Source organism: Kosakonia sp. PSU_27, from assembly GCF_039409795.1.
In the GTDB taxonomy this organism is placed as follows: Bacteria; Pseudomonadota; Gammaproteobacteria; order Enterobacterales; family Enterobacteriaceae; genus Kosakonia.
This window is the reverse complement of sequence record NZ_JBCIVK010000004.1, coordinates 1-226,125: the sequence shown is the minus strand read 5'-3', so window position 1 is coordinate 226,125 and position 226,125 is coordinate 1. Positions and strand designations below refer to the sequence as shown.

Genomic DNA, 226,125 nt, shown 5'->3' with positions numbered 1-226,125 from the left:
CTGGGCAAGGCCGAAGTGATCGGCGCGTTCAATAATGATGGTGTTGGCGGTCGGAATATCGATCCCGGTTTCAATAATGGTGGTGCACACCAGCACGTTGAAACGTTGATGGTGGAAATCATTCATCACCCGCTCCAGCTCGCGTTCACGCATCTGGCCGTGACCGATGGCGATGCGCGCTTCCGGCACCAGTTCCGCCAGCCGGTCGGCGGCTTTCTGGATATTTTCCACATCATTGTAGAGATAGTAGACTTGCCCACCGCGCAGGATCTCGCGCAGTATTGCCTCACGAACCACCAGGTTGTCGTACTCGCGTACAAAGGTTTTTACCGCCAGGCGGCGCGCGGGCGGGGTGGCGATAATCGACAGATCGCGCATCCCGCTCATCGCCATATTCAGCGTACGGGGGATCGGCGTGGCGGTCAGCGTCAGGATATCCACATCGGCGCGCATCGCTTTAATACGCTCTTTGTGGCGCACACCGAAACGGTGCTCTTCATCGACAATTAACAGGCCGAGATCCTTCAGTTTGACATCGCTTTGCAACAGCTTGTGTGTGCCAATCAGAATATCGATTTTTCCTTCGGCGGCCTGCTCCAGGATCTGCGCCTGCTCTTTGGCGCTGCGAAAACGTGAAAGCATTTCGATGCGCACCGGCCAGTTGGCGAAGCGATCGCGGAAGTTATCGAAATGCTGTTGGGCGAGCAGGGTGGTTGGCACCAGCACCGCCACCTGCTTATTGTTTTCAACCGCAAGAAACGCAGCGCGCATCGCCACTTCGGTTTTACCGAAGCCGACATCGCCGCACACCAGCCGGTCCATTGCCAGCGGCTGGCACATATCGCTGAGCACCGCGTTAATAGCCTGCGCCTGATCCGGCGTGGTTTCAAACGGGAAACTGTCGCAGAAAAGTTGATACTGCTCTTTGTCATGTTTAAAGGCGAAGCCCGCTTTGGCGGCGCGCTGCGCGTAAATATCCAGCAGTTCTGCGGCGACATCGCGCACTTTTTCCGCCGCTTTTTGCCGCGCGCGCGACCATGCATCGCTCCCCAGTTTATGCAGTGGCGCGTTCTCTTCCGCACCGCCTGCATAGCGGCTGATTAAATGCAGCGACGAGACGGGCACGTACAGTTTGGCGTCGCCGGCGTAGGTCAGCATCAGATATTCGCCTTTGATGCCGCCCGCTTCCAGCGTGGTCATTCCGGCATAACGGCCCACGCCGTGTTCCAGGTGCACCACCGGCTGGCCATCATGCAGTTCGGCCAGGTTACGGATCAACGTATCCGGGTTGATGGTGCGCCGTGTATCCTGGCGGCGACGCGCGACGCGCTCACCGAGCAGATCGCTTTCACAAATTAGCGCCCGGCTGCGTAACGTATCGATAAAGCCGTGTTCTGCGGCACCGATCATCAGGTATGTGCCAGGCGCTTCGGCTTCATCGAGACGCATAATACGCTTAGGCGCAACTTTGATGCGTGCCAGCAGCTCAATTAACGCCTCGCGACGACCTTCACTCTCGACGGAGAACACCACCGGCCCGGCGAACGATTCGAGGAACTTACGCAGGTTATCCAGCGGTGATTTCTGCTGCGCCTGTACTGCCAGATCCGGCAACGACCGGTAACCCAGGTTAACATGCGCGGCTTTGTCGGCCAGTTGTTCGGTTTTTAACTGGATGCGCGGCCATTTCTTCAGCTCGCTGTAGAGCTCATCAACGCGAAGCCACAGCGTCTCCGGCGGCAGTAAAGGGCGCATCGGGTCAACACCGCGGTTCTCAAAACGCGCCTGCGTCTCCTGCTGGAAGCGCTCGGCGCTGCTTTCCAGATTACCGGTGTTAACCAGCAAGGTGTTTGCCGGGAAATAGCTGAACAGCGGCGGCAGCGGTTCGCTGAAAAACAGCGGTTGCCAGTACTCAATCCCGGTAGGCAACGTACCTTTGCTGACTTGCTGGTAAATATGCTCGGCATCGCGTTTGACCTCAAATTTATCGCGCCACTGGCTGCGGAACAGCTCAATGGCGTTTTTATCGGTCGGGAATTCGTGCGCGGGCAGTAAGTTAATTGCTTCGACTTCTTCCAGCGTTCGCTGGGTATCGGCGTCGAAAAGACGCAAACTGTCGATTTCGTCATCGAAAAAATCGAGGCGGAAAGGCTGCTCGCTGCCCATCGGGAAAAGATCAAGCAGCGCGCCGCGTGTGGCGTACTCCCCATGCTCCATAACCTGATCAACATGACGATAACCCGCGCTATCCAGTTGGCTGCGCAGCTCATCGCGCGACAAGCGTTGCCCTTTTTTCATCACCAGCGCATGGCCGTGCAGGTAGCTATGCGGGCAAACGCGTTGCATCAGCGTATTTACCGGAACAATCAGCACGCCGCGCTGCATGGAGGGGAGCTGATATAAGGTCGACAGGCGGGAAGAGATAATTTCCTGATGTGGTGAGAAGCTGTCATACGGCAGCGTTTCCCAGTCGGCGAGGTTCATGACCAGGTTATCGGTAAACTGCCCAATCTCATCCTGCAAGCGCAGCGCGTTTTGCATATCCGGCGCAATCAGCACAACCGGGCCAGGATGGCGCTCAATGATTTCCGCAACTTCGGTGGCGCAGGCAGCACCTGTCAGTTCGCCAAACTGGCGCTGGTCGCCTGCTTTGACAGGCAGGGAATAACGGTATTGTTCAGGCATGGGGATATCAAGATCTCGTTATGGATATACCCCCCGTTATGGGGGCATATCCCTGATACGCAATACCATTATTATCTGTGATTAAGCGGGTTTAGCCAATACGACGCGCAGGATTAACGCACTTGCACCGCCGTGAGATGTTTCGTCGGTGGCGTGAAAAAGAGATCGGCGAACAGCGCCGACGACAATTTTCGCACCATCAGTCCAGCCAGCGTACAAATCAGCAACGTGGCGAACGGATAAATTAACAGCAGCGCCAGTTCGACCGTTTGCGGCCATGCGCCCGCGTTCATCGGTTTGAGCAGCGCAAGGCTGATGGCCTCAATCAGAATGCGGTGAGTGGTATAAATTGCCAGCGTATTGGAGCCGACCACGTTCAGCAGGCTCTTTTCGTTGGGGGGAAAACGCTGCTCCAGCACCTGGAACAAACGCATAATGCCCACAATAGAAAGCAGACACAGCGGCAGTGGCATATTGAACATCCATAGCCCGAAAGCCACCACGGCCGCCAGCGCAAACAGTAATCCGTAGCGGCGGAGCGACACGGTTTTGACCCACTCCATTACGCTTGCTCCATACCAGGCGCCGAGCGAATAGAAAATCATATTACGCACCACGCTGTTCATCCCCCACCACGGCAGTGGCAGGTAATTAATTGCCAGGCTTGCCAGGATCATTAGCGCTAATAGTGGCACTTTCCAGTTACTGAGCAGCTTACAAAGCGTGAAATAGACCACCAGCGCATAGAGATACCACAAGCTGGTACTGGCGGTGAGCATGCCCTGCGCGAACTCACGCCAGTTCTCTGCGTAAGCCGCGTTGGCGGCATTACTCAGATCGCGCTGCGGCGCGAGCCAGTCATTTATCTGGCGTAACCCAGCCCATTGCAGGAGGCCCCACAGCGCCAGCACATAGACGATGCTCCAGATACGCTTATCGAGCGTTTCTTTCCACGGCACATCGTCGATATATCGGCGAATGAGATAGCCGGAGATAAAAAAGAACACCGGCATACGAAACGGTGCGAGGTAAAGGTTGAAATAAATCCAGCATTTAGTGAGCGTTTGCGACCACGGATGCTGGAAAGTGGACAGGTGCGGGTAAAACGTGATGACGGAGTGATAAACCACAACCAGACAAATACATAACCCCTTGATTTGATTAATCCATAATGTTTTCTGTTTCATTAACACTGTTGCCTGTTTTGCCAAAATCCTGGTCGTTGATCCTGGGCAGACGGGAGAGGGATGTATTGGGGAAGTGTCTGTATTTGTTCATTTTCGGATTAAGGCGAGAGGGCGTTAGCGGTCAACAGCCGTACAAACAAACGGAAATGCAAACTGGCTGACGGTTGTTTATTGGTTTGATTTCACGGAATTTTTCCTTATCTGTCTGACGAATACTTACCGTTTCACTCATTTACGCTCTGTGCTTTCGCTTATATACTCCTCACTCTGCTATCAGCAACCAGACGGATTTCATGTACCAGCCTGTCACTCTTTTCATAGGCCTGCGCTATATGCGCGGGCGCGCAGCGGACCGCTTCGGCCGCTTTGTCTCCTGGCTGTCAACCATTGGCATCACCCTCGGTGTTATGGCGCTGGTAACGGTGTTATCGGTGATGAATGGCTTTGAGCGCGAGCTGCAAAACAACATTCTGGGGCTGATGCCGCAGGCCACTCTTACCACGCAAAGCGGCTCACTGAATCCAGCGCAGCTGCCGGCAAGCCAAATCAAATTACAGGGCGTGACGCGAATTGCGCCGCTCACCACTGGCGATGTAGTGCTCCAGAGCGCGCGCAGCGTGGCGGTGGGGGTGATGATGGGCATCGATCCAGCGCAAAACGATCCGCTGACGCCATATCTGGTGAACGTCAAACAAAGCGATCTGCAAGCGGGCAAATACAACATTATCCTCGGTGAGCAACTGGCCGGTCAGTTGGGCGTGAACCGTGGCGATCAAATTCGCGTGATGGTGCCCTCTGCCAGCCAGTTTACGCCGATGGGCCGTTTGCCGAGCCAGCGTCTGTTCACCGTGGTGGGTACATTTGCGGCGAATAGTGAAGTCGACGAATACCAGATGCTGGTCAATATTGATGACGCTTCACGCCTGATGCGCTACCCGGCGGGGAATATCACCGGCTGGCGTTTATGGTTGAATGAGCCGCTGAAAGTCGATGTGCTCAGCCAGCAGACATTGCCGGAAGGCACCAAATGGCAGGACTGGCGCGATCGTAAAGGCGAGCTGTTCCAGGCCGTGCGGATGGAAAAAAACATGATGGGGCTGCTGCTGAGCCTGATCATCGCCGTTGCGGCATTCAACATTATTACCTCGCTGGGTCTGATGGTGATGGAAAAGCAGGGCGAGGTAGCGATTTTACAAACCCAGGGCTTAACCCCACGTCAAATCATGGCCGTGTTTATGGTGCAGGGGGCCAGCGCCGGGATTATTGGCGCGTTGCTGGGTGCCGGGCTGGGCGCACTGCTCGCCAGCCAGTTAAATAACCTGATGCCGATTATCGGTGCCTTCCTTGATGGCGCAGCCCTGCCGGTGGCGATTGAACCGCTGCAGGTGATTGGTATTGCGCTGGTGGCGATGGCCATCGCGCTGCTCTCTACGCTTTATCCTTCCTGGCGCGCCGCCGCCACTCAACCCGCTGAGGCTTTACGTTATGAATAAGATCCTGTTGCAATGCGACAACCTGTGCAAACGCTATCAGGAAGGCAGTGTGCAAACCGACGTACTGCATGATGTCAGCTTTAGCATGGCGGAAGGGGAGTTAATGGCGATTGTCGGCAGCTCCGGCTCCGGTAAAAGTACGCTGTTGCACCTGTTAGGCGGGCTGGATACGCCAACCTCTGGCGATGTAATTTTCCGTGACCAGCCAATGAGCAAACTCACCTCGACCGCCAAAGCGGAGCTGCGTAACCGGGAATTAGGCTTTATCTACCAGTTCCATCATTTGTTGCCGGACTTCACCGCGCTGGAAAACGTGGCAATGCCGCTGTTGATTGGCAAAAAGAAACCAGCGGAAATTAATGAGCGTGCCCGGGAAATGCTGCGCGCGGTTGGGCTTGAACATCGCGCCAGCCACCGTCCTTCCGAGCTTTCCGGCGGCGAACGCCAGCGTGTGGCCATTGCCCGCGCGCTGGTCAACAATCCGCGCCTGGTGCTGGCAGATGAACCGACAGGGAACCTCGATGCGCGTAACGCGGACAGCATTTTCGAACTGCTGGGCGAACTGAACAAAATGCAGGGCACGGCTTTCCTCGTGGTGACCCATGATTTACACCTGGCGAAGCGTATGAATCGCCAGTTAGAAATGCGTGATGGTCGCCTGAACACTGAAGTCACCCTGATGGGAGCCGAGTAATGGCCTCACCCCTCTCTTTACTGATTGCGCTGCGTTTTAGCCGTGGTCGCCGTCGTGGCGGTATGGTGTCGCTGATTTCGGTGATCTCCACCGTTGGCATCGCACTGGGCGTGGCGGTGCTGATTGTTGGTTTAAGCGCGATGAACGGTTTCGAACGTGAACTGAACAACCGTATTCTGGCGGTGGTGCCGCACGGTGAAATCGAGCCGGTGAATCAGCCGTGGACGAACTGGGACACAGCGCTGGAAAAAGTGAAAAAAGTGCCGGGCATTGCCGCCGCTGCGCCCTATATTAATTTTACCGGGCTGGTGGAAAGCGGTGCCAACCTGCGCGCGATTCAGGTGAAAGGCGTTGACCCGGCGCAGGAAACGCAGCTTAGCGCCTTGCCGAAATTTGTGCAGGGCGACGCCTGGCAAAATTTCCGCGCCGGTGAGCAGCAGATCATTCTGGGTAAAGGCGTGGCCGATGCGCTAAAAGTGAAGCAGGGCGACTGGGTTTCCATCATGATCCCCAACTCCGATGACGCGCATAAACTGCTACAACCCAAACGCGTGCGTTTGCATGTTACGGGCATTCTGCAACTGAGCGGCCAGCTTGATCACAGCTATGCGATGATCCCGATGCAGGACGCGCAGCAATATCTGGATATGGGCGGCAGCGTCACCGGCATCGACATCAAGGTAAATGATGTGTTTAACGCCAATAAACTGGTGCGCGACGCGGGTGAAGTGACCAACAGCTACGTCTATATCAAAAGCTGGATTGGTAAGTACGGCTACATGTATCGCGACATTCAGATGATCCGCGCCATAATGTATCTGGCGATGGTCTTAGTGATTGGCGTGGCCTGTTTTAACATTGTCTCGACGCTGGTCATGGCGGTAAAAGACAAGAGTGGTGATATTGCCGTGCTGCGTACGCTTGGGGCGAAAGATGGGCTTATCCGCGCCATTTTCGTCTGGTACGGTCTGCTGGCGGGCCTGCTTGGCAGCATCAGCGGTGTGGTGATCGGCGTTGTCGTATCATTGCAATTAACGCCAATCATTAACGTGATTGAAAAGTTGATCGGCCATCAGTTCCTGTCGGGAGATATCTACTTTATCGATTTCCTGCCATCGGAGCTGCACCCGCTGGATGTCGTCTATGTGCTGGTGACGGCGCTGGCGCTAAGCCTGCTGGCAAGCTGGTATCCGGCGCGCCGGGCGAGCAATATTGATCCTGCACGAGTGCTGAGCGGGCAGTAATTCCGCGTGGAACGGGCCACAACGAAGGAGTGGCAATGAATTACGGATTTGATATCGGCGGCAGTAAAATCGCGTTGGGCGTCTTTGACGCCAACCGGCGCTTACAGTGGGAAAAGCGCGTCGCCACCCCGCACGACAGCTATCAGGCGTTTCTGCGCGCCATTGCCGATCTGGTTGCCGAAGCGGATGCGCATTTCGGTGTCAAAGGCAGCGTCGGCGTCGGTATTCCCGGCATGCCGGAAACCGCCGACGGCACGCTGTATGCCGCTAATCTCCCCGCCGCCAGCGGTCAACCGCTGCGCGCCGACCTTACTGCGTTGCTTGAGCGCAATGTGCGTATCGACAACGACGCCAACTGCTTTACGCTCTCCGAAGCCTGGGATGACGAATTCCGCCAGTATCCGCTGGTGATGGGGTTAATCCTCGGCACCGGCGTTGGCGGTGGGCTGGTGGTGAATGGCAAATCCATCTCTGGCCGTCGCTTTATTACCGGTGAGTTCGGTCATATCCGCCTGCCGGTGGATGCGCTGGGGCTGATGGGTTTTGATTTCCCGCTTACCCGCTGCGGCTGCGGAAAGATCGGTTGTATTGAAAACTATCTCTCCGGGCGCGGTTTTGCCTGGCTGTACCGACACTTCTATCATCAATCCTTGTCAGCGCCGGAAATCATTACGCGCTGGGAACAGGGCGAGGCGAAGGCGCTGGCGCATGTGGAACGTTATGTGGATTTGCTGGCGGTGTGTCTGGGTAATATTCTGACCATTGTCGACCCGGATCTGCTGGTGATTGGCGGCGGTTTATCAAATTTCAGCGCGCTGACCCGGCTGTTGCCAGCGCGTATTGCGCCGCATTTGTTACCGGCAGGCGATGTACCACGTATCGAACGCGCGCGCCATGGCGATGCGGGCGGGATGCGCGGCGCTGCCTTTCTTCACCTCACTGACTAATCTGAGAGGATGCTATGCAATCGCGACGTTCACATCGTCTCAGCCGTTTTCGCCGTAACAAGCGCCGTTTGCGCGAGCGCTTGCGTCAGCGAATTTTTTTCAGAGACACAATGGTGCCAGGCGTAATGGAAAAACCAAGAGTCGTCGTTCTGACGGGAGCGGGCATTTCCGCTGAATCCGGTATTCGTACCTTCCGCGCGGCAGACGGGCTGTGGGAAGAGCATCATGTTGAAGACGTGGCGACACCGGAAGGTTTCGCCCGCAACCCGCAACTGGTGCAAACCTTCTATAACGATCGGCGCAGGCAGCTGCAACTGCCGGAGATTGTGCCGAATGCCGCGCATCTGGCGCTGGCGAAGCTCGAGCAGGCGCTGGGCGATCGCTTTTTGCTGATCACGCAAAACATCGACAACCTGCACGAACGCGCGGGCAATAAAAACATTATCCATATGCACGGCGAGCTGCTGAAAGTGCGCTGTTCGCAAAGCGGGCAGGTGCTGGCGTGGACGGGCGATGTCACGCACGATGACAAATGCCACTGCTGCCAGTTCCCGGCACCGCTGCGCCCGCATGTGGTGTGGTTTGGCGAAATGCCGCTGGGGATGGACGAGATTTACAGCGCGCTGGCAATGGCGGATGTGTTTATCGCGATTGGCACCTCCGGGCATGTTTATCCGGCTGCCGGGTTTGTACATGAAGCGAAACTGCAGGGCGCGCACACCGTAGAGCTGAATCTCGAACCGAGCCAGGTTGGCAGCGAGTTTGAAGAGAAACACTACGGTCTGGCAAGCCAGGTCGTACCGGAATACGTTGAAAAGCTGCTGAAAAAGCTTTAACCATCACCGCCATCCTTTTTAGCTAAGGGGATGGCGGTTTAGCGCTTTTTACTGACCTGTTCGCCACGCGCCAGCGTGTGACTATCGTGAAAATCCCTGGTAAGTTCCCCGTAAGACAACCCCCCTGATGATAGCGTTTCCACCGCTAACAGGAGCATGATCATGGGTGTTGTGCCACGTTGTGTTGTCGCAGCCAGTCTTATGTCTGTTGTCTTTGCCGCCCGGGCCGATGAACCGCCGGTTTGGGGAGTTGGCGTCGGCGTCATTAGCACGCAAAAGCCTTACCAGGATAGTGACCGTCAGTACACCCCGATCCCGATTCTGCATTATGAAAACCGTTATTTCCGCTTTTCAGGCACGGCGGCTGAAGTGAAATTGCCCGCGCTACATCTGAGTGAAACCCAACAGCTCAATATCGGTCTAATAGCCCGTTACGATGGCGCAGGCTATTCGTCCGATGATGCCGATATCCTGAAAGGGATGGACAAGCGCAAAGGGGGATTCTGGGGCGGAGCGGGCATCGGGTGGCAAAACCCGGTGGTGGATCTGTTTACCGACTGGACTCACGATCTTTCCGGTAACAGTCGCGGGCAACGTTTACGCCTGGGCGCAGAAAAGCGCTGGCATCTGAGTGAGCAATTTACGTTGACGCCGCGGCTGGTCGTCAGCCGTTATAACAGCAGCTATGTCGATTACTACTACGGCGTGCGCCGCAGCGAAGCACGTCCGTGGCGGCCTGCATACCGTGCAGATGCCTCGATTAACACCGAAATGGGCGTACGCAGCCTGTACACATTCAATGAACATCACACGCTGATGGCTGATGTGGAAATGACGCTGCTGGCGTCGGAAATTAAGGACAGCCCGCTGGTGAACAGGACTAACGAAAACCGCATCTTAATAAGTTATCTGTACTATTTCTGATGAGCCGAATATTACTGATTGAAGATCACGACCATCTGGCGCGCCTGATTGCCAAAGGGCTGGCAGCGGCGGGCATCGCTGTGGATATTGTCGGGCGCGGCGATGCGGCCTGGGCGGCGATAGCACAGGTCTCTTATCAGGGGCTGGTGCTCGATCGCGGTTTGCCCGATGGCGACGGTATCCAGCTATTGCATCGCCTGCGCCAGGCGCAGGTCGCGATCCCGTGTTTGATCCTCACCGCCCGCGATGCGCTGCACGATCGCGTCGAAGGGCTGGAGGCGGGCGCGGATGACTATCTCGCCAAGCCGTTTGCCATGGAGGAGCTGGTGGCGCGTGTGCGTGCCCTGTTGCGCCGTCCGGTGCAAAGCCAGCCGCTGCAACCGGCGTGGGGCGATTTAATCCTTTCGCCGGAAGCCAGCATTATGCAGTGTGGCGAACAGCACATTGCGCTGGCACCAGCTGAGCTGCAAATCATGTTAGCGCTGGTGGGAAAGCAGGGCGGCGTAGTGCGCCGTAGCCGGATGGAAGCCGCCGGATGGGGGTTAAGCGATGCGGTAACGCCGAACGCGCTCGACGTCGCGCTGCACCGGTTAAGGCGTAAGTTAACGGCGATTGATTCGCGCCTGCAGATTGTTAACCTCAGGGGATTAGGCTATGCCATCCGGGAAAAAACGTTGGCTGAATAGCCTTGCGCTGAAGATCCTGCTGGCGTTTGTCGCCGGGGCGCTGCTGAGTATTGCGTTGCTGGTGCTGTCTGGCCGGGTGGTGAAAGAGCGCTTACCGGGGATGGATCTTTCTGACTATACCCATCGGCTGGCTCAGGACTTGCAGTTTGACGCGCGCGGGCAACCGACCGGGTTCAATAACGGCGACCAATTTCCACTGTGGATCTACCAAAGCATCACCGATGATGTGGCTTATCGCGTGCTGGATGGCGAAGGGCGAGTCGTGCTGATGTCGCCCGGTGCGCAACACTGGCCGACGCTTGCACCGCAAGTATCACGAGAGTTTAAATTCACGCTTAACGGCATGATTTACGATGGTGCGACCGAACCGTATGTTCTTGCAGGCAAAACCTGGTGGATCCAGATGGCCGCCAGCTCGCGGATTATCGATTTTCTGCATCGCGGTTTTGCCTTACCGTTTATCCGCTTTGGTATCGAGTTGTTCAGCCTGGTGCTGCTGGTGGTCTTCGGGCTTTGTGCGTGGGTGACGCTGAAATATTCCCTCAAGCCGCTGCGCAATGTGTCGACGGAGGCGGCGCTTATCTCGCCGCGCTCGCTGGATGCGCGTCTGCAAACACGCGGCGTACCGACAGAGATCTCCCCGCTGATTGACAGCTTCAACCAGGCGCTGGCGCGACTGGAGAAGGGGTATCGTAATCAGCAGGATTTTCTGGCGAAAGCGGCGCATGAGTTAAAAACACCACTGACGCTGATTCGTGCAGAAGTAGAAATGATGGAGGCCACGGAGGAGGCCCGTGAGCCGCTGTTGTTGCAGGTCGAACATCTGGCGCGTCAGGTTCAGCAGTTATTACTGCTGGCTGAGGCCAGCGAACCACTGAGCTACCAGTTTGCTCAGGTTGATGTCCATGCGATTGCCCGCGATTGCGTGCAGTTTCTTCAGCGTATCGCTTCAGATGCGCAGGTTTCGTTGACCTTATCAACGGCAGACGATCCGCTGCGCTGGCGCGCCGATCGCGGGGCGTTATTCACTCTGCTTAAAAACCTGATCGAGAACGCTATCCAGCACGCGCCACCCGGTACGTCCGTGCATATTGCCGTCAGTGAAAATGGGTTTACGGTGCGCGATGTCGGGCCGGGCGTGGCGGAAGACGAATTACCGTTGCTGTTTTCGCGCTTCTGGCGCGGCGCGCATCGACGCGATAGCGGGGCGGGGCTGGGGCTGGCGATTTGCCATGAAATTGTGCTGGCGCACGGCTGGACGCTGCAGGCGGAAAATGCCAGACCGGGGTTGCTTCTGGCGGTGTCGACCGGGTGAGCGACCCGGTCGACGAAAGCGGTTAACGGCCCGCTTTTAACTTCTGGTAGTACTCTTCATAAATGGCGCTGGTGCTGCCGACATCGTTTTGCCATTCACCTTTCTGGATGGTTTCGGCATCTGGATAGAGGGATTTATCGTTTGCCACTTCAGGTTTGAGCAGCTTACGCGCCGCCAGGTTTGGCGTCGGGTAGCCGATGGTTTCCGCGACCTGTTTGGCGATTTCCGGGCGCAGCAGGAAGTTAATCAACTTCAGCGCACCGTCGACGTTTTTCGCGTTTGCGGGAATCGATAAGCTGTCCATCCAGAAAATACCGCCTTCTTTCGGCCACACGACCTCCAGCGGCGTTCCCGCCTGGCGCGCAACCCAGGCGGAGCCATTCCACACCATACCGAGGTTCACTTCACCTTCCATATACGGGTTCGCCGGGTTATCGGAGTTGAACGCCGCCACGTTTGGCATCAGTTTTTGCAGCTCTTTATTAGCCGCTTCAATCTCTTTCACATCGGTGGTGTTGCCGGAATAACCAAGTTTGCGCAGCGCCATCTGGAACACTTCGCGCGCATCATCAGTTAACAGCAGGCTGCTTTTGTATTCCGGTTTCCACAGATCTGCCCAACTGGTGATGGTTTTCGCATCGATGGCGTCAGTATTGACGCCGATCGCAGTCGCGCCCCAAATGTACGGAATGGAGTAATCGTTATTCGGGTCGAATGGCTTGTTAAGCATCTCGGGATCGAGATTGTGGAAGTTAGTCAGCTTCGTTTTGTCGATCTTCTGGATCATGCCCTCTTTGCGCATTTTGTCCACGAAGTAGGTCGACGGGACGACCAGGTCGTACGCGCCTTCTTTATAGGTTTTGAGCTTGGCGTACATCGTTTCATTCGATTCATACGTCGAATAGATAACCTTGATGCCGGTCTCTTTGGTGAACTGCTCCAGCAGGCCCGGCGGCACATACTCGGTCCAGTTATAGAAGTAGAGTGTTTTGTTGTCGTCAGCGTGTGCGGCGCTCATGCCGAGGGCAAGTGCGCCCGCCGCGAGCAGGTGGCGTGACCATTTTTTCATTCAAACGTCCCCTGAGTTAGAGCCTGCCTTGCAGGCTATTTTATTTGCCATTCCGGGTCCGGACAGTGCCCGAACGCCTAACGTTCTGCGGCTTCTGTGTGCTGTCCGCCCGAACTGGCTGCGTCCATTACGCCTGGCGAGGCAGGCTTTTTGTTTTCGTCGTATCACGCGCAATCAACTGGCTGGCAATCACCAGTACCAGCGACAGCACCAGCAGGATCGTCGCCAGCGCGTTCACTTCCGGCGATACGCCGACTTTGACCATTGAGTAGATCTTCAACGGCAGAATTTCATATCCTGGCCCGGTAACGAAAGAGGAAACCACAACGTCATCCATCGACAGGGTAAAGCTCAGCAGCCAGCCTGCGGCGACAGCAGGCATCGCCAGCGGCAGGATGATTTTGCGCAGGATGGTCATCTCGCTGGCACCCAGATCTTTGGCCGCTTCCAGCATCCGCACATCAAACCCTTTCAGCCGCGAGAACACCGTGACCACCACAAACGGCAGACAGAAGGTGATATGCGAAAACAGCAGCGACCAGAAACCCAGGTGCACGCCGAGCAGCATAAACAGCACCAGCAGGGAAATTGCCATTACGATATCCGGCGACATCATCACCACAAACAGCATGCCGCTGACAAATGGTTTGCCGCGAAAACGGTAGCGGTAAAGCGCCACGGCAGTCAGCGAGCCAATTAACGTCGCGAACGTTGCCGACAGCACCGCCATCGTCAGCGAGTGCTGCGCCGCCTGCAGCAGGCTGTCGTTATTCATCAACAGGCTGTACCACTGGGTGGAGAAGCCCTGCCAGTTGATGCCAAAGCGCGAGCTGTTAAAGGAGTTGACGATCAAAATAATGATCGGGATATAAAGGTAAGCGTAAATCGCGGTCATAAAACCGCCGCGCAGCAGTCGACCGATCATTCGAGCTCCACCTTTTTATTCAGCAATCGCGCGGCGCGCCAGTAAACCAGCAACATCAGCCCCATCACGATGGTCAGTGTGATGCTGGTTGCCGACCCAAACGGCCAGTCTCGGATGTTCAGAAACTGGCTCTTAATCACGTTGCCGACCAGCAGGTTTTTTGCGCCACCCATCAAATCCGAGACGTAGAACAGCCCCATGGCCGGCAGCATCACCAGCAAACAGCCGGCGACAATCCCCGGCATCGTCAGCGGAATAATGATGCGGATAAAGGTTTGCAACTTGCTGGCACCGAGATCTTTTGCCGCTTCCAGCAGCGGTTTATCGAGCTTTTCAATACTGGAGTAGAGCGGCATGACCATAAACGGCAGCAGAATGTAGACCAGCCCGATAATCACCGCGCCGGGGGTAAACATAATGCGCAGCGGCGTATCGATAACGCCCAGCCATAGCAGGAACTCGTTAAGATACCCTTTCGTGCTGAGGAAAATTTTCAGCCCGTAGATGCGGATCAGTGAGTTGGTCCAGAAGGGGACAATCAGCAAGAACAGCAGTAACGGACGCACCTTGGCGGGCAGTTTCGCCAGAAACCAGGCAAACGGATAGCCCAGCGCCAGACACATCAGCGTGGCGATAAAGGCCATGTTGAGCGAATGCAGCAGCACGTCGAAATAGAGCGGATCCAACAGCCTGGCGTAGTTATCCAGCGTAAAGACCAGTTTGACGAAGTTAGCGTCGTCGCGGGTCAAAAAGCTGGTGGCGATGATCATCAGGTTGGGCAGGAAAACAAACAGTACAAGCCAACCGACGATGGTCGCGATCACGCCCTTCTGGAATTTACTTGTACTCTTCATCAGCCAGCACGACCTCCCAGCTCTCTACCCAGTTGATGGCCATTTTCTGGTCCAGCGAATGGTCAAAATCCGGGTCGTCTTCATTAAAGAACTCGCTGACCATCACCATTTTGCCGTTTTCCAGCTCGACCATCGATTCCAGCGTCATCCCTTTATAGTTACGTTCGCGCACGTAGCCAATCAGCCCTTCGGTTTCGGCAATATCATGGATCTCTTCGACACGCAGATCTTCCGGGCGAAGCAGCACGTTCAGCTGCTGGCCTTTTTCCACCGCGAAGTTGACATGGATATTGCACTCGCGACCTTCGACGTTTGCCCGCACGCGGCTGTCGTCCAGACGCTCAATCACCGTGGCGCTGAAAATATTGATTTCACCAATAAAGCTGGCGACAAACAGGTTTTTCGGCTCTTCATAAATTTCGCGCGGCGTGCCGTCCTGCTCGATGCGCCCGTCGCGCATCACCACGATGCGATCTGACATGGTCAGCGCTTCTTCCTGATCGTGGGTCACAAAGACAAACGTGATACCAAGCTTGCGCTGCAACGCTTTCAGTTCGTTCTGCATCTGTTTGCGCAGCTTATAGTCAAGCGCGGAGAGGGACTCATCCAGCAGCAGTAAACGCGGCTTATTCACTACCGCGCGGGCAATGGCGACACGCTGTTGCTGGCCGCCGGAGAGCTGGTGCGGTTTACGCTGGGCGAACTCGTCAAGCTGCACCATACGCAGCGCTTCGGTGACGCGCGGGGTAATTTCTTGCGCCGGAGTTTTTTGCATCCGCAGGCCAAATGCCACGTTTTCGAACACGGTCATATGCGGGAAGAGGGCGTAACTTTGAAAGACGGTATTCACATGGCGGTGTTCTGCCGGAACGTGGGTGATATCCTGAGCATCAAGATGGATATGGCCGACATCAACGCTTTCGAGCCCGGCGATCAGGCGAAGAACCGTCGTTTTACCGCAGCCCGAAGGGCCAAGCAGCGTCAGAAATTCGCCGTTATTGATGGTGAGATTAAAATCAGAAATGACATTTTTGCCATCAAAGCTTTTGCGAATACCAGCCAGTTGCACCAGCGGTGAACGCGAACGCGATTGTGTGTTCAATTATTTACTCTGTCCCGTGTTTGCGCATCAAAAGTGATATCCGATGCGGGGTTTGTGATGAACCACCTTCAGGGTTGTGCACGATTTTAGGGCTGGCATTCTACGGCAAACCCATGAAATCGCCAATTGTTGTTCTCCTTTGACCGCGCAACACCGCATGTTCTCAACAATACTGACTACGCCGCGCGCAATTTTGAAAATATTGCCGTTTACGGGGTAAAAGTGACCTGACGCAATATTTGTCTTTTCGCGCTTACTGATAATGTTGTGACATTTTGTAGGGGGGCTTCATGGACAAATTATTAGAGCGTTTTTTGCAGTACGTTTCTCTGGATACTCAATCTAAGCCCGGCGTCCGCCAGGTGCCAAGCACAGACGGCCAATGGAAGCTCCTGCGTTTACTTCAGAACCAGCTGGAAGAGATGGGGCTGGAAAATGTGACATTAAGCGACAAAGGCACGGTGATGGCGAAACTGCCGTCGAATGTGCAAACGCCGGTTCCGGCCATTGGTTTTATTTCTCATGTCGACACCTCGCCGGATTACAGCGGCAAAAATGTTAACCCGCAAATTGTTGAAAACTATCGCGGCGGCGATATTGCGCTGGGCATTGGCGATGAGATCCTCTCGCCAGTGATGTTCCCGGTGCTGCACCAGATGTTGGGCCAGACGCTGATCACCACCGACGGCAAAACGTTGCTTGGCGCGGATGATAAAGCCGGCGTCGCCGAAATCATGACCGCGCTGGCGGTACTGAAAAAGAAAAATATTCCGCATGGCGATATTTGCGTCGCGTTCACGCCGGATGAAGAAGTGGGCAAAGGGGCGAAGCATTTCGACGTGGAGAAATTCGGCGCGAAATGGGCCTATACCGTTGATGGCGGCGGCGTGGGCGAGCTGGAGTTTGAGAACTTCAACGCGGCGTCGGTGAACATAAAAATTGTTGGCAACAACGTGCATCCCGGCACGGCGAAAGGGGTGATGGTTAACGCCTTGACGCTCGCCAGCAAAATTCACGCGCTGGTGCCGGAAGAGGAGAGTCCGGAACAGACCGAGGGCTACGAAGGGTTTTATCATCTCACCAGCATTAAAGGCTCGGTCGATCGCGCCGACATGCACTACATCATCCGCGATTTTGACCGCAAAAACTTCGAAGCGCGTAAACGTAAGATGATGGAGATCGCCAAAAAAGTCGGCAAGGGTCTGCACCCGGACTGCTATATCGAACTGGTGATTGAAGACAGCTACTACAATATGCACGAGAAAGTGGTCGAGTTTCCGCACATTCTGGACGTGGCGCAACAGGCCATGCGCGACTGCGATATTGAACCCGATCTGAAACCGATCCGCGGCGGCACTGACGGGGCGCAGCTCTCGTTTATGGGATTACCGTGTCCGAACCTGTTTACCGGCGGTTATAACTACCACGGTAAACATGAATTTGTGACGCTGGAAGGGATGGAGAAAGCGGTGCAGGTGATTGTACGCATCGCCGAACTGACCGCCAAAGCTGAGTAAACCTTCTTCTATTGCCCGGTGGCAAGCACCGCCGGGCAACCTCAGGCATTAATCTTCAAAGAACCAGTAACCGCTGTTAACCAGCGCCGCAAGCATGGCGAGGAACGAGGGATCTTCCAGCGCATCGCCGAGCAGATCTCCCGTCAGCACGATATGGCTGGCGAGTGCCTCCAGCGCCGGGCGATGTGGAGAGTTGATCCGCTCGCCGTTGGCGAACACATCTTCCCCGATTCGCAACACGCGCAGGCCGCCAAGGCGCACCAGTTTGTCGCCTTGTTGCAGCGCATCATAGATCTCATCCGGTTGATAAGGCGGCTCTGGCGGCGCAACATCCAGTTCGTGGCGTGACTGGGAGATAAATTCGCCCATCCACTCCCTGAACTGCTCCGGTTGATTAATCAGCTCAAGCATCATTTCGCGCAGTTTATCCAGTTCGTGCGGCAAAATATCTGCCGGATGGTCGCGCAGCTGCTCGTCGGGATCGCTGTAACGCTGGCTGCCCAGCTCGCGTTGCAGAACATAATCGGCGAAGCCGCTAATCAGCTCGCGACCGCTTGGTGCACGGAAACCTACCGAGTAGTTCAGTGAGTTTTCCAGCGAATAGCCTTCGTGCGGAAATCCTGGCGGAATATAGAGAATATCGCCCGGCTCCATCTCTTCATCAATAATCGCTTCGAACGGATCGACCTGAAGCAGATCCGGATGCGGGCAGTGCTGCTTGAGCGGCGTTTTCTCGCCGACACGCCAGCGACGACGGCCGGTTCCCTGAATGATAAACACATCATACTGATCGAGATGCGGGCCAACACCGCCGCCGGGCACGGAGAATGAGATCATCAGATCGTCTGTGCGCCAGTCGGGCAGTACCCGGAACGGGCGCATCAACGCGGCGGCCGGCTGATGCCAGTGGTTCACCGCCTGCACCAGCAGCGACCAGTTGCTCTCACCCAGGTGATCGTAACTTTCAAAAGGGCCGTGCCCGACCTGCCATTTGCCATCAAGGTGGCTAACCAGCCGGCTGTCCACTTCATTTTCCATTGCCAGCCCTGCCAGCTCATCGGGGCTTATCGGGTCGACGAAATTCTTAATGCCACGCTTCAGCACCACCGGGCGTTTTTGCCAGTAGCGTTGAATAAAGTCTGGCCAGTTTATCTCTACGTGATATTCCATATGCGTTTCCGGCAAATAATCAGTGGCTGAATAAAGGATCATAGTAATGCTGATATGTCATTTTGTCTGCGTAACAATGTGACATAAAAGTAAAAAGGAGCCGTAATGGCTCCTTTTTGTTCTTTTTGCCCGCGTTGTTACGGTGGAAGATTAATCGTTGGCTGTTATCGTCTGCTGACGGCCAAAAATCACCTCCATTTTTGCGCCACCGAGCAGGCTTTCACCGGTCAGGATCTGCCCTTCGTACTGATCAACAATTTCTCGCGCCACCGCAAGCCCGACGCCCTGGCCGGGGCGTAACGTGTCGGCACGCTGCCCGCGATCAAACACCATCTCGCGTTTCGCCGCAGGAATTCCCGGCCCGTCATCTTCCACCAGAATATGCAGCGTATCGTCGGTCTGCCGGGCAGAAACTTCGACAAACTCCAGACAGTATTTGCAGGCGTTATCCAGCACGTTGCCCATCACTTCCATAAAATCGTTTTTCTCGCCGACAAAACTGATTTCCGGTGAAATATCGAGCGTAATATTGACGCCTTTGCGCTGATACACTTTATTCAGCGCCGAGGTCAGGCTGTCGAGCAGGGGCGCGACCGGGTGCAGTTCACGGCTGAGCAAACCGCTGGAACCGCGCATGGTTGCCCGGTGCAGGTAGTAGCCAATTTGCTGGGATATCCGGCTGATTTGCTCCAGCATCACCGGCTCAGCGTCACTGACGGTCATTTTCTCGCCGCGCAGCGATCGCAGGGTACTTTGCAGCACCGCTAACGGCGTTTTCAGGCTGTGCGTCAGATCGGTCAAGGTAGTGCGGTATTTGTCGTACCGCTCGCGTTCACTTTTTAACAACCGATTGAGGTTGCTCACCAGGCTGGTGAGCTCGCGGGTGGTTTCCGGGTTGAGCTGTTCGCGATGGTGCTCTTCCAGCTCGCGCACTTCGCGCGCCAGATCTTCAATCGGCCGCAAGCTCCACCACGCCGCCAGCCATAACAGCGGCACCACTAACAGCAGGTTGGCGGCGAGCACGTAAACGAACCAGCTCCACACCATATAAGAGCGTTTAAGCTCAATGGGGATGGTATCGACCACCACAATGGTTAACTGCGGCATGTGCGCCGTTGCCGGGTAGATATTCACCGCCACCGAGTGCGTCATCTCTGAGCTGCTGTCATCTTCGCGGATCTCTTTCAGCTTCTGGGCAATCGAGTGATCGTCATCAACCAGCGTACTACTGTTATCGACATCGGCTTCTATCTCATGAAAGCCGTTAGCGGTAAGCCAGTCCGGCTCGATCAGATTTTGCAGCCACGGTACATCTTTCTGCGACCAGATAAGATTCCCTTGCTGATCGTAAATCAGCGCCACGGTCGGGCTTTGCAAATTGAGGGTGTCAGGCAGATCCACACTGAGTTTATTGTTATCCCAGTGCGCCAGGGTATAAAACAGGTTGCTCTCGCCACGCAGCAGGCGGAAGGTCGTTTTGTCAAAGCTGACGCTATAACCCACCAGCGCCACCATACCGTAGGCCAGAGAAAGCACCATCACAACGGCGGCTGTGGCGAGTAAAAAACGAACCCGCAGAGAGAGCGGCAGAAAATGCCGCAGCAGGCGTCTCATTTCGGCAGTTCGAACAGGTAGCCCTGGCCGCGCACGGTAGTGATAACGTCGTCAGGATAGAGCGTCTGGATTTTCTTACGTAACCGCCCCATCAAAACGTCGATAGTGTGGCTTTCGCGCAGTTCAGCGTCGGGGTAAAGCTGCAGCATCAGCGAATCTTTGCTGACCACTTTGCCGCTGTTGCGGATAAGCGTTTCCATAATGGTGTATTCAAAAGCGGTGAGTTTTACCACGTCGTCATTAATAGAGAGTTCGCGACGGGAGAGATCGACCTGGAACGGCGGCATGGAGATCAACTGAGACGCGAGGCCGCTGTTGCGGCGCATCAGCGCCTGGATACGCGCGACCACTTCTTCAATGTGGAACGGTTTGGTGACATAGTCATCTGCACCGGCGCTCAGCACTTCCACTTTGTCCTGCCAGCCTTCGCGTGCGGTAAGCACCAGCACCGGCAGCGTGACGTCATGGCTGCGCCAGCGGCGGATCAGCGACAGACCGTCTTCATCCGGCAGACCGAGATCGACAATGGCGATGTCCGGCAGATGTTCGTTAAGAAAGTAATCCGCTTCCTTTGCATCTTCTGCGGCGTCGACCTGATGTCCTAACTCCTGCAACTGAACCTTTAAATGGTGACGCAACAGAGCATTATCTTCCACAACGAGTACGCGCATCGTCAGAACTCTCCATATATTTTTGATATAAATAGTTTAACGCTGATTGTGGTGCGCAGGGGATAAACATTTCTTAAACCGGGGGAGAAAGAAACCCTCTTTCGCGGCGGAAAGAGGGCTAACAGCAACGGCGGGGGGGTTATTTCAATTCATCAACCATAGTGATGGCACGACCAATATAATTGGCCGGGGTCATCGCTTTCAGGCGCTCTTTTTCGTTTTCCGGCAGCGCCAGGCTATCGATAAACTGCTTCATGCCTTCCGCATCAACGCGTTTACCGCGCGTCAGCTCTTTCAGTTTTTCGTACGGTTTTTCGATCCCGTAGCGGCGCATGACGGTCTGGATCGGCTCGGCCAGTACTTCCCAGTTATGATCCAGCTCATCAAGCAGGCGGTCGCGGTTCACTTCCAGTTTGCTCACGCCTTTCAGCGTTGACTGGTAGGCAATCAATGCATAACCCACACCAACACCCAGGTTACGCAGCACCGTGGAATCGGTCAGATCGCGCTGCCAGCGGGAAACCGGCAATTTGCTGGCCAGATGCTGCAACACGGCGTTGGACAGCCCAAGGTTGCCTTCTGAGTTTTCAAAGTCAATCGGGTTAACTTTGTGCGGCATGGTTGAAGAGCCAATTTCACCGGCGATGGTTTTCTGCTTGAAGTGGTTCAGCGCAATGTAACCCCAGATATCACGGTCGAAATCGATGAGGATCGTGTTGAAACGCGCCATGCAGTCAAACAGCTCGGCAATATAGTCATGCGGCTCAATCTGCGTGGTGTACGGGTTCCACTGAATACCCAGCGAGGTGACAAACTCTTCGCTGAACTGATGCCAGTCCACTTCCGGGTAAGCGGCGATATGGGCGTTATAGTTGCCGACCGCACCGTTGATTTTGCCCAGAATTTCCACCTGGTTAAGCTGGCGGAACTGGCGCTCCATGCGGTAAGCCACGTTCGCCATCTCTTTACCCAGCGTCGACGGCGTTGCCGGCTGGCCGTGAGTACGGGAAAGCAGCGGGATATCGCGGTACTGAACGGCCAGATCTTTTACCGCCTCGATGATCTTGCGCCAGTACGGCAGGATCACTTCGTCGCGCGCGGTTTTCAGCATCAGCGCGTGAGACAGGTTGTTGATGTCTTCTGAGGTACAAGCGAAGTGGATAAATTCAGAAACGGCGTGCAGCGCCGGGATCCCTGCCACTTTCTCTTTCAGGAAATACTCCACCGCTTTCACGTCATGGTTGGTGGTGCGTTCGATGGTTTTGATGCGCGCGGCGTCTTCTTCGTTGAAGTCTTCAACGATTTTATCGAGGTAACCGTTTGCGTCGGCAGCAAAAGCAGGAACTTCCTTGATCGCCGCGTGGGTCGCCAGTTTTTGCAGCCAGCGTACTTCAACCTGAACGCGAAATTTCAGCAAACCGAATTCGCTGAAGATGCCACGCAGTGCGCTGACTTTATCGCCGTAACGTCCATCGACAGGGGAAACGGCGGTCAGGGAGGATAATTCCATAAGTCACAACTCCGGGAGGTTAACAATGAGCGAGAATTTGTTTGGCCTGCGTCGACAGGCGATTTCGGGAAAACATTAACTGTAGACGACCGCCGCCAACCTGGTGCCACAGCACCGCAGCGCGGATACCGGCCAGCAAGGTGGCGCGGACTTTCGCCTGCACCTGCGGGCTTTGCAGCACGGCAGGCGAGCCGGTGACCTGAATACGCGGTCCCAGCGGGCTGATAACGTCTACATAGATGGCGGCCATTGCGCTCAGCAGCGTTTCTGACTGCAGGTCAAAATGCTCTAACTGGCGCTGCAAACCGGCGATGCGGTTACCGAGCGTCTCCATCGCGCCTTTGCTGGCGGCGAGCTTGCGCTCCAGCACCATCATACTGAGCGTGTAACGGGTCAGCTCACCGTTCAGCCCCTGGCGGTTGCTGGCGTTCAGCACGCCGAGCAGCGTTTCCAGCCCGGTACGCAGGTTGGTTTCGCTGCCGCCAAAGACGCCTAAGGTGGAGTCCGGGTTCAGGTCGATTACGCTATTTAACGAGACATGCAGCGCATCTGCGTCGCAGTGTCCCTGGTGCGCCAGTTGCTGCACCAGACGAGCCGACTGGCAAATTCCCGCCAGCGCCAGGGTAATATCGTAATAGTTCTTCGCCACACTCACTCCTTTATCTGCCCGCCAGACATCACTGCTGCGGGCGTTGGCCAGTCCGGTTGTGCAAAAGGTCTTTTAAAGGGGCAGCGGCAGGCGCTGCTCAATAATACCGCCGCCGAGGCACACTTCGCCCAGGTAGAACACCGCAGATTGCCCCGGTGTAACGGCGGCAACCGGTGCATCGAAGCGGACATCAATGCGATCATCATCCAGCGCGGTAACCGTGCAGGGAATATCTTCCTGGCGATAACGCGTTTTTACCGTGCAGCGCAGCGTACCTTTCAGCGGCTCGCGATCGACCCAGTGCAGCTGTTGAGCGATCAGCCCGACAGACATCAGGCGCGGGTGTTCGTGACCCTGGGCGACAATCAGAATGTTGTTTTCAACATCTTTATCGACCACATACCACGGCTCTTCGCTGCCTTCTTTAGTGCCGCCGATGCCCAGCCCTTTACGCTGGCCGAGCGTGTGATACATCAAACCCTGGTGCTCGCCGATCTCTTCCCCGTCGACGGTAAGGATTTTACCCGGCTGGGCGGGCAGATAGCGGCCAAGGAATTCGCGGAATTTACGCTCGCCAATAAAGCAGATACCGGTCGAGTCTTTTTTCTTCGCTGTAATCAACCCCAGCTCTTCGGCGATTTTACGCACCTGCGGTTTTTCAAGTTCTCCAACCGGGAACAGGCTCTGCGCGATTTGCTCGTGACCGAGCGTATACAGGAAGTAGCTCTGATCCTTATTGCCATCAAGACCGCGCAGCAGGCGGCTTTTGCCGTCAACGTCGGCGCGGCGCACGTAGTGGCCGGTGGCAATATAGTCGGCACCCAAATCTTCGGCGGCGAACTCAAGGAAGGCTTTAAATTTGATCTCTTTGTTGCACAGAATATCCGGGTTCGGCGTACGTCCAGCTTTATATTCAGCCAGGAAATGCTCGAACACGTTGTCCCAGTATTCTGCGGCGAAATTGACGGTGTGAAGCTTAATGCCGAGCTTGTCGCAAACGGCCTGCGCGTCGGCAAGATCCGCCGCCGCAGTGCAGTATTCCTCGCCGTCATCCTCTTCCCAGTTCTTCATGAACAGGCCTTCCACCTTGTAACCTTGTTGTTGCAACAGGTAAGCGGAAACGGAAGAGTCGACACCGCCGGACATGCCGACGATCACTTTTTTTGGGCTATCAGACATAGAATACTCGCGACTAAGAACTTCAGGGCGGCGTATTCTAGCACGGGCTGGCGGCTCAGGCATCCCCTGTAAACGGCCAGTTAAATTCTGCGATGGTTTCCAGCGGCAGACGCTGGCCGGTCTGGTAGCAGCGAATGCTCTCCGCAACCAGCGGCGAACGCAGGTTTCGCGCGTTCAGGATCTCGTCTGCGGTGACCCAGTGGCAGCAATCGATATCGCTGTCATGGGGTTCAGTGGCGCACATTTCGTTAAGCTCGACGGCAAATAAAAAACGCAGGAACGGCGTGCGATCCGGCGCCAGCCACTGGTGCATCCGGATAAAGTGTTGCGGTTCGGCGTGAATACCCGTCTCTTCCCACAGCTCACGCTTTGCCGCTTGCAGCAGGGTTTCATCGGCTTCGAGGTGGCCTGCGGGCTGATTCCACAGCACCTTGCCGCGAATGGTTTCTTCGACGACCAGAAATTTACCCTGCGCGTGTACCACGCAAGCGACAGTTACATGGGGTTTAAACATCATAGCCTCCCTGATTAAGCATCACGCCATTCGCCAGTGGCGAGGTTATCCAGCGTGTAGTTTCCCATAGCGTAGCGGATGAGACGCAGGGTAGGGAAGCCAACATGCGCCGTCATGCGCCGCACCTGGCGGTTACGACCCTCATACAGGGTGATTTTCAGCCAGGCGGTAGGAATCGATTTGCGCTCGCGAATGGGGGGATTACGCGGCCACAGCCAGCCCGGCTCCTCTACGCGCTCAACGCCAGCAGGCAGTGTCGGGCCATCGTTCAGCGTTACCCCTGTACGCAGCGCTTCAATTGCAGCCGGTGTCGGTTCGCCTTCCACCTGCACGTAATAGATTTTGCCGGTACGTTTGCCTGGTTGCGTCAGGCTTGCCTGTAGCGCGCCATCATTTGTCAACACCAGCAGCCCTTCACTGTCGCGATCCAGGCGGCCTGCGGCGTAAACGCCCTGTACCGGAATAAAATCTTTCAGCGTGCTGCGTCCGGCTTCATCGGTGAATTGCGGCAAAACATCGTAGGGTTTATTGAACAGAATCACGCGTTTTGGTTGGTTTTGTGGTTCAGACCTGGTGGCTTGTCGTGAGCTGAATCGCTTAAGGCGGTGATTTCTAAAAGAAGTTTTGTTCATGGTATTTTCAGTAGTTATCAATTGCCGCATTATAGCTGAATCACGATTGCCTTTCATGGAGCCTGAGTATCGGTTAGTATGTTCGGGCTCATTACAATTCATTAACAAAAACGGTTTGCTCTGTGTGAATCACGTAACAGGTGAGCGGACGCAGTCTGAGCGCCCCGGCATGAAGTCAGCGAGCAAACAACCAGAAGCGCTCGAAGGAGAGGTGAATGGAAAGCAAAGTAGTTGTTCCGGCGGAAGGTAAAAAGATCACCCTGCAAAATGGCAAGCTCAACGTTCCGAATAACCCGATTATCCCGTTCATTGAAGGTGACGGTATCGGCGTGGACGTGACCCCGGCGATGCTGAAAGTGGTGGATGCCGCTGTGGAGAAAGCCTATAAGGGCGAGCGTAAAATTTCCTGGATGGAAATTTATACCGGTGAGAAATCTACCCATGTTTACGGCCAGGACGTCTGGCTGCCGCCTGAAACACTTGATCTGATTCGTGAGTATCGCGTTGCGATTAAAGGCCCCCTGACCACGCCAGTTGGCGGCGGCATCCGTTCCCTGAACGTTGCGCTGCGCCAGGAACTGGATCTGTACATCTGCCTGCGCCCGGTACGTTACTACGATGGCACGCCGAGCCCGGTAAAACATCCGGAACTGACCGACATGGTCATCTTCCGTGAAAACTCAGAAGATATTTACGCGGGTATCGAGTGGAAAGCCGACTCAGCCGAGGCAGAGAAAGTGATCAAATTCCTGCGTGAAGAGATGGGCGTGAAGAAAATTCGCTTCCCGGAACATTGCGGTATCGGCATCAAACCGTGCTCCGAAGAAGGCACCAAGCGCCTGGTGCGCGCCGCGATTGAATACGCAATCACTAACGACCGTGATTCTGTAACGCTGGTGCACAAAGGCAACATCATGAAGTTCACCGAAGGCGCGTTCAAAGACTGGGGTTACCAGTTGGCTCGCGAAGAGTTCGGCGGCGAACTGATCGATGGCGGTCCGTGGCAGAAAATCAAGAACCCGAAAACCGGTAAAGAGATCATCATTAAAGATGTGATTGCCGATGCGTTCCTGCAACAGATCCTGCTGCGCCCGGCAGAATATGACGTTATCGCTTGTATGAACCTGAACGGTGACTACATCTCCGACGCCCTGGCGGCGCAGGTTGGCGGTATCGGTATCGCTCCTGGTGCGAACATTGGTGACGAGTGTGCGCTGTTCGAAGCGACTCACGGCACGGCGCCGAAGTATGCAGGTCAGGACAAAGTGAACCCGGGCTCTGTGATCCTTTCCGCAGAGATGATGCTGCGTCACATGGGCTGGGTTGAAGCGGCTGACCTGATCGTTAAAGGCATGAGCGGCGCGATCAACGCCAAAACCGTGACCTACGATTTCGAACGTCTGATGGAAGGCGCTAAGCTGCTGAAATGTTCAGAGTTTGGCGACGCGATTATAGCGAACATGTAATCCGCCTCGCGGGTTAAACAAATACGGGAACCGGTTGGTTCCCGTTTTTTTCGGCTCTGAGAAATTCTTCCCCAAAACTTTCCCCAAAACCCTTCCCCAAAACTGGACGGAAATTAACCCGTTTTCGTACTGACAATTGTCCAGTCTTTACCGCGATCGTCATTATATTTATCGGTCATTTTTCTTGATTTATGCCCCAGTAATTTCTGCGTATCGAGGCCTTGCTCTCTATATAACCTTTCCGAAAGAGAACGCTGTTCATGAAATGTAGGTGCTTCTCCTTTATTCCATTCCAGTCCGCATTTATCTCGCGCTTTTTTAAACGTGGTTGTTAAGGCATTCCCTGAAACACGATCCCCTCTTTTTGCCTGTGAGGTGGTATGTCTGAAATGCACCAAATATTTACTGACAACTGCATCGCGGCATTTAGATATTACTTCCCTCAGAGACAGCCCAATTGCTTCACATTTTAAATCCAGTGGGATAGCCAGCCGTGAACCTGTTTTTTCCTGCTCCACATGTAACATATCGTCCCAAATATCAGTGAATTTCATATTGCTGATATCGCCAAGCCGTTGTCCAGTGACAATAGCAAGTAACATCCCACACTGGAGATATGGCTCCTGCTTTTCCGCTGCCAGAAATATAGTGTTCCACTCTTCAAGAGATAAGCGTTGCCGCTGAATTCTGTTTCTCGGCTGTTTAGTAGCAAGTGCCGGGTTAAATCCCGGCGGCACGTGACCGCTATGCTGTGCTTCCTTGAACACGTCGATAAGTACCATGCGAACCACTTGAGCCATGCGGTTATGGCCTTCAGCTTTTACGGCATCGATAATCTCTGCAATATCCAGTGCTGAGATATCTTTTAAATGCTGCATCCCGCAATGCTCACGAAATAAACGAACAGGTTTATTTTTTTGTTTTAACGAATTGAGCCTTAACTCTTTATGCTGGAACCGATCCTCCTGGACAGCGATATATTTATCGAGCCATTCAGTTACAGTAATGTCAGTCCTCTTGCCCTTCATCCGTGCCAGACGGTCGTTAACGCTGAGTATCTGCCTGGTGCGCTGCTCGGCAATGATAGTGTTGGCCTCTGTAGCGACTTGTTTCGCTTCTGCTTCATCAGTTCCGAGGCTGTGGAACCGGCCAGATATGGGGTGCTTATATTGCCAGTAAACCTTCCCGGTACGCTTATCCAGTTTGCAATACAGGTTTGGAATAGAGATTTTATGAGAACGCGGTCTAGCAGCCATCTGCAATAATCCGTTTTAGTTTTGGACTGGCGGTAACAGGAAGTTTTGGTTCAGCAAGAACACCCACAAAGCGCGCGCTGCGGTCCACCATCCAGCACCGGCCTACCTTCATCGCTGGTGGAACCATCATTTTGCCTTTCGCATATTTTTTCAACACACGTTCACTTGGAGCCAGATCTCCAAATTCTTCCTTCGCCCAGTCGAGTAGGGGGATCATTCGTGACATTAGCTTCTCCACACCGGCTGCAACCGGTTATTTCAATCTGTACGCACATGACGAGCAACCAAGCCTGGCGCCGTCGTTACATTTCAAACAAATCACAGGCTCGCTGGTGGCCGGAGCCACAAATTTCATGACTGGGGCAGGGACAAGCACCGGCATTGGAACGTGAAAAACCTGCTGGCGCAGTGCGGCGATCTCGTCGGCGTGCTCCAGCGCAATCTCTTTCCAGTCCTGTGCCTCAGCGCGCCACCAGATCACGTCTTCGCGCAAGCGCCGTTGTCGCCGCAGTTTCAGTTTGCTGGCCATTAGCGCTTCAATCCCTCGAATGAAACAGTGGCATTAAACATGTCACTCGGATCGCGGTAGAACTTAATAGAGTGAACGCGGAGAACACCTATACGGTTGTTGGTAAATGAAATCATGAAGGTGTCACCTTTCCTGGGCATCGGTTCGTAAATCAGACCAGCGCCAAAGTAATGGCCTGTGATCTCCATCTTTCCCTTTTCCTTGAAGCCGTGAACAAAGTGCAGGGCGTGGCCCCATGTTTGCGTGGTGTAATCGAATTCCGTGCTTTCAGCCCTGTTACCTTTCAGCAGTGCGAGTAATTTAGCGAGCATGGTCGGCTCCCAATTCAATGAGCTGCTGGCAATCCACGCAGGTCTTGCAACCGGCAATAGCGGCGCGCCGCGCTTCAGGTATAGCCTCGCCGCACTCTTCGCAATGCTCGGCTGACGGAGCATTACGGTCAATGCGAATGCGTTGTAAGGCGTGCGCCATGTTGAGCTCTACCAGCTCGTTAGCCTGGTCGATGATTTCTGCTGCCATCATGCACCGCCTTCAATGCGCTTGAATTCGATCACCCATACCCACGGATTTGCCTGCCAGCTTTCTTCGCCGTAGATGGACTCCCACAGCCAGGAAAATACTTCGCGTGCATCATGGCTTGCACCGCCGAAATATTGATCCCCCTGATTTAAGCAATACCGGCCAGTGGCAGGTAGCTTAACCAACCCTTCATGCGCGGCATCGTACGGACTGATTGACTGGAGGCGCTGCACTCCAACTCCGGTAATCTCCAGCGTGATGCGGCTGGCCCAGCGCGGCATGTGTATTGATGGCGTCCAGGCTCCTTCAAAATCGAAGCCATCCTGAGAAGTCCAAAGGCCGTAGTTTTTGGGTTTATGAATAGCGCTGGCGCGATAAATACGCTGCGCGTCTTCTCTGCTGCACAAGTTGCCATGTGCATCCACTGGATGACCATCTTCATTACCGATGCATGAGAACGTCTCGCGCACCCAGATACGATCGCCTACATCACCGTACGGGCAAGAGAACAACTTAGAGCGGGCGTGAGTGCCAGTGGCATTCGATTCAGCCCAGTGGTATTTGCCGATATCGTTACGTTTGGTTGAATCAGAGATGCGTAAAAGGCCGAACCGGTTTGATTCAGGCTGCACCTTCATGATCCTGCGTGTCTGCGTCTTCCTGCCATCGAGAATGGCGCGAACCATCTCGTCGTTAAAAAACATTGGGCGCTCTTTCACGGTTGCACCCCTTTCATCTGCTCAAACTGGCGGGCGATAGCTGCGGTTTCTGGGGATGGTTCGGATTTATTGCGAAGCCAGATGCAAACGGCACCATCTTCCGTGTCGTGAATGGAACCAACAAACCATCCATACCCAGCAGGCGCTTCTGGTTGCCATTTCGAAATGTCGTAACCATCGACAGGCGGATCAATTTCTTCCTCATCGCGGTAATCTACTGTCCATTCCAGCCCGTTAGCGTCCATCCATGCATTAAATTCAGCGGTTGGAATATGCTCGCGACCATCGCAGAAATCGTTGTATACCGGGTGAGTCCAGTAGCCGTATTGATCGCGTTCTACTTGCACCGGAGTTACTTTTGCTGAACGAGCACCGCCATGTATTTCACATAGCGTAATTTCATGGACGTCAGAGTATTCACCGTAACCGTCGCTGAATTGCATTTTGCAACCGCATTTAGATTCACCATTTATAAAGACGATTTTCATTGCGTTGTATCTCCTTTGCGCGCTGCAACGCGCGATTTTTGGATGCACGAATCCCTCGCCGGGTGGCGATAATTAAATTGATTTCGCTTCCAGAAATGCCCCGCTGCGGGGCATTTGCAGCAGAGAAATTAAGCGCTGAAGGTACCGATAAATGTTTCCACGCTACTGCCTTTGAATTTTTCTACGAGCAGATCGCGGAATTCGGCGGCCATCTCTTCTTCGTAGCTTTCCAGTTGCGTGATACGCAGAACCAGCACCGGATTGTCGCTGGCGAGAATACTCATGCGAAGCTTGATGCGGTATTCACCAAGCCCTTCATAAGGGACACACTTAAATTCGAACGCCACCGGCATAATGTCTTTGCTCTTGGCTTCAACACTTTCCATTACAGAGCGCTTACCGCTGAAGTCCTGATCTTCAAATTCCGCGCTGCGAATCGCGTCGATTGTAATTTTGCGAACAGCCGCCGCCGCGCGCTTGGCTTCAATAACCTGTCCGTCGGCATCGAACCCGGTGACATAATCAGACCAATCTTCCAGCCACTCAGCCAGTTGCTTCTGGTTGTTGCGATCGCCGTTAATATTCAGCAGCGCGGTATACGATGAGGTGCGTTTTAGTGCCAGAACAGCTTTGTTATCTGCATGACCGGGATTTTCCAGCGTGCCCAGGTTGAATACGGATACCGCTGCCATGCTGTCGGCATTGATAAAACAGCGGGTGCCGTCAGCAGCATAGTCGCTGGAGTAGCGGACGAAATCTTCGATACTCTGGGTTTCCATCTTTCCGCGGAACCGAAAACGGGTGGTATATAGCTCTTCCAGACTTTCCACGCTTACATCTTTCGGCAGCGCGACAGCCGGGCAGTCAGCGCCAGCGAGCTTTTCTTCAACCAACTGACTGAAAACCAGATCGCGGATCTGACTGATGGCGGTTGAGTCGACTTGTTGAGACATGGTTTTTCCTTACGTGATTGATTAAGAAACCGGGCCGGTTAGCGCTGTGCCTGGTTCGGCTGGCCCTGAAGGGTGAACAGTTGCCCCTGGTCTTCCTGCAACACGGTGAGCTTCCCGCCGCGGTTGACATACATCGGGGTTTCAGTAGTGTCTTCTTCTGACGACTTGCCTCGCGGTGTGGGCTTAACGAAAGCCAGCTTATGCACGATGCCCACGCGCTTTTCTTCCATCGAATTGCTAAGGCGGGAAATGTCGAAAGTGAGTGTCACCTTGCCTTTGTTGCCGTTGTTAAGCACGCCCAGGGCAACTTCATTCAGTGCTGCAGCCACTTTCGTTTCGAATACACCGCCGTCGAGTTCCCCGAAGAAGTCGGGGATATTGGTCAAACGTTCTTTGTCCATCGGTTTTACCCTCTGAATGGCGGCAGACACCGCCGGTTAGTATCTCCACACAACACAGGAGAGCACCTGCGGTGAGAAGCCGCCCGACGGGATTGGGGAATGAGCCGTCCCGGCGGTGATGCTCTCTTGTGTTGCGTAAAAAATTGCGGCGCCCTCACGGGAAAGATCAGACGCCGCCAAAGTATTACCAGTTGGCATTATTGGTTTGCTGTGACACCGGTGCGCTGCATCGCGCTTACGAACATCACAACGGAGAGAGCACTGCCGCCACCCCTTGCGGGATAACCCGTCTATCTGCCTGGCGGTAGGGCGTTTCCTGGCATCTTCAGTGCTCTTTCCTGTTGTGCCCGGACTCTTCCCGGTGGTCACACCGAATCGCCACGATGGTGAATCGCTCAGGCCAAAGTACGGGGCTGGCTTGCACATTCCGGCTACCCGCTTGGGTTAGGGATACTGTCAAGTGAACCCACCGGACCGCTAACGACGCATGTGTCATACGTCGGTGTTGCTTACAGGTACATTATGTACCGCAAGGGTACATTGTCAAGCGCAAAAAAACCTGCCGGAGCAGGTTTATTGAATTGTTTAATTTTTTATCTTATTTCTTCGTGGCTTACCTGAAAAAATGACGGTTCCTATAATTGAGCAGTTACCGTTTATTTTCATGTAAGGCTCAGGCCAGTTTGGATTTAGCGCTTTCAGGTACTTACTGCCGCCATCCTCAATAAGCCGTTTGAAAGTTGTTTCTCCGGTTTCATGCATAAGAGCTATTACATCATCACCATGGGATGCAGCTACTTCCGGGTCTACAAAAATCATATCGCCTGGACTGTATTCCGTAATCATTGAATCCCCTATGACTCGAAGAATGTAGGTCATAGGGCTACAAGCTACAGGGCATGGGTAGTTTTCCGTCACACTTAAATCAACCTCTGTATAACCTGCTTCTGTCCATGCGCCTGCTTGTACCCAAGATATTACCGGCACCAATGTGAATGTTTTATTAGTATTCGACACATCCAGCGCTTTGGAAACATTAGTGGTTTGATGTTCTTGATCCATCCAGCCTGTCGGCAGGTTGAAACATTTCTCGATGTGGCGAGCCATATCATCGCCTATGTTTTTTGTTGCCCCATTCCCCATGAAGCGGCTTGTTTGAGTTGGGTCGCGGTCAATCATGGCGGCAAATGAAGTATTGCCACCCGCACCATCTCTGAGTTTCCGAGCGTTATCCCGGCGAATTTCGTTTATCGTTTTCATTCAGAAATTAAACATCGTGTACCTTATGGGTACAAGTACCTTGAGGGTTCATTATTTTCGTGTAATATGTACACAGGAGGTACATAACATGAAAGACTACTGGGATTCATTAACCAAAGGGCAGCAAGGCGAGTTAGCCAAATGTGTCGGCTCAACTCCTGGTTATCTACGCCTTGTTTTTAATGGCTACAAAAAAGCTGGTTTCTCATTAGCTAAAAAGCTGGAAGAGAAAACGGGCGGTTCTATTACCAAGTCGGATCTGCGTCCGGATATTTATCCGAAACAGTAACAGCAGTTGCGCTGTTCGGTAACTACCAAAGGAAAAACAAGATGGTAGAGCACAGTTTGAAAGAAGTGGTTAAAGCGATGTGTAAAGCCTATCCCGGTGGTCGTGAAGCGATGGCCGGTGCGCTTGGCATGACCGCCACGCAGTTCAATAACAACCTCTACGAGAAAAACGGCTGCCGGTTTTTTGAAGTGACAGAGCTGGAAGCGATGGAGGACTTATCGAATACCTCATTCCTGGCTGATTACTTTGCTAAGCGCCGCGGCTGTCTGCTGGTGGAAGTTCCAACCTTTGAAGATCTCGATCGCGTCGACCTTTTCAGCAGGGCGATGCGCACCGCCGCAGCTCGCGGGCAGGTTGATCAGATTATCCAAAAGGCACTGGAAGACGGGGTGATTGAACAGCATGAAGCAGAACTTATCCACGAATATCACCGCCGTCATATGGCTGCGCGTGAAGAAGAAGTCGCGGCAATCATCGAATTATTCAGCCGCAAAAGAAGTGACGCCAGCAGGTTGCAGCCTCTGGCGTCGTGGCGTGTCGATCGTTGTGGAGATACCTACGCATGAACAGTTTAAACCGATATCGGCCAGCTAAGCAATTCCGCTGCCCACCGCTGGTGGGGCGTAATGCACCGTTCGGCTATGAGGAAAGAGTACGCGGTACCGCTGACGTCCACAACTACCAGCGAGCCGACGGAATGGTAGAGGCGTTTGCCACTATGAACGAGCAGGGGCGCGAAGAATGGCTGAAGTTAACCGGCGGTTCAGAGACCACCGCGGAATCCCGGTACGGGTCATCCGCTGGGAGCCAGAAAAGCAGCGCGTTATCTATCTTCGTGAAGCGCAAGGTTACGAGCATGAATGCTTCAGCCCGCTTGAGCAGTTCCAGCGTAAATTCAGAGAAATAAAGGACGACCATGAGCACTAAATTAACCGGTTACGTCTGGGACGCCTGTGCCGCTTCTGGCATGAAGCTGTCCAGCGTGGCGATCATGGCGCGCCTGGCTGACTTCAGCAACGACGAGGGCGTGTGCTGGCCGTCCATCGAGACGATTGCCCGCCAGCTTGGCGCAGGCGTTAGTACGGTACGTACCGCCATTGGTAAGCTGGAGGATGAAGGGTGGCTGTCACGCAAACAGCGCCGCAACGGCAACCGTAATGCATCTAACGTCTATCAACTCAACGTGGCAAAACTCCAGGCTGCTGCCTTTTCTCACCTGTCAGATTCTGACCCGTCGAAATCTGACGCATCAAATTCTGATGCATCAAAATCTGACCCGTCAAAATTCGACGCGTCGAAATCGAGCAAAACCGGCAGTTTTCACCCCCCAGAATCTGGCGGGGATCCGTCAGTAAATTCAAAACAAGATCCATCAGATAAAAAACCTTCTTGTCCGGTTGCTGCGCAACCCGACGTTGCGGTGGTTATCACCGATCAGGCTAAACAGGTTTTGACTTACCTGAACCAGAAGACCGGATCACGGTATCAGGTCAGTAAATCTTCGCTGGATAACATCCGCGCTCGCCTTGGTGACGGTTTCACCGTTGCTGAGCTGGATCTTGTTGTGGACTACACGACCGCAAAATGGGGGCAGGATCTGCGCATGGCTGAATACCTGCGCCCGACAACGCTTTTCCTGCCGTCAAAATTCCCTGGTTACCTTCAGGCAGCGAACAAGTGGGTTGAGGCAGGGCGCCCGGAACGCCGTAACGGCGAATGGGTAAGCAGCACAGCAGCGCGGGCCAGTTTCCAGAATGTTGACTACACGCTGCCGGAAAACGCGGGGTTCCGGTCATGAGCACGTTTGCCGAAGTACTCGAATACATTCAGCAAAACGGCGAATGCACCACTAGCGAGGTGTGTTGCGGCCTGGAAAATCTGGATCTCAGAGTTGTACAGCGCACGCTTGAGCGCCTGGCGAGCATCGGCCAGTTAAAGCGCAAGCCGCTTGGCCGCTTTTTCCTGTATTACACCGACGCACCGATTGCCCCCAGCGAAACAGGCCGTCCGGTTGAACTGGCGAACAAGGCACTTGATCTGGAGGCAAGGGGCTTACGCCGTCGCGCTGCCACTGTATGGCTGGAAGCCTTTGAGTGTGCAAAAACGCCGCAGGCCAGAGCGTGCTTCGCGCTGCGCCGGGCAAAGTGCCTGTCAGGAATGACGCGCGGTGTCGCTGATGGTGCCGGTAACCGCTGGAACGAAACCAATATCGGGGGTTCACAGTGAGCCAGGTAGATAACATCATTACCATTGCCAGACCATCAGAAACGCCAGCGCCGCGCATTTACCAGCGCCCGTTCCTCAAATGGGCTGGTGGCAAGTATTCACTGCTGCCAGAATTTGATCGCCTCATCCCGGCGGGTAAACGCCTCATCGAACCATTCGTGGGCGGCGGTTCGGTCTTCATCAACTCTGATAAGCATGAAAGTTTCCTGCTGGCGGATGTAAACGCTGATCTGATCAACCTGTACCAGATGCTGACAGTGGTTCCCGAGCTGGTAACCGAGTGGGCTAAGGGATTATTTGAAAAGCTGAATGATCTGGACGGCTTTATAGCGTGCCGTGAAGAGTTCAACGAGCAGAAAATGTCCGGGCCTGAGCGGGCCGCAGCCTTTCTGTATCTCAATCGCCACTGTTTCAATGGTCTGATCCGCTACAACAGCAACGGTGATTTTAATGTCGGCTGGGGGAAGAAACACAATCCGTATTTCCCCGAGAAAGAGCTGCTTGCCTTTTCCGCTATCTCTAAAAAATGCGTATTCATGAACGCCGGGTACCGCCGCACGCTGGCACTGGCAGGTGAGGGTGATGTCGTTTACTGCGATCCGCCGTATGAACCTATGCCCGGTACCGCCGGTTTTACCAACTATGCCGCCGGGGGGTTTACATGGGACGACCAGCAGGAGTTAGCGCGCTGCTGTGTTGCTGCGCATCGACGTGGCGCCAGAGTGGTGATCAGCAATTCCACCGCGCCCCGCATCATCGAGCTTTACAAGGGGCATGGCTTCGACCTGCACCACGTCAGCGCCCGCCGCGCCATATCGAGCAAAGGCAGCACGCGCGAAACCGCCACCGACATCGTGGCCATTCTCTGAGGGGGAACCGTGGAAGCACGTAAACCACTGACTGACCGGCAGCAGCAGGTGCTTAATGCGCTGGTGGATTTTCACAACATGCACGGCTACCCGCCGACCTACACCGAGCTTGCGGCGCTGATTGGCGTCGCGTCTGGCAATGCTGCTTTTGAACACCTTCGCGCCCTGGTGAAAAAAGGCTACATCACGATCGCCAGCGGCACCGCGCGAGGCATCAAAGTGATTGGCGTAAACGACACACTGGCCCTCGATGAGGCCGAAGAAGTGATCCGCGCGCTACTGGCGGGTGAGGAAAGCTCGGCTGATCTGGCTCATGAATGGCTGAAACGCAGAGGGTCCGAGGCATGAAGCTAATTTTACCCTTCCCGCCGAGCGTCAACACATACTGGCGTGCTCCGAATAAAGGGCCGCTTAAAGGCCGCCACCTCATCAGCGCCGCCGGGCGTAAATATCAGAGCGACGCCTGCGCGGCAATTATCGAGCAGTTGCGCCGTCTGCCAAAGCCATCCAGCGAACCAGCTTCAGTGGAGGTCATTCTCTACCCGCCGGACGCACGCCGCCGGGATATCGACAACTACAACAAGGCGCTGCTGGACTCGCTGACGCATGCCGGAGTGTGGGAGGACGACAGGCAGGTTAAACGTCTGCTGGTGGAGTGGGGGCCGGTAGTGAAGGGCGGCAGGGTTGATGTCACGATCACCCTACTAAATAAAGTGGTGAATGGATGAACAGTATTCCCATGCTCTTTACAAAAGAAGTTGGTAAGGTCGAATTGTGTCAGCGAAACGGGGTTGCAGTCCCGCTCGCATTTCAAACGGTGGAGAAAAAAATGAATCAATTACTCATGATTGACGGCGTTTCCGTACGTCAATTTTTTGAATCCCATTATTGCCTCAACGACCTTCAGAAAGCAGCGGTAAACGCCCAGGGAGAAACCCGATCGGCTCGCTCAATGGAAGTCTATGAGTTCATGCGCAGACCTGAGACGCAGGCGCTTGTTGAATTGCTCGAAAAAGAAACTACGGGAATTTCCCGTAGTGCCCCTGTGATGGCAGTTCAGGGGCGTAACGGTGGCACTTACGTCTGCAAGGAGTTGGTTTACGCTTATGCTATGTGGATCAGTCCGGCATTTCACCTTAAGGTAATCCGTACCTTTGATCGTGCTATCACTACTGTAGATCATGCTTCCTCTGCTGCCGCCGATAAAATGCAGGCTGGCATCATACTGCTCGGCTTCATGCAGAAATCATTAAACCTTTCCAACTCTTCAGTGCTTGGCGCCTGTCAGAAACTCCAGGAAGCTGTCGGTCTTCCTAATCTGGCACCACAGTACGCTATCGATGCGCCCGCTGACGCGCTTGACGGCTCCAGCCGCCCAACGCAGTCTCTTAGCGCGCTGCTGAAAACTCACAAAATAGCGATGACTGCTGCCCAGGCATACCAGCAATTGTCAAAGCTTGGCATCGTTGAGCACAAAGAGCGCCGCAGCCGTAGCGGCAGCAATGGGGTTAAACGTTTCTGGTCCCTGACCGCTAAAGGCTGCATGTACGGCAAAAATATCACCAGCCCGGCAAACCCGCGAGAGACTCAGCCGCATTTCTTTGAGTCCCGGTTCGCTGATCTGCTGCGCCTGCTCGATACAGTGCATTGAGGCCGTTTTGAGAGCGCTACTGACTCCAGTGGTTGTCACTGAGCTTGGGCTGGTCATGTTCCGCCCTGGCGTTTCCCTGCTGCCGCATTTTCGCCGCGGGCGCATGTTGCTTGAGAACGAACCCGAGCGCCTGGCGGGTATGCCGAACGGTGAACTGCCACCAGCAGAGCAGCCGCTGGCGGAAGATCCGGCGCTGGTGGGTGTCTTCGAAAATGAAGCGGTGTTGCGCCGTGCCGGTGGCATTAACGGTCTGGAAAGCTGGCTTGAATCCGGTACCGGATGCCAGTGGCCACACGAAAGCTGGCACGATGAGAACATGACAACCATGCGGCACGCACCGGGCGCGATCCGGCTGTGCTGGCACTGCGACAATATCCTGCGCGAGCACAGCACCGAGCAACTGGCGACCATAGCCAGGGCAAACTGCGCCGCCTACATCCTCACGACCGCCCGCCGTGAGCTTGGCTTTGACGACTCCCATTCACTGACGCTGCCGGAGTTCTGCTGGTGGCTGGCGCGTTACGGCCTCGTAGACGTACTGCCGGAGGAAGCCGCACGGCAGGTTCTACTTATGCCAAAGCCGGTCATAAAGTCGGTAACGCGCGAGCTTGATCTGGTGCCAGGCATGCCGCAGGCGCGGGAAATTGTTGAGGAAGTGGCAAAGCAGGTGCTGGCGCTGCGTATCGATCCGGAGACGCCGGAATCCTTCATGCTGCGTCCTAAGCGCCGCCGCTGGGAAAACGAGAAGTACACCCGCTGGGTAAAAGTGCAGCAATGCATGTGCTGCAACAACCCGGCAGACGACCCGCACCACCTGATTGGCCACGGTAATGGGGGAATGGGTACAAAGGCGCACGACCTGTTTGTGATCCCGCTTTGCAGAGCGCATCACGACGCGTTGCACGCTGACACCGTGGCATTTGAAGAAAAATATGGCAGCCAGCTTGTGCTGGTATTTCGGGTATTAGATCGCGCGCTGGCCATCGGCGTGCTGGCGTAAAGTGGAGATGACTGATGCGTGATATGTATGAAGTGATGGATATGTGGGGAGCTTGGGCAGCATCGGATAATAGTGGTGTTGACTGGCAACCCATAGCGGCAGGGTTTAAAGGCCTCCTGCCTCATGGTAAGAAATCTCGTATTCAATGCGATGATGATGAAGGGATCATGATTGATGGGTGTGTGGCGCTTCTGCGTAAATATAAACCAGAAGAGTATGAGCTTGTCATGGCCCATTTTGTTATTGGAATTTCGTTGCGAACGATAGCGAAGAAGCGGAAGTGTTCCGATGGAACTGTCAGGAAGGAGATGCAGACGGCTATGGGATTTATTGATGGTTGCCTGTCAATGTTATATTAAAAATATATAGAGGGGTTTCCCCCTCTTTTTTACTTGTTGTTATCGTCTTCTTTTCTTAAAGTCACTTTGGCATCAACACTAATTTTTTTCTCTTGGTTCATAGCGGATGAAGCTTTAGATATAAAATTAATAGTTGCTGCACTTGCGGCTGACGCCCCTTCAAAGAAAGCGGACATTATGAATGTGATAGCTACCAACCCAGCCAGCAAGAGAGCTATACACGCTAACGGTATGGCAAAGTATTCTCGATTTTCATTCCACCAAATATGATTTCTAAATGAACTGGTGGACGAATAGCACTGGTCATATGTATCAAAAGCTCCGACTTGTTCTATATACAAGTCACGATATATATTTTTAAATGCTAAGCAGGCGCCGTATTTATTTACAGCAAAAATAGGAGGCGTTGATTTCATTTTATTCTCTATCTCTGCTATCTCAGCTTGTTGCTGCTTTTTCTTTTGTAATAATTCGTTAAGGTAATTTATGTTTTCACGTTGTTTTTTAACAAGTGCGATTTGATCTTTTTTTGATTTCTCTATTGCCTCGTTAATACATTCTTGCTTTGATGTCGGCTTTTGTTCATCGTATTTCTTTTTCATTGCCCCGCCTACGCAAATGTATTCTGGTAAACGTCTGTCTATTTTAAAATCATCTGATGCTAAGGGTATATAAGTTAATGTGCGTTGTTTGTGTGGGGATGAATATTTATAAGATGAATCAAAATAATACGAGTACGGAGAAGACATTTCCTCTCCCTCAGCAATTGTGAGTGTGCGAATTTCTTCAGTTGGTTTAATTAAGGACTCAGGTGGAATGATATTGCCCTCATCGTCTTTTTCAAGGCTGCGTTCTGTGGATTGTATGAAAAGTTCTAATGAATTGCTTTCGTAACCAGACAATATGTTTGTTGACTTTGGGTTTGAAGCCTGCTCAGGAGTGAGATAACCCTGTGAAAGATACAATAAGAAAAATGTGCGTCCTAAGTTTGTATTCTCAAATTCATCATCGAATTTAATGCTAATTGCTGTAGTTGAAGCTATGGCAAAAATAATAGCTGCGATACTAATTTTTAATTTGTTACGTTTAATTATCTGGTATACGGTGACCATTTTAATCCTTACTCTGTGTGCTTTGTCCGAAAAGAAGAAATGAGTCTCAGAAAACGAGCAATTCTCTACCAGTTCAAAAAATTTTCAAGTCTAAAATTCTGCTAACGCGTACGCATTTTTTCGTTTAACGTGTTAAGGATGGTCGCTTAGACACGAACTTAAAACGCTTTCGAACCCCGCTCTAACGGGGTTTTTCTTTTTGTGAAAATGGGCGGCTGGTGGGTGTTGTCGCACCCGACCAGCCATTCGCTCATGTTTGAGGTCACAAGCGAACCAGGGCCCACTGCTTTAGCGCAAAAGCATAGTGAGCCTATCAGAGTCCTGCTGACTGATCCATGAAAAATACTGTAAATTTAAACAGTGTTGATTTAATCAATGCTGACTGCCTGCATTACATCGCAACCCTTCCTGATAACTCAATTGACCTGATTGTTACCGATCCGCCTTACTTCAAGGTTAAACCGAATGGCTGGGACAATCAGTGGAAAGGCGACGAGGATTATTTAAAGTGGCTCGATGGCTGCCTGGCGCAGTTCTGGCGAGTCCTCAAACCATCGGGCAGCATCTATCTGTTTTGCGGCCACAGGCTTGCGGCAGATATCGAACTGATGATGCGCCGCCGGTTCAGTGTGCTGAATCACATCATCTGGGCGAAACCGTCCGGAAGGTGGAACGGCTGTAATAAAGAAAGCCTGCGGGCTTACTTCCCGGCGACTGAGCGGATTCTTTTCGCCGAACATTATCTGGGGCCGTACCGACCTAAAGATGATGGATATGAGCAGAAAGGGACTGAGATAAAGCAAAGCCTGATGGCTCCCCTGATTGAATATTTCCGGAACGCCCGCGCATCACTTGGCGTGACGGCAAAGGAAATTGCAGACGCCACCGGCAAGAAGAATATGGTTTCGCACTGGTTCGGTGCCAGCCAGTGGCAACTACCGGGCGAAGCTGATTACCTGAAGTTGCAGGCGCTGTTCACGCGCATAGCGACAGAGAAGCAGCAGCGGAGCGGGCTGGTTCAGCCACACCATCAGCTGGTGGTCACGTACCATTCGCTTAACCGTAAATACTGCGAGCTACTGGAAGAATACAAATCGCTACGGCGTCCCTTTGCTGTCACCGCGGCGGTTCCGTATACGGACGTATGGACCTACAAGCCGGTGCAGTTCTATCCTGGCAAACATCCGTGTGAAAAACCTGCGGACATGCTCAGGGACATTATCAACGCCAGCAGCAGGCCCGGTGATCTGATCGCTGATTTCTTTATGGGCTCAGGTTCTACGGTTAAAGAAGCGGTGAAACTTGGCCGCCGTGCGATCGGTGTTGAACTTGAAACAGAGCGTTTCAATCAGACAGTTGCTGAAGTGTCAGAAGTGTCGCCTGCGAAAGGTAATAGAACATAAAGGCCCGTTTAATCGGGTTTCGCTATTTGGCTGCCAAATACTTTGGTGTTGTTCTAATTGCGGACTTACTAAACTTTTCTATTCATTTTCCGATAACAACTTTCGGTGCTATCGGGTTTGGTCATCCAGTGTTTTTACAACCTTGCTTGATGGAAGAGTTTTTCCTGCTTAACAAGGAGCGTGTATGAATAGAAATTTATCAAGTTCACAAATCAGAATAGAAAAAACCATAAATTTAAAATCTTGGCTTTTTGGCGCGCTGGCCGCTTTCATCTTAAGCTTCATAGCAATTAATTTTCTTCCAAAGGATTCATTTCTCCGGATTTCAAGCTTGATAGCTTTAACCGCTATTGCTTTGGTTCCGGCAAAAAAAATATTCTATCTTGTACTTTCTGCTGATTCTCGTTGTAAGGCCTGTAATGCACAATTTTCTGTACAACGGGTTGATTCAAAAAAAGATTTTCTTACAGCTATACCGCGTAAAAAAATCAAAAACGAGGGGAAGGTTGGAGGGTATGGGCCTGACGTCGGTAAACAAATTATAGTCCATGAATCCTGGACGGAAGAGCGTTACAAAATCACCGATACCTTTACTTGTGCTGAATGTGGTGACACTCACGTATCCACACGTGTCACAACCCAGAGAACGGGTTATTCCAGTACGAAGATACGTAAATGATAATTTTTCTTAACTAACTGGATCTCATAAAAGGCTGCCTTATGCAGCCTTTTTTTATTCCCCTCATTCTGAGAGGACTCACAGCATATACGAGGGGGCTAAATGTCCGAACCTGTTTCCGGTTCCGCTGCGGCGGCGAGTGCTTTAACCGGTGCCAGTTTGTATGGCTTGTTAACTGGCACCGATTACGGCGTTGTGTTCGGTGCGTTCGCTGGTGCCGTGTTCTATGTCGCCACGGCTGCCGATCTGACGATTCTCCGCCGTTCGGCCTACTTCATCGTTTCTTACTTCGCTGGCGTGTACGGCTCCGGGCTGGTGGGTTCAATGCTGGCGAGCATCACCCATTACAGTGATAAACCGCTTGATGCGCTCGGCGCGGTTTTGCTTTCCGCTGTGGCGATTAAGACGCTCACCTTCTTCAGCGAGCAGGATCCCCTGTCGCTGCTGCAAAGGTGGCGGGGAGGGACAAATGGTAACAAGTGATCCGCTGGTGCTGACTAACGTGGTGACCAGTACCGCTATCGTTCTGCGACTGATGATGTTTCGTAAGCCCGGCGGGCGACACAACTGGTGGGCGTCATGGCTGGCTTATCTGATCATCCTGGCTTATGCCACGGTGCCATTCCGTTTCATGTTCAATTTCTATTTCCATGTTCACTGGGCGACCGTGCTGATGAATCTCATCATCTGCGCTGCTGTATTCGCGGCGCGCGGTAACGTAGCCCGGATTTTTCACGTACTGAGGCCAGAATAATGCAGATCAGCGATAAGGGCATTGCACTCATCAAACAGTTTGAAGGTCTGCGGCTGACGGCATATCAGGACAGCGTTGGCGTATGGACGATCGGCTATGGCTGGGCGCAGCCGGTGGACGGGAAACCAATCCGCGCAGGGATGACCATCAAAGAGGAAACGGCAGAGCGCCTGTTGCGTACCGGGCTGGTGAGCTACGAGAGCGACGTTTCGAAGCTCGTAAAAGTGAAGCTAACGCAGGGCCAGTTCGATGCGCTGGTTTCTTTCGCCTACAACCTCGGCCCGCTTCCTCTTTCAACCTCGACGCTGCTGAAAAAAATCAACGCAGGGGATTACCGCGGCGCCGCCGATGAGTTCCCGCGCTGGAACAAAGCTGGCGGGCAGGTGCTGGCTGGTCTAACCCGACGCCGTGAGGCAGAGCGTGCTCTGTTCCTGTCGTGATGAACCGCATAACAGCTATTGCATCAATTGCGGCGGTAGTCGTTATTGCCGTTCTGGCCGCGCTGCTGGCATTTGCAAAAGCTGACCTGTCTACAGCCGAAAGCGATAACCGCGTCCTGAAGAGTGACAACGCGCTGCAGGGGCAGGTGATTGCCACGCAGGCATTCAACGTGAACCGGTTTAACAAGGTGGCGCAACTGGCTGCAAGCGCTAACGCTGTGGTTGCCAGCGATGCCGAAAAAACCGTTATTGAATACCGGGAGATTCTTCGCCGTGAGAAAACCTGTGATCTGCCTGTTCCTGCTGACATTGCTCGCGGGTTGCTCGAGTACGCCTACCGTTTACGTGCCAGCGCAATGCACGCCGATCCCGGCCAGCCTGACACAGCCGATGTTAGTGCCGCTGCCACCAGCGGGCTGACATATTGCCAGGCGGTGCTATGGATTAAGCCTCTACTCGCCACCATCGAGCAGGGTAATAACAACTTTGCTGGTATCCGGGATATAGAGAGTCAGCGGCAGCAACAAAAATAGCCCTCCGAAGAGCGCGATTGGAGAAATATTTCGTTTTTCTGAATTGATCGCGGGGCTGCTGGCGAATATTGAGCAATGCCTTTGATGATTAAGTGGCTGTAAATAAAAACAGCTTTTATGTGTACTTTTATGCATTGATAGTTTTATTATTGTTGAGAGTAAATCTAATTCAATCAATAATTTAACTTTGGTAAAATGGTATCTATGAAACGCATAAAGGTATTGTTTGTAGCGCTTTTTCTTGCAGGGTGTACTAATTTCTCCGCACAGCAACCTTATCGTTCCGCGAATGGTGAGCGTATGGTCATTAGCGCAAATATGCCCAATGGTATGTTGAAGTTGTGGGTGAACGATGTCCTGGTGGTTGACGATACATCCCTTAACCAGGATAAAAGCCTCGCAGCAGCTTTCAGCCAAAGCTATACAAACGTTTACAATGGTACCTATAAGGGGCAAAAAGTTATGGCTCGCTGTAAGTTTACCCGTGACTCAAGGGAGTGCGATGTGTTCGTCGATGGCGAGCATGCAGCCAACCTCTTCCTGAGATAAATTTTATGCCATAGGGACTACAGCAGGCATTCACTGAGTGCCTGTGATAATGCTTTTTATACGGACAAAATCAGTTTAATGTTTGATTCCTGATAGTGATAACAAAGGGGATAAAGCATGCCTGATCTGTCGCCGTTGGATTCGTGGTTAAAAGTTAGTACGTGGGACACTCATCAACCTTCGGATGAAGAGCGATTTTATAAATCGATTTATAAATTAATTTTATCAAATGAGAAGTTAGTTGAACCTCAATATATCCGTGATTACATTATCGGCTATCATGCAAAAAGTAATAATCATGAGCATTTAGATAACATTGCTGGGATATATACCGAGAAATACGATATTATTTTTAGCTTCTTATATGAAAATAAAATAAACCTAAATTGAATTATTTATTCCATTAAAGCCACTGGCTTCCGCTGGTGGCTTTTTAAGGCGGCGCTATGAACAGAGACGAAACAACCAAGATGAAGGTCATCATTGATGGAAATTTAACTGAGGTTCCCTTCCATTACGAAGAATGGAGCGGTGGACGCACTGTTAAGGTTCCTGACCTGACAGGCAACTTTATTAGTGTCATGACGATAGATTCCCGCATACCGCAGTTTATTACCGATCCTCAGTAACACTCATATCTAAAACTAAGGTCGCTAAGGCGGCCTTTTTTATTGCGCTTCGCATGCGCTAAACAATCGAGAGTCTTTCAGTCGTGAGCCTGGGGAAAGCTGTTTTCTCGGGCGGCTGTCCCATGCGACAGGCTCACATCTAAAAGGAACGCAATAGGCAGGTCGCTATCGATAGTATCGCGTATGTCCAGCCATTGCCCGACGCCTCTCATTAACGTTAATGATAGCCATTATCGTTTCAATGGGTCCTCCCGGCGGGGTCGCCAGCCACGGGGCGACGCGTCCGCGGGTTTCGGCTAGTTTTCGCGTTTTATAGTCATCATCATCATGTGGGCAGCTTATTGATTTTTAAGGTGTCCGCTTTTCAATGATGTCGAATTGTTCAAAAAGTGTTCATCATCATGGACCAGGAAATCGCAGCGTTAAAACTCAATATCAACCAGCTCGCCGGTATCACTGGCGTCCACCGGCAGACGGTTGCAGCACGGCTGAAAAATGTCAGCCCGGCACATCACCCGCGGCTTTTGCCCGACGGGTGGACCTGTCAGTGTTATCAGGGAATGTGCGGGTGATGAGTTTTGAGCGTCTAACGCTGTCGCCCTTGAAGAGAAATATCCTTTTACCCAGTCCATCCCGGCGGCATTGGCGCCAGAATTTATAGGCATTGTCGGTGACGCCATCCTCACCGCCGGAATCGACCGCCATTGCCATCAGTCGCATGCGTTTTTTCGGGTCGCCTGACAGAGGCCAGGACTTTTCAAACACATCAGAAAGCAGTAAATCCCAGTCCTCGGGATAACTGGCTGGATCTACCGGGTAACACTCTCCATCCTGGCTGGTTCGCAAGGATTGGCGAATGTTGTAGCGATCAACTACCCATCGTTCTCCCTGAGCACCATACCCGGTCACCTGAACCACAAACCGGCGGGATTTACCGCCCTGAACGTCGACAGTCGCCACAATAAATTCAACACCGTCGGGTACTGCGCGTTTGGGCACATCTTCGGCACGCTGCTCAAGCAGTTCGCTTTTACGCTGTTCAAGACTGGCGCGGGGCAGATAAGGCCTGCCAAAGTCGGTATTAACCACCGTTTTGAGCGTTTCCTCACTCCGGGTGGCTTCATACTCCTGCTCAGCCGTGAGGAATTTATAAATCATCTGCGCCCATGTCTGGTACGCAGCAGCGGGCCCCTCCATCCAGAACGATGCGATACGCGAGCGACGTGGTTCACCGAATCGATTGCCATCCCGGTCTATTTTTTCCCCGTCGCGTAGCCAGACATGCCGGATATTCAGTTCACGCTTCATCTCCGGAGTTATCCTGCCCTTGCAGGCAGGGCACTGGAGATAAGCGGCTTCACTTGCCAGAACCGGATCCGCCGTTTCCCTGTACCCCGCCATATTGGCGATTTCTGGCTGGAAATATTCGTGGCAATGCGGACACTGCCAGTACAGGCGGCGACGGTCGCCACGATTAAATAAAGAGAGGATACCGGTAGTCGGCGGCGCTTCATGTGGCGATGCAGGCCGCCATTTAGTGTCACGAATATCGCGACCGGGCGAGCTTTCGACCAGGGTCATGCCGCCGGACATAAACGTGGTTGTTCGTTTTGAACCGAGTGAAAACGCATCACCTTCCCCGTCAATATCTTCGGGGAACCGGTCGTAGTCAGTAAGCGCCACACTTTTATAGTCCGACGACGACATGATATTGACCGATGGCCAGCCGAGTTTGAGGTAGTTACCCGCCCGGAATGTCCGGTCATGGACGTTATTGTCATTGCGGCGGGGACTCAGCCGGGCTTTGACTTCCGGACTGCAGCGGAATGTCCTGTCGAGGCGCTTTTTCGAGTGCTCGCGCGCTTTCTCCTCGGAAACCTGGATGACCAGCATGTCAGCCGGATCACAGACAATGTTGTAGACAATCCAGCCATCGATCAGACCAATGGTTTTCCCGGTTCGGGCTGGCCCGACAAAAACCACTGCATCATATTCCCGCGATGCCAGGCAATTCATCGGCTCAATAATATAAGGTGCAAGATTTGGATCCCACGGTACGGAGTTACCCGCGCCCATCGGCACACGCATATATGAGCTGACCGCATCGGCCACCTGCATACGACGCGGGGCACGTAAAATGCCGGAGACATCGCGGCGGATCCCCCTGGCTGATGCCCGTTTTGCCATCAGTCCTCCTCTGGCTCTCCCTCCTCTGGTTCGGCGTCCATTACTTTTTGTGCCACCTGGTCGCGCAGATCATCGATAACACTCTGTACGCGCGATACCGCAACCGGCGTCAGCGCGCAGTCGCGCTCAAGAATATCCGGGAGCGTCTCAAGCACCATAACGACAGCTTTCGCCATTAATGAAAATTCCCGTGCAACGTCTTCGGCCGGTATCAGTTGATTTGTGTCGACCTCGAATTTCAGCCGCTCATTTTCAGCTTTCCAGTGCGCGAGCCTGTCTGCTGGCTCCATCTCTTCCACGTTTGCCGTGGAGACGGTCGGGATCATCAGTTCGCACAGAATGTCTGTGACGAGATAAAGTTTCAGTTTGCTGTTACTGCCGGGTGCCGCTGTATCTTCTACAGACAGATGCACTTAAAGACCAGGTTAATAACGCCTTATGGCGCGAATCCCCTGGTCCGAATTATGTGCATTTCCCGAAATGGCTCGGCAGCTGGTTTTACGACGAACTGACGTATGAGGAGCGATCAACCGATGGCAAATGGAGCAAACCGGGGCGCGGCGCGAATGAAGCCTTCGACCTGCTTGTCTATGCCAGCGCGCTGGCGACCCTTCACGGCTACGAGAAAATCAAATGGCCGGATGCACCTGAGTGGGCACGGCGGGAAACCTGGATGGAGGACGCGCCGGCGGAAACTGGCGAAACGCCACCCGCGCCGGAAGTTCATCCCGTGCCGGTAGTTAAAAGCCGGCGTAAAAAGTCGAAATCCGAAACAGAAGCAAACCCGTGGGCTACGTCAGGAGGCTGGGTGTGAACCAGAGTGATATTGAAGCCATGATCCAGCGTTATACCGACGCAGAAATGGCGGTGCTGGGCGGCAAGTCCATTACCTTTAACGGGCAGCAGATGAGCTTTGAAAATCTGGCCGAGATCCGTAAGGGACGGCAGGAGTGGGAGCGTCGACTGGCTACGATTAACAACAAACGCCGGGGCAGACCGGGCTACAGACTGGCGAGGTTCTGATGACCATCCTTGACGATGCAATCGGACTTTTTTCGCCGGCATGGAAAGCTTCACGGCTGCGGGCAAGGGCGGTGATACAGGCTTATGAAGCCGCGAGACCGTCCCGGACTCACAAGGCACGCCGGGAAAATCGGTCCGCTAACCAGCTGAGCCAGATGGGCGCCGTTTCCCTTCGGGAGCAGGCGCGCTGGCTCGACAACAACAACGATCTGGTGATCGGCATTTTCGACAAACTGGAAGAGCGTGTCGTGGGAGCGAACGGGATTGTGGTGGAGCCACACCCCAAGATGAACAGCGGCAAAATTGCGAAAAAGCTGGTGGTGGATATCCGCAAGAAGTTCGCTGAATGGTCTGTTAAGCCTGAAGTCACCGGCCAGTTCACCCGCCCCATGCTGGAGCGACTTATGCTTCGCAGTTGGCTGCGTGACGGTGAAGTATTCGCCCAGATAGTCAGCGGAACGGGCAACGGACTGGTGCCCTCAGCGCGGATCCCATTCTGGCTGGAGGCGCTGGAAGCGGATTTCGTCCCGATGAACAGCGATGAATCCCGCAAACTCAGCCAGGGGGTTTACCTTGATGACTGGGGGCGTCCGAAAGCCTATCAGGTCTACAAGATTCTGCCGGTTAGCGGGAAACAACTCGACACCAAGGATGTTGATGCGGAAAACATGCTGCACCTGAAGTATACCCGGCGGCTGCATCAGACCCGCGGCAATTCGTTGCTATCCGGTGTCCTGATGCGGCTCAGTGCCCTGAAAGAGTATGAGGATTCAGAGCTGACTGCCGCACGTATTGCCGCCGCGCTGGGTATGTATATCAAAAAAGGAGACGGGCAAAGTTATGAGGATGATTCAGCGGGAACGGGCAAAGATGACCGCGAGCTGATGATCCAGCCCGGTATGCTGTATGACGACCTGCAGCCCGGTGAAGAGATCGGGATGATTAAATCTGACCGCCCCAATCCCAACCTGGAGACTTTCCGCAACGGCCAGCTGCGCGCCGTCGCTGCCGGCACCCGCCTGAGTTTTTCGAGTACTGCGAGAAACTACAACGGGACCTACAGCGCGCAGCGTCAGGAGCTGGTGGAGTCCACCGACGGCTACCTTATCCTGCAGAACTGGTTTATCGGCGCGATAACCCGACCAATGTATCGGGCCTGGCTGAAAATGGCGGTGGCATCCGGTGAAATTGTGGTGCCGCGTGGTGTCGACATGGACACGCTCTATAACGCCGTCTACTCCGGCCCGGTGATGCCATGGATTGACCCGGTAAAAGAGGCCAACGCCTGGAAAACCCAGATCAGGGGTGGTGCCGCCACTGAATCTGACTGGGTGCGCGCCAGTGGTCGCAATCCTGATGACGTTAAATCCCGTCGCAAAGCTGAAATCGACGAAAACAAAGAACTGGGGCTGGTGTTTGATACAGACCCTTCCAATGATAAAGGAGGCACCAGTGCCGAAGTTAAAGAGCCGGGCGCGCCACCGTCCGAAAGCCAGCGCAAAAAGTAACTCCTGGTTCCGCATGCAGGCCAGCGGGAGCAGTACGGCCGATATTTTTATTTATGATGAGATCGGCTACTGGGGGGTAACGGCAAAACAGTTTGTCAGCGATTTAAAGGCGATGGGTGATATCAGCCTGATCAATCTTCACATCAATTCACCGGGTGGCGATGTCTTTGACGGCATCGCCATTTTTAATGCGCTGAAGCATCACGGTGCGTCCATCACTGTTCACATTGATGGTCTGGCCGCGTCGATGGCGTCAGTCATCGCGATGGTCGGCAACCCGGTCATCATGCCGGAAAATACCATGATGATGATCCACAAACCATGGGGTTTTGCGGGTGGTGATGCCAACGATATGCGCGATTACGCTGACCTGCTGGATAAGGTCGAATCCGTGCTTATTCCGGCTTATGCGCAGAAAACAGGCAAGTCCACTGAGGAGATTGCCGCCCTGCTTGAAGATGAAACCTGGATGAATGGTGCAGAGTGCCTCGCCATGGGTTTCGCCGATCAGGTTACCCCTTCACTGCAGGCGATGGCCTGTATTCATTCCAAACGTATTGAGGAATTCGAAAAAATGCCAAGCAGCATTCGCAATATGATCACGCCGCCGCGCAACAGCGCCCAGCGCGAGAATCCGGCACCGCAAAACACTCCGGACACGCCTTCCGGTGCGGACGAAACAACAATTCGTGCCCAGGTGCTGGCGGAGCAGAAAGCCCGCGTTAACGGCATCGGCGATCTCTTCGCGATGTTTGGCGGGAAACATCAGGAGCTTCAGGCCAAATGTGTTGCGGATCCGGAATGTTCCGTCGACCAGGCCAAAGACCTGCTCCTGGCTGAGCTCGGAAAAACGTCCACGCCATCCAACAAAACCACACCGGCTCACATTTATGCGGGCAACGGTAATTTCTGCGGCGATGGTATCCGCCAGGCGCTGATGGCGCGCGCTGGGTTTGAAGATCAGGAGCGGGATAACGTTTATAACGGCATGACCCTGCGTGAATATGCGCGGATGTCCCTGACTGAACGCGGAATTGGTGTTGCAAGCCATAATCCGATGCAGATGGTCGGCCTGGCGCTGACGCACAGCACCTCTGATTTTGGCAATATTCTGCTCGATGTTGCCAACAAAGCGTTGTTGCAGGGCTGGGATGAAGCGGAAGAGACATTCCAGCGCTGGACCAAAAAAGGCCAGTTGTCTGACTTTAAAACGGCGCACCGCGTCGGTATGGGCGGCTTCCCGTCGTTGCGACAGGTTCGCGAGGGGGCCGAATACAAATATGTCACCACAGGGGATAAAGGCGAAACCATTGCGCTGGCCACTTACGGTGAGATTTTCTCTGTCACCCGTCAGGCCATTATCAACGATGATCTGAATCAGTTAACGGATGTCCCGATGAAGATGGGGCGCGCGGCTAAAGGCACCATCGGCGATCTGGTTTATGCCGTACTCACCAAAAACGCGAAACTCTCCGACGGAAAAGGCATTTTCCATGCAGATCACAAAAACCTGTCCCAGGGTGCTATTTCCGTAAGCGAAAGCTGACGAAGCAGGAACAGTCCCTGCTTTCCAGTAAAGAGCAGGTTATTGCGCTGGCGCAGCAGAAAGCCTTGCTTGGCGATCAGATTGTTGCGCAGGAACAACTGAATAAGCGTATGGACACGGCGAGCAAATATGTCACGCAGATGTCCGCGAAACAGGCGGCGCTGAGAAATTCAGCAACGCTAAGTGATCGTGATGCATCCCGACAAAATTCATTTGCCCAGCTTGAGAGTGGCTGGCTGAACGCCGGCGGTAAGCTGACAGATACCGATTATCAGCAAGAACTGACGGCCTTGCGCGCTTATTACGCTGAAGAGGATAAATTGCGCGGCGACTGGCAGGCTGGCGCGAAAAAAGGATTTGCTGAATTTGCAGATACGGCCACCAACGTTTATTCGCAGGTACAGCAGATTTCGCAGGGCGCCTTCACGGGTATGTCATCGCAGCTCACTGATTTTCTGACTACAGGCAAATCAAACTTCAAAGACTTTCTCACCACCTTTCTTAAAGGGATCGTTCAGATGGTGAGCCAACTGGCAGTTCTGCGGACTGCGAAAGCCGCGCTGGGCGGTACCGCCGTTGGTTCATTTCTGGGATTTGCTGGTGGCGGGTTCACCGGACAGGGTGGTAAGTACGATCCTGCCGGTATTGTGCATCGAGGTGAGTTTGTCTTTCATCAGGAGGCGACGAAACGCATTGGTGTAGGAAATCTCTATCGCCTGATGCGTGGTTACGCCAGCGGAGGGTTCGTCGGCAATGCTTCTTCCTCTCTTTCTGTTCCTCCGGCAGGTGTCAGTGTTTACGCTCCGGTTTCCGTTGTCACTCAACAAAACGGGAACGGTCAGGCGGGAGCATCAAACGACAGGGTTGGCCGCGCTTACCAGCAGGTCATTGATCAATCAGTGAGAGACGGCATTGCTAAGGCGCTGCGTCCTGGCGGTCTGATTTGGGCAGCAAATAATACCAGGTGATGAGATGGCGATCGAAGCTTTTATCTGGCCGATACAGTCGGCCGGACAACCCACGACAAAGGTTAAAGATATCGTCAGAAAAGCGCAGTTTGGTGACGGGTATGCCCAGGTCAGTGGTACGGGACTGCATACCGAGTCGCTGACCTTTGATTTTTCTTTCACGGGCCGCACAGAACTGGCACTGGAGATGTATTCATTTCTGCGCCGGCACAAGACGAAATCATTTTCTTTTAAACCACCGTTCGGTGTTATGGCTCTCTGGCGTGTTGAGGCTGACAGCCTGCAACAGGTGGTTAAAAGCCAAAACGTCATGACGATCACCGCTACTTTTGAACAGGCGTTTGCACCATGAGTTTAAACAGCGACTATCAAAAACTGGAGCCGGGAAACACGGTCAGACTTATTGAGGTTGATGGCACCGCTTTCGGTGTGGGCGATGTTCTTCGTTTTCACAGCCACAACATCCCTCACACTGAGGCGGAAATTACCACGGCGGGTGGTGACGAAACCCTGCTGCCGGCGAAATCTGTCTGGTGGCAGGGGAACGAATATAAAGCCTGGCCGTATGAACTGGACGGGATTGAGGCGTCAACCAGTGGCAGCAGCGCATCACCGAAGCTGTCTGTCGCCAACCTTGACGCGTCGATCACTGCGCTGTGCCTTGCCTACGATGATATGTTGCAGGCGAAAGTCACCATCCACGAAACGCTGGCGCAGTACCTGGATGCGCAGAACTTTGCAGAGGGAAATCCGACGGCAGATCCGCTGCAGGAAAAAATGCAGGTCTGGTATATCGATGCAAAAAGCAGCGAGACAAACGAAGTCGTGGAGTTCACGCTTTCCAGCCCGATGGATTTACAGGGACTGATGATCCCGACGCGCCAGTTACATTCGCTTTGTACCTGGTGCATTCGCGGCCAGTACCGTTCCGGTAATGGCTGTGATTATGCCGGGACGCGCTATTTCGATAAGCACAATAACCCGGTAAGCGATCCGTCGCTGGATGAATGCAACGGCACTCTGACAGGGTGCAAACTGCGTTTCGGGGAAAACAATGAACTGTCGTTTGGCGGATTCCCAGGCACATCGCTGATCCGGAGCTGATATGCATCAGAAAATCATTGATGCCATTATGGCGCATGCCGCAGCCGAATATCCCCGCGAGTGCTGCGGTCTGGTGGTGCAGAAAAGCCGGGTGGAACGCTACTTTCCGTGCCGCAATATTGCCGAAAAACCGGAGGACAATTTTATCCTCTGCCCGGAGGATTATGCAGCCGCAGAAGACTGGGGAACTGTCACCGCTATTGCACACAGTCACCCCGACGCCACCACCCAGCCCAGCGAGACGGACAAGGCGCAATGCGACCTGAGCGCGCTACCGTGGCACATTGTGAGCTGGCCTGAAGGCGACTTTCGCACCATCCTGCCTCGCGGTGAACTGCCGCTGCTGGAGCGACCGTTTGTTCTCGGTGTCTACGATTGCTGGGGGCTGGTGATGAGCTGGTTTCGGCAGACGCACGGCATTGAACTGCCTGATTACCGTGTCGATTATCCTTGGTGGGAAGACCGGTATCCCGATAATTTATACCAGGACAACTGGTACGAATGTGGATTCCGGGAGGTGTCCGGCGCGCCAGCTCCCGGCGACCTGCTGATCATGCAGGTGCAGGCAAATAAGTGGAATCATGCGGCGATCCTGCTGGAAGGTAACATGATATTGCACCATCTGTACGGACGACTGAGCAATCGTGAGCCATGGGGGGGATACTGGAAGGAGCGAACCATGCTCATTGTTAGATTAAAATCCTGACTTAATAGAGATAAGTAAAAAAATATTATGTTTTATTCCTTTTGCCATATGAATTATAAAAGCAGTCAGGCTGGAGTGTTATTAATTGCTAATGGTTATTCCTTTATATTATAGTTTGTTGTCGGCTTAAATATTAAGGGTTTTTTATGAACTATAAGCAAGCAATTAAGAAAATAAGATTAAATAGGTGTGTAGGTGTATTACTTATTTTTTTTGGTATCGTGATAACGATATTTTCTTTTTTAAAATATTTATACGTTAAAGCAAATAATATCGCGGGTGATGATTTGCTGGGTGGTCTTGGTAACATAGTTAAAAATATCATTTTAGCCATCTACAATATTCCATGGATTCCTAAGGCTCTTTGGCTGAGATCTCCTAATATCAATCCTGATAATATTTTATCGTCAGGGAATATTTTATTTCTCTTATTTTATATCATGATATTGGTTGGGGTGTCTTTTTGGTCCTCTGCCAGTGAGTTGTCGTCACGTTTGGAAAAAATTCGTATTAAGATCGCCAATGAACAATTGGCTGCGTCTATTCGTGGAGAGCCCCGGCCTGATATTGATAAAGTCATTGGTGGTGTGGTGGTTGATAAGAAGGGGATATATTCTAAGCTCCATGAATTATATATTGCACCTCTCATTGTTACTGTGCTTGGTGCTTTATTGACTTACCTGTTTAACTTGAATTGATTTGTCATCATACAACGTATTAATTTCACATTCCTCTATTTTTAAAAAAAGACCGACTGTCGGTCTTTTTTATGGAAAGAAAATGAACGAAATAATGACCAGAATTGAATTGGGTGGTGTCCTTGGGAAAACTTTCGGTAGGGTTCACTACCGCCTGATTCGCACAACACACGAAGCAACGCGTGCGCTGGCTGCTACCGTTAAAGGTTTTGAGCAGTTCATGATTTCCAGCAAGAGGCGTGGGCTTACCTATGCTGTATTCAAGGGTAAAAGAAACATCTCTGAGCAGGATATTGGTTATCCGGTATCGGGTGAAGTAATACGCATTGTCCCGGTTATTATTGGCAGCAAACGTGCTGGCTTCCTACAGACCATTCTTGGTGTGGCGCTCATAGCTGCTGCCGCCTTTGCCCCATGGGGAGCTGCAGTCTGGGCAAGCGATATTGCTTTTAAGGTCGGCGCGGTCATGGCGCTGGGCGGGGTGGTCCAGATGCTTTCACCTCAACCTGGCGGGATCGCCAAAACACAAAGTGCCGATAACAAACCCTCTTATGCATTTGGTAGCGTAACCAACACAACCAGCCAGGGTTATCCGGTTCCGCTTCTTTACGGTAAACGCCGTATCGGCGGCGCGATTATTTCCGCCGGTATTTACGTCGAAGATCAGCAATAACACTTCATCTGCTTAATCACCGCCAACGGCGGTTTTTTTTATGGGCGAAATATGGCAAACAAGAAAATCCAGGGGCGCAAAGGCGGCAGCTCAAGTTCCCGCACGCCTGTAGAACAGCCAGATGATCTCCAGTCTGTCGCGAAGGCGAAGATCCTTGTCGCGCTGGGAGAGGGGGAATTTTCCGGCCAGCTCACCGGCCAGAGCATTTTTCTCGATGGCACGCCGCTGCTGAATGCCAATGGCTCATCGAATTTCAGCGGGGTGACCTGGGAGTTTCGCCCTGGCACGCAGGCGCAAAATTATATCCAGGGTATTCCTGGTACCGAGAATGAGATCAGTGCCGGCATCGAGATTAAAAGCTCAGCGGTATGGACGCACACGTTTACTAATTCTCAGCTTTCTGCGGTACGCCTGCGCCTGAAATGGCCATCACTTTTTAAGCAGGAAGATGATGGTGATCTGGTTGGTAATCATGTTCAGTACGCGATTGATCTCCAGGTGGATGGTGGTGCTTTTGTCACGAAAATTAACACCGCCGTCAGCGGGAAAACCACATCAGGCTACGAACGCAGCCACCGTATCGATCTGCCAGCCGGTGTCACGTCCTGGACGGTGCGGGTAAGGAAAATTACCGCTGATGCCAACAGTGCCAAAATTGGCGACACCATGACGCTCCAGAGCTACACGGAGGTTATTGACGCCAAACTGCGCTATCCCAACACTGCGCTGCTCTATATCGAATTTGACTCCAGCCAGTTCAACGGCTCCATTCCGCAGATTTCCTGTGAGCCACGCGGACGCGTGATCCGCGTGCCGGACAATTACAACCCGGAAACGCGCGCATACAGCGGAACGTGGTCCGGCGCCTTTAAATGGGCATGGACTGATAACCCGGCATGGATTTTTTATGATCTGGTGGTCTCTGACCGTTTCGGCCTGGGCGACCGACTGACGGCTGAGAACATCGATAAATGGACGCTCTATCAGGTGGCGCAGTATTGCGATGCGCCGGTGCCGGACGGTAAAGGCGGCAGCGGTACCGAACCACGCTATATCTGTAACGTCTATGTTCAGGATCGCAACGACGCCTATACGGTGTTGCGTGACTTCGCCGCCATCTTCCGGGGTATGACCTACTGGGGCGGCAACCAGATTGTTACCCTGGCGGATATGCCCCGCGATGTCGATTACAGCTACACAAAAGCAAACGTCATTGACGGCCGATTCAGCTACAGCAGCAGCACGACGAAAAGCCGGTATACCAGCGCGCTGGTCTCCTGGTCAGATCCAGATAATGGCTATGCTGATGCGATGGAGCCTGTTTTTGAGCAGGAGCTGGTCTCCCGCTACAAAGGCTTCAACCAGCTTGAAATGACAGCGATCGGCTGTACCCGCCAGTCAGAAGCGAACCGAAAAGGGCGCTGGGGGATCCTCACTAACAACAAAGACCGGGTGGTTTCTTTCTCCGTGGGGCTGGATGGCATGATCCCACAACCCGGCTACATTATCGCTGTGGCCGATGAGAACCTGTCAGGCAAGGTAACCGGGGGGCGTATTAGAGCGGTGAATGGCCGGGTAATCACCCTGGACAGAGCGCCTGATGCGGTTGCCGGTGATCGGCTGTTCCTCAACCTGCCTTCCGGTGCTTCGCAGAGCCGTACCATTCAGAGCGTTAATGGAGAAGTGGTCACTGTGACCACCGCTTATAGCGAAACGCCGGAAGCAGAAAGCGTGTGGATAGTGGAATCAGATGAACTGTACGCGCAGCAGTACCGCGTGGTCAGTGTGACTGATAATAATGATGGTACTTTTTCCATCACAGGCGCGGCTCACGATCCGGATAAATATGCCCGTATTGACACCGGGGCCATTATCGATAGTCGTCCTGTCAGCGTCGTGCCGCCGGGCAGCCAGTCCGCGCCCGATGATATTGTGATCGGCAGTTATTCCGTGGTTAATCAGGGGATCAGTGTTCAGACCATGCGCGTTTCATGGACTGATACAGCCAATGCGATCGCGTACGAGGCGCAGTGGCGCCGCAATGACGGTAACTGGGTGAACGTGCCGCGCAGCTCCACCACCTCATTCGAAGTACCAGGAATTTATGCGGGGCGCTATCTGGTGCGCGTGCGCGCCATCAACGCCGCTGAAATATCCAGTGGCTGGGGATACTCAACCGAAACCACGCTGACAGGAAAAGAAGGTAACCCGCCGAAGCCGGTTGGATTTATGGCGACGGGTATTAACTGGGGTATCCGCCTCAACTGGGGATTCCCGGCCAATACCGCCGATACGCTGAAAACTGAAATTCAGTACACGGCCAACAGCGATTTTTCGGATCCGTTGCTGCTCTCCGATGTTCCTTACCCGCAGGCAGAATACACCCAGCTCGGACTGAAAGCCGGGCAGGAATTCTGGTACCGCGCGCAACTGGTCGATAAAACCGGCAACGAATCCGGCTATACCGACTGGATCAGGGGGATGGCAAACGACCAGGCCGCTGACTACCTGGAGGGTATTGGGGATGGTTTCCTTACATCCGCAGATGGCGACCGGCTGACCAGTGACATTAATACCAATCTTGATGCTGCACTGCAAAACGCGCTGGCGAACCACAGCACCATTGAACGCCAGTGGGCGCAATACGGTGAGGTACGCGCTAACATTCTGGTCGTGAAAACGACGATAGCAGAAGTCGGTAACGCTATGGCAGAACTGTCCACCCAGGTGCAGGCACAGATTGGCGATGTCACCGCAGCGCTGGAGGACAAACTTACGGCGGTGGTGGATGGCGATGGCGCAACTGCTATCTATACGCTGAAGTCCGGCGTCAGGATAAACGGCGTGATGTATAACGCCGGAATGTCGATCGCCGTGCTGGCGCAGGCTGGCCAGCCAGTTGTAACGCGGGTCGGGTTCAATGCTAATCAGTTCGTGCTGATGAGTGGCAGTGGTGACACGCAATATTCCCCGTTCGCGGTGGTCAACGGACAGGTGTTTATCAGTGATGCGTTTATCCAGGACGGGACAATCACAAACGCAAAGATAGGAAATTTTATTCAGTCTAATAATTATGTGGCTGGTTCAGTGGGATGGAGGCTTGACAAGTCTGGAACATTTGAAATTAACGGAGTTGCTGGCGGTGGCCGGTTAATCATAACCAATACTTTAATTCAGGTTTATGATAACAATAATGTGCTCCGTGTAAGAATGGGGTTATGGTAATGGCTCAGGGATTACAATGCTGGGACGGCTCAGGCCGTCTCGTTGTTGATTTATCTGACTATAATTTAAGATTCATCGGAACAGCAAGCGTTACATTTTCCCCTGGAGATACTATTAAAAATATATCTTATGCAGATTGTACAGAGGCTGGAACAATTGTAGCTGTAACAGGATCATCAATGAATACTCCAAACGAGTATTTTTGTCGCGCATATAATGGGGGGGTTAATGCATTTTTCTTTCCAGTTAATGGGTTAAGTGTTTCTCATTCAATAAATGTGGAGATCTATAAATTTCAATGAGCGGATTCGAAGTTTATAACAGTGCTGGTAAATTGATGGTAGATTCATCAAACCGAACCACATCAATTTATGATCTTCGTGATACTGGTGCTGTAACTGATAAAGGAACGATAAAAGTTGCAAGTGTCTTTGGTGATGGTGCTACCCTTGGATACCTTAATTCTCAGTTTTGGAATGACAGCAGTTCATTACGTTGGATACAAATGAACTCTGGCCGCTATGGTATGCCAGGTGCTGATTTTTTTGAAGATAACGCTGGTAGATTCATGCGCACCAGAAGAACGGTACCTATAGAAAGTGGTTATCTTGATGTGTTTAATTCCACAGGATCTCTTGTATGGTCAGCAGTTACCGCATCAAAGGCACCGAGGATTATCGATTTTTTGGATATACCCGCTGGATATGATTTAATGAACAATACATTTGTTAAATCTGTATCATTTTCACCATGGCTACTTATAAATTCTTGTCCAGGTAATGTGACATATGATGGTGAAACAACAGGCTATTCAGGATTAATGATCAAATGGGATGGCACAAACCTTCTTGCAAGATATGTTTCTCAATTACAAAAGACATGGGCGCAGACCTTTCAAAGTGCAGGCCTGCGGATACCATTAGCTGTTTTTACAGGCTACTAACCAGCAAAGCGCCTGTTTGGTTGAGTTGATAATATATCTTGTTGTGGACCTCTGACAGGGTCAAATAAATATGCGATATACATCACGCCTTTTTTGTTATAACAGATACTTTTAACCCTGTTTTTAATATGCCTTGAAAAAACACCATTGCTTGTATCTGAAATAATTTCAACTTGTTTAATGTCACAGTTTATCTTTGTCTCTACTTTACCACCTAAAGATATCCTGGCCGCTTCTGTTGGGTAGTCCATAACATAGTTATAAGTTCCAGAGGAGCAGGCGGATAACATTATTATGAAAACAATGCTGTGTATTTTTTTCATGGTATATGATGTTTAATTTTATCGTAAGGCTGTTATTTCATCACATTGGAGTAAATATGTCAGCAGGAACTTTAACCTTAACTAATAATTCTGCTGTGGTGAGCGGCAGCGGAACGGCATTCACGACAGACCTGGCCGCTGGTGATTTTATTGTTGTGACCGTCGGCGGTATTCCTTACACGCTGCCGGTGAAAACGGTGGGCAATGCAACCGCACTCACGCTCGTCAGCAATTACACCGGGCCAACGCAGGCCGGTGCAGCCTGGTATGCTGTGCCGCGCGTCGCAATGAACCTCGTTACTGCTGCGCTGGTGGCACAGAGTACTGAAGCGCTGCGCGGATTGAATTACGACAAGCAGAACTGGCAACAGATTTTTAGTGGCACAGGAACAGCCACAATTAAATTACCTGATGGTAGTGCGTTTACCGGGCCGACATGGAACAGTTTTACAACAGAGTTGGACAGTATTAAAACAGCGTTGGACGGGAAGGCAAAAAAAGGAGATAACAGCGATTTAACCAGCCTTAGCGGGCTTACAACCGCGATATCTGTAGCTCAGGGTGGAACAGGGGCTAATACAGCTGCTGCTGCCCGTACCGCTCTTGGAGTTGCATATGGCACAGGCGCAGGAACAGTTGTACAGGGAAATGATAGCCGCCTTAGTACAGTCGATGGCAAAAGCGGTGGTGCTATCTCATCAGGACTAACAGTTTCCGCACCTGGACTGACTCCGGCACTGGAGGTTCCCGCATCCAGCGCAGATGCAGCAGGCACCAATGCGGTATACCGCGTGGCTAATACTGGTTCTTCTATGATCGGGTATATGGCCACAGTGACAGGTCAGTACTTTTCTTTTTCTGAAGCCTTAAATTATACCAATGGTTCTACCCAGTACTGGGAGAAAAGGTCTTCCGGACAGACAAACAGCCCTCTTGGACTTCTTGCTGTACAGGGGTCGGATGTGAGAATTAAATACGATTTTCACCAACCAAAAGCCGGGGCGTGGGATCGCATTTCAGCGATTGGAATCTGCGAGTTTAAATATAACGGACAGGACGTAACACAGCGCGGGTTTATAGCCCAACAGATGAATGAAATTGATGAAACATATACTTTTTTCTCCGGGATAGCAGAGAACGAAAAGGGCGAACTCTTCGATATCATGAACGTAAACGATCGTGCGGTGATTGCAGATATGATCGTGGTTATCCAGGAGTTGCAGGCTAAAGTAGAAGCTCTGGAGAGTAAAGGTTAACCAGTTGCATTCTTTGTCTAAATATTTACATTCTGCATAACTGATTCATACAGCTAGTACTTTAACTCAAACCAGCAATTTTTGTCCGTCTACAAGCCAGACGGTATCTTGATAATTTCAACTGGTAAAACTACTGTATATAAAATCAGTATTAAGCAGGGCTACATCATGCAATTCATTAAACCAGCAGATTTTCCGCGCGCAGTTGTCGCGCTCCCCCTCTTCAGTGACCTTGTCCAATGCGGGTTTCCCAGCCCGGCTGCGGACTATGTAGAGCAGCGCATCGACCTTAACGAGCTGCTGGTACAGCACCCCAGCGCCACATACTTCGTAAAAGCTGCCGGGGATTCCATGATCGATGGCGGGATCAGTGATGGTGATCTGCTCGTTGTGGATAGTTCCCGTACCGCCCAGCATGGCGACATTGTGATCGCAGCAGTCGACGGCGAATTCACCGTGAAGCGTCTCCAGCTCAGACCAACCATTCAGCTCAACCCAATGAATTCTGCATACAGCCCGATCAGGGTGACAAGCGAAGATACGCTGGACATCTTCGGTGTCGTGACTTTTATCGTTAAAGCAGCGAGCTGATCATGTTTGCGTTGTGCGATGTAAATAGCTTTTACGCATCGTGCGAGACTGTTTTTCGGCCTGATTTGAAGGGACGGCCGGTCGTTGTTTTGTCGAATAACGACGGCTGCGTGATCGCCCGCAGCGCCGAAGCGAAACCTTTCGTGGTGATGGGTGAGCCTTACTTCAAACAGAAAGAGGCGTTCCGGCGCCATGGTATCGTCGCATTCAGCAGCAATTACGAGCTGTATGCGGACATGTCGAACAGGGTGATGACAACCCTGGAAGAGATGAGCCCTCGCGTGGAAATATACTCAATCGATGAAGCATTTTGTGACCTGACCGGCGTGCGTAATTGCCGTGATTTAACTGACTTTGGGCGCGAGATCCGCGCGACCGTGCTTAAGCGCACTCACCTCACTGTCGGCGTCGGCATAGCGCAAACAAAAACCCTGGCGAAGCTGGCCAACCACGCCGCAAAAAAGTGGCAGCGGCAGACCGGCGGCGTGGTCGATTTGTCAAACGTGGATCGGCAGCGGCGGCTTTTAGCGCTTGTACCTGTGGAGGATGTCTGGGGCGTCGGGCGGCGTATCAGTAAAAAGCTGAACGCTCTGGGTATTAAAACCGCGCTTGAACTCTCAGAACAAAGCACCTGGATCATCAGAAAACATTTTAACGTCGTGCTTGAGCGAACGGTGCGGGAGCTACGCGGCGAACCGTGTCTCGATCTTGAGGAGTTTGCGCCGGCAAAGCAGGAGATTGTCTGCTCGCGTTCTTTCGGTGGCCGTATCACCGACTACGATGAAATGCGCCAGGCTATATGCAGCTATGCAAGCCGGGCCGCAGAAAAGCTACGCGGTGAGCATCAGTATTGTCGATTTATATCCGCTTTTGTTAAGACCAGCCCGTTTGCATTAAACGAGCCGTATTACGGCAACAGCGCATCGGTAAAGCTACTCACGCCAACACAGGACAGCAGGGACATTATCAATGCCGCCACCCGGTGTCTGGATTCAATCTGGAAAGATGGTCACCGTTACCAGAAAGCAGGTGTCATGCTCGGCGACTTCTTCAGTCAGGGCGTTGCGCAGCTCAACTTATTTGACGATAACGCACCGCGCGCGGACAGCGATAAGCTCATGGCTGTACTGGATCAGCTGAATGCAAAAGATGGGCGCGGTACGCTATATTTTGCAGGGCAGGGCATACAGCAGCAGTGGCAGATGAAGCGCGATATGCTGTCGCCCCGATATACGACACGCTTTTCAGATCTTCTTCTTGTCAGATGATAATGTTTGCGTCGCGAAACAAAAATTTATTGCCAGAGGCTGCTGTGTTTAGCGTTTTGAATCCTCTGCGATGAAGCATTTCGATCATTTGGGAAGATTTTGCAAAGCATTTAGCTTGAAACGGATGGTGAGGGTATGCGTTAAGCCATTCATCAAGCATCAATGTAGCCAGCCCTTTTCCTCTTTGGTCCTTTTTTATGTTGATGGCACGAATTTCAAGAACGGACTGATCATTAGGTCCACGTGCCACCATCAACCAAATGAAACCGTATCTTTTTTCATCTGACGTGTTGGTAAGAATATAAAAAAAATGACCCGTAAAACTTCCTGAGTCGCTGAGTTTTATCATGTCTCTCAATTGTTTTTCCAAATTTTTATTTTTTTGAGGAGTAAGAAATTCCTTTGAAAAATTTCCGCTTTTGGCTCCTAATTCAAATTCATTCATTATAAAAGGGATATCTTTAAGCGTAACTGCTCTCTGGTTGACACTGTTCATCAGTTTGTCCTCAAATTTGGCATAAAAAACTATGATATGGGTTTTAATAGATAAGAGTTTTGATTTTTTACATTCCCAACAGCGCGCGAAACTGCATGCCAAGTAAATTTATCTGCCGGTACTGAGCCAGCAACTGCAATTTCTTCCGCTTCCTTCCCGCCAATATCCTGCCTCATCCATTCACGCGCCGCTTCTGGAGTAAGTACTAGCGGGCGCCTGTCATGAATATTCACCAGGCCTTTATCGGCCGCTGCTGTAACAATCAAAAATCCTTCCGCCTCATCACCTCGTTCGAACGGTGTGCTTCCGATCGCTGCCATGAAAATTGGCTGGCCGTCGGCGCGGTGGATGAAATATGGTTGTTTTTTATCTCCCTCCTTCTTCCATTCAAACCAACCGTCAGCGAAACAAATTGCTCGCCCATGTTGCCATAGAGGTTTGAACATTCTGCTGGTAGCCGCAGTTTCTACCCGGGCATTAATCAGTGGCGGTTTATCCCACCATCCCGGTGCATATGACCAGATTACCGGATCGAGGTGTAAAAGATTATCGCGCTCGCTGAGTAATAGGACTTTGGTTCCCGGAGCCACGTTATAGCGTCCAATGGGTTCTGGATCATATGGAATATCACGTTCGGCTTCATCAGTCAGGTAAGCCAGATATTCTTCACGGGTTTGAGCTTGTGCAAAACGTCCACACATAGACACCTCCAGCACTGTAATGCTGAAAGTATAGGGTAGGGAGAAAAACTGGTGCGCACCCTTAAGTACTACGTTTTATAAGGGAATTTGATTTAACAGTACACGGAAATTTAAGTAAAGGAACGGTCGGCGATTCTGGTAAGTACCTCTCAAAAAAACGCACTGAACAGACAGGAGTTTTACCTTCATTTTACCTTTGTTTTACCTTGTCGGAATCGCAGGCATAAAAAAACCAACCGCAATGGATTGGTTTTCTTGGGATTTTTTGGTCGGCACGAGAGGATTTGAACCTCCGACCCCTGACACCCCATGACGGTGCTCGTTACTTTAAAGCCGTTTTATGCTGTGAGTTCAACCGAGGGATGCAACACATTGGTTAAAACGCATCCTCGAGTCGCTTTAGTTCTTTTCAATCAGGCCTAAACTTTTCGACGCTGTTGCCGACTATTAACAGTTAAATCAATATAATCAAAGGGAACCCATGGCTAAACTTCGTACTGCACTGCTATTAATTTCAAGTGTTTTTTCTTTGACCGCTTGTGGCGAAAGCGATCCTGACGTAAAGGCGATACAAGATACAAAGCCTGTATTTTTTATGGGTGACTCTTATAAGGAGGGTTTTGACAAGTGGAGTGTTTGCGGCTCAGTGAAATGGGAGAAAATGAAGGAAGACGTCACAAGAATGTATGAGGGGAGAGACGTAGTCAGGGTAACTTGTAATGTAGATAATGTTGATGATTATGCGGAAAAACTCAAAAGCCTTATGCTTGACATTATTGCAAAGAATCCAGACAAATCTACAGCAGAAAAAGATAAAGCAACCGCAAGCCTCATAACCAATCTTGATTCAATTCAACTAAATCTATATTTTCTCCCTCCTAATGGGTCAAAACCGCGACCATATCTTTACGCATATAGATACAAATGGAAGGACGGTAAATCTGGTGTTGACATACACCGCCCTGAAGGGTTCATCAGGGTGATTCAAGGTCAGAAAAAAGATGTATTCGACCTGATGTTTAGCAATAAAAATAATGAATATTCCAATGGTCTTGATGCTAGAGCAATGGCGACCCTATTTATGTCTATGAGAAAAGACTAACAGTGCAAATAAACCCATTTGCCCAAGGTAGACAAATGGGTTTATTCCTGACTGAATCGTCACTGAAAACATGCTGAAAAGATACTACCCACACAGTATTTTTCTTGCTCAGAAATCCACTTTTCAAGCCAAATAAAGAAGATGTACCTAACTTATTGCTCATGTTAGATAACGCAGCTGATTTAAAATATCTTATTTAACTCGGAAACGTATTCCCCAAAATGATCCGCACCGTTTTGATAATCAATAGGTTAGTTGTTGTGCTTCACTGACGATTCAATAGGTGGAAATGATGTGTTTATTTAATAAAAACAGCTTTTTAACTTTAAATTAGCTATGTACTGCTGCGTCACATGGGCTGGGTTGAAGCGGCTGACCTGATCGTTAAAGGCATGAGCGGCGCGATTAACGCCAAAACCGTGACCTACGATTTCGAACGTCTGATGGAAGGCGCTAAGCTGCTGAAATGTTCAGAGTTTGGCGACGCGATTATCGCGAACATGTAATCCGCCTCACGGGTTAAACAAGAACGGGAGCCGGTTGGTTCCCGTTTTTTTCGACTCATTCCCCCAAGCTACGCATTTTTGCATCTAATTTCATTAAGTTATTGTAATAATCACTGCCTTTCTTAACTTTTTGAAGATCTCTGTCTACCATCTGCCGAAAAGAGCGACCTTTATTATTGACAGGATTAGGATCAGCGCCATGGTCTAAAAGAAAGAACATTTTATCAAAATCCGCGCTAAAGAAAGCCTCCACGAGAGGCGTCTCTCCAAGGGAATTTTTTGTGTTTATATCTGCTCCTCTCTCGATTATTAACGCCAGTGGGGCTGTGGTTTTAGACTCGAGAGTCGAGAAAATAAGTGGTTCATGATAAATCTTATCGCTGGCGTTAGGATCCAGTCCGCCATCCAGTAACGCCTTTAACCAAATGTCTTTATCGCCCTTTGCCGCTACTTCGGCAGGGCAACCAGGCATCCTCGGTTGCGGCTGTAGTGGATCAGCCCCTGCGCGCACTAAATCCGACACAATCACTAATCGCTCTGGCGGATTGTCATTGTAAAGAGACTCATTGATCGCAAAAAACAGCAGTGTCAGATCCTCGGTGCCCGGCGTATTAAGGTCAGTCTCTTTCGCAAGGCGGAGAACGGATTCACGATCTGCCGCCTGAATAGCTTTAGCCAGAACAAGTTGCTGTCCGGCAAAATGTTTTTCAGGATCTATTTTTTTCATATCATTACACGCCGATAAAAGAACAAGCAGAAAAGAAAAAAGCATTACGGATGTGAGTTTTTTTATGCTAAACCCTACTTTTAATGATTCCAATATCCTCATCCTTTTGCGCCTCAATGCAGTCTATCACCTGTGACATCCCATGCTTATCCAGCATATTTCCGGTACCTCCAGAGAGTGCGTGAGGTTTACCTATGGCATCAGGGAACATGTTTGAAACCCCTGCTTTTAATGAGAAAAGCGAGGTGTCAAAATTAGCCTCTAAGAGGTCTGAAAAACTCGTTTCCTGAGTTTTTGTTAGCATCTCGCCATTGACTCTATAGGCCAGGTAAAGGCTTCTTTATGGGGATGTCTTCACATTGCTGATGAAGACGTTATTCATATTGGGGTATGTCAACCAACGGGGGAGATCATGAGATTTTATCTTCACTTTGCAGGACCTAACGCAATGTATTTGGGCCCTGCCAGCCACTTATTGTGACATGCTGTGAATTTTTTCCTTTAATTCCGATACCTTATTGTAATATTCAGTACCTTGCTTAATTTGCTGCAGATGTTTATCAACTATCTGACTGAAGGAACGCCCTTGCTTATTCACTGGGTTAGGGTTAGCTCCGTGCTCCAGCAGAAAGTCAACTTTATCCAAATCGGCTTTAAAAAAAGCGTCAACAAGCGGAGTGTTACCCAGGGTATCCCGGGTGTTTACATCGGCACCCCGTTCTATTAACAATGCAAGCGTGTCTGTGTTTTTTGAATTTAATGCTGAAAAAATAAGAGGAACATTTAGTAATTTATCCCGAGAATTTGGATCAAGCCCGCCGTCAAGCATAGCTTTTAACCAAATATCCTTGTCACCCATAGCCATCATCTGAGCGGGTGTCCCTGGCATATTCGTTTGAGCTTGCTGGGGATCTGCACCAGCGCGCACAAGCTCGGTGACAATATCTAACCTTTTTTGAGCGTTGCCATTATACATGGCCTCATTAAGAGCAAAAAAAAGCAGAGTCAGTTGTTCATGTCCTGGTGTGTTCAGGTCAGTGACTTTTGACAGCCGAAGAACTGATTCACTGTCTGCAGCCTGAATAGCTTTAGCCAGAACCAGTTGCGGGCCGGCAAAATGTTTTTCAGGATCTATCTTTTTCATATCATTACACGCCGATAAAAGAACAAACAGAAAAGAAAAAAGCATCACGGATGCGAGTTTTTGCATGCTAAACCCTACTTTTAATGATTCCAATATCCTCATCCTTTTGCGCCTCAATGCAGTTTATTACCTGTACCATACCGTGTTTGTCCAGCATGCTTCCAGTACCGCCAGTAAGCCCGGTGGGGTTACCTATCGCATTAGGGAACATATTTGAAACGCCTGTTTTTAGTGCAAAAAGGGATGTGTCAAAATTCGCATCTGTCAGGTCCTTAATGCTCACTTCCTGAATTTTAGTCAGCATCTCTCCATTGACTCTGTAGGCGGATATTGCAGAGCCATCACCCATAAGTTGGGCACCATATTTTTCGACCGTTTCGTGATTGAGCCCTGCGGCGTTGAATGTCCACGTTTGCTGACCGCTGGCCATTCCGGATGCAGAAGCCAGTCCGCCGCCAAGAGAATGGCCAGCTATGTCAATTTTGCTGGCATTTTCTGCAATCATGCGGCCAATATTTACTGCTTTTTCATAATAGGATGAGCTAAAGCCTGCTCCCTGAGCAAAATTATTGCCCCAGTCGGCCGTTTTATCTGGTCGTGTCCCCCTGAAAACAACTGTTGGGTTCATATCATCGCCAAAAACATATTTGTCAGGGGCATAAACGCGACTAAAAAAATTGGGTTCAACCGCCTTGTCAAACAACATCTCGCGTTTTAAGCCAAGAGAGGACAAGGCATTCTCATCATTACTTATATCAACCCACCCCTCGGGCACATCCGGCATCGATTCGAGAGCGTTTATTGGTTGTCCCGCACGTCCATAAACGTTCTGAGCAAGCTTCGCCTTTTCAACGGCCACATTATTCTCTGCCAGCCGGTTAGCTGCAGTCTGCGCATCGGGATATACGCTACGCTGGCCTTTACTAATGAGATTTTTTCTCTCCTGCCAGCGCTCGGCTTTTGTGAGGGGGCGAGTGGGCTCACCCAATCGGCTACCACGACCGCCACCCACGCTGGGTTCTACACCTCGCATGGGTGAATCAGTGCGCGTAAATTGTCCTTGAGGTATATCTGTTGGCGGGGGACGTTTACCGAATGTACTGACCATTTCTTCATAGCGACGGGTGATAGAGCTCACCGGATAAGTAACGGACAAATTCGCCGAAAAAAGCTGAAGGCGCCCCTCCTTATCAATGAAGAACAGCGCTGTCACCGGCGACCATAAACGGAAGCTGTCATCGATAGCCACCATCGTGCCTCGTTCAAGATCTACTGCAGCGACAGTACGTATATCCCGACCTGACTGATTGGGATTTGCGCCATTACGTGAGCGAAGCGTGTCCTGACGGCTTAGCATGGCACTTACCGAAGAGGGAGGCATCGTTCTGATTCTTTGCACTGCGAGTTGAGGATGGATAATGAATGAAAATCGCCACGGAGCGACTTTTTCTTCAAAAATGTAGGTCAATGACATGTAATTTGTCATGATACCGACTCCCGGTTCACGCCATTCCATTTACGGGTGTGCATTTGTTCTCCTGAAGAGAAATAACGGCTTTGCGGGAGGGAATCCGCAGTCCGGTCGCTGGCAAACTCCAACCCGGCCCGATAAAGAAGCATATAAATTCTTGCAGAAATTTACAGTAATGACACTAAAAGTCGCCTACTAGGATCAGTGGGTAAGTTTCATGGGCTTTTTGGGGTTGGTAAGAGGGAACTTGAACCTACGCCCAGCGACGATGAAAGCGGATTAAATAGGCTTCCCAGGAATTGAATAGCTGCTTACGGATAAGTCGTGTTAACGCATGTTATGCTTTTGTTTTATTAATACTTGTGCTCGAAACCAAAACAAAAACGACTCGCGACGTTGTGACAAAAAGTGGTTATCAAAAAAAGTTTTTGTAATCAGAGGGTTATTGCTCATTGTAGATTCAACGTATCGAGAGCGAAAATTCGTTATTTTTATCAATGGGATATAGATAGTCTCATCAATCATTATTACGCCACATGAGCTGGGTTGAGTCTGCAGATCTGATCGACAAAGGCATGAGCGACCCGATTATCGTGCACATGTGATCCAGTTTCTGGGTTAAATAAGAACGGGAGCCGGTTGGTTCCCGTTTTTTTAAGGTTATATACCAGCCTAATTAAAAATAAGAATCCGCTATATGGTTGAGGCAATAAATACTATTTACTCTAATAATGTGTGCTTACTTTAGAGGTATAAAGATCATGTTTAAACGTCGCACTCTTAATGCTGCACTTGCGGCGGTGATTTCGTTGGCCGTATTTTCCGCGCCTGTATTCGCAAATCCGGGAAATGGTAATGGAAACGGCGGCGGTCATGGCAACAGTAACGGCAATCATGGCAATAGCGGTAACCATGCTAATAAAAGTAATAACCCCTCTTCCGATGACCAGGTTAACCGTAAAAACTATGGAAAGCCGGACCATGTTGAGTCAGATATTAGTGCCTCGCGTGCCCGTTCCCTGGCAGTCAATTACGGCCTGACCGGCTATCAGTCTCTCCCGCCGGGGATTGCGAAAAATCTTGCCCGTGGCAAACCTTTGCCTCCGGGGATTGCGAAAAAAGCAGTACCGGCCTCCATGCTTGGCCAACTGCCTTACTATCCGGGTTATGAGTGGCGCATTGTCGGAGATGATCTGGTTCTGGTTGCGCTGAGCACCGCTATTGTTACCGCGATCATCAATGGTGTTTTTAATTAATACAGCTCACGTTTTACCCACAAAGCCTCGCAACCTGCGGGGCTTTTTTATACGCCGGAAAAAGAAAGATGCGAATTCTCTGAATACTTAACAAGTCCGTCTCAGCGTTGGCGTTTTCAGACGAAAAGGCAAGGATTGAAAATTACCTTCCACTGCTCAATGAGTTCTACACTTAGGGTGATGACAGACGAGTGAAATATTTTTTTTGACTTAAGGTAAATTCAGGCCGGTGGAATATAATTGCCGGTCGCTATTTGTTAAATTGTTCCCTTTTATAAAATAAGCCTTACAAAGGAAGATAATGAAAATTAACGCCAGATATGCGGTGCTATTGGTAACGTCATTATTACTCCCGGGTTGCACAAAGACCGGTTCTGCAACGCAGCGCGCAGGGGTGAACGATAAAGTCGATAACATGTTTGCCGGGTATAAAAGGACACAGGTAACCGCGGCGGAAAGCGATATCAACCGCTATGCAGGGCAGATCAAATCGGCGACTGAAAGCCACCTTTTTGAGGGGGATCGTTACGCCGGGAAATCATGTACGCTGCAAATCAGGCTTGCTGAGAATGGCGCTTTAGAAGATGCGCGGCCGATAAGCGGCGATCTAGCGCTTTGCCGCGCGGCTATTATCGCTGTCACGCAAGCGAGACTCCCGAAACCACCTTCACCAGCGGCGTATGCGGCCTTAAAAAACGCGACGCTGGAATTCAAACTGTAATGGGGAAAGCAGGAGCGCATAGATAAGGACTCGCTTTTCACTATTACCTGCCGGTACAGGGGGGAGAAAATTACTCCTGTACCAGCCACATGTCCGACTCTTCAAACATCTCTTCGAGCATACGGTTGAGCTTTTCACGATCGCTTTTGCTGGCGTCGCTGTTCAGACCATTGGCCTGCATCGGTTTTACGCGCACGTCGGCATCAGGAAAAATGCGGTGCACACGTTTAGTCAGTTCTTCGAGGATAATCTCTTTAGCGCCGGGTAAACCCGCAACATTACGCTTGTCATAAACCAGTTCAACAAACACAAGGCAGCCCTTTTCACTGTTTTTTCGTACAGCACTTATACTGGATGAAAAGCCAGTATTCAAGCAAAGAATCCTTTTGCGTTTAACGAGGGGGCGATCTTTGGGCAGTGATGGAAGGTGTTGCACAAAAAAAACACACACGATGCGGGATGGGCAGGCGAGTTTAATAGACGCTCTTTTCCTTTATAAAATGCTCACCGTTTATCTCATGCTGGAACGAATCCCGTCACAAGCCTGATAGATCTTTGGGATGGTCTAAAGCGCACTATTTTTAGCGATCGGGTTCATGTCGGGCATGGCGGCATTAACATTGAGCACCTGACTATATTTCATTACCAAACCGGTGATAAAGACATATACCCGCTTAATAATGAAGACGAGCATTAACGTAGTAAATTTTACTTAAAACCTGCTTTCGCCAGGCACATTGAGTAATTATCGGCAGCGCTAATCTACGCTTCAGCCGCATTTTGTGCGTACTCCTGTGCGCCGCGGCGGCGGTGTGATACTGTTGTATCTATAAGTTTTATGTATTGTTTTACAGGAGTTGTTGTGTTTGCCGAATATGGAGTTCTCAGTTACTGGTCCTATTTTATCGGTGCTATTTTCATCATTTTATTGCCGGGGCCGAATACCTTTTTTGTATTGAAAACCAGTGTTGCCCATGGATTACGAAATGGCTACGTTGCAGCGAGTGCCGTGTTTATTGGTGATGCGGTCCTGATGTTTCTGGCCTATGCAGGCGTTGCCACGCTGATTAAAACCACGCCGGTATTATTCAACATCGTTCGCTATCTTGGGGCGTTTTATCTGCTCTACCTTGGCGTCAGAATGTTGTACACCACGCTCAAACGCGGCGCGAAAGAAGAGGGCGATCATGACGTGCATAAAGGCGATATCTTCAAGCGGGCGCTGATATTAAGCCTGACGAATCCGAAAGCGATTTTGTTTTATGTCTCCTTCTTTGTGCAATTTATCGACATTTCTTTTGCAAGACCTGGGATGTCATTCTTTATTCTCGCCAGTACGCTGGAGTTGATCAGTTTCTGCTATTTCAGTTTCCTGATCGTTTCCGGTTCGTATCTCACACAGTGGGTAAAAACCAGGAAGAAGCTCACCCGGTTGGGTAACTCACTGCTGGGGCTGGTTTTTGTTGGTTTCGCCGCACGCCTGGCGACGCTGCAATCCTGAACCTGAGGCAATAGAGATGCGTTTCTACATCGCGGCTTACCGAAATGCTTTTCGCCGTAGCCATACATTGAGCGGAAAACAACTGGCCACATTTCTGCTTTATAGCGTTGTGGTTTTTGCGCTGTTGATGGGGTTGTATCTGCTGGCGTGGCAAGTGGTGATTTATACGCCGGTGACAAATTATTTAACCGCGCCGGGCGTGATGCAGTTTTCAATCTATGCCGTTCATTTTTTCCAGCTCATTGTCTTGTTGCCCGTGGCTATCCACCTTTTGAAAATGGTGGTCGCTTATCTTTGTCGCAAATAATTATTCCAGTGCAATAACCTGTTTGCTGAAAAAACCACGTCCGAAGACGTGGTTTGGACGGGTTCACTGCGTTAATTCAGGCATACGATCCATTACAAATCTCAATACTTTTTCTCCATCCATCGACGCGAAAGGGTAACTTTCAATAATGGCAATGGGGGCTTCTTCAGCTATGTGATTTTTGAGTTCACCAAGTTTGTACTGAATGTGCGGCGCAACCAAAAAACAGTCAAAAGCAGGGGCGACGCTGGCGAAGTTATCCACGCCAACAGCGCTGACGAGCAGGGGATAACCATGTTCATTAGCCGCTTTTTGCATCTTTTTGGCCAGTGATGTGGCGGTATTGCCAAAAAGACAACATATTAATAGTTTTTTCATAGGTGCCTCCTCTGGTAGTTGCGACCACACTATGCCCGTCGTTGGCGAGAAAATGAGCGCGATATCCAGGTTTACACCACCTAATACGAAAGTTTATGCAGGCATAATTCAAAGCAGTTTATTCATGTTATAGCCAGTAATCTGGTAACCATTCGCTTCATACACTTTTCTGGCATGTTCGTTTTCGGCCGCCACGCGAAGTTTAATTTGCCGAATCCCCGCCGCGCGAAGATTTGACTCCAGAGATTGCATTGCCTGGCTTCCCAAGCCTTTGCCGCGAAAGGCAGGACGCAGGTAAAAATCATAAATAAAAGCGGATTTATCGATAAAGTCGGCTCTGTACCATAGCGATCCCACAATCCGGGTCATGCCGTTGTCGACAAGCGTAATGGTTGTCAATGAATGGCCCGGGGTTTTCTGCGCCTCCGGCAAACTGATTTCAATTTCTCGCCTGGCTTGTTCTGTCGCCTCGTCCTGGGATAAACGGTAATTTGCTGCAATTTCTGTAGCATAATCAGGGATAAAATAAGCAACGAAATCAGCGAATTCAGCCGCTGACATGGGACGTAACCGAATCATTTTCGACCTCAATGTATTCTCCGGGCGTTTTCGCCCGGAGCTCGCTTTGCAAAGGGTTACCGGAACACCGATATCGCTTCCGCCAGGCGAATGGCCTGCTGGTTCAGGCGACCGGTTGCTTCCGCCCCTTCTTGTACTCGTTGTGCATTCTGGTGGGTGATCTTATCCAGATCTTCCACCGCCAGGCTGGCTTCACTCAACGCCGTTGCCTGCTCGGCGGTTGCCGCGCTGATCTGCGCTATCAGCGAGGTCACATTTTGCACTTGTTCAACGATCTCCTTCATGGTTTTTCCCGCGTCGTCCGCCAGTTGGCTGCCGGAATTAACATGTGTCACGCTATTCTCAATCAATGCTTTGATTTCGCTGGCGGCTCGCGCACTACGCTGCGCCAGACTGCGTACCTCTCCTGCGACAACGGCAAAACCTTTACCTTGTTCACCCGCTCGCGCCGCCTCAACTGCCGCGTTCAGCGCCAGAATGTTGGTCTGGAAGGCGATGCTGTCGATAATACTGGTGATACTGGCGATTTGCCGTGAGCTTTCTGCAATCGCCGTCATCATTTCTATCATCTGGTGCATCACCTGGCCACCTTGCCGTGCGGCATCGCGCGTACCTTGTGACAAGGCGGTGACTTCGGCGGCGGTTTCCCGGTTGCTTTTTACCGTGGCGGTTAATTCGTTCATCGTCGCGGCCGTTTGCTCAACGTTCGCCGCCGCCTGTTCTGTCTGGCGGCTCAGGTCATCATTGCCTTGTCTCAGAGACTCCGAGGCTTTCAGCACGGTCATCGCCTGGCCGCTGACATCGTTGACCAGCCAGCGAAACATCAGGCCGAGCTGGCTTATCGCGCGCAATGTCATACCGACTTCATCTACCCGATTGGGTTGATCGACTTGATGTGCTTCGCCACTCGCCACCTGTAAAGCCTGGCGGTACAAGCGCTCAATCGGGCGGACAATTTGCAGCTCCAGCCAGATATTGATAAACAGCAGCAGGAGCGTCATAAAACTGGCGAAACTGACCAGTTGACCGGGCGTCAGATCGTGACCCCAGGCAGCGGCAAGGCTGAATAGCAACGCGATGATCAACGCCGAACGTAACCGCCAGCGCAGAGGCATGGTGACAAACAGGGAGCGCCAGCGCATCAGGCCCGTGCGGATAATTAACCCTTTATGGAAACGCCGGCCGCTCGCCTGGCCTTCACGAAACTGGCGATAAACCTCTTCGGCGGCAGTAACTTCTTCTGCCGCTGGCCGGGTACGCACCGACATGTAGCCTTTCACTTTGCCCTGGCGAATCACCGGAATCGCGTTAGCGCGCACCCAGTAATGATCGCCATTACTGCGGCGGTTCTTTACCAGTGCTGTCCAGGGTTCTCCCTGTTTCAATGTCGACCACATATCGGCAAACGCCTGCTTTGGCATATCCGGATGGCGCACCAGATTGTGCGGCTGGCCTTTGATCTCCTCCAGTGAGAAGCCGCTGACATCAATAAATGCATCATTGGCATAATTGATGTAACTGTCCGGATCGGTGGTGGACATTAACGTTGCATCATTATCGAAAACGTACTCTTGCTGTGTAACGGGTTCATTGTTGCGCATAGTGAGTATTCTCGGGAAAAAGGACGGGCGTGGGATATTGCTAAATTCTTATATATATTTACGGCATGGTTCACTCTGAGCTTTATATTTTTTGACGCACTTCTGATAACCGTAAAACAAAAAGAGGTTTTGCGCCATAAACATAGCCATACAAAATAAAAGTGCTTTAATTACGGTTAGACTGAAAAACATTATATATCTGAATTTTTTATCGCCTGGTCAGAAAGGCCGTTTGTGAACATGCGAGATAGTTAGTGTGCTGACGAATATTTAAGATAAGGCACATAAATAAATAGCTGAATCGTTCTCTGGCTCACTAAATACAGCAATGAGCATTTCCGCTGCGTACGGATTCAGCTAATCTGAAATGAACAACAACGAAAGGATTGTTCATATGAAAGGTAATGTCGTTCATCACGAACACCGCATTGGGTTTATTGTTATCCGCGATGAGAACGGCGAGTTCGCTGTCGCGGAGCTACTGGGGAGCTACGATGTCGAAAGAGGCGATGTCGTGTCCGGCGAGCTGCAGACCAGCGGCGGCGGAACGTTATTCAATGAAACGCAGGATGAGTCGATGGATGTTTTTATGAAGGGGTACGGGCTATCGGAACAGGATGCGATAAGCTATATCCTGCGTACGCATTAAACCGCAACAGCGAGCGTGGCTCGCCTCTGCCGGGCGAGCTGACGCAACCCTTCACTTTTTTCCGGACCGGGCATTTTTCCACCGGGAAAGCCGTTTTTCCGTGGTCATGCAGAACCTTAAGTTAAATTTCCTCTCCCTTGACTGAGAACAGGCAAGGGCAGTTGCAGACGATTCTGCAAGACAATTATCCGACTCTGCGTAATGCTAATGTCAGATTAACGCATTATCTTTTTTCTCATACTTTAGCAGTTTTTATGTTTTTACCTTTCAGGTATTTAAAGTTAATGAGCTTAGGATAGATGATGAATACGATCCCGCATAAGATCCACCAGGTCTACACCCGGGGGATGGCAGCGCTACCGGCAGAGGTGCATGCCTCCATAGACAGTCTCAGGCAATTAAATCCCGACTGGGAATATTATTTTTACGACGAGAAAAAAATGCTGGCCTATCTGCATGAGCACTATGGTCAGGAGATACTGGCGTTATATGAAAAAATAAATCCGCAGTATGGCGCTGCGCGCGCGGATTTTTTTCGCTATTTATTGATGTATCGTGAAGGTGGCGTTTATTTAGATATCAAAAGCTCTTGCACTGTGCCGTTTAGCGAAGTTATTCCGCCCGATTGCGAAATATTATTATGTAACTGGGATAATAAACCGCAGGGTTGCGATAATAATATGGGCAAACATGAAGAGCTTGCTTTTCTGAAAAATGGCGAGTACCAGCAATGGAATATTATTGTCGCTCCGGCTTCACCTTATATTAAAGCTGTTATTGATGAGGTCGTTGAGCGGCTTAAACGCTATAAGCCGTGGCGCTATGGTGTCGGAATGCGGGGGGTGTTAAATACCACCGGGCCAATTCCGTTTACGCTGGGTATAGAAAAAGTGCGTAAGTGTGAGCGTTTTCGCCAGCGGGAAAATCACCGTGACGTGGGGCTGGTCTATCGCAACGTCAGTAAAAAAGTCATTAAGCAATTTAATGCAAGCCACTACAGCAAATTACGAACACCTGTTGTTACGTTGACCGGAGCGGATCATTTCTATTATTTACTCTGGCGCGCTTTTGTTTTTCCGTTCTGGCGTTTGAAGAAAAATACAATTAATGAGAGCAGGAAGGTGCTGAGCAAGCTGAAGTCGCGTTGTACCTGAAGGGAAGATGAAAGTAAAAGAAAGATGGCAGTTTCGACATCAAAACTGCCAGCGAAGATTTTTTGAGATTGTTAAAGCGTATATCCATCACTTGCGCACTTTATAACCTGTAGGCATAAAGTGCGCAAACGCAAATTTTTCTGCGGTTGGATTGATAAAATTTATGATCAGCGTATTAATTCATCACTATTGCTGATTGACCAACCCGGAGCCGTGCCCGGAGCTGGTCATCAGGAGCTATGCCGGGATGCGCTGCTCATGCAGTTTGAAAATTTGCACCATCTCCAGCAGATTCTCAGCCTGCTGCTGCATCGCGTGCGCGGCGGCTGAAGATTCCTGCGACAGCGTAGCGTTCTGCTGCGTGGCGGCATCCATCTGGGTAATAGCGATGTGTACCTGATCGATGCCCGTACTTTGCTCATTACTGGCCAGCGAAATCGTCTCCACTAACTGGCTGACGCGTCCCACGCTTTGCATGATCTCTTCCATGGCGTTACCGGCGTTTTTCACCAGCGTATTGCCTTCATCAATACGACTGACTGAGCGCTGGATCAAATCACTGATCTCTTTCGCCGCTGTCGCGGAACGTTGTGCCAGCGCACGAACTTCAGAGGCGACAACCGCAAAGCCGCGGCCTTCGGTTCCTGCGCGTGCGGCTTCCACGGCAGCGTTCAGCGCCAGGATATTGGTCTGGAAGGCGATACTGTCGATTACGCCAATAATGTTGCTGATTTCGCCGGAGAGCTGATTAATTTCACTCATCGTGGTGACAACTTTTTCCACCACTTCGCCGCCCTGGTTTGCCACACGGGTCGCTTCCCGGGTGATATCGCTGGCAACACGCGAATTCTCGGCGTTGTTTTTTACCACCGAGGTGAGCTCTTCCATCGATGCCGCCGTCTGTTCCAGCGCGCTGGCCTGCGCTTCATTACGCGACGAAAGCTCACGGCTGCCGCTGGCGATTTGCTGCGACGCACCGGCAATCGTTTCGGTGCCGGAACGCACGCCGGTAACGATGCGCGTCAGGTTACCGTTCATCTCCTGCAGGGCCTGCATCAGTTCGGCGGTTTCATCGCGCCCGGACACCACGATAGCAGACTGTAAATCACCGGCTGCGACATTGCGGGCAACCGATACCGCCTGTGCCAGCGGGTGAGTGATACTGCGGATCAGCCACCAGGTGATCAGCATGCCGACCATCAACGTGAACGCCATTACCAGCATGAGCATCAGGCGTGTTTGCTGGTAATGCTCATGATTACTCGCGTCGGTCTGCGCACGGATAAGCTCCGCTTGTTTCAGCGTGCTGGCGACCATCTCATCAATCATCCGTGTCGGTTCACGATCGATTCCTGTCACCAGATGATCGACGCGTTGGGCGCTGGTGGCGTCCTGAACACTGTATTGCTGCAGCGCAGCCAGATAATGGCTTTCCAGTTCAGCGTGTAAATTGATGGTTTTGATGGCCTCGGTATTGGGCAGCCCAATTTGCGGCAGCAGTTCGCTGAGCGTTTTCAACAGCGCCTGCGTTTTCTGGCTCTGTTCGACAAAGGCGTTTTTATACTTGTCGAACGCTTGTTGTCCCTGCGTGCCGCGCAGCAGGGTGTTTTTCCACTCCTGCACCTGAATCTTAAACTGCACCTGCGCGTTGCGGGCCGTGTCGATACTCTCCGCAACCACCTTCTCCGTGGCCATGATCTGTTGGTTTTGTACTAATCCGCTGGCGTTAATCGACAACCCGCGAATACCCATAAACAGCGTTGCCAGTAAAAGAATGGCCGCCAGGAAACCGAGCCGTTGCCCGATAGTGAGATGGTTGAGTTTCATCAATCGATACTTCCCATAGTCAGTGAGGCGCAAAAAAGAGCGCACACCAGCAATATCGACGGGTTTAAGCGCAGCTTTAATGAGGGAAGGGCAGTAAACACGCAGAATTTGAGTTAACTACTTGAAGCGGAATGTGATCGGTTTTTTATGACATTTTCGTGACAAAGCCTGACTGTTGGGAAATACAACAGTCAGGCTAATTTATCGGCATTACGAACCGTACAAATGTTGCTGCTGCGGCTCTGTCGCCATCTTCGATAATAAGCGGAACGGTTTGTTATCCGCGAGCCAGGCCGGGATCTCCTCGGGTGATAGCGGACGTGAGAAAAGATAGCCCTGCGCTTCATCGCAGCCGTATTCGGCAAGCATTCGCGCGGTTTCCAGATCTTCAATCCCTTCCGCCAGCACCACATAATGCAACTCTTTGAGCATCATAATGACGTTGCGGGCGATAATCCGGCTGCCGGTGTCAGTGGTGACCTGGCTTACCAGCGAACGGTCAAGCTTAATCACATCGATGGGAATGCGGCGTAAATAACTGATATTGCTGTATCCTGCGCCAAAGTCATCCAGCAAAATGGTAAAGCCAAGCAATTTTAAACGGTCAAGTTCTTCCAGTGCCGGATCGCTTTCCAGCACTTTCTCGGTCTCCAGGCATTCAATACGGACATCCGAGGTGAACAGCCCGGCGGCCAGCACGTTCTGTTCCAGTTCATCGGCAAATCCGGGGCGCGAAAAATCACTGACCGTGACGTTAATGGACACCGGCAGCAGAATACCTTGCTGTTTCCACTGTTTAAGCTGAGAAATCACCGACTTAATCACCCACTGCGTCAAGTCCGTCATCAGCGTGGTTTTTTCCGCCAGCGCCACAATCACTGCCGGTGAGATCTGTCCCAGTTCCGGGTGCTTCCAGCGTAACAGCGCTTCCACGCCTTCGGTTTTGCCAGAACGCAGCGAAATCTTAGGTTGAAAAACGAGGTAGAGCTGATCGGTGGCTTTGATTGCCTCGCTGAGATCGTAGAGCAGCTTAAAATCTTTATTCCGCTTGTGATCGAGAATCGGGTTGAACTGCAACACCCGGATCTTTTCGCGGATTGATTCATGCAGCGCGCTGATGCCCTGGCGTACAATCTCCTGCACGTTATCGTCCTGCGGCGAAAATTTCACATAGCCTGCGTGGATCGTCAGATTGATATCAATGTCGCCGGTGATTTTCGCCTTTATTCCAGGCAATTTTTCCGCCCGTTTTGCCAGCGTCAGCGCATAGTCCATATCGACCAGCACAGCGTAGCGCCCGGTGGTGAAAGCATACAGCGTGGTCTCTTCTTTCAGCTTTAAGCGCAAGCGCAGCAGTGGCCCGAAACTGCGCAGCATCTTCTCCAGCGCTTCCACGCCCAGGTAGCGGGATAATTCATACGCGCGCGGCATATCAATACAGTCAAAAATCATCAGGGCGTAGCTGCCGCTCGTTTTTTCCAGCGTCAGTCGCTCCATCTCTTTCACCAGAAACTGACGATTCGGTAAACCGGTGAGGGCATCGATTAACCCAATGGTATAGCAGGATTCAAGATAAACGGTGGCGAGCGCGGCGACGCGGTGGAAATTGGTTATCTGGCGTGATGTCGGCGTATAAATTTCAGGATGACTGACACATAACGTGCCCAGCACCGTGCCGTCTTTATTTATCATTGGTGCCGACGCGTAAAAAAGAATATTGCCGCTTTTTACCAAAGGTTGATGATTAAATCGTTCATCGAGCCGGGTATCGGAACTAATAACGGTCTGGCAACCGTGCAGCGAATATTGGCACATGGTCTGTTCGATACGAATTTTGACGTGCTCAATCGGGATATTCTTAACATATTTGATATATTGATATTCGTCGTCGAATGTTGTGATAAAACATCCTTCGACGCCCATCACTTCACATGCCAGACGCGCAAATTCGGCTAGTGCTGCATCGCGGGATTTATCTTCCTTACTCAGCAGCTCCAGTGCGGCAAGCCGTTTGCTTTCGCTTTTTTTGAGACCAGTGAACATAGCGAGCTCCTGCCCAAATCAATGAGACGGTGGTGTTCTGTTCAGATGACTCCATCATGCGCTTAGGCTTACCGCTTAATAAAAATCCTGACGCGCAATTACCACCAACCGAATTGGGTTCCGGCCACAGCAATAACCGCCACGACGAGCATAATGATGGTTGTCTTTCTCACGAAAACTCCTTTGCTGGCGATAATCGCCAGAAATCAATTGTATAAGAAATAGAAGAAAATGAGATTTTTCTCAAGCCTGTATATCACAGAGATATGCTTAATCGAGACGAATAAAAGGTTTTTTTTCTTTATGCTTCTTCACGTGATACATCGCTTCATCTGCCGCTTGTAACGCACCCTCGGCATCGGTCAATTTTGGGTTGATTTCGATGACGCCCACGCTGGCGCCCGGGTAGAAAATTCGTTTTTCCCCGAGCTGATATTCGCCGGTAATGCGTTTGTCGAGGCTCTTTTTCAGCGACGTTAAATGGATACCTTCCGCCTGCTTCAGCGGCCCGCCCAGGCAGGCGAGTAAAAACTCATCACCGCCAAGACGCCCGACGATATCGTCTTTACCGCGATCTGTCGCCAGCCGTTTACCCACTTCAATAAGAAACTGATCGCCAGCTTCATGTCCCAACTGGTCATTGATGCCTTTGAAATTATCGAGATCGATAAAAGCGATAATCACGTGCATTTCCAGATGGCGGGCGAGGGAAAATAGCGCTGCGAGATTTTCGAAGATAGCGCGCCGGTTGGGTAGCCCGGTCAGCGCATCGGTATAGGAGTAGGCGATCAGCGCCGCGTTAGCTTCGCGCAACTGATCAACGAGACTCTCTTTTTCAATGAATTGCGCAATCAGTCTGGCAAACAGTCGCAGGACCTGTTTACCACGCATGCTCAGTGATTTTCTGGCATGGCTGGCAGCGCATAACGTGCCATAAAGCGAACCGTCGGCCAGATGAACCGGGGTACTTAAATAGGTGGTGATGCCCAGCGCCTGCGCCGCTTCGCAATCTTTCCAGCGGTTGGCTACGTCATTGCTGAACGGGCAGCCATCATCCAGTGCGCGTTTGCACAGGCTATCGCCCCACGGCAGGGAGAACCCTTCCGGGATATCAAGCTGTTTACTGTTGCGGGAATAGACAATGTGCTGCAGGCGGGGGTTGTCACTAATTTTCGTTAAGTACGTCGATTCCATATCTGTCACCATTTCCAGCATTTCCAGAAACTGGCGAACTAACCCTTCAAGCGAGTGTTCTTTTGACAGCGTTTCAGAGACACGGGCGAGGATGAAATCGGACATGACTTTTTTACTCCTGTGCCCTGGTGATATGGACATTAAAGCTAAAGATTTTATGGCGCGTCATTAAATCATGAAAAAAACATGATTTACATATCGTAGCGGGGTGGCATTAAAAAGTTGCAGGCGAGAACGAAAAAAAGCCCCGTTGATGAAGCGGGGCAAAAACTCATTGATTACGGAATGATGTTCTCTGGTCATGGGTGAGAACGAGGCTAACTATACCCGCTGAAAGTGCAGTAAGAATGGAGAAATCATGGAGATATCGCTGTTGCATGGCTATGCTGGAAAGCGGTTTACAGGCGATTTAAGGAAAAAAAGATGCGTTATTGGTTACTGGCGTTACCTGTTGTTCTCGCGGCGTGTTCTGCCACACAGCCTGAATCTCCCCGCCCCCCACAAATCGGTATGGCTAACCCGGCGGCGGTTTATTGCCAGCAGCGGGGCGGCGAGCGCGTGCCGGTGCAAAGCCCACAAGGCGTACGCACCGAGTGCAAATTGCCGGGCGGCGAAGTGATCGATGAATGGGCGCTGTGGCGGCGCGATCACCCGTAATCGCACCACGTGACAATCGCCGGGTCGCCAGGGTACACTTCTCTCTCAGAATTATCCTATTTTCAGCTGGCGCGGGAGCGCATGAGAGAAGCATGTTCCAGTTACGTCCGGGCAGCCCGGCTTTAATTATCGGTGCCCAAACCGCCAATGGCCGCAGCAATATTGGCAAATCCGTTGAGCTTTTTGGGCTGTGTCAGCCCGGCGAGCGTTTTCTTAATCCGGTGAACGGCGTGGTAACAGAAATGCCACGTAATGCCGCGCGTGCGCTGTGGCTGGTGACCGGCGATGTGACCGCTTTTGATGGTCAGCATGGCTTCGCGTTTGTGCGCGCCGAACATCTGATGCCGCTGCAGCCGGACAGCGAACCTCAGGATGTGCGCGAGCGCGTTATCGGTTAAGCCAGCGAGCGCAGCCACTGAGCCAGCACCAGCGCGTGGTTCTGCTCACTGTTTTTTGCCGCGTATAACAGCGTGACGGTACCTTTTTTCCCGCGTGCCGCCAGCGTTTTTCCTGCCTCTTCCTGCGCGGCAAGTTCCTGACGGTAGCTTTCACTGAACGCGGCGAAATCAATGGCTTCGCCGTGAAACGCTTTGCGCAGTTCTGTTGATGGTGCCAGCGTTTTATTCCATTCATCGCAGGCCAAATCCGTTTTCCTGATGCCGCGCGGCCAGAGCCTGTCGACTAACACCCGATAGCCGTCGTCATCGGCGGCGGGATCATATACCCGTTTGCACTGGATCATTGTGACCTCTCCATCTCTTCAATCCACGCCACCAGCGCCGGTAATTCCCGATCGGAAAAGACGCGAATGCCGTGTTCTTCCAGTAGCGCGGCCGCTACGCCCATACCTTGCCGACGCGTGCCGCTAAAGGTTCCATTATAGATAAACTGGCTGCCGCAGGTGGGGCTGCCATCGGTGAGCAGGGCTGCGCGACATCCCGCGTTCTGCGCAGCCTGCAGCGCCAGCCAGGCTGCTAACTGATAGTGTGCGGTAACGTCCCGCCCATCGTTTTCGACAATCCGCGCCTGTTCACGCATCACGTCTGCGCCGTGGCCGGCGATAATTTCCGCCGGTCTTCGCGGCACGGGTAAACCGGCGGCCAGTTCCGGACAGTGGATCACCAGACGATCTTCCTGCTGCCAGCGTCGTAGCGCCTCATGTAGCGCCGCTTTAGCACTGCCGTTGTAACGCACGTTGAAACCCATCAGGCACGCGCTGACAAGAATTTTAGTTTGGTGCATCTCATTTGCCCTAATGCCTTGCCGGAAAACTATTTTTTCATAATTTTGCATGATATATGCCTGCTGATTTTAAGTTGTTGTGATTACATTAAAAGACAGCTAATGTGATATTCCTTATGTTATTCGTTATCCGCTCCGGCATAAGGACACATTCATGCATCACATTCCTCCGAAAAAAACATTACGCATCGCATTGGTCGGCGATTACAGCCACGATGTTGTTGCACATCAGGCGATCCCACTGGCGATTGATGATGCCGCTGCCGTGCTGGAAATCACCGCGGATTACGACTGGTTACCCACCAGCGAAATCAACAGCGATGAAGATCTGGTTGGCTATGACGCCATCTGGGTTGTGCCGGGAAGCCCCTATAAAAACGCCAATGGCGCCTTTATCGCCATTAAATACGCACGTGAAAACGCGGTGCCGTTCCTCGGGACGTGCGGCGGCTTCCAGCATGCGGTCATTGAATATGCCCGCAATGTGCTCGGCTGGGCAGATGCGGCGCACGCCGAAACGGAAAACGTCGGCCGGATGGTGATCACGCCGCTGACCTGTGCGCTGGTGGACCAAAACGGTGCTATCGAACTGCGACCTAACACGTTAATTGCCCGCGCTTACGGCCGTGAACTTATTGAAGAAGCCTACCGGTGCAGCTTTGGCGTAGCAGAAGAGTTTGCCCGCGAGCTGGAAAGCGGCGATCTGCGGGTTACCGGTTGGGATGAAGACGGAGAGATCCGTGCTGTGGAGCTGATGACGCACCCGTTTTTTGTTGCCACCTTGTTCCAGCATGAACGCGCGGCGCTCGCCGGGCGTCCGGTACCGCTGGTTCAGGCGATGCTGCGCGCGGCATGTGAATAAAAAAACAGGCCTGCGGGCCTGTTTTTTTTCTACCTCTGAACCCCCTCCGGAAGCGGTGGTGAGTGACTGGCACGTCTTTACGCCATTTCGCGATCGCGCCCGGCGAATGCCCCGCAAACCGCCATAACCACCGATAACACGGCACAGGCCAGCAGCGGAAGATGCCAGTCGCCGCTGGCATCATGAATTTTCCCCATCAGCGGCGGCCCGCAAGCCGCCAGCAGATAACCGACCGATTGCGCCATACCGGAAAGCGCGGCAGCCTGGTGAGCGGAGCTGGCACGCAGACCGATAAACGTTAACCCGAGGATCATCGTCGCGCCGGAGCCGAAGCCAAAAACAAGGGTCCAGAGCGTGGCATGTTCCGGTACCAGCCACAATCCCAGTGAACCGACAGCACACAGCAGCGCGACCACGACAGCGATACCGCGCTGATCTTTCAACCGGTGCAGCACCAGCGGCACCAGCAGCCCCGGCATTGCTGTCGCCAGTTGCAGAATGCCATGTACTGATCCCGCCTGCGCTTCACTGAAGCCGTGCGCTATCAGAATCGACGGCAGCCAGCCAATGACGATGTAATAGATTAATGAGTTGATCCCTAAAAACAGCGTGACCTGCCAGGCAAGCCAGGAGCGCCAGATCCTGCGACTATGCAGCGCGCCGGCGTTACTGAGTGCCGCAGGTGCGCCGTGGCGCAGTCGGGGGAGCCACAGCAACAGCGCCAGTAACGGAAAGATCATCAGCATCAATAATGCGCCATGCCAGCCTGCACCGTATTGCGCCAGCGGCACAACGACCGACGAGCCGAGCGCCGCCGCTGCGCCCATGGTGAGTGAGTAAGCGCCTGTCAGTTTCGCCACATGTTGGGCGAAGTCGCGTTTTATTATCCCCGGCAGCAGCACGTTGCCGAGCGCGATCCCGCAGCCGATGATCGCTGTACCCGTAAACAGCAGCAGTGCTGAGGGCAGGGAACGAAGGGCGATACCAAGGCAAATCAGCACCATCGCCGCGAACAGGCTGCGTTCCATGCCGAAACGGCGCGCCACACCGGCCGCCAGCGGCGATATCAAGGCAAAAGCCAGCAGTGGCAGGGTGGTGAGCATTCCGGTTTGCGCGGTGGTTAACCCATATTCCGCACGAATCGCATCCAGCAGCGGCGCTGCGCCAGTAAAGGTGACGCGCAGCGTGGTGGCAATCATCAGGATCCCGGCAATCAGCAGCACGCTTTGCTTACCGCGGGAGGGGAGGCTGTTAGTCATTGTCTTCTCTGAAAAAATAACAGGCCGCTACGATAACGTTTTTTTCTCCGGTTTGAATCAAGCTAGAATGACACTTTATCGCTAAAGTCGGACAAATTAATGCACGGACTTGGGCTCGGCGGCTACGATCCGGATAGCCAGCAGGAAATGGCGGTGGCATTCAGCATCACCGTTGAAGAGAGTGAACAATTGATCCCGGCGCATCACCATCGCAAAGGGCAACTCATTCTGGCGTTGAAAGGCGCGATTACCTGCGAGGTCGAACATGCCCGCTGGATGGTGCCGCCGCATCATGCGATGTGGCTTCCCGGGCAGGTGCTGCACAGTAACCGCGCCACGGCGAATGCGCAGCTCTGTTTCCTGTTTATTGAACCCTGGTCGGTGGTGATGCCGGATCACTGCTGTACGCTCAAAGTTTCAGCACTGGTACGCGAATTGATCCTCACATTAGCCACGCGCCCGCCTGCCCAGCGGCGGCAACCCGCCACCCAGCGGCTGGTGCAGGTGCTGTTTGATGAACTGCCGGCACAGCCGCAAATGCGCTTACAGCTTCCGGTTTCCGTACACCCGAAGATCCGCCAGATGGTCGACAGCATGGAAAGCAACCCGGCAGACAGGCAGACACTGGCGCAGTGGGCGCAGGTGTTTGCCATGAGCGAGCGCAATCTGGCGCGGCTGGTTGTCAGGGAAACGGGGTTAAGCTTTCGTCGCTGGCGGCACCAGATGCAGCTGATCCTCGCGCTACGGTTATTAATTGACGGACATCCGGTGCAGCATATTGCACAGGCGCTCGGGTATGACTCGACGACCGCGTTTATCACCATGTTTAAAAAGGGGCTTGGGCAGACGCCGGGGCGTTACCTGGCGGCGCTCGGCGAAGCGTGACATTTTCTGCTCTCTATTCCGTTGTTTTTATGTGGATTTGGCATGTTTGTTCTGCCAGGACGGGCAAGATAAGCAGTAAGTATGGGAGGTTTGTTTTTAATAACTTTTACGGATAATCAATGCACTTTTTGATATTTGTCTGATGAATAAGGTTGTGTGACCTTAGCGCTGCGTTAACACAATAACAGGGCATAAGGATTAGCATGGCAACCTCATCACATACGAAAAAAACAGGCGCAATCAGCGCCCTGGCGCTGCTTTCAGCGCTCTCTTTTTCCGCGCACGCGGACAAACTGGCGGATATCAAAGCCGCAGGCGTCGTCAAAGTGGCAACCTTTGATGCCAACCCACCGTTCGGCGCTATCGATGCGAAATCCCATGACATCGTGGGTTATGACGTCGATTTTGCCAAAGCGCTGGCAAAAAGCCTCGGCGTAAAACTGCAACTGGTGGCGACGAACCCGGCGAACCGCATTCCGCTTCTGCAATCCGGCAAAGTGGATTTGATCGTTGCGGATATCACCATCACCCCGGAACGCGCGCAGGTGATCGACTTCTCCACGCCGTATTTTGTCACCGGTCAGCAATTCCTCGTACCGGCTACTGCGGCCGATAAGCTGGACGCCTACAGCAAAGCGCGCATTGGCGCGGTTAAAGGCACCACTGGCGAGCAGACGCTGCACCAGCGTTTCCCGCAATCTCGCGTGCTGGCTTATGACGATATCCCGCTGGCGCTGACCGCGTTGCGTAACGGCAACGTGCAGGCCATCACTCAGGACAGCACCATTCTGGCCGGTTTGCTGGCGGAAGCGCCGGATAAAGCGAAATTCAAAATCCTGCCGGACTTGTTGTCCAAAGAGGAGATCGGTGTCGGTGTGAGTAAAGGTGAAACCGCATTGCTTAACGCGGTGAATACTGAACTGGTCAACCTTGAGAAAAACGGCGAAGCGGCAAAAATCTACGATACCTGGTTTGGTCCGCAAACCAAAACGCCCGCTCCACGCAGCTTTACCATAGAAGCGAAGTAACTATGCTGGCAGGTCTGTTTTCTACCTCTGTGGCGGATGCCACAGAGGTGTTGCCCGTGGCGAAAGGCACGGTGGAGTTTCGCCAGGCGAGCAAACGCTACGGCGACAACGTGGTATTAAAGTCGATTGATTTACAGGTTGCCGCCGGCGAGGTGTTGGCGGTGTGCGGGCCTTCGGGTTCCGGTAAATCAACGCTTATCCGTTTGATTAACCAACTCGAAACCCTGAGCGGCGGGGAGATCTATGTTGACGGTCAGCCGACCAGCCAACTGAAAGGGCGCCAGCTTCGCGAGTTGCGCCGCCATGTCGGTTTCGTTTTTCAGCAGTTTAATCTTTATGCCCACCTCAACGCGCTGGATAACATTACGCTGGCGTTACGCCGTATTCACGGCAAAACCGCCGCCGAGGCGCAGGCCATCGCGCTGGCGCTACTGGCGCGCGTTGGTTTGCAGGATAAAGCGCATCACTATCCGGCGCAGCTTTCCGGCGGGCAACAGCAACGCGTGGCAATCGCCCGCACGCTGGCCGCCGATCCGCATATCATTCTGTTTGATGAGCCAACCTCGGCGCTTGATCCGGAGATGATCGGCGAAGTGTTGCAGGTGATGAAATCGCTGGCGCACAGCGGCATTACGCTGATTGTGGTGACCCATGAGATGCAGTTTGCCCGTGAAATCGCCGATCGCGTGATCTTTATCGACGGGGGCGAAATCCTTGAGCAGGCAGCACCGGCGCAATTCTTTTCTGCCCCGCAGCACCCGCGCGCGCAGCGCTTTTTACAGAAAGTGCTCAACCCGCTGCACGCGGATAGCAAGGAGTTGTAATGGCGCTGCATCTCGACTGGGCGGGCGTGCTGACCGGGCAGCCCGCACAATGGATCATTTCCGGTTTTCTTACCACCATCTGGGTTACCGTAGCGGGAACCGTACTGGCGACGGTATTAACGATACTGCTGCTGGCGCTGCGTCTGGCCGGTGGCAAGGTCGGGCGAGGCGCGGTGGCGGCGTGGGTATCGCTGTTTCGCAATACGCCGCTTCTGGTGCAGCTATTGTTCTGGTATTTCGCCGCCTGGAATGTGTTGCCGCAGAGTTTCCGCCAGTACGTTAACGACGATCACGCGTTCAGCATTTTGCCGGGCGATGTCTGGTGGTTGACGCCAGAGTTTCTCTCGTCGGCCTGGGCGCTGGGGCTGTTTACCGCGGCCTTTCTGGTTGAAGAGATCCAGGCGGGTTTGCACGCGGTGCCGCGTGGACAGGTTGAAGCCGCGCAATCGCAGGGGTTTAGCCCGCTGGCGTTGTTCCGCTGGGTGCTGCTGCCGCAGGGACTACAAAATTCCTGGCAGCCGGTAGTGGGGCAGTATCTGAATCTGATGAAGCTCTCTTCGCTGGCGACCGGTATCGGGCTGGGGGAATTAACCTACCAGACCCGGCAGATCGAGAGTTTTAACGCCCACGCGCTGGAAGCGTTTGCCATCGGCAGCGCGCTCTATTTGCTGCTGGGGCTGGTGATGAGCGTGTTGTTCAACCTGCCACGTAACTGGCGGGCGCTGCGCCGTGCAGCGGAGGTGCAACATGATCGCTAACATCACCGTGATCACCGATAACCTCGATTACTTACTGTGGGGGCGAGCGGCGCAGGGCGAGCCGGGCGGGGTACTGTTATCGCTGCTGATGACCGTCGGCGCGGCGATTCTGGCCTTTCCCGGTGGTGTGCTGCTGGCGTGTTGCGCATGGCGGTTTCGCGGCTGGCCACGCAAAGTGCTCTTTCTCTGGGCGGAGCTGATTCGCGGCATTCCGCTGATCTTCGTGATCTTCTGGCTGTGGTTTTTACTGCCATGGTTAACCGGCGCCGATCTCCCCGGTGCGGTGACCGTGACGCTGGCGCTGGCGTGGTTTACCTCGGCGGCGGTGATGTATTCGACCCTTGCCGCGCTTGGAGCGCTGCCGAAAGGGCAGTACGAAGCCGCGCTCAGTAGCGGGTTTGGCAGTGCGCAAATCCTGTGGCTGGTGCTGTTGCCGCAGGCATTACGCAACGCGTTGCCGTCGTATATCGGTTTGCTTATCGCGCTGCTGAAAGACACCTCGCTGGCGTTTATTGTCAACGTACCGGAACTGACGACAGTCGCAGGCCAGGTGAATAACCGGGTGCAGGTCTATCCTGCCGCGCTGTTTGTCTTTACCGGCCTGGTCTATTACCTGCTGTGCAGCGCGCTGGAGTTTACGGTCAAACAGTGGCAGCGGCGTCACTCACTGCCGGCCAATTAGCAGCGAAACCAACCCGGCAGCAATCAGTGGCCCGACCGGAACGCCCCGGAACAGGGCCACACCCAACACGGTGCCGACCAGTAATCCCGCCACCAGCGACGGTTGTGAACTCATCAACGTTACGCCGCGTCCACCCAGCCACGAGACAAAAACACCAACCGCAATCGCCACCAGCGATTTCCAGTTCACAAACGAGTGCAGCAGCGTCGAGGGCGGCAATGAGCCGCTGGCGATCGGCGCCATCACGCCAATGGTGAGGATAATAATGCCAACGGTCAGCCCCTGCTTTTCAATCCACGGAAAGAAGGTGTTGAGCGGGGTAATGCGCACAATGATCAACACCAGAATAGAGACCGCAACGGTGGTGTTATGGCTGACAAAACCCAGCGCCGCGAGCGCCAGCAGAATAAACAGCGTGGTATCAAACATCAGAAATTCCTTGCCAACAAAGAAACCTGTTTACTCTACGCATAAACCGGTGATGAAACAGGCTTTTTTCGTGCAGGCAGATAATTTCAGGCAGTTGCCAGAAGCGAAGGGCGGTTTTTAATCAAAAGTCAGCTGAATTGTCATCAACGATTCATAATTCAGAGATATGAATTAGGCACCGACAGGCCTTTGCGAGTTACCATCATGCCTTCAGATGTGTTGATTATCACCGCCCTGTTCTTCACGCTGGCCGCCGGGCTGGTGATTTCCGTCTTGATTCTGGAAAGGAGCGGCTGGTAAGCCGCACAAGCGCGTTATTCGCGGCGAAAATCCACCAGTTCCGGCCTGGCGATGCGCAGGTAGTCGCCGGTATTCATGATTACCGATTTCTCCAGTAACCCGGCGTTAAACGCGATGTCATCAAAGCGCTGAAACAGTACCGGGTCGGCGACCAGATGCAGATCCGGGTGAAAGCTGAACGGGGGAATGGCGCCAAATACGCACGCCGTTAACGCATCCACTTCCGCCGGGCTTGCCAGCGAGGCTTTACTGCCACCAAAGTGCTGCGCTAAGCGGGAAAGGTCGGCCTGTAAGTCGGCGGCCAGGATCGCCAGCACATGCTTTTTCACCCCGTTACCTTTGATCTTACACAGCAGCGCTTTTGCGCCCTGGCCCAGCGCGGTACCGCGAATTTCACTGACGGCCTCGCATTTGCCGACGGCCTCGTGTTCAACAACGCGAAAGCGCGCGTCGTGCTGTTCAAGCAGGTTTATCAAATGCTGGTGGATGTTACGGCTGGCAATTTCAGACATATTCACTCCCGATGAAGACGTTGAAGATTAAGAATAATTCACGCACCGGGAGATGAAAATAAAAAAGCCGCCCTAAAGAGGCGGCGAAAAAATACAAGCACTACAAACAACGCTTTTTGTGTGTACTGTTAGTTTCTTTTCAAACGGCAGCCATATGCTACCAGGCTCAAGGCGTTCACAGGATGAACTGAGCGCAACAGCACCGACGTAAACGTTATCCACGCCCGCCGTGCCACAAATGTTTCGATGGGATTACTGTGCCACATTTACGCGCAGGCAAGAGGGTAAATAGCCGCTATTTTGTACGGCAATTCAGCCATTAGCCCGGCGAAATGCGGTTTTTTTACGCAGATGCGCAATAAAGAGAGGCAGCCGGAAAGGGTTCCGGCTGCGGAAGGTTAGCTGGTGGATGTCGTTTGTTTATGGAAAAGTTCGCGGAATACCGGGTAGATATCCTCCTGATCGCGAATATGCTGGATGGCGAAATTATCGAACATCGTTTGCAGGTGTTCATATTCGCGCCATAACGTCTGGTGCGCCCGGCGGGTGATCTCGATATAGCTGTAGTAACGCACCACCGGCAGGATCTTCTTCGCCAGGATTTCGTGACACAGCGGTGAGTCGTCCGCCCAGTTATCGCCGTCCGACGCCTGCGCGGCGTAAATATTCCATTGCGCCGGGTCGTAACGCTCTTTAACCACTTCATCCATCAGTTTCAGCGCGCTGGAAACAATGGTGCCGCCTGTTTCCTGCGAGTAGAAGAACTCATGTTCATCCACCTCTTTCGCCTGCGTATGATGGCGGATATAGACCACTTCGACGTTTTTATAGGTTCGGCTCAGGAACAGATAGAGCAGAATGTAAAAACGCTTGGCCATATCTTTGGTCGCTTGATCCATCGAACCGGAAACGTCCATCAGGCAGAACATCACCGCCTGGCTGGAAGGTTCAGGCCGTTTTTCGTAGTTTTTGTAGCGTAAATCAAAGGTGTCGATAAACGGTACGCGCTCAATTTTTGCCCGCAGTTCGGCAATCTCTTTACGCAGACGCTCCTCTTCAAGTAATTGTGCAGGTTCGCTTTTTGCCACCGTCTCGAGGCTGCTTTCCAGTTCGCGCAGCTCACGACGTTTTCCTGCCGTCATGGCGGTGCGGCGCGCCAGCGAGTTTTGCAACGAACGCACAACGCTGATATTCGCCGGTACGCCATTGGCGGTGTAGCCCGCGCGGTGCGTTTTGAACTCATTAAGCTGCCGTTGCTGGTTCTTTTTCAGGTTCGGCAGCGCCAGATCCTCAAACAGCAAATCGAGATACTCATCTTTGGAGATCTGGAAAACAAACTCATCCTGGCCTTCGCCGTCAGGGCTGGCTTCGCCCTGGCCGCCGCCGCCACCACCACCGCCGCCTTGGGGGCGCTCGATGCGGTCATTTTGCACAAAATGATCGTTTCCCGGATGTACGCGGTGGCGCAGGCCGCCGCGCCCCTGATGGAACATCGGTTCGCTGATATCTTCCGTCGGGATGGAGACGGATTCGCCATTCTCCACGTCGGTTACCGAACGCTTGTTGATCGCTTCGGAGATCGACTGCTTTATTTGCGCTTTATAACGGCGTAAAAATCGCTGGCGGTTAACCGTGCTTTTATTTTTACCGTTCAAACGCCGGTCAATGAACCAGGTCATAGTTCCCTCCCGCTGCGTATGCCAACGTTGCAACTGGCCGCGCACAGGGCGCGGCCAGCGCGTTGTTATGATGATTTACGTACACGCAGATACCATTCGCACAACAGGCGAACCTGTTTGCGGGTGTAGCCTTTCTCCATCATACGGTCGACAAAATCGTCGTGCTTTTTCTGCTCGTCGGTAGAGGTTTTGGCATTGAACGAAATCACCGGCAACAGCTCTTCGGTGTTCGAGAACATTTTCTTCTCGATAACCGTGCGCAGTTTTTCGTAGCTGGTCCAGTTCGGGTTGCGTCCGTTGTTGTTAGCGCGGGCGCGCAGCACGAAGTTAACGATCTCATTACGGAAATCTTTCGGGTTGCTGATCCCGGCCGGTTTTTCAATTTTTTCCAGTTCCGCGTTCAGGGATTCACGGTCAAACAACTGGCCGGTATCCGGGTCGCGGTACTCCTGATCCTGGATCCAGAAATCCGCATAGGTGACATAACGATCGAAGATGTTCTGTCCATATTCGGAATAGGATTCGAGGTAAGCGGTCTGGATCTCTTTGCCGATAAACTCGGCGTATTTCGGGATCAGATAGCCTTTCAGGAATTCCAGGTAACGTTCAGCCAGCTCCTGCGGGAACTGCTCACGTTCAATTTGTTGTTCCAGTACGTAGAACAGGTGCACCGGGTTGGCTGCCACTTCGACGTGGTCAAAGTTGAACACACGTGAGAGGATCTTAAAGGCAAAACGTGTCGACAGACCGTTCATCCCTTCATCAACACCGGCGTAATCGCGGTATTCCTGATAGGACTTCGCTTTCGGATCGGTATCTTTCAGGCTTTCACCGTCGTAGACACGCATTTTCGAGTAGATGCTGGAGTTTTCCGGTTCTTTCAGACGCGAAAGAATCGAGAAACGGGCCAGCGTTTCGAGCGTTCCCGGTGCGCACGGCGCATGGGAGAGCTCACTGTGGTTGAGCAGTTTTTCGTAAATTTTCATCTCTTCCGAGATGCGCAAGCAATAAGGCACTTTGACGATGTAAACACGGTCAAGGAACGCCTCGTTGTTTTTGTTGTTACGGAACTGCACCCATTCGGATTCGTTCGAGTGGGCGAGGATGATGCCGTTAAACGGCAGGGCGGAGATGCCTTCCGTACCGTTGTAGTTGCCCTCCTGCGTGGCGGTCAGCAGTGGGTGCAGCACCTTGATCGGCGCTTTAAACATTTCGACGAACTCCATGATGCCCTGGTTCGCCCGGCACAGCGCGCCGGAGTAGCCATAGGCGTCTGGATCGTTTTGCGCGTGGTTTTCCAGTTTGCGGATATCCACTTTACCGACCAGCGCCGAAATGTCCTGGTTGTTCTCATCGCCCGGTTCTGTTTTGGCAATCGCAATCTGTTCCAGAATCGACGGCCAGACTTTTACCACGCGGAATTTGCTGATATCTCCGCCAAACTCGTGCAGGCGTTTGGCGGCCCACGGCGACATGATCGTGCCGAGATAACGGCGCGGGACGCTGTACTCTTTTTCCAGGATCTGTGCGTCTTCCTGCGGGTTAAACAGGCACAACGGGTGGTCGTTAACCGGGCTGCGCTCGCCATTGGCGCTCAGCACGTAAATTGGCACCCGCTGCATTAAGGATTTCAGGCGTTCGGCCAGGGACGATTTACCCCCGCCCACCGGGCCGAGCAGATAGAGGATCTGTTTCTTCTCTTCCAGACCCTGCGCAGCGTGTTTAAGGTACGAGACAATTTGCTCAATCGCCTCTTCCATTCCATAAAATTCCTCGAACGCGGGGTAGCGTCCGATAACCCGGTTCGAAAAGAGACGGGAAAGCCGTGGCTCCTGGGCAGTGTCTACCATCACAGGTTCCCCTATGGCCATCAGCAGCCTTTCAGCAGCATTCGCATAGGCGCTGCGATCTTGCTTACAGATGGCAAGAAACTCCTGCAGAGTGAACTCTTCGTCCTTGGCAGCTTCATAACGCTGGCGATAGTGATCGAATATATTCATGGCATGCCGTCCTTTCGTAATCTGTGGGAACAGTACAGCTATCAGTTTTTCCACTTTTAGCGTCGCAAACCAACGGGATAAAAATTATGCTCCGTCCTATTTGTTATGAGCGTGTATCCAGCTTTGATCAAGTTATCGCTGAAGAAGATTCTGATGGCAGAGGCCCTTTTTTTGCTCTCTATTTGGATTAAATATCTATTGAGTTGGATTTATACAGATTTTTTATATTTGATATCGAGATTCTGCATTGGAAAATGCCAACATTTTACATCAGGCGAATGTTGGTAAATTTTTACAGGATGTGCGGGATCGCAAGTATAGAAAAAGTGACGCCGTCATGGTCACTTCGCCGAAGCGGAAAGATTATCGACAACAGAAGTACGCGAGCTGTGTTAAAGGATGATGACAGGCAGGATTAACAGGGCGGTTGTCGCCAGCAAAACAAAAGACGCGGTGCCAGGCGGCAATGCCCGGCACCGTAAAATGACATGTTAGCTGCGGTGCTCTTCAATGTATTGCGCGAGATCCGCTGGGGTTTTCAGCACGCTGGCGACTTCTGTTGGTGGGATCATGCAGCCGTAAACGTCCTGCACTTCCAGCACCATATCGACGGCGAGGATGGAGTCGAGAATATCGGACTCAATCAGCTCATCGTGAAAGCCCACTTTGCGGGATAAAATCTTTTCAAACAGCGCGAGAATTTCTTGTTCCATGATTTTTCCTGTGTATTCAGTTGCTGCGGGCATGGGTGTCCAGCAGTTTGCGGTCGATTTTGCCGTTAGGGTTCAGCGGCAAAGCCTCCTGGATGATGATTTGCGACGGCACCATGTATGGCGGTACCACCTGTGAAAGCGAGTGTTTAATCGCGTCCGGCGCCAGATTTGTTACGCAGAATGCCGCGATACGCAGCACGCCGCCGCCCGCTTTCATTAGCGGTAATACCACCGCTTCACGAATGCCGGACATCGCCAGCAGGCGGTTTTCAATCTCGTTAATTTCGATGCGATAACCGTTGAGCTTGATCTGGCTGTCGTTGCGGCCCTGGCAGTAAATAAGCCCATCTTCGTAGCCCAGATCACCGGTCTTGTAGCCGCGCCAGGCTTCGCCCTCACGGTGCAGCAGTTTCGCCGCGTTCTCCTGCGGCAGGCCGAGATAACCGCGCATCACGTTTTTGCCCCAAATAACCAGCTCACCGTCGGCGGTAATCTCCATTCTGCTCTCCGGCATCATGGTGCCGACCGGCAGCAGATCGTTTTCGCTGGCGAGGATGTCGTCCGTGATTTCGACAACGGTAGTGGCGATAGTCGCTTCGGTCGGGCCGTAGGAGTTGAGGATTTTGGCCTGCGGGAAGCGGCGGCGAAGCTGTTTGACCAGCGCTTTGTTTAGCACTTCGCCGATAAACACAAACACGCCGAGCGCGGGCAAATAATCACTGTTGAATTGCGGCGAGAGCAGTTTCTGGTAAGCGAAAGAGGGGGTGGATACCCAGACTGAGACCGCGTTACTTTTCAGGCGCTCAAGCCAGTTTTCTGCCGCGATATCCTCTTTGGCATTCAGCACAATATGGCCGCCGGTTGCCAGGTTTGCCAGCAATGGGATCAGTGACAGGTCAAAGCTGAACACCGCGTGATTCATCAGTACCGGTACTTCCGGCAAGGCAAAATCCTGACGCACCCACTGCATAAAGTGCCACACGCTTTCACGGCCGATCTGCACGCCTTTCGGTTTACCCGTGCTGCCGGAGGTGAACATGATATAGGCGAGATCCGGCTCTGCCAGCGGCTGGGCGATTTCACCGGTCGGCACAAACTGCCGGGTCGCTACGTCGTAGTAGTACGGCGCGCTGGCGAGATGGCAAATCTCTTTCAGCCGTTCCTGCGGGTAGATGCAATCTACCGGAATGTAAGGAATGTTATGCAGCAGGCAGCTATAGATAGCGACGGCGAATTCCGCCTGCTGGTGGCCGTACAACACCACTGGCGTCGCCGGCGAAGGCTGACAGCGCTGATAGCCTTCGGCCCAGTCTGTCACCGCGCCAGAGAGCTGTTGCCAGTTAAGTGCTTCATCGCTGCCGCTTATCGCTAACTGATGCGGGCGGGCGGGATCGAGTAATGCCGCACGCAGGAAATCCTGCAGCGCCTGGAGGTCAGAGTGTAGGTTCATAGAGGTGACATTCCGCTAAAAATGTAAAGAGATGCCGCAGCGCTTGCCAGCGTTAACAGGCGTCCCAAAAAGAGGATCGAGGGAAATTGCAGCCAGCGGTTCAGCACCGGGCTACGTTTGGCTGACCACAGCAGCATGTTGTGCGCCACAGAAATGGCGCCAAACAGCGCGCCGCTAATCACATAGTGCCGTTCGAGCCCGTTCCATGCCCCCATACAAAACAGCGTGCAGAAAATACCAATATTCTGCGCCAGTGTTTTGTTCTGACGGAAAAAGTCGAGCTTCATTAAATTCATATAAATCGGCATAAACACCACATCGCGCAGCCACTCTGAAAGGCTGATGTGGAAACGACGCCAGAAATCCTGCGGGTTTTTCGCCAGAATCGGCATATTAAAGTTTGCCGGAACGTTGAGGCCAAACAGACGAGCGGCACCGATGGCCATATTGCTGTAACCGGCGAAATCAAAATAGAGGTAAGCGCTGTAGGCGAGCGACATCACGACGCCGACACTTAATGTAAACGGGCGGTGGCTCCAGTCCTGGATCACCAGGTTATCGATCAGCATGGCGAATAAAAATTTCTGCACGATGCCGGTGAAAATTTGCTCTGCGGCTATGAGAAATTGCTCACGCGTGAGCGTAAACACCGGTTTATTAATATCCGTTATCCACGTCCGCCAGCGGTACATTGGGCCGGCCAGAATAATAAACGGCATAAACAGGTAACAGAAGTAGTGCAAAACATTGTTGCCGTCTTTTTTATTGCGATAGAGCAAAACATCGATGGCGCGAAAGGTCATAAAAGATAAGCCAATCATGCCCCAATGGTTATTCAGGTGTAATTTCACCGCTAACAAAGGCACTAACGTCAAACTTACCGCCTGCCAGGTTTTTAACCAGCCTTTCTCTTTTAAGGTGACGAGAATATAAAAGCTGATAAAAACCGCGACGGGAACGATATAGTCGCCCTGAAATATATATCCCCAGCCAAAGGCCGCCAGCACGGAAAAAGCGCATAAGTAAGTTAACCGATAGCGCAGCACGCGGTTAACCAGCGCAAATAACAACGCCGAGGAAAAGAGAAAAAAGAAAAAGGTTCCGGAGCTGTACATCATTCATTCCTCAGAACTTTTGATATTCAAAGTGCACTTTTAAATTCATGCTTTCATCAACAGAGGACCACGCGATAACGGTGACCGCCAGTAAGAGATAAAGGAAAAACAGGCGAATAGCGTATTTCATCGTTTAAAACTCTCAATAATAAAGCGGTCCATCGGTACCCATGCCAGATCGGTGGGATGCAGGCGATCCCAGTTCCAGCCGTCCTGATACGGCATGGAGTACATATCAAAATAGGGGATCTGGTTTTCTTTCAGGATGGCGGTGGTTTGCGTTACTGCAGGCTGCACCAGCTCAGGGTTTTGCACCGCACGACGGTTTATCGCATCGATAATGACTACCACCTGAACGTGGCGCTCTTTCAGCAACTTAATCATGGCGCGAAACGCTTTCAACTGTTCCGGCTCAACGGGCGAATCGTCCCATACTTCTGGTTTTTCGCCGGGTTGATAAACCGTTTTGTCCATCCACAAGGTGTCTGCGCTTTCCTGGCGCGCCTCGTTCAGTTCGCGGGCGTGGGCCAGTTCATGTTCCCAGTTCGGCGTGATATCAACAGCGGGTTGTACAGGCCAGGGGCGTGCGGGTGACGCTTCAACGTCCAGCAACGCCAGCCAGTCGTTTTTAATCAGTGTGCAGAAATTAGCAAATTCGTAACTGACTTCTTGCCAGATATTATCCAGATCCCAGCCAGCAATTTTCATTTGTTCAAAGGTTAAATGGCTGGTCTCTTTTTTATTGATATGGCGTAAGTAGTTGACCAGGAATGGTCGTGTTTGTTCATCCTGCATTAAAGGATTAAAAACCGGTGCCGGAAAATTATTCGCGAAAATAGCCGGAGGTACGCCGGTTGAATAAAAACTATCGGGCGCGAGCAGTAAAACGACTTTACTGTTTGCGTTAAGGTCATTCTTAAAGCGAGACAGCAGAAGAAAATGGGTGACGCTATCATCAAAACTGTCGCCAAATGCAACAACATTACGGTGTAAATCATTATTAAGGTAATTATATACAGCGTAAGGTTCATCTTCTGAGGTGGCGACTTCCGATGCGCCGATGAAAAAAATCGCATTACCCTGCAGGGCATGAGAAATAGTGGCTATTTTTTCCGCCTGTTCTTTTGCCGTACCGTCCATTGCTTTAATCAGCGGCTGGAATTTAAGCGGCGGATCAAAACGGGTCAACAGCGGATGAACGCAGAGGAACAGGATGGCGAGAAACGCCATCAGGAAATGTAGGCAGAAAGTATTTTTGATTTTCATTATAAAATTAAAACTACTTGATATTCATTTGTTTAAAATATGTTGTTTTTTTACATTACAGAGGAATTGATCTCTGTTTCCGCGACACTATATACCAGCCTTATGACAGATGATGAGCACTGCCGTGTAACGGTATGTACAGCGCGTCATTTATCACCAGAAATGGCCGAACAGGTTTAATGAACAGAGGGGGAAGTGTTTTATTGCCCCCGATGATGGCGGGCTTTTCGCCTATCGAATTTGCGTTTTTTTGTAATGTTTAGGTAAAAAAATTTGGGTAGGCTGGCGCGGGCGGTTAAACTTCTTGCGCCAATTATTTGACTACAGGAAAGAAAGGACTGTGACCAAAATCAAACTCGTGGCACTGGGCGTGCTGACCGCGTCCTGCGCTTTTGCAGCAAATGCAGAAAATACCTTTTCACTGGGCGCTGGCGTAGGCGTCGTTGAATCCCCGTATAAACAGTATGATAAACGTGTCCTGCCGGTTCCTGTTATCACCTATGAAAGTGATAATTTCTGGTTTCGCGGCTTAGGCGGCGGTTATTACCTGTGGAATGACCAGGTGGATAAACTCTCCATCACCGCGTTTTACTTCCCATGGGAGTTCAAACCAAAAGACAGTGATAATAACCAGTTGCGTCAGTTGGATCGCCGTAAAGCGACGATGATGGCGGGGCTTTCATACATTCACAATACCGAGTACGGTTTCCTGCGCACCACACTGGCGGGCGATGTGCTGGATAACAGCAACGGTGTTCTGTGGGACATCGGCTGGTTGTACAACTACAACAATGGTGCGCTGAGCGTCACGCCGGGCGTCGGTGTTGAGTGGGCCAGCGATAACCTGAACCAATACTACTACGGTGTGTCGCGCGATGAAGCGCGTCGCAGCGGGCTGAAAAGCTACGATCCGGATAATGGCTGGAGTCCCTATCTGGAGCTAACGGTCAGCTACCGTCTGACGGACAGCTGGACCGTGTACGGCACGGGCCGTTACACCCATCTGTCGGATGAGATCAAAGACAGCCCGATGGTGGATAAATCCTGGGGCGGTCTGTTGTCTACCGGGGTGACGTACCGCTTCTGATTGTGCAGTTGAATAGTGCGATCTGTGCAATAAAACAGGGCCATTGGCCCTGTTTTGCTTTACGGTGCAACGTTTAGCAGGAGGAGAATATGGCAGACAAAAAAGTGTTTTTTGCAGGACAGGTTTCGCAACCCGCCATTGGCCAGGGCACATGGTACATGGGGGAAAACACGCGACTGCGTCATAAAGAAGTGGATGCGCTGCGCGCGGGTGTCGATCTGGGATTAACGTTGATTGATACGGCGGAAATGTACGCTGACGGCGGAGCGGAAGAAGTGGTCGGCGAAGCCTTACAGGGCGGTTTGCGTGACAAGGTGTTCCTGGTTTCCAAAGTTTATCCATGGAATGCGGGCGGCAAGAAAGCCATCGCGGCTTGCGAAGCCAGCCTGCGTCGCCTGAAAACAGAGGTTCTCGATCTCTATCTGCTGCACTGGCGTGGTAACTACTCCCTCGCTGAAACCGTCGAGGTGATGGAAACGCTGATCGCGCAGGGCAAAATACGCCGCTGGGGCGTTTCAAATCTGGATCACAGTGATATGCAGGAGCTGATGGGCGTGCGCGGCGGGGACGCCTGTGCGACAAATCAGGTGCTGTATCATCTTGGTTCACGCGGCATTGAATATGATCTGCTGCCGTGGTGCCAGCAACGGGCAATGCCAGTGATGGCCTATTGTCCGCTGGCTCAGGCTGGCCGCCTGCGCGATGGTTTGCTGGAAAACAGCACGGTGCGCGAGATTGCCGCGGCTCATGGGGTGAGTGCTGCGCAAATTTTACTGGCATGGGTGATTAGCCACCGGGGCGTGATTGCCATTCCCAAGGCGTCCAGCGTGGTGCATGTGCAGGAAAATGCGGCGGCATTGAATATCACGTTAAGCAGCGACGAGTTAATACGGCTGGACAACGCGTTCCCGGCACCAGGCCGTAAAACGCCACTCGACGTGGTGTGACAGGAGTAATAACCCTCTCCTGTCGGGAGAGGGTCGGCAGGATCAGCGTTTAACGACGCGGATAGTCTGCGCCAGGCGGGACGGCTTCTCTTCAGTGGTTTTCTGCGGCACGGTCGCGTTAACCGATTCCACACAGACAAACGTTTTGTAACCGTCATCCGGCATGTCAGTCATGCTGACGGAGAGTGCCGGGCCGGGGTTCCACGCCACGACATTAGCGTTATGGCTGTGGATGACTTCAATGGTGCGGTTAAGCGCGCTGTCGTGGATCAGGCTGCAGGCTTCCGCATTCAGATAGACGCGGTCGGTGCGATCCGGGAACGTCTGTATACCATCGGCCAGTACATCTTCTTTCGCATCGTTGACTTTGTCGATAAAGCGATCGCCAAGACCACTCACTTTTACGGCTGCGATATCACCGACATTGAAATAGGTGTGCAGCGCCGAGGTGGTTTCAAACTCACCATGAGCTTCCAGCTCCATTTCGCAGGTCGCGCCCAGTTTATAGCGGGCATACACCGTAAAGTCGTGTGGCCAGAATTTGCGCGATGCATCGCTGCTCTGCAGTTCAAAGGTCAGCACAACGCCGCTGGCGTCTTCGTTATGCGCCTTCAGCACCCATGGCAGATTGCGCGCAAAACCATGCGCTGGCAGGCCTTGCTGTTTTGCCGGGCCGAACCACGGCCAGCAGACCGGCACGCCGCCGCGCAGTGCGACGCCATTTTTAAACGGCGTGTTGCCGCTCAGCCACAGGACTTCTTCTTCGCCCTGCGGTTTCCATGAGAGCAGATGTGCGCCCTGTAAGGCGAATGAACCTTTAACCTGCGGATGGTCAACGACGATAACGTCCAGCTCGTCCATTTTGCGCAGGGTGAGAGTAGAGGTAATTTGTTCGACTACCGGAAGTGCAAAAATTTTATTAATCATTAACGCAATCCTCTGTCTTCAAAACAAAAAAAGAGCGACCGAAGTCGCTCTTTCAGATCATGTTCTCATCTCAACTTATTTGGAGATGTGAGCGATCAGATCCAGAACTTTGTTGGAGTAACCAGTTTCGTTGTCGTACCAGGAAACCAGTTTCACGAAGTTGTCGTTCAGTGCGATACCAGCTTTAGCATCGAACACGGAAGTGCAAACTTCACCGTTGAAATCGGTAGAAACCACGTCGTCTTCGGTGTAACCCAGAACGCCTTTCATCGGGCCTTCAGAAGCGGCTTTGATGGCTTTCTTGATTTCTTCGTAGGACGCAGCTTTTTCCAGACGAACGGTCAGGTCAACAACAGATACGTTCGGAGTCGGAACGCGGAACGCCATACCAGTCAGTTTGCCGTTCAGTTCCGGCAGTACTTTACCTACAGCTTTAGCAGCACCGGTAGAGGACGGGATGATGTTCTGGGATGCGCCGCGGCCGCCGCGCCAGTCTTTGTGAGACGGGCCATCAACGGTTTTCTGAGTGGCGGTGGTCGCGTGAACAGTAGTCATCAGACCTTCGATGATGCCGAAGTTGTCGTTGATAACTTTTGCCAGCGGAGCCAGGCAGTTAGTGGTGCAGGAAGCGTTGGAAACGATGTCCTGGCCAGCATATTTGTCGAAGTTAGCGCCACGTACGAACATCGGGGTGTTGTCTTTGGACGGGCCTGTCAGAACAACTTTTTTCGCGCCAGCGGTGATGTGTTTACGAGCGGTTTCGTCGGTCAGGAAGATACCGGTAGCTTCAGCAACAACGTCAACGCCGATTTCGTTCCATTTCAGGTTAGCCGGGTCTTTCTCAGCAGTAACACGGATGGTTTTGCCGTTAACAACCAGGTGGCCGTCTTTCACTTCTACGGTACCGTTGAAACGACCGTGAGTGGAGTCATACTTCAGCATGTACGCCATGTAATCAGCGTCCAACAGATCGTTGATACCAACGATTTCGATGTCAGAACGTTCCTGAGCAGCACGGAAAACAATGCGACCGATACGGCCAAAACCGTTGATACCTACTTTGATAGTCATATATTCCACCAGCTATTTGTTAGTGAATAAAAGGTTGGCTGTAAAATTACAAAAACCTTACGCAGCGTCAAGCGGAATCGTGTCAATCATTGCGACAAATCAATCCTCCGCATAACCTTTGTTCGACTGACTCGCCTCACTCTTCCTTTGAGCATGCTCCCCATATAGGGGCGCCGCCCGGAATTTTAAAGGTCAGACAGGATAAAAATGTGAGATTAATCACAATTCACCGGCTGCTTTACCGCAACAAATAAGTTTAGAACAAAAGTTAACGCCGCAGTGTTAATGTTTTGTTAGAATCAGGGTGAAAAGTTGTCGAGTTTTTACCGTGAGGCGTGAGCAAATGGCGCATAATTCTTCTGAAGACGACCTGAAAAAAACACTGACTGAAATGCAGTTTTACGTGACGCAGAACCATGGCACCGAGCCGCCGTTCACCGGGCGTTTTCTGCATAACAAACGCGACGGGGTTTATCACTGTCTGGTGTGCGACGCCGCGCTGTTCAATTCGCAAACCAAGTATGATTCTGGTTGCGGCTGGCCAAGTTTCTTTGAGCCGGTGAGCGAAGATGCTATTCGCTATATCAACGATTATTCGCATGGCATGCAACGCGTGGAAATCCGCTGTGGAAAATGTGATGCGCATCTGGGGCACGTCTTTCCGGATGGTCCGCAACCGACCGGCGAACGCTATTGCGTCAACTCTGCTTCCCTGAGTTTTACGGATGACGAAAATGGCGAACGATCTCAGGGTTGAAAAAACGATTCAGCAATTATTCCACGGAGTTTTCAAAGATGAATCTTGATCAAATCGTTAACAGCATGACGCCGGAGATCTACCAGCGCCTGGTAACGGCCGTTGAGTTAGGTAAATGGCCAGATGGCGTTGCGCTGACAGCAGAGCAAAAAGAGAACAGTCTGCAACTGGTGATGCTGTGGCAGGCGCGCAATAACACGCAGGCGCAGCACATGACCATTGATACCAACGGCCAGATGGTGATGAAAAGTAAGCAGCAATTAAAAGAGGATTTTGGCATTTCGCCAAAGCCGATCGCGACGTTTAAATCGTAAGTCGCCATGCCGGAGGCGCAACGCCATCCGGCAGGGGCATCATCAGGCATGCGTTTCCTGCCAGTCCGCGAGCGTATAGAGCGTCGCGCCAGCCGCTGACATCTCCATAAACGCCTGCGTGCTGTCCTGCGGATTCAGGTTCACGCCACGGCAACCGTCGGTAATGACATTCACCTCGTATCCAAGTTGTAGCGCATCCAGCACGGTAAATTTCACGCAGTAATCGGTGGCTAAACCGAGAATTACCAGTTCGCGGATGCCGTGCTGCTGCAACCAGTTGTGCAGGGCGGTTTCCTGACGATGGCCGTTATCGAAAAACGCGCTGTAACTGTCAATCAGCGGGTTTTCCCCTTTGTAAAACACCGCATCGATAGCTTTCTGGTTTAGCAACGGATGCAGCGCTGCGCCCTCGCTGTTTTGTACACAGTGATCGGGCCAAAACGTTTGGGCTAACCCGGCCAGTTCGCCTGTTGTGAACGGCGCGACGTGGTGCTGACTGGCGAAACTGCCATGTCCGGCCGGGTGCCAGTCTTGGCTTGCCACGATGGCATTGCCGCGTGTCTTACACCACGTCATCATGGCATTAGCAACCTCAACCGTGCTGTCACCTTCAGCTACCGCCAGCGCGCCGCCAGCGCAAAAATCATTCTGAATATCGACCAGCAGCAGTGCGCGTTGCGTCATACGAGCCTCCTCATTCATCCGGCGTCAGTTCACCGCGCAGGTTTTGTGTCATGGCGGTGCGAATGGAATCAGCGTCCAGATCCTGGCTTAACAGGTAGTGAAGTTTTGTCAACGTCGCTTCCACTGTCATGTCTGCGCCGCCAATCACACCTGCATGGGCGAGGGCGTTGCCGGTGGCGTAGCCGCCCATGTTGACCTTGCCGGACATACATTGTGTCAGGTTGACCACGACAATGCCGCGGGCGCTGGCTTCCTGTAACTCTTTCAGAAACTCACCGTTTTGCGGCGCATTACCCACGCCGTAAGAACGCAGGATCAGCGCTTTTACCGGCTGGCGCAGGAAGTTTCGCACCACATCGGCGGAAATGCCTGGATAAATCGTTACCACGCCAATCGGCTGCGGGGTGATCGGGTGGACAACCAGTTCTCCCGTGGTGTGCGGCGCGGGCGGCGAGCCCAGGCGGCGAATATGAATACCCGCTTCCAGTAATGGCGCCAGGTTAGGCGAAGCGAACGCGTCGAAACCATCAGCGTGTGCTTTGGTGGTGCGGTTGCCGCGATACAAACGGTTATTGAAGAACAGCGTCACTTCGTTAATCGGGAAATTCGCCGCCACATATAACGCATTAAGCAGGTTGATTTGGCCATCAGAACGCAGTTCGGCGAGCGGGATTTGTGACCCTGTCACAATAACCGGTTTGCCTAAGTTTTCCAGCATAAACGACAGTGCCGACGCGGTGTAGGCCATCGTGTCTGTACCGTGCAGAATGACAAAACCATCGTAATCGTCATAGTGCGCTTTCACATCGTCTGCGATATGTTGCCAGTCTTCCGGTGTCATATCGGACGAATCCATCAGCGGCTCATATTCATGGATGGTGAAATCAGGCATCTCCGGGCGATGGAATTCAGGCATCAGCGCCAGTTGACGTTGCAGGTGACCGGAAACCGGCACATAGCCGTGTTCTGAGCGTTGCATACCGATAGTACCGCCCGTGTAGGCAACGTAAATGGATTTTTTTTGCATAGTTATATTCTGGCTTCATCAAAAAAATCCCCTCCGGTGGAGGGGACGTGGTCAGGTGATTTTAGCGGATATTGGCGCAATTCAGACAGAGTGCATAACGATTTTGTGGATCGTTAAACACCGCCAGTTTGTCGGTTTCAGCTTTCATCTGTAGCGCAGCGCTTGCCAGTGGCGCGGGCAAATATGCCTGCAATGCTTTTGGCAGCATGGCGCTTACCGAACCGGACATGCTATCCATTAGCCGATCAAAGAATGTCGGCTCTTCCTCGTAGTAATCGATATGCCACTGTTTCAGTTTCGCAAGCTCAGCCGCTTTCGCCAGCGCGTCGTCGAAATCGCCCAACGCATCGACCAGCCCGTTATTTTTCGCATCCAGGCCGGTCCAGACGTGACCCTGGGCGATTTTATCAACCTGCTCAGGCGTGCTGTTGCGCGATTGCGCCACCAGCGTGATAAAGCGTTTGTAACCGTTCTCAATGCTCAACTGCATCATCTGCGAAACTTCGTCCGGCAGCGCTTTGGTCATGCTGACATCTGCCAGCGGCGAGGTTGCTACGCCATCGGTATGCACGCCGATGCTGTCGAGGCTGTTTTCCAGCGTGTTGATAACCCCGAAGATGCCAATCGAGCCGGTCAGCGTGCTGGCACTGGCGATAATGTAGTTCGCCGGTGTCGAGATCCAGTAACCGCCGGAGGCCGCCATGCCGCCCATTGATACCACGACAGGTTTACCTGCCGCGCGGGCTGCCGCCAGCTCGGAGCGGATCACTTCCGATGCGCTGACGCTGCCGCCTGGGCTGTTGACACGCAGCACAATGGCTTTCACTTTCGGATCCAGACGTGCGTCGCGGATCTGTGCGGCAGTGGTGTCGCCGCCTACGTTCCCCGGCGTCTCTTCGCCGTCCATGATCGCGCCGTTAGCGAAAATCACTGCCACGGTATCGCCGACATCGCTCGGTTTTTTCGCCTGGTAATCATACATGCTGACCGCGCGGAAGTTCTTATCCTCCGTGCTCCAGCCAAACTGTTTAACCATTGCTTTTTCCGCATCGGTTGCCGAGCCCAGCTCATCCACCAGCTTGTTGTCCAGCGCATATTTTGCCGTGTCGCCATCCACTTTACGCAGCCCATCCAGCATCGCTTGCGCGCCCGGGAAGACCTGCTGCGCGGTGATTTGGCGGTTAGCGGCAACGGTGTTGAGGTAGTTCTGCCACAACTCATTAATCCAGCGGCTATCTGCGTCGCGTGCTGCCGGGGACATATCGTCGCGAATAAACGGCTCAACGGCGGATTTATAGGTGCCGACGCGGAATACGTGGGTGGTGACTTTCAGCTTATCAAGCAGCGATTTATAGTAGAGGCCGTTGGTGGCAAAGCCATGCAGATCAACCACACCCTGCGGCGACAGCCAGATCTTGTTGGCGAAGCTGGCAAGGTAATACTGGCCCTGACTGTAATTGTCGCCCACGGCATAAACCGGCTTACCGCTGTCGCGGAACTCACGCAGCGCTTTGCCGATATACTGCATCGATGGTTGATCGGCACCAGCGAAATTTTTCAGATCCATCACAATCCCGGTGATATTCCGGTCATGCTGCGCCTGGCGAATGGTCTCGACGATGTCAAACAGTGAGTTTTCCTGCAGACGATCCGAACTGGCACCAAACAACTGGCGGCCCAGCGCGCCAAGCCGGCTGCTGGCCGAGGTTTTGTCCACCACTACGCCGGAAATATCCAGCAGCAATGCGCCCCGACTGTTACTGCTGGTTTTGCTGTCGCTCATTTGCATCCACACGCCTGCGACAACCAGAACCAACAAAATAAAGAAAAGATTCAGCACCAGCTTGCGGATAAAGTTCAGCAATCGCCAGCTCCACTTGAAAAAACCGGCAATAATACGCCAAAGGGTTCGCATGTATTCTCCCTGGTAGTTAACGACCACCGCTGCCCGAGCGGCAAAGTGTGGTTATCCTAATTACCCCGCTGCCACTTGTCAGCAGGAATCGCCTCCGGCGCTGTAACAATTTCTACGCCCGTGTTAATTTTGTGAACAAATTTCAATACAGGAGTTTAACTAATGGACGCACTTGAGCTGCTCGTCAATCGTCGTAGCGCATCCCGGCTGGCAGAACCGGCCCCGGCAGGTGAACAACTGGATAACATTGTGCGTGCGGGGATGCGCGCGCCGGATCACGGTACGCTTCAGCCATGGCACTTTTTTGTCATCGAAGGGGAAGGACGCGAACGTTTCAGTCAGACGCTGGAGCAGGCCGCGATTGCCGCAGGCCAGGATGAAAAAGGCGTCGAAAAAGCGCGTACATCGCCTTTTCGCGCACCGTTAATCATCGCGGTGGTGGCAAAATGCGACATTCACCATAAAGTCCCGCAGTGGGAGCAGTTGCTCTCTGCCGGCTGCGCGGTAATGGCAATGCAGATGGCGGCGCTGGCGCAGGGGTTTAACGGAATCTGGCGCACAGGCCCGCTGACCGACAGCCCGGTGGTTCGCCAGGCATTTGACTGCCGCGAACAGGATAAAATCGTCGGTTTTCTGTATCTCGGCACACCGCAACTGAAAGCCTCGACTACTGTCACCGTACCGGATACCACGCCGTTCGTGACACGTTTCTAAGCTCCGCCTGATATCGGACGGCTGCGACAACTCTGCCGCAGCCGTTTTCTTTTAAAGTCCAGTCTGCCTTCGCCGATAACGTGTTCTTATTAAGGAAAAATAAGGAAAGATGATGCGTGGCGAAATGAAAGCAGGGATGGTAATTGTGGGGGCAATGACGCTGGCAGGTTGCACCATCTCCACTTCCACGATGGACGATTACTCAGCAGCGGATGCGGCAAAGCTGCGCGTTGAAAACTATGCGACACCATTGGTGGCAGAAATTTACCAGCAGTCGGGAAGTTGCCTGCGTCAGGTCGATCAAAAATCGCTGACATCCGCAGTGAATATCCTTGGCATTAAATCCACCCGCAATAAAAAAATCGCTGGTATTGCCCCGTTACCCGCCAGCTCGCCATTACAGGGCAAAGATGTGATGGAGTTTTCCGTTAAGCCTGGCCAGTTCTTGCGCATCGGCTATGTCACCGTTTCGCAAACCACCTATTCGCAAACCGTGCATGAATCATTTCGCAGCGTATCGCCAAAAGCGGGGCACAGCTACGAGGTATACACCTTGCCCGGCGGCTACTACACCCACGAAATTATGATCACGGACGTTACCGAAGGCAAAGATACTCCGGCACCGGTGTGGGCACTGAATGAGTGCCCGTATGATTACAATCTGTTCCACACCAAAGTTTATCGCTAAGCGGTGGAATGCTGATGAAACGTCTGATATCCACTGCCGTGATGCTGCTGTTGGCTGGCTCACTGACAGGCTGCATTGAGGTAGCGAATAAAGTCGATAAAGTAATGACATTGCGCACCTGGGAGACAGAAAACAGTCCGGTCATCTATGCCACATTCAATGCGGCAACTGGCGTGCGCGTTAGTTTTTCGACGCGCACATTCCCGGTGCAAATCGCCGATAGTGATGCGTGGTTACGTTTTACCATTGATTACGGTAATGCTTTTGTTCAGTTGCACAAAATCGAAGTCACTCACCTGACACGCGATCTGCAGCCCTTTGACGCGTTTCTGGCATGGGCTGATAAGCCGCTGGCCACCCGACAGGCTGAAAAGGCGCAGATTAATGCGCGTGCGGACTATGTCAGCAATCACTATTCCGTGGTTAATGAAGCGGGTACGGATGAACCGTTGTTTATTTTCAGAGGGGATATTTTCCTGTTCTCTGACCCCGTCCAGTTGGCGCTCACGCGTGCAGATGTAGCCAACATCATCGCAGAGGCGCAGCGGGTACAACGCCTCTATAACCTGAAAAATGCGAAGGGATCATCGTAAAAGCACGCCCGTCCGGGCGTGCGGTTTACTTATGCTGGGCGGCAAACTCGTCCTTGGCTTTCTGCAACTGTTGCTGGAACGCCGGATTAGTATGCAAAGTGGCAACGACAGCGGAGCCAACAATGCGCGCGGCGTCCACGTCACTTTGCCAGTGGTAGCCACAAATCACCCGGCTTTGCCCCAGGTCGTAGCCGCGTTTGAGGATCTGATCCTGACGCTGTGGGTTAATCTCTGCCAGCACCAGTGCGGTAGCCCAACCGATAGAGGTATGACCGGACGGATAAGAGCCGTTTTTCGCCAGTGAATCCTGCTCTTTGGTGTTGCAGGTTGGTACGCCGTAGAAAGCAAACGGGCGGATACGCATATACTTTTGCTTCGCGCCGCGGGTTGCCAGATCGCCGGCATCTTCGATCATATTGGTCAACAGCTTATGCAACTGCGGGAAGTCTTTCTCGGTGATCGGTGAGCCAAATGCGCCGGAGAAGGCGTTTGCCACGCCGCCGCTGCTCAGGTTTGCGTCTTCCGCTGCCTGTTTGCCGCGCTCGGTGTTACGCAGCAAGCGGCCCTGCTCGTACATCGCCTGATCGTTTAAAAACGCGATACTACCGACTTCCGGCGGTGGTGGTAACAGCGCCAGGCTATCAATCGCCTGCGCATTTTTCAGGTAATAAAGATCAGGTTTGGTGGTGGCATCATTCCCGGATGGAACCAGAGCAAAAGCGCTGGTAGAGAGCAAACTGGCAAGACAAAACGCGAGGATATTTTTTTTCATGAGCGGTTCCTTTATGTAAAAAAGCATCTGTAGCCCTCAGTGGCTGCTGTCATATTTCTGTCATGAAAAGCCAAAAAGAACATTGCGGTGACTCGCAAAATGGCCGATGTAGTTATAAATATGAAGTTTACGAGCGAAAAATCATCGCATGCAATCTCTGTTTCGTTTGCTTAATGAGCAATAACGCGCGAATTAAGATTGCCAGACTTACCAGCTCAGCATTTGGGCGCTACCATAGCGCGATTGCAATGACAGGAGATGTCCATGAGCGAGCAAGCCATTCGTTTAACGCAATACAGCCACGGAGCCGGTTGCGGTTGTAAAATTTCCCCCAAAGTGCTGGATACCATTCTGCATAGCGAGCAGGCGAAGTTTCTCGACCCGAACCTGCTTGTCGGCAACGAAACGCGTGATGACGCCGCCGTTTACGATTTGGGTAACGGTACCTGCATTATCAGCACCACCGACTTCTTTATGCCGATTGTCGATAACCCCTTCGACTTTGGCCGCATTGCCGCGACCAACGCCATTAGCGACGTTTTCGCGATGGGCGGCAAACCGATTATGGCGATTGCCATTCTGGGCTGGCCACTCGACAAACTGGCACCGGAAACCGCGCGTGAGGTGATCGACGGTGGGCGTTTTGCCTGCCAGCAGGCGGGGATCGCGCTGGCGGGCGGTCACTCAATCGACGCGCCGGAGCCGATTTTCGGCCTTGCCGTAACTGGCGTGGTACCAACCGAACGCGTGAAGAAAAACAGCACCGCCGAGGCGGGCTGCAAACTGTTCCTCACCAAGCCGCTGGGCATTGGCGTATTAACCACGGCGGAGAAAAAATCGCTGCTCAAACCGGAACACGTTGGTCTGGCAACGGAAGTGATGTGCCGCATGAACCTTGCCGGTGCCGCCTTTGCCGGGATCGACGGCGTAAAAGCGATGACCGATGTCACCGGCTTTGGCCTGCTTGGTCACCTGAGTGAAATGTGCCAGGGCGCGGGTGTACAGGCGCAGGTCTGGTATCAGGATGTGCCGAAATTGCCGGGTGTGGAAGAGTACATCGCCCAGGGCGCAGTGCCCGGCGGTACCCAGCGTAACTTCGCCAGCTATGGTCATCTGATGGGTGAGATGCCAACGGCAGTGCGCGATTTGTTGTGCGATCCGCAAACGTCCGGCGGCTTGCTGCTGGCGGTGGTACCGGGTGCAGAAGAGGAAGTTAAAGCGACGGCGGCGGAATACGGTATTCAACTGAGCGCGATTGGTGAACTGGTCAGCGCACGCGGCGGTCGCCCGATGATCGAGATCCGTTAATCCTATGCGGTTATTTATTGCCGAAAAGCCCAGTCTGGCGCGTGCCATTGCCGATGTGCTGCCTAAGCCGCATCGCAAAGGCGACGGCTATATTGAGTGCGGTAATGGTCAGGTGGTGACCTGGTGCATTGGTCACCTGCTTGAGCAGGCGCAGCCGGACGTCTATGACAGCCGCTATGCACGCTGGAACCTGGCCGATCTTCCGATCGTGCCGGAAAAGTGGCAGTTGCAGCCGCGCCCGTCGGTGCTTAAGCAAATCAATGTTATCAAACGCCTGCTCGCCGATGCCGAACAGGTGGTGCACGCCGGTGACCCGGATCGAGAAGGGCAGTTGCTGGTTGATGAAGTGATTGACTACCTGCAACTGCCAGCTGAAAAACGCCAGCAGGTGCAGCGTTGCCTGATTAACGATCTCAATCCGCAGGCGGTAGAGCGCGCGATTGAGCGCCTGCGGGCAAATAGCGAATTTATTCCACTGTGTGTGTCGGCGCTGGCGCGCGCCCGTGCCGACTGGCTCTATGGCATCAACATGACCCGCGCTTATACGCTGCTGGGGCGCAATGCCGGCTATCAGGGCGTGCTCTCCGTTGGACGCGTGCAAACGCCGGTGCTGGGGCTGGTGGTGCGTCGTGACGAAGAGATTGAGAACTTCGTGGCGAAAGATTTCTTTGAGGTGAAAGCGCATATCGTCACGCCAGCCGGGGAGCGCTTTACCGCTCTGTGGCAGCCGAGCGAGGCGTGTGAACCTTATCAGGACGAAGAGGGGCGTTTATTGCATCGTCCGCTGGCGGAGCATGTGGTGAACCGCATTAGCGGCCAACCCGCGCTGGTGACGGCCTATAACGATAAACGGGAATCAGAACTCGCGCCGCTGCCGTTTTCGCTTTCGGCGTTGCAAATTGAAGCGGCAAAACGTTATGGGCTCAGTGCGCAGAATGTGCTCGATATTTGCCAGAAACTCTACGAAACCCACAAGCTGATCACCTATCCGCGTTCTGATTGTCGTTATTTACCGGAAGAGCATTTTGCCGGACGACACGCGGTGATGAACGCGATTGGTGCGCATGCTCCGGATTTGTTGCCGCAGCCGGTGGTGAACCCGGACACGCGCAACCGCTGCTGGGACGATAAAAAAGTCGATGCCCACCATGCGATTATCCCGACGGCCCGCGCCTCGAAGGTCAATCTCAGCGATAACGAAGCTAACGTTTATAACCTGATTGCTCGCCAGTATCTGATGCAGTTCTGCCCGGATGCGGTGTTCCGCAAATGCCAGATCGATCTCGACATCGCTAACGGCAAGTTTATCGCCAAAGCGCGTTTTCTGGCGGAGGCCGGGTGGCGCACGCTGCTTGGTTCGAAAGAGCGCGATGAAGAGAACGACGGCACACTGTTGCCGGTGGTGGCAAAAGGCGACGAATTATTGTGCGAAAAAGGCGAAGTAGTCGCGCGCCAGACCCAGCCGCCGCGCCACTTTACCGATGCAACATTGCTGTCGGCGATGACCGGGATTGCGCGTTTCGTACAGGACAAGGATCTCAAGAAAATTCTGCGTGCTACCGATGGTCTGGGCACCGAGGCGACGCGTGCCGGGATTATCGAACTGCTGTTTAAGCGCGGTTTTCTGGTGAAAAAAGGGCGCTACATCCACTCGACCGAACCGGGACGGGCGTTGATCCACTCGCTGCCGGAGATGGCGGCGCGGCCTGATATGACCGCGCACTGGGAGTCGGTGCTGACGCAAATCAGTGAGAAAGAGTGCCGCTATCAGGACTTTATGCAGCCGCTGGTGGGGACACTGCACGAGTTGATTCACCAGGCGCGTAACACGCCGGTGCGTCAGTTCCGTGGGCTGGTGGCACCGGGCGGTGAGAAGAAAAAACCGTTTGCCAAAGGTCGCGGGAAGAAACGCCCGCCATCAGCAGAGGCGGGCGGTGACGCGGCAACTGCGGCCGGATAACGCGTTTTCGCTGTTACCCGGCCAGCTTATTAAATCACGCCCTGCGCCAGCATCGCGTCGGCGACTTTCACGAAGCCCGCGATGTTGGCACCGCGCACATAGTGCGTCTGTTTGCCTTCGCCACCGTACTCAACGCAAGCCTGGTGAATATCCAGCATGATGTGATGCAAACGCGCATCCACTTTTTCCGCTTTCCAGCCCATACGTGCGGCATTCTGCGCCATCTCCAGACCGGAGGTGGCAACCCCGCCGGCATTCGCCGCCTTCCCCGGCGCGAACAGCACGCCCGCCTCGAGGAACAGTTCGGTGGCATCAATGGTGGCAGGCATATTGGCACCTTCCGCCACCGCTTTTACGCCGTTGGCAATCAATACGCGCGCCGCGTCGATATCCAGCTCATTTTGCGTGGCACACGGCAGCGCGATGTCGACCGGCACTGACCACGGCTGTTTGCCTTCGAGGTATGTCAGACCAAATTCCCGTGCATAATCGGCTATACGGCCGTCGCGGCTGGTTTTGATCTCGCACAGACGGGCCAGTTTTTCACGGTTAAATCCGGCTTCATCTACCACCGTACCGGCAGAGTCCGACGCGGTAATCACCCGTGCGCCAAAAGCCATCGCTTTTTCAATCGCGTACTGCGCCACGTTGCCGGAACCGGAAACCGCCACACGCATCCCTTCAAAGCCAAGACCGTGACGCTTGAGCATCGCTTCGGTGAAATAGACCAGGCCGTAACCCGTCGCTTCCGGGCGGATCAGACTGCCGCCAAACGACAGCCCCTTGCCGGTAAACACACAAGCGGTATTGTTGGAGAGCTTTTTCATCATCCCGGCCATAAAACCGACTTCGCGTGCGCCGACGCCAATATCTCCGGCGGGCACGTCGGTATCCGCGCCAAGATGGCGATACAGTTCGCTTATCAGCGCCTGGCAGAAGCGCATCACTTCGCCATCGCTTTTGCCTTTCGGATCGAAATCACTGCCGCCTTTGCCACCGCCCATCGGCAGGGTTGTGAGCGCGTTTTTGAACGTTTGTTCGAAGCCGAGGAATTTGAGGATCGACAAATTTACCGACGGGTGAAAACGCATACCGCCTTTATAGGGGCCAATAGCCGAACTGAACTGTACGCGCCACGCGCGGTTAACCTGCACCTGATTGCGGTCATCAACCCAGGCGACGCGAAACTGGATCACGCGCTCCGGTTCAACGAGGCGTTCGAGTAAAGACATCTGGCGGTAACGCGGGTGAGCTTCAAGGAAGGGCCAGAGGGTAGTCATCACTTCACGAACGGCCTGGGAGAACTCCGGCTGGTGCGGGTCACGCTGTTCGACATACTGGAGAAATGATGCAAGAGAGTGCGTCTGATCCATAGATATAAGAGTCTCTTATTGTTGTGGTGAATTTGTTGTGATGGTGGTGCGCAAAAAGCAGGCACTTCCGGACTATAACATCCGCAAAGCTATATGCCGCAAGGGAAAAAAACGCACACCAGGCAAATTAATAATTGGCAATCTGTCATAACTAAAAACGATGATCGGTGAAATTAAAGTCCTGCCGCAGAGATCCGTTATAGTAATGAGTGGCGTCAATCACAAAGGACAAGTTATGACCCGAATTAAGTGGATAGCAGCAGCGTTACTGGTTGCTGCCTCAACCAGCGTGCTGGCTGAACGTTTACCGTCGCCGGGAATCGAGGTGAATGTGCCGCCGGAAGTGTTCAGCTCCGGTGGGCAGACGCAGACCACGCAGCCCTGCATGCAATGCTGCGTATACGGTAATCAAAACTACAGCGAAGGGGCGGTTATCAAAACCGAGGGTGTGCTATTACAATGCCAGCGCGATGAGAGAGCCATTTCCACTAACCCGCTGGTGTGGCGGCGCGTGAAGCCATAAACGCTTCCAGCAGCGGAATATCCGCCGGAGCCAGCGGCAGTTTTAGCGCTTCGGCGGGTAAGCACCACAATAACGCGCGGTGATAGTGACGTACCGGTTCACCGCTAAAATTCACCACATGCCAGGCGTGCAAATGAATCAGCCGCCCGGAAACCTCCCGCTGATGGCTGGCAACATAGCGCGCAGGTACAGCATCAATACCCAACTCTTCCCGCAACTCGCGCGTTAGCGCCTGCGGCTGTGTTTCCCCGGCTTCGACTTTTCCACCGGCAAATTCCCACAGACCGGCCTGATCGGCATGGTCGGGTCGCTGCGCCAGTAAAATGTTGCCATCGCGCTCAATGATGGCGGCCACGACATCCAGGGTTTTCAGAAGGATCATTACTGCGTTCCGTTAGTGTGCTGGCTCCATTCGAACCAGCCGCCATCATACACGGCGATATCTGCCCAGCCGAGCGCGCGGGCAATAAAAAAGGCAAACGAGCCGCGCCAGCCGGTACCACAATAAAAAATCACCGGGTTATCACCAGTGATGTGCTGTTGTTGCCAGAGTGCGGCGATCTCTGACGGGTTTCGCACCGTGCCGTCTGCATTGTGAAAATTGGTAATCAACTGGCTGTCGCCTGCTGCCTGCCCCCAGCGGGCGCCGGGAATATCGCCGACAGCGGCGATATAGTCGTAACCGCTTGTCTGACCGCTAAACTCAGGCCAACTGCGGATACTGACCAGCAATGTGCCGGGCTGCGCCAGACGCTGCTCGGTTTGCGCCATATTGAGCAGAAGCTCAGGCCGCGCCGGGATATTCACGTCAAAATCCGATTGCGGGTTGATGCCTGACGCTGCACCGGTTTGCCGGGCTAAACCGGCGCGCAACCAGCTCTGCCAGCCGCCATCCAGTACGCGAACATCTCTGATCCCGGCGTATAACAAAATGTGCGCCATCCGCTCCGCCGCATAATTGCCGCGGCCGTAAAGGATGGCGGTACTCTCCGCGCGCAGGCCATGACTGAGCAGCACCTGGCGTAATTGTTCTGGCTTGAGCACATTCCACAGCGGCAGGCTTTCTACTTCGCGGGTGTCGATATAATCCGCGCCGGGAATATGCCCGGCGCGATAGCGGTGTTCAGCGTCACAGCCCACTTCCAGCAGCCGCCACTCGCCCTGCGGGCCAGCGGTGACCGGGCGGTGTTGCAGCAGATCCGCCAGCCACGTTGCACAAACCCACGGAGAACGCGCGGGCGTCATCGGTCAGACCTTAAATTTGGCCCACACCGGTGCGTGGTCGGACGGTTTTTCCATGCTGCGAATGTCGTAATCGATACCCGTCTCAATGCAGCGCTCCGCCAGCGGTTGGCTTGCCAGCAGCAGATCGATACGCAGGCCGCGGTTATCGTCGAAGCCTTTTGATCGGTAATCAAACCACGAGAAGCGATCCTGCGTTTCCGGGTTGGCTTCGCGGAACGTATCCACCAGCCCCCAGCCTTTCAGACGCTCCATCCATTCGCGCTCTTCCGGCAGGAAGGAGCATTTACCGGTGCGCAGCCAGCGTTTGCGGTTCTCTTCACCGATACCGATATCAAGGTCTGTCGGGCTGATATTCATATCGCCCATGATCAACACCGGTTTTGTTTTATCGAGTTCTGTATCGAGATAGTTCTGCAAGTCCTGGTAGAACTTCTCTTTCGCCGGGAACTTCAGCGGGTGGTCGCGGCTTTCGCCCTGCGGGAAATAGCCATTAATCACCGTGATATCGCCGATAGGCGAGGGGATCTCCGCCATGATAATGCGGCGCTGCGCTTCTTCACCGTCGTTCGGCCAGCCGCGACGCACGGAAATCGGCGTCTCTTTGGTCAGCAACGCCACGCCGTAGTGGCCTTTCTGTCCGTGATAAAAAACGTTGTAACCCAGCCGTGCGACATCTTCGAGCGGAAACATATCGTCGTGGACTTTGGTCTCCTGCAGGCCGATGACGTCCGGCTGATGTTGCTCAACCAGCGCTTCAAGCTGGTGAGGTCGGGCGCGCAGGCCATTGATATTAAAAGAGACAAATTTCATAGTCGCAGCCATTTAGCAGAGTGAAAGATGCAGAGATGTTAGCAGAATTTACATTTAACCACCGCCACTTATTGATATCGCCGCCGCCGATGCGCACTGGCGCATCACGCGCCCTTATTTAGGGCGAAACGCACTAAAACAGGGCGCACGCTGTAAATTAATTTCGCTGATGATCACAGTTCTATAATTAAAATTTCTAATTGCATAAACAGGCGTATTTCCTCCCTCTCCACCTCATTTGGATCTCTGGTTATTCACTTTTTATGCAAATAAAGTGAATGGCGATAGGTTTTAAGTTATTGAAATTTCGTTGCTGAAAGTCGTTTATGCATTTTTATCGCTGGCTGGCACGAACCGTGCAATCTACATTTACAGCGAAAACGTTCATATTCGTTAACATTTTATCAACTATTTATTTACCGGATGAGGTCGCTATGTCTCTGTCAATTACGCGTGAAAACTTTGATCAATGGATGCTGCCTGTCTACGCGCCTGCGCCTTTTATTCCGGTACGCGGTGAGGGCTCCCGCTTGTGGGATCAGCAGGGTAAAGAGTATGTCGACTTTGCCGGAGGGATTGCGGTGAATGCGCTGGGGCATGCGCATCCCGCGCTGTGTAAAGCACTCAGCGAGCAGGCGGCGAAGTTCTGGCATACCGGCAACGGTTACACCAACGAGCCGGTGCTGAAACTGGCGAAACGCCTGCTGGACGCGACCTTTGCCGATCGCGCCTTCTTTTGTAACTCCGGTGCCGAGGCAAACGAAGCGGCGCTGAAGCTGGCGCGCAAATATGCCCACGATACCTTTGGCCCGCATAAAAGCGGCATTGTCGCGTTCAAGAATGCGTTCCATGGACGCACCTTATTTACCGTTAGCGCGGGCGGGCAACCGGCTTATTCGCAAGATTTTGCGCCGTTGCCGCCGCAAATCCAGCATGCGCAGTTCAACGATCTGGCCTCCGCCAGCGCCTTAATTAATGACGATACCTGTGCCGTTATTGTCGAGCCGATGCAGGGTGAAGGCGGCGTGGTGCCGGCCAGCCAGGCGTTTTTGCAAGGGTTGCGCGAGCTGTGTACCCGTCATAACGCGCTGCTGATTTTTGATGAGGTGCAAACCGGCGTTGGCCGCACCGGCGAGCTGTATGCCTATATGCATTACGGTGTGACGCCGGATGCGCTGACCACGGCAAAAGCGTTGGGTGGCGGGTTCCCGATTGGCGCGATGCTGACCACCGAACAGTTTGGCAAAGTGATGAATGTTGGCACCCACGGTACGACCTACGGCGGTAACCCGCTGGCCGGCGCGGTGGCGGGTGCGTTGCTCGATATCGTCAACACGCGGGAAACCCTGACTGGCGTGAAGCAACGCCATCAATGGTTTACGGAGCAGCTTGCGGCGATCAATGACCGTTATCACCTGTTCAGTGAAATCCGCGGCTTAGGGTTGCTGATCGGTTGTCAACTGGCTCCTGAGTATGCCGGAAAAGCAAAACAACTTTCACAACTGGCGGCGGCAGAAGGCGCAATGGTGTTGATTGCCGGTGGCAATGTGCTGCGCTTTGCTCCGGCGTTGAATATCAGCGAAGAAGAGATCCGCGACGGGCTTGCGCGTGTTGCCCGCGCCTGTGAAAAATTCATTGCGGAGAACGCATCATGATGGTGATCCGTCCTGTCGCCGAAGGCGATTTACCGGCGCTGATGCGGCTTGCCGGAAAAACCGGTGGCGGCCTGACGTCGTTGCCGGTTGATGAAGCAACGCTTGCTGCGCGGATTGAACGTTCGCGCCGTACCTGGCAGGGCGAGCTGCCGAAGGGTGAGCAAGGGTATGTTTTTGTGCTGGAAGAGACGCAAAGCGGCGAGGTGGCGGGCATTTGCGCCATTGAGGTCGCGGTGGGTCTGAACGATCCCTGGTATAACTACCGGGTCGGGACCCAGGTTCATGCCTCGAAAGAGCTGAATGTCTATAACGCGCTGCCAACGCTGTTTCTCAGTAACGACCACACCGGTAGCAGCGAACTCTGCACACTGTTTCTCGATCCCGCCTGGCGTAAAGAGGGCAACGGTTATCTGTTGTCGAAATCCCGCTTTCTGTTTATGGCGGCATTCCGCGAGCGCTTTAATGAGAAAGTAGTGGCCGAGATGCGCGGCGTGATTGACGAGCACGGTTATTCGCCTTTCTGGGAGAGCCTGGGCAAGCGTTTCTTTTCGATGGAGTTCAGCCGGGCGGATTATCTGTGCGGCACCGGGCAAAAAGCCTTTATCGCGGAGCTGATGCCAAAGCACCCTATTTATACCCACTTTCTTTCACAAGAGGCGCAAGCGGTGATTGGCGAGGTGCATCCACAGACGGCACCGGCCCGTGCGGTGCTGGAAAAAGAGGGCTTTCGCTACCGTAACTATGTCGACATTTTTGATGGCGGGCCGACGCTCGAATGCGATGTTGACCGGGTGCGGGCGATTCGCAAAAGCCGCCTGGTGACGGCAGGCGAAGGCCAGCGCGCACCGGGTGAATGGCCCGCGTGTATGGTCTCCAATGAGCAGTACCAGCAATTCCGCGCCATGCTTATTTACGCGGATCCAAACACCGAGCGTTTGCTCTTAACGGCTGCCGAACTGGATGCGCTGAAGTGCCAGCCGGGAGATACCGTGCGGCTGGTGCGCCTGTGTGCCGAAGAGAAAAGTGGCGAGGAGAAAACAAAATGAGTTTATGGATTAAGGGTGACTGGGTAACAGGCCAGGGCGAACGCCGCGTCAAAACCAACCCGGTAAGCCACGAAGCGTTGTGGCACGGCTTTGATGCCGATAGCGAGCAAGTGGCGCTGGCGTATCAGGCCGCGCGCGACGCTTTCCCACAGTGGGCGCGGCAGACTTTTACTGAGCGCCAGGCGATTGTCGAGAAATTCGCGGCGCTGCTCGAGACCAACAAAGCGGCGCTTGCCGAAATCATCGCCCGCGAAACCGGTAAGCCGCGCTGGGAAGCGGCGACCGAAGTGACGGCGATGATCAACAAAGCCTCAATATCGGTCAAGGCGTACCACGTGCGTACCGGGGAACAACACACGGAGATGGCGGATGGTGCCGCAACACTGCGCCATCGCCCGCATGGCGTGCTGGCCGTTTTCGGGCCGTATAACTTCCCTGGTCATCTGCCGAATGGGCATATTATCCCGGCCTTGCTCGCGGGTAATACACTGATCTTTAAACCCAGCGAACTCACGCCGTGGACCGGTGAAGCGGTGGTCAAACTCTGGGAGCAAGCGGGTTTGCCCGCAGGTGTGCTGAACCTGGTGCAGGGCGGACGTGAGACCGGCCAGGCGCTGAGCGCACTGCCGGGGCTGGACGGATTGTTATTTACCGGCAGCGCCAATACGGGATATCAGCTTCACCGCCAGCTTGCCGGGCAGCCAGAAAAAATTCTCGCGCTGGAGATGGGGGGGAATAACCCGCTAATTGTTGAAGATCCTGACGATACCGATGCCGCCGTCCATCTGGCGATCCAGTCAGCATTTATTACCGCCGGGCAGCGCTGCACCTGCGCACGCCGCTTACTGGTTAAGCGTTCTAAAGCGGGCGATGACTTTCTGGCGCGGCTGGTGGAAGTGAGCGCGCGGCTGCAACCGCAGGCCTGGGATGCGGAACCCGCGCCGTTTTTCGGTGGCCTGATTTCACCCCAGGCGGCGCAGCAGGTTTACCAGGCCTGGCAGGCGCACGAAGCGCGCGGCGGTAAAACCTTGCTGGCACCGCGTCTGTTAGCGGAAGGAACCTCGCTGCTGACGCCGGGGATTATCGAGATGACGGACGTGGCGGGAGTGCCGGACGAAGAAGTTTTTGGCCCGCTGCTGTGTGTCTGGCGCTATGACGATTTTGATCAGGCAATCCGTATGGCGAACGACACGCGCTACGGGCTGGCCTGCGGGTTAATTTCACCGGATCGGCAAAAATTTGATCAACTGCTGCTGGAAGCGCGCGCCGGGATCGTCAACTGGAATAAACCGTTGACCGGTGCGGCCAGTACCGCGCCGTTTGGTGGCGTGGGTGCCTCGGGTAACCATCGCGCCAGCGCGTGGTACGCAGCGGATTACTGCGCCTGGCCGATGGCGAGTCTTGAATCTCCCGCGTTGATGTTGCCACAGACGCTCAGCCCGGGACTGGATTTCTCTCGCGAGGCGCAGCCATGAAAGCACGTGAGGTTAACTTCGATGGCCTGGTTGGGCTAACGCACCATTACGCCGGATTATCTTTTGGTAATGAGGCCTCGACCCGCCACCGTTTTCAGGTTTCTAACCCGAAACTGGCGGCAAAGCAGGGGCTACTGAAAATGAAAGCGCTCGCCGACGCGGGTTTCCCGCAGGCGGTGATCCCGCCGCAGGAGCGCCCTAATATCGCGGTCTTGCGGCAGCTTGGTTTCAGCGGCAGCGATGAGCAGGTAGTGGAAAAAGCTGCCGCACAAGCGCCGCAGATCCTCTCCGCTGCCAGCTCGGCATCGTCGATGTGGGTCGCAAACGCGGCTACCGTCTGCCCGTCGGCGGATGCGCTGGATGGCAAAGTGCATCTTACGGTTGCTAACCTGAATAATAAATTCCATCGCGCAATGGAAGCCCCGACCACAGAAGCCGTGCTGCGCGCCATCTTTCGCGATGAGACAGCGTTTGCTGTCCATCCGGCGTTGCCGCAGGTTGCCATGTTTGGCGATGAAGGCGCGGCGAACCATAACCGCTTTGGCGGGGATTACGGCGAAGCGGGTGTGCAACTCTTCGTTTACGGTCGGGAGTACGCAAGCCAGGATGCCCCGGCGCGCTATCCGGCGCGCCAGACGCGCGAAGCCAGCGAGGCGGTGGCGCGTATCAATCAGGTGCGCGCGGAGCAGGTGGTTTTTGCCCGGCAAAACCCGGACGTTATCGATCTGGGCGTGTTTCATAACGATGTGATTGCCGTTTCGAACCGACAGGTGCTTTTTTGTCACGAACTGGCCTTTGCTAACCAGGCTCGTGTGCTGGCCGAGCTACACTCTAAAGTACCGGGATTTATGGCAATTGAAGTTCCGCAGCAGGCTGTTTCGGTTAGTGATGCGGTGGCAACGTATCTGTTTAACAGCCAACTGCTAAGCCGTGATGATGGCAGCATGTTGCTGGTATTGCCGCAGGAGTCGCAGGAACATGCCGGGGTGTGGCGCTATCTGAACACGCTGCTGGCGCAGGATAACCCGATCATTGAGCTTAAAGTATTTGACCTGCGTGAAAGTATGGCGAACGGCGGTGGTCCGGCGTGCCTGCGCTTGCGTGTGGTGCTTACCGAGGCGGAGCAGCAGGCCGTTAACCCGGCAGTAATGATGAATGACAGTTTGTTTGCCACCCTCAATGACTGGGTGGATCGGTACTATCGCGATCGGCTGACGCAAGCGGATTTAGCCGATCCGCAGCTTTTACGCGAGGGGCGGGAAGCGCTGGACCGATTAACGCAGTTGTTGAATCTGGGATCGGTGTATCCCTTCCAGCGTTAACCGGAGGCCGTATGGATAACTTTCTTGCTGCAACGCTTGCGGGCGATATCCCGCGAAAAATGTCAGGGGAGTCGGGCGGTATTCACTGGTTGTGGCACGAACAAGGGATTCTGGAGATGATCCCGAAACAATCCGTCGGGCGATCGCTGGTTATCTCGTGTGCTATCCACGGTAATGAAACCGCGCCGGTGGAGATGCTGGATCTGTTGCTTAAGAATGTCTTTGCGGGCGAACAGCCACTCACCTGGCGGCTGCTGGTGATCCTTGGAAACCCGCAGGCGTTGGCGCAAAACAAGCGATTTTTGCATAACGATCTCAACCGGATGTTTGGTGGCCGCTGGCAGCAGTTGCCGCCCAACGATGAAACAGTGCGCGCCGCCCAGCTTGAACGAGCGGTGACGCATTTCTTTGCGGCGGGCGATGAGGTGCGCTGGCATCTGGATTTACATACCGCGATCCGCGGTTCGCATCATGTGCGCTTTGGCGTGCTGCCACAGCGAGCAGAGCCCTGGGATGAACCGTTTCTGGAATGGCTGGGTGACGCAGGACTGGAGGCGCTGGTGTTTCACCAGGCGCCGGGCGGCACCTTTACCCATTACAGCTGTGAGCATTTTAATGCGCTGGCTTGCACACTGGAGCTTGGCAAAGCGTTACCATTTGGTGAAAACGATCTAAGCCAGTTCCAGCGCACGGCCTGGGCGCTGGCGGCGTTACTGGCGGGCGAACCCGCACCGGATACGGAAAACACGCCGCTGCGCTATCAGGTAGTGCAGCAACTGACCCGCCACAGTGAAGAATTTAAACTCTTCATGAGTGCGGATACACTCAATTTTACGGCCTTCAGTGCGGGTACTTTGCTGGCAGAAGATCGCGGCGAGCGGTATGTGGTGCAACATGAACAGGAGTATGTTTTGTTTCCGAATCCGAATGTTGCCATTGGCTTACGTGCCGGACTTATGCTCGAGAAAATTAATTAAACAGCAAGCCCTGTTCACGCAGGGCTTATTTTTATGGTTTTCTTAAATAAATTGCAGAATTATCCTGTTGAAGCGCTTTATTAATAAACAACGTTGATTTAAGATTATACATAATTCCTTTTTAATCAGTATGTTGAATATTTAATTTTCGACTCTCCACGCTTTATCCTTATTTCCTTCACATTTGACGTAAAAATGATATTTACACTTTCATTGTTTTACCGTCGCTCTGATTAATTGACGATAAAGCCAGTAAAGTGATTAGCGTCAACACGGCAACCGCCGTAAGTAAAACCGAAGTAAGGAATAAAATTATGCGTAAATTGACTGCTCTGTTTGTTGCCTCTACCCTGGCTTTTGGCGCTGCAGGTCTGGCTCATGCTGCGGATACCACCGCCGCACCCGCTGACGCGCAACCCATGATGCACCACAAAGGTAAAGGCCCGCACGATATGATGTTCAAAGGTCTGAACCTGACCGATGCGCAGAAACAGCAAATCCGCGAGATCATGAAAAGCCAGCGCGAAGAGATGAAACGTCCGCCGGTGGAAGAGATGCGCGCAATGCATGACATCATTACCAGCGACAGCTTTGACCGCGCGAAAGCCGAAGCGCAAATCACCAAAATGGAACAGCAGCATAAAGACGTTATGCTGAAACGTATGGAGACGCAGAACAAGATTTACAACATTCTGACCCCGGAACAGAAAAAGCAGTTCAATGCGAATTTTGAGAAGCGTCTGACAGAACATCCGGCAGCGGAAGGTAAAATGCCTCCTGCACCTGCTGAATAATTCAGCACCCCTCCTTAAGACCGCCGGTTTTGCTCATCGCTTGTTTTACGTGATGGGCAGAACCGGCGGTTTTTTCTTGTTTCCCTCTTGCCAGCCGCTACTGGCGCGGTATCCTCGTTAAACCCCGTTTTTGCGGCGATGTTACTTATCTGAAATTTATGATTTTTTACATGTCTGATTGCGCAGTAGCCTAAGGCAAATCGTGTCGGCTGCCGATAACTCACACATGGCAAAGTAAACAATAACAATGATGCAGGCTGTCCGAAGAGGCAGCGGCGCAGGTGAAGCACCGCGCCCTTCAGGAGTGATGATGGAATTCTTTGATATCCGTAAAATGCCGGTAAATCTCTGGCGTAATGGGGCGGGCGAAACCCGAGAAATTTGCTGTTTTCCGCCCGCAACACGTGATTTTAACTGGCGAGCCAGTATCGCTTCGCTGGCCAGCAACGGTGATTTTCCGCAATTTCCCGGTGTGGATCGAGTAATAACCCTTATTGAAGGCGGCGAAGTGACGCTGAACGGCGGAGGCGCTTTCAGCCACACGCTTAAACACCACCAGCCCTTTACTTTTGCCGGTGAGCAGCCGGTCAGGGCTGAACTTTCAGACGGGCGCATGTCCCTGGATTTTAACGTGATGACGCGCCGCGATCGTTGCCAGGCGAAAGTGCGTATCGCCGATCGCACTTTTACCACTATTGGTACACGCGGCGGCGTTATTTTCGTTCTGAGCGGGGCGTGGCAATTGGGCGATAAATTGTTGACCGCCGATCAGGGCGCCTACTGGCAGGAAGGGCGACAAACTCTGCGGTTGCTAAAGTCAGAAGGGCAATTACTGTTTAGTGAAATCGCCTGGCTGCCCGGCCATTAACCCAGTTCAATGATTTCGTACTCCCCGGAAAGCAGCGGCTTGCAGAGAATTTTGTAGCCGTCATGATCGAAACCCGCCGGTAAACGCAGCAGTTGCGCGGCAGCGGCGGGCTCATCAACTGAACCTAACCATAGCCAGTTGTGAATAATGTGATATTGCGTCATTCCCGCAGCGCTCTCTTTTAGCCCGATTGGGCCGCGCCATGGCCAGCAGACCAGTTGCAGGCGTGCCATCGCAGCAGCTAAGCGTTCATGATGTGCTTCACGCGTCTCTTTGCCGCAACATGCCCCGGCACAGCGCTGTAATGCGGATCGAAAACAAGCCCGGCCGCGACTTAGCGATTCCAGACCCAGCAGCCCGTAGCACAGCTTTTCGTCATCAGCGATCGACTGCAGCGCTTGCAATGCGGCGCGACGGTTGGCAAACAGGCCATACAGATTGGGAGAGGAGGAGAAATCCACCTCTTTGGCATACACCACCTGCGGTTTTTCACCGCTAAGGCGAAGCGAGCAGAGCTGGCGATTACGGCGCAGACGCTTATTAAATAGCGGCTGTTGTTCTTTAATCAGCCGCGCTTCGAGCAACAGCGCGCCAATCTCACCGGCGGTACAAATCCAGGTAATACGCCGCGACTGACGCAGCATCGCCGCTTCATCGGGCGTGCGCAGGTGCGACAGCACACGACTGCGGATATTGACGCTTTTACCGATATAAAGCGGCATCGCCTCGCTTTCGCCGTGAAAAATATAGACGCCGGGCTGTTTGGGCATTGCTTCCAGCCACGGACGAAGATGTTCCGGATATTCATAGATTGCCGCCGCTTCGAATTCAAGACGCGGGGCGGATTGACGCCTGACCACAAAAGACTCCTGATACTGTTTACCCATCCAGTATAGCAGCCAATAAGTGTCTAAAAAAGAGGCGGCTTGCGCCGCCTGTGGGTTATTTCTGTTTCCAGAAATCGTCGAATACGGTAATAGGCGGGCGGCGCTTGTGCTCCGTTTTCACATACCAGCCTTCAATGATTTTCGCGATACTGGCGTCCAGCGTTTTCCCTTCCAGATAATCATCGATATTTTCGTAAGTTACGCCCAGTGCGGCTTCATCGGGCAGTGAAGGGCGATCGTCTTCCAGGTCGGCCGTTGGCGCTTTTTTATAAAGGTGTTCCGGGCAGCCCAGGTAAGCCAGCAACTGTTTACCCTGGCGTTTGTTCAGGCGGAAAAGCGGGTTGATATCAGTGCCGCCATCGCCATATTTGGTGAAGAAACCGGTCACCGCTTCGGCGGCATGGTCGGTACCAACCACCACGCCTTTCGTCATGCCCGCAATGCTGTATTGCGCTTTCATACGTTCGCGCGCTTTTTCATTGCCGCGCACGAAATCGCTCAGTTCGATGCCTGTGTCACGCAGCGCCTGCTCGCTTGCCAGCACTGAGGCTTTGATATTGACGGTCAGAACGCGATCCGGCTGAATAAACGCGATGGCATCCTGGCAATCCTGTTCATCCGCTTGCTTACCATAAGGCAGGCGGACGGCGATAAACTGATATGCTTGATTACCCGTTTCCTGGCGCAGTTCGCTGATTGCCATCTGGCTGATTTTCCCGGCCAGCGTGGAGTCCTGGCCACCGCTAATGCCAAGCACCAGCGTTTGCAAAAAAGGATAGGTTTTCAGATAGGTTTTCAGAAAGTCCACGCTGCGGCGAACTTCTTCTTCGGCATTAACCGTGGGCTTCACGCCTAACGCCTGAATAATCTCTTGTTGCAGAGTCATTTACCCCTCCGTTGTGTTGTCCTGCTTTGCAGGGTGCAAATAGATAATAGGGCCAAATTAACCCTTTGGCGGTAAAACGACAAGGATCACAGATTTGAGTGCCGCAATTTACGGCGTTTTAGCAGCTTATCTCACTTTTATTAGATTTCTCCGAAAGTTATACCAATGCCGTCTGTTAGTTGAAAAATGCAATTTTATATTCCAGGCTTAGATAACACGCTGATACACAAGCGGATACAAAAGAGGATGGAATATGAATAAGAACATCGCAGGAATTCTGGGCGCAGCTGCAGTGCTGACTATGTTGGCGGGTTGTACGGCTTACGATCGTGCAAAAGATCAGGTTTCTCAGCCAGTCGTGAAAGATGTGAAAAAAGGCATGAGCCGCCAGCAGGTCATGCAGGTTGCTGGCCGTCCTTCTTCTGAAGTTACGATGATCCACGCGCGTGGTACTTGCCAGACCTATATTCTGGGTCAACGTGACGGCAAAACCGAAACCTATTTCGTTGCGCTGGATGAAACTGGTCATGTCATGAACTCCGGCTACCAGACCTGCGCCGAGTATGATACCGACCCGCAAGCTAAGCAGTAATTTCGGTTTTTAGCCTGAGCAAATAAGAAACCGGCCAGTTGGCCGGTTTTTTATGGCTGCAATAATGCTTACGCCGGGATGCTATCGATTTTGCTGATGCGCGACCAGACGCGGTGCGCCGCAAGATGCGTCAGAAAATCATCCATAAAATTCGCCGTGGCGTTATCCGCCTCGACAATACCGTCCTCTCCCTGATCATCCACCTCCAGTAAGCGCTTAAACTGCCGTGCATCACCCGCAAGCGCGATGGTTTTCAGGTGTTTATAGGCTTCCAGCAGATAATATTTCGCGTCGCCATTCTGCAGGATATCGCTGATATCGCCGCCGGGAACAATGACGCCATCTACCGTCAGCGACGGCGATCCGGCGAAGGTGGCGGCAATCGGTAATTCGGAGCCATCATCCGCAGTCACGTTGCCCATTCGCGCATAGAGCAGCTTGCTATGAACGCCTTTGGCTTTCAGCCCCTGCAATACGTTGAGTACATCCGCTGCGCTGACCTTATCATGCAGTAAAACTGCCACCACCCGGCCTTTCACGTTGCCATCCGGGATGGCATAAAGACTCAGCGAAGGATCTTTTTTCAATCCATTCACTTCCGGCGGCGGGGCGATATTTAACTGATCGTCGCTCAGGGTGATACCAAGGTTTTCCGCTACACCTTGCGCCAGATGCACGTCAATGTGCGCCAGGTGATCCACCACACGTTCGCGAATATACGCGCGCACCACTTTGCTCAACTCGAAGCTGAAAGCGTCAATAATATGGCGTTGTTCAAACGGTGTCTGGCTTAACCAGAACAGGCGAGGATGTGCGTAATATTCACCGAATGAGGGGCTGCGTTCGCGGATTTTTTCCCCTTCGACGCGCTCCTGGTAAGTCTCGAAACCACCGCGTTTCGGGCCGGGCGGTGTTTCCCGCGGCCAGTTATCATTGATGGAGTTCGGTTCATAGTTAGCGGGATTGGTGTCAATCTCCATGCGGTGCATGCCGTCGCGCTGCAAATTATGGTACGGACAAGTTGGGCGGTTGATGGGGATTTCATGGAAGTTCGGCCCGCCGAGTCGGCTGATTTGCGTATCGGTGTAGGAGAACAGACGCCCCTGCAGTAGCGGGTCATTGGTAAAATCCAGGCCGGGCACGATATGCCCTGGGTGGAACGCAGCCTGCTCGTTTTCGGCAAAGAAGTTATCCGGGTTACGGTTTAACACCATTTTTCCGACGCGCTGCACCGGAACCAGTTCTTCGGGAATCAGTTTGGTTGGATCCAGCAGGTCGAAATCAAATTTGAATTCATCCTCTTCCGGGATCAGCTGTAACCCCAGCTCATACTCCGGATAATCGCCGGCCTCAATGGCTTCCCATAACTCGCGACGGTGGAAGTCCGGATCGCGCCCGGTCAGTTTTTGCGATTCGTCCCACACCAGCGATGCCTTGCCTGCCAGCGGTTTCCAGTGGAAGCGCACAAACGTGGCTTTGCCTTCGGCGTTGATCAGGCGAAATGTGTGGATGCCAAAACCTTCCATCGTGCGATAGCTGCGCGGAATGCCGCGATCGGACATCGCCCACATCACGTTATGTAAGGTTTCCGGTTGTAACGACACATAGTCCCAGAAGGTGTCATGCGCGCTTTGACCCTGCGGGATCGCCCAGTGCGGCTCTGGTTTTACCGCATGGACAAAATCGGGGAATTTATGTGCATCCTGGATGAAAAAGACCGGCGTATTGTTGCCAACCAGGTCAAAAATGCCTTCTTCGGTGTAGAACTTGGTGGCAAATCCTCGGATGTCACGAACGGTGTCCGCTGAACCCGCGCCGCCCTGCACGGTAGAAAAACGGACAAATACCGGGGTGATTTTATCCGCATCAGAGAGAAAATCCGCTTTGGTAATATCACTCAGGCTACGATAGGGCTGAAAGTAACCATGTGCCGCCGACCCGCGCGCATGCACGATACGTTCTGGGATGCGTTCATGGTCGAAATGGGTGATTTTTTCCCGCAGGATAAAGTCTTCCAGCAGTGTTGGGCCGCGTTTTCCCGCGCGCAGGGAGTTTTGGTCATCGGCAATGCGCACGCCCTGGTTAGTGGTAAGGGGATAATTTTCGCCGCCCTTGCGGTAAGGCTCCAGCGCGTTCAGTTTGTCATTCGACGTGTCCGGCGCTTTCATGCTCCCCGGCGCGGTCGGTTGCTCGCCAGGTGCTGTGGGGCGCGGGGAAGGGCGGTGCGAATTGTCCTCAGGGGCCAGGGAGTCCAGCCCTGGGCGGGATTCGTTAGCGTCATGAACCGGGGCGTGATGATGAGGGTCTTTCTCGTTGTGCGACATTGAACTCGTCTCCTGTTTTCATTGCTGAAAAATGGTCGATGTTTCCTTAAAACCCTTCTAACTATAGAACAACGTGCTGCGTTAACCTGGTTAATCAGGAGGCGGCAAGGAAGTGAAAAATCAGAGAAAGTGGTGCCAGGCGCGACGTACAGGCTCACAATCGGCTATGATAGGTCTTTAATGTTTGAAGAATTTGTCTGTAGAACGCATCGCTTATGAAATCTTATCGTCAACAAAACCGAGCCATTATCAGCTATGTCCCGCGTGTCGAACCGGCTCCCCCCGATCACGCCTCAAAAGTGGATGGCTATCGTGATGTCTGGTTGCTGCGTGGCAAGTATGTGGCGTTTGTGTTGATGGGGGAAAAGTTTCGCCGCTCGCCGATCTTTAGTGTCCCGGAAGCCGCGCAGCGCTGGGCGCTGCAAATGCGCCAGGAAGGCGAGATAGAAGAAGAGTAAACAAAACCGCCTGACATTGCAGGCGGTTTCATTGTCAATCAATGCCCCAGGGAGCGAGTGGCATTATTTATTTCTTGCCGGGTGATTAACGGTGCGCCAGTTCGGCGTCCTCTTCACTGTCCAGCACCGCTTTATCGGTCTGTTTCAGCCACTGGCTGGTTAACGTACCGGCGGTCATGGAACCACTGACGTTCAGGGCGGTACGGCCCATATCGATAAGCGGTTCAACAGAGATAAGCAGTGCCACCAGCGTTACCGGCAGGCCCAGCGCAGGCAGCACGATAAGCGCGGCAAAAGTCGCACCGCCACCAACGCCTGCTACGCCTGCGGAACTCACGGTGACAATCCCTACCAGAGTGGCAATCCACAGCGGATCCAGCGGGTTGATGCCAACGGTCGGGGCTACCATCACTGCCAGCATCGCCGGGTAAAGCCCCGCACAACCGTTCTGCCCAATGGTTGCACCAAAAGAGGCGGAGAAGCTGGCGATGGATTCCGGTACGCCCAGACGACGCGTTTGCGCTTCCACGTTCAGCGGAATGGATGCAGCGCTGGAGCGGCTAGTGAAGGCAAACGTCAGTACCGGCCATACCTTACGGAAGAATTTCAGCGGGCTAACGCCGTTCACGCCAAGCAGCAGACCGTGCACTACAAACATAATGCCCAGGCCAAGGTAAGAGGCGATAACGAAGCTGCCCAGCTTGATGATGTCCTGAATGTTAGAACCGGCGACAACTTTGGTCATCAGCGCCAGCACGCCATACGGTGTCAGTTGCATCACAAGGCGTACCAGTTTCATCACCCAGCTTTGCAGCGTATCGATAGCGGTCAGAACGCGCTGGCCTTTCGGCGCATCATCTTTCAGCAGCTTCAGTGCCGCAACGCCAAGGAAAGCAGCGAAGATAACGATGCTGATAATTGATGTTGGGTTTGCGCCGGTCAGGTCGGCAAACGGGTTTTTCGGTACGAAAGAGAGCAGCAATTGCGGCACGGTGAGATCGGCCACTTTGCCGACATAGTTGCTCTGAATAGCATTCAAACGCGCAGTTTCTGCCGTACCCTGCACCAGACCTTCTGCCGTCAAACCGAACAGATTGGTCACCAGTACCCCCACCAGCGCAGCGATAAGCGTGGTGAACAACAATGTACCGATGGTCAGAAAACTGATTTTGCCCAGTTGTGACGCATTATGCAGCCGCGCAACGGCGCTCAAAATTGAGGCGAAAACCAGCGGCATGACAATCATTTGCAGCAACTGAACATAGCCATTGCCGACGACGTTGAACCACTGGATGGAATCTTTCAGTACCGGGTTATCAGAACCATAGATAGCCTGCAGCGCGAGACCAAAGATCACGCCAAGGCCTAAACCGACCAGTACTTTTTTTGCCAGGCTCCACTGTTTGTGACGCGCCTGCGCCAGCAAAAACAGCAGTGCCACGAACACTACAACGTTCGCGATGAGTGGAAAATTCATTCCCGTTCTCCTGATATCATTATTCGGTCGGCCTTCTCGGCCGCTCCTGTTGCGCAAGATTAGCAGAAGTGCCGAAACGGGCTTATATCCAAATGGAATGGGTTATATCAAAAGCCTTAGAAATGCCGGTTTAATGTTCAGATTGCTGATGGATAAAGCGATTAAACTGATCTTGCAGCGACGTTATCATGTGCGATGACCAGCGGACTGCTCCGTTTTCGGGCAATGTTTGCGGCATCCATACCGCATAAGTAAAGAGTGCCATACATAATACGCGCTCCAGTTGATTCCCTTTTTGTGGCACCAGCAGCGGCAGACGAAAGCGCCAGCGGCAGGGCCAGAGCAGCGGTACACCCGCAGGAGTAAGCATGTCCGCCAGAATATGGCTGAGATAACCCACCACCATTCCCTGTAGCGCATCGGCGGGCACTATCCAGCTTTCCGGCACTTTTAAATAAAAGAGCGTCAGTGCCAGAAAAACCGCCAGCAGGCTATGCGTAAATCCGCGATGCCCGAAAGCGCGGGCGACAGGTTTTGATATCCACTTCAGACGCTGCCCGAGAAAGGATTTGGGATGGTCGATATCCGGCAGCAGGCAGGTGAGAATAGCGGACGGGACAATATGCCACCAGTCACCCTGGGCGAGGACGGGCGTTAACTCAGCGTTTTTGGAAAACACCGCGCAAGCAATGGAAAAAAGCAGGTGTCCTTCCGCCGTCATGGTCAAACTCACTCAACTGTCGATGCATACAGTATAGGATGTTTGTACAGTAGGCGGAAGAGGTGACGGTGTAACTCTTTGTCACAATCCTGAGCGCTTAACGCGCCAGCCAGCCACCATCGACGGCAAGGGTGTAACCATTGATATAATCCGCCGCTTTTGAGGCCAGAAACACCGCAGCGCCTTTCAGATCTTCTGGTTTTCCCCAGCGTCCGGCCGGGATACGTTCAAGGATCTCCTGGCTGCGTTCCGCATCTTCGCGCAATTGCTGCGTATTATTGGTCGCCATATAGCCGGGTGCTATCGCGTTCACGTTAATCTGATGGGGCGCCCATTCGTTTGCCAGTAAACGTGTCAGCCCCATGACCCCGCTCTTGGACGCCGTATATGAAGGCACGCGGATACCGCCCTGGTACGAGAGCATCGAGGCGATGTTAATTATTTTCCCGCCATTACCCTGAGCGATAAATTGCCGTGCCACCGCCTGAGAGAGAAAAAAGACCGTTTTCAGGTTCAGGTTCATCACGTCATCCCAGTCTTGCTCACTGAAATCAATGGCATTGCAGCGGCGGATCGTGCCCGCGTTATTCACCAGAATGTTGATGTGCCCAAATGTCGCAACGGCTTGCTTAACCACCTCCTCAAGACCCTGCTGGTGGCGAAGATCTGCCTGAATTGCATGGAAACGGCGTCCTAAGGCCTGCACGCGGGAGGCGGTTTCCTGCGGCACTTTGCGGCCAACACCGACAATATCGCAGCCCGCTTCCGCAAGCCCTAATGCCATTCCCTGGCCCAGCCCGGTGTCGCACCCGGTGACGATAGCCACTTTACCCGCAAGCTTAAAGGCTTCCAGTATCATATTTACTCCGGCGTTATAAATTGTTGTCTGGGCATCTGCGCCTGAAGATCAGGATAGAAGGTGGACAGCGAAAACACAAATAAAAATGAAATGCTGTTTCAAAAATGAGAGGTGATGGGGCGATCGGTATCACCCCAGAGGAGAAATTAACCGAGCAGATGTGTGAGGGTAAGCTGTTCGAGACTTTCGAGTTTCACGTTAGCAAGCACATAACGCGGGTCCGTGCGATGTTCGGCATCCGGCACAACGATGGAACGCATCCGCGCCGCTTTGCAGGCAATCATGCCGTTAACCGAATCTTCCAGCGCTACACACGTGAGCGGGTCTACGCCCAGTTTTGCCGCACAGTCCAGATAAACCTGCGGGTGCGGCTTGCTGTAGGGTAACTTTTCCGCGGAGGCGAGTGCGTCGAAACTGTCGCGTAGATCGAACATAGTCAGCACTTTTTCCAGCATATGCAGCGGCGACGCGGATGCCAGCCCTACTGCCAGTCCGCTGTTTTTACACAGCGCGACGGCTTCACGTACGCCAGGCAGCAACGGGCGCTCTTCCTCAACCAGGGAGATGGCGCGCTGAATGATTCGTTCGGTGACTTCCTGACGGCCCGGACCATTCCACGGCTGCTGGGCATACCACATTTCAACCACCATATCGATGCGCAGGCCAAGCGTATCCGGTAACTCATTGCGCCTTGAAATGTCGACGCCAAGGCTTGCCACAACCTCGAGTTCGGCGCGATCCCAGAGCGGTTCAGAGTCAATCAGTAATCCATCCATATCAAAAATGGCAGCAAGAATTTGTCGCGGGGCAGACATAACACCTCTCTATTCAAGGATTTTGCAGGGATAAAAGCGAAATTATGGTTAAGCATTCATCATACTGCCTTTAAAGATCAGGCGAAAATGGTTATCAGCAGGTAGACTAAGGCGCAAACAGTGCGTCACTTACAAGGGGAATCCATGACGTATCAACAAGCTGGACGCATCGCCGTACTGAAACGCGTTCTGGGTTGGGTGATTTTTATTCCAGCCGTCATTTCGACCATAATTTCTGTACTGAAGTTTATGTACGATCACAGCGAAAAACAGCCGGGCATCAATGCCGTGATGCTTGATTTCGCCCATGTGATCATTGAGATGATGCGTTTTAACACGCCATTCCTGAATCTTTTTTGGTACAACTCGCCAACGCCTGATTTCCACCAAAGTCTGAACATCATGTTCTGGATTATCTATGTACTGATCTTTGTCGGGCTGGCGCTGCAGGCGTCCGGTGCGCGCATGAGCCGCCAGGCGCGTTTTCTGCGTGAAGGCGTGGAAAATCAGATGATCCTCGAGAAAGCCAAAGGACCGGAAGGGTTAACACGTGAGCAGATTGAAGCACGCATTGTCGTGCCTCATCACACCATCTTTCTGCAAATTTTCCCGCTCTATGTATTACCGGTGATAATCATTGTTGCAGGCTATTTCTTCTTTACGCTGCTCGGTTTTCTGTAACGCCTCAAACCCGAGGCGTTACGCCCCGGGTCTGAGCACAACACTCACGCCGCCAGCACGCGATCCAGCGCTTTTTGCGCATTCACCAGATGTTCGCCACCGAATAAGATTGCCCGATTAAACAAAGTGTAAAGCTGGTAAAGGGGTTGGCGATCGAGGAAATCTGGAGGAAGCGGGGAGATGGACTGGTAACCGTCATAGATTTGCGGCGGCTGGTCCGGGTGCAGCGGCAGCATCGCCAGGTCACACTCACGGTCGCCCCAGTAGCAAGCCGGGTCGTAGATGTAAGGACCGTCAGGCCCAAGGGCGCAATTGGCCGACCAAAGATCGCCATGCAATAACGAGGGTTGCGGCTGGTGAGAACTCAGCCGTTGCTGAACGTGTTCGACAATCGCGTCGATATTACCAAACTCCAGCCCTCTTTCCGCCGCCAGTTCTAACTGCCAGCCAATGCGCTGCTCAGCAAAAAACGTTGACCAGCGGCGCTGCCAGGCGTTGGGCTGCGGCGTGGTGGAAAGATCGTTGTCGAAATCGAGGCCAAACTGCGGCTGATCGCTCCACTGGTGCAGGCGCGCTAACTGTTGACCCAGCAGGAACGCGCTGTGCGCATCAAGCGGGCGGGCAGGAAGATACTCCATAACCAGAAAGCTGTAGTCGCGGTCACTTCCCACCGCCCAAACCGCAGGGACACGCACGGTATTACTGCGTGCCAGCAGGGCGAGCTGGTCGGCTTCGGCCGTAAAAATGGGGAGCATTGCGCGATCATCACACTTTACGAAGAGATCGCGCCCGGCGTAGCGTACGTGCCACGCGGCATGGATTTCGCCACCGGGGAGTTCGTCGCGTTGTTCAATTTCGCCTTCACCCAGTTGTTCGCTTAACAGACCACTTATCGCTTGCCACATGATGTCTCTCCCATGTAATCAGCCAGATCATAAGGTTAGCGCACTACAGCTGTTGAAAAATCCGACTTAACGCACGCCCGGCATACGCAACGGTGGAAAGGCACTTAATGTTCCTGTTTCTGGAACGCCTCCCAGGTGGTGACAGTGATTTCCGTCTCTTCGTCCACGGCGCTTTCAGCAAGCCCACTTGCCAGCGCATGAACCTCTTTTTCATTAAGCGCACTGATGAAACCGAACGTATTGGTGCCAAGATCGTGTACGTTGCCGTTATCATCCGTCATCGTGAGGAGAAAGCCGGCACGTGTAAAGTGGTTATTGATCTCATTGATGTCTGTCAGCGTCTGGTCATGAAATTTGACCTCAACTACGTAGCGGGTGATGCCATCGCTGCCCATCTTTCACCTCGTTGTTATTTTGATGTTTTTTTAGCATAGACGGCGAGTCACATTTGTCGACCACCGCGGAGATATTTGATATTTCCCCTTCCAGCCGGAAGGGGAGGTATGTCAGGCATGGCGCAAATAGTCGTAGATCTTTTGCGTGTCTTCGTGCGCGCACAAACGAGTACCCTGGTTGATGGTGGCTGCACTCCCGGCGGCGACGCCGAAACGCACCATGTCCTCAAAAGGCGCATCTTGTGCAAGTTTGAGCGTCATTGCGCCAACCATGCTGTCGCCAGCGCCCACCGTGCTTTGGCTTTTCATCGGCGGCGGTACGACCTGAACACAGTTTTCAGCATCCACGCCCAGCGCTCCCTGCGGGCCAAGGGAGACGACCACGCGCAAGGCTTTGCCTGCCTGAACGATCTCCTGCGCAGCTTTGCGCACATCATCAGGCTGGGTTAGCTCTCTGCCGACCAGCGCGCTCAACTCCTTCTGGTTGGGTTTTACCAGCTCGATATTACCAATTGCGAGCGCTGCGTTTAGCGCCTCGCCCGAGCTATCGACAATGCAGCGAATTCCCTGTTTTTGCGCAGCTTTAACTAACTGTGTCAGCTTTTCAACCTCGATACCCGGAGGCAGACTGCCACTTATCACCAAAATCGCGCCGCGCTCAATCGTCAGGACTTTCTCTTCAATCTGGCGAAACTCGTCTTCATTTAATGCGGCACCAGGCATAACAAACCGGTATTGCTCACCGCTGGACTCGACATGAACGTGCAGGTTCTGCCGCGTCCAGTCTTGTGTGGCTACGGTTACGGTCGGTACGTTCTCATCGGCCAATAATGCGGTGAGATGTTCACCCGTTGCGCCACCAGTGGGAAATATTGCCGTTGCTTTACCGCCCAGATGGGCAATCGCGCGTGCAACATTAATGCCGCCGCCGCCTGGCTCAAAAACGGGTGCCGTACAACGCAGTTTACCTTCGGGATAAATTTGTGGCGTTAGCGTCGCACTATCAAGCGAAGGCGCCAGCGTAAGGGTGTATATAGCTGCCATGTTGACCTCCTTTTTCTCAGACTGATGTAAGCCTGGCACTGTTAAGGCAGAAGGGAAAGGAATTAAGGGCATGATTTCAAAATGATATTGATTTAATGCGCAGCAGTTATTAATAACCTTTTTTGCTGTTTTGAGATCCCTCTTATTCAAAAAATCAAATAAGATTTCATTGATCTGTTTAAGCGGCCTTTTTATAATTTGTTACCTTTCTTTGGACCGCTGGTCATTGATCCTAATGAAAGTTTCCGGGACCGTGTTGGTCTCTTTTTTTGCTGTTCGGACTCTAAATAAATGAAGCTTTTGAAGACAGTACCCGTGCTTGTGATGGCGGCGGGTGTGTTTGTATCAATGCACGCGTTTGCAGATGATACCGTTTTTACTGTCATGGATGATCCCTCTACCGCTAAAGCGCCGTTTGAAGGCGGTGTAAACGGTGGTTATCTGGCTCAGTCCGGCAATACAAAGAGTTCCTCTTTGACTGCTGATTCCACCTTGACCTGGTACGGCGAGACTACCGCCTGGTCTTTGTGGGGCAACGCCAGCAATACATCGTCAAATGATGTGCGTTCGTCTGAAAAATACGCAGTAGGTGGCCGTAGCCGTTATAACATGACGGATTACGATTACCTGTTTGGCCAGGCGAGCTGGTTAACTGACCGCTATAACGGCTATAGCGATCGCGACGTGCTGACTGCTGGTTATGGTCGTCAGTTCCTGAATGGTCCGGTTCACAGCCTGCGCTTTGAATTCGGTCCTGGTGTTCGTTATGACAAGTACACCGACGGCAACACGAAAACGACTGGGCTCGGTTATGCTTCCGGCACCTACGCCTGGCAGATGACTGATACCACGAAATTCACGCAGGGTGTTTCCGTATTTGGTGCGGACGATACCACCGTGAACTCTGAAACAGCGCTGAACGTAGCGATTAACGCGCACTTTGCTCTGAAAGTTGCGTATAACCTGACCTGGAACTCCCAGCCACCGTCAACGGCGCCGGATCATACCGATCGCAGAACGACGGTAACGTTAGGCTATAAAATGTAATTTGTTGGGCCGAAAATATCGGCCCATCTTTTATTTGTTAATTTGTGCTTTTTTCATTCCACTATTCCTTTTTCAATTTCGTTTAAGTATTCCTTTCTCTTCATAATTTACTCACAATTAATATTTGGGTTACACATTCAGTTTATTTGACACGAATAGATAAATAAATTGACTGTGCAAAAGTGTGATCCAGATCTACACTAACAACACGGGCAAAAAAAAGCCCAGCCAGTTAATGTTGTTATTCAAGTATGAGAATTTAATTATGAAAAAAATCAAAACCGCTGCGGTCGCCGTCGTGCTTTCTGCACTCTCTTTTGGCGTTTTCGCGGCTCAGCCTGCAGTAACTGCCAGCCAGACTAACACTAACATCACCAACATTGAAGCGGGTTCCAATATGGTTCCGGTGTCTCATTCCACGCAGGGTTCAAATGACAATGCGTTTAACGCACATACCCTGGTTTCGGGCGAGTGGAACTAAATACGTTTTCAGTTAATTCATTAACTTTAAAAAAACCGGATTTAGTCGTACCGGTTTTTTGTATTTGTGCGGCAATGCGGATTTTGTAAGATAAGGTTATTTCGCTGCGGGCGAAAAATGATTTTGTTATTAAGTGCTGTTATTAAATGAAGTGAAAATACAATGTTAGCTACGAAGAAGCGCCAGAATATTTTCTGCAGACTGGTTAGCGACTTTTAGCACCATATCCTGGCTCTGCTGTAATATCTGCGCTTTTGCCATCTTACTGACTTCCAGCGCGTAATCCGCATCTTCAATCCGGCTCTTCGCCGCTTGTGTTGCAACATTTTGCTGTGCCAGTACCGATTTATTCGATTCAAAACGATTGATATACGCGCCATATTGCGCGCGCCAGCCGCTTACTTTCTCGAGTGCTTTGTCAAGCGCACCCATTGCGACACCTGCTGAGGCCGCCGTTTGCAAGGATGTCGCGTTTAAACCCAGTGATTTCACATCAGCCGGAGTGGCAGGCATGGTTACGGATTGTATATCATCCCCAACGTTCGCGCTGGTTACGACCTCCCACGGGCGACTCTGCTTCGGCGGTTCCGCCGGCGTTATTGTTGGTTTTGGCAGAGTTCCCCAGGTTAAGTTGCTGGTAAAAGAGCCACTGCCGACGATCATCACCACCAAATCTTCCGTAACGTTATCGATCTTTACGCGCTCAAGTCGGTTTGAACCGTTGCTACCATCATTGTAAGCATTGCCCGGTTCGTAACGGTCACCATCGCCGCTGTAAGCAATAGCCATACCGTTGTAATTCAGCGTTTCGCTACCGTTTAGCGCCCAGGCTGCGCCGCCATCAATCAGTAAAGAATCGTCGTAGGTAGCGCCATGCGCAAAACCGTTGGCTTCGGTCAGAACCCGGCTGGTCGCTTTCGCTGAATCCGTGATGCCACGACTTTTCCATGTATAGTCCGGGGCTGCGCCGTTAATTGGTGTACCGGCCAGATGCTTACCATCGCGCGTGAATAACTGGATGTCATCATCCAGGCCCAGTGAATCAATGGTAATAGCAATATTCGTCGAACCGGCAGGGATGTAAGCCAGCGAGACAATGCCTGAACTGAACGAATAATTGGTACCCTGAACCGGAAACTTGACGTTTAACGGCGGCACATCACCAATCAACTCCGGTGGCAGTTCGGGTGAATCAGTAGCCAACGGGTATCGTCCAAAAATCTCGGTACCCTCTGAGATTGACTGAATATTGTTAAGAATATTTTGATATTCGTTCTGAATGCTTTGCCGGTCATTCTCCGAGAGGGTGCTATTTCCTGACTGTATGGCCAGGCTTTTCGCCCGGATCAGAAGTTCGCTAACAGTGTTCAAACTGCTATCGGCGGTCTGTGCCATACTGATAGCATCATCAAGACCACGTGATACCACGCTATCCGCACTGGCGTTAGAGCGCATGCGATTAGCGATAGACTGCCCGGCAGCATCATCCTTCGCGCCATTAATGCGCAACCCCGATGACAGACGTTCAATACTTTCCTGAAGCGAAGAAGACGTTTTTTTTCGGGTAGTGAGGTTCAGCCCGATAAACTCATTAAGATTGATTGCCTGCATTACCGTCATTAATTCATTCAGACCGCTAATGAATTAATCATCGGCAAAGGGGTGAGTAACTTTAAGGTAAATTCGCGGAAAAATTTAACTTTGTGCAAGTGCCTGAAAATAGATGGTGTGCAGAAAAAGGCCTGTTACGTTACCTCTTCACGTTGTCAGGGGATAGAGGCAGTGTACAGTTGTTGCTAACAATATGCTTTACTGACTCTTTTTATAGATGTAAGCCGCATTCTTCGTGAGGCAGGCTGCTTATCAAAACCATCGCCACCGGAGGTGAAATGGGAACATCAAAAGACGAAGCGTTATATGACGAGATGTGCCGCGTAGTGGGGAAAGTCGTGCTTGAGATGCGCGATCTCGGACAAGAACCTAAACATATTGTGATTGCCGGGGTGGTCAGAACTATGTTGGCCAATACAAAAATTAAGCGTTCCGGGCTAACGCAAGAAGCGATGGAAACCGTGATCCGCGCTTTAGGTTACAACGCCTGAAAAAGCAGGCTGGATATGATAAAGAAAGGCACGTGCGTGCCTTTCTGAACAGTCATACCTGGTCAACGAAGGTGGCGTTATTGACGTCGTTTCTTGTAACGGCCCGGAAGAGAGCGGGATGACTTCATGCTGTGGTGCTTATAAAACGAAAAAATAATGATCGCGAGAAGCGCGAAAATAATAACTAAGTAAAGGATTACCATGCTTTATCAGTGGGTTAGGGGTTAACGGGTAGCCAAATAAACGGCTTGAGATGCCGCTATGTCAAGAATTTGGTAAAAAATCAGACAATCCTTAGGTTGGGTGGTTGTTTTTGAAACGTTTTCTGTGCGGAGTTTTGAATCTGCAATAAAGCCGCACTCTTGAGCTGAGTCACACTAATCCTTTCAACCCCCTTCGCAAATGTGTACTATTGCCGGGTACTTAACAGCGGCAGGTAAGGGTATCAGGTAGCAGTTGATCTCTACGCTGTACAGATTCCGCAGAGTGAAGCGAGAAAACTTATCGTCGCGGCTGTTATATCTTTGATCTCTCATTTTGTATGTGCTCTTTCGTGTGGGGCACCACTGCAAATTAAGGAAATGAAATGCCTGTAATTACTCTTCCTGATGGCAGCCAACGCCATTACGACCACGCTGTAAGCCCAATGGATGTTGCGCTGGATATCGGTCCGGGACTGGCGAAAGCCTGCATCGCTGGCCGCGTCAACGGTGAACTGGTAGATGCATCCGATGTGATTGACAGCGATGCCAAACTTGCCATCATCACTGCAAAAGATGAGGACGGACTGGAAATCATTCGTCACTCCTGCGCACATCTGTTAGGTCATGCGATTAAGCAACTTTGGCCCAACACCAAAATGGCTATTGGTCCGGTTATTGATAACGGTTTCTACTATGACGTTGATCTTGACCATACGCTGACCCAGGAAGATATCGACGCGCTCGAAAAGCGTATGCACGAGCTCGCCGAAACAAACTACGATGTCATCAAGCAGAAAGTAAGCTGGAAAGAGGCGCGTGAAACGTTTGTTAAACGCGGCGAAAGCTATAAAGTTTCGATCCTTGATGAAAATATTGCCCATGATGACAAGCCTGGCTTGTATCATCATCAGGAATATGTCGACATGTGCCGTGGTCCGCACGTGCCGAATATGCGTTTCTGCCATCACTTCAAATTGATGAAAACAGCGGGTGCCTACTGGCGCGGTGACAGCAATAATAAAATGCTGCAGCGTATCTATGGTACCGCGTGGGCAGATAAAAAAGCGCTGAACGCTTATCTGCAACGTCTGGAAGAAGCGGCAAAACGCGATCACCGTAAAATCGGGAAACAGCTCGATCTGTATCACATGCAGGAAGAAGCGCCGGGTATGGTGTTCTGGCATAACGATGGCTGGACTATCTTCCGCGAACTGGAAACTTTCGTACGTTCTAAACTGAAAGAGTACCAGTATCAGGAAGTGAAAGGCCCGTTCATGATGGACCGTGTGCTGTGGGAAAAAACCGGCCACTGGGACAACTACAAAGATGCCATGTTTACGACGTCTTCTGAGAACCGTGAATATTGCATCAAGCCGATGAACTGCCCGGGTCACGTTCAGATCTTTAACCAGGGCTTAAAATCCTACCGCGACCTGCCGTTACGTATGGCAGAGTTCGGTAGTTGCCATCGTAACGAGCCGTCAGGCGCTCTGCATGGCTTAATGCGTGTACGCGGCTTCACTCAGGATGACGCTCACATCTTCTGTACAGAAGAGCAGGTGCGTGATGAAGTGAACGCTTGTATTCGTTTAGTCTACGATATGTACAGCACCTTTGGCTTCGAGAAGATCGTCGTCAAACTCTCCACTCGTCCGGAAAAACGTATCGGTAGCGACGAGATGTGGGATCGTGCTGAGGCGGACCTGGCTGTGGCGCTGGAAGAGAATAATATCCCGTTTGAGTATCAACTGGGTGAAGGCGCATTCTACGGTCCGAAAATTGAATTTACCCTGTATGACTGCCTCGATCGTGCATGGCAGTGCGGTACTGTCCAGCTGGACTTCTCCTTGCCGTCTCGTCTGAATGCCTCTTATGTTGGCGAAAGTAACGAGCGACAAGTCCCGGTGATGATTCACCGTGCAATTCTTGGTTCTCTGGAGCGCTTTATCGGCATCCTAACTGAGGAGTTTGCGGGCTTCTTCCCAACGTGGCTTGCCCCCGTGCAGGTAGTTGTGATGAACATCACTGATTCGCAGGCTGAATACGTTAACGAATTGACCCGTAAACTGCAAAATGCGGGCATTCGTGTAAAAGCAGACTTGAGAAACGAGAAGATTGGCTTTAAAATCCGCGAGCACACTTTACGTCGTGTCCCTTATATGCTGGTTTGTGGTGACAAAGAGGTTGAAGCCGGCAAAGTAGCTGTGCGTACCCGTCGCGGTAAAGACCTGGGTAGCCTGGACGTAAATGATGTTATCGAGAAGCTGCAACAAGAGATTCGCAGCCGCAGTCTTCAACAACTGGAGGAATAAGGTATTAAAGGCGGAAAACGAGTTCAAACGGCGCGTCCCAATCGTATTAATGGCGAGATTCGCGCCACGGAAGTTCGCTTAACAGGTCTGGAAGGCGAGCAGCTTGGTATTGTGAGTCTCAGAGAAGCTCTGGAAAAAGCTGAAGAAGCCGGGGTCGATTTAGTCGAAATTAGCCCTAACGCCGAGCCGCCCGTTTGCCGTATAATGGATTACGGCAAGTTCCTCTATGAAAAGAGCAAATCTTCTAAGGAACAGAAGAAGAAGCAAAAAGTTATTCAGGTTAAGGAAATCAAATTCCGACCTGGTACAGATGAAGGCGACTATCAGGTAAAACTCCGCAGCCTGATTCGCTTTCTCGAAGAGGGCGATAAGGCCAAAATCACGCTGCGTTTCCGCGGTCGTGAGATGGCCCACCAACAGATCGGTATGGAAGTGCTTAATCGCGTGAAAGAAGATCTGGTTGAACTGGCAGTAGTCGAATCCTTCCCAACGAAGATCGAAGGCCGCCAGATGATCATGGTGCTTGCTCCGAAGAAGAAACAGTAAGGCCATCAAGTAACTAAACCTGTGGGCCACAAGCTCACGGGTTTAGTTCGCCTTTGTTTCGTTTATTAACAATGCGAAGTGGAAGTTAAAAAATGCCAAAAATTAAGACCGTACGCGGTGCTGCTAAGCGCTTCAAAAAAACCGGTAAAGGTGGATTTAAGCACAAGCACGCTAACCTGCGTCATATTCTGACCAAAAAAGCTACCAAGCGTAAACGTCACCTGCGTCCGAAAGCCATGGTTTCTAAAGGCGATCTGGGCCTGGTAATCGCGTGCCTGCCGTACGCATAAGTCGTTAACCTTTTAACTTTTTTAAGAATATAGATACAGGAGAGAGCATATGGCTCGCGTAAAACGTGGTGTGATTGCACGTGCACGTCATAAGAAAATTTTGAAACAAGCTAAAGGTTACTACGGCGCGCGTTCACGCGTTTACCGTGTTGCCTTCCAGGCTGTTATCAAAGCTGGTCAGTACGCTTATCGTGACCGTCGTCAGAAAAAGCGTCAGTTCCGTCAACTGTGGATTGCACGTATCAACGCAGCAGCACGTCAGAACGGTATTTCTTACAGCAAATTCATCAACGGCCTGAAAAAAGCCTCTGTTGAAATCGACCGTAAGATCCTGGCTGACATCGCAGTATTCGACAAAGTGGCATTTACTGCCCTGGTTGAAAAAGCGAAAGCAGCTCTGGCGTAAGCCAGTTTAAGAGAGGGAGCTTAGCTCCCTCTTTTGCTTTAACATTATCAATGCATTGACATTTTGCCGTGATGCGTTTTCAATAAGCCATCACCGCCACTTACCCTGTTAAGGTAACGCAAGCATGAATGCTGCTATTTTCCGCTTCTTTTTTTACTTTAGCACCTGAATCCGGGAGGCTAGCGCGTGAAAGAAGAAACGGAAAACAGCGCCAGAAAGCCTCCCTTATGGAGGCTTTTTTTGTATCTGCCGCTTGTAAATATCGTCATATAACGAGGAAAACCATGTCACATCTCGCAGAGCTGGTTGCCAGTGCGAAGGCAGCCATTAACGATGCTTCAGATGTCGCCGCGCTGGACAACGTACGCGTCGAATACCTGGGCAAGAAAGGGCACCTGACCCTTCAGATGACCACCCTGCGTGAGCTGCCGCCAGAAGAGCGCCCGGCTGCGGGTGCGGTGATCAACGAAGCGAAAGAGCAAGTGCAGCAAGCGCTGAACGCGCGTAAATCGGATCTTGAAAATGCTGCATTAAATGCACGCCTGGCTGCCGAAACTATTGATGTATCGCTGCCGGGGCGTCGAGTAGAGAATGGCGGTTTGCATCCGGTGACCCGCACAATCGACCGCATCGAAAGTTTCTTTGGTGAGCTTGGCTTTACTGTCGCCACGGGGCCGGAAATCGAAGATGATTATCATAACTTCGATGCGTTGAACATCCCGGGCCACCACCCGGCGCGTGCTGATCACGACACTTTCTGGTTTGACGCAACCCGTCTGTTGCGTACCCAGACTTCAGGCGTGCAGATCCGCACGATGGAAAATCAGCAGCCGCCGATCCGCATTATTGCGCCGGGTCGCGTATATCGTAACGACTACGACCAGACGCACACTCCGATGTTCCATCAAATGGAAGGGCTGATTGTTGATAAAAATATCAGCTTCACCAATCTGAAAGGCACGCTGCACGACTTCCTGCGTAACTTCTTTGAAGAAGATTTGCAGATCCGCTTCCGTCCATCTTATTTCCCGTTTACTGAGCCCTCAGCGGAAGTGGATGTCATGGGTAAAAACGGCAAATGGCTGGAGGTACTTGGTTGCGGGATGGTGCATCCGAACGTACTGCGTAACGTCGGGATTGATCCGGAAGTTTACTCAGGTTTTGCATTCGGTATGGGTATGGAGCGCCTGACAATGCTCCGTTACGGTGTCACCGACTTGCGCGCGTTCTTCGAAAACGATTTGCGTTTCCTCAAACAGTTTAAATAAAGGCAGGCAAAACAATGAAATTCAGTGAACTGTGGTTACGCGAATGGGTTAATCCAGCCATTGATAGCGAAGCGCTGTCCGGGCAAATCACCATGGCGGGCCTCGAGGTCGATGGGGTTGTACCGGTTGCCGGTGCATTTCATGGCGTGGTCGTGGGCGAAGTGATGGAGTGCGCTCAGCACCCGAACGCTGACAAACTGCGCGTAACGAAAGTAAACGTGGGCGGTGAGCGCCTGCTGGACATCGTCTGTGGCGCGCCAAACTGTCGCCTTGGGCTCAAAGTCGCGGTCGCCACTGTCGGTGCGGTACTGCCGGGCGATTTCAAAATCAAAGCGGCAAAACTGCGTGGCGAGCCGTCGGAAGGCATGCTCTGTTCTTTCTCCGAGCTGGGTATTTCTGACGATCATACTGGCATTATTGAACTGCCTGCAGATGCGCCGATCGGCACCGATATCCGTGAATATTTAAAACTGGATGACAACACCATCGAAATCAGCGTGACGCCGAACCGTGCCGATTGCCTCGGGATCATCGGTGTTGCGCGTGATGTTGCGGTGCTCAACAAATCTCCGCTGACCGAGCCGGATATCGCACCTGTTGCCGCTACCATCTCCGATACGCTGCCGATTACTGTGGAAGCGGCAGAGGCCTGTCCGCGCTACCTTGGCCGTGTAGTGAAAGGGATTAACGTCAAAGCGCCAACTCCGCTGTGGATGAAAGAGAAGCTGCGCCGTTGCGGCATTCGTTCGATTGACGCCGTTGTGGACGTCACCAACTACGTGCTGCTGGAACTGGGGCAGCCGATGCATGCGTTTGACCGCGACCGCCTGGATGGCGGCATTGTAGTGCGTATGGCGAAAGAGGGCGAAACCCTGGTGTTGCTGGACGGTAATGAAGCCAAACTGAATGCAGACACGCTGGTGATTGCCGACCATAGCAAAGCGCTGGCAATGGGCGGTATCTTCGGTGGTGAACACTCTGGTGTGAACAGCGAAACGCAGAACGTGCTGCTGGAATGTGCTTTCTTCAACCCGCTGTCCATTACCGGCCGCGCGCGCCGTCACGGTTTGCATACCGATGCCTCTCATCGTTATGAGCGTGGTGTCGATCCGCAACTGCAATACAAAGCGATGGAACGCGCCACGCGTCTGCTGCTTGATATCTGTGGCGGTGAAGCCGGCCCGGTAATTGATGTCACGAACGACGCCACGCTGCCGAAACGTGCGACCATCCGTTTGCGCCGTAGCAAGCTGGATCGCCTGATTGGCCACCATATTGCCGACGATCAGGTCAGCGATATTCTGAACCGTCTGGGCTGCGAAGTGACTGAAGGACAGGATGAGTGGCTGGCGGTAGCCCCGAGCTGGCGTTTCGACATGGAAATCGAAGAAGATCTGGTCGAAGAAGTTGCTCGCGTTTATGGCTACAACAATATTCCTGATGAGCCGGTGCAGGCTGGCCTGATTATGGGCGAGCACCGCGAGGCGAACCTGTCGATGAAGCGTGTGAAAACCATGCTCAACGATAAAGGCTACCAGGAAGTCATTACTTACAGCTTTGTCGATCCGAAACTGCAGCAACTGATTCATCCGGGTGAGGAAGCACTCATCCTGCCAAGCCCAATCTCCAGCGAGATGTCGGCGATGCGCCTCTCTCTGTGGACCGGTTTGCTCGGCACTATCGTTTATAACCAGAACCGTCAGCAGAGCCGTGTGCGTATTTTCGAAACCGGCCTGCGCTTTGTGCCTGATACGCAAGCTAATCTAGGCATCCGTCAGGATGTGATGCTGGCGGGCGCGATTTGCGGTAACCGTTATGACGAGCACTGGGATCTGGTGAAAGGAAGCGTCGATTTCTTCGATTTAAAAGGCGATCTTGAGTCCGTGCTGGAACTTACAGGTAAACTTTCCGCCATTGAGTTTCGCGCGGAAACGAATCCTGCACTGCACCCAGGCCAATCTGCAGCGATTTATCTGAAAGATAAGCGCATTGGTTTTATTGGGGTTGTTCACCCGGAACTGGAACGTAAGCTTGATCTGAACGGCCGCACACTGGTATTTGAACTGGAGTGGAATGCGCTTGCAGACCGCGTGGTTCCTCAGGCTCAGGAGATTTCGCGCTTCCCTGCGAACCGTCGTGATATCGCTGTCGTGGTCGCAGAAAATGTGCCTGCAGCAGATGTTTTGGGCGAATGTAAGAAAGTTGGCGTAAATCAGGTAGTTGGCGTAAACTTATTTGACGTGTACCGCGGTAAGGGTGTAGCGGAAGGGTATAAGAGCCTTGCCATTAGCCTGATCCTTCAGGATACCAGCCGTACACTCGAAGAAGAGGAGATTGCCGCTACCGTTGCCAGATGTGTAGAGGCATTAAAAGAGCGATTCCAGGCATCATTGAGGGATTGAACCTATGGCGCTTACAAAAGCTGAAATGTCAGAATATCTGTTTGATAAGCTTGGGCTTAGCAAACGGGACGCAAAAGAGCTGGTAGAGCTGTTTTTCGAAGAGATCCGTCGTGCTCTGGAAAACGGTGAGCAGGTAAAACTCTCCGGCTTTGGCAATTTCGATTTGCGCGACAAAAATCAACGTCCGGGTCGTAATCCAAAAACGGGCGAAGATATTCCCATTACAGCCCGGCGCGTGGTGACCTTCAGACCCGGCCAGAAGTTAAAGAGCCGTGTCGAAAACGCTTCGCCCAAAGCTGAATGATATGAACTAATTAAAAAGGCCGCATCGCGGCCTTTTTTCTTTTCAGCATCCGGCATCAACCTTAGAATCAGTGACCTTGCTGACCAATAAAACGGAAAACATGCTGGCATACGCTCATCTTCAACAGCAACGCAACCGCCGCTGGCTGGGTGGATTGCTGCTGCTCTTACTCTTCGCGCTACTGTTTAGTCTCTGCGCGGGCGATCAATGGATTTCTCCGGGCGCCTGGTTTACACCGGATGGGCAACTGTTTGTCTGGCAAATTCGCTTGCCACGTACGCTGGCCGTGTTGTTGGTTGGGGCTGCACTGGCGTTGTGCGGTGCGGTGATGCAGGCACTGTTCGAAAACCCGCTTGCGGAACCAGGATTGCTTGGTGTCTCAAGCGGTGCGGGCGTTGGGCTCATTGCTGCTGTATTGCTGGGCGGCGGATTGCTCCCTGGCTGGGCGCTCGGCGTTTGTGCGATCGCTGGCGCGCTCGTTGTGACGCTGATCCTGCTGCGTTTCGCGCGCCGCCACATCTCTACCAGCCGTTTACTGCTGGCTGGTGTCGCGTTGGGTATTATCTGTACCGCATTGATGACCTGGGCCGTCTATTTCTCTTCCTCCTTCGATTTGCGCCAGTTGATGTACTGGATGATGGGCGGTTTCGGCGGCGTGGACTGGCAACAAAGTTGGCTGATGGCGGCGCTGGTGCCAGTCATCATTTGGGTCTGTTTCCAGTCCCGGCCCTTGAATATGCTGGCGCTGGGAGACATTTCCGCGCGCCAGTTAGGGTTACCGATGTGGCTATGGCGAAACGTGCTGGTGGTAGCCACGGGCTGGCTGGTCGGGGTAAGCGTCGCGCTGGCAGGCTCAATTGGTTTTATCGGTCTGGTTATTCCACATATCTTACGTCTGTGCGGTTTGACCGATCATCGGGCATTACTGCCTGGCTGCGCACTGGCAGGGGCGGTGGCACTGTTATTTGCCGATGTGATAGCGCGTCTGGCGCTCAGTGCGGCCGAGTTGCCGATAGGCGTTGTGACCTCGACGCTGGGCGCGCCGGTATTTATCTGGCTATTATTGAGAGCCGGGCGTTGAGCCCGCAAACCATAACATTCATTAAGGTGACGCTATGCAACAGGATATTCTCAATACTGAAGTTAAGACTATCGATGGCGAGCAGACAACGCTTGCCGGTTACCACGGCAAGGTGCTGCTGTTGGTCAACGTCGCCTCGAAATGTGGGCTGACGCCGCAGTACGAACAGCTGGAGCAGATGCAAAAAGAATTTGAAAGTGAAGGTTTTACCGTACTCGGTTTTCCCTGCAATCAGTTTCTCGGCCAGGAACCGGGTTCAGAAGAGGAAATTAAAACCTTCTGTAGCACCACGTATGGCGTAACATTTCCGCTGTTCAGCAAAATCGATGTGAATGGCGAAGCACGTCACCCGCTGTATAAAAAGCTGGTTGCCGCAGCGCCGGAGGCCGTTGCACCTCAGGGCAGCGGTTTCTACGAACGTATGGAGAGCAAAGGTCGTGCGCCGAAAGAGCCGGGCGATATTCTGTGGAATTTTGAAAAATTCCTGATTGGTCGTGACGGCAAGGTGATTCAACGCTTCTCTCCGGATATGACACCGGAAGATCCAATTCTCGTTGACGCGGTAAAACAGGCGCTGGCGAAGTAATGTCGATGCTGTTGCAGCTTCAGGATGTGGCTGAACCCGGCAGGCTTGGGCCGATAACGGCATCGGTCGACCGGGGAGAAGTTCTGCATCTTGTCGGGCCGAATGGTGCGGGGAAAAGCACACTGTTGGCGCGCATTGCCGGGTTATCGGGCGGGCAGGGAAGCGTGCTCTTTAATGCCCGTTCGCTGGCGCAGTGGCCTGCATCGCAACTGGCGCAACATCGTGCTTACCTGGCCCAACAGCAGACACCGCCGTTCGCTATGCCTGTCTGGCAGTACTTATCCTTGCATCAGCGCGATAACGCACAAACCGCGCTGCTGGCGCAGATTGCGGGCAAGCTCGGCCTCAGCGATAAGCTGGGGCGGGCGGTGAATCACCTGTCAGGCGGCGAGTGGCAGCGGGTACGCTTAGCGGCGGTGATTTTACAGATTCACCCGGCCGGCAACTCCGCCGGAGAGCTTTTATTGCTGGATGAGCCGATGAATAGCCTCGATGTTGCCCAGCAGGCGGCACTGGATAAGCTTTTAAACGAGCTGGTTGCCGCAGGTATTACCGTGGTGATGAGTAGCCACGATCTTAACCATACGTTGAGGCATGCGCGCCAGGCATGGTTGCTCAGCGGTGGCAAACTGTTAATGAGCGGACGGCAGGATGAGGTGCTGACGCCATCGCATCTGGCGACGGCGTATGGTTTGGCTTTTCGCCAACTGGATGTGGAAGGTCACCGCGTGCTGATCCCTACAACGTGACTTGCCACATATCTGATTCACACGGTAGATTATTCCGAGAAAAAGAAATAAAGAGGCGTGATCCAGGATGCGTATCTGGTTATTGCTGGCAACGGCGTTATTCCTTGCAGGATGTAGTTCTCATCGCGCGCCGCCGCCAAATCCAAGATTGTCAGATTCGATAACGGTTATTGCTGGCCTGAATGATCAGCTCAGCCAGTGGCATGGTACGCCCTATCGCTACGGTGGCATGAGCCGATCCGGCGTTGATTGTTCCGGCTTCGTTATGATGACGTTTCGCGATAAGTTTTCGTTGCAATTGCCGCGCGAGACGCGGCAACAGGCGGAAATTGGCACGAAAATCGATAAAGAGGATTTGCTGCCAGGCGATCTGGTTTTCTTTAAAACCGGTTCCGGAGAGAGCGGGTTGCACGTTGGAATTTACGATACAGATAATGAGTTCATTCATGCTTCAACCAGCCGGGGAGTGATGCGTTCTTCGCTGGATAATGTCTACTGGCGTAAAAATTTCTGGCAAGCACGCCGCATCTAGAATGAGAAAGCCCGCAAGGGCTTTTTTTAAACCAGGAAATTTCCACTAAATAATCACGTTTATCTTAATTAAGATCTGTGTACATTGGGATCCGGACATCCATCAATTCGTTATCAGGCTAATAAAGGTTAAGGAGAAGCCAAAAAATAAAACGGGAAAAAAATGAAGTTAATCTCATTTAAAACAATAGATTTGAAATATTTCCACCTGTGTTTGACAATGCCGGATATCACCCTTAATGCGGGGCTGGCGCAATGATAGTATCGCTGGATGACACATATCGCTCTGAGCTTCTATTACTGCCTGCGAGGAAAAGTAACGGAATGCTACAGGGACTGGAAATTATCGTTAACTTTGTGGGGCCAGACAGCAATGTCCGCACGCCTACAGAGCTGGTCATTCCGCGCCTTACGCCTGAAGAAATACTCGCTTTATTCAATGAGCAACTGGCACTCCTTGAAGCCTGCCAACTCTTTTTTATTCAACATCAATTAACGGCCTGGATTAATATTGCGCCCTCTTTGGTTGATGTCTTGTTGGCAGATGAAACGCTAGCGACAAACATTAGGAAATTTCCTTTTCTTGAATTTACCATTAATGAGAATTTTCCCGATCTAAATAAGGGAAAAGATAATCACCCCTTGTTTCTATTGGCGAAACAATATTCACTGGTGCTGGCTAATTTTGGTGCCGGAACCGCTTCGACAAAAGCCATTTTTGATGGTTTATTTAAGCGCGTGGTATTGGATAAAAATTTTGTTCACCAGCGGCTGGCGTCACCTTCATTCGAACCTTTTATGCGGGTGATTGTTGCGCAGCTTGAACCCTATTGTGATGCATTGATGATTGCAGGCATTGATGATGAACAGGCGCTCAACCGGGCAGCAGCCTTTTCCTTTAGCGCCATGCAGGGTGCCATGTGGCCACCCGTCACCGTCGAACAGTTAACTTCTCTGGTTCAGCCATAGCCCTGCTTTTGCCTGGTGTTTAAACGCCAAAGTTAGCACTACACTAAAGGCAGGAGGAACCATGACCCTGTCTTTTACTACCCACTGGCGAGATGAATTGCCAGATTTTTATACCGCATTATCCCCAACACCGCTGCACAACGCCCGTCTGCTATGGCGCAATGAGCCACTGGCCCATGCGCTGGATGTACCGGATGCGCTGTTTCATCCTGTCTCGGGAGCAGGCATATGGGGCGGCGAAGCGCTGTTACCCGGCATGTCTCCACTGGCGCAGGTTTATAGTGGACATCAGTTTGGTGTCTGGGCCGGGCAATTAGGTGATGGACGCGGGATTTTGCTCGGTGAGCAGCAACTCCCGGACGGCACAATCCGGGACTGGCACTTGAAAGGTGCCGGGCTGACGCCGTATTCACGCATGGGGGATGGCCGCGCGGTGTTGCGTTCGACCATTCGCGAAAGTCTGGCTTCGGAAGCGATGCACTATCTGGGGATCCCGACCACGCGGGCATTGAGCATTGTGACCAGCGATACGCCAGTCATGCGCGAAACGCAGGAGCAGGGCGCGATGCTGATGCGTATTGCCGAAAGTCATGTGCGGTTTGGTCATTTCGAACATTTTTACTACCGACGCGATCCGCAAAAAGTCCGTCAACTGGCAGATTTTGTTATCCGTCATCACTGGCCGGAATTGCAAAACGAAAGCGATAAATATGTCGCATGGTTCCGGGATGTCGTGCGGCGCACTGCGCAGATGATTGCGCGCTGGCAAGCGGTAGGGTTCGCGCATGGTGTAATGAATACCGATAACATGTCGATTCTTGGTTTAACAATCGACTATGGCCCGTTCGGTTTTCTCGATGATTACCAGCCCGGTTTTATCTGTAACCACTCTGATTACCAGGGGAGGTACAGCTTTGAAAACCAGCCGGCGGTGGCGCTGTGGAATCTGCAGCGCCTGGCGCAGTCGCTATCGCCCTTTATTGCTGTGGAGGGGTTAAACGCCGCGCTGGATGATTACCAGCACCAGTTACTCACCGAGTATGGCCTGTTGATGCGCAGCAAGCTGGGCTTCTTTACTCGCCAGCAAGGCGATAACGATCTTCTGAATTCGCTGTTTGCGCTGATGGCGCGCGAAGGTAGCGATTATACGCGTACGTTCCGCATACTCAGCCTGACCGAGCAGCAAAGCGCTGCGTCGCCGTTACGGGATGAGTTTATCGATCGCGGCGCATTTGATGACTGGTTTGCACAATATCGCTCACGCTTACAGCAGGAAAATATCGATGACGCACAGCGGCAGACGCATATGCAACGGGTTAACCCGGCAATGGTGCTGCGAAACTGGCTGGCGCAGCGCGCTATTGATGCCGCAGAGAAAGGCGATAGCAGCGAGCTGGAGCGGCTTCATGAGGCATTACGCCAGCCATTTATCGATCGCAGTGATGATTATGTCAGCCGTCCGCCCGACTGGGGCAAACGGCTGGAAGTCAGCTGTTCGAGTTGAAATGGCCTACTTTGTCAGGATCAATTTTCCGGCATGCGTCTGGCGCAGAAGGTATTGCTGCCCGTTGTGCTCAATAACGACGCGCCCTTCATCCCCCAGCAGCGAACGGCTGTGAATGCGGCGATCGGTTGGGGTGATGTGCGTGGGTTTTTCCTGAGGCGTGACGGGTGATGCAGGTGTGCTATCCATGTGCGACATATCCGTTTAAAGACAAACCAACAATGATAATGATTATCAATAGTATGGTGATATGACGCAAGGGCGATTGTTTACATAGCCGCAGTTCCCCCAGGAAAAAGTAGGGGGAACGCGTAGTTCTGCATGAGTCAGCAGGAAAAGGTTAAAAACGGGTGGCAACCGCGGTTGCGAGTTTTTCCAGCAGCAGTTCACTGTCTTCCCAGTTCAGGCATGGGTCGGTAATGGATTGCCCGTATACCAGCGGCTGGCCACTGACAATTTTTTGCGTGCCTTCTTGCAGGAAACTTTCCGCCATCACACCAGAGATCGCGAGCGAGCCATTACGAATTTGCGTACAAATGTCGTCACAGACATCCAACTGGCGACGATGCTCTTTCTGGCAGTTGCCATGACTGAAATCCACCACCAGATGCTCCGGCAAACCAAATTCGCGTAGCGTATCGCAAGCGTTGGCAATATCTCCGGCATGGTAATTCGGTTTTTTACCGCCACGCATAATGATGTGGCCGTACGGGTTGCCGCTGGTCTGATAAATGGTCATTTGCCCGCTTTTATCCGGCGAGAGGAACATATGGCTGGCGCGGGAAGCGCGGATCGCATCAACGGCGATACGTGTGTTGCCATCGGTACCGTTTTTAAAACCGACCGGGCAAGAAAGCGCCGAGGCCATTTCCCGGTGGATCTGGCTTTCAGTGGTGCGCGCGCCAATCGCTCCCCAGCTAATTAAATCGGCAATAAACTGGCCGGTTACCATATCGAGGAATTCGGTCGCGGTGGGTACTCCCAGCTCATTGACCTGCAACAGCAGTTTACGCGCCAGTTCAAGACCGTGATTTACGCGGTAACTGCCGTTCAGATCCGGATCGGAAATCAGTCCTTTCCAGCCCACCACGGTGCGCGGTTTTTCGAAGTAGGTGCGCATAACAATTTCCAGATGCGCGTGGTGTTTTTCACGTAATACTTGTAAACGGCTCGCGTAATCAACGGCTGCGTCAAGATCGTGAATCGAGCAGGGACCAATAATCACCAACAGGCGGCGATCTTCACCATTCAGAATTTTTTCTATCCGCCGACGGGATGCGGTCACATGCTCCGCTACCTCTGAGGTAACAGGGTAGCGCTGCGCAAGTTCAGCTGGTGTCACCAGGCTGCTGATAGGCGCAGTGCGAAGTTCATCGGTTTTGTTCATCAAGAATCTCAAGAATTAGGTGCTTCAGCGGCAGGAATGCCGGAAGTGATGCGCAACACCTTAAACCAATCCCGGCTTATTTCAAGAGGGGTTGCAAAGCACATCACGTTTCCGGGCAATATCATAGCGCACTTCGCACCTGTGTACTAGCTTGTTAGTACATGCGGCGATTTAACCCCATAATATCGAGCATCTTGGTGGCAATTTCTTCTACCGAGTAGTTGGTACTATTAAGGCAGGGGATCTGATTCTTGCGATAAAGCGCTTCCACTTCTGCAACTTCCATCCGGCACTGGCGCAATGACGCGTAGCGGCTATTTTCCCGGCGCTCTTCGCGAATGGCGGCAAGGCGCTCCGGATTAATGGTCAGACCAAATAATTTATGCTGCAGTGGCTTTAACGCAGCGGGGAGAACGAGGTTATCCATATCATCGGCAATAAAAGGATAATTTGCCGCGCGAATACCAAATTGCATCGCCAGATACAGACTGGTCGGTGTTTTTCCACAGCGCGAAACGCCCAGTAAAATCACCTGCGCCTGATCAAGATTGCGCAAAGAAATACCATCGTCGTGCGCGAGGGTGTAATCAATAGCCGCGATACGCGCATCGTATTTCGTTAAATTACCGGGATTGAGCCCATGTGTGCGGTGTGCAATGGGGGTGGGATCGAGTTTTAATTCCTCCTGCAGCGGCGCAACCAGCGCCTGAACGATATCCTGACAAAATCCTTCGCTTTGCAAAATAATGGCGCGAATTTCCGGTATCACAATGGAGTAGAACACCAGGGGGCGATTACCGGTTTGCTGATAGATGGCGTCTATTTGTTCTTTGACGGCACGGGCCCGGCTCTCGTTTTCCACAAACGGCAGCGTAATACTGCTGACGGCAACCGGGAATTGCGACATGACCGCATGGCCTAATACTTCAGCGGTGATAGCGGTTCCATCAGAAATATAAAAGACGTGGCGATCAACTGAACTGTCCATTTAACCCATCCTGAATGACATGCGTAATTCTCTGAAAGCATAAATTAAAACCCTCAACATGCGTATCTCCTTTTTCTCATTTTTAAAATGAAATGGTGTTTTTATTTTTAATGAACTCAACGGTTCATTTTTTTAATTTCACCTATAAAAAATAAGGAGATACAAAAATGAGAAATTACTCAAGGTGATTAATTGATGGGAATCTATCCGAAAAACCAGAAATCGTTATTGCTTACACGATTCACCGTTTTTTCAACGGAATTAATTATGCCAGGATAAAAAAGTAGTTCGACGTTTTCACCCATTCATATATCACAAAAGGATTGTTTCGATGTCCAACAATGGCTCGTCTCCGCTGGTGCTTTGGTATGACCAACTCGGCATGAATGATGTAGACAGAGTTGGGGGCAAAAATGCCTCCCTTGGTGAAATGATTACTAATCTGTCCGGTATGGGGGTTTCCGTACCGAATGGGTTTGCGACCACGGCCGATGCGTTTAACCAGTTTCTGGAACAAAGCGGGCTAAATCAGCGCATTTACGAATTACTGGATAAAACTGACATCGATGATGTGTCCGAACTGGCCAAAGCCGGTGCGCAGATCCGCCAGTGGATTGTCGACACGCCGTTCCCGCCTGAGCTGGAAAAAGCCGTCCACGAAGCCTATGCCAAACTCTCTGAAGACGACGCTGAAGCGTCTTTCGCGGTGCGTTCTTCTGCGACCGCAGAAGACATGCCGGATGCCTCGTTTGCCGGTCAGCAGGAAACCTTCCTCAACGTGCAAGGGTATGACGCCGTGCTGGTGGCGGTGAAGCATGTGTTTGCCTCGTTATTCAACGATCGCGCCATCTCCTATCGCGTGCATCAGGGCTACGATCATCGCGGCGTCGCGCTCTCTGCCGGTGTGCAGCGCATGGTGCGGTCGGATATCGGTTCTTCTGGCGTGATGTTCACCATCGATACGGAATCCGGTTTTGATCAGGTGGTGTTTATCACTTCTGCCTGGGGACTGGGCGAAATGGTGGTGCAGGGCGCCGTTAACCCGGATGAGTTCTATGTGCATAAGCCAACGCTTGCGGCAAATCGTCCGGCCATTGTGCGTCGCACCATGGGGTCGAAGAAAATCCGCATGATTTATGCGCCGACGCAAGAGCATGGCAAGCAGGTGCAGATTGAAGATGTACCGCAGGCCGAGCGTGACCGTTTCTCCCTGACCGATGACGAAGTGCAGGCGCTGGCGAAGCAGGCGGTGCAAATCGAGAAACACTATGGCCGTCCAATGGATATTGAATGGGCGAAAGACGGCCATACCGGTAAATTGTTTATCGTGCAGGCGCGTCCGGAAACCGTGCGTTCGCGTGGCCAGGTGATGGAGCGTTACACGCTGCATGCCCAGGGGCGCATTATCTCTGAAGGCCGTGCCATTGGGCATCGCATTGGCGCCGGTACGGTGAAAGTGATCCACGATATCAGCGAGATGAACCTGATCGAGCCGGGCGATGTGCTGGTAACCGACATGACCGACCCGGACTGGGAACCGATCATGAAAAAAGCGGCGGCGATTGTTACCAACCGCGGCGGCCGTACTTGCCACGCGGCGATCATTGCGCGTGAGTTAGGTATTCCGGCGGTGGTGGGCTGCGGCGACGCGACCGAACGTATTAAAACCGGTGAGAAAGTCACCGTCTCCTGCGCCGAAGGCGATACCGGTTATGTGTATGCCGATCTGCTGGATTTCAGCGTGAAAAGTTCAAGCGTAGACACCATGCCGGATCTGCCGCTGAAGATCATGATGAACGTCGGCAACCCGGATCGCGCCTTCGATTTTGCTTGCCTGCCAAACGAAGGCGTAGGCCTTGCGCGTCTGGAATTCATCATCAACCGCATGATCGGCGTGCATCCGCGCGCACTGCTGGAGTTTGATGATCAGGACGCGAAATTACAAAACGAAATCCGCGAAATGATGAAAGGCTTCGATTCGCCGGTTGAGTTTTATGTCGGCCGTCTGACGGAAGGCATTTCGACACTGGGCGCGGCATTCTGGCCAAAACGCGTGATTGTGCGTCTGTCTGATTTTAAATCGAACGAATACGCCAATCTGGTCGGCGGTGAGCGCTACGAACCGGAAGAAGAGAACCCGATGCTCGGCTTCCGTGGCGCAGGCCGTTATGTCGCCGACAGCTTCCGCGATTGCTTCGCGCTTGAGTGCGAAGCGGTAAAACGCGTGCGTAACGATATGGGGCTGACCAACGTGGAAATCATGGTCCCGTTTGTACGTACCGTTGAACAGGCAAAAGCGGTAGTTGATGAGCTGGCGCGCCAGGGGCTGAAACGCGGTGAGAATGGGCTGAAAATCATCATGATGTGCGAAATTCCGTCCAACGCGCTGCTGGCGGAGCAGTTCCTTGAGTATTTCGATGGTTTCTCTATCGGCTCCAACGACATGACGCAACTGGCGCTGGGTCTCGATCGCGATTCCGGCGTGGTCTCAGAACTGTTCGACGAACGTAACGACGCGGTGAAAGCGCTGCTTTCGATGGCGATCCGTGCGGCGAAAAAGCAGGGCAAATATGTCGGCATTTGCGGGCAAGGGCCTTCGGATCACGAAGACTTTGCCGCCTGGTTGATGGATGAGGGCATTGATAGTCTCTCACTCAACCCGGACACCGTTGTGCAGACCTGGCTAAGCCTCGCCGAACTGAAAAAATAAAGGCAAAAGTAAAATCCCCGACATAATGTCGGGGATTTTTTTATTTCAGCCGCGAACTCGGCGGCGATCACAATAACCAAAAAACGTAAAAAGCCTGGCAATTATTGCAATTGTCCCCTCGTTAGCTTCTTCCAATACTTGAGCCGGTAGTGAGCAGTGCGACGTTAATCTGTCGCGCCATGTTGAAATATTTTTTGACCTCACAAGGCTAATAAAAATGACAATCTCCTCTGTCCTGAGTACAAAAGACAAAATTGGTTACGGTCTGGGTGATATGGCGAGCGCCCTGGTCTGGCAAACCGCAACGCTGTTTCTCGCTTATTTCTATACGGATGTGTTTGGGTTACCCGCCGCCATCATGGGAACCATGTTTTTGGTCGTGCGCGCGGTGGATGCTTTTGTCGATCCTTGCATCGGCGCACTGGTGGATCGTACGCAAACGCGACACGGGCGTTTTCGCCCCTGGCTGCTGTGGTTTGCAATACCGTTTGGTGTGAGCTGCATTATTACCTTTTATGTCCCGGACGCAGGGGCGACGGCAAAAATCCTCTATGCCTGCGTCACTTACGCCATCCTTAGCTTTATCTACTCTGCGATTAACGTCCCTTACTGCGCCATGCCCGGCGCGCTGACGATGGACCCGCACGAGCGCCACTCGCTGCAGTCCTGGCGCTTTGGTTTATCGTTTATTGGCGGCCTGATCGTGACCGTTATTGCCCTGCCGCTGGTGGCGCATCTGGGGGCTGGTAACGATCAAAAAGGGTATTTCTATGCCATGAGCATGATGGGCGTACTGGGCATTTTTCTGTTCTTTGGCTGCTTCTTTATGACACGCGAGCGTTTTACGCCGCGCAATGATAGCTCCGGTTCGCTGTTCAGCGATCTCAAATTGCTGGCGAAAAATACGCAATGGCGCATTGTCTTTGTGTTTAATATTTTGCTGTTAACCGCGGTTGTAACGCGTGGTTCCGCCACGATGTATTACGTCAAATACGTATTACAGCGCCCGGATATGGTATTTACCTTTATTGTTTCGGGCATGATCGCCGCCCTAAGCGGAGCGCTATTATCAGCTCGGTTATTAGGGAAATTTGACCGGGTGCGCGCCTACCAGTGGACAATTATTACATTCGTCGTTTTCGCGGCGCTGATCTTTATTATCCCGCCGACGCAAGTGTGGCTTATTTTTGGCCTCAATATCGTTTTCAGCTTTATTCAGAACCTGACCACGCCGCTGCAATGGACCATGTTCTCTGACGTGGTGGATTACGAAGAGCACTGTAGCGGGCGTCGCCTCGACGGACTGGTGTTTTCGACAGCCTTATTCGCCATAAAATTTGGCCTGGCGCTTGGCGGCGCAGTCGTGGGTTGGGTGCTTGGTGCCGTGGATTATGCGCCGAATCAGGCAGCCCAGAGCGCGACGGTGCTGACGACCATTAACGCATTGTTTACGCTGATCCCCTGCCTGCTGTTTATCTGCATGGTGCTGCTGCTGACCCGCTACAAACTCAATAGCCAGGTTGCCGACAGTATCGCGCAAGATCTGATACGTAAACGCGACGTCAGTGAAAGCGACACGGCAGTGCAAACCGCCCCGGATTTCAATAACACAGGAGTGACCCGATGACTGCTATCTACCAGGACGCAAACCGTCCCGTGGCCGAACGCGTTGCGGATTTACTGGCGCGGATGACGCCGGAAGAGAAATTTGCGCAAATGCATGCGTTGTGGCTGGTGCTTTCAGAAGAGGGAGAGCACCGCGAGCGCACCGATCTCAGCGATGAGTTTGCCGGTGTCAGCGCGCAGGCGGCGCTGGCACAGCGGCTTAAACTGGGGGTCGGGCAAATAACCCGTCCACTGGGCACGCATATAGTGGAGGCGAAGCGCGGTGTACGCGCGGCTAATCGGCTACAAAAAACGTTGGTGGAAGAGACGCGGTTGGGTATCCCCGCACTGTTTCATGAAGAGTGCCTGGTGGGTTTATTGTGCAAAGACGCGACGTTATTTCCCTCCTCGCTGAACTACGGTTCCACCTGGGATCCGCAACTTGTGCAACGTGCCGCCCATCATATCGGGCTGGAAGCGCGATCGACCGGATGCAAACAGGGGCTGGCTCCGGTACTGGATGTCTCGCGCGATGTGCGCTGGGGGCGCACGGAAGAGACGTTTGGTGAAGATCCGTGGCTGGTGGGGGTGATGGCGTGCGCCTACGTGAACGGGTTGCAGGGTGAAAAGGGCGATATGCTGGCGACGCTCAAACACTATGTTGGCCACTCGTTTAGCGAAGGCGCGCGTAACCATGCCCCGGTACACCTCGGCTTTTGCGAGCTGAACGACACCTTTTTGCTGCCGTTCGAGATGGCAGTGAAGCTGGCGAAAGCAGGATCGGTGATGCCAGCCTATCACGACATTGATAACCAGCCGGGTCACAGTGACCATTTCTTGCTCACCACTTTGCTGCGTGAACAGTGGGGCTTCGAGGGCATTATTGTTGCCGATTACGGTGGCGTCAGCCTGCTGCATCAACATCACGGCGTGACACACGATGCCGCGGAATCCGCTGCGCTCTCGTTTAATGCCGGGCTGGATGTTGAATTGCCAAAAGATGATTGTGCACGCCATCTGGCAGAGGCCGTTGAGCGCGGCCTTATCTCCATGGCAAAAGTGGACGAAATTGTCGCCCGCGTGCTGGCAGTGAAATTCCGCCTCGGTTTGTTCGAACAGCCTTATACCGATGAACAGGGTATCGACCTGCAGTCTGCCAGGACGCGGCAGGTAGCGCGCGAGGTCGCTACGCGCTCAATGACGCTGCTGGAAAATAACGGCATTCTGCCATTGAACGGCTCGCCGAAAGTGGCGGTAATTGGCCCGACCGCTGACGATCCGCTGGCTTTGCTCAGCGGGTACAGTTTCCCGGTGCATTTGATCATTAGCGATATGCTGGAGGAGACCACGCAGGTCACCACGCCGCTTGCGGCGCTGCGCCAGACGCTGGGAGAGGGGAACGTCCGTTATGCCAAAGGCTGCCATATTATTGAAAAACGTATGGCTGGCGCCCCCGTTTTCCCCGGGGATGCGTCGGGTAAACCGATGCAGCAGTCACCGGTTTCCATGGATTTGAGCCTGATCCCACACGCGGTGAGCGTGGCGCAGGAAAGCGAGGTGATCATTGCCTGTGTGGGCGATCTTGCCGGGCTGTTCCAGAGCGGGACGGTGGGAGAAGGTTCCGACACGGACAGCCTGACGCTGCCGGGTGTGCAACAACAGTTGCTGGAGTCGTTAGTGGCAACCGGGAAACCGGTCGTGGTGGTCATGACCGGTGGGCGTCCGTATAACCTGCAAGGGCTGGAGTCGCGCGTTGCCGCATGGTTAATGGCGTGGGCGCCGGGGCAGGAGGGCGGCCGGGCGATTGCCGATGTATTGACCGGGCGGGCAGAGCCGCAGGGGCGTCTGGTCGTCAGCGTGCCGAAAAGCGCGGGGGCGATGCCCTATTATTACAACCACAAGCTGAAAAGCGGTGGTACACCGTTTGCCTTCCATTTTGGCGCACTTTACCCCTTTGGCTACGGGAAGAGCTGGACGCAGTTCGAGTATATGAACCCGGTGTTGCTGACACCGGATGTGGCGATTGATGACGATATTCGTGTGCAGGTGCAGGTAAAAAATAGCGGAGATCGCAGCGGCAGCGAGGTGGTGCAACTGTATGTCCGGGATAAAGTAGCGTCAATGGTGCGTCCGGTGCAGGAGCTAAAAGCGTTCCAGCGCGTGGCATTATCACCGGGTGAAACGGCAACCCTGACGTTCATCGTGCCGGTGGATATGCTCAACTTTACGCGCCGTGACGGGCAGCGCATTGTCGAACCGGGTGAGTTTGAGCTGCAAATCGGTGCCTCATCGGCAGATATCCGCGCAGCGCTCACGGTGAACGTTTACGGCGAGACCCGCGAACTTCCCACCGCCTGGAAAATGATGAGTCAGTGCGAAGTCAGCCAGTGATAACATCGTAGCCCATCGCTCGATGGGCTATTTTTTTGCACAAACAGACAACAATAACCCGGCTGAAATAACAACCACGCTGCATGACTTACAATTACCTGAGGTATTTGTGCGATCGTAAGCTATTCGTGCCTGCCGCTGGTATATATTTATTGTATTGATAATTACCCCGCATATAATTCCCTCCCGTAACTTAGCTGTTCGTTATTTTCTATTTCTCTGTACTTGCAGAAAAAATTTATTGAGATTTTACCTGGTGGGAAAATAGCTGCGCATCATTATGTCCATTTTATTTGTCATGGTGTGACGGGGTTTGGCGACGTTGAACCCGGCGGTATCCGGTGGGTGAACTACGCCTGTGAACGCAGGATTTACAGGGCGCTGCAGGGCCGGTTATGTAACGTCGTTGATCGCATGCTGTCTCAGCATCATCTTATCAGCAGTTGGCGCAGGTAAATACGTAAGCGGGTTTAGAGTGATCGTGTTTTCACGATTTTAATTTATTAACTATTGCAGTTTTTATTTCGCTGTAGCGGAAGTGATCTATTTATTTTCCTGCAATCGTGTTGAGGTTATTCAAATGAAAGCTTATTTATTCATGTATATCGTGCTCGCATGCGCGGGTCTTAATGGCTGTGCGTCGTATAACGATCATATTCGTGACTGTGACGGACACGATGTGAGCACGATGCATTTAGCACTCGATTATCTACCGATTGGTGCAGCCATTGATAATGGCGCCTGCGCGGTGAGCGGCAATGGAAGCGCGTCTGCATCCGGCAAATAAGTGCTTGAAATGAAAGCGGCGAAAAAAAAGCCCATCGTGGGAGATGGGCAAAGACTACACACAGCAATTCGTTGTTTCACTCAGGGGATTTCCATGCTTATAAATCAAGGTGTTGATTTATAACCGTGAGCTAATAGTAGGCATGTCGATTTTTTGCGTCGATCAGATTCGTCTCATTAGTTAAATGGACGTGAAGGATATATGGGCTAAATCGCGCAGTATTTCGCTTTCAGAGGGATCTGAGCGGGATTTCGTGTCTGAAATGATAAGTAGCGCTTAATAATAATTAAGGCGGGCTACCCCGCCTTATTATTTTCAGGAGGGGTTATCTAAATCGTCGACTTCGCTTAGCGCATTATCTGCCGCTACTGGTTCGGGCGCTTCATTCACCCACGCGGAGAATAGCCGCCAGGAGACCGCCAGTAATACCGGGCCAATAAACAGGCCAATCATACCGAAAGCGACCAGTCCGCCAATTACCCCTGAAAGAATAAGGATCAGCGGTAAATCCGCGCCCATGCGAATAAGTACCGGGCGGATGAAGTTATCCAGCGTGGCGACAATGCAGCTCCAGACCAGCAACACGGTGCCCCAGGTGGAATCTCCGCTCCAGTAAAGCCAGATAATGGCCGGAACCAGCACCAGTAACGGCCCGAGCTGCACCAGACAGGTCATCAGCATGACCACGGTAAACAACGTGGCGTAGGGCACGCCGGAAATGGCCAGACCAACGCCGCCAAGCACGGCCTGCACCAGCGCGGTGACCACCACGCCAAGCGCTACGGCGCGTATAGCCTGGCCTGCCAACAGCACAGCGGCATCGCCTCGTTTCCCGGCAAGACGAATGGCGAAATGGCGGATCCCTCTGGCAACTTGCTCACCACGCCAGTAAAGCAGGGCGCTGAACAGCAACATCAGGCCGCAGTGCAGCATAAAGCGTCCGATATGCGCGGCCTGGCCGACAAACCAGGTGGTTGTCGCGCCTACGTACGGCCGCAGTTTGGCCATAATGGCGCTGCCGCCCATATCCAGCAGGCTGTGCCAGCCCGCATAGAGCTTCTCACCAACGAAAGGGATGCTGTTTAGCCAGGCTAAATCCGGCGGTGACATGGCGCCGGTGCTGATGGCATGGATCACCGGGCCGCTGGAGTCCACCAGGCTATTAACCAGTAGCGCGACAGGAATGATAAACAGCAGGATCAACAGCAGCATCATCACTAACACTGCCAGCGATCGGCGGCCAAACAGCACGCGTTGCAGGCGTACCAGCAGTGGCCAGGTGGCGATCACCACCGTTCCCGCCCAGGCAAAACCGAGGATGAAGGGCTGGACGACCCACAGACAGGCGATAATCATGATTGCTAAAAACAGTACCGACAGCATGATTTGCGGTACATCCCTGGACTGACGTAGATCAACCATACGATTTACTCACCTTATTGAGTGGCTGAAAATTCGGTGTTTCTGGAAATCACCAGTGATAATGATTAATGATTTCAGCGGTTTTGGACAGTCCGATTCTGCCTGTAATTCTCATGGGCGCATAAGAAAAAAATGTGATACAACGATGAATGCTTAAAGCAAACGATTAACTATTCACAACACTAACAGTCAGGCAGGGTCAAGCATAATGATCCCACAGATTTCCCAGGCACCGGGCGTCGTTCAACTGGTGCTGAATTTTTTGCAGGCTTTGGAGCAACAAGGTTTTACCGGTGATACCGCCACCAGCTACGCCGACAGGCTAACGATGGCGACAGACAACAGTATTTACCAGCTATTACCCGATGCCGTCGTTTTCCCTCGTTCAACGTCCGACGTTGCCTTGATCACACGCCTCGCGGCCGAGCCGCGTTTTCGTACGCTGGTCTTTACTCCGCGCGGCGGCGGTACCGGCACCAATGGCCAGGCGCTGAACCAGGGCATCATCGTTGATATGTCCCGCTATATGAACCGCATTATGGAAATCAATCCTGAAGAGGGATGGGTGCGCGTTGAGGCGGGCGTTATCAAAGATCAGCTCAACCAGTATTTGAAACCCTACGGTTTCTTCTTCGCGCCGGAGCTGTCGACCAGCAACCGCGCGACCCTGGGGGGAATGATCAACACCGACGCTTCCGGGCAGGGGTCCCTTGTTTACGGGAAAACTTCCGACCATGTGCTGGGTGTCCGCGCTGTGTTACTGGGTGGCGATATCCTCGATACGCAGGCGATGCCGGTGGCGCTGGCAGAAACGCTGGGTAATGCCAGCACCGCTATCGGGCGTATCTATAAAACGGTGCTGGAGCGCTGTCGCGATAACCGTCAGCTGATTCTGGATAACTTCCCCAAACTGAACCGTTTTCTTACCGGTTACGATCTGCGTCATGTGTTTAATGACGAGATGACCGAATTTGATTTAACCCGCATTCTGACCGGCTCAGAAGGGACGCTGGCGTTTATTACCGAAGCGCGCCTTGATATCACGCCGCTGCCGAAAGTTCGCCGTCTGGTGAACGTTAAATATGATTCGTTTGATTCCGCGCTGCGCAATGCGCCGTTTATGGTGGAAGCGCGGGCGCTCTCCGTCGAAACCGTAGATTCGAAAGTGCTCAATCTGGCGCGGGAAGATATTGTCTGGCATTCGGTGAAAGAGCTGATTACCGATGTGCCGGACAAAACCCTGCTTGGCCTGAATATTGTTGAGTTTGCCGGTGACGATCAGCCGCTGATTGATGCGCAGGTGCAGTCGCTGTGCCAGCGCCTCGATACGTTAATGGCTAAGGGTGAAGGCGGCGTGATTGGCTGGCAATTGTGCGAAGATCTGACGGGCATTGAGCGCATTTACGCCATGCGTAAAAAAGCCGTGGGGTTATTAGGGAACGCGAAAGGCGCAGCCAAGCCGATTCCCTTCGCGGAAGATACCTGCGTGCCGCCGGAACATCTGGCGGATTACATCGTTGAATTCCGTGCGCTGCTTGATGGACATGGCCTGAGCTACGGCATGTTTGGTCATGTCGATGCCGGGGTGCTGCATGTGCGGCCCGCGCTGGATATGTGCGATCCGCAGCAAGAAGTGCTGATGAAATCCATTTCGGATGATGTGGTGGCGTTGACGGCAAAATATGGCGGTTTGCTGTGGGGCGAGCACGGGAAAGGTTTCCGCGCCGAATATAGCCCGGCGTTTTTTGGCGAGCAGTTGTATGGTGAGTTACGCAAAATCAAAGCGGCATTCGATCCGGAAAACCGGCTGAATCCAGGTAAAATTTGCCCGCCTGAAGGCATTGACGCGCCGATGAAGAAGGTGGATGACGTTAAGCGCGGTACGCTTGACCGGCAAATTCCTATTGCCGTGCGTTCCTCATGGCGTGGCGCCATGGAGTGTAACGGTAACGGCTTATGCTTTAATTTCGATGTGAAAAGCCCGATGTGCCCGTCGATGAAAATCTCGGCGAACCGTATTCATTCGCCAAAAGGGCGGGCAACGCTGGTGCGTGAATGGCTGCGTTTGCTGGCCGATCGTGGCATCGATCCAATTAAGCTGGAAAAAGAGCTGCCGGAAAAGCGGGCCAGTTTGCGCACATTAATCGAGCGTACGCGCAATAGCTGGCATGCCCGTCGCGGCGAGTATGATTTCTCGCATGAAGTTAAAGAAGCGATGTCAGGCTGCCTGGCCTGTAAAGCGTGCTCTACACAATGCCCGATCAAGATTGATGTGCCGGAGTTCCGGTCACGCTTCCTGCAGCTCTATCACAGCCGTTATCTGCGCCCGGTACGCGATCATCTGGTCGCCACGGTTGAGAGCTATGCGCCATTAATGGCGCGCGCACCGAAAACATTTAACTTTTTTATGAGCCAGCCGTGGATGCGTTCCCTTTCCGCGAAGCATATCGGCATGGTGGATTTACCGTTGCTGTCGGTGCCGTCATTGCAGCGTCAGATGGTCGGGCATCGCACGGCGAACATGACGCTTGAGCAGCTTGAAGAGCTCGATGCCGCGCAGAAAGCGAAAACTGTGCTGGTGGTGCAGGATCCATTTACCAGCTATTACGATGCGCAGGTCGTGGCCGATTTTGTTCGTCTGGTCGAACGGCTTGGCTTCGCGCCGGTCGTGCTGCCTTTCTCGCCAAACGGCAAGGCGCAACACATTAAAGGTTTCCTGAATCGCTTTGCAAAAACGGCGAAAAAAACCGCAGATTTCCTTAACCGCGTGGCACAACTGGGCATGCCGATGGTCGGTGTCGACCCGGCGCTGGTGCTCTGCTACCGCGACGAGTACAAGCTGGCGTTAGGCGATAAGCGTGGGGACTTTCATGTGCAACTGGTGCATGAATGGCTGCCAGCGGCGCTGGATAACATCGGTGAACGCGCGCTTAGCGGTGAGCCCTGGTATCTGTTCGGCCACTGCACAGAAGTGACTGCGCTACCGGGTGCTACGGGGCAATGGGCGTCGATTTTTGCGCGTTTCGGCGCGGTACTGGAAAATGTCAGCGTTGGCTGCTGCGGCATGGCCGGAACCTATGGTCATGAAGTGAAGAACCATGCCAGTTCGCTGGGCATTTATGAGCTTTCCTGGCATCAGGCGATGCAGCGTTTGCCGCGTAATCGATGTCTGGCAACCGGCTACTCTTGCCGCAGCCAGGTTAAACGAATCGAAGGGAATGGCGTGCGCCATCCACTACAGGCATTACTGGAGATTTTGGGATGATCTGGAAACGTGCGGTTACGCTGGAAGCCCTGAATGCAATGGGTGATGGCAATATGGTGGGGTTGCTGGATATTCGCTTTGAACGCATCAGTGACGATGCGCTGGAGGCGAGCATGCCGGTAGATCAACGAACGCATCAGCCGTTTGGCCTGTTACACGGTGGTGCGTCGGTGGTGCTGGCGGAAACGCTCGGTTCTGTTGCCGGCTATTTATGTACGGAAGGGGAACAGAAAGTGGTAGGGCTGGAGGTCAACGCTAACCACTTGCGCTCGGTGCGCAGCGGGCGTGTGCGCGGTGTTTGTCGGGCGCTGCATACGGGGGGGCGGCATCAGGTCTGGCAAATCGATATTTATGACGAACAATCCCGCCTGTGTTGCTCATCACGGCTGACCACGGCAGTGGTCTAATCATTTTCGGCGGTATAACCGCCGAAAAATCTTCATTTTTTATTCATTATTCTGCGCATTAGATTTTAGCTCTTCGTGCTATATTGTCCGGCACTGGATGTACCGCCCGGTTGTCAGCAACCGACGCGAGTGGCTGTAACGCGTAATGACCTGATGAAGTGATTCATTGTCTCTTTAAGCGCTACTGAATTAAGGCTTTTAGGTAACAATGATGACATCGTTTAAGCGCGAATTTTTACACCCTCGCCATTGGGTGACATGGGCCGGATTAGGTTTGCTCTGGCTGCTCGTTCAACTTCCTTATCCTGTTCTTGCCCGCCTTGGCGCGGGGCTGGGGCGGCAATCACGTCGATTCCTGCAGCGCCGTGAACGTATCGCCCGCCGTAATCTCGAATTATGTTTCCCCCATATGAGCGATGAACTGCGTGAGCGGCTGATTGCGAAAAACTTTATGTCGTTGGGCATGGGGTTGATTGAAACCGGCATGGCGTGGTTCTGGTCGGATAAGCGTGTACGCCGCTGGTTTGATGTCGAAGGTTATCAGCATTTGCAGGCCGCCCAGGCCAGCCAGCGTGGTGTGATGGTGGTCGGTGTGCATTTTATGTCGCTGGAGCTGGGCGGGCGCGTAATGGGGCTTTGTCAGCCAATGATGGCAACCTATCGCCCGCATAATAATGCGTTGATGGAATGGGTACAGACGCGCGGGCGTATGCGTTCCAATAAATCGATGATTGATCGCCGTAACCTGAAAGGTCTGGTCAATGCGCTGAAACAAGGGGAAGCCGTTTGGTTCGCGCCGGATCAGGACTACGGTCGCAAAGGCAGTATTTTCGCCCCGTTCTTCAGTGTGCAAAACGCGGCAACCACCAACGGTACCTACGTCTTATCGCGCCTTTCCGGGGCGAAAATGTTGACGGTCACGATGGTGCGTAAAGAGGATTGCTCCGGTTATTCGCTGCATATCGGCCAGGCGCTGAATGACTATCCGGTTCAGGATGAGTTTGCTGCCGCCAGTTACATGAACAAAGTGATTGAGCGCGAAATCCTGCGCGCACCAGAGCAGTATCTCTGGATCCACCGGCGTTTTAAAACCCGCCCGGTCGGCGAACCTTCGCTTTATAACTAACCTTTGTTAACGCGCCCCTTCTCAGGGGCGTTGTATTATTCTGTTGCCAACAACATGTATACGGGATGGTTATGGTCAAGTTTATTGCGGGCGGCTGTTTAGCCTTATTATCGGCGTATTCATCGGCTGCGGGTATCACGCTGCAGTGTGATGAATACCGCGCCAGCGTCGAACCGGATGGGCTCACTGTCAATGGTCGACATTACACGAATCCACAGGAGAATCCGTATGATATCTCCGATCAATATTCCGGCCGCTCGCTGATTTATACCGACAGCCAGGATCAAAACAAGGCTACCAACTGGGCGGCGATCCATATCATCACGCAGATTGAAACGGGTAAAAAAGCCTTCTTCTACGCGGACAGCAAGCACACCAACGATAAAGCGATCGTCTGCACCCGCGAAAACGCAGAGGAATAGTACACGGGCAGCCTGCCTGGGATAGCGCCTTTACCCAATCACCCGCCAGCGGCTTTTATGAGAGTTTAAAACCCCTCCAGTAGCTGGAGTTGCTTAAAAGTTAGCGGGCGGGAAAAGGTGTACCCCTGAATACCGCCGGTGTTATACCTGTTAAGCAGAGCGAGGTCGGCTGTGCTATCCACGCCTTCACAAATCACATTCGTCCCGGCAGGTATTACGCTGTCAATGAAACGGTGCAGTGTTGAAAGTTTTGCCGGGTGGCGGGCAATGCCATCGACAAGGGAGCGATCGATTTTAATAGTATTGAACGCAAACAATTGCAGGCGCTCTGCATGTTCATTTCCACAGCCAAATTTACCGAGTGAAACCATAAAGCCATACTCTTTGGCTTTCTTTAATGAAGGTAACTTACTGATAAATTGAGGATAAGTCATTTTGTCGCTGACCTCAATTTCGATACGTTGCGGGGCAATATTACTGTGCTGGCAGCGTTCAAGGAGCTGGGTAAGATGATCCATATCATTAGCCAGCTGCGGCGATAAAATGAATGAAACCGTCATTGTTTCTTTCATTTTTAGTACATGACAAATAACTTCAAAAATAAAATCAGTTACTTTTCTGCTGACCGCCGTTTCTTCCAGCAGAGCGGCTATTTGCTCTGCGGGAATGAGAAAATCCTCAGCGTTATAAAATTGCGCCACCGCTTGATAGCGGAGAATGTTTTTTCCTGAGAGAGTAATGATGGGGTGAAACTCAGCCGTCATCAGGAATTTTCTGCCATTAATTTCCAGTGTGTTAATTTTCATTTTCCTGATTTCGCCCCTACTCAAAAGAACAGGACATTCTTAATAAACAATTTTCAATTCTACACAGGCCCTGATAATGATTGAAAATTGTTTTAAATGATCGATTATCTTATTTTGATAGTCTATATCTATTACTATCATGAAAATGATCGCTTAAATCTATAAATTAACAAAGAAGATTATTCTTAATATTTATATTTTGGCGGTTTTATGGTGGTGAGACTTACAATGAGTTTGTGTTAGGTTGTTGTTTTGTTGTGGGAAAGGTGACTGGCTGCCAATAGGCTTAACGCGCTCCTGCCCAATGTTTGGCTTATGACAATAAAGCACGAATGAATTAACAATATTAACCATTAGTAAGATGTCTGCTGGTAATGCACGCGTGTTTATAAGCCTGGATTTTTATTCGTTTTTTGGGCCTTGCTGTTTAACCGAGGTATTGAAGGTGTATTCAGGATGCGTATAAAAATAGACGGCCAAACATAAAAATATAATGACAGTTTTATGACGGTAATAACCTGGTCATGAATAACAAGAAGAACGGACGGGAAACATATTTCCCGTCCGGTTAATTAAAGGGTTAGCAATAGACTATCGCCGGTTGTGCTAATTACCTGGCTTTCGCAATGTAATGAGGGATCAACAATATTGTTTCAGGAAATCGACGATCAATTGTGAAACACATTCAGGATTTTCCCGGTTACTGATATGCGCCGCATTTGGAATCAGTGTGAATTGACAACCTAATGCTTCAGCCATCTGTCGCCCTTCCACGGGCGGGCGCGGCAGATCCAGTTCGCCAGTTGCCACATGCGCCGGACAAGCCACAGAATCCAGAATGGTCATCCGATCTGGTCGACCGAAAATCAATTTACCGAGCGGCACAATACTGCTGCGAAGTTGCTCAGCAGAAAGTGAGGAAAGATAAGCGGTGAGTTGCTGAACATCTGCAGGCGCGGCAAACTGCGAATAAAATTGACCGACGATATAGTCGAGTAACTCCGGGGGAATGGTGCCAGTCGCATCGATGGCGTTGAGCATCGCGAAATAACGCTCTCGCGCCAGATCGGTTTCATCGCCGATAAAGGTATCAAATAACATCATCGCCTTAACCCGCGCAGGTGCGGCGGCTGCGAGTTCTGCTCCCCACATTCCACCAACCGACAAGCCGACCACGGCAAACTGGTCGATATTGAGCGAATCCATTAAAACCAAATGGTCTGCAGCAATATCGGCCAGAGAGGAGGGGGAGCCTGGCAACGCGGGGGATTCGCCATGTCCCCACAAATCTGGCGCTATCACACGAAAGTGCTGGCTGAGCGTTTCAATTTGCGGCGACCACATCGATTTATCAAACAAATAGCTGTGGCCCAACAGCACGGGAAAACCCGTTCCGCTATCTAAATAAGACATCATTGGTTTTGCATTCATCAATACTCTCCTTGTTTGATGGCTCAGCGACGTGAGCGCATTTTCAAAAAAACGAAGATAACTGACTTCATCTGAGAAATGAGGGAGTAATTTCTTATTTTTTGAACGTTTTTTCTTATCCCAGTGCCATTTTCGCTAGAGCGGCCAGAACACCATAACCTCACTCCGGCGTGGAGATAGTTGGGTAAAGCAAGGTTTCCAGGAAGCTGGCTACTATCCATAGCGTTTCGCTGAAAATTGACCATAACCCCACCACCAGAACCACCACCGCGAGCAGTAACAAAATCAACGCTGTTTTATCCATAACTTGCTCAAATGTGGTAAAAAATCCTCGCTTTCGGACACTCATTCCAGCATCCAGTTCAACTTTTTACTATGACTATTTTGCCGTCGACGTGCGGCCTATTGATATCACTGGAGATTAATTTAATAACGCAAAGCGCCGAAGTTTGGGTTATGCGTCTAAGACGCCGTTATGCGCGAAGATAATGTTTTGATAAGCGGGTCACTTTTTACAGTAAAAAATACCGAAACCCTATCTCAATAATAGGCATTGGCTATACATCTTTTCGTTTTCATCTCTTACTTGCCGCTGTGCCCACTAAAGTCATTATTTATCAATTTATTAAACAAATTTTCACTTACCTGTTAAGCCTTTGCGCAGAGTCTATGCTTATACCATGTGCCGAAAAAAGGGGCCTGTGGGGAATAACCCTTCGGAAAAGAGGTTGAAGTGATAATCATTATCACTAACATAGCATTATGAGCCTTTGATCTGCTGATGTGAGGTAAACGATGGAATCATTTAATCCGCAAGATTTTACGTGGCGGGGGCTAACCATGACCCCCGCTGCTGCAGAACATATCCGTGCGCTGGCCAGTAAGCAGGCCGGCGTGCTCGGCGTACGGCTGGGTATCAAGCAGACGGGTTGCGCAGGTTTTGGTTATGTACTCGATACCGTGACGGAGCCGAGCGAAGACGATTTGCTTTACGAATCTGACGGCGCACGCCTTTACGTACCGCTGCAAGCGATGCCGTTTATTGACGGCACCGAAGTGGATTACGTGCGTGAAGGTTTAAATCAGATCTTCAAATTTCATAACCCGAAAGCCCAGCACGAATGCGGCTGTGGCGAAAGTTTCGGGGTATAGGCGGTACTATGTCTCGTAATACTGAAGCAACTGACGATGTCAAAATCTGGACCGGCGGCAACCTCAATTATAAAGAGGGCTTTTTTACCCGGTTGAGCACCGACGAGCTGGCAAAAGGCATCAATGAAGATGTCGTGCGGGCCATTTCAGCGAAACGCAACGAGCCAGATTGGATGCTCGAATTCCGCCTGAACGCCTTCCGGGCGTGGCTGGAGATGGAAGAACCGCACTGGCTGAAAGCGCATTACGAAAAACTGGATTATCAGGATTACAGTTACTACTCCGCACCTTCCTGTGGCAACTGCGACGACACGTGCGCCTCGCAGCCCGGTGCGGTGCAACAGACCGGTGCAAATGCCTGGCTGACGGAAGAGGTCGAAGAGGCCTTTAACCAGCTTGGCGTTCCGGTACGCGAAGGTAAAGACGTGGCGGTCGACGCCATTTTTGACTCCGTCTCGGTGGCAACAACGTACCGGGAAAAATTGTCGGAGCAAGGGATCATCTTCTGCTCGTTCGGCGAGGCGATCCATGACCACCCGGAACTGGTTAAAAAATACCTCGGAACGGTGGTGCCTTCCAATGACAACTTTTTCGCCGCGCTTAACGCCGCCGTCGCCTCTGATGGGACGTTTATCTATATCCCGAAAGGCGTGCGTTGCCCGATGGAACTGTCGACCTATTTCCGCATTAACGCGGAAAAAACCGGCCAGTTCGAGCGCACCATTCTGGTGGCGGATGAAGGAAGCTACGTCAGCTATATCGAAGGATGTTCCGCACCGGTGCGCGACAGCTATCAACTGCACGCGGCAGTGGTGGAAGTGATCATCCACAAAGACGCGGAAGTGAAATACTCCACGGTGCAGAACTGGTTCCCGGGGGATAACAACACCGGCGGCATTCTCAACTTTGTGACCAAGCGTGCGCTGTGCGAAGGCGAAAACAGCAAGATGTCGTGGACGCAATCTGAGACGGGCTCCGCCATCACCTGGAAATACCCGAGCTGCATTCTGCGCGGCGATAACTCGATCGGTGAGTTCTTCTCCGTCGCGCTGACCAGCGGGCATCAGCAGGCGGATACCGGCACCAAGATGATCCATATCGGCAAGAACACCAAATCGACGATTATTTCCAAAGGGATCTCCGCCGGACATAGCCAGAACAGCTATCGCGGGCTGGTGAAAATCATGCCGACGGCGACCAATGCCCGTAATTTCACCCAGTGTGACTCGATGCTGATTGGCCCGGATTGCGGGGCGCACACCTTCCCGTATGTCGAGTGCCGTAATAACAGCGCGCAGCTTGAGCATGAAGCCACGACATCGCGTATTGGTGAAGACCAGCTCTTCTACTGCCTGCAACGCGGGATCAGTGAAGACGATGCCATTTCCATGATCGTCAACGGCTTCTGTAAAGACGTTTTCTCTGAACTGCCGCTGGAGTTCGCCGTTGAAGCGCAAAAACTGCTGGCTATCAGCCTTGAACACAGCGTCGGTTAAGGATTAAAGGATAAGAAATGTTAAGTATTAAAGACTTGCAGGTAAGCGTTGAAGATAAAGAGATCCTGCGCGGCCTGAGCCTGGACGTGCGCCCTGGTGAAGTCCACGCGATTATGGGGCCGAACGGTTCCGGGAAAAGTACGCTTTCCGCGACGCTTGCCGGACGTGAAGATTACGAAGTGGTAGGCGGCAGCGTCGAGTTTAAAGGCAAAGATTTGCTGGAGCTTTCGCCGGAAGAGCGTGCCGGTGAAGGGGTGTTTATGGCGTTCCAGTATCCGGTAGAGATCCCCGGCGTCAGTAACCAGTTTTTCCTGCAAACGGCGCTTAATGCGGTGCGTGAATATCGCGGCGAAGAGGCGCTGGACCGCTTTGATTTCCAGGATCTAATGGAAGAAAAAATTAAGCTGTTGAAAATGCCGGAAGATCTGCTTACCCGTTCGGTCAATGTCGGTTTCTCCGGCGGTGAGAAAAAACGTAACGACATTCTGCAAATGGCGGTGCTGGAACCCGATCTGTGCATTCTGGATGAAACGGACTCCGGTCTTGATATTGATGCGCTGAAAATTGTTGCCGAAGGGGTGAATGCACTGCGTGACGAAAAACGCGCATTTATCATTGTTACGCACTACCAGCGGATCCTGGATTACATCAAACCGGATTTCGTACACGTGTTGTATCAGGGGCGCATCGTGAAATCCGGTGATTTCACGCTGGTTAAGCAACTGGAGGAGCAGGGCTATGGCTGGCTTACCGAACAGCAGTAACGCGCTGCAACAGTGGCATCATCTGTTTGAAACGCAGGGCGGTGCGCGTTCTGAATCGGCGCAGCAGCATCTGCAGCAAATGCTGCGTTTAGGGTTGCCGACACGCAAACATGAAAACTGGAAATACACGCCGCTGGAAGGCTTACTGAACAGCCAGTTTGTGAGTACCTCTGGTACGATTGGTGCCGGGCAGCGCGATACGCTGGCATTGCCGGTGGATGCCGTACGACTGGTGTTTGTCGATGGTCAGTTTAACGCGGCGCTGAGCGATGACACCGCGGGTTCTGGTTTTGAGGTCAAATTTGCTGATGTGCGGGAGGCGCTGCCTGCGCCGGTGCAGCCGGAAGTGTTCCTGCATCTGACAGAAAGCCTGGCGCAGAGCGTGACCTGGATTCAGGTAGCGCGTAACCAGCGTCCTGCTAAACCGTTGCTGCTTATGCATATTACTCAAGGGCTGGCGGGCGACGAGATGAATACCGCCCATTATCGCCACCATCTTGAGCTTGCCCAGGGGGCGGAAGCGACAATTTACGAACATTACGTCAGCCTGAACGATGCGCGCCACTTTACGGGCTCACGCCTGACGATGAATGTGGCGGCGAATGCGCACCTGCACCACGTCAAACTGGCGTTTGAAAATCCGCAAAGCTACCACTTTGCGCACAATGACATCTTGCTTGCGGCGGATGCGGCGGCAGATAGTCACTGTTTCCTGCTCGGCGGCGCGGTGTTGCGCCACAACACCAGTACGCAACTTAATGGCGAAAACACGCAGTTGCGCATCAACAGCCTGGCGATGCCGGTGAAAGCGGAAGTGTGCGATACCCGCACCTGGCTTGAGCATAATCAGGGCTACTGCAACAGCCGCCAGCTACATAAAACCATCGTCAGCGATAAAGGCCGCGCGGTGTTTAATGGCCTGATCAAAGTTGCGCAACATGCCATCAAAACCGACGGGCAGATGACCAATAATAATCTGTTGCTCGGACGCCTGGCGGAGGTGGATACCAAGCCACAACTGGAAATTTATGCCGATGATGTGAAATGCAGCCACGGTGCGACGGTAGGCCGCATTGATGATGAACAGATGTTTTATTTGCGCTCGCGCGGCATCAATCAACAGGCGGCGCAACAGATGATAATCCATGCTTTCGCGGCTGAACTGACGGAAGCCATTAGCGACGAAGCATTGAAACAACAGGTTCTGGCGCGTATCAGCCAGCGCCTGGCAGGGGGCAGAGTATGAGTTTTCCCGTGAACGCCGTTCGTGCCGATTTCCCGGTGCTGCAGCGTGAAGTGAACGGACTACCGTTGGCCTATCTCGACAGCGCGGCCAGTGCGCAAAAACCGAACCAGGTCATTGATGCCGAAGCTGAATTTTTCCGCCACGGGTATGCGGCGGTACACCGCGGTATTCATACGCTCAGTGCGGAAGCCACCCAGCGAATGGAAAACGTGCGGGTGCAGGCCGCGGCGTTCCTTAACGCACGGTTGCCGGAAGAGCTGGTGTTTGTGCGCGGCACGACCGAAGGAATTAACCTGGTGGCGAACAGCTGGGGTAACAGCCAGGTGCGCGCGGGCGACAACATTATCATTAGCGCGATGGAACACCACGCCAATATCGTTCCGTGGCAGATGCTGTGCGAGCGCGTGGGCGCGGAGTTACGCGTGATCCCGCTTAAGCAGGATGGCACGCTGCAACTGGATGTGTTGCCAACGTTGCTGGATGAACGCTCGCGGCTGCTGGCGATCACGCAGGTGTCTAACGTGCTGGGCACCGAAAACCCGGTGGCGGAAATCATTGCGCTGGCGCATCAGCATGGTGCGAAAGTGCTGGTGGACGGCGCGCAGGCGGTCATGCACCATCCGGTGGATGTGCAGGCGCTGGATTGCGATTTTTATGTTTTCTCCGGACATAAACTGTATGGGCCTACGGGTATTGGCGTGTTATATGCCAAAGAGGCTATCTTGCAGGATATGCCGCCGTGGGAAGGGGGCGGCTCGATGATCGCCACCGTGAGCCTGGCCGAAGGCACAACCTATGCGAAAGCGCCGTGGCGTTTTGAAGCCGGTACGCCGAACACAGGCGGCATTATCGGACTTGGTGCGGCAATTGAGTATGTCCGTAAGCTGGGGCTGGAAGCGATTGGTGAATACGAGCAGACGCTGATGCATTACGCACTCAATGCGCTGGCGGATGTGCCGGATCTGACGCTTTATGGCCCGGCCCAGCGCAAGGGCGTCATCGCGTTTAATCTCGGGAAACACCACGCCTATGATGTCGGCAGTTTTCTCGATAATTACGGCGTTGCGGTGCGCACCGGCCACCACTGTGCGATGCCGCTGATGGCGTTTTACCATGTTCCCGCCATGTGTCGCGCGTCACTGGTTATGTACAATACGGAAGAAGAGGTGGATCGTCTGGTAACTGGCCTGAAACGCATTCATCAGTTACTGGGCTAACGTGAGAGGCAAAAATGGCCGCATTACCCGATAAAGAGAAACTGCTGCGCAATTTTAGCCGCTGTGCCAATTGGGAAGAGAAGTACCTCTATATTATTGAGCTGGGGCAGCGTCTACCGGAATTAAGTGCCGACGCGCACAATCCTGAGAACATTATACAGGGCTGTCAGAGCCAGGTCTGGATTGTCATGCACCGCAATGAAGCGGGGGTGATTGAGCTGGCAGGCGACAGTGACGCCGCGATTGTCAAAGGACTTATTGCTATCGTCTTTGTGCTCTATCAGCAGATGACCGCGCAGGATATTGTGGCGTTTGACGTGCGCCCGTGGTTTGAAAAGATGTCCCTTACGCAACATTTGACGCCTTCTCGCTCACAGGGGCTTGAGGCGATGATCCGCGCGATTCGCAACAAAGCCGCCAACATTAGCTAAACTTAAAAGACCATTTTTCATCCTGTTACGATGCGAGGCGTTATACGCCTCGCTGGATCTTCAGCTTTCTGACACCTTGTCAGTGGATACAGGAACTTCAGTATGAAACGCGCGTCTTTGCTCTCCTTATGTCTTTTCGGCGCTTTAAGCGCACTCCAGGTGGCTCGTGCGGCAGAATATCCTCTGCCTGCCGACGGGAGCCGCGTTATTGGGCAAAACCAGACTTACACCGTGCAGGCGGGGGATAAAAACCTGCAGGCGATCGCCCGTCATTTCGACACGGCAGCAATGTTGATCCTTGAAGCCAATAACACGATTGCACCCGTACCGAGGCCGGGTACGATCGTCACCATCCCTTCACAAATGATTTTGCCCGATACGCCGCGCGAAGGGATTGTGGTTAATCTGGCCGAGTTGCGGCTGTATTATTTCCCGCCTGGGAAAAATAGTGTGCAGGTGTACCCGATAGGTATTGGCCAACAGGGGCTGGAAACGCCGGTTTCGGTGACGCGGGTCAGCCAGAAGATCCCGAACCCAACCTGGACACCGACAGCGGGCATTCGCGCGCGTTCATTAGCCAACGGTATTGAATTGCCACCGGTGATACCCGCAGGGCCAAATAACCCGTTAGGGCGCTTTGCGCTGCGTCTGGGGATTGGCAATGGCGAATATCTTATCCACGGTACCAATGCGCCGGACAGCGTTGGGTTACGGGTCAGCTCAGGCTGTATCCGCATGAATGCGCCGGATATCCAGGCGTTATTTGCACAGGTTGCGGCTGGTACGCGCGTGACGATTATCAACGAACCGGTGAAATACACCGTAGAGCCTGACGGGCGGCACTTTATTGAAGTGCATCGTCCGCTGGCACAAAAGGTTGAAGAAAATACGCAGACGGTGCCGATCACCTTCTCTCCCGCGCTGGAAGCGTTTATTCATAATGCCGGCGGTGATAGTGGCATGATTACGCAGGCGTTGAATCGTAGGGCGGGTTATCCGATAGCGATTCCGGTTAAGACAGCGGCGGCAGCGTCGAAAGAAAGTGTGTTGTCCGTACAGAACAATGCGAAAGGTACGACGGTGGATGCAGAAGCCCAACAGGAGGCGGTAACGCAGTAGGCGAACAGGAAGGGCAAATTACAGGCAAAAAAATGGCGCACCGAGTGCGCCATTTCATTACAGGAACTCTTACTTACGGTAAGAGTGAGCCTGGTTGTCCAGACGCTGGTTAGCGCGAGCTGCGTCATCTTTAGCAGCCTGAACGTCGGAACGGATTGCGTTCACGTCGTTGCTCAGCTGGTCAACTTTAGCGTTCAGAGTCTGAACGTCAGAAGACAGCTGATCGATTTTAGCATTGCTGGAGCAACCAGCCAGCAGAGTAGAACCCAGGATTACCGCGCCCAGTACCAGTTTAGTACGATTCATTATTAATACCCTCTAGATTGAGTTAATCTCCATGTAGCGTTACAAGTATTACACAAAGTTTTTTAGGTTGAGAATATTTTTTTGATGGGAATCCACTTAAATTTGATCGTTCGCTCAAAGAAGCACCGACTTTCAATAAAAGGTTAAAAAACGCGTGTTAAAACAGCGAGCTTCCATCGGATTCATCTTAGATAATGGCCAGTTTAAATAGTGAAATCCGATTGGATTTTTTATTTTAAATGGGGGCGGGAATATAAAAAAAAGCGCCACAAGGGCGCTTTTTTAATCAGTCTGAATTGTCCGGCGATTATTACAGAACGTGGACAGAAGCCGTGTTTGTAGTGCCGCTCGGAACCAGTGCGCCGGAAACCATAACAACTACGTCGCCTTTGCTTGCCAGACCACTTTCCAGCGCCACTTCTTTACCCAGACGGTAGAAATCATCTGTAGAAGAGATCTCTTTCACCAGCTGCGGGATAACGCCTTTGCTCAGCACCAGCTGACGCGCGGTCACTTCGTTGGTGGTCAGCGCCAGAATAGTGGCATCCGGGAAGTATTTACGTACAGCGCGAGCAGATTTGCCGCCCTGAGTCGCAACAACAATCAGCGGAGCTTCCAGTTTTTCAGCGGTTTCAACAGCGCCACGGCAAACCGCTTCCGTGATGCGCAGTTTACGGCTGTCGTTGTTGAAATCCAGACGGCTGGTCATCACGCGATCGGTACGCTCGCAAATGGTGGCCATAATGGTCACCGCTTCCAGCGGATATTTCCCTTTAGCGGATTCGCCAGACAGCATCACGGCGTCGGTGCCGTCGAGGATGGCGTTAGCCACGTCGCCAGCTTCAGCGCGGGTCGGACGCGGGTTTTTAATCATGGAGTCGAGCATCTGGGTCGCAGTGATAACGACTTTGCGAGCGCGGATACATTTTTCAATCATCATCTTCTGCGCGAAGATCACTTCTTCAACCGGGATTTCTACGCCCAGGTCGCCGCGCGCAACCATGATGCCGTCAGAGGCTTCGAGGATTTCATCGAAGTTGTTCAGGCCTTCCTGGTTTTCAATTTTGGAGATGATCTGGATGTTCTCGCCACCGTGAGCTTTCAGGTGCTCACGAATTTCAACCACGTCAGAACGTTTACGGATAAAGGAGGCCGCAACAAAGTCGACGCCTTGTTCGCAACCGAAGATCAGGTCTTGCTTATCTTTTTCAGCCAGCGCCGGCAGGGCGATGGAAACGCCTGGCAGGTTAACGCCTTTGTTTTCACCGAGGTCGCCGTTGTTCAGCACTTTACAGATAACTTTATTGCCAACGATTTCGGTCACTTCCATACCGATCAGACCATCGTCTACCAGTACGGTGTTGCCAACGCTCAGATCGTTGGTGAAACCTTCGTAGGTCACGGCAACCGTATCCGCGTTGCCGACAACAGATTTGTCAGTGGTGAAGGTGAAAGTCTGACCTGCTTTCAGGGAGACGTCGTTGCCACCTTCCAGTTTGATGGTGCGGATTTCCGGACCTTTGGTGTCCAGCAGAATTGCCGCTTTTTTACCGGTTTTGCTCATCACGTTGCGCAGGTTTTTGATGCGCTGGCCGTGCTCAGCATAGTCACCGTGAGAGAAGTTTAAACGCATGACGTTCATGCCAGCGTCCAGCATTTTCGCCAGCATCTCTTCGGATTCGGTTTTCGGACCGATGGTGCAAACAATTTTGGTCTTTTTCATGACAGTTCTGGTCTTTAAGTTTGAGTTGAGAAGGATTGGGAATTTACGCTCCGGTTAGCGCACGGCTCCGGAGTCAAACCTGTGTTGCGAAAAGAGCGATGCCACAGTCTAAGGATAGGTGACATCAAAAAAGCGTGCAGAAGAATGTGTGCCTGAGATTCAGCCAGATCGGGGAAAAATTGATGTGAGTAATTTGTTTTACAGTTCAATCAGCTGAATCCATTCAAATTAGGATGGCGGCATTATAGCGTCGACATCGACAGAAAGGAATTAAAAACGCCGTTTCAAAATACGAATTTATCATCATTGTCGATTTGTTGTGTAACCGTTATCACAAAATTGCGCAACCGTTGCGTAGCCGAGGCAGTCCGCGGCCTGGCCATCGTAATGGCATCAGTTTGAACCACTCTCACGCCGCGTTATTTCTCTTCTACGGCTCCGCTTATTTACTTTCTCGCCTGCTGAGATTGGAAAATAAACAATAAGATTTTTCTGTTTATTTTTTATGCGCAAGGGGTTGTGTGTATTAATTTAATCAAAATGTGCGCCAGTTTGCTTTTTAAATAATCGCCGGGGCGGCGGGTTTTTACTTCTCTCTTTTGCATCAGCGAGGCGGATATATCTAATGAGTACTGCTTAAAAGGGTGGAAATATATTTTATATTTCTGAATTAACATCACGTTTTTGCATGAAATTTGTTTTAAGGATAATCTTAAAATGCTTGCTTTTGTTAAGGGTTAACTGCTTGTTTTTTATAAAAAAGCAGAATGAGTTGCGAAAGTGGTAGAAAACTAAATTGTTGATACTTATGGTCTTTAACTTTTAGAAAGAATTTGCAATAAAACGCCTTGTTACTACTCTTAAGCGACTCTTGATGAGACCCGAAAAATTTATAAAAAATTTCGTTCCGGATTATTAACTCCGGAGGTCGGCTGGTGCCTGCTTATTATTTACTGCCAGCCTTATTTAATGCGTTTACTTATGATGAAGGTTGGGTGATGACAACTTCCGCTGTTGCTGGACAGGGATATGCTTTTATTCCGCCGCCAGAAATTCCGACCCAGCAGGGACCGATGGGCATCCTGTACGATTTTAATGACGGTGCCCGGTTATTGTTGCCAGCCGGTAACTGGCGGGTAGAAATAAGCGATGACGAAACGGGAAATATTCTGTTTGCCGACGATGTCGCGCAGGGCTGGGTAATCAGCACAAAAAAATATTACGTGCCGTTTCGTCTGCGGGTCTGGGACGGCGTCCAGCCGGAGCCCGTGCTGGACCACGCTCTGGAAATGCGCGGCAAAACGGTACTGATCTCCTTTCCCGGCGGTACGCTGGGCGACCTCATCGGCTGGGTGCCTTACGCTGAACGCTTTCGGCAGACGTACCAGTGCAACGTTCATTGCACCATGGCACAGCCGATCGTCGATCTCTTCAAGCCGGTCTATCCGCAGCTCAATTGTGCTACCCCCGAAGAGTGGCTGGCCGGGCCAGGCGTGAGTGAGCCGCCTTACGCCAGCTGGCGCGTCGGGCTCTTTTTTCACGGCGATCTCGACAAGCAGCCATTTGATTTTCGCGCTGTCGGTCTGCACCGCACCGCCGGACATATTCTCGGCGTCGATCCTACAGAAATCGTTCCGGACCTGCGCCAGCGCAGCGCGCGTCGTATCGCTGAACCCTATGTCTGCATCGCGACCCAGTCCACCAGCCAGGCCAAATTCTGGAACAACGGCAATGGCTGGCATGAAGTGATCGACTATCTGAAAGAGCAGGGCTACCGCGTGCTGTGTATCGACAAAGAGCGCGTGGTAGGCCGCGGGTACATCTGGAACAAAATCCCCCACGGCGCGGAAGATTTCACCGGCAATCTGCCCCTCGCTGAACGCGTGGCGTTGCTGGAACACGCCGAATTTTTTATCGGCCTCGGCAGCGGTCTCTCCTGGCTTGCCTGGGGTTGCCATATTCCGGTGGTGCTGATCAGTGGATTCAGCCTGCCGAACAGCGAATTTCATACCCCCTGGCGCGTCATCAACACCCATGTCTGCAACGGCTGCTGGGATGACGTGCGATTTAATTTTGACCATCAGGACTATTTCTGGTGTCCGCGCCACAAAGGCACGGACCGGCAGTACGAATGCACACGTTTTATCACTGGTAAGCAGGTCATCGGTCATCTTCGTCGGCTGATTGCCCTGCGAAGCAATCCCTTTGGCATCAAAACAACAGCACTGGCAGACCCCGATCAACATGCCGCCTGACGGATGAGAGACGGGTTTTGAGGACACAGAAATGAAAAAAAGTCTTAACTGCAGTTACCGGCTGGTATGGAATGACGTTCAGCGGGCGTTTGTGGTGGTTTCAGAACTGACCCGGGCGAAAGGCAAGCGTGCAGGCGGCGCGGTGTTGATCTCGGCGGCGGTGGGTGGCCTGTTCGCAAGCAGCGGGGCGATGGCGTTTACCCCGGACGTCACTGGTTCGACGCGGGATGAGGTGGTGCAGGAGGGGGTTCAGAATGTGCGCCCTGGAGGCTTAACCACCAACCATACCATCAGTACCCGTGGTACGCAGATAGTGGCGGGCGGGCAGACCGTGGATACGCGTGTTCAGGATGGCGGTTCGCAGATTGTGCGGCAGAACGGCCAGACGACCGGTACCGTTGTCACTAACGGGACACAGATTGTTGAAGTGGACGGGACGGCAACGGGCACGCAGCTTAACAGCGGCGGTACGCAGGCGGTCGCTGGCAGGGCTAATAGCACCGTTGTCGGCGCTGGCGGTGTGCAGACTGTGCAGAAAAGCGGGGTGGCAAGCCAGACGATTATTAACACTGGTGGCGTGCAAGCAGTTAACGGCAGCTCCGTTCAGGGCGTCATTAACGCCGGCGGCATCCAGCTCATCAACAGCGGTGGTTTCTCTCAGGACGCGACGGTAAACAGTGGGGGTGTCCAGCACGTTAACGTCGGCGGTTCCGCGGCCGACACCGCCATCTTTGGCGGCGGCAATCAGGTCGTGGCCGGCACGGTATCCGGTGCGCACCTCAACGACGGTGGTGCGCAACTGGTTCAGCAAACCGGTAAAGCCACCGGCACCATCATTAACAATCGCGGTACGCAGACCGTAGACGGCACCGCTATCTCCGCAGTGGTCAACGGCGGCGGTACCCAACTGGTGCATAGCGGTGCGCTGGCGGCGGGCACCATCGTGAACAGCGGCGGGATTCAGCATATTAATCAGGGCGGGGCAGCTTCTGACGGCGTGGTGTTTGGCGGCGGTACCCAGGTACTGGCGGGAACCGCATCCGGCACCAGCGTCAACGATGGCGGTGCGCAACTGGTGCAGAAAACCGGCAAATCCACCGGAACCATCATCAACAATCGCGGCACGCAGACCGTAGACGGCCAGGCCATCTCTTCTGTCGTCAATGCTGGTGGTACGCAGCAGGTTAATCGCGGCGGGCTGGCGACGGGCGGCGTGGTGAACACCGGTGGTCTGCAACATATCAGCGAAGGCGGTGCAGCATCCGATGCCATTCTGCTCGGCGGCACCCAACTTGTGGAAGGCACCACCTCTGGCACCATCATTAATAACGGCGGTCTGCAGCAGATCCACGCCAGCGGCATGAGCAGTGATGCGGTGGTTAACGCCGGCGGTAAACAGGATGTGGACGGCGTCTCCTTCTCCGCTGAAGTGAACGACGGCGGCCTGCAGAAAGTCCGCAGCGGCGGTGCCGCCACCAGCGCAGTTATTAACACCGGCGGGATTCAGAATGTACTCTCAGGTGGATCAACCGCCTTCACTACGCTGTTGGGCGGGATTCAGCAATTGGCGGGCGTAGCGGCAGATACCATTATCGGTGCCGGCGGCGTACAGCACGTTCAGGTCGGTGGTAGCGCCAACGGATCGCTGATCAACGAGGGCGGTCTGCAGCGCGTGGATGGCACAGCCAACTCATCGGTTATCTATGACGGCGGCATCCAGCTGGTGAACAGCGGCGGTCTGGCGGATAACGCGACCGTTAACAGTGGCGGCCTGCAACACATCAATGAAGGTGGTGCAGCGTCCGACACCACGGTGTTTGGCGGCGGTCGGCAAGTTGTTGCCGGTACGGCCTCCGGCACCAGCATCAATGACGGTGCCTACCAGCTTGTTCAGGCCACCGGTAAAGCCACCGACACTATCATCAACAGCGGTGGCACTCAGGCGGTAGACGGCACGGCGATCTCCGCTGTGGTCAACGATAGCGGGGTTCAGCTGATCCACTCCGGCGCGCTTGCCGCAGGCTCGCTGGTTAATTCCGGTGGTCTGCAGCATATCAACGAAGGCGGCGCTGCCTCGGATGCGCTGCTGTTTGGCGGTACCCAGATTGTCGAAGGCACCGCATCCGACACCCGCGTGGACTCTGGCGGTGTGCAACAGGTTCACGTTACCGGGAAAACCATCGACAGCAAAATCTATGACGGCGGTTTCCAGGATGTTGACGGCACGGCTAACGGCACGATCGTCTACACCGGCGGTAAACAGCTGATCCGCAGCGGCGGTCATGCGAACGACACCCGCGTCGATAAAGATGGTGTGCAGATTGTGCGTGCCGGCGGCGCGGCGTCAAAAACGACGCTGCTGGGTGGAACGCAGCAGGTCGCGGGTATGGCAGGCGACACGGTTATTGGCGATGGCGGCATTCAGCACGTCCAGGTGGGCGGCATTGCCATGGGCGCGCTGATCAACAGCGGCGGTCTGCAGCGCGTTGACGGCTCGGCGACCTCCGCCGTGGTGAACAACGGTGGCGTGCAACTGGTGAACAGCGGTGGGCTGGCCGCAGGCTCCATCGTCAACAGCGGTGGCCTGCAGCATATCAACCTTGGCGGCGCGGCGTCTGATGGCACCATCTTCGGCGGGGGTAAACAGTTGGTGGCAGGGACCGCGTCCGGCACCAGCGTCAGCGATGGCGGTCAGCAGATCGTGCAGGCCAGCGGTAAAACCTCCGGTACGCAAATCAACAGCGGCGGTGTGCAGAGCGTGGACGGCAGCGCCACCTCATCCGTGGTACGCGATGGCGGCATCCAGCTGGTGAATAACGGCGGCCTGGCGGCAGGTACTGCTGTACACAGCGGCGGTCTGCAGCACATCAATCTCGGCGGCGCGGCGTCTGATGGCACTATCTTTGGCGGTGGTAAACAGGTGGTGGCGGGCACGGCGTCCGGTACCAGCCTGAACGATGGCGCTTATCAAATCGTTACGACCACCGGGAAAGCGACCGGCACCCTGATCAACAGCGGCGGCGTGCAGAGCGTTGATGGCAACGCGACCTCGGCAGTGGTGCGCAACGGCGGCATCCAGCTGGTGAATAAAGGTGGTCTGGCGGCAGGCACCACGGTGAACAGCGGTGGTCTGCAGCACATCAATCTCGGCGGCGCGGCGTCTGACGGCACCATCTTCGGCGGCGGCAAGCAGCTGGTGGAAGGTACTGCCTCCGGTGCCAGCGTGAATGATGGCGGTATGCAACTGGTGGCAGGGAGCGGTAAAACCACCGACACCCATATCAACAGCGGCGGTGTGCAGAGCGTAGACGGTACGGCCATCTCGTCCGTGATCAATAACGGCGGTCAGCAAATCGTCAACTACGGCGGCCTCGCTGCCGGTTCGATCGTCAATAACGGTGGGGTGCAACACATTTCCGCTGGCGGCGCGGCGTCTGACGGTACGGTGTTCGGCGGCGGTACGCAACTGGTGGAAGGTTCGGCTTCCGGTACCAGCATCAGCGACGGCGGGGTACAACTGGTGACCAAGAGCGGTCAGGCCAGCGGCACGCTGATTAACAGCGGCGGCGTACAACGCGTACACGGGCAGTCGTTCGACGCGGTGATTAATAACGGCGGTGCGCAGATCGTTGACCCGTATGGCTGGGCACGCCAGAGCGTGATTAACGCTGGCGGGACGCAGATCCTCAGCAACTCTGCTGTGGCGATCTCCACCGTGATGAATGGCGGTGAGCAGCACATCAATAACGGCGCGAAATCTTTCGCCGCGCGCCTGCTGGGCGGTACGCAGAATATCGGCAGCGGTGGGCAGGCCTTCGAAACTCTCGTTGAAAAGGGTGGCGTGCAGAACGTTAACGCGGGCGGTTACACCTACGGTGGCACCATCTCCACCGGCGGCAGACAAAATGTTGCCTCCGGCGGCGTCACCGACTTCACCTTTGTCGATGGTGGCCTGCAGGTGGTTGACGGTACTTCGATTGTCAGCATCGTGAAAAACGGCGGGCGTCAGGTTGTCAACAAAAATGCCAATGCCGAAGTCTCTGTGGTGATTGATGGCGGTATTCAGGAGGTCTTTGGCACCACCACCGGATCGGAGATCACCCGGGCGGAACAACGCATCTATAGCGGGGGGGCAGCCACCTCTACCGTGCTGAGCGATGGTGCGGTTCAGGGGATTTACGACGGCGCGATAGTGACCGATACCCGTAACCGCAACAGCATCCAGAACCTGTACAGCGGTGGGCGTGCAGAAAACAACCTGATGGATGATTTTGCAGTGCAGAACATCGCTGCGGGCGCAACGGCGGTGAACACTTCGATGATCAACTCCAGCCAGCAGAATGTGCGCGGCAGTGCCGTTGATACCGATCTTTCGGCGAACGCCGTGCAGAACGTCTACCGCGGCGGGACGGCGACTCGCACGGCGATCTACGAGCGCGGCATCCAGAATATCTTCAGCGGCGGTTCATCAATACTTGCTGTCATCCAGGCCGGTGGGATCCAGAACGTGCTGAACGGCGGTACCGCCATCAGCACCACCATTAACAATGGCGGTACCCAGAACGTGAATAGTGGCGGGACGGTGATCTCCACCATTATCCGTGAGGGCGGGATCCAGAACGTCAATGACGGCGCGATCGTTATCGACAACAAAGTGGTTGGCGATCAGGTGGTCAATCAGGGTGGCACCGTCGCCTCGTCCACCGTCAGCGAAAACGGTACCCAGAGTGTCACCTTTGGGGGCACGGCGATTGCCACGACCGTCAGCAAAGGCGGCGCCCAGTTCGTGCGCGCCGGTGGTACGGCGGATCTGACGGCGATTGAGCGCGGCGGCGTGCTGGCGCTGGAAGATGGCGCAACGGTCACCAATATCAATCTCAATAGCGGTGCAGCATTGATGGCGGGCACCGATACCACGCTCAACGGCACCAACGCACTTGGCAGCTTCTCCATTGCCAATAAAGTTGCCGATAGCGTGCTGCTGGAAGGCGGCGGTCTGCTGTCGGTTGCCGCTGACGGCAGTGCCAACAACACCGTGGTAAGCGAGAACGGTACGCTGAGTGTCGCCGAAGGTGGGATGCTGACCGGGATAACCAAAGTCAACGACGGCGCTACGCTTGCCGGCAATGTTAACAACAGCGGCGAACTGCGTATCACCACTGACACCAGTGCCAACACCGTTAACGCGGCCATCAACGGTAGCGGTACGCTGTATAAAGAAGGTGATAACACGCTGACCCTGAGCGGTGCGCTTAATCAGGCGGGCGGTACTTATCTGCAGAGCGGTACGCTGGTGTTCAGCGGGCTGGATGCCGTGACCGACATCATCGCCCAGCGCGGCACCTCGCTGCAGTTGACCAACGGCACTACGCTAACCGGGATGATCGACCCGACCGACCTGACCGTCGATGCCGGTTCAAGCTGGCTGATGACCGCAGACTCCCTGCTCAATAACCTGACGCTGGGCGGCTCTATCGATTACCAGGCACCGACCGGGACGTTCGTTCCGAAAACCCTGACGGTTACCAACCTGGTGGGCAATGGCGGCACCATTACCCTGAACACCCTGTTTAACGGTAATAGCGCAGTGAGCGACAGCCTGGTGCTGGACGGCGGCACCGCCACCGGTAATACGCGGATCGCCATTCGCAGCCAGGGCGGTCTGGGTGCACGTACCACCGGTAACGGCATCCAGGTGGTGAATGCCATTAATGGCGCGACCACGACCGATGATGCTTTCAGTCTCAGCGGCAGCCTGCAGGCGGGGGCGTATAACTACACCCTGCAACAGGGCAGCGCCGACCAGAGCTGGTATCTGACGACTGCTGAAGCCGGTGGCAACGAGAACGGCCCGCAGAACTACCGTTCGGCGACGTATCTTTATAGCTCTGTCTATGCGCAGGCCATGGACTACGACAGTGCGCTGCTCGGTTCGCTGGATGCCCGTCGCTATGCGGCGCGTACCGCCGCCGAAAGCGGTAGCAACATGTGGGCCCGTTTCCAGGCCGGTCAACTGAGCCACGATCACGGCAGCAACGATCTGCGTAACGGCAACACACCGGACAGTAAAGGCGGCTATACCTTCCTGCAGATCGGTAGCGATCTGTGGCAGGGTTCGGCTTCTGCCATGGAATGGACCGTTGGGGTGTACGGTGCGGCGGGGCTTTCTGCCGTCGACGTGCAGCGCAACGACAAGTCGAAAGCCGGTACGGTACGTGATGACGCTTACAGCGGCGGCCTCTACCTTAACGGCGTGCATGAGAGCGGCTGGTGGATGGATGTGGTGGCCCAGGGCACACGTCACAACTTCGATACCAACCCGCGCTATGGCGACGGTCTGAAAACTCACGGCTGGGGCTATGTTGGCTCCTTCGAAACCGGTCTGCCGTTTGAGATCGGCGGCGGCCTGGTACTGGAACCGCAGGTGCAGTACCAGTATCGCGGCGTGAACCTGAAAGATGGTAATGATGACGTTGCAGACGTGCAGTTCGGCGATGGTCACAGCCAGCAGGTGCGTGCCGGTCTGCGTCTGGGCAACAACGCGACGCTGAAAGAGACTGGCAAACCGGTGCCGGTAAGCTGGTGGGTGCGTCCGTCCTTCATCCAGACCTTCGACTCGAAGGGTACGCTGAACGTCAGCGCACCAGGCGTAGCAGGCAGCGAGGTCGCGTTCAATCCGGATCAGGACGGCACCGCTGCGGCGCTGGATGTCGGCATTGACGGTCAGATCCGCGATAACGTTACCCTCGGGGTGCGTGCGGGCTACACCCGGAGCATTAATGACGCAGGCACTGGCGGCTATGGCGGTCAAATCACGCTGAAAGTCGGCTTCTGATAGCCAGGCGGTAACACGAAAAGCCGTGCCGTAAGGTGCGGCTTTTTTTTATGCACATTCGGAGAAGGTAGCTTGATCGCTGTCGCTAACGCAGAGTCGGCGTGGCGGTGAATATATGCTGAGATGAAAAAGAGGGATAAAAGCTGAGAACGACTAAGAATGGTGCGTCCGAATGGACTCGAACCATCGACCCCCACCATGTCAAGGTGGTGCTCTAACCAACTGAGCTACGGACGCACTGAAAAGGAATGGTGCGTTCAATTGGACTCGAACCAACGACCCCCACCATGTCAAGGTGGTGCTCTAACCAACTGAGCTATGAACGCAGTGTTGTGGTTGACAACGGGGACGAATATTAGCGGCAGGCCGGAGATGTGGCAAGCGGAAAATGGCAAATTTCTCACGCAATTCACCTGATTGCGGAACAACTGAGCAAAATGTCGTGAAAGTAGCCGCCAGCGGGCGGCTACCAACGTTTTAGCGCGCAGCGCGCTGCAAAATGGTTGCCGAGGGCTGACGTTGCAGGTAACGCATCCGCAGCATCATCATTATCGCCGCCGAGGTCAGGCCAATAATAAAGCCCATCCAGAAACCCGCAGGGCCCATTCTGTCGACCACTAAATCGGTTAACGCCAGCGTGTAACCCACCGGTAAACCCAGCACCCAGTAAGCAATAAAGGTGATAAAAAAGATCGAGCGCGTATCTTTATAACCACGCAGGATACCGCTGCCAATCACCTGAATGGAGTCGGAGATTTGGTAAATCGCCGCCAGCAACATCAAGTGCGATGCCAGCGTCACGACCTGTGGATTATCGTTATAGATCAGCGCGATATGCTCACGCATTAACGCGGTGAAAATCGCCGTTAACGCCGCCATGGAGATGCCGACCAACAACCCCGTGTGGGCTGAGGTTTTCGCATCCAGCGTTGAACCCTGGCCGAGACGAAACCCGACGCGAATGGTCACCGCCGCTGACAGCGAGAGCGGTAAAACAAACATCAGGGAACTGAAATTCAGCGCGATCTGATGTCCGGCGACATCGACAATGCCCAACGGCGAAACGAGCAGCGCTACCACGGCAAACAGCGTTACTTCGAAAAAGAGCGCCAGTGCAATGGGCAGCCCGAGCTGAGTCAGGCGTTTTAACACCGCGACGTCAGGTTTGGCAAAACGTTGCATCGCTTGAATATCACGCATCGCGCGGGCGCGTTTAACGTACAGGCGCATGCAAATAAACATCACCCAATAGACGGACGCGGTCGCCACGCCGCAGCCCACACCGCCGAGTTCGGGCATACCGAAATGGCCGTAAATAAAGATGTAGTTCACCGGGATATTCACCAGCAGGCCGACAAACCCCATCAGCATACCCGGGATCGTGCGGGCAAGGCCTTCGCACTGATTACGCATCACCTGGAAAAAGAGATAACCCGGCGCCCCCCACATCAACGCACGTAAAAAACGCACGGCTTTATCCGCCAGTTGCGGATCGATGTTGTGCATGGCGTAAATAATATGACCGGCATTCCACAGCACAATCATGATCAACACCGCGACCAAGCCTGCCAGCCAGAACCCCTGGCCAACCTGATGGGCAATTCTGTCGCGACGTCCGGAACCATTTAACTGGGCAATCACCGGCGTCATCGCCAGTAGCAGACCGTGGCCAAACAGAATGGCGGGAAACCAGATTGAGGTCCCGATTGCCACCGCCGCCATATCCGTGGCGCTGTAGCCACCGGCCATTACCGTATCGACGAAACCCATGGCTGTCTGGGCGACCTGCGCGAAAATAACCGGCACGGCGAGCGCCAGTAACTGACCCGCTTCTCTCATATACTTCTGCACGAGAACACCTTTATCTTGTAGTTATAAGAAGAATGGAACGACTAATCAGGAAGGAGTTTTTCCTTGTGCTAAAAAGGATGCCGCACAGCGATGGGTGCGACATGTGTACAAATATTACCTGCTATGGCGCGCTTTTGCCATGCCAGTCATAAAGCAAAGTTATCTTTTAGCACGCGGCGCTACGCTTATCTTCTCGCCAGAGTGGCGGGAAAAAGGGCGGCAGGGCGATTGAAACTGGCAAGGGTAAATTTCACCTGTTATTGTGCGTAAAGAACACGGTAATGGCCGTATGAATGGAACAGGAGTGGTAAGTATGTTTACGGGTATTGTGCAAGGCACGGCGAAACTGGTGTCAATTGATGATAAACCCAATTTCCGCACTCACGTTGTTGAGTTGCCTGAGACGATGCTGGATGGCATTGAGACCGGCGCTTCCATTGCCAATAATGGTTGCTGTCTGACAGTGACGGCGATTAACGGCCGCCATATCAGCTTCGATCTGATGAAAGAGACGCTGCGTATCACCAACCTCGGCGATCTGAATGTCGGCGACTCGGTAAACGTTGAGCGCGCGGCAAAATTCAGCGATGAAATCGGCGGTCACTTAATGTCGGGTCATATCATGACCACCGCCGAAATAGTCAAAATTCTCACCTCGGAAAATAACCGCCAGATCTGGTTCAAAGTGCAGGATCCTGCGCTGATGAAATACATTCTGTACAAAGGTTTTATCGGCATTGACGGGATCAGCCTGACGGTTGGCGAAGTCACCAGTAGCCGCTTCTGCGTGCATTTAATTCCGGAAACGTTGCAGCGTACGACGCTTGGCGCGAAAAAACTGGGGCATCGCGTGAATATCGAAATCGACCCGCAAACGCAGGCGGTTGTCGATACCGTGGAGCGTGTGCTGGCCTCGAAAGAAGCGGCGATTGTCGCAGCAGCCAGCGAAGAGTAAAAATAAACCCCGGCATGCCGGGGTTTATTTTTTAACGCGCGACGCGCAACCCGTGTTCAATACCCCGACTGAAAACCACCTGCCAGAGCTGAATGTCCCGCGCACGAAACGCCCCCGCGCAGGCATTGAGATAATAGCTGAACATCCGTTTAAAGCGTTCCGAGTAGTTGTCGGCGATTTCCGGCCAGGCGGCAAGAAAACGCTCATGCCACGCCATTAACGTACGGTCATAATCCGCGCCGAAATTGTGCCAGTCTTCCATCACAAAGTGTGATTCGCTGGCATCCGCAATCTGGCGCACAGAAGGCAAACAACCATTCGGGAAGATGTAGCGGTTGATCCACGGATCCACATTGTGATCGGTACGTTTTGAGCCGATGGTATGCAGTAAAAAAATGCCATCAGGTTTCAGGTTACGATCGACAACGCGGAAATAGGTCGCATAGTTTTTTGGCCCGACATGTTCAAACATGCCAACGGAAACAATGCGGTCAAATTGCTCGTCGAGATCGCGATAATCCTGCAAACGGATATCGACATCCAGCCCTTCGCAACGCTTCTGCGCCAGCTTTTGCTGCTCTGCGGAAATCGTCACGCCAACCACACTGACGCCGTAATTTTGCGCCATAAACTGCGCCAGACCACCCCATCCACAGCCAATATCCAGCACGCGCATGCCGGGTTTCAACTGCAGCTTTTCACCAATAAGCCGCAGTTTTGCCCGTTGTGCATCGTCCAGCGTTTCAGCGTCTTTCCAGTAGGCGCAAGAGTATTGCATCTGCGGGTCCAGCATGCGGGTAAACAGATCATTACCAAGATCGTAATGTTCTTTGCCCACAATCCAGGCCCTTTTTTTACTTTGCAGATTAAATAATCTTGCTCCGGCAATGCGGAGTGTATCTTTGAAATGGTGCGGAAGTTGGTTTTCCAGCCCGGCACGTAAGACTTTGGTGAAAAATATGTCCAGGCGGGCGCAATCCCACCAGCCGTCCATATAACTTTCGCCGAGTCCGAGCGAGCCTTCCTGTAAAACACGTTTGAAAAAATCAGGATTTTTCACCTGAATATCTGACGCTGCGGGACCGTTGACGCGGATACCTGCGCGACCCAGCAGTTCGTTTGCTATACGGAACCAATTGTCATCCCGTACGCTAACTTCTTCTATACACGATGAACTCATAACTTCTCCATCACTCGCAGTGATCAGAACCTTCAAACAGCGTAGACGCTTTTTCGGGCTTGTGAGAAATCTCACGGTTTTTACCGTGAGGCTGATATCCGACGTAGAACAGAGGAAGGGAGAGGACCCTTGCCGAAAGGCCTTCCATGGGTAAACGGGTACAATCCGGTACCCGTTAATGCATAATATTTATCGTATTTATCAAACAGCCGAAAATGAGTATAGGCTTCAAAATCGGGTGATTCAATAAAAAGCCCGTAGCAAGCTAACCACTGTGTTGTTGATAGTCGCTTGCGCAACTATTAATGCGACGAGGAAGCCACAACCTTTTTGTCTGCTAATTCATCGTGCGTGCGGCGCTGAAGGCGATAACCCAGCGCGACCAGTAGCACCATTGCCAGCATGACACTGGTTGTCGTCAGCAGTGGTGTGGCGATGAGCCATGAGACCACCAGGCTTGCCAGAAAACATAAACCCAGTTGTAGCGTATTCTGCAAGGCGGCTGCGCGGCCGGTTGCCTGCGGGAAAGGACGCAGCGCCTGCGCGACCACGATAGGGTAAATCGCGCCGTTGGCCATTGCCATAAAGCAGAAGGGGATGAGAAGCGCGGCCAGCGACACGTCCGGCATAAAACCGACGGCCCAGGTGGCGAGGACACTTAACGCGAACGCCCCCAGCAGCCATGGCAACAAACGAGAACCCTGCCATTTCTGCAACGCGGCACGGCAACCGTAACCGCCCACCAAAAAGGCGATGGTTTGCGGCACATAACTGAGGCCAATAACCGATGGGCCATAACCCATTTCATGCAGAATAAACGGTGAACCGGTCAGCCAGGCGAAGAAACTGGCTGAGCAGGCGGCATAGATAATCACATTCCCGCGATAATCCCGGGCACGCAGCAGATCCATAAATGTCAGCGGTTGTTCGTGGTGTTCACTTTTCTGCGCGGGTGATTTCAGCCGCCATGCCGGGATCATCAGAATTAACGTTATCGCCAGTAAAGTGGCGAAAATGGCCTGCCAGTTGAAATGCGCAAGGATCCAGGCGCCCAGCAGCGGTGCCAGTGCCGGCGTCAAACCCACCAGCGGCATAATAGTGGCGAAGATGCGATTGACGCGATGCGCGGGGTAGTTATCCGTCACCAGCGCCTGCCAGCTTACTGTCGCGGCGCAGACGCCGACCGCCTGGAGAAAGCGCAGTACCAGCAGCAGGGTTGCATCACGTACCCATAATGTTCCCAGACAGCCCAGCGCGAAAATCGCCAGCCCGGTCAGCAAAATCGGCTTGCGACCATAGCGGTCTGATAGCGGCCCCCATACCAGTTGCGCAATGGCAAAGCCCGCCAGAAACAGGCTTAAAGTCGCGCTAACCACCGCAGACGATGTGTCTAAATCTTGCTGTATCGCGCTGAAGGCGGGGAGGTACATATCAGTGGCTAAAAAGCCGAGCACGCTTAATCCCGCGAGCCAGACTAAAAATCCGTTGCCAGGTTGCATTGGTGTTTCTCTTTAATTGCAGGTAATCAGGGCTGTCGAGTGTAAGGAGTGCATTAGCGCTTGTGAAACGCTAATATTTGCGTAGTGGTTTCAAATTTTTTGCAGGCAGATTATGTGGTCAGAATATTCGCTGGAAGTGGTTGATGCTGTCGCGCGCAATGGCAGTTTTAGCGGTGCGGCGCAGGAGTTACACCGTGTACCTTCTGCAGTGAGCTATACCGTGCGGCAGCTTGAAGAGTGGCTCGCTGTTCCGCTGTTTGAGCGTCGCCATCGGGATGTTGAGCTTACGCCTGCCGGAGTCTGGTTTTTGAAAGAAGGGCGAGCTGTTATCAAAAAAATGCAGATCACCCGTCAGCAGTGCCAGCAAATCGCCAACGGCTGGCGCGGGCAACTGGCGATCGCCGTCGACAACATCGTAAAACCTGAACGTACCCGGCAATTGATCGTCGATTTCTATCGACATTTCAGTGATGTTGAGTTGCAGGTCTACCAGGAAGTCTTTAACGGTGTCTGGGATGCGCTTGCTGACGGGCGGGTGGAGCTGGCGATTGGCGCAACGCAGGCTATTCCCGTCGGTGGGCGTTATGCGTTTCGCGATATGGGAATGCTGAGCTGGAAATGCGTGGTTTCCAGTCGCCATCCGCTGGCGTCACTGGCAGGCCCGCTTAGCGACGATACCTTGCGCAACTGGCCTTCACTTATCCAGGAAGATACGTCCCGCTCGTTGCCGAAACGTATTACCTGGCTACTGGATAATCAGAAACGCGTGATTGTTCCTGATTGGGCGTCGTCGGAGGCGTGCTTATCGGCAGGGTTATGCGTGGGAATGGTGCCGGCACACTTTGCCCGGCCGCGGCTCGACAGCGGTGACTGGGTTGCGCTGACCCTGGAAAATCCCTTCCCGGATGCGGCGTGCTGCCTGACATGGCAACAAAATGAGGCGTCCCCGGCGTTAAACTGGCTGCTGGAATATCTGGGAGATAGCGAAACGCTGAATGACGAGTGGTTACGGGAGCCGAATTAACGGCTCCGTAATAAGCGGTTAGCGGCGGTAGTCGCGGAACGGGCCATCGGCCACGGAACGGCGCTCAACCAGACGCGGATGCACTTCAATAGACTGCGACTCTTCGCGCTTGTTGACGATACGATCAAGCAGCATGGTAAACGCCGTTTCTCCCAGCGAATCTTTCGGCTGGTGAATCGTGGTTAGGGCCGGGGTGAAGAAGCGTGAGTTACGTACGTTGTCATAACCAATCAGGGAAATATCCTGCGGTACGCGTAAACCCATCTCATCGGCAGCGCACAGCGCGCCCATCGCCATAATGTCACCGCCGCAAAAGACTGCGGTAGGGCGATGCGCCTGATTGAGGATTTGCTGCATCGCGCGATAGCCGGATTCCGGCTCGAAATCGCCCTGCACGATCCAGTTTTCCGGCACGCTGATAAGGGCTTCTTCCATCGCTTTCATAAAGCCGGCCAGACGGCCCGCGCCAGTGTTACGCTCCAGCGGGCCGGGGATCACGCCAATATCGCGGTGTCCGCGATCAATAAGGTAGCGCCCGGCCATATAACCGCCTTCAAAGGCGTTATCAATAACGGAATCCGTAAAGTCGGCCTTCGCTTCGCCCCAGTCCATCACAACCATCGGAATATGGCGGTACTCTTCCAGCATGCTCAACAGCGATTCCGGGTATTCGGAACACATTACCAGCAAGCCATCGACGCGCTTTTGCGCCATCATCGACAGATAAGCACGCTGTTTTTCGAGGCTATTCCAGGCATTGCCGAGGATCAAGGTATAACCCTTCTGGAAGCACTTTTTCTCTACGGCTTCGATAATTTCAGCAAAGTAGGCCGCTTCACTGCTGGTGGCCAGCAAGCCGATCGATTTTGTGTGATTCACTTTCAGGCTGCGGGCGACGGCGCTGGGGGAATAGTGCAACTCTTTAATCGCCGCCCACACAGCGTTGCGCGTCTCTTCGGCGACGAAACGGGTTTTGTTAATTACATGTGATACGGTTGTAGTGGAAACGTTTGCTCGTTTCGCTACGTCTTTAATCGTTGCCATCAGATATCACTCCAGACCATATCATAAGCTCCTGATAATACTTAAGGTAAACGTTTGCCTTTAATCACCCTGTACCCATCAAAGGGGGTGCGGTACGCCGGGAAAACGACACTGGACGTCAGGAGGGGAGTCAATGGCCGGTACGCTAATAAATTTAGCGTCGAATTTTGTCTGATCTTGAGCAAAAGGGGAAGTATTAAAACGTTTCTCCTGCGAATTCCCGCAAGATTTTTAAGATAATTTGTGCAAAAATGCGTTATCTCACTTTTTGTGGGGAAATTAAAAAGGGGAAAATTGATGAGCACCGATCTGAAGTATTCTTTAATCACTACCGTCATCGTTCTGAGCCTGATTGTTTTCGGCGGTCTGACTGCTGCACTGCATTGATCTATCGCGAGGGAGAGCCTTTTCTCCCTCGGTTTTCTACCCCGCCATTGTTATCACTTCTGCAATAATCTTTTGTCATTCTGCTAACTTCTGTTTTTTGTGATAGCTGTCATACTTTTGGCTTCAGCGACAGGGTCGCAAGTCGGCATGTCTATTTTGGAGTCACAGATGAAAATTAATTTCCCTTTGCTTGCCCTGGCGATTGGCGCCTTCGGCATTGGTACCACCGAGTTTTCCCCGATGGGATTACTGCCGGTTATTGCCCGCGGCGTCGATGTTTCTATTCCGGCGGCGGGGATGCTGATTAGCGCCTACGCTATCGGCGTGATGGTTGGTGCGCCGTTAATGACATTGCTGCTGTCTCACCGTGGCAGACGCAATGCCCTGATCTTTTTGATGGCGATTTTTACGCTCGGTAACGTGCTGTCGGCGATTGCGCCGGATTACGCCACATTAATGCTGGCGCGGATCGTCACCAGCCTGAACCACGGCGCTTTCTTTGGTCTTGGCTCGGTGGTGGCGGCAAGCGTTGTCGCCAAAGAGAAGCAGGCCAGCGCAGTGGCAACCATGTTTATGGGGCTGACCATTGCTAACATTGGCGGTGTGCCTGCCGCGACCTGGCTGGGTGAAACCATTGGCTGGCGTATGTCGTTCATGGCCACCGCCGGGCTGGGTGTGATTGCCATGGCGAGCCTGTTCTTTTCGCTGCCGAAAGGTGGCACAGGTGAGCGCCCGGACGTACGTAAAGAGCTGTCGGTACTGGTACGCCCACAAGTGTTGTCCGCATTGCTGACCACCGTACTCGGCGCGGGCGCCATGTTCACGCTGTATACCTACATTGCGCCGGTGCTGCACACCATTACCGATGCCACTCCCGTTTTTGTGACGGCGATGCTGGTATTGATTGGCGTTGGTTTCTCCATTGGTAACTATCTCGGCGGCAAACTGGCGGATCGCTCGGTCACCGGCACGCTGAAAGGTTTTTTGATCCTGCTGATTGCCATCATGCTGGCGATCCCGTTCCTGGCGCGCAGTGAAGTGGGCGCAGCCATCAGCATGGTGGTGTGGGGCGCGGCGACGTTTGCGGTGGTTCCGCCGTTGCAGATGCGTGTCATGCGTGTTGCGCATGAAGCACCGGGCCTTTCATCTTCAGTCAATATCGGTGCCTTTAACCTCGGTAACGCGCTGGGTGCGGCAGCCGGTGGGGCAGTGATTTCCGCTGGGCTGGGTTATGATTTCGTCCCGGTTATGGGGGCGATTATTGCCGGGCTGGGCCTGCTGGTGGTGCTGTTCTCTGGTCACTCTCAGCCAGAACGTGCCTGTGCCGCAGCAGAATAAATAGCACAAATGCAAAAAAGGAGGGGCTAGCCCCTCCTTTGTTTTATGCCGCGTTTATGCCGCTAAATTTTTGGCCACGAATGACCAGTTTACCAGCGCCCAGAAATGTTCGAGGTAGTTCGGACGCGCATTACGGTAATCGATGTAATACGCATGTTCCCACACATCGACGGTTAACAGCGGGGTTGCATCGCTTGTCAGCGGAGTGCCCGCATTAGACGTTGAAACAATGGCTAATGTGCCATCCGCTTTTTTCACCAGCCACGTCCAGCCAGCACCGAAGTTTTTAACCGCAGCATCGGTGAATTGCGCTTTGAATTCGGCAAAGCTGCCGAATGATTTGGCGATAGCTGCCGCCAGCTCACCGGTCGGTTCACCGCCAGCATTCGGGGCCAGGCAGTTCCAGTAGAAAGTATGGTTCCAGACCTGGGCCGCATTATTGAACACGCCGCCTTCGCTGGTTTTCACAATCTCTTCCAGCGATTTACCTTCAAAAGCGCTGCCTTTGATCAGGTTGTTGAGGTTGGTGACATACGTCTGATGGTGTTTACCATAGTGGTATTCCAGCGTTTCGGCTGAGATATGCGGCGCCAGGGCGTCTTTTGCATACGGTAATGCAGGTAATTCAAACGACATTGCTATTCTCCTTTCATTATTTTAATGACACCCAATAGCCCTACTGGATGTGCGGATTAGGGTAGCAAATCGAAAGGCCAGACAAAAGAGGGGGTTACCTGCCGCAGGCGCGGCAGGTAAGGGGTTAGCGAATGGTTTTCGGCGTCACGACGCGACGCGCGCCAACATAATGGCGCTGCCAGTAATCTTCACTCAGCGATGTAACCTGAATGTCCTGGCCGCTACGCGGAGACTGAATGAATTTACCATTACCGACGTACACGCCCACGTGATCGGCGGTACCACGGCCCTGGGTACGGAAGAACACCAGATCGCCGCTCTCCAGTTCCGCCACATTCACCGGCGATGCATCGCGCAGGTGATACATTTCATTGGCGGTACGCGGAATACGGAATTTCACCAGATCCTTATATGCGTAATAGACCAGACCGCTGCAATCGAAACCGGTGCTTGGTGAGGTGCCGCCCCAGTGATAAGGCTTGCCAATCTGGTTCATCAGCTTGGACATGGCGGTTTTTTGTGCTTTTTGAATGCGAACTTTATGCACATCGGCGATGGCGTTAGTGCTTTTAACCTTCACACAATGCGGCTTGTGGCCTTTGCGCGGCGTACATTTCTCAGTCCAGGTGACGGCGGTGGTTTTTAACGGGCTGGATGTATTACGACGCGAGGTGATTTTGCTGGCTTTTTTGCTGGTAGTAACTTTTTTATTTGCCGGAGCTTTTTTACTCTCCGTTGTTTTTTTGCTGGTGGTTTTTTCTGCCGGACTGCGACTGTTTTTCTTTGGTGTCTTGTGTGATGTATTTTTTTTCTTACGTTCGGATGCTTTCGCCAGATGCGATTTTTGCACGGCCGACGCTCGCGCCTGTTCAGAGGCACTCGCTAATGGCGTGAAAGAAATCGTGGTGAACAACAAAGCACAGAGCGTGATTGAAGCTTTTGGTATCCGCGCCACTGAGCAATCCCCTGTTAGGGCAAGCATTTAATATGCCTGCAAATGGTTTTTTAAAACTCGTCGATTCTAATCCATAAAAACCCCAAAAGTTAATACTGTTTTTGCATCTATAGCTTCGTTTCGTTAACAAGCGCAAAAAAAAGCAGCAAAACGTTTCTATGTGCTCAAGAGTTAGGCAGCAAGCGGGATGGCGAGTTGAGTTAAGTCATATTCCTAAGGCAACTTTTGCCGACAGACGATAAAATCATGAACGGTGAACAAAATGTTATTTTCCGATGCCCCTCTGAACCGTTACAATGGCGAACATCTGCCGTAGAAGAAGTTGAAGGAAGCATGACAATGAGCACAACACTTGAAAAAATCCAGCGCCAGATCGCTGAAAACCCGATTCTGCTGTATATGAAAGGCTCTCCGAAGCTGCCAAGCTGCGGTTTCTCCGCCCAGGCGGTACAAGCGCTCTCTGCATGCGGTGAACGTTTTGCCTATGTAGACATTCTGCAAAACCCGGATATTCGCGCAGAACTGCCGAAATACGCTAACTGGCCGACCTTCCCGCAGCTGTGGATTGAAGGTGAACTGGTTGGCGGCTGCGATATCGTGATTGAAATGTATCAACGCGGCGAATTGCAGACGCTTATCAAAGAAGCGGCGGCAAAACATAAAGACGAGCCGAGCGCAGAGTAATTTCTGCCAATAAAAAAGCGACCTGACGGTCGCTTTTTTTATGCCTGATTTTCATCCGCGATGGGCAACGGCCAGCCGCCAAGACGCTTCCAGCGATTGACGATTTCGCAAAATAGCAGGGCGGTTTGCTCTGTATCGTATAGCGCGGAGTGCGCCTGCGAGGCGTCAAACGCGATGCCCGCCGCGCCACACGCTTTTGACAGCACCGTCTGCCCGAGAGCCAGTCCGCTTAATGACGCGGTATCGAAAGTGACAAACGGGTGGAACGGGTTGCGTTTCAGTGAAGCGCGTTCCGCAGCGGCCATCATAAAACTGTGATCGAAGGTCGCGTTGTGCGCCACCATAATAGCGCGGTTACAACCCTGATCTTTAATGCCTTTGCGCACCATTTTAAAAATGGCATGCAGGGCGTCATGCTCACTCACCGCGCCACGCAGCGGATTGCCCGGATCAATGCCGTTAAAGGCCAGCGCTTCGGGTTGCAGGTTCGCGCCTTCGAAAGGCTCAACGTGGAAATGCAGCGTGCTGTCGGGCATGAGCCAGCCTTGTTCATCCATTTTCAGCGTAATGGCGGCGACTTCCAGCAGCGCGTCGGTTTTGGCGTTAAACCCGGCGGTTTCAACATCAATTACCACAGGGTAAAAACCGCGAAAACGGTCGCACAGACCAGTCAGTTGAGCGTTATCGGACATCAGGATCTCTTGATACGGGAAAATGGCAGCGCATTATGGCAAATTTTACGAAGGGATGTAAAACAGCGGGCGCAAAGCGCGCCCGGAGGGGATTAGTTACCCAGGCCTTTACCGGCGTCTTTCTCTTCGATCAGCTCGATTTTGTAACCGTCCGGATCTTCAACGAAGGCGATAACCGTGGTTCCACCTTTAACCGGACCCGCTTCACGCGTCACATTACCGCCGTTGTTGCGGATAGCTTCGCAAGCTTGCGCCGCGTTTTCCACGCTCAGCGCGATATGACCGTAAGCATTACCCAGATCGTAGCTTTCCACGCCCCAGTTGTAGGTCAGTTCAATCACCGCTTCTTCGCTTTCCGGGCCGTAGCCAACGAAAGCCAGCGAATATTTATATTCCGGGTTTTCACTGGTACGCAGCAGCTTCATGCCCAGCACGTTAGTATAAAATTCGATGGAGCGTTGCAGGTTGCCGACGCGCAGCATGGTGTGAAGTAAGCGCATAATATCCTCTTGTATGAATGTGTTAAAGTTCCGAATAGAAACACAGTTTTAGTATAGCGGCGCAGACCCGCCGCTATCAATGAACAATCAGAGGATCACAGAGAAGGGTAGTCGGTGTAACCTTCCGCGCCGCCGCCATAGAAGCTTTCCGGGCGCTGTGGGTTCAGTTCCACTTTCAGTTGCAGACGTTTTACCAGGTCCGGGTTGGCGATATAGGCGCGACCAAAGGCTACCGCGTCAATCAAACCTTTCTCGATCAACTGTTCCGCTTTTTCCGGGGTATAGGCACCTGCACCAATGATCGGGCCGTGGAAACGTGCGCGCACTTTTTCACGGAACGCGTCGGTGTACGGTTCACCGCCGGCCCAGTCCGGCTCTGACATATGCAGGTAAGCAATACCGCGCTTGCCCAGTTCCTCGATCAGATATAACGCATCGGCTTCTTCGTTCGGGCCGTTATCCATGTTCTGGAAAGAACCGATCGGAGACACGCGAATACCAATGCGCTCTGCGTCCCACTCTGTGCTTACCGCGTCGACCACTTCCAGCACCAGGCGCGCGCGATTTTCCACGCTGCCGCCGTACTGGTCGGTACGCTGGTTCGCCGACGGTGAAAGGAACTGGTGCAACAGATAACCATGGGCCGAGTGCAGTTCAACCAGATCAAACCCGGCGTCGCGCGCATTGGCAACGGCCTGGCGGAAATCATTAACGATACCCGGGATCTCATCGGTTTCAAGCGCGCGCGGCGTGGAGGTGTCTTCACGCGTGGCGTTGCCGTTGGCATCACGCAGAGAGGTACGCGTTCCCGCGTTGATAGCTGACGGTGCGACCGGCGCGGCACCACCCGGTTGCAGACTGCTGTGCGAGATACGACCGGTGTGCCACAGCTGTACGGCGATACGGCCGTTTTCGCTATGCACGGCATCGGTGATTTTCTGCCATGCCGCAATTTGTTCTGCGCTGTGCAGACCCGGTGCGCCGGCATAGCCTTTCGCCTGCGCGGAGATTTGCGTGGCTTCGCTGATAATCAGGCCGGCGCTGGCGCGCTGACGATAATATTCCGCCATTAACGGCGTAGGAATATCACCCGGCTCGATGCTGCGCAGTCGCGTCAACGGTGCCATAAAAACGCGGTTTGGAACGGTAATAGCGCCCACTTTCAGCGGCGTAAATAATTTACTGGACATAACAACTCCTGAATAGACCGGTCGACTAGTAAAAAGTGAAATAAAAATGCCTGCTCTCAGACAGGCGTTGCAATGATGCTGTTTGCATGCGCCAGCGCGCTTTCCAGCGGCAGGGCGCTTCGCGAAATTTTGGCCTGCAAATTGGCACCTAACCACAGGGAGTACAACACTTGCGCCTGCGTTAGTGGTTCGCCCTGAAACGTTAAGCTGCGATCGTTACACCCTTTTACCAGCGTATCCGCGAGCAGGGCGATAACGCCGCTCGCGCCTTTGTCCATTGCTGAACGCATGTCTTCCGACAGATCGCACACTTCCGCCGATAGTTTCACCGTCAGGCAACCGCTAATAATTCCCTGTTGGCTAAACTGCCGGAGCGTCTCCTGATAATACGCCAGTAGCCTGTCACGGTAGTTTCCCGGCCCGCTGGCGAAATGGGCCGCCAGCCGCTGGTGATACGCGGCATAGTGACGCTCAAGCAACGCCACGCCGAACGCCTCTTTAGAGCGAAAATAGTGGTAGAAAGAGCCTTTTGGCACTTCCGCTGTTTTCAGTAATTCGCTCAGGCCCATACCGGTAAACCCGCGATGCATGCAAAGCTGCTCGCCGGTCGCCAGTAAATGTTCGCGCGTGTCATGTTCGGTATTTCTGCTCATCGCGCCACTCTACTAGACCGATCGGTCTGTTGCAAGTGGCGAACAATGCGTTTTTCGCCTTGCGCGTTGTCGACAGGCAGTCTTCAATAAAGGGAACTGCCTGTATTACCGGAGACGACTGTGCCAGAACAACTGGAGTTTTTCCCCGTCCAGAGCCCGTGCCGCGGTATTTGCCAGTCGGATGAGCGCGGTTTTTGTCGTGGCTGCATGCGTAGCCGCGATGAGCGTTTTAACTGGCAAAAAATGACCGATGCGCAAAAGCAGGAGGTGCTGCGTTTGTGCCGCCAGCGCCTGCAGCGCAAAATGCGCGCAAACAAAGCGTCCTCTGCGGAAGAACCTCAGCAACCTTCACTGTTTTAGTCGCCAAAATGCGTATACTCGAAGGCAAATTACCTTCGAGGAAATCATTATGGTTCAACGTATTGCCCTCGCGCCGCAAGGCCCGGAGTTCTCCCGTTTTGTGATGGGCTACTGGCGTTTAATGGACTGGAACATGTCCGCGCAGCAGCTGGTTAGCTTCATTGAGTCTCATCTTGATCTCGGTGTGACTACCGTTGATCACGCGGATATTTACGGCGGTTATCTGTGTGAAGCCGCATTTGGCGAAGCGCTCAAGCTCGCTCCGCATCTGCGTGCCCGCATGGAGATTGTCAGCAAATGCGGCATCGCCACCACCGCGAAACCGGAACATGCGCTGGGTCATTACATTACTGAACGCGACCACATTATTCGCAGTGCCGAACAGTCGCTGGTGAATCTTGCCACCGATCACCTTGATTTGTTACTGATCCACCGTCCCGATCCGTTGATGGACGCCGATGAGGTGGCGGAAGCATTTCTGCATTTGCATCAGAGCGGAAAAGTGCGCCACTTTGGCGTTTCTAACTTCACACCCGCTCAGTTCTCTCTGTTGCAGTCACGCCTGCCATTTACGCTGGCGACCAACCAGGTCGAGATCTCGCCGGTTCACCAGCCGCTACTGCTGGATGGTACGCTGGATCAACTGCAACAGTTGCGCATCCGCCCGATGGCATGGTCATGTCTCGGCGGCGGGCGTCTGTTTAACGATGCTGCGTTCCAGCCGCTACGTGATGAACTGGCGCGCGTTGCGCAGGAACTGAATGCCGAAACCATCGAACAGGTGGTCTATGCCTGGGTGATGCGTCTGCCGTCTGCGCCGCTGCCCATTATTGGCTCGGGTAAAATTGAGCGCGTGCGTTCGGCGCTGGGGGCACTGAACCTTCAGATGACGCGCCAACAGTGGTTCCGTATTCGCAAAGCGGCGCTTGGTTACGACGTGCCATAACGCGGGCAGATGACCTCCCGGTGAAATCTGCCACCCTGGTTTAAACTTACAGGGTTAAAACAGACCGAAGGAGGTCATATGAAGCGTTTTAGTCTGGCTGTGCTGGCGCTCGTGGTTTGCGCTGGGGCGCAAGCCGCTAGTGAAAAAGTGGAAATGAACCTGGTCACTGCGCAGGGCGTTGGGCAGTCTGTTGGTAGTGTAAAAATCAGCGAAACCGATAAGGGGCTGGAATTTGCGCCCGATCTGAAAGCCCTGCCGCCCGGTGAGCATGGTTTTCACGTCCATGCCAAAGGCAGTTGCCAGCCTGCTATTAAAGAGGGGAAAGCCTCTGCTGCTGAAGCGGCAGGGGGGCACCTCGATCCGCAGCATACCGGCAAGCATGAAGGGCCAGAAGGCGCCGGACATTTAGGCGACCTGCCGGTGCTGGTGGTCAACAATGACGGTAAAGCGACCGACCCGGTGGTGGCGCCGCGTCTGAAAAAACTCGCGGATGTGAAAGGCAAAGCGCTGATGGTGCACGTGGGCGGCGATAATATGTCCGATCAACCGAAACCGCTCGGCGGTGGCGGCGCACGTTACGCCTGCGGCGTTATCAAGTAAGCGTTCCGGCTGCCGGGGCTTGCTCCAGCTGCGATAGCGCGCAATATAAGCGCCAGACAACCGAGGCCAGCTCCTGCGCGGCCGGCTGGTGATGTTTACCCAGCACCGCGCTAATCCGCTGCAGCTCGGTCAGCGTGGCAGAAAGCGTTCGTTGCCGGACACCACGCTCACTCATCACATCCCGCAATAAGACAATGCATAACTCGCGGACTTTGGCGAGGGGATCCGAGCGGATTTCCCAGTCGCGTAGCTGCCAGACAACATGCGAGCAATTCAATAACACAACCCCCCAGCGCAGCAACCAGCGCCGTGCTTGCGCGTCCTGGCTATGGCTTAACTGGCTAATGTGGTGATAAACCACCGATTCAAACTCATGCTCGCTCAGCTGTGGCAGGCGGCTAAGTTGATCGACAAAACTGCGGCGCAGCGTGCGAATGTGACGCCGACTTTTGCGGGCATCTGAGCCCGGACGTAACACGGCAAACGCGAGCCACGCCAGCGCGACGCCTGAGATCTTCGCCAGGTTGTCATTTAAGAAGTCCGCAAAGTCATAAACCGGTGGATTGGTCACGGCGATAAACGAGCCCATAAAAACAATCAACTGCCCCCACAACCCGGCCAGCTTTGGCATTTGTAATTTCAACAATTGCAGGGTGGTTAACAGCGGGAAGAGAAACAGCAGAAACACCGCCAGCTCGCTGATTTGCACCATCAGGCCGAATTTCACCATAAAGCTGAACAGCGACAGCAAAATTAAGGTACGCAACAGCAGTGTCAGGGAGTTAAACGGCGCGGGTGAGACGGAGTAAAGCACACAGCTGATAGCCGCAAGTGTCAGCGCCGCCGAGCCCGATTCCCACTGCGTATTGATGCTCCATGCGCCGACCAGACTCAGCGCGCAAAAGGTACGAATGCCGCTCCATAGCGCTTCGGCATTATACGTATCACGCATCAATCCCGGGCTTCGCGGCGGCGTATAACTGCTGACTGGCGAAGCATTCTCCACGCGCGCCAGCCAGCGACTACTGGTGAGGTATAAACGGCAGAAGTAGCGTAAGCGCTGCCAGAATGCATGGTGCCGGTAATCGTCGCTTTCTCCGGGCGCGAGCGGGGCGATAATCCGTGCGACGGTAAGCGCATCCGCGCGCGGGTGAGCAAGCTCGGAGAGCAGTTGCTCAAGAACCGGGCGCAAGTTATCCGGCGCGTCGGGCCAGTTCAGCAACATTCTGCGCAGGCTGGAGATCACACTGGTCATGCGAAGCTGTTGGTGCAGTAACCAGGTAAGCAAACTGTTTTGCCGCCGAAAACGGTAATGGCTCCAGAACGCCTGAATGCGCAGCAAATTGGTGGTGAGGATCTGGCCGATAACGCTCTCATGGGCGGTGCGGATAGCGTCTGTGGTTTCTGGCTGCCATAGAAGGCTTGCATGCTCCAGCAACCGGGCATGCATTTTTTTCAATGCTGACAGCAGGGTGGTTCCGTCCGCGTTGCCGGGCAGGATCATCATCATCATGCCGCCGCACAAAATGCCCAGGATCACTTCGCACACGCGCGCCTGAGCAATGTCCCACAGCTCCGTAATATCGGTCACATCGACCATGGCGAACGCGATAATCGCGGCGGTATAACCCGCCAGTTGAAAGGCATAGGCGACATTATTGGTGAACTGCGCGCAAGCCCAGGTACAAAAGCCAATCCAGGTGGCCATGGCGAACAGAAACAGCCACGGATCGTTGAGTGTCTGACCGGCAATGATCAGTGCCGCGCTCGCCCCAAGCAGGCTCCCGGCAATACGGCCAAGGCTTTTACTGATCACGCCGCCGACGGTGGGGAAGCTGACAACGGCTGCGGATGTCATGGCCCAGTACGGTTCATCGAGATCGAGATAATAAGCCACCGTGAGCGCCAGACACATCGCGATACCGTTGCGCAGCGCATAGCGCCACTGCCCGACCGTGGCTTTTACCCATGGCAGATTTTGCCAGAGCCAGACAGGCGATTTCATTACTGACCGCCAATCGCCACGGTGCACGTGGTGCCGGAAACCAGCGTCAGCCCGGCGGGCAGGTTATCAAACTGAATACGTACCGGCACACGCTGCGCCAGCCGTACCCACGGTACGTTCGGTTTGATATCGGCAACCAGCCCGCTGTCAGTCTCGACGCTTTGGTCATATATCGCGCGACCAATACTTGATACGTGACCCTGTAACGTAACATCTCCACTATAAAGTACGATTTTCGCTGCTGCCCCTTCATGAATATGGCGCAACTTGGTCTCTTCAAAGTAACCCATCACATAAAACGAATGGCTATCGACCAGCGCGAAAACCGGTTGCCCGGCGGTAGCGTAATTGCCAGAACGGGTGGAAAGGTTGGTGACCCAGCCGTCTACCGGTGCCTTAACTACTGTTTGCGCCAATTGCCATTGTGCCTGCGCAAGTTGTGCCTGCGCTGCCGCAACGCTTGCCTGCGCGGCTTTAACACTAATATTGGCAGTATCGAGATCTTCTGCGGAGATGTAGTTTTGTGAGAGATGGCGACGGCGATTGGCTTCATTATTCGCTTTTGCCAGATCGGTTTGCATACGAGCCAGTTGGGCTTCGGCGTTCAGTATGGCAATGTGGTAAGGCGTATCGTCAATACGAAACAGCACATCGCCCGCTTTAACCAACTGGTTATCTTTCACCTTCAGTTCGCTGATGCTGCCTGAGACCTGCGGTGTGATACTGACCTGCTCAGCGCGGATCTTTCCGTCACGCGTCCAGGGGGACTGCATATAAAAGTTCCACATCCACCAGGCCGCGACAATCGCCACAGCCAGCACCAGGAGAGTAGAAAAATACTTCAGGGATTTCAGGCGCATAATTACCACACAATTAGCAAGCCGAGGGCGAGGCTCAGCGCAATAACAAACAAGGAGAGATCCATCAGGATGGGGTGCCAGATATCACCCGCATAAATCCACCCGCGCAACAGGCGATGAGCAATAAGCCAGAACAAAAAGCCCAGCATGACCACTTTAAATACGGGAGGGAAATAGACCGATGCGCCAAAAATCAGATCTTGCAGGGGTAAGTTCGGGAAACTTGAGTTCAACTTCACACTTTGTGTCCTGTGCAACCTAACGGATCGCCAGATTGATGATTATCATTAGATAAGTACCAACCACTGCGTGTTGCTAAGGCAGGTGGAATCTCAGCGTAAGCCCCGGCGAGAACCGCAATACATTTGTTTTACCAATATAAATACTGCAAACTATTCTAAAATGAGTATAATAACTTAGCAAGCTAATTATAAGGAGATGAAATTGGAATCGCCATTAGGTTCTGATCTGGCACGCTTAGTGCGCGTCTGGCGCGCTTTGATTGACCATCGCCTGAAACCTCTGGAATTAACGCAGACTCACTGGGTAACGCTGCATAATATTCATCAGCTGCCGCCCGATCAGTCGCAAATTCAACTGGCAAAAGCGATTGGCATTGAGCAGCCTTCGCTGGTGCGTACGCTGGATCAACTGGAAGAGAAAGGCCTTATTTCTCGCCAGACCTGCGCCAACGATCGCCGGGCAAAGCGGATCAAATTGACAGAAAAAGCGGACCCAATCATTGAAGAGATGGAGACGGTTATTCGTAAAACCCGGGGGGAAATACTTTCCGGGATCTCTGCGGAAGAACTCGATCAGTTGATTAAAATGATTGCTCGACTGGAACAAAACATCAATGAGCTTCAGTCGCGAGACTGACCAGCAAAGCCTTGCATCCGCAAGGCTTTTTTACATCAACATTCAGTATTGGCAATATGAAAGGGCGGCCACTGGCGTGACCACCTAATGCGGGAATTAACGCGGGGAAACGGTAATCTGACGACCGTTGCTTGCCATCACGACGCGCTGGCCTGCGGAGAAACGGGTGTTGCCCTGTTTCTGCACGACCATAATGGTGTTGCCATCATCTTTACGAATTTCCAGCTCAACACCCTGCGTTTTATTCAGTGAACCCTGGACGGATTGCCCTGCAACACCACCGGCTACCGCGCCTGCTGCGGTGGCGAGAGAACGTCCCGTGCCGCCGCCAACAGTATTGCCAAGGAAACCACCCAGCACTGCACCGCCAAGCGCGCCGATAACATTGTTTTCGTCGCCACCCTGAATCTGTACCGGACGGACGTTAACAATGGTGCCGTAAGTGACATTCTGCACCTGTTTAGCTTCGGATGCAGAGTAGACATCACCGGAAAGCGTGTCGTTATTCACGCAGCCAGCCAAAGTAAAACCAATCAGCGAAACTGCCAGTGCACGTAACATCATTTATGAATCTCCTGTTCACCATGAAACGCCCTTGCGGGCATCCGACATGGTTAAATTATATGGCATTTTAGCAATACCAGGTCATATCTTCTGCCAAATCCCGGCAAAATAATAATCAACGCGAGTTTAACCAGATTTAAACGAAGCGATTATAAGCGCAGCACGGCGTAATTTCACTTAACGGAAAATCATCCGATTGTTAAAAAGTGTTTGCAGCCGATGGCGTTAACCCCCGCTTTATGGTGGAGTGGTGCCCTTCGGTCATGCATTAAAGGAAGGCGTATGAAATCGGGTCGCTACATTGGGGTGATGTCTGGAACAAGTCTGGATGGGGTTGATGTGGTGCTGGCGGCAATCGATGAAACCATGGTCGCGCAGCAAGCGAGCCTGACGTTTCCGATTCCGCTGCCGTTAAAAGAGGCGATTCTTGGCATTTGCCAGGGACAGCAACTTACACTTTCGCAACTGGGGCGGCTGGATACCCAACTGGGCAAGTTGTTTGCCGACGCGGTGCTGGCGTTAATGGACCGAGAGCAACTCCACCCGGAAGATATCGTCGCGATTGGCTGTCACGGGCAAACCGTCTGGCATGAGCCGACAGGCATTGCGCCGCATACTTTGCAGATTGGTGACAATAACCATATCGCGGCGCGTACGGGGGTGACGGTGGTCGGTGATTTTCGCCGCCGTGATATCGCGCTTGGCGGGCAGGGCGCGCCGCTGGTGCCGGCCTTTCACCATGCACTGCTGGCGCACCCGGTAGAACGGCGCATGGTGCTCAACATTGGTGGCATCGCCAATTTATCGCTTCTGATCCCCGGCCAGCCGGTCAGAGGCTATGACACCGGACCTGGCAACATGCTCATGGACGCATGGATTTGGCGGCAAAAAGGCAAACCCTACGACAAAGACGCGCAGTGGGCGAGCGAAGGTAAAGTGGTGCTGCCGCTCCTGCAAAACATGCTAAGCGATGCCTACTTTGCCACGCCTGCACCGAAAAGTACCGGTCGTGAATACTTTAACTACAGCTGGCTGGAACGCAACCTGGCGCACTTCCCGGGGGTAAGCGCCAGCGATGTGCAGGCCACGCTGGCTGAACTGACGGCGGTGACAATTTCCGAGCAGGTGCTGCTCAGTGGCGGTTGTGAACGCCTGCTGGTCTGTGGTGGGGGGAGTCGAAATCCGCTGGTCATGGCGCGTCTGGCGGGGCTTTTGCCAGGTACAGAAGTCACCACCACGGATGAAGCCGGTATCAGCGGCGACGACATGGAAGCGCTGGCGTTTGCCTGGCTTGCGTGGCGAACTCTGGCCGGACTGCCTGGCAATCTTCCCTCTGTCACCGGCGCGTCCGCTGCCTCGGTGCTCGGCGCGATTTACCCTGCTAACCCGCGGCAGAATCAGAGTTAACCGCATTTCACTTTAGTTGCACCGGGCTAGACTGACCAGGCTTAGGGAGGGCGTTTCGCCCTCCGTGACCAGGACCGTCCCGGGAATACTCTATGAAAAAAATAGTCATCGCCTGTCTGCCCGCACTGCTTGCCGGATGCAGCTATTACAATCAGTTTGTAGAACGCATGCATACCGATACGCTGGTTTACCAGTGCGACGAAAAACCGCTCACCGTGAAAATTAATAACACCCGCCAGCAGGCGAGTTTTGTCTGGGATGATAAATTGCTGACCTTACAGCAAGGGCTTTCAGCCTCCGGCGCACGTTACACGGATGGCGTCTACGTTTTCTGGTCGAAGGGTGAGAGTGCGACCGTCTACAAGCGCGATCGCATCGTACTGAATAATTGCCAGCTTATTCCGCAGCGTTGAGATTTTCACAGGGGGGCGCATAATAGCCCCACCTGATGATTACTTTCGCTAACGCCATGTCTGATAACGATCAATTGCAGCAAATCGCGCATCTGCGCCGTGAATACACCAAAGGTGGTCTGCGTCGCGGCGACCTTCCCACCGAACCGTTGGCATTATTTGAACGCTGGCTGGGGCAGGCCTGTGAAGCCCAGCTTGCCGATCCTACAGCAATGGTTGTCGCGACAGTGGATGAGAACGGCCAACCTTACCAGCGCATCGTATTGCTCAAGCATTATGATGAAAAAGGGCTGGTGTTCTATACCAACCTTGGCAGCCGTAAGGCGCATCACATCGAAAACAACCCTGCTGTCAGTCTGCTGTTCCCATGGCATATGCTGGAACGGCAGGTGATGGTCACCGGCAAAGCTGAACGGCTTTCAACGCTCGAAGTGGTGAAGTATTTCCACAGCCGCCCGCGTGACAGCCAAATCGGCGCCTGGGTATCGAAACAATCGAGCCGCATCTCCGCGCGCGGCATTCTGGAAAGCAAGTTCCTTGAACTGAAGCAAAAGTTCCAGCAGGGCGAAATCCCGTTACCCAGTTTCTGGGGCGGCTATCGCGTCAGTATTGACCAGATGGAGTTCTGGCAAGGCGGTGCCAATCGCCTCCATGACCGTTTTTTATACCAGCGCGAGAATGATGCGTGGAAAATTGACCGCCTCGCGCCGTAAACCCTGAAAAATGTTGCTATAAGCGCTGGCACTCCGTGTTCCGGCGCTTTATTCTATCTGCCCCCCATGAAGTATCCTTTCGCATCTGGCGAAAAGTCGTGTACCGGCAAAGGTGCAGTCCGTTTTATACATGGAGATTTTGATGGCAAGCAGTAACTTGATTAAACAATTGCAAGAGCGGGGCCTCGTGGCTCAGGTGACGGATGAGGAAGCGTTAGCAGAGCGACTGGCGCAGGGCCCGATCGCGCTCTATTGCGGCTTCGATCCCACCGCTGACAGCTTGCATTTGGGGCATCTGGTTCCATTGTTATGCCTGAAACGCTTCCAGCAGGCTGGCCACAAGCCAGTAGCGCTGGTGGGTGGCGCGACCGGTCTGATTGGCGACCCGAGTTTTAAAGCCACTGAGCGTAAACTGAACACTGAAGACACCGTGCAGGAGTGGGTGGATAAAATCCGCAAACAGGTTGCACCGTTCCTCGATTTCGACTGTGGCGACAACTCCGCTATCGCTGCAAATAACTACGACTGGTTTGGCAGCATGAACGTGCTGACCTTCCTGCGCGATATCGGCAAACACTTCTCTGTTAACCAGATGATTAACAAAGAAGCGGTCAAGCAGCGCCTGAACCGCGATGATGTCGGCATCTCGTTCACCGAGTTTTCCTACAACCTGCTGCAGGGTTACGACTTTGCCTGCCTGAACGAACTGCATAATGTCGTGCTGCAAATTGGCGGCTCCGACCAGTGGGGTAACATCACGTCGGGTATCGATCTGACTCGCCGCCTGCACCAAAATCAGGTGTTTGGCCTGACGGTTCCGCTGATCACCAAAGCCGATGGCACCAAATTTGGTAAAACCGAAGGCGGCGCGGTGTGGCTCGATCCGAAGAAAACCAGTCCGTATAAGTTCTACCAGTTCTGGATCAACACCGCCGACGCGGACGTTTACCGCTTCCTGAAGTTCTTCACCTTTATGGACATCGCGGAAATTAACGCGCTGGAAGAAGAAGACAAAAACAGCGGTAAAGCGCCGCGTGCGCAATATGTGCTGGCAGAGCAGGTGACGCGTCTGGTTCATGGCGAAGAGGGGTTAACCGCCGCTAAACGCATCACTGAAAGCCTGTTCAACGGTACGCTGAGTGATTTGAGCGAAGCCGATTTTGAACAGCTGGCGCAGGATGGCGTACCGATGGTTGAGATGGAAAAAGGTGCCGATCTGATGCAGGCGCTGGTGGATTCGGAGCTGCAGCCGTCCCGCGGCCAGGCGCGTAAAACCATCGCGTCTAACGCTGTTACCATCAACGGCGAAAAACAATCCGATCCGGAGTATTTCTTCACTGATGGCGATCGCCTGTTCGGCCGCTACACGCTGTTGCGCCGCGGTAAGAAAAACTACTGCTTGATCTGCTGGAAATAAAAACAGACCTGCTGAAGGGAGTGAGAAATCACTCCCTTCTTTTTATTGCTCCACTTCTGCAAGGCTACCAACAATGAAGAATATCCTCGCCATTCAATCGCATGTGGTCTTTGGTCATGCGGGGAATAGTGCCGCCGAGTTTCCGATGCGCCGCTTGGGCGCTAACGTCTGGCCGCTGAACACGGTGCAGTTTTCTAACCATACCCAGTACGGCAAATGGACCGGCAGCGTTATGCCGCCAGACCATCTGACCGAAATTGTGCAGGGTATTGCGGCAATTGACCAACTGAAACGCTGCGACGCGGTGCTGAGTGGTTATCTGGGTTCGGCAGAGCAGGGAGAGCATATTCTTGGGATCGTCCGCCAGGTGAAAGCAGCCAACCCGCAGGCGAAGTATTTCTGCGATCCGGTCATGGGGCATCCGGAGAAAGGCTGCATCGTTGCGCCTGGCGTTGCCGAGTTTCATGTCCGCCACGCCTTGCCTGCCAGCGATATCATTGCGCCCAATCTGATTGAGCTGGAGATCCTCTGCGAGCATGCGGTCCACACGGTGGAGGACGCAGTGGCTGCGGCACGCGAGCTGATTGCGCAGGGGCCGCAAATCGTGCTGGTGAAACACCTGGCGCGCGCGGGACTGAGCGCCGATCGCTTTGAAATGTTGCTGGTGACGTCCAGTGAAGCCTGGCACATTAGCCGTCCGCTGGTGGATTTTGGCGCACGTCAGCCTGTCGGAGTGGGTGATGTGACCAGCGGATTGTTACTGGTGAAATTGTTGCAGGGGGCGAGCGTACGTGAAGCGCTCGAACACGTAACGGCGGCGGTGTATGAAATTATGCTGGCGACCAAAAATTTGCAGGAGTATGAACTGCAGGTGGTCGCGGCGCAGGACAGAATTGCGCAACCTGAGCATCTTTTTAGCGCGACATTGCTGTAAAAAAGGCGGGGATCCCCGCCTTTATTGTTGCCCGCTGAGCAGCGCGTACGCGGGCATTCACATTCTACTGAATACCTTCTGCCGCCATTGCAGTCGCCACCGCAGGGCGAGCGGCAACACGCGCCATATACGCATCAATATTCGACAGACCTTCCATATTCAATTTCACCGCGCGCGCCCAGCGCAGAACCGTGAACAGATAACCGTCGGCAATGGTAAAGTTCGCACCGCTAATCCATGCGTTATTGCTCAGGCATTCATTCACGTAGTGCAATTTTTTCTCAAGTAAAGCGCGTACGGTGGGTTTGTACTCTTCCGGTGTATCCGGGCGAAACAGCGGGGTGAAGCCTTTATGCAGCTCGGTTGCGATAAAATTCAGCCACTCCAGCGTTTTGTAACGCGGCAGGGTGCCAACAGGTGCCAGTAACTGGCTCTCAGGCGCGCTGTCAGCAACGTATTGCATAATCGCCACGCCTTCGGTAATCAGAGTGTTGTCATTCAGCAGCAGCGCCGGGATTTGTCCTTTCGGGTTGATGGCAAAAAAGTCATCGCCGTTTTCCAGGCGTTTTTTCATCAAATCAACACTTACCAGATCCACATCTTTTCCGCTCTCACGCAGAGCAATATGTGAGGCGAGAGAGCAGGCGCCCGGCTTGTAAAACAGTTTCATTATCTTTTCCTTATGGCTGATTTCCGGCATAGGTTATTACGCGGCAGAATAAAAAAAAAGCCGCTAACTTGCGTTAGCGGCTGAATAATTCGAGTTCCCCGCGGCGATTATGCCGTAGCGGTTTCCGACGTGTCGCGAGTGGTATCTTCGCTCTGCGTCATGCGGTTCAGCTTCGGTGCGGTGACGATCATCAGCAAAGCGATAATCGCTGTCGCGATACCAATTTGCAGGAACACGGTGCCATAGATATTCAGTGACATCAGTGGATCGGTCACGTTTTCCGGGATCGCCATCTGATTAGCCACATAGCCGGCGATAATGTTCGCGCCAGCCGTGGTCAGGAACCAGCTTCCCATAATGAAGCCCATCAGACGCTGCGGCACCAGTTGCGCAACCATCGCCAGACCGAGACCAGAGATCATCAGTTCACCGATACTTTGCAGACCATAGCTTGCGATCAGCCAGCTTACGGAAACGATACCCGCATCAGATGCGAATTTCGTGCCCAGCGGCAGCACCAGGAACGCGCCGGAGCACAGCACCATACCGATCGCGAATTTGTGCGGCATCGGCAGCGTATCACCCATTTTGTTATAAATAGCGGCCAGAATCGGGCTACCAATGATGATCCAGAACGGGTTCAGCGCCTGATACTGTTCAGGTTCGAAAGCGATACCGAACAGCGTGTGCTCAACGTTACGGATAGCAAAGAAGTTCAGCGATGTCGGCATCTGGCTGTAGAGTACGAAGAAGACAATCGCTTGCACCATCAGAATAAAGGCGACGATCATTTTACGACGCGCGGCACCTTTCAGCGCGAAAGTCTCTTTGGCGAAGATGCAGATAATACCCAGCGCCACAACGCCCAGCACCATACGCGCGATGCCCTGGTTGTGCAGCAGCCAGGTGGCGATAGCAATCAGCGCCACGATGCCGACAATGGTTGCCAGCAGATAGCCAACGCGCAGCGGTTCGAAATCGGGTTTAGAACCGTGATTTTTCACCCAACGTTTGCAGAAGGCGAAGTTAACGATAGTGATCAGCAAACCCACCACGCTCAGACCAAACGCAGTGCTCCAGCCGAACTTCGCAGCCAGCCACGGGGTTGCCAGCATGGAGAAGAACGAACCGACGTTAACGGACATGTAGTACATGGTAAATGCACCATCCAGACGCGGGTCGTCTTTCGCATAGCAGGTGGATAGCAGGGATGACGGGTTGGCTTTAAACAGACCATTACCCACGGCAATTGCCGCCATGCCCATGTACACAATGCTCGCGTCATGACCGGACCACGCTACCAGCGCATAACCGATGGCCAGCACGATCGCGCCCAGCATGATTACGCGTTTGGTGCCCAGTACTTTGTCACCCAGCCAGCCACCGATGGCAACCAGGCCATAAACCAGTGCGCTGAAGGAGGAGAACAGTGTAATAGAGTCCGCTTCTGACATACCCAGTTGTTTCACCAGGTAAACAGCCATAATCCCTTGCAGGCCGTAGTAACCAAAACGTTCCCATAACTCGATAGAGAAGATCAGATAAAACGCTTTCGGTTGCTTAAAAGCGTTCAGGCTGACGCTTTCCGTTGGTTTGTTTGCAGTTGACACATATACCTCTTTTTTTACATCCCATATTAACGGGGGTGTTCAGCGCGCAATGACCAGAGTTCATCACGCTTATAGTTATATTGGGAGGGGAAAACGGCGGTTAATGTTCACTATCCAGCGCGTTCAGGCAAGTCTTTTGACATATTCTGTTACATAGATCCAGGGCATTACAATGCTCGGTGTTTTTATTTGTTATTCAGAGTTAAATTTCATCATTGAAATAAAAGTGGATTTTTCTACTACAGTCCGGGGGTTAGATTGCACATTAAGGCATATGTTCTGCTATTTTGGCTAAATGGTAGTGTATTGGGCTGGTTTATGTAGTCAATCTGGTCATATCTCTTGTAAAACATGATTAAAGTTTGCACTGCAACCATTTGCTATACATCGCTAATCTCTTTTTTAACATTGTGTTAGCAATAGCGACCGAATTTGCCGTCAGTTGGATTTTTTTCTTCTAAAAAAAGGAATAAACTTATTAAATACGCATAAGTGGACGATTATTTGCTCAATATCACGATCTGTGCGCAATCATTCGACATTTTAAGTAATTTACAGAGACGTGAGCGTTATCACATAAAGTTATGACATGAAATCAGCGGGTTCTCTTATCCGCTACTCGTTGGGTAATCGGCCAGAGAGCAATAATCAATCTTTTATTTCTCTTTGTCGCGCATTGTTCATGACAGGGAGCAGTTACGCTGTCAGACTTGCCGCAGTCTTTATTACACTGGAGTCAAACTATGAACATTCATCCATGGCTCAACGCGTTACATATCGCGGCGGCCATCGTCTGGATAGGCGGAATGCTGGTTATGGCGGTTGTTGCCGGCTGGTGCGCCACACAAGCAGATAACACCGCGCGTGTCGCATTGGCGGGCGATGTCCGGCGCTGGAGCCGGAAAATCACCACGCCTGCAATGGTGCTGCTGTGGGTTGCTGGTGCGGTAATGGTAGTTGCGCACGGTCAAATGCCGCATCTGTGGCTGATAATCAAGGTGGTGGTAGTGTTGCTGCTTTCAGGCCTGCACGGTTTTCTCTCTGCCACGCTGCGTCGCATCGCGGCAGGTGAAGCGGTGAAGGGGATGGGCGCTTTGCGTAATGCAACCACCATTACTGTTGTCGCTGTGGTGGTGATAATTCTGCTGGCGGTACTGCGCCCGTTCTGACGGCGTTAACTATCGACTTTACTGTCGTACTCGCACAGATCTTCGATAATGCAGGAGCCGCAGCGCGGCTTACGGGCGATGCAGGTGTATCGCCCGTGCAGGATCAGCCAGTGGTGGCAATCGACTTTAAATTCAGCGGGTACCACTTTCAAAAGCTTCTCTTCCACTTCCTCAACGTTTTTACCCGGCGCGAAACGTGTGCGGTTAGAGACGCGAAAAATATGCGTATCCACGGCGATGGTTGGCCAGCCAAACGCGGTGTTAAGTACCACATTGGCGGTTTTGCGCCCGACGCCCGGCAGCGCTTCCAGCGCGGCTCTGTCTTCCGGCACTTCGCCATTGTGTTTTTCCAGCAAAATACGGCATGTCTTGATGACATTCTCCGCTTTGCTGTTAAACAAGCCGATGGTTTTGATGTACTGCTTCACGCCCTCAACGCCCAGCTCCAGCATCGCTTTGGGCGTGTTTGCCACCGGGTAGAGCAGGGCTGTAGCTTTATTGACGCTGACATCGGTGGCCTGCGCGGAGAGCAGTACGGCGATCAGCAACTCAAACGGTGAGGTGAAATTCAGCTCGGTAGTCGGGTGCGGGTTGTTTTCCCGTAAGCGGGTTAAAATTTCCAGTCGTTTTGCTTTATTCATTATGCCTTCCCGGGCGCGGCCTGAGTGCTGTCGTTTTCCGCAGTCGCCGCCGCTTCACGGCGTTTTTTCATTTTCTGATCGATAAGGTATTTCACCGCCAGCATCATGCCGAGGCCAATAAACGCGCCCGGCGGCAACATCGCCAGCAGGAACGGGGAATCGGTGTGGAACACTTCTATGCGCAGCGCCTTCGCCCAGCCGCCTAACAGGCCATCCGCGCCATCAAACAGCGTACCGTTACCGAGGATCTCGCGCAGGGAACCCAGGACGAACATGGCGCAGGTTGCACCCATACCAATAGAGAAACCATCGAGTGCTGAAAGTGCCGGGCCTTTTTTGGCCGCAAACGCTTCAGCACGTCCCACCACGATACAGTTGGTGACGATCAGCGGAATAAAAATGCCCAGTGACTGGTAAAGCCCGAACGCATAAGCGTTGATCAGCATTTGTACCGCGCTGACCACCGAGGCGATGATCATCACGTAGATAGGGATGCGGATCTCATCCGGCGTCCAGCGGCGCAGGAGCGAGATAAACAGGTTGGTCAGGGTGAGTACGAGCGTTGTCGCCAGCCCCAGACCCAGCGCGTTGGTGGCAGTGGACGTGACCGCCAGCAGCGGACACATACCCAGTAGCTGTACCAGGGCAGAGTTGTTTTTCCACAGTCCCTGAACAATAACCTCTTTCACTTCGCTCATCGCTTACTCTCCACAACCCGGTAAACGGGAAAGCTGTTCCGGTAGTGTCATCGCGTACAGGCCGGTCCGTTTCACCGCGTTAACGACCGCGCGCGGCGTAATGGTCGCACCGGTAAACTGATCAAAATCACCGCCATCTTTTTTCACCGCAAAGTGGCTATCGGCCGCGCCGTCAATCCGCTTCCCGGCGAAGTGGGTGACCCAGTCAGAAATTCGCAGCTCAATCTTATCGCCGAGACCCGGGGTTTCATGGTGCTCCGTCACCCGCACACCCAGCACCGTGCCGCTGAAATCTGCGCCGACAAGCAGCTGGATGGCGCCTGAGTAACCGTCCGGTGCGGTCGCCTCAAGGACTGCAGCAACCGGCTTGTCATCTTTTTTGGCGATCCACACATGGTGTTGTCCTTTGCCAAGCGCCGGATCGCTGACCAGAAAACAGCTCTGTTGCAGCGAGTTATTATAGCTGTCGCCCGGGATCACCTGATCAAACAGCGCTTTTTGTTGCAGCGCGGCCTGGTCGGCAATGGTGGTTTTGGTCATTTGGTCTATTGCGGCGGTCAGCCCGGTAGAACCTGCGGCGAACAGCGCCAGCGTCACGCCATGTTTACGCATTGTCTTTAGCATGGCGGCTCCTTAACGATGCCCGTACACGCGCGGACGCGTGTAGTAATCAATCAACGGCACGGTAATATTTGCCAGTAATACGGCAAAGGCCACGCCATCCGGGTAGCCGCCAAAACTGCGGATAAGCCACACCAGCACGCCCGCCAGCGCGCCAAAAATCAGCCGGCCTTTGTTGGTGGTCGAAGCGGTAACCGGATCGGTCAGAATGAAAAACGCACCCAGCATGGTCGCGCCAGAGAACAGATGCAATTGCGGCGCAGCCAGCGACTGCGGGGCGAAAACCCAGCCGAGTGTGGCGCAAATCGCCAGAGTCAGCAGGAAGCTTACCGGGATATGCCAGCGAATAGTTTTTTGCCACAGCAGGAACAGACCACCGGCCAGATAGCCGAGGTTGACCCACTGCCAGCCAGCACCAGCTAGCACGCCGCTATAGATAGGGGAGCGCAGGATCTGCTCGACGCTGTGTCCGGCATGCAATGAAGTTTTAAAGGTGTCGAGCGGCGTCGCCTGGCTGATGCCATCGATACCAATGCGCAGCGTTTCCATATTTGCGCCAGCGGCAGTGTGACCGGTGAAAATAACCTGTAACGCATCGATAAAGCCGGGAACGGTGCGTGCGATTTCATAGGGCGGCAGCCAGCTGGTCATCTGCACCGGGAAGGAGATTAACAGCACCACATAGCCAATCATTGCCGGGTTAAACGGGTTGTGGCCTAAACCGCCGTAAAGCTGCTTGGCGATAACTACTGCGAACACGGTGCCAAGCACCACCATCCACCACGGGGCGAAAGAGGGAATACTGATAGCCAGCAGCAGACCGGTTAACAGGGCAGAGTTGTCCGCCAGGATCGCGCTAACGTTCTGCTTGCGTAATTTCAGTACCAGCGCTTCGGCAGCCAGCGCGCTGATAATGGCGAGAATGAGCTGTATCAGTGTCCCCCAACCGAAAAACCACAATTGCGCAGCAATGCCCGGCACGGCCGCGAGCGTCACCAGCAGCATGATACGTGAGGTCTGGCGCTGGTTATGGGTGTAAGGGGAACTTGCGATTCTGAAAACCATTTAATCCTCGTTAACGGCTTGCTGTGCGGCCTTCTTCGCCTGAACACGGGCGATGGCTGCGGCGACGGCGGCTTTGCGCGGGTCGTCATTGGCGGCCTGCGCAAAAGACGAGACCTCATCAGTTTGCGTGGCGGCTTGTAGTTGTTCTGATTTGCGCGCTTTGGCGCGGGCAATCGCCGCTTCAACCGCGGCTTTGCGTGGATCGACCGGTGCAGGTTCAGCCGGTGACTGTCCGGCGTCCACCTGTGGTTGCTCAGCGTTTGCGGTCGATTCTGCTGGCTGGTTCTGCGCGAGCTTGCGCGCTTTGGCGCGGGCAATCGCTGCTTCAACGGCGGCTTTGCGCGGATCAACCGGTGCAGATCCAGCCGGTGACTGTCCGGCGTCCACCTGTGGTTGCTCAGCGTTTGCTGCGGGTTCAGCGGACTGGCTCTGTGCGAGCTTGCGCGCTTTGGCGCGGGC

Annotated in this window: 227 protein-coding genes, 2 tRNA genes, 1 other RNA gene, 8 pseudogenes and 1 other annotated feature (1 of these 239 only partly in view); of the genes and pseudogenes, 132 read left to right on the top strand and 106 right to left on the bottom strand. The window is 53.0% G+C overall.

The features are described 5' to 3' along the window. Together mfd and AAIG26_RS11145 are read right to left on the bottom strand one after the other, a co-directional pair. A protein-coding gene (mfd, locus tag AAIG26_RS11150) for a transcription-repair coupling factor (RefSeq protein WP_097407889.1) crosses the window boundary here: on the bottom strand, positions 1–2,685 show its 5' portion. The gene continues 762 nt to the left of window position 1, outside the view; 2,685 of the gene's 3,447 nt are visible here — the first part of the coding sequence; it begins with the start codon at positions 2,683–2,685; the stop codon falls past the left edge of the window. Between the two features lie 113 nt (positions 2,686–2,798). Further along, a complete protein-coding gene (locus AAIG26_RS11145) occupies positions 2,799–3,872 on the bottom strand; it encodes an acyltransferase family protein (protein WP_343179805.1) in 1,074 nt (357 codons plus the stop codon). A 293-nt stretch (positions 3,873–4,165) separates the two neighbouring features. On the opposite strand from AAIG26_RS11145, the gene lolC reads away from it, so the two are divergent. The 8 genes from lolC to AAIG26_RS11105 all read left to right on the top strand — a co-directional run bounded on the left by lolC (position 4,166) and on the right by AAIG26_RS11105 (position 12,011). Next, positions 4,166–5,365 (top strand): lipoprotein-releasing ABC transporter permease subunit LolC, encoded by a 1,200-nt coding sequence (gene lolC / locus AAIG26_RS11140; protein ID WP_343179804.1) that lies wholly within the window; start codon positions 4,166–4,168, stop codon positions 5,363–5,365. After that, complete coding sequence (lolD, locus tag AAIG26_RS11135; RefSeq protein ID WP_160270719.1) at positions 5,358–6,059, top strand: lipoprotein-releasing ABC transporter ATP-binding protein LolD; 702 nt, start codon at positions 5,358–5,360, stop codon at positions 6,057–6,059. Before lolC ends, lolD begins: the two co-directional genes overlap by 8 nt. Continuing rightward, positions 6,059–7,303 (top strand): lipoprotein-releasing ABC transporter permease subunit LolE, encoded by a 1,245-nt coding sequence (lolE, locus tag AAIG26_RS11130; RefSeq protein WP_020457474.1) that lies wholly within the window; start codon positions 6,059–6,061, stop codon positions 7,301–7,303. The genes lolD and lolE overlap by 1 nt, the downstream gene beginning before the upstream one ends. A 35-nt stretch (positions 7,304–7,338) precedes the next feature. Then, positions 7,339–8,250 (top strand): N-acetylglucosamine kinase, encoded by a 912-nt coding sequence (gene nagK / locus AAIG26_RS11125; RefSeq protein WP_097407898.1) that lies wholly within the window; start codon positions 7,339–7,341, stop codon positions 8,248–8,250. 14 nt (positions 8,251–8,264) lie between these two features. After that, entirely contained in the window at positions 8,265–9,086 is an 822-nt protein-coding gene (gene cobB / locus AAIG26_RS11120; RefSeq protein WP_020457476.1) for a Sir2 family NAD+-dependent deacetylase, read from the top strand. 162 nt (positions 9,087–9,248) lie between these two features. Next, positions 9,249–10,010, top strand: coding sequence for a MipA/OmpV family protein (locus AAIG26_RS11115; RefSeq protein ID WP_343179802.1), 762 nt, complete (start codon positions 9,249–9,251; stop codon positions 10,008–10,010). After that, a complete protein-coding gene (locus tag AAIG26_RS11110; RefSeq protein ID WP_343179801.1) occupies positions 10,010–10,696 on the top strand; it encodes a response regulator transcription factor in 687 nt (228 codons plus the stop codon). Before AAIG26_RS11115 ends, AAIG26_RS11110 begins: the two co-directional genes overlap by 1 nt. Beyond that, a complete protein-coding gene (locus AAIG26_RS11105) occupies positions 10,665–12,011 on the top strand; it encodes an ATP-binding protein (RefSeq protein ID WP_343179800.1) in 1,347 nt (448 codons plus the stop codon). Before AAIG26_RS11110 ends, AAIG26_RS11105 begins: the two co-directional genes overlap by 32 nt. Positions 12,012–12,033: 22 nt before the next feature. Here AAIG26_RS11105 and potD read toward each other — a convergent pair whose 3' ends face one another. From potD to potA, 4 genes are all read right to left on the bottom strand, one after another. Then, the gene (gene potD / locus AAIG26_RS11100; protein WP_343179798.1) at positions 12,034–13,080 is read right to left on the bottom strand and encodes a spermidine/putrescine ABC transporter substrate-binding protein PotD; all 1,047 of its coding nucleotides are present in this window, start codon (positions 13,078–13,080) and stop codon (positions 12,034–12,036) included. A gap of 127 nt (positions 13,081–13,207) precedes the next feature. Then, the gene (potC, locus tag AAIG26_RS11095) at positions 13,208–14,005 is read right to left on the bottom strand and encodes a spermidine/putrescine ABC transporter permease PotC (RefSeq protein WP_020457481.1); all 798 of its coding nucleotides are present in this window, start codon (positions 14,003–14,005) and stop codon (positions 13,208–13,210) included. Then, positions 14,002–14,859, bottom strand: coding sequence for a spermidine/putrescine ABC transporter permease PotB (gene potB, locus AAIG26_RS11090; protein WP_343179797.1), 858 nt, complete (start codon positions 14,857–14,859; stop codon positions 14,002–14,004). The genes potC and potB overlap by 4 nt, the downstream gene beginning before the upstream one ends. Then, entirely contained in the window at positions 14,843–15,961 is a 1,119-nt protein-coding gene (potA, locus tag AAIG26_RS11085; RefSeq protein WP_020457483.1) for a spermidine/putrescine ABC transporter ATP-binding protein PotA, read from the bottom strand. The genes potB and potA overlap by 17 nt, the downstream gene beginning before the upstream one ends. A gap of 290 nt (positions 15,962–16,251) precedes the next feature. On the opposite strand from potA, the gene pepT reads away from it, so the two are divergent. Continuing rightward, positions 16,252–17,478: a peptidase T gene (gene pepT, locus AAIG26_RS11080; RefSeq protein ID WP_020457484.1), complete on the top strand. Its 1,227-nt coding sequence runs from the start codon at positions 16,252–16,254 to the stop codon at positions 17,476–17,478. Positions 17,479–17,526: 48 nt separating this feature from the next. Here pepT and AAIG26_RS11075 read toward each other — a convergent pair whose 3' ends face one another. The 8 genes from AAIG26_RS11075 to rluE form a co-directional block, all read right to left on the bottom strand. Further along, positions 17,527–18,648, bottom strand: a complete 1,122-nt coding sequence (locus tag AAIG26_RS11075) for a cupin domain-containing protein (protein ID WP_343179796.1) — start codon at positions 18,646–18,648, stop codon at positions 17,527–17,529. A gap of 150 nt (positions 18,649–18,798) precedes the next feature. After that, complete coding sequence (gene phoQ, locus AAIG26_RS11070; RefSeq protein WP_020457486.1) at positions 18,799–20,262, bottom strand: two-component system sensor histidine kinase PhoQ; 1,464 nt, start codon at positions 20,260–20,262, stop codon at positions 18,799–18,801. Continuing rightward, a complete protein-coding gene (phoP, locus tag AAIG26_RS11065) occupies positions 20,259–20,933 on the bottom strand; it encodes a two-component system response regulator PhoP (protein ID WP_017456462.1) in 675 nt (224 codons plus the stop codon). The genes phoQ and phoP overlap by 4 nt, the downstream gene beginning before the upstream one ends. 139 nt (positions 20,934–21,072) lie before the next feature. Next, positions 21,073–22,443, bottom strand: coding sequence for an adenylosuccinate lyase (purB, locus tag AAIG26_RS11060; protein WP_020457487.1), 1,371 nt, complete (start codon positions 22,441–22,443; stop codon positions 21,073–21,075). Between the two features lie 19 nt (positions 22,444–22,462). Beyond that, positions 22,463–23,092: a high frequency lysogenization protein HflD gene (gene hflD, locus AAIG26_RS11055; RefSeq protein ID WP_020457488.1), complete on the bottom strand. Its 630-nt coding sequence runs from the start codon at positions 23,090–23,092 to the stop codon at positions 22,463–22,465. Positions 23,093–23,164: 72 nt separating this feature from the next. Next, a complete protein-coding gene (gene mnmA / locus AAIG26_RS11050) occupies positions 23,165–24,271 on the bottom strand; it encodes a tRNA 2-thiouridine(34) synthase MnmA (protein WP_343179795.1) in 1,107 nt (368 codons plus the stop codon). 55 nt (positions 24,272–24,326) lie between these two features. Continuing rightward, positions 24,327–24,785, bottom strand: a complete 459-nt coding sequence (locus AAIG26_RS11045) for an NUDIX hydrolase (RefSeq protein WP_343180324.1) — start codon at positions 24,783–24,785, stop codon at positions 24,327–24,329. A gap of 14 nt (positions 24,786–24,799) precedes the next feature. Then, on the bottom strand, positions 24,800–25,447 hold the full coding sequence (gene rluE, locus AAIG26_RS11040; protein WP_044489834.1) for a 23S rRNA pseudouridine(2457) synthase RluE: 648 nt from the start codon (positions 25,445–25,447) through the stop codon (positions 24,800–24,802). A 185-nt stretch (positions 25,448–25,632) separates the two neighbouring features. Here rluE and icd point away from each other — a divergent pair, with 185 nt between their 5' ends. Further along, the gene (icd, locus tag AAIG26_RS11035) at positions 25,633–26,883 is read left to right on the top strand and encodes an NADP-dependent isocitrate dehydrogenase (RefSeq protein WP_020457492.1); all 1,251 of its coding nucleotides are present in this window, start codon (positions 25,633–25,635) and stop codon (positions 26,881–26,883) included. A gap of 113 nt (positions 26,884–26,996) precedes the next feature. On the opposite strand, the gene AAIG26_RS11030 is transcribed toward icd, so the two are convergent. The 10 genes from AAIG26_RS11030 to AAIG26_RS10985 all read right to left on the bottom strand — a co-directional run bounded on the left by AAIG26_RS11030 (position 26,997) and on the right by AAIG26_RS10985 (position 33,008). Continuing rightward, positions 26,997–28,139 (bottom strand): phage integrase Arm DNA-binding domain-containing protein, encoded by a 1,143-nt coding sequence (locus AAIG26_RS11030; RefSeq protein ID WP_343179794.1) that lies wholly within the window; start codon positions 28,137–28,139, stop codon positions 26,997–26,999. Further along, entirely contained in the window at positions 28,129–28,365 is a 237-nt protein-coding gene (locus AAIG26_RS11025) for an excisionase (protein WP_343179793.1), read from the bottom strand. Before AAIG26_RS11025 ends, AAIG26_RS11030 begins: the two co-directional genes overlap by 11 nt. Before the next feature lie 27 nt (positions 28,366–28,392). Next, entirely contained in the window at positions 28,393–28,668 is a 276-nt protein-coding gene (locus tag AAIG26_RS11020; RefSeq protein ID WP_343179791.1) for a hypothetical protein, read from the bottom strand. Further along, positions 28,668–28,979, bottom strand: a complete 312-nt coding sequence (locus AAIG26_RS11015) for a hypothetical protein (RefSeq protein WP_343179790.1) — start codon at positions 28,977–28,979, stop codon at positions 28,668–28,670. The genes AAIG26_RS11020 and AAIG26_RS11015 overlap by 1 nt, the downstream gene beginning before the upstream one ends. Further along, a complete protein-coding gene (locus AAIG26_RS11010) occupies positions 28,969–29,187 on the bottom strand; it encodes a TraR/DksA family transcriptional regulator (protein WP_343180323.1) in 219 nt (72 codons plus the stop codon). The genes AAIG26_RS11015 and AAIG26_RS11010 overlap by 11 nt, the downstream gene beginning before the upstream one ends. After that, positions 29,187–29,891 (bottom strand): hypothetical protein, encoded by a 705-nt coding sequence (locus AAIG26_RS11005; RefSeq protein ID WP_343179789.1) that lies wholly within the window; start codon positions 29,889–29,891, stop codon positions 29,187–29,189. The genes AAIG26_RS11010 and AAIG26_RS11005 overlap by 1 nt, the downstream gene beginning before the upstream one ends. A gap of 11 nt (positions 29,892–29,902) precedes the next feature. Then, a complete protein-coding gene (locus tag AAIG26_RS11000; RefSeq protein ID WP_343180322.1) occupies positions 29,903–30,289 on the bottom strand; it encodes a hypothetical protein in 387 nt (128 codons plus the stop codon). Positions 30,290–30,522: 233 nt separating this feature from the next. Continuing rightward, positions 30,523–31,347: a DUF2303 family protein gene (locus AAIG26_RS10995; RefSeq protein ID WP_343179788.1), complete on the bottom strand. Its 825-nt coding sequence runs from the start codon at positions 31,345–31,347 to the stop codon at positions 30,523–30,525. A 38-nt stretch (positions 31,348–31,385) separates the two neighbouring features. Continuing rightward, positions 31,386–31,748: a hypothetical protein gene (locus AAIG26_RS10990; protein ID WP_131412208.1), complete on the bottom strand. Its 363-nt coding sequence runs from the start codon at positions 31,746–31,748 to the stop codon at positions 31,386–31,388. Between the two features lie 585 nt (positions 31,749–32,333). Beyond that, on the bottom strand, positions 32,334–33,008 hold the full coding sequence (locus tag AAIG26_RS10985; RefSeq protein WP_343179787.1) for a LexA family transcriptional regulator: 675 nt from the start codon (positions 33,006–33,008) through the stop codon (positions 32,334–32,336). Positions 33,009–33,096: 88 nt separating this feature from the next. On the opposite strand from AAIG26_RS10985, the gene AAIG26_RS10980 reads away from it, so the two are divergent. From AAIG26_RS10980 to AAIG26_RS10930, 11 genes are all read left to right on the top strand, one after another. After that, complete coding sequence (locus AAIG26_RS10980) at positions 33,097–33,297, top strand: YdaS family helix-turn-helix protein (protein ID WP_249881018.1); 201 nt, start codon at positions 33,097–33,099, stop codon at positions 33,295–33,297. Between the two features lie 41 nt (positions 33,298–33,338). Then, positions 33,339–33,863 carry a YmfL family putative regulatory protein gene (locus tag AAIG26_RS10975; protein WP_343179786.1) on the top strand — a complete coding sequence of 175 codons (525 nt, stop codon included), beginning with the start codon at positions 33,339–33,341 and terminating at the stop codon, positions 33,861–33,863. 175 nt (positions 33,864–34,038) lie between these two features. Beyond that, positions 34,039–34,224 (top strand): DUF4222 domain-containing protein, encoded by a 186-nt coding sequence (locus AAIG26_RS10970; protein WP_343179785.1) that lies wholly within the window; start codon positions 34,039–34,041, stop codon positions 34,222–34,224. Continuing rightward, positions 34,214–35,095 (top strand): conserved phage C-terminal domain-containing protein, encoded by an 882-nt coding sequence (locus tag AAIG26_RS10965; RefSeq protein WP_343179784.1) that lies wholly within the window; start codon positions 34,214–34,216, stop codon positions 35,093–35,095. Before AAIG26_RS10970 ends, AAIG26_RS10965 begins: the two co-directional genes overlap by 11 nt. Continuing rightward, positions 35,092–35,523 (top strand): PerC family transcriptional regulator, encoded by a 432-nt coding sequence (locus AAIG26_RS10960; protein ID WP_343179783.1) that lies wholly within the window; start codon positions 35,092–35,094, stop codon positions 35,521–35,523. Before AAIG26_RS10965 ends, AAIG26_RS10960 begins: the two co-directional genes overlap by 4 nt. Beyond that, on the top strand, positions 35,520–36,392 hold the full coding sequence (locus tag AAIG26_RS10955) for a Dam family site-specific DNA-(adenine-N6)-methyltransferase (protein ID WP_343179782.1): 873 nt from the start codon (positions 35,520–35,522) through the stop codon (positions 36,390–36,392). Before AAIG26_RS10960 ends, AAIG26_RS10955 begins: the two co-directional genes overlap by 4 nt. A 9-nt stretch (positions 36,393–36,401) precedes the next feature. Further along, positions 36,402–36,740, top strand: coding sequence for a LexA family transcriptional regulator (locus AAIG26_RS10950; protein ID WP_343179781.1), 339 nt, complete (start codon positions 36,402–36,404; stop codon positions 36,738–36,740). Continuing rightward, positions 36,737–37,120, top strand: a complete 384-nt coding sequence (locus AAIG26_RS10945) for a RusA family crossover junction endodeoxyribonuclease (RefSeq protein WP_343179780.1) — start codon at positions 36,737–36,739, stop codon at positions 37,118–37,120. The genes AAIG26_RS10950 and AAIG26_RS10945 overlap by 4 nt, the downstream gene beginning before the upstream one ends. 101 nt (positions 37,121–37,221) lie before the next feature. Continuing rightward, positions 37,222–38,043 (top strand): KilA-N domain-containing protein, encoded by an 822-nt coding sequence (locus tag AAIG26_RS10940; protein WP_343180321.1) that lies wholly within the window; start codon positions 37,222–37,224, stop codon positions 38,041–38,043. Between the two features lie 7 nt (positions 38,044–38,050). Next, the gene (locus tag AAIG26_RS10935) at positions 38,051–39,043 is read left to right on the top strand and encodes a DUF968 domain-containing protein (RefSeq protein WP_343179779.1); all 993 of its coding nucleotides are present in this window, start codon (positions 38,051–38,053) and stop codon (positions 39,041–39,043) included. 14 nt (positions 39,044–39,057) lie between these two features. Next, positions 39,058–39,402, top strand: coding sequence for an antiterminator Q family protein (locus AAIG26_RS10930; protein ID WP_343179778.1), 345 nt, complete (start codon positions 39,058–39,060; stop codon positions 39,400–39,402). Positions 39,403–39,431: 29 nt separating this feature from the next. Here AAIG26_RS10930 and AAIG26_RS10925 read toward each other — a convergent pair whose 3' ends face one another. After that, positions 39,432–40,514, bottom strand: a complete 1,083-nt coding sequence (locus AAIG26_RS10925) for a hypothetical protein (protein WP_343179777.1) — start codon at positions 40,512–40,514, stop codon at positions 39,432–39,434. Positions 40,515–40,849: 335 nt separating this feature from the next. On the opposite strand from AAIG26_RS10925, the gene AAIG26_RS10920 reads away from it, so the two are divergent. From AAIG26_RS10920 to AAIG26_RS10875, 10 genes and pseudogenes are all read left to right on the top strand, one after another. Continuing rightward, complete coding sequence (locus AAIG26_RS10920; protein ID WP_343179776.1) at positions 40,850–41,917, top strand: site-specific DNA-methyltransferase; 1,068 nt, start codon at positions 40,850–40,852, stop codon at positions 41,915–41,917. Between the two features lie 184 nt (positions 41,918–42,101). Continuing rightward, positions 42,102–42,596, top strand: coding sequence for a hypothetical protein (locus AAIG26_RS10915; protein WP_045514570.1), 495 nt, complete (start codon positions 42,102–42,104; stop codon positions 42,594–42,596). Positions 42,597–42,698: 102 nt separating this feature from the next. Further along, complete coding sequence (locus AAIG26_RS10910) at positions 42,699–43,079, top strand: phage holin family protein (RefSeq protein ID WP_020454456.1); 381 nt, start codon at positions 42,699–42,701, stop codon at positions 43,077–43,079. Continuing rightward, entirely contained in the window at positions 43,066–43,350 is a 285-nt protein-coding gene (locus AAIG26_RS10905; protein ID WP_160270661.1) for a phage holin family protein, read from the top strand. Before AAIG26_RS10910 ends, AAIG26_RS10905 begins: the two co-directional genes overlap by 14 nt. Then, the gene (locus tag AAIG26_RS10900; protein ID WP_343180320.1) at positions 43,347–43,790 is read left to right on the top strand and encodes a lysozyme; all 444 of its coding nucleotides are present in this window, start codon (positions 43,347–43,349) and stop codon (positions 43,788–43,790) included. The genes AAIG26_RS10905 and AAIG26_RS10900 overlap by 4 nt, the downstream gene beginning before the upstream one ends. Beyond that, positions 43,790–44,323: a hypothetical protein gene (locus AAIG26_RS10895; protein ID WP_343180319.1), complete on the top strand. Its 534-nt coding sequence runs from the start codon at positions 43,790–43,792 to the stop codon at positions 44,321–44,323. The genes AAIG26_RS10900 and AAIG26_RS10895 overlap by 1 nt, the downstream gene beginning before the upstream one ends. A 204-nt stretch (positions 44,324–44,527) precedes the next feature. Next, positions 44,528–44,872, top strand: coding sequence for a hypothetical protein (locus AAIG26_RS10890; protein ID WP_343179775.1), 345 nt, complete (start codon positions 44,528–44,530; stop codon positions 44,870–44,872). A gap of 117 nt (positions 44,873–44,989) precedes the next feature. After that, positions 44,990–45,262 carry a hypothetical protein gene (locus AAIG26_RS10885; RefSeq protein ID WP_343179774.1) on the top strand — a complete coding sequence of 91 codons (273 nt, stop codon included), beginning with the start codon at positions 44,990–44,992 and terminating at the stop codon, positions 45,260–45,262. Between the two features lie 56 nt (positions 45,263–45,318). Further along, positions 45,319–45,501, top strand: coding sequence for a hypothetical protein (locus AAIG26_RS10880; protein WP_343179773.1), 183 nt, complete (start codon positions 45,319–45,321; stop codon positions 45,499–45,501). A 401-nt stretch (positions 45,502–45,902) separates the two neighbouring features. Beyond that, positions 45,903–46,010 (top strand): annotated as a pseudogene (locus AAIG26_RS10875) (terminase); the annotation flags it as partial. Here the strand turns inward: AAIG26_RS10875 and AAIG26_RS10870 are convergent. Beyond that, positions 46,006–47,688: pseudogene (locus tag AAIG26_RS10870) on the bottom strand (terminase gpA endonuclease subunit); the annotation flags it as partial. The pseudogenes AAIG26_RS10875 and AAIG26_RS10870 sit on opposite strands and share 5 nt — an antisense overlap. Continuing rightward, positions 47,688–48,092 (bottom strand): annotated as a pseudogene (locus AAIG26_RS10865) (DUF1441 family protein); the annotation flags it as partial. The pseudogenes AAIG26_RS10870 and AAIG26_RS10865, both read right to left, overlap by 1 nt. Between AAIG26_RS10865 and AAIG26_RS10860 the strand changes: the two are divergent. The 13 genes and pseudogenes from AAIG26_RS10860 to AAIG26_RS10800 all read left to right on the top strand — a co-directional run. Further along, positions 48,071–48,502 (top strand): annotated as a pseudogene (locus tag AAIG26_RS10860) (terminase gpA endonuclease subunit); the annotation flags it as partial. The pseudogenes AAIG26_RS10865 and AAIG26_RS10860 sit on opposite strands and share 22 nt — an antisense overlap. After that, complete coding sequence (locus AAIG26_RS10855) at positions 48,499–48,711, top strand: hypothetical protein (protein WP_343179772.1); 213 nt, start codon at positions 48,499–48,501, stop codon at positions 48,709–48,711. The pseudogene AAIG26_RS10860 and the gene AAIG26_RS10855, both read left to right, overlap by 4 nt. Next, the gene (locus AAIG26_RS10850) at positions 48,711–50,219 is read left to right on the top strand and encodes a phage portal protein (protein WP_343179771.1); all 1,509 of its coding nucleotides are present in this window, start codon (positions 48,711–48,713) and stop codon (positions 50,217–50,219) included. Before AAIG26_RS10855 ends, AAIG26_RS10850 begins: the two co-directional genes overlap by 1 nt. After that, positions 50,164–51,756 (top strand): annotated as a pseudogene (locus AAIG26_RS10845) (ClpP-like prohead protease/major capsid protein fusion protein); the annotation flags it as partial. The gene AAIG26_RS10850 and the pseudogene AAIG26_RS10845, both read left to right, overlap by 56 nt. 5 nt (positions 51,757–51,761) lie before the next feature. Further along, a complete protein-coding gene (locus tag AAIG26_RS10840) occupies positions 51,762–52,733 on the top strand; it encodes a phage tail tape measure protein (RefSeq protein WP_343180318.1) in 972 nt (323 codons plus the stop codon). Positions 52,734–52,737: 4 nt separating this feature from the next. Further along, positions 52,738–53,085 carry a phage tail protein gene (locus AAIG26_RS10835; RefSeq protein WP_343179770.1) on the top strand — a complete coding sequence of 116 codons (348 nt, stop codon included), beginning with the start codon at positions 52,738–52,740 and terminating at the stop codon, positions 53,083–53,085. Next, positions 53,082–53,837, top strand: coding sequence for a phage minor tail protein L (locus tag AAIG26_RS10830; RefSeq protein ID WP_343179769.1), 756 nt, complete (start codon positions 53,082–53,084; stop codon positions 53,835–53,837). Before AAIG26_RS10835 ends, AAIG26_RS10830 begins: the two co-directional genes overlap by 4 nt. 1 nt (position 53,838) lies before the next feature. After that, positions 53,839–54,543, top strand: coding sequence for a C40 family peptidase (locus AAIG26_RS10825; RefSeq protein WP_343179768.1), 705 nt, complete (start codon positions 53,839–53,841; stop codon positions 54,541–54,543). Positions 54,544–54,689: 146 nt separating this feature from the next. Beyond that, on the top strand, positions 54,690–55,241 hold the full coding sequence (locus AAIG26_RS10820) for a YniB family protein (protein WP_343179767.1): 552 nt from the start codon (positions 54,690–54,692) through the stop codon (positions 55,239–55,241). A gap of 82 nt (positions 55,242–55,323) precedes the next feature. After that, positions 55,324–55,914 carry a tail assembly protein gene (locus AAIG26_RS10815; protein ID WP_343179766.1) on the top strand — a complete coding sequence of 197 codons (591 nt, stop codon included), beginning with the start codon at positions 55,324–55,326 and terminating at the stop codon, positions 55,912–55,914. Positions 55,915–55,965: 51 nt separating this feature from the next. Beyond that, positions 55,966–59,139 carry a host specificity protein J gene (locus AAIG26_RS10810; RefSeq protein ID WP_343179765.1) on the top strand — a complete coding sequence of 1,058 codons (3,174 nt, stop codon included), beginning with the start codon at positions 55,966–55,968 and terminating at the stop codon, positions 59,137–59,139. Next, positions 59,139–59,441 carry a hypothetical protein gene (locus AAIG26_RS10805; RefSeq protein ID WP_343179764.1) on the top strand — a complete coding sequence of 101 codons (303 nt, stop codon included), beginning with the start codon at positions 59,139–59,141 and terminating at the stop codon, positions 59,439–59,441. The genes AAIG26_RS10810 and AAIG26_RS10805 overlap by 1 nt, the downstream gene beginning before the upstream one ends. Further along, complete coding sequence (locus AAIG26_RS10800) at positions 59,438–60,082, top strand: hypothetical protein (protein ID WP_343179763.1); 645 nt, start codon at positions 59,438–59,440, stop codon at positions 60,080–60,082. Before AAIG26_RS10805 ends, AAIG26_RS10800 begins: the two co-directional genes overlap by 4 nt. Here AAIG26_RS10800 and AAIG26_RS10795 read toward each other — a convergent pair. After that, on the bottom strand, positions 60,079–60,333 hold the full coding sequence (locus AAIG26_RS10795; protein ID WP_343179762.1) for a hypothetical protein: 255 nt from the start codon (positions 60,331–60,333) through the stop codon (positions 60,079–60,081). The two genes, AAIG26_RS10800 and AAIG26_RS10795, sit on opposite strands and share 4 nt — an antisense overlap. Before the next feature lie 128 nt (positions 60,334–60,461). Between AAIG26_RS10795 and AAIG26_RS10790 the strand changes: the two genes are divergently transcribed. The 3 genes from AAIG26_RS10790 (at position 60,462) to AAIG26_RS10780 (ending at position 63,520) form a co-directional block, all read left to right on the top strand. Next, complete coding sequence (locus AAIG26_RS10790; RefSeq protein WP_343179761.1) at positions 60,462–61,661, top strand: tail fiber domain-containing protein; 1,200 nt, start codon at positions 60,462–60,464, stop codon at positions 61,659–61,661. Between the two features lie 168 nt (positions 61,662–61,829). Continuing rightward, positions 61,830–62,252, top strand: a complete 423-nt coding sequence (locus tag AAIG26_RS10785; RefSeq protein WP_343179760.1) for a translesion error-prone DNA polymerase V autoproteolytic subunit — start codon at positions 61,830–61,832, stop codon at positions 62,250–62,252. A 2-nt stretch (positions 62,253–62,254) separates the two neighbouring features. Continuing rightward, on the top strand, positions 62,255–63,520 hold the full coding sequence (locus AAIG26_RS10780) for a Y-family DNA polymerase (protein ID WP_343179759.1): 1,266 nt from the start codon (positions 62,255–62,257) through the stop codon (positions 63,518–63,520). On the opposite strand, the gene AAIG26_RS10775 is transcribed toward AAIG26_RS10780, so the two are convergent. Both AAIG26_RS10775 and AAIG26_RS10770 read right to left on the bottom strand, forming a co-directional pair. Further along, positions 63,513–64,016: an N-acetyltransferase gene (locus AAIG26_RS10775; RefSeq protein WP_343179758.1), complete on the bottom strand. Its 504-nt coding sequence runs from the start codon at positions 64,014–64,016 to the stop codon at positions 63,513–63,515. The two genes, AAIG26_RS10780 and AAIG26_RS10775, sit on opposite strands and share 8 nt — an antisense overlap. Positions 64,017–64,045: 29 nt before the next feature. Further along, a complete protein-coding gene (locus AAIG26_RS10770; RefSeq protein ID WP_343179757.1) occupies positions 64,046–64,717 on the bottom strand; it encodes an SOS response-associated peptidase in 672 nt (223 codons plus the stop codon). 481 nt (positions 64,718–65,198) lie between these two features. On the opposite strand from AAIG26_RS10770, the gene AAIG26_RS10765 reads away from it, so the two are divergent. Together AAIG26_RS10765 and AAIG26_RS10760 are read left to right on the top strand one after the other, a co-directional pair. Beyond that, a complete protein-coding gene (locus tag AAIG26_RS10765) occupies positions 65,199–65,819 on the top strand; it encodes a hypothetical protein (RefSeq protein WP_086869571.1) in 621 nt (206 codons plus the stop codon). Positions 65,820–66,157: 338 nt separating this feature from the next. Then, positions 66,158–66,325 (top strand): annotated as a pseudogene (locus AAIG26_RS10760) (NADP-dependent isocitrate dehydrogenase); the annotation flags it as partial. Positions 66,326–66,380: 55 nt separating this feature from the next. On the opposite strand, the gene AAIG26_RS10755 reads toward AAIG26_RS10760, so the two are convergent. From AAIG26_RS10755 to AAIG26_RS10745, 3 genes are all read right to left on the bottom strand, one after another. Beyond that, positions 66,381–67,145, bottom strand: a complete 765-nt coding sequence (locus AAIG26_RS10755) for an ankyrin repeat domain-containing protein (RefSeq protein ID WP_313624927.1) — start codon at positions 67,143–67,145, stop codon at positions 66,381–66,383. Positions 67,146–67,524: 379 nt separating this feature from the next. After that, entirely contained in the window at positions 67,525–68,262 is a 738-nt protein-coding gene (locus AAIG26_RS10750) for an ankyrin repeat domain-containing protein (protein WP_045511636.1), read from the bottom strand. A gap of 1 nt (position 68,263) precedes the next feature. Beyond that, positions 68,264–69,682 carry a phospholipase gene (locus AAIG26_RS10745; protein ID WP_343179755.1) on the bottom strand — a complete coding sequence of 473 codons (1,419 nt, stop codon included), beginning with the start codon at positions 69,680–69,682 and terminating at the stop codon, positions 68,264–68,266. A gap of 746 nt (positions 69,683–70,428) precedes the next feature. On the opposite strand from AAIG26_RS10745, the gene AAIG26_RS10740 reads away from it, so the two are divergent. Together AAIG26_RS10740 and tolA are read left to right on the top strand one after the other, a co-directional pair. After that, on the top strand, positions 70,429–70,923 hold the full coding sequence (locus AAIG26_RS10740) for an anti-virulence regulator CigR family protein (RefSeq protein ID WP_343179754.1): 495 nt from the start codon (positions 70,429–70,431) through the stop codon (positions 70,921–70,923). A gap of 301 nt (positions 70,924–71,224) precedes the next feature. Further along, a complete protein-coding gene (gene tolA / locus AAIG26_RS10735; protein ID WP_343179753.1) occupies positions 71,225–71,644 on the top strand; it encodes a cell envelope integrity protein TolA in 420 nt (139 codons plus the stop codon). Positions 71,645–71,714: 70 nt separating this feature from the next. Here tolA and AAIG26_RS10730 read toward each other — a convergent pair whose 3' ends face one another. Beyond that, a complete protein-coding gene (locus AAIG26_RS10730; protein ID WP_020454063.1) occupies positions 71,715–71,954 on the bottom strand; it encodes a DinI family protein in 240 nt (79 codons plus the stop codon). 552 nt (positions 71,955–72,506) lie between these two features. Between AAIG26_RS10730 and leuE the strand changes: the two genes are divergently transcribed. Beyond that, positions 72,507–73,145 (top strand): leucine efflux protein LeuE, encoded by a 639-nt coding sequence (leuE, locus tag AAIG26_RS10725; RefSeq protein WP_343179752.1) that lies wholly within the window; start codon positions 72,507–72,509, stop codon positions 73,143–73,145. Positions 73,146–73,161: 16 nt separating this feature from the next. Next, a complete protein-coding gene (locus AAIG26_RS10720; protein ID WP_343179751.1) occupies positions 73,162–73,452 on the top strand; it encodes a hypothetical protein in 291 nt (96 codons plus the stop codon). Between the two features lie 63 nt (positions 73,453–73,515). Here AAIG26_RS10720 and AAIG26_RS10715 read toward each other — a convergent pair whose 3' ends face one another. From AAIG26_RS10715 to AAIG26_RS10705, 3 genes are all read right to left on the bottom strand, one after another. Next, positions 73,516–73,830, bottom strand: coding sequence for a PTS cellobiose transporter subunit IIB (locus AAIG26_RS10715; RefSeq protein WP_020454059.1), 315 nt, complete (start codon positions 73,828–73,830; stop codon positions 73,516–73,518). A 108-nt stretch (positions 73,831–73,938) separates the two neighbouring features. Beyond that, positions 73,939–74,409 (bottom strand): GNAT family N-acetyltransferase, encoded by a 471-nt coding sequence (locus AAIG26_RS10710; RefSeq protein WP_343179750.1) that lies wholly within the window; start codon positions 74,407–74,409, stop codon positions 73,939–73,941. A 56-nt stretch (positions 74,410–74,465) separates the two neighbouring features. Next, the gene (locus AAIG26_RS10705; RefSeq protein WP_020454057.1) at positions 74,466–76,010 is read right to left on the bottom strand and encodes a PAS domain-containing methyl-accepting chemotaxis protein; all 1,545 of its coding nucleotides are present in this window, start codon (positions 76,008–76,010) and stop codon (positions 74,466–74,468) included. A gap of 394 nt (positions 76,011–76,404) precedes the next feature. Between AAIG26_RS10705 and AAIG26_RS10700 the strand changes: the two genes are divergently transcribed. Together AAIG26_RS10700 and AAIG26_RS10695 are read left to right on the top strand one after the other, a co-directional pair. Next, on the top strand, positions 76,405–76,659 hold the full coding sequence (locus AAIG26_RS10700; protein WP_020454056.1) for a hypothetical protein: 255 nt from the start codon (positions 76,405–76,407) through the stop codon (positions 76,657–76,659). A gap of 299 nt (positions 76,660–76,958) precedes the next feature. Beyond that, positions 76,959–77,813, top strand: coding sequence for a glycosyltransferase (locus tag AAIG26_RS10695; protein ID WP_343179749.1), 855 nt, complete (start codon positions 76,959–76,961; stop codon positions 77,811–77,813). 237 nt (positions 77,814–78,050) lie between these two features. Here the strand turns inward: AAIG26_RS10695 and AAIG26_RS10690 are convergent, their stop codons facing one another. The 3 genes from AAIG26_RS10690 to AAIG26_RS10680 form a co-directional block, all read right to left on the bottom strand. After that, on the bottom strand, positions 78,051–79,640 hold the full coding sequence (locus tag AAIG26_RS10690; RefSeq protein ID WP_045511621.1) for a methyl-accepting chemotaxis protein: 1,590 nt from the start codon (positions 79,638–79,640) through the stop codon (positions 78,051–78,053). 210 nt (positions 79,641–79,850) lie between these two features. Continuing rightward, positions 79,851–81,683 (bottom strand): sensor domain-containing phosphodiesterase, encoded by a 1,833-nt coding sequence (locus AAIG26_RS10685; RefSeq protein ID WP_045511613.1) that lies wholly within the window; start codon positions 81,681–81,683, stop codon positions 79,851–79,853. 270 nt (positions 81,684–81,953) lie between these two features. Then, complete coding sequence (locus AAIG26_RS10680; protein ID WP_343179748.1) at positions 81,954–82,982, bottom strand: sensor domain-containing diguanylate cyclase; 1,029 nt, start codon at positions 82,980–82,982, stop codon at positions 81,954–81,956. 318 nt (positions 82,983–83,300) lie between these two features. On the opposite strand from AAIG26_RS10680, the gene AAIG26_RS10675 reads away from it, so the two are divergent. Next, positions 83,301–83,534 carry a DUF333 domain-containing protein gene (locus tag AAIG26_RS10675; RefSeq protein ID WP_020454050.1) on the top strand — a complete coding sequence of 78 codons (234 nt, stop codon included), beginning with the start codon at positions 83,301–83,303 and terminating at the stop codon, positions 83,532–83,534. A 92-nt stretch (positions 83,535–83,626) separates the two neighbouring features. After that, positions 83,627–83,932 carry a hypothetical protein gene (locus AAIG26_RS10670; protein ID WP_020454049.1) on the top strand — a complete coding sequence of 102 codons (306 nt, stop codon included), beginning with the start codon at positions 83,627–83,629 and terminating at the stop codon, positions 83,930–83,932. On the opposite strand, the gene AAIG26_RS10665 is transcribed toward AAIG26_RS10670, so the two are convergent. Both AAIG26_RS10665 and AAIG26_RS10660 read right to left on the bottom strand, forming a co-directional pair. After that, on the bottom strand, positions 83,929–84,276 hold the full coding sequence (locus tag AAIG26_RS10665) for a DUF488 domain-containing protein (RefSeq protein ID WP_020454048.1): 348 nt from the start codon (positions 84,274–84,276) through the stop codon (positions 83,929–83,931). The genes AAIG26_RS10670 and AAIG26_RS10665 overlap by 4 nt on opposite strands. Beyond that, entirely contained in the window at positions 84,273–84,776 is a 504-nt protein-coding gene (locus AAIG26_RS10660) for a DUF523 domain-containing protein (protein ID WP_343179747.1), read from the bottom strand. The genes AAIG26_RS10665 and AAIG26_RS10660 overlap by 4 nt, the downstream gene beginning before the upstream one ends. Before the next feature lie 154 nt (positions 84,777–84,930). Here AAIG26_RS10660 and AAIG26_RS10655 point away from each other — a divergent pair, with 154 nt between their 5' ends. Further along, positions 84,931–85,638 carry a CTP synthase gene (locus AAIG26_RS10655; protein ID WP_343179746.1) on the top strand — a complete coding sequence of 236 codons (708 nt, stop codon included), beginning with the start codon at positions 84,931–84,933 and terminating at the stop codon, positions 85,636–85,638. A 77-nt stretch (positions 85,639–85,715) separates the two neighbouring features. On the opposite strand, the gene AAIG26_RS10650 is transcribed toward AAIG26_RS10655, so the two are convergent. Continuing rightward, positions 85,716–86,897 carry a CynX/NimT family MFS transporter gene (locus AAIG26_RS10650; protein ID WP_269230821.1) on the bottom strand — a complete coding sequence of 394 codons (1,182 nt, stop codon included), beginning with the start codon at positions 86,895–86,897 and terminating at the stop codon, positions 85,716–85,718. Between the two features lie 99 nt (positions 86,898–86,996). Between AAIG26_RS10650 and AAIG26_RS10645 the strand changes: the two genes are divergently transcribed. From AAIG26_RS10645 to AAIG26_RS10625, 5 genes are all read left to right on the top strand, one after another. Next, positions 86,997–87,782 (top strand): helix-turn-helix transcriptional regulator, encoded by a 786-nt coding sequence (locus AAIG26_RS10645; RefSeq protein WP_343179745.1) that lies wholly within the window; start codon positions 86,997–86,999, stop codon positions 87,780–87,782. Between the two features lie 203 nt (positions 87,783–87,985). Beyond that, positions 87,986–88,810, top strand: coding sequence for an ABC transporter substrate-binding protein (locus AAIG26_RS10640; protein WP_045511604.1), 825 nt, complete (start codon positions 87,986–87,988; stop codon positions 88,808–88,810). Between the two features lie 2 nt (positions 88,811–88,812). Further along, a complete protein-coding gene (locus AAIG26_RS10635) occupies positions 88,813–89,634 on the top strand; it encodes an amino acid ABC transporter ATP-binding protein (RefSeq protein ID WP_160270613.1) in 822 nt (273 codons plus the stop codon). Then, the gene (locus AAIG26_RS10630) at positions 89,634–90,392 is read left to right on the top strand and encodes an amino acid ABC transporter permease (protein ID WP_343179744.1); all 759 of its coding nucleotides are present in this window, start codon (positions 89,634–89,636) and stop codon (positions 90,390–90,392) included. The genes AAIG26_RS10635 and AAIG26_RS10630 overlap by 1 nt, the downstream gene beginning before the upstream one ends. After that, positions 90,382–91,074: an ABC transporter permease subunit gene (locus tag AAIG26_RS10625; RefSeq protein WP_160270608.1), complete on the top strand. Its 693-nt coding sequence runs from the start codon at positions 90,382–90,384 to the stop codon at positions 91,072–91,074. Before AAIG26_RS10630 ends, AAIG26_RS10625 begins: the two co-directional genes overlap by 11 nt. Here AAIG26_RS10625 and AAIG26_RS10620 read toward each other — a convergent pair. The 8 genes from AAIG26_RS10620 to AAIG26_RS10585 form a co-directional block, all read right to left on the bottom strand. Continuing rightward, the gene (locus AAIG26_RS10620; protein ID WP_020454039.1) at positions 91,057–91,503 is read right to left on the bottom strand and encodes a DUF441 domain-containing protein; all 447 of its coding nucleotides are present in this window, start codon (positions 91,501–91,503) and stop codon (positions 91,057–91,059) included. The genes AAIG26_RS10625 and AAIG26_RS10620 overlap by 18 nt on opposite strands. A 314-nt stretch (positions 91,504–91,817) precedes the next feature. Next, a complete protein-coding gene (locus AAIG26_RS10615; RefSeq protein WP_020454037.1) occupies positions 91,818–92,315 on the bottom strand; it encodes a YbaK/prolyl-tRNA synthetase associated domain-containing protein in 498 nt (165 codons plus the stop codon). Between the two features lie 398 nt (positions 92,316–92,713). Beyond that, a complete protein-coding gene (locus tag AAIG26_RS10610) occupies positions 92,714–93,994 on the bottom strand; it encodes a YeaH/YhbH family protein (protein ID WP_020454036.1) in 1,281 nt (426 codons plus the stop codon). Positions 93,995–94,059: 65 nt separating this feature from the next. Further along, positions 94,060–95,994, bottom strand: a complete 1,935-nt coding sequence (yeaG, locus tag AAIG26_RS10605; RefSeq protein ID WP_020454035.1) for a protein kinase YeaG — start codon at positions 95,992–95,994, stop codon at positions 94,060–94,062. A gap of 491 nt (positions 95,995–96,485) precedes the next feature. Continuing rightward, a complete protein-coding gene (locus AAIG26_RS10600) occupies positions 96,486–96,707 on the bottom strand; it encodes an acyl carrier protein (protein WP_020454034.1) in 222 nt (73 codons plus the stop codon). 16 nt (positions 96,708–96,723) lie between these two features. Next, a complete protein-coding gene (locus AAIG26_RS10595) occupies positions 96,724–98,157 on the bottom strand; it encodes an AMP-binding protein (protein WP_343179741.1) in 1,434 nt (477 codons plus the stop codon). Further along, entirely contained in the window at positions 98,154–99,272 is a 1,119-nt protein-coding gene (locus AAIG26_RS10590; protein WP_343180317.1) for an MBOAT family O-acyltransferase, read from the bottom strand. Before AAIG26_RS10590 ends, AAIG26_RS10595 begins: the two co-directional genes overlap by 4 nt. 126 nt (positions 99,273–99,398) lie before the next feature. Beyond that, the gene (locus AAIG26_RS10585) at positions 99,399–100,538 is read right to left on the bottom strand and encodes a D-alanyl-lipoteichoic acid biosynthesis protein DltD (protein ID WP_160270604.1); all 1,140 of its coding nucleotides are present in this window, start codon (positions 100,536–100,538) and stop codon (positions 99,399–99,401) included. Between the two features lie 340 nt (positions 100,539–100,878). Between AAIG26_RS10585 and AAIG26_RS10580 the strand changes: the two genes are divergently transcribed. Then, on the top strand, positions 100,879–101,625 hold the full coding sequence (locus AAIG26_RS10580) for a MipA/OmpV family protein (protein WP_343179740.1): 747 nt from the start codon (positions 100,879–100,881) through the stop codon (positions 101,623–101,625). An 89-nt stretch (positions 101,626–101,714) separates the two neighbouring features. After that, positions 101,715–102,572, top strand: a complete 858-nt coding sequence (locus AAIG26_RS10575; RefSeq protein WP_343179739.1) for an aldo/keto reductase — start codon at positions 101,715–101,717, stop codon at positions 102,570–102,572. A gap of 42 nt (positions 102,573–102,614) precedes the next feature. On the opposite strand, the gene AAIG26_RS10570 is transcribed toward AAIG26_RS10575, so the two are convergent. Continuing rightward, positions 102,615–103,499, bottom strand: coding sequence for a D-hexose-6-phosphate mutarotase (locus AAIG26_RS10570; RefSeq protein WP_343179738.1), 885 nt, complete (start codon positions 103,497–103,499; stop codon positions 102,615–102,617). Between the two features lie 75 nt (positions 103,500–103,574). Next, positions 103,575–104,570, bottom strand: a complete 996-nt coding sequence (gapA, locus tag AAIG26_RS10565) for a glyceraldehyde-3-phosphate dehydrogenase (protein ID WP_020454027.1) — start codon at positions 104,568–104,570, stop codon at positions 103,575–103,577. A 343-nt stretch (positions 104,571–104,913) separates the two neighbouring features. On the opposite strand from gapA, the gene msrB reads away from it, so the two are divergent. Together msrB and AAIG26_RS10555 are read left to right on the top strand one after the other, a co-directional pair. After that, a complete protein-coding gene (msrB, locus tag AAIG26_RS10560) occupies positions 104,914–105,327 on the top strand; it encodes a peptide-methionine (R)-S-oxide reductase MsrB (RefSeq protein WP_020454026.1) in 414 nt (137 codons plus the stop codon). A gap of 38 nt (positions 105,328–105,365) precedes the next feature. Continuing rightward, on the top strand, positions 105,366–105,641 hold the full coding sequence (locus AAIG26_RS10555) for a YeaC family protein (protein ID WP_020454025.1): 276 nt from the start codon (positions 105,366–105,368) through the stop codon (positions 105,639–105,641). A 42-nt stretch (positions 105,642–105,683) separates the two neighbouring features. Here AAIG26_RS10555 and pncA read toward each other — a convergent pair whose 3' ends face one another. The 3 genes from pncA to sppA form a co-directional block, all read right to left on the bottom strand. Then, positions 105,684–106,325, bottom strand: a complete 642-nt coding sequence (pncA, locus tag AAIG26_RS10550; protein WP_343179736.1) for a bifunctional nicotinamidase/pyrazinamidase — start codon at positions 106,323–106,325, stop codon at positions 105,684–105,686. A 10-nt stretch (positions 106,326–106,335) separates the two neighbouring features. Continuing rightward, complete coding sequence (gene ansA, locus AAIG26_RS10545; protein WP_343179735.1) at positions 106,336–107,352, bottom strand: asparaginase; 1,017 nt, start codon at positions 107,350–107,352, stop codon at positions 106,336–106,338. Between the two features lie 61 nt (positions 107,353–107,413). Next, on the bottom strand, positions 107,414–109,267 hold the full coding sequence (gene sppA, locus AAIG26_RS10540) for a signal peptide peptidase SppA (RefSeq protein ID WP_343179734.1): 1,854 nt from the start codon (positions 109,265–109,267) through the stop codon (positions 107,414–107,416). Positions 109,268–109,429: 162 nt separating this feature from the next. On the opposite strand from sppA, the gene AAIG26_RS10535 reads away from it, so the two are divergent. The 3 genes from AAIG26_RS10535 to AAIG26_RS10525 all read left to right on the top strand — a co-directional run bounded on the left by AAIG26_RS10535 (position 109,430) and on the right by AAIG26_RS10525 (position 111,262). Then, complete coding sequence (locus AAIG26_RS10535; RefSeq protein ID WP_097407034.1) at positions 109,430–109,981, top strand: NAD(P)H nitroreductase; 552 nt, start codon at positions 109,430–109,432, stop codon at positions 109,979–109,981. Between the two features lie 109 nt (positions 109,982–110,090). Continuing rightward, positions 110,091–110,669, top strand: a complete 579-nt coding sequence (locus AAIG26_RS10530; RefSeq protein WP_233500381.1) for a hypothetical protein — start codon at positions 110,091–110,093, stop codon at positions 110,667–110,669. Between the two features lie 14 nt (positions 110,670–110,683). Then, a complete protein-coding gene (locus tag AAIG26_RS10525) occupies positions 110,684–111,262 on the top strand; it encodes a hypothetical protein (protein WP_343179733.1) in 579 nt (192 codons plus the stop codon). 25 nt (positions 111,263–111,287) lie between these two features. Here AAIG26_RS10525 and phoC read toward each other — a convergent pair whose 3' ends face one another. Continuing rightward, complete coding sequence (gene phoC / locus AAIG26_RS10520; protein ID WP_343179732.1) at positions 111,288–112,034, bottom strand: acid phosphatase PhoC; 747 nt, start codon at positions 112,032–112,034, stop codon at positions 111,288–111,290. A gap of 264 nt (positions 112,035–112,298) precedes the next feature. On the opposite strand from phoC, the gene selD reads away from it, so the two are divergent. Both selD and AAIG26_RS10510 read left to right on the top strand, forming a co-directional pair. Then, complete coding sequence (gene selD / locus AAIG26_RS10515) at positions 112,299–113,342, top strand: selenide, water dikinase SelD (RefSeq protein WP_343179731.1); 1,044 nt, start codon at positions 112,299–112,301, stop codon at positions 113,340–113,342. Positions 113,343–113,346: 4 nt separating this feature from the next. Next, complete coding sequence (locus tag AAIG26_RS10510; protein ID WP_343179730.1) at positions 113,347–115,302, top strand: DNA topoisomerase III; 1,956 nt, start codon at positions 113,347–113,349, stop codon at positions 115,300–115,302. Positions 115,303–115,331: 29 nt separating this feature from the next. On the opposite strand, the gene gdhA is transcribed toward AAIG26_RS10510, so the two are convergent. Beyond that, positions 115,332–116,675, bottom strand: a complete 1,344-nt coding sequence (gene gdhA / locus AAIG26_RS10505; RefSeq protein ID WP_020454015.1) for an NADP-specific glutamate dehydrogenase — start codon at positions 116,673–116,675, stop codon at positions 115,332–115,334. A gap of 235 nt (positions 116,676–116,910) precedes the next feature. On the opposite strand from gdhA, the gene AAIG26_RS10500 reads away from it, so the two are divergent. Then, positions 116,911–117,198, top strand: coding sequence for a DUF1496 domain-containing protein (locus AAIG26_RS10500; protein ID WP_343179729.1), 288 nt, complete (start codon positions 116,911–116,913; stop codon positions 117,196–117,198). Here AAIG26_RS10500 and AAIG26_RS10495 read toward each other — a convergent pair. The 3 genes from AAIG26_RS10495 to xthA are packed head-to-tail and all read right to left on the bottom strand — an operon-like array spanning position 117,164 to position 119,253. Further along, on the bottom strand, positions 117,164–117,580 hold the full coding sequence (locus tag AAIG26_RS10495; RefSeq protein WP_343179728.1) for a pyrimidine (deoxy)nucleoside triphosphate diphosphatase: 417 nt from the start codon (positions 117,578–117,580) through the stop codon (positions 117,164–117,166). The two genes, AAIG26_RS10500 and AAIG26_RS10495, sit on opposite strands and share 35 nt — an antisense overlap. After that, complete coding sequence (locus tag AAIG26_RS10490) at positions 117,580–118,443, bottom strand: rhodanese-like domain-containing protein (RefSeq protein WP_343179727.1); 864 nt, start codon at positions 118,441–118,443, stop codon at positions 117,580–117,582. The genes AAIG26_RS10495 and AAIG26_RS10490 overlap by 1 nt, the downstream gene beginning before the upstream one ends. 3 nt (positions 118,444–118,446) lie before the next feature. Then, on the bottom strand, positions 118,447–119,253 hold the full coding sequence (xthA, locus tag AAIG26_RS10485; RefSeq protein ID WP_020454011.1) for an exodeoxyribonuclease III: 807 nt from the start codon (positions 119,251–119,253) through the stop codon (positions 118,447–118,449). Positions 119,254–119,687: 434 nt separating this feature from the next. On the opposite strand from xthA, the gene AAIG26_RS10480 reads away from it, so the two are divergent. The 7 genes from AAIG26_RS10480 to ves all read left to right on the top strand — a co-directional run bounded on the left by AAIG26_RS10480 (position 119,688) and on the right by ves (position 127,390). After that, on the top strand, positions 119,688–120,908 hold the full coding sequence (locus tag AAIG26_RS10480; protein ID WP_045511648.1) for an aspartate aminotransferase family protein: 1,221 nt from the start codon (positions 119,688–119,690) through the stop codon (positions 120,906–120,908). Further along, positions 120,905–121,954 (top strand): arginine N-succinyltransferase, encoded by a 1,050-nt coding sequence (astA, locus tag AAIG26_RS10475; protein ID WP_020454009.1) that lies wholly within the window; start codon positions 120,905–120,907, stop codon positions 121,952–121,954. Before AAIG26_RS10480 ends, astA begins: the two co-directional genes overlap by 4 nt. Continuing rightward, positions 121,951–123,429 (top strand): succinylglutamate-semialdehyde dehydrogenase, encoded by a 1,479-nt coding sequence (gene astD, locus AAIG26_RS10470; protein WP_343179726.1) that lies wholly within the window; start codon positions 121,951–121,953, stop codon positions 123,427–123,429. Before astA ends, astD begins: the two co-directional genes overlap by 4 nt. Beyond that, entirely contained in the window at positions 123,426–124,751 is a 1,326-nt protein-coding gene (gene astB, locus AAIG26_RS10465; RefSeq protein ID WP_343179725.1) for an N-succinylarginine dihydrolase, read from the top strand. The genes astD and astB overlap by 4 nt, the downstream gene beginning before the upstream one ends. A gap of 11 nt (positions 124,752–124,762) precedes the next feature. After that, complete coding sequence (astE, locus tag AAIG26_RS10460) at positions 124,763–125,728, top strand: succinylglutamate desuccinylase (RefSeq protein WP_343179724.1); 966 nt, start codon at positions 124,763–124,765, stop codon at positions 125,726–125,728. A 314-nt stretch (positions 125,729–126,042) separates the two neighbouring features. Further along, a complete protein-coding gene (spy, locus tag AAIG26_RS10455) occupies positions 126,043–126,522 on the top strand; it encodes an ATP-independent periplasmic protein-refolding chaperone Spy (RefSeq protein WP_045511546.1) in 480 nt (159 codons plus the stop codon). A 310-nt stretch (positions 126,523–126,832) separates the two neighbouring features. After that, on the top strand, positions 126,833–127,390 hold the full coding sequence (gene ves / locus AAIG26_RS10450) for an environmental stress-induced protein Ves (RefSeq protein ID WP_343180316.1): 558 nt from the start codon (positions 126,833–126,835) through the stop codon (positions 127,388–127,390). Here ves and cho read toward each other — a convergent pair. Together cho and nadE are read right to left on the bottom strand one after the other, a co-directional pair. Continuing rightward, the gene (cho, locus tag AAIG26_RS10445) at positions 127,387–128,250 is read right to left on the bottom strand and encodes an excinuclease Cho (RefSeq protein ID WP_343179723.1); all 864 of its coding nucleotides are present in this window, start codon (positions 128,248–128,250) and stop codon (positions 127,387–127,389) included. The genes ves and cho overlap by 4 nt on opposite strands. A gap of 82 nt (positions 128,251–128,332) precedes the next feature. After that, the gene (nadE, locus tag AAIG26_RS10440; RefSeq protein WP_020454002.1) at positions 128,333–129,163 is read right to left on the bottom strand and encodes an ammonia-dependent NAD(+) synthetase; all 831 of its coding nucleotides are present in this window, start codon (positions 129,161–129,163) and stop codon (positions 128,333–128,335) included. 253 nt (positions 129,164–129,416) lie between these two features. On the opposite strand from nadE, the gene osmE reads away from it, so the two are divergent. Continuing rightward, positions 129,417–129,755, top strand: coding sequence for an osmotically-inducible lipoprotein OsmE (gene osmE, locus AAIG26_RS10435; RefSeq protein ID WP_017456537.1), 339 nt, complete (start codon positions 129,417–129,419; stop codon positions 129,753–129,755). A gap of 68 nt (positions 129,756–129,823) precedes the next feature. On the opposite strand, the gene katE is transcribed toward osmE, so the two are convergent. Further along, positions 129,824–132,079 carry a catalase HPII gene (gene katE, locus AAIG26_RS10430; protein WP_097407045.1) on the bottom strand — a complete coding sequence of 752 codons (2,256 nt, stop codon included), beginning with the start codon at positions 132,077–132,079 and terminating at the stop codon, positions 129,824–129,826. 215 nt (positions 132,080–132,294) lie between these two features. Between katE and cedA the strand changes: the two genes are divergently transcribed. Further along, positions 132,295–132,537, top strand: a complete 243-nt coding sequence (gene cedA, locus AAIG26_RS10425) for a cell division activator CedA (protein WP_017456539.1) — start codon at positions 132,295–132,297, stop codon at positions 132,535–132,537. Positions 132,538–132,622: 85 nt separating this feature from the next. Here cedA and AAIG26_RS10420 read toward each other — a convergent pair whose 3' ends face one another. The 4 genes from AAIG26_RS10420 to hxpB form a co-directional block, all read right to left on the bottom strand. Then, positions 132,623–134,014, bottom strand: a complete 1,392-nt coding sequence (locus AAIG26_RS10420; protein ID WP_020454000.1) for an L-cystine transporter — start codon at positions 134,012–134,014, stop codon at positions 132,623–132,625. Positions 134,015–134,144: 130 nt separating this feature from the next. Next, positions 134,145–134,735: a metal-dependent hydrolase gene (locus tag AAIG26_RS10415; RefSeq protein ID WP_020453999.1), complete on the bottom strand. Its 591-nt coding sequence runs from the start codon at positions 134,733–134,735 to the stop codon at positions 134,145–134,147. Between the two features lie 97 nt (positions 134,736–134,832). Then, positions 134,833–135,594 carry a 2-dehydro-3-deoxy-D-gluconate 5-dehydrogenase KduD gene (gene kduD / locus AAIG26_RS10410; RefSeq protein ID WP_343179722.1) on the bottom strand — a complete coding sequence of 254 codons (762 nt, stop codon included), beginning with the start codon at positions 135,592–135,594 and terminating at the stop codon, positions 134,833–134,835. A gap of 146 nt (positions 135,595–135,740) precedes the next feature. After that, positions 135,741–136,409: a hexitol phosphatase HxpB gene (gene hxpB, locus AAIG26_RS10405; protein WP_343179721.1), complete on the bottom strand. Its 669-nt coding sequence runs from the start codon at positions 136,407–136,409 to the stop codon at positions 135,741–135,743. A 144-nt stretch (positions 136,410–136,553) separates the two neighbouring features. On the opposite strand from hxpB, the gene AAIG26_RS10400 reads away from it, so the two are divergent. Next, positions 136,554–137,090, top strand: coding sequence for a YniB family protein (locus tag AAIG26_RS10400; protein WP_017456544.1), 537 nt, complete (start codon positions 136,554–136,556; stop codon positions 137,088–137,090). A 44-nt stretch (positions 137,091–137,134) separates the two neighbouring features. Here AAIG26_RS10400 and AAIG26_RS10395 read toward each other — a convergent pair whose 3' ends face one another. The 3 genes from AAIG26_RS10395 to pfkB all read right to left on the bottom strand — a co-directional run bounded on the left by AAIG26_RS10395 (position 137,135) and on the right by pfkB (position 139,434). Next, positions 137,135–137,995, bottom strand: coding sequence for a fructosamine kinase family protein (locus tag AAIG26_RS10395; RefSeq protein ID WP_097407049.1), 861 nt, complete (start codon positions 137,993–137,995; stop codon positions 137,135–137,137). Between the two features lie 104 nt (positions 137,996–138,099). Beyond that, complete coding sequence (gene ghoS, locus AAIG26_RS10390; RefSeq protein WP_020453994.1) at positions 138,100–138,390, bottom strand: type V toxin-antitoxin system endoribonuclease antitoxin GhoS; 291 nt, start codon at positions 138,388–138,390, stop codon at positions 138,100–138,102. 111 nt (positions 138,391–138,501) lie between these two features. Then, the gene (gene pfkB, locus AAIG26_RS10385) at positions 138,502–139,434 is read right to left on the bottom strand and encodes a 6-phosphofructokinase II (protein WP_343179720.1); all 933 of its coding nucleotides are present in this window, start codon (positions 139,432–139,434) and stop codon (positions 138,502–138,504) included. Positions 139,435–139,725: 291 nt separating this feature from the next. Between pfkB and AAIG26_RS10380 the strand changes: the two genes are divergently transcribed. Both AAIG26_RS10380 and AAIG26_RS10375 read left to right on the top strand, forming a co-directional pair. Continuing rightward, positions 139,726–140,481: a DUF481 domain-containing protein gene (locus tag AAIG26_RS10380; protein ID WP_044489379.1), complete on the top strand. Its 756-nt coding sequence runs from the start codon at positions 139,726–139,728 to the stop codon at positions 140,479–140,481. Positions 140,482–140,746: 265 nt separating this feature from the next. Next, on the top strand, positions 140,747–140,962 hold the full coding sequence (locus AAIG26_RS10375; protein WP_343179719.1) for a hypothetical protein: 216 nt from the start codon (positions 140,747–140,749) through the stop codon (positions 140,960–140,962). A 165-nt stretch (positions 140,963–141,127) separates the two neighbouring features. Here AAIG26_RS10375 and AAIG26_RS10370 read toward each other — a convergent pair whose 3' ends face one another. Next, entirely contained in the window at positions 141,128–142,573 is a 1,446-nt protein-coding gene (locus tag AAIG26_RS10370; protein WP_343180315.1) for a flagellin, read from the bottom strand. A gap of 278 nt (positions 142,574–142,851) precedes the next feature. Here AAIG26_RS10370 and fumD point away from each other — a divergent pair, with 278 nt between their 5' ends. The 15 genes from fumD (at position 142,852) to selO (ending at position 156,215) form a co-directional block, all read left to right on the top strand. Next, the gene (gene fumD, locus AAIG26_RS10365; RefSeq protein WP_097407051.1) at positions 142,852–143,064 is read left to right on the top strand and encodes a fumarate hydratase FumD; all 213 of its coding nucleotides are present in this window, start codon (positions 142,852–142,854) and stop codon (positions 143,062–143,064) included. A gap of 586 nt (positions 143,065–143,650) precedes the next feature. After that, a complete protein-coding gene (gene thrS, locus AAIG26_RS10360) occupies positions 143,651–145,579 on the top strand; it encodes a threonine--tRNA ligase (RefSeq protein WP_343179718.1) in 1,929 nt (642 codons plus the stop codon). Between the two features lie 3 nt (positions 145,580–145,582). Continuing rightward, the gene (gene infC, locus AAIG26_RS10355) at positions 145,583–146,125 is read left to right on the top strand and encodes a translation initiation factor IF-3 (RefSeq protein ID WP_071908164.1); all 543 of its coding nucleotides are present in this window, start codon (positions 145,583–145,585) and stop codon (positions 146,123–146,125) included. Positions 146,126–146,217: 92 nt separating this feature from the next. After that, complete coding sequence (rpmI, locus tag AAIG26_RS10350; protein ID WP_001124225.1) at positions 146,218–146,415, top strand: 50S ribosomal protein L35; 198 nt, start codon at positions 146,218–146,220, stop codon at positions 146,413–146,415. Between the two features lie 49 nt (positions 146,416–146,464). Continuing rightward, positions 146,465–146,821 (top strand): 50S ribosomal protein L20, encoded by a 357-nt coding sequence (rplT, locus tag AAIG26_RS10345; protein WP_013366084.1) that lies wholly within the window; start codon positions 146,465–146,467, stop codon positions 146,819–146,821. Between the two features lie 119 nt (positions 146,822–146,940). After that, positions 146,941–147,065: a sequence feature (Phe leader region), on the top strand. Beyond that, the gene (gene pheM, locus AAIG26_RS10340; protein WP_001386830.1) at positions 146,946–146,990 is read left to right on the top strand and encodes a pheST operon leader peptide PheM; all 45 of its coding nucleotides are present in this window, start codon (positions 146,946–146,948) and stop codon (positions 146,988–146,990) included. Its footprint overlaps the feature before it by 45 nt. A 40-nt stretch (positions 147,066–147,105) precedes the next feature. Next, positions 147,106–148,089: a phenylalanine--tRNA ligase subunit alpha gene (gene pheS / locus AAIG26_RS10335; protein ID WP_007374647.1), complete on the top strand. Its 984-nt coding sequence runs from the start codon at positions 147,106–147,108 to the stop codon at positions 148,087–148,089. 14 nt (positions 148,090–148,103) lie between these two features. Next, positions 148,104–150,491, top strand: coding sequence for a phenylalanine--tRNA ligase subunit beta (pheT, locus tag AAIG26_RS10330; RefSeq protein WP_343179717.1), 2,388 nt, complete (start codon positions 148,104–148,106; stop codon positions 150,489–150,491). Between the two features lie 4 nt (positions 150,492–150,495). Further along, the gene (ihfA, locus tag AAIG26_RS10325; protein ID WP_006820203.1) at positions 150,496–150,795 is read left to right on the top strand and encodes an integration host factor subunit alpha; all 300 of its coding nucleotides are present in this window, start codon (positions 150,496–150,498) and stop codon (positions 150,793–150,795) included. 100 nt (positions 150,796–150,895) lie between these two features. Then, the gene (gene btuC / locus AAIG26_RS10320; RefSeq protein WP_044489668.1) at positions 150,896–151,876 is read left to right on the top strand and encodes a vitamin B12 ABC transporter permease BtuC; all 981 of its coding nucleotides are present in this window, start codon (positions 150,896–150,898) and stop codon (positions 151,874–151,876) included. 34 nt (positions 151,877–151,910) lie between these two features. Then, complete coding sequence (locus AAIG26_RS10315) at positions 151,911–152,462, top strand: glutathione peroxidase (RefSeq protein ID WP_343179716.1); 552 nt, start codon at positions 151,911–151,913, stop codon at positions 152,460–152,462. Next, positions 152,462–153,211 (top strand): vitamin B12 ABC transporter ATP-binding protein BtuD, encoded by a 750-nt coding sequence (btuD, locus tag AAIG26_RS10310; protein ID WP_343179715.1) that lies wholly within the window; start codon positions 152,462–152,464, stop codon positions 153,209–153,211. The genes AAIG26_RS10315 and btuD overlap by 1 nt, the downstream gene beginning before the upstream one ends. 67 nt (positions 153,212–153,278) lie before the next feature. Further along, entirely contained in the window at positions 153,279–153,743 is a 465-nt protein-coding gene (locus tag AAIG26_RS10305; protein ID WP_343179714.1) for an NlpC/P60 family protein, read from the top strand. Positions 153,744–153,997: 254 nt separating this feature from the next. Further along, positions 153,998–154,711, top strand: coding sequence for an EAL domain-containing protein (locus tag AAIG26_RS10300; protein WP_249882100.1), 714 nt, complete (start codon positions 153,998–154,000; stop codon positions 154,709–154,711). A 61-nt stretch (positions 154,712–154,772) separates the two neighbouring features. Then, on the top strand, positions 154,773–156,215 hold the full coding sequence (selO, locus tag AAIG26_RS10295) for a protein adenylyltransferase SelO (protein ID WP_343179713.1): 1,443 nt from the start codon (positions 154,773–154,775) through the stop codon (positions 156,213–156,215). A gap of 6 nt (positions 156,216–156,221) precedes the next feature. Here the strand turns inward: selO and hemP are convergent, their stop codons facing one another. The 3 genes from hemP to AAIG26_RS10280 all read right to left on the bottom strand — a co-directional run bounded on the left by hemP (position 156,222) and on the right by AAIG26_RS10280 (position 158,590). Continuing rightward, entirely contained in the window at positions 156,222–156,413 is a 192-nt protein-coding gene (hemP, locus tag AAIG26_RS10290; protein WP_249882098.1) for a hemin uptake protein HemP, read from the bottom strand. A 142-nt stretch (positions 156,414–156,555) separates the two neighbouring features. After that, positions 156,556–157,602: a 3-deoxy-7-phosphoheptulonate synthase AroH gene (gene aroH / locus AAIG26_RS10285; protein WP_016496329.1), complete on the bottom strand. Its 1,047-nt coding sequence runs from the start codon at positions 157,600–157,602 to the stop codon at positions 156,556–156,558. A gap of 154 nt (positions 157,603–157,756) precedes the next feature. After that, on the bottom strand, positions 157,757–158,590 hold the full coding sequence (locus AAIG26_RS10280) for a pyruvate, water dikinase regulatory protein (RefSeq protein WP_016496328.1): 834 nt from the start codon (positions 158,588–158,590) through the stop codon (positions 157,757–157,759). Positions 158,591–158,921: 331 nt separating this feature from the next. Between AAIG26_RS10280 and ppsA the strand changes: the two genes are divergently transcribed. The 4 genes from ppsA to AAIG26_RS10260 all read left to right on the top strand — a co-directional run bounded on the left by ppsA (position 158,922) and on the right by AAIG26_RS10260 (position 166,083). Next, positions 158,922–161,300 carry a phosphoenolpyruvate synthase gene (gene ppsA / locus AAIG26_RS10275; RefSeq protein ID WP_045511496.1) on the top strand — a complete coding sequence of 793 codons (2,379 nt, stop codon included), beginning with the start codon at positions 158,922–158,924 and terminating at the stop codon, positions 161,298–161,300. A 217-nt stretch (positions 161,301–161,517) separates the two neighbouring features. Continuing rightward, the gene (locus tag AAIG26_RS10270; protein ID WP_097407057.1) at positions 161,518–162,927 is read left to right on the top strand and encodes an MFS transporter; all 1,410 of its coding nucleotides are present in this window, start codon (positions 161,518–161,520) and stop codon (positions 162,925–162,927) included. Beyond that, positions 162,924–165,296, top strand: coding sequence for a glycoside hydrolase family 3 N-terminal domain-containing protein (locus AAIG26_RS10265; protein ID WP_343179712.1), 2,373 nt, complete (start codon positions 162,924–162,926; stop codon positions 165,294–165,296). Before AAIG26_RS10270 ends, AAIG26_RS10265 begins: the two co-directional genes overlap by 4 nt. Before the next feature lie 580 nt (positions 165,297–165,876). Further along, positions 165,877–166,083 carry a hypothetical protein gene (locus AAIG26_RS10260; RefSeq protein WP_016496324.1) on the top strand — a complete coding sequence of 69 codons (207 nt, stop codon included), beginning with the start codon at positions 165,877–165,879 and terminating at the stop codon, positions 166,081–166,083. 19 nt (positions 166,084–166,102) lie between these two features. Here AAIG26_RS10260 and rprA read toward each other — a convergent pair. Next, positions 166,103–166,210, bottom strand: an RNA gene (rprA, locus tag AAIG26_RS10255) — antisense sRNA RprA. 188 nt (positions 166,211–166,398) lie between these two features. Next, positions 166,399–167,505, bottom strand: coding sequence for an AI-2E family transporter YdiK (gene ydiK, locus AAIG26_RS10250; RefSeq protein ID WP_269230857.1), 1,107 nt, complete (start codon positions 167,503–167,505; stop codon positions 166,399–166,401). Positions 167,506–167,713: 208 nt separating this feature from the next. Between ydiK and AAIG26_RS10245 the strand changes: the two genes are divergently transcribed. The 4 genes from AAIG26_RS10245 (at position 167,714) to AAIG26_RS10230 (ending at position 172,725) form a co-directional block, all read left to right on the top strand. After that, entirely contained in the window at positions 167,714–170,770 is a 3,057-nt protein-coding gene (locus AAIG26_RS10245) for an FAD-binding and (Fe-S)-binding domain-containing protein (protein WP_343179711.1), read from the top strand. Then, the gene (gene menI, locus AAIG26_RS10240; protein WP_160270528.1) at positions 170,767–171,177 is read left to right on the top strand and encodes a 1,4-dihydroxy-2-naphthoyl-CoA hydrolase; all 411 of its coding nucleotides are present in this window, start codon (positions 170,767–170,769) and stop codon (positions 171,175–171,177) included. The genes AAIG26_RS10245 and menI overlap by 4 nt, the downstream gene beginning before the upstream one ends. Before the next feature lie 208 nt (positions 171,178–171,385). Beyond that, positions 171,386–172,303 carry a kdo(2)-lipid IV(A) palmitoleoyltransferase gene (lpxP, locus tag AAIG26_RS10235; RefSeq protein WP_343179710.1) on the top strand — a complete coding sequence of 306 codons (918 nt, stop codon included), beginning with the start codon at positions 171,386–171,388 and terminating at the stop codon, positions 172,301–172,303. A 71-nt stretch (positions 172,304–172,374) separates the two neighbouring features. Then, a complete protein-coding gene (locus tag AAIG26_RS10230; protein WP_233500380.1) occupies positions 172,375–172,725 on the top strand; it encodes a hypothetical protein in 351 nt (116 codons plus the stop codon). Positions 172,726–172,790: 65 nt separating this feature from the next. Here AAIG26_RS10230 and AAIG26_RS10225 read toward each other — a convergent pair whose 3' ends face one another. From AAIG26_RS10225 to AAIG26_RS10215, 3 genes are all read right to left on the bottom strand, one after another. Continuing rightward, positions 172,791–173,531 carry an EAL domain-containing protein gene (locus tag AAIG26_RS10225; RefSeq protein WP_343179709.1) on the bottom strand — a complete coding sequence of 247 codons (741 nt, stop codon included), beginning with the start codon at positions 173,529–173,531 and terminating at the stop codon, positions 172,791–172,793. A 639-nt stretch (positions 173,532–174,170) separates the two neighbouring features. Next, positions 174,171–174,962, bottom strand: a complete 792-nt coding sequence (locus AAIG26_RS10220; protein ID WP_343180313.1) for an alpha/beta fold hydrolase — start codon at positions 174,960–174,962, stop codon at positions 174,171–174,173. A 160-nt stretch (positions 174,963–175,122) separates the two neighbouring features. Next, a complete protein-coding gene (locus AAIG26_RS10215; protein WP_147271666.1) occupies positions 175,123–175,266 on the bottom strand; it encodes an Ecr family regulatory small membrane protein in 144 nt (47 codons plus the stop codon). Positions 175,267–175,757: 491 nt separating this feature from the next. Here AAIG26_RS10215 and sufA point away from each other — a divergent pair, with 491 nt between their 5' ends. From sufA to AAIG26_RS10180, 7 genes are all read left to right on the top strand, one after another. Next, positions 175,758–176,114 (top strand): Fe-S cluster assembly scaffold SufA, encoded by a 357-nt coding sequence (gene sufA, locus AAIG26_RS10210; protein WP_065368654.1) that lies wholly within the window; start codon positions 175,758–175,760, stop codon positions 176,112–176,114. Between the two features lie 8 nt (positions 176,115–176,122). After that, on the top strand, positions 176,123–177,610 hold the full coding sequence (sufB, locus tag AAIG26_RS10205) for a Fe-S cluster assembly protein SufB (protein ID WP_313625061.1): 1,488 nt from the start codon (positions 176,123–176,125) through the stop codon (positions 177,608–177,610). A 17-nt stretch (positions 177,611–177,627) separates the two neighbouring features. Then, positions 177,628–178,374, top strand: coding sequence for a Fe-S cluster assembly ATPase SufC (sufC, locus tag AAIG26_RS10200; RefSeq protein ID WP_016496313.1), 747 nt, complete (start codon positions 177,628–177,630; stop codon positions 178,372–178,374). Next, a complete protein-coding gene (sufD, locus tag AAIG26_RS10195) occupies positions 178,349–179,620 on the top strand; it encodes a Fe-S cluster assembly protein SufD (protein WP_343179708.1) in 1,272 nt (423 codons plus the stop codon). The genes sufC and sufD overlap by 26 nt, the downstream gene beginning before the upstream one ends. Continuing rightward, complete coding sequence (sufS, locus tag AAIG26_RS10190) at positions 179,617–180,837, top strand: cysteine desulfurase SufS (protein ID WP_343179707.1); 1,221 nt, start codon at positions 179,617–179,619, stop codon at positions 180,835–180,837. Before sufD ends, sufS begins: the two co-directional genes overlap by 4 nt. A gap of 14 nt (positions 180,838–180,851) precedes the next feature. Continuing rightward, on the top strand, positions 180,852–181,268 hold the full coding sequence (gene sufE, locus AAIG26_RS10185; RefSeq protein WP_045511461.1) for a cysteine desulfuration protein SufE: 417 nt from the start codon (positions 180,852–180,854) through the stop codon (positions 181,266–181,268). 102 nt (positions 181,269–181,370) lie between these two features. Next, positions 181,371–182,387: a L,D-transpeptidase family protein gene (locus AAIG26_RS10180; RefSeq protein WP_313625067.1), complete on the top strand. Its 1,017-nt coding sequence runs from the start codon at positions 181,371–181,373 to the stop codon at positions 182,385–182,387. 69 nt (positions 182,388–182,456) lie between these two features. On the opposite strand, the gene AAIG26_RS10175 is transcribed toward AAIG26_RS10180, so the two are convergent. From AAIG26_RS10175 to AAIG26_RS10165, 3 genes and pseudogenes are all read right to left on the bottom strand, one after another. Beyond that, on the bottom strand, positions 182,457–182,693 hold the full coding sequence (locus AAIG26_RS10175; RefSeq protein WP_007374746.1) for a major outer membrane lipoprotein: 237 nt from the start codon (positions 182,691–182,693) through the stop codon (positions 182,457–182,459). 310 nt (positions 182,694–183,003) lie between these two features. After that, complete coding sequence (gene pykF, locus AAIG26_RS10170) at positions 183,004–184,416, bottom strand: pyruvate kinase PykF (RefSeq protein ID WP_016496308.1); 1,413 nt, start codon at positions 184,414–184,416, stop codon at positions 183,004–183,006. A gap of 77 nt (positions 184,417–184,493) precedes the next feature. Next, positions 184,494–184,625 (bottom strand): annotated as a pseudogene (locus AAIG26_RS10165) (hypothetical protein); the annotation flags it as partial. 789 nt (positions 184,626–185,414) lie between these two features. Between AAIG26_RS10165 and AAIG26_RS10160 the strand changes: the two are divergent. Beyond that, positions 185,415–186,671: an autotransporter strand-loop-strand O-heptosyltransferase gene (locus tag AAIG26_RS10160; protein WP_343179706.1), complete on the top strand. Its 1,257-nt coding sequence runs from the start codon at positions 185,415–185,417 to the stop codon at positions 186,669–186,671. 31 nt (positions 186,672–186,702) lie between these two features. After that, positions 186,703–193,506 carry an AIDA repeat-containing protein gene (locus AAIG26_RS10155; protein WP_343179705.1) on the top strand — a complete coding sequence of 2,268 codons (6,804 nt, stop codon included), beginning with the start codon at positions 186,703–186,705 and terminating at the stop codon, positions 193,504–193,506. A 160-nt stretch (positions 193,507–193,666) separates the two neighbouring features. Here AAIG26_RS10155 and AAIG26_RS10150 read toward each other — a convergent pair. From AAIG26_RS10150 to mdtK, 3 genes are all read right to left on the bottom strand, one after another. Beyond that, positions 193,667–193,743 (bottom strand) — tRNA-Val (locus AAIG26_RS10150). A 12-nt stretch (positions 193,744–193,755) separates the two neighbouring features. Beyond that, positions 193,756–193,832 (bottom strand) — tRNA-Val (locus tag AAIG26_RS10145). A 151-nt stretch (positions 193,833–193,983) separates the two neighbouring features. Then, a complete protein-coding gene (gene mdtK, locus AAIG26_RS10140; protein WP_044489373.1) occupies positions 193,984–195,357 on the bottom strand; it encodes an MdtK family multidrug efflux MATE transporter in 1,374 nt (457 codons plus the stop codon). Positions 195,358–195,670: 313 nt separating this feature from the next. Between mdtK and AAIG26_RS10135 the strand changes: the two genes are divergently transcribed. After that, complete coding sequence (locus tag AAIG26_RS10135; RefSeq protein WP_016496304.1) at positions 195,671–196,312, top strand: riboflavin synthase; 642 nt, start codon at positions 195,671–195,673, stop codon at positions 196,310–196,312. 31 nt (positions 196,313–196,343) lie between these two features. Here the strand turns inward: AAIG26_RS10135 and cfa are convergent, their stop codons facing one another. Continuing rightward, positions 196,344–197,492 (bottom strand): cyclopropane fatty acyl phospholipid synthase, encoded by a 1,149-nt coding sequence (gene cfa / locus AAIG26_RS10130; protein WP_045511450.1) that lies wholly within the window; start codon positions 197,490–197,492, stop codon positions 196,344–196,346. A 302-nt stretch (positions 197,493–197,794) separates the two neighbouring features. Continuing rightward, complete coding sequence (punC, locus tag AAIG26_RS10125; RefSeq protein WP_343179704.1) at positions 197,795–198,991, bottom strand: purine nucleoside transporter PunC; 1,197 nt, start codon at positions 198,989–198,991, stop codon at positions 197,795–197,797. A gap of 112 nt (positions 198,992–199,103) precedes the next feature. Between punC and punR the strand changes: the two genes are divergently transcribed. Further along, the gene (punR, locus tag AAIG26_RS10120; protein WP_016496301.1) at positions 199,104–200,015 is read left to right on the top strand and encodes a DNA-binding transcriptional activator PunR; all 912 of its coding nucleotides are present in this window, start codon (positions 199,104–199,106) and stop codon (positions 200,013–200,015) included. An 18-nt stretch (positions 200,016–200,033) separates the two neighbouring features. Here punR and purR read toward each other — a convergent pair whose 3' ends face one another. Next, the gene (gene purR / locus AAIG26_RS10115) at positions 200,034–201,059 is read right to left on the bottom strand and encodes an HTH-type transcriptional repressor PurR (RefSeq protein WP_016496300.1); all 1,026 of its coding nucleotides are present in this window, start codon (positions 201,057–201,059) and stop codon (positions 200,034–200,036) included. 297 nt (positions 201,060–201,356) lie between these two features. On the opposite strand from purR, the gene AAIG26_RS10110 reads away from it, so the two are divergent. Both AAIG26_RS10110 and AAIG26_RS10105 read left to right on the top strand, forming a co-directional pair. Next, positions 201,357–201,446, top strand: coding sequence for a YnhF family membrane protein (locus AAIG26_RS10110; RefSeq protein WP_016496299.1), 90 nt, complete (start codon positions 201,357–201,359; stop codon positions 201,444–201,446). Positions 201,447–201,614: 168 nt separating this feature from the next. After that, positions 201,615–202,784, top strand: a complete 1,170-nt coding sequence (locus tag AAIG26_RS10105) for an MFS transporter (protein ID WP_044489666.1) — start codon at positions 201,615–201,617, stop codon at positions 202,782–202,784. Between the two features lie 54 nt (positions 202,785–202,838). Here the strand turns inward: AAIG26_RS10105 and sodB are convergent, their stop codons facing one another. Continuing rightward, the gene (sodB, locus tag AAIG26_RS10100; protein WP_269230869.1) at positions 202,839–203,420 is read right to left on the bottom strand and encodes a superoxide dismutase [Fe]; all 582 of its coding nucleotides are present in this window, start codon (positions 203,418–203,420) and stop codon (positions 202,839–202,841) included. 124 nt (positions 203,421–203,544) lie between these two features. Then, positions 203,545–204,375: an NlpC/P60 family protein gene (locus AAIG26_RS10095; RefSeq protein ID WP_343179703.1), complete on the bottom strand. Its 831-nt coding sequence runs from the start codon at positions 204,373–204,375 to the stop codon at positions 203,545–203,547. A gap of 339 nt (positions 204,376–204,714) precedes the next feature. On the opposite strand from AAIG26_RS10095, the gene AAIG26_RS10090 reads away from it, so the two are divergent. Further along, positions 204,715–205,059 carry a Grx4 family monothiol glutaredoxin gene (locus AAIG26_RS10090; RefSeq protein WP_343179701.1) on the top strand — a complete coding sequence of 115 codons (345 nt, stop codon included), beginning with the start codon at positions 204,715–204,717 and terminating at the stop codon, positions 205,057–205,059. A 38-nt stretch (positions 205,060–205,097) separates the two neighbouring features. On the opposite strand, the gene rnt is transcribed toward AAIG26_RS10090, so the two are convergent. The 4 genes from rnt to AAIG26_RS10070 form a co-directional block, all read right to left on the bottom strand. Next, positions 205,098–205,751: a ribonuclease T gene (rnt, locus tag AAIG26_RS10085; RefSeq protein WP_016496294.1), complete on the bottom strand. Its 654-nt coding sequence runs from the start codon at positions 205,749–205,751 to the stop codon at positions 205,098–205,100. 92 nt (positions 205,752–205,843) lie between these two features. Further along, positions 205,844–206,251 (bottom strand): lactoylglutathione lyase, encoded by a 408-nt coding sequence (gene gloA, locus AAIG26_RS10080; protein ID WP_016496293.1) that lies wholly within the window; start codon positions 206,249–206,251, stop codon positions 205,844–205,846. Positions 206,252–206,346: 95 nt separating this feature from the next. Beyond that, the gene (locus AAIG26_RS10075) at positions 206,347–207,441 is read right to left on the bottom strand and encodes an alkene reductase (protein ID WP_343179700.1); all 1,095 of its coding nucleotides are present in this window, start codon (positions 207,439–207,441) and stop codon (positions 206,347–206,349) included. Between the two features lie 56 nt (positions 207,442–207,497). Continuing rightward, complete coding sequence (locus AAIG26_RS10070; RefSeq protein ID WP_343179698.1) at positions 207,498–208,094, bottom strand: TetR/AcrR family transcriptional regulator; 597 nt, start codon at positions 208,092–208,094, stop codon at positions 207,498–207,500. Between the two features lie 120 nt (positions 208,095–208,214). Here AAIG26_RS10070 and AAIG26_RS10065 point away from each other — a divergent pair, with 120 nt between their 5' ends. The 3 genes from AAIG26_RS10065 to sodC all read left to right on the top strand — a co-directional run bounded on the left by AAIG26_RS10065 (position 208,215) and on the right by sodC (position 210,000). Beyond that, a complete protein-coding gene (locus AAIG26_RS10065) occupies positions 208,215–208,454 on the top strand; it encodes a DUF1289 domain-containing protein (RefSeq protein WP_016496290.1) in 240 nt (79 codons plus the stop codon). Between the two features lie 49 nt (positions 208,455–208,503). After that, positions 208,504–209,400: an aldo/keto reductase family oxidoreductase gene (locus AAIG26_RS10060; protein ID WP_045511437.1), complete on the top strand. Its 897-nt coding sequence runs from the start codon at positions 208,504–208,506 to the stop codon at positions 209,398–209,400. 78 nt (positions 209,401–209,478) lie between these two features. Continuing rightward, positions 209,479–210,000 (top strand): superoxide dismutase [Cu-Zn] SodC, encoded by a 522-nt coding sequence (sodC, locus tag AAIG26_RS10055; RefSeq protein WP_343179697.1) that lies wholly within the window; start codon positions 209,479–209,481, stop codon positions 209,998–210,000. On the opposite strand, the gene AAIG26_RS10050 is transcribed toward sodC, so the two are convergent. From AAIG26_RS10050 to AAIG26_RS10040, 3 genes are read right to left on the bottom strand one after another with little or no spacing between them, the layout of a single operon-like run. Continuing rightward, entirely contained in the window at positions 209,993–212,005 is a 2,013-nt protein-coding gene (locus AAIG26_RS10050; RefSeq protein ID WP_343179695.1) for an FUSC family protein, read from the bottom strand. The genes sodC and AAIG26_RS10050 overlap by 8 nt on opposite strands. Next, positions 212,005–212,865 carry an HlyD family secretion protein gene (locus AAIG26_RS10045; RefSeq protein ID WP_343179693.1) on the bottom strand — a complete coding sequence of 287 codons (861 nt, stop codon included), beginning with the start codon at positions 212,863–212,865 and terminating at the stop codon, positions 212,005–212,007. Before AAIG26_RS10045 ends, AAIG26_RS10050 begins: the two co-directional genes overlap by 1 nt. Positions 212,866–212,867: 2 nt before the next feature. Next, the gene (locus tag AAIG26_RS10040) at positions 212,868–213,104 is read right to left on the bottom strand and encodes a DUF1656 domain-containing protein (RefSeq protein ID WP_086869374.1); all 237 of its coding nucleotides are present in this window, start codon (positions 213,102–213,104) and stop codon (positions 212,868–212,870) included. A gap of 199 nt (positions 213,105–213,303) precedes the next feature. Between AAIG26_RS10040 and slyA the strand changes: the two genes are divergently transcribed. After that, positions 213,304–213,744: a transcriptional regulator SlyA gene (gene slyA, locus AAIG26_RS10035; RefSeq protein WP_016496284.1), complete on the top strand. Its 441-nt coding sequence runs from the start codon at positions 213,304–213,306 to the stop codon at positions 213,742–213,744. A 96-nt stretch (positions 213,745–213,840) separates the two neighbouring features. On the opposite strand, the gene slyB is transcribed toward slyA, so the two are convergent. Then, complete coding sequence (gene slyB, locus AAIG26_RS10030; RefSeq protein ID WP_016496283.1) at positions 213,841–214,308, bottom strand: outer membrane lipoprotein SlyB; 468 nt, start codon at positions 214,306–214,308, stop codon at positions 213,841–213,843. Between the two features lie 282 nt (positions 214,309–214,590). Between slyB and anmK the strand changes: the two genes are divergently transcribed. The 5 genes from anmK to pdxY all read left to right on the top strand — a co-directional run bounded on the left by anmK (position 214,591) and on the right by pdxY (position 219,192). Continuing rightward, positions 214,591–215,715, top strand: coding sequence for an anhydro-N-acetylmuramic acid kinase (anmK, locus tag AAIG26_RS10025; RefSeq protein ID WP_343179692.1), 1,125 nt, complete (start codon positions 214,591–214,593; stop codon positions 215,713–215,715). A 92-nt stretch (positions 215,716–215,807) separates the two neighbouring features. Continuing rightward, on the top strand, positions 215,808–216,128 hold the full coding sequence (gene mliC, locus AAIG26_RS10020) for a C-type lysozyme inhibitor (RefSeq protein ID WP_016496281.1): 321 nt from the start codon (positions 215,808–215,810) through the stop codon (positions 216,126–216,128). A gap of 56 nt (positions 216,129–216,184) precedes the next feature. Continuing rightward, positions 216,185–216,841 carry a pyridoxamine 5'-phosphate oxidase gene (gene pdxH, locus AAIG26_RS10015; protein WP_343180311.1) on the top strand — a complete coding sequence of 219 codons (657 nt, stop codon included), beginning with the start codon at positions 216,185–216,187 and terminating at the stop codon, positions 216,839–216,841. 142 nt (positions 216,842–216,983) lie between these two features. Further along, positions 216,984–218,258: a tyrosine--tRNA ligase gene (tyrS, locus tag AAIG26_RS10010; RefSeq protein WP_016496279.1), complete on the top strand. Its 1,275-nt coding sequence runs from the start codon at positions 216,984–216,986 to the stop codon at positions 218,256–218,258. A gap of 73 nt (positions 218,259–218,331) precedes the next feature. Beyond that, positions 218,332–219,192: a pyridoxal kinase PdxY gene (gene pdxY / locus AAIG26_RS10005; RefSeq protein ID WP_097407077.1), complete on the top strand. Its 861-nt coding sequence runs from the start codon at positions 218,332–218,334 to the stop codon at positions 219,190–219,192. 64 nt (positions 219,193–219,256) lie between these two features. Here pdxY and gstA read toward each other — a convergent pair whose 3' ends face one another. Beyond that, entirely contained in the window at positions 219,257–219,862 is a 606-nt protein-coding gene (gstA, locus tag AAIG26_RS10000; protein ID WP_343179690.1) for a glutathione transferase GstA, read from the bottom strand. A gap of 107 nt (positions 219,863–219,969) precedes the next feature. Next, positions 219,970–221,472: a dipeptide/tripeptide permease DtpA gene (gene dtpA, locus AAIG26_RS09995; protein WP_016496276.1), complete on the bottom strand. Its 1,503-nt coding sequence runs from the start codon at positions 221,470–221,472 to the stop codon at positions 219,970–219,972. Between the two features lie 743 nt (positions 221,473–222,215). Here dtpA and AAIG26_RS09990 point away from each other — a divergent pair. Beyond that, a complete protein-coding gene (locus tag AAIG26_RS09990) occupies positions 222,216–222,641 on the top strand; it encodes a CopD family protein (protein ID WP_343179688.1) in 426 nt (141 codons plus the stop codon). Between the two features lie 5 nt (positions 222,642–222,646). Here AAIG26_RS09990 and nth read toward each other — a convergent pair whose 3' ends face one another. The 5 genes and pseudogenes from nth to AAIG26_RS09965 all read right to left on the bottom strand — a co-directional run. Beyond that, on the bottom strand, positions 222,647–223,282 hold the full coding sequence (gene nth, locus AAIG26_RS09985) for an endonuclease III (RefSeq protein WP_016496272.1): 636 nt from the start codon (positions 223,280–223,282) through the stop codon (positions 222,647–222,649). Next, entirely contained in the window at positions 223,282–223,980 is a 699-nt protein-coding gene (locus AAIG26_RS09980) for an electron transport complex subunit E (protein ID WP_016496271.1), read from the bottom strand. The genes nth and AAIG26_RS09980 overlap by 1 nt, the downstream gene beginning before the upstream one ends. A gap of 3 nt (positions 223,981–223,983) precedes the next feature. Continuing rightward, positions 223,984–224,604, bottom strand: coding sequence for an electron transport complex subunit RsxG (rsxG, locus tag AAIG26_RS09975; RefSeq protein WP_343179687.1), 621 nt, complete (start codon positions 224,602–224,604; stop codon positions 223,984–223,986). Positions 224,605–224,613: 9 nt separating this feature from the next. Next, positions 224,614–225,666, bottom strand: coding sequence for an electron transport complex subunit RsxD (rsxD, locus tag AAIG26_RS09970; protein ID WP_016496269.1), 1,053 nt, complete (start codon positions 225,664–225,666; stop codon positions 224,614–224,616). Further along, positions 225,667–226,125: pseudogene (locus tag AAIG26_RS09965) on the bottom strand (electron transport complex subunit RsxC); the annotation flags it as partial.

Coding starts and splice junctions, on each gene's coding strand:
- AAIG26_RS10715 (WP_020454059.1), bottom strand. CDS start 73,830: ATGAAAAAACTATTAATATGTTGTCTTTTTGGCAATACCGCCACATCA.
- AAIG26_RS10795 (WP_343179762.1), bottom strand. CDS start 60,333: ATGGACTACCCAACAGAAGCGGCCAGGATATCTTTAGGTGGTAAAGTA.
- AAIG26_RS10630 (WP_343179744.1), top strand. CDS start 89,634: ATGGCGCTGCATCTCGACTGGGCGGGCGTGCTGACCGGGCAGCCCGCA.
- AAIG26_RS10370 (WP_343180315.1), bottom strand. CDS start 142,573: ATGCAGGCAATCAATCTTAATGAGTTTATCGGGCTGAACCTCACTACC.
- AAIG26_RS10740 (WP_343179754.1), top strand. CDS start 70,429: ATGTTTAAACGTCGCACTCTTAATGCTGCACTTGCGGCGGTGATTTCG.
- selO (WP_343179713.1), top strand. CDS start 154,773: ATGACCCTGTCTTTTACTACCCACTGGCGAGATGAATTGCCAGATTTT.
- nth (WP_016496272.1), bottom strand. CDS start 223,282: ATGAATAAAGCAAAACGACTGGAAATTTTAACCCGCTTACGGGAAAAC.
- AAIG26_RS10665 (WP_020454048.1), bottom strand. CDS start 84,276: ATGATCCAGTGCAAACGGGTATATGATCCCGCCGCCGATGACGACGGC.
- AAIG26_RS10790 (WP_343179761.1), top strand. CDS start 60,462: ATGTCAGCAGGAACTTTAACCTTAACTAATAATTCTGCTGTGGTGAGC.
- AAIG26_RS10525 (WP_343179733.1), top strand. CDS start 110,684: ATGAAACGTCTGATATCCACTGCCGTGATGCTGCTGTTGGCTGGCTCA.
- AAIG26_RS10990 (WP_131412208.1), bottom strand. CDS start 31,748: ATGGACAAAGAACGTTTGACCAATATCCCCGACTTCTTCGGGGAACTC.
- osmE (WP_017456537.1), top strand. CDS start 129,417: ATGAATAAGAACATCGCAGGAATTCTGGGCGCAGCTGCAGTGCTGACT.
- anmK (WP_343179692.1), top strand. CDS start 214,591: ATGAAATCGGGTCGCTACATTGGGGTGATGTCTGGAACAAGTCTGGAT.
- AAIG26_RS10890 (WP_343179775.1), top strand. CDS start 44,528: ATGAAACGCATAAAGGTATTGTTTGTAGCGCTTTTTCTTGCAGGGTGT.
- mliC (WP_016496281.1), top strand. CDS start 215,808: ATGAAAAAAATAGTCATCGCCTGTCTGCCCGCACTGCTTGCCGGATGC.
- tolA (WP_343179753.1), top strand. CDS start 71,225: ATGAAAATTAACGCCAGATATGCGGTGCTATTGGTAACGTCATTATTA.
- AAIG26_RS10135 (WP_016496304.1), top strand. CDS start 195,671: ATGTTTACGGGTATTGTGCAAGGCACGGCGAAACTGGTGTCAATTGAT.
- aroH (WP_016496329.1), bottom strand. CDS start 157,602: ATGAACAAAACCGATGAACTTCGCACTGCGCCTATCAGCAGCCTGGTG.
- AAIG26_RS10645 (WP_343179745.1), top strand. CDS start 86,997: ATGCACGGACTTGGGCTCGGCGGCTACGATCCGGATAGCCAGCAGGAA.
- AAIG26_RS10500 (WP_343179729.1), top strand. CDS start 116,911: ATGACCCGAATTAAGTGGATAGCAGCAGCGTTACTGGTTGCTGCCTCA.
- AAIG26_RS10970 (WP_343179785.1), top strand. CDS start 34,039: ATGGCTGAAGTTAACCGGCGGTTCAGAGACCACCGCGGAATCCCGGTA.
- AAIG26_RS10270 (WP_097407057.1), top strand. CDS start 161,518: ATGACAATCTCCTCTGTCCTGAGTACAAAAGACAAAATTGGTTACGGT.
- AAIG26_RS10905 (WP_160270661.1), top strand. CDS start 43,066: ATGGTAACAAGTGATCCGCTGGTGCTGACTAACGTGGTGACCAGTACC.
- AAIG26_RS10655 (WP_343179746.1), top strand. CDS start 84,931: ATGCATCACATTCCTCCGAAAAAAACATTACGCATCGCATTGGTCGGC.
- thrS (WP_343179718.1), top strand. CDS start 143,651: ATGCCTGTAATTACTCTTCCTGATGGCAGCCAACGCCATTACGACCAC.
- AAIG26_RS10420 (WP_020454000.1), bottom strand. CDS start 134,014: ATGAATTTTCCACTCATCGCGAACGTTGTAGTGTTCGTGGCACTGCTG.
- astE (WP_343179724.1), top strand. CDS start 124,763: ATGGATAACTTTCTTGCTGCAACGCTTGCGGGCGATATCCCGCGAAAA.
- AAIG26_RS10265 (WP_343179712.1), top strand. CDS start 162,924: ATGACTGCTATCTACCAGGACGCAAACCGTCCCGTGGCCGAACGCGTT.
- pncA (WP_343179736.1), bottom strand. CDS start 106,325: ATGACGCAACGCGCACTGCTGCTGGTCGATATTCAGAATGATTTTTGC.
- AAIG26_RS10590 (WP_343180317.1), bottom strand. CDS start 99,272: ATGTACAGCTCCGGAACCTTTTTCTTTTTTCTCTTTTCCTCGGCGTTG.
- AAIG26_RS10400 (WP_017456544.1), top strand. CDS start 136,554: ATGACGTATCAACAAGCTGGACGCATCGCCGTACTGAAACGCGTTCTG.
- AAIG26_RS10710 (WP_343179750.1), bottom strand. CDS start 74,409: ATGATTCGGTTACGTCCCATGTCAGCGGCTGAATTCGCTGATTTCGTT.
- rsxG (WP_343179687.1), bottom strand. CDS start 224,604: ATGCTAAAGACAATGCGTAAACATGGCGTGACGCTGGCGCTGTTCGCC.
- purB (WP_020457487.1), bottom strand. CDS start 22,443: ATGGAATTATCCTCCCTGACCGCCGTTTCCCCTGTCGATGGACGTTAC.
- pdxY (WP_097407077.1), top strand. CDS start 218,332: ATGAAGAATATCCTCGCCATTCAATCGCATGTGGTCTTTGGTCATGCG.
- AAIG26_RS10675 (WP_020454050.1), top strand. CDS start 83,301: ATGCGTTATTGGTTACTGGCGTTACCTGTTGTTCTCGCGGCGTGTTCT.
- btuD (WP_343179715.1), top strand. CDS start 152,462: ATGTCGATGCTGTTGCAGCTTCAGGATGTGGCTGAACCCGGCAGGCTT.
- lolD (WP_160270719.1), top strand. CDS start 5,358: ATGAATAAGATCCTGTTGCAATGCGACAACCTGTGCAAACGCTATCAG.
- btuC (WP_044489668.1), top strand. CDS start 150,896: ATGCTGGCATACGCTCATCTTCAACAGCAACGCAACCGCCGCTGGCTG.
- AAIG26_RS10835 (WP_343179770.1), top strand. CDS start 52,738: ATGGCGATCGAAGCTTTTATCTGGCCGATACAGTCGGCCGGACAACCC.
- cfa (WP_045511450.1), bottom strand. CDS start 197,492: ATGAGTTCATCGTGTATAGAAGAAGTTAGCGTACGGGATGACAATTGG.
- AAIG26_RS11145 (WP_343179805.1), bottom strand. CDS start 3,872: ATGAAACAGAAAACATTATGGATTAATCAAATCAAGGGGTTATGTATT.
- AAIG26_RS10930 (WP_343179778.1), top strand. CDS start 39,058: ATGCGTGATATGTATGAAGTGATGGATATGTGGGGAGCTTGGGCAGCA.
- AAIG26_RS10490 (WP_343179727.1), bottom strand. CDS start 118,443: ATGACGCCCGCGCGTTCTCCGTGGGTTTGTGCAACGTGGCTGGCGGAT.
- sppA (WP_343179734.1), bottom strand. CDS start 109,267: ATGCGAACCCTTTGGCGTATTATTGCCGGTTTTTTCAAGTGGAGCTGG.
- astA (WP_020454009.1), top strand. CDS start 120,905: ATGATGGTGATCCGTCCTGTCGCCGAAGGCGATTTACCGGCGCTGATG.
- ihfA (WP_006820203.1), top strand. CDS start 150,496: ATGGCGCTTACAAAAGCTGAAATGTCAGAATATCTGTTTGATAAGCTT.
- AAIG26_RS10695 (WP_343179749.1), top strand. CDS start 76,959: ATGATGAATACGATCCCGCATAAGATCCACCAGGTCTACACCCGGGGG.
- AAIG26_RS09980 (WP_016496271.1), bottom strand. CDS start 223,980: ATGAGCGAAGTGAAAGAGGTTATTGTTCAGGGACTGTGGAAAAACAAC.
- AAIG26_RS10880 (WP_343179773.1), top strand. CDS start 45,319: ATGAACAGAGACGAAACAACCAAGATGAAGGTCATCATTGATGGAAAT.
- lpxP (WP_343179710.1), top strand. CDS start 171,386: ATGATGACATCGTTTAAGCGCGAATTTTTACACCCTCGCCATTGGGTG.
- AAIG26_RS10375 (WP_343179719.1), top strand. CDS start 140,747: ATGAAAAAAATCAAAACCGCTGCGGTCGCCGTCGTGCTTTCTGCACTC.
- xthA (WP_020454011.1), bottom strand. CDS start 119,253: ATGAAATTTGTCTCTTTTAATATCAATGGCCTGCGCGCCCGACCTCAC.
- AAIG26_RS10770 (WP_343179757.1), bottom strand. CDS start 64,717: ATGTGTGGACGTTTTGCACAAGCTCAAACCCGTGAAGAATATCTGGCT.
- AAIG26_RS10830 (WP_343179769.1), top strand. CDS start 53,082: ATGAGTTTAAACAGCGACTATCAAAAACTGGAGCCGGGAAACACGGTC.
- rpmI (WP_001124225.1), top strand. CDS start 146,218: ATGCCAAAAATTAAGACCGTACGCGGTGCTGCTAAGCGCTTCAAAAAA.
- AAIG26_RS10820 (WP_343179767.1), top strand. CDS start 54,690: ATGAACTATAAGCAAGCAATTAAGAAAATAAGATTAAATAGGTGTGTA.
- gloA (WP_016496293.1), bottom strand. CDS start 206,251: ATGCGCTTACTTCACACCATGCTGCGCGTCGGCAACCTGCAACGCTCC.
- AAIG26_RS10685 (WP_045511613.1), bottom strand. CDS start 81,683: ATGTTCACTGGTCTCAAAAAAAGCGAAAGCAAACGGCTTGCCGCACTG.
- sodC (WP_343179697.1), top strand. CDS start 209,479: ATGAAGCGTTTTAGTCTGGCTGTGCTGGCGCTCGTGGTTTGCGCTGGG.
- nagK (WP_097407898.1), top strand. CDS start 7,339: ATGAATTACGGATTTGATATCGGCGGCAGTAAAATCGCGTTGGGCGTC.
- punR (WP_016496301.1), top strand. CDS start 199,104: ATGTGGTCAGAATATTCGCTGGAAGTGGTTGATGCTGTCGCGCGCAAT.
- AAIG26_RS10610 (WP_020454036.1), bottom strand. CDS start 93,994: ATGACCTGGTTCATTGACCGGCGTTTGAACGGTAAAAATAAAAGCACG.
- gdhA (WP_020454015.1), bottom strand. CDS start 116,675: ATGGATCAGACGCACTCTCTTGCATCATTTCTCCAGTATGTCGAACAG.
- AAIG26_RS11010 (WP_343180323.1), bottom strand. CDS start 29,187: ATGGCAGCAGAAATCATCGACCAGGCTAACGAGCTGGTAGAGCTCAAC.
- AAIG26_RS10965 (WP_343179784.1), top strand. CDS start 34,214: ATGAGCACTAAATTAACCGGTTACGTCTGGGACGCCTGTGCCGCTTCT.
- AAIG26_RS10585 (WP_160270604.1), bottom strand. CDS start 100,538: ATGAAAATCAAAAATACTTTCTGCCTACATTTCCTGATGGCGTTTCTC.
- AAIG26_RS10225 (WP_343179709.1), bottom strand. CDS start 173,531: ATGAAAATTAACACACTGGAAATTAATGGCAGAAAATTCCTGATGACG.
- AAIG26_RS10620 (WP_020454039.1), bottom strand. CDS start 91,503: ATGTTTGATACCACGCTGTTTATTCTGCTGGCGCTCGCGGCGCTGGGT.
- AAIG26_RS10395 (WP_097407049.1), bottom strand. CDS start 137,995: ATGTGGCAAGCGATAAGTGGTCTGTTAAGCGAACAACTGGGTGAAGGC.
- pdxH (WP_343180311.1), top strand. CDS start 216,185: ATGTCTGATAACGATCAATTGCAGCAAATCGCGCATCTGCGCCGTGAA.
- slyB (WP_016496283.1), bottom strand. CDS start 214,308: ATGATGTTACGTGCACTGGCAGTTTCGCTGATTGGTTTTACTTTGGCT.
- AAIG26_RS10750 (WP_045511636.1), bottom strand. CDS start 68,262: ATGCAAAAACTCGCATCCGTGATGCTTTTTTCTTTTCTGTTTGTTCTT.
- AAIG26_RS10765 (WP_086869571.1), top strand. CDS start 65,199: ATGGCTAAACTTCGTACTGCACTGCTATTAATTTCAAGTGTTTTTTCT.
- AAIG26_RS10050 (WP_343179695.1), bottom strand. CDS start 212,005: ATGAAATCGCCTGTCTGGCTCTGGCAAAATCTGCCATGGGTAAAAGCC.
- ves (WP_343180316.1), top strand. CDS start 126,833: ATGGAATTCTTTGATATCCGTAAAATGCCGGTAAATCTCTGGCGTAAT.
- AAIG26_RS11015 (WP_343179790.1), bottom strand. CDS start 28,979: ATGCTCGCTAAATTACTCGCACTGCTGAAAGGTAACAGGGCTGAAAGC.
- AAIG26_RS10915 (WP_045514570.1), top strand. CDS start 42,102: ATGAATAGAAATTTATCAAGTTCACAAATCAGAATAGAAAAAACCATA.
- AAIG26_RS10635 (WP_160270613.1), top strand. CDS start 88,813: ATGCTGGCAGGTCTGTTTTCTACCTCTGTGGCGGATGCCACAGAGGTG.
- AAIG26_RS10625 (WP_160270608.1), top strand. CDS start 90,382: ATGATCGCTAACATCACCGTGATCACCGATAACCTCGATTACTTACTG.
- mnmA (WP_343179795.1), bottom strand. CDS start 24,271: ATGTCTGATAGCCCAAAAAAAGTGATCGTCGGCATGTCCGGCGGTGTC.
- selD (WP_343179731.1), top strand. CDS start 112,299: ATGAGCGAGCAAGCCATTCGTTTAACGCAATACAGCCACGGAGCCGGT.
- potD (WP_343179798.1), bottom strand. CDS start 13,080: ATGAAAAAATGGTCACGCCACCTGCTCGCGGCGGGCGCACTTGCCCTC.
- AAIG26_RS10570 (WP_343179738.1), bottom strand. CDS start 103,499: ATGATTAATAAAATTTTTGCACTTCCGGTAGTCGAACAAATTACCTCT.
- AAIG26_RS10825 (WP_343179768.1), top strand. CDS start 53,839: ATGCATCAGAAAATCATTGATGCCATTATGGCGCATGCCGCAGCCGAA.
- AAIG26_RS10575 (WP_343179739.1), top strand. CDS start 101,715: ATGGCAGACAAAAAAGTGTTTTTTGCAGGACAGGTTTCGCAACCCGCC.
- AAIG26_RS11030 (WP_343179794.1), bottom strand. CDS start 28,139: ATGGCTGCTAGACCGCGTTCTCATAAAATCTCTATTCCAAACCTGTAT.
- AAIG26_RS10480 (WP_045511648.1), top strand. CDS start 119,688: ATGTCTCTGTCAATTACGCGTGAAAACTTTGATCAATGGATGCTGCCT.
- AAIG26_RS10230 (WP_233500380.1), top strand. CDS start 172,375: ATGGTCAAGTTTATTGCGGGCGGCTGTTTAGCCTTATTATCGGCGTAT.
- AAIG26_RS10920 (WP_343179776.1), top strand. CDS start 40,850: ATGAAAAATACTGTAAATTTAAACAGTGTTGATTTAATCAATGCTGAC.
- AAIG26_RS10910 (WP_020454456.1), top strand. CDS start 42,699: ATGTCCGAACCTGTTTCCGGTTCCGCTGCGGCGGCGAGTGCTTTAACC.
- lolE (WP_020457474.1), top strand. CDS start 6,059: ATGGCCTCACCCCTCTCTTTACTGATTGCGCTGCGTTTTAGCCGTGGT.
- AAIG26_RS10850 (WP_343179771.1), top strand. CDS start 48,711: ATGACCATCCTTGACGATGCAATCGGACTTTTTTCGCCGGCATGGAAA.
- yeaG (WP_020454035.1), bottom strand. CDS start 95,994: ATGAATATATTCGATCACTATCGCCAGCGTTATGAAGCTGCCAAGGAC.
- AAIG26_RS10315 (WP_343179716.1), top strand. CDS start 151,911: ATGCAACAGGATATTCTCAATACTGAAGTTAAGACTATCGATGGCGAG.
- AAIG26_RS10595 (WP_343179741.1), bottom strand. CDS start 98,157: ATGAACCTACACTCTGACCTCCAGGCGCTGCAGGATTTCCTGCGTGCG.
- AAIG26_RS10660 (WP_343179747.1), bottom strand. CDS start 84,776: ATGCACCAAACTAAAATTCTTGTCAGCGCGTGCCTGATGGGTTTCAAC.
- nadE (WP_020454002.1), bottom strand. CDS start 129,163: ATGACTCTGCAACAAGAGATTATTCAGGCGTTAGGCGTGAAGCCCACG.
- AAIG26_RS10245 (WP_343179711.1), top strand. CDS start 167,714: ATGATCCCACAGATTTCCCAGGCACCGGGCGTCGTTCAACTGGTGCTG.
- AAIG26_RS10720 (WP_343179751.1), top strand. CDS start 73,162: ATGCGTTTCTACATCGCGGCTTACCGAAATGCTTTTCGCCGTAGCCAT.
- AAIG26_RS10800 (WP_343179763.1), top strand. CDS start 59,438: ATGAGCGGATTCGAAGTTTATAACAGTGCTGGTAAATTGATGGTAGAT.
- AAIG26_RS10985 (WP_343179787.1), bottom strand. CDS start 33,008: ATGAAAACGATAAACGAAATTCGCCGGGATAACGCTCGGAAACTCAGA.
- AAIG26_RS10535 (WP_097407034.1), top strand. CDS start 109,430: ATGGACGCACTTGAGCTGCTCGTCAATCGTCGTAGCGCATCCCGGCTG.
- AAIG26_RS10510 (WP_343179730.1), top strand. CDS start 113,347: ATGCGGTTATTTATTGCCGAAAAGCCCAGTCTGGCGCGTGCCATTGCC.
- kduD (WP_343179722.1), bottom strand. CDS start 135,594: ATGATACTGGAAGCCTTTAAGCTTGCGGGTAAAGTGGCTATCGTCACC.
- AAIG26_RS10640 (WP_045511604.1), top strand. CDS start 87,986: ATGGCAACCTCATCACATACGAAAAAAACAGGCGCAATCAGCGCCCTG.
- AAIG26_RS10060 (WP_045511437.1), top strand. CDS start 208,504: ATGGTTCAACGTATTGCCCTCGCGCCGCAAGGCCCGGAGTTCTCCCGT.
- ghoS (WP_020453994.1), bottom strand. CDS start 138,390: ATGGGCAGCGATGGCATCACCCGCTACGTAGTTGAGGTCAAATTTCAT.
- AAIG26_RS11075 (WP_343179796.1), bottom strand. CDS start 18,648: ATGGAATATCACGTAGAGATAAACTGGCCAGACTTTATTCAACGCTAC.
- AAIG26_RS10075 (WP_343179700.1), bottom strand. CDS start 207,441: ATGTCCAGTAAATTATTTACGCCGCTGAAAGTGGGCGCTATTACCGTT.
- rnt (WP_016496294.1), bottom strand. CDS start 205,751: ATGTCCGATAACGCTCAACTGACTGGTCTGTGCGACCGTTTTCGCGGT.
- lolC (WP_343179804.1), top strand. CDS start 4,166: ATGTACCAGCCTGTCACTCTTTTCATAGGCCTGCGCTATATGCGCGGG.
- punC (WP_343179704.1), bottom strand. CDS start 198,991: ATGCAACCTGGCAACGGATTTTTAGTCTGGCTCGCGGGATTAAGCGTG.
- AAIG26_RS10070 (WP_343179698.1), bottom strand. CDS start 208,094: ATGAGCAGAAATACCGAACATGACACGCGCGAACATTTACTGGCGACC.
- potB (WP_343179797.1), bottom strand. CDS start 14,859: ATGAAGAGTACAAGTAAATTCCAGAAGGGCGTGATCGCGACCATCGTC.
- phoC (WP_343179732.1), bottom strand. CDS start 112,034: ATGAAAAAAAATATCCTCGCGTTTTGTCTTGCCAGTTTGCTCTCTACC.
- AAIG26_RS10780 (WP_343179759.1), top strand. CDS start 62,255: ATGTTTGCGTTGTGCGATGTAAATAGCTTTTACGCATCGTGCGAGACT.
- ydiK (WP_269230857.1), bottom strand. CDS start 167,505: ATGGTTGATCTACGTCAGTCCAGGGATGTACCGCAAATCATGCTGTCG.
- pfkB (WP_343179720.1), bottom strand. CDS start 139,434: ATGGCAGCTATATACACCCTTACGCTGGCGCCTTCGCTTGATAGTGCG.
- fumD (WP_097407051.1), top strand. CDS start 142,852: ATGGGAACATCAAAAGACGAAGCGTTATATGACGAGATGTGCCGCGTA.
- AAIG26_RS10260 (WP_016496324.1), top strand. CDS start 165,877: ATGAAAGCTTATTTATTCATGTATATCGTGCTCGCATGCGCGGGTCTT.
- AAIG26_RS10650 (WP_269230821.1), bottom strand. CDS start 86,897: ATGACTAACAGCCTCCCCTCCCGCGGTAAGCAAAGCGTGCTGCTGATT.
- AAIG26_RS11115 (WP_343179802.1), top strand. CDS start 9,249: ATGGGTGTTGTGCCACGTTGTGTTGTCGCAGCCAGTCTTATGTCTGTT.
- icd (WP_020457492.1), top strand. CDS start 25,633: ATGGAAAGCAAAGTAGTTGTTCCGGCGGAAGGTAAAAAGATCACCCTG.
- AAIG26_RS10300 (WP_249882100.1), top strand. CDS start 153,998: ATGATAGTATCGCTGGATGACACATATCGCTCTGAGCTTCTATTACTG.
- AAIG26_RS10215 (WP_147271666.1), bottom strand. CDS start 175,266: ATGGATAAAACAGCGTTGATTTTGTTACTGCTCGCGGTGGTGGTTCTG.
- rluE (WP_044489834.1), bottom strand. CDS start 25,447: ATGCGGCAATTGATAACTACTGAAAATACCATGAACAAAACTTCTTTT.
- AAIG26_RS10785 (WP_343179760.1), top strand. CDS start 61,830: ATGCAATTCATTAAACCAGCAGATTTTCCGCGCGCAGTTGTCGCGCTC.
- sufD (WP_343179708.1), top strand. CDS start 178,349: ATGGCTGGCTTACCGAACAGCAGTAACGCGCTGCAACAGTGGCATCAT.
- pepT (WP_020457484.1), top strand. CDS start 16,252: ATGGACAAATTATTAGAGCGTTTTTTGCAGTACGTTTCTCTGGATACT.
- pykF (WP_016496308.1), bottom strand. CDS start 184,416: ATGAAAAAGACCAAAATTGTTTGCACCATCGGTCCGAAAACCGAATCC.
- AAIG26_RS10775 (WP_343179758.1), bottom strand. CDS start 64,016: ATGAACAGTGTCAACCAGAGAGCAGTTACGCTTAAAGATATCCCTTTT.
- AAIG26_RS10810 (WP_343179765.1), top strand. CDS start 55,966: ATGGCAAACAAGAAAATCCAGGGGCGCAAAGGCGGCAGCTCAAGTTCC.
- sufB (WP_313625061.1), top strand. CDS start 176,123: ATGTCTCGTAATACTGAAGCAACTGACGATGTCAAAATCTGGACCGGC.
- AAIG26_RS10530 (WP_233500381.1), top strand. CDS start 110,091: ATGATGCGTGGCGAAATGAAAGCAGGGATGGTAATTGTGGGGGCAATG.
- AAIG26_RS10945 (WP_343179780.1), top strand. CDS start 36,737: ATGAAGCTAATTTTACCCTTCCCGCCGAGCGTCAACACATACTGGCGT.
- rplT (WP_013366084.1), top strand. CDS start 146,465: ATGGCTCGCGTAAAACGTGGTGTGATTGCACGTGCACGTCATAAGAAA.
- msrB (WP_020454026.1), top strand. CDS start 104,914: ATGGCGCATAATTCTTCTGAAGACGACCTGAAAAAAACACTGACTGAA.
- AAIG26_RS10690 (WP_045511621.1), bottom strand. CDS start 79,640: ATGAAACTCAACCATCTCACTATCGGGCAACGGCTCGGTTTCCTGGCG.
- phoQ (WP_020457486.1), bottom strand. CDS start 20,262: ATGAGACGCCTGCTGCGGCATTTTCTGCCGCTCTCTCTGCGGGTTCGT.
- astB (WP_343179725.1), top strand. CDS start 123,426: ATGAAAGCACGTGAGGTTAACTTCGATGGCCTGGTTGGGCTAACGCAC.
- hxpB (WP_343179721.1), bottom strand. CDS start 136,409: ATGTCTGCCCCGCGACAAATTCTTGCTGCCATTTTTGATATGGATGGA.
- AAIG26_RS10745 (WP_343179755.1), bottom strand. CDS start 69,682: ATGACAAATTACATGTCATTGACCTACATTTTTGAAGAAAAAGTCGCT.
- phoP (WP_017456462.1), bottom strand. CDS start 20,933: ATGCGCGTACTCGTTGTGGAAGATAATGCTCTGTTGCGTCACCATTTA.
- AAIG26_RS10600 (WP_020454034.1), bottom strand. CDS start 96,707: ATGGAACAAGAAATTCTCGCGCTGTTTGAAAAGATTTTATCCCGCAAA.
- ppsA (WP_045511496.1), top strand. CDS start 158,922: ATGTCCAACAATGGCTCGTCTCCGCTGGTGCTTTGGTATGACCAACTC.
- AAIG26_RS09990 (WP_343179688.1), top strand. CDS start 222,216: ATGAACATTCATCCATGGCTCAACGCGTTACATATCGCGGCGGCCATC.
- AAIG26_RS10895 (WP_343180319.1), top strand. CDS start 43,790: ATGAACCGCATAACAGCTATTGCATCAATTGCGGCGGTAGTCGTTATT.
- AAIG26_RS10700 (WP_020454056.1), top strand. CDS start 76,405: ATGAAAGGTAATGTCGTTCATCACGAACACCGCATTGGGTTTATTGTT.
- sodB (WP_269230869.1), bottom strand. CDS start 203,420: ATGTCGTTTGAATTACCTGCATTACCGTATGCAAAAGACGCCCTGGCG.
- AAIG26_RS10220 (WP_343180313.1), bottom strand. CDS start 174,962: ATGAATGCAAAACCAATGATGTCTTATTTAGATAGCGGAACGGGTTTT.
- AAIG26_RS10815 (WP_343179766.1), top strand. CDS start 55,324: ATGAACGAAATAATGACCAGAATTGAATTGGGTGGTGTCCTTGGGAAA.
- purR (WP_016496300.1), bottom strand. CDS start 201,059: ATGGCAACGATTAAAGACGTAGCGAAACGAGCAAACGTTTCCACTACA.
- AAIG26_RS10680 (WP_343179748.1), bottom strand. CDS start 82,982: ATGTCCGATTTCATCCTCGCCCGTGTCTCTGAAACGCTGTCAAAAGAA.
- AAIG26_RS11020 (WP_343179791.1), bottom strand. CDS start 28,668: ATGGCCAGCAAACTGAAACTGCGGCGACAACGGCGCTTGCGCGAAGAC.
- AAIG26_RS10940 (WP_343180321.1), top strand. CDS start 37,222: ATGAATCAATTACTCATGATTGACGGCGTTTCCGTACGTCAATTTTTT.
- katE (WP_097407045.1), bottom strand. CDS start 132,079: ATGTCGCACAACGAGAAAGACCCTCATCATCACGCCCCGGTTCATGAC.
- ansA (WP_343179735.1), bottom strand. CDS start 107,352: ATGCAAAAAAAATCCATTTACGTTGCCTACACGGGCGGTACTATCGGT.
- AAIG26_RS11025 (WP_343179793.1), bottom strand. CDS start 28,365: ATGTCACGAATGATCCCCCTACTCGACTGGGCGAAGGAAGAATTTGGA.
- pheS (WP_007374647.1), top strand. CDS start 147,106: ATGTCACATCTCGCAGAGCTGGTTGCCAGTGCGAAGGCAGCCATTAAC.
- potC (WP_020457481.1), bottom strand. CDS start 14,005: ATGATCGGTCGACTGCTGCGCGGCGGTTTTATGACCGCGATTTACGCT.
- AAIG26_RS10980 (WP_249881018.1), top strand. CDS start 33,097: ATGAAAGACTACTGGGATTCATTAACCAAAGGGCAGCAAGGCGAGTTA.
- AAIG26_RS10705 (WP_020454057.1), bottom strand. CDS start 76,010: ATGCGCAACAATGAACCCGTTACACAGCAAGAGTACGTTTTCGATAAT.
- menI (WP_160270528.1), top strand. CDS start 170,767: ATGATCTGGAAACGTGCGGTTACGCTGGAAGCCCTGAATGCAATGGGT.
- pheT (WP_343179717.1), top strand. CDS start 148,104: ATGAAATTCAGTGAACTGTGGTTACGCGAATGGGTTAATCCAGCCATT.
- gapA (WP_020454027.1), bottom strand. CDS start 104,570: ATGACTATCAAAGTAGGTATCAACGGTTTTGGCCGTATCGGTCGCATT.
- gstA (WP_343179690.1), bottom strand. CDS start 219,862: ATGAAACTGTTTTACAAGCCGGGCGCCTGCTCTCTCGCCTCACATATT.
- hemP (WP_249882098.1), bottom strand. CDS start 156,413: ATGTCGCACATGGATAGCACACCTGCATCACCCGTCACGCCTCAGGAA.
- spy (WP_045511546.1), top strand. CDS start 126,043: ATGCGTAAATTGACTGCTCTGTTTGTTGCCTCTACCCTGGCTTTTGGC.
- AAIG26_RS10090 (WP_343179701.1), top strand. CDS start 204,715: ATGAGCACAACACTTGAAAAAATCCAGCGCCAGATCGCTGAAAACCCG.
- slyA (WP_016496284.1), top strand. CDS start 213,304: ATGAAATTGGAATCGCCATTAGGTTCTGATCTGGCACGCTTAGTGCGC.
- AAIG26_RS10975 (WP_343179786.1), top strand. CDS start 33,339: ATGGTAGAGCACAGTTTGAAAGAAGTGGTTAAAGCGATGTGTAAAGCC.
- AAIG26_RS10155 (WP_343179705.1), top strand. CDS start 186,703: ATGAAAAAAAGTCTTAACTGCAGTTACCGGCTGGTATGGAATGACGTT.
- cobB (WP_020457476.1), top strand. CDS start 8,265: ATGCAATCGCGACGTTCACATCGTCTCAGCCGTTTTCGCCGTAACAAG.
- AAIG26_RS10885 (WP_343179774.1), top strand. CDS start 44,990: ATGCCTGATCTGTCGCCGTTGGATTCGTGGTTAAAAGTTAGTACGTGG.
- AAIG26_RS10160 (WP_343179706.1), top strand. CDS start 185,415: ATGACAACTTCCGCTGTTGCTGGACAGGGATATGCTTTTATTCCGCCG.
- AAIG26_RS10380 (WP_044489379.1), top strand. CDS start 139,726: ATGAAGCTTTTGAAGACAGTACCCGTGCTTGTGATGGCGGCGGGTGTG.
- AAIG26_RS10110 (WP_016496299.1), top strand. CDS start 201,357: ATGAGCACCGATCTGAAGTATTCTTTAATCACTACCGTCATCGTTCTG.
- astD (WP_343179726.1), top strand. CDS start 121,951: ATGAGTTTATGGATTAAGGGTGACTGGGTAACAGGCCAGGGCGAACGC.
- cedA (WP_017456539.1), top strand. CDS start 132,295: ATGAAATCTTATCGTCAACAAAACCGAGCCATTATCAGCTATGTCCCG.
- AAIG26_RS10995 (WP_343179788.1), bottom strand. CDS start 31,347: ATGTCTCAACAAGTCGACTCAACCGCCATCAGTCAGATCCGCGATCTG.
- AAIG26_RS10925 (WP_343179777.1), bottom strand. CDS start 40,514: ATGGTCACCGTATACCAGATAATTAAACGTAACAAATTAAAAATTAGT.
- AAIG26_RS10615 (WP_020454037.1), bottom strand. CDS start 92,315: ATGTCTGAAATTGCCAGCCGTAACATCCACCAGCATTTGATAAACCTG.
- AAIG26_RS10960 (WP_343179783.1), top strand. CDS start 35,092: ATGAGCACGTTTGCCGAAGTACTCGAATACATTCAGCAAAACGGCGAA.
- AAIG26_RS11045 (WP_343180324.1), bottom strand. CDS start 24,785: ATGTTTAAACCCCATGTAACTGTCGCTTGCGTGGTACACGCGCAGGGT.
- AAIG26_RS10280 (WP_016496328.1), bottom strand. CDS start 158,590: ATGGACAGTTCAGTTGATCGCCACGTCTTTTATATTTCTGATGGAACC.
- AAIG26_RS11105 (WP_343179800.1), top strand. CDS start 10,665: ATGCCATCCGGGAAAAAACGTTGGCTGAATAGCCTTGCGCTGAAGATC.
- AAIG26_RS10555 (WP_020454025.1), top strand. CDS start 105,366: ATGAATCTTGATCAAATCGTTAACAGCATGACGCCGGAGATCTACCAG.
- AAIG26_RS10415 (WP_020453999.1), bottom strand. CDS start 134,735: ATGACGGCGGAAGGACACCTGCTTTTTTCCATTGCTTGCGCGGTGTTT.
- sufC (WP_016496313.1), top strand. CDS start 177,628: ATGTTAAGTATTAAAGACTTGCAGGTAAGCGTTGAAGATAAAGAGATC.
- sufA (WP_065368654.1), top strand. CDS start 175,758: ATGGAATCATTTAATCCGCAAGATTTTACGTGGCGGGGGCTAACCATG.
- AAIG26_RS10180 (WP_313625067.1), top strand. CDS start 181,371: ATGAAACGCGCGTCTTTGCTCTCCTTATGTCTTTTCGGCGCTTTAAGC.
- sufE (WP_045511461.1), top strand. CDS start 180,852: ATGGCCGCATTACCCGATAAAGAGAAACTGCTGCGCAATTTTAGCCGC.
- AAIG26_RS10045 (WP_343179693.1), bottom strand. CDS start 212,865: ATGCGCCTGAAATCCCTGAAGTATTTTTCTACTCTCCTGGTGCTGGCT.
- AAIG26_RS11005 (WP_343179789.1), bottom strand. CDS start 29,891: ATGTTTTTTAACGACGAGATGGTTCGCGCCATTCTCGATGGCAGGAAG.
- AAIG26_RS11110 (WP_343179801.1), top strand. CDS start 10,010: ATGAGCCGAATATTACTGATTGAAGATCACGACCATCTGGCGCGCCTG.
- AAIG26_RS10305 (WP_343179714.1), top strand. CDS start 153,279: ATGCGTATCTGGTTATTGCTGGCAACGGCGTTATTCCTTGCAGGATGT.
- rsxD (WP_016496269.1), bottom strand. CDS start 225,666: ATGGTTTTCAGAATCGCAAGTTCCCCTTACACCCATAACCAGCGCCAG.
- tyrS (WP_016496279.1), top strand. CDS start 216,984: ATGGCAAGCAGTAACTTGATTAAACAATTGCAAGAGCGGGGCCTCGTG.
- AAIG26_RS10495 (WP_343179728.1), bottom strand. CDS start 117,580: ATGATCCTTCTGAAAACCCTGGATGTCGTGGCCGCCATCATTGAGCGC.
- AAIG26_RS10105 (WP_044489666.1), top strand. CDS start 201,615: ATGAAAATTAATTTCCCTTTGCTTGCCCTGGCGATTGGCGCCTTCGGC.
- AAIG26_RS10670 (WP_020454049.1), top strand. CDS start 83,627: ATGTTCCAGTTACGTCCGGGCAGCCCGGCTTTAATTATCGGTGCCCAA.
- AAIG26_RS10805 (WP_343179764.1), top strand. CDS start 59,139: ATGGCTCAGGGATTACAATGCTGGGACGGCTCAGGCCGTCTCGTTGTT.
- sufS (WP_343179707.1), top strand. CDS start 179,617: ATGAGTTTTCCCGTGAACGCCGTTCGTGCCGATTTCCCGGTGCTGCAG.
- AAIG26_RS10175 (WP_007374746.1), bottom strand. CDS start 182,693: ATGAATCGTACTAAACTGGTACTGGGCGCGGTAATCCTGGGTTCTACT.